The 163997-nt window shown below is 60.3% G+C and carries 164 protein-coding genes, 1 other RNA gene and 1 pseudogene (1 of these 166 only partly in view); 64 read left to right on the forward strand and 102 right to left on the reverse strand.

The features are described from left to right. The 3 genes from GY33_RS0104610 to GY33_RS0104620 form a co-directional block, all read right to left on the reverse strand. Positions 1-578, reverse strand: partial view of a PAS domain S-box protein gene (locus GY33_RS0104610; RefSeq protein ID WP_084184783.1) — the beginning only. Its footprint begins 1801 nt before the window's first position; only the first 578 of its 2379 coding nucleotides appear in the window; it begins with the start codon at positions 576-578; the stop codon falls past the left edge of the window. Between the two features lie 540 nt (positions 579-1118). Further along, entirely contained in the window at positions 1119-2834 is a 1716-nt protein-coding gene (locus GY33_RS0104615; RefSeq protein ID WP_031386217.1) for an FAD-dependent oxidoreductase, read from the reverse strand. 3 nt (positions 2835-2837) lie between these two features. Then, positions 2838-3779 carry a universal stress protein gene (locus GY33_RS0104620; protein ID WP_031386218.1) on the reverse strand — a complete coding sequence of 314 codons (942 nt, stop codon included), beginning with the start codon at positions 3777-3779 and terminating at the stop codon, positions 2838-2840. 367 nt (positions 3780-4146) lie between these two features. Here GY33_RS0104620 and GY33_RS0104625 point away from each other — a divergent pair, with 367 nt between their 5' ends. The 6 genes from GY33_RS0104625 to GY33_RS18975 all read left to right on the forward strand — a co-directional run bounded on the left by GY33_RS0104625 (position 4147) and on the right by GY33_RS18975 (position 9459). Next, positions 4147-5457, forward strand: coding sequence for a sigma-54 interaction domain-containing protein (locus GY33_RS0104625; protein WP_031386219.1), 1311 nt, complete (start codon positions 4147-4149; stop codon positions 5455-5457). A 363-nt stretch (positions 5458-5820) separates the two neighbouring features. After that, positions 5821-6687, forward strand: a complete 867-nt coding sequence (locus GY33_RS21645; protein WP_235185464.1) for a NifB/NifX family molybdenum-iron cluster-binding protein — start codon at positions 5821-5823, stop codon at positions 6685-6687. Further along, the gene (locus GY33_RS0104635; protein ID WP_031386221.1) at positions 6684-7577 is read left to right on the forward strand and encodes an ATP-binding protein; all 894 of its coding nucleotides are present in this window, start codon (positions 6684-6686) and stop codon (positions 7575-7577) included. Before GY33_RS21645 ends, GY33_RS0104635 begins: the two co-directional genes overlap by 4 nt. Then, positions 7570-8457 carry an ATP-binding protein gene (locus GY33_RS0104640; RefSeq protein WP_031386222.1) on the forward strand — a complete coding sequence of 296 codons (888 nt, stop codon included), beginning with the start codon at positions 7570-7572 and terminating at the stop codon, positions 8455-8457. The genes GY33_RS0104635 and GY33_RS0104640 overlap by 8 nt, the downstream gene beginning before the upstream one ends. Before the next feature lie 70 nt (positions 8458-8527). After that, positions 8528-8911, forward strand: coding sequence for a NifB/NifX family molybdenum-iron cluster-binding protein (locus tag GY33_RS0104645; protein ID WP_031386223.1), 384 nt, complete (start codon positions 8528-8530; stop codon positions 8909-8911). A 149-nt stretch (positions 8912-9060) separates the two neighbouring features. After that, positions 9061-9459 (forward strand): response regulator, encoded by a 399-nt coding sequence (locus GY33_RS18975; protein WP_051822288.1) that lies wholly within the window; start codon positions 9061-9063, stop codon positions 9457-9459. A 174-nt stretch (positions 9460-9633) separates the two neighbouring features. On the opposite strand, the gene GY33_RS0104655 is transcribed toward GY33_RS18975, so the two are convergent. The 19 genes and pseudogenes from GY33_RS0104655 to GY33_RS0104745 form a co-directional block, all read right to left on the reverse strand. After that, a complete protein-coding gene (locus GY33_RS0104655) occupies positions 9634-10491 on the reverse strand; it encodes an Mrp/NBP35 family ATP-binding protein (RefSeq protein WP_031386224.1) in 858 nt (285 codons plus the stop codon). 76 nt (positions 10492-10567) lie between these two features. Further along, the gene (locus tag GY33_RS0104660; RefSeq protein ID WP_152555074.1) at positions 10568-10843 is read right to left on the reverse strand and encodes a hypothetical protein; all 276 of its coding nucleotides are present in this window, start codon (positions 10841-10843) and stop codon (positions 10568-10570) included. A 423-nt stretch (positions 10844-11266) separates the two neighbouring features. After that, positions 11267-13234, reverse strand: coding sequence for a hybrid sensor histidine kinase/response regulator (locus GY33_RS0104665; protein ID WP_051822289.1), 1968 nt, complete (start codon positions 13232-13234; stop codon positions 11267-11269). 342 nt (positions 13235-13576) lie between these two features. Next, the gene (divK, locus tag GY33_RS0104670; RefSeq protein ID WP_028572409.1) at positions 13577-13930 is read right to left on the reverse strand and encodes a DVU0259 family response regulator domain-containing protein; all 354 of its coding nucleotides are present in this window, start codon (positions 13928-13930) and stop codon (positions 13577-13579) included. Between the two features lie 168 nt (positions 13931-14098). Then, positions 14099-14998 (reverse strand): universal stress protein, encoded by a 900-nt coding sequence (locus GY33_RS0104675; protein ID WP_031386227.1) that lies wholly within the window; start codon positions 14996-14998, stop codon positions 14099-14101. A gap of 47 nt (positions 14999-15045) precedes the next feature. Then, positions 15046-16449: a sulfate respiration complex iron-sulfur protein HmcF gene (gene hmcF, locus GY33_RS0104680; RefSeq protein WP_031386228.1), complete on the reverse strand. Its 1404-nt coding sequence runs from the start codon at positions 16447-16449 to the stop codon at positions 15046-15048. A gap of 39 nt (positions 16450-16488) precedes the next feature. Continuing rightward, complete coding sequence (gene hmcE, locus GY33_RS0104685; protein ID WP_031386229.1) at positions 16489-17166, reverse strand: sulfate respiration complex protein HmcE; 678 nt, start codon at positions 17164-17166, stop codon at positions 16489-16491. Between the two features lie 147 nt (positions 17167-17313). Next, the gene (gene hmcD / locus GY33_RS20895; protein ID WP_152555075.1) at positions 17314-17490 is read right to left on the reverse strand and encodes a sulfate respiration complex protein HmcD; all 177 of its coding nucleotides are present in this window, start codon (positions 17488-17490) and stop codon (positions 17314-17316) included. A gap of 19 nt (positions 17491-17509) precedes the next feature. Next, positions 17510-18682 carry a sulfate respiration complex protein HmcC gene (hmcC, locus tag GY33_RS0104695; protein ID WP_031386230.1) on the reverse strand — a complete coding sequence of 391 codons (1173 nt, stop codon included), beginning with the start codon at positions 18680-18682 and terminating at the stop codon, positions 17510-17512. After that, positions 18679-19773 carry a sulfate respiration complex iron-sulfur protein HmcB gene (gene hmcB / locus GY33_RS0104700; protein WP_031386231.1) on the reverse strand — a complete coding sequence of 365 codons (1095 nt, stop codon included), beginning with the start codon at positions 19771-19773 and terminating at the stop codon, positions 18679-18681. Before hmcB ends, hmcC begins: the two co-directional genes overlap by 4 nt. 23 nt (positions 19774-19796) lie before the next feature. Next, a complete protein-coding gene (gene hmcA, locus GY33_RS0104705; RefSeq protein WP_035271265.1) occupies positions 19797-21554 on the reverse strand; it encodes a sulfate respiration complex hexadecaheme cytochrome HmcA in 1758 nt (585 codons plus the stop codon). Positions 21555-22124: 570 nt separating this feature from the next. Beyond that, positions 22125-22634: a SoxR reducing system RseC family protein gene (locus GY33_RS0104710; RefSeq protein WP_031386233.1), complete on the reverse strand. Its 510-nt coding sequence runs from the start codon at positions 22632-22634 to the stop codon at positions 22125-22127. Next, the gene (mnmE, locus tag GY33_RS0104715) at positions 22624-24102 is read right to left on the reverse strand and encodes a tRNA uridine-5-carboxymethylaminomethyl(34) synthesis GTPase MnmE (RefSeq protein ID WP_031386234.1); all 1479 of its coding nucleotides are present in this window, start codon (positions 24100-24102) and stop codon (positions 22624-22626) included. Before mnmE ends, GY33_RS0104710 begins: the two co-directional genes overlap by 11 nt. Then, on the reverse strand, positions 24099-24788 hold the full coding sequence (gene jag / locus GY33_RS0104720) for an RNA-binding cell elongation regulator Jag/EloR (protein ID WP_051822321.1): 690 nt from the start codon (positions 24786-24788) through the stop codon (positions 24099-24101). The genes mnmE and jag overlap by 4 nt, the downstream gene beginning before the upstream one ends. 75 nt (positions 24789-24863) lie before the next feature. Beyond that, positions 24864-26561: a membrane protein insertase YidC gene (gene yidC, locus GY33_RS0104725; RefSeq protein ID WP_031386236.1), complete on the reverse strand. Its 1698-nt coding sequence runs from the start codon at positions 26559-26561 to the stop codon at positions 24864-24866. 3 nt (positions 26562-26564) lie between these two features. After that, positions 26565-26849, reverse strand: a complete 285-nt coding sequence (gene yidD / locus GY33_RS0104730) for a membrane protein insertion efficiency factor YidD (protein ID WP_031386237.1) — start codon at positions 26847-26849, stop codon at positions 26565-26567. Positions 26850-26865: 16 nt separating this feature from the next. Next, positions 26866-27201, reverse strand: a pseudogene (gene rnpA, locus GY33_RS21940) (ribonuclease P protein component); the annotation flags it as partial. Positions 27202-27263: 62 nt separating this feature from the next. After that, positions 27264-27398 carry a 50S ribosomal protein L34 gene (gene rpmH / locus GY33_RS0104740; RefSeq protein WP_028572398.1) on the reverse strand — a complete coding sequence of 45 codons (135 nt, stop codon included), beginning with the start codon at positions 27396-27398 and terminating at the stop codon, positions 27264-27266. 254 nt (positions 27399-27652) lie between these two features. Beyond that, positions 27653-28762, reverse strand: coding sequence for an elongator complex protein 3 (locus GY33_RS0104745; protein WP_051822291.1), 1110 nt, complete (start codon positions 28760-28762; stop codon positions 27653-27655). 212 nt (positions 28763-28974) lie between these two features. Here GY33_RS0104745 and GY33_RS0104750 point away from each other — a divergent pair, with 212 nt between their 5' ends. Then, positions 28975-29397 carry an HIT family protein gene (locus tag GY33_RS0104750; protein ID WP_031386240.1) on the forward strand — a complete coding sequence of 141 codons (423 nt, stop codon included), beginning with the start codon at positions 28975-28977 and terminating at the stop codon, positions 29395-29397. 239 nt (positions 29398-29636) lie between these two features. After that, positions 29637-29927, forward strand: a complete 291-nt coding sequence (locus GY33_RS0104755; protein ID WP_031386241.1) for an integration host factor subunit alpha — start codon at positions 29637-29639, stop codon at positions 29925-29927. On the opposite strand, the gene GY33_RS0104760 is transcribed toward GY33_RS0104755, so the two are convergent. The 7 genes from GY33_RS0104760 to GY33_RS0104790 all read right to left on the reverse strand — a co-directional run bounded on the left by GY33_RS0104760 (position 29914) and on the right by GY33_RS0104790 (position 37435). Further along, positions 29914-30705 (reverse strand): septal ring lytic transglycosylase RlpA family protein, encoded by a 792-nt coding sequence (locus GY33_RS0104760; protein WP_051822322.1) that lies wholly within the window; start codon positions 30703-30705, stop codon positions 29914-29916. The two genes, GY33_RS0104755 and GY33_RS0104760, sit on opposite strands and share 14 nt — an antisense overlap. A 64-nt stretch (positions 30706-30769) precedes the next feature. Continuing rightward, the gene (locus GY33_RS0104765; protein WP_031386243.1) at positions 30770-32596 is read right to left on the reverse strand and encodes a triose-phosphate isomerase; all 1827 of its coding nucleotides are present in this window, start codon (positions 32594-32596) and stop codon (positions 30770-30772) included. Between the two features lie 135 nt (positions 32597-32731). Then, positions 32732-33865, reverse strand: a complete 1134-nt coding sequence (locus tag GY33_RS0104770; protein WP_031386244.1) for a glycerate kinase family protein — start codon at positions 33863-33865, stop codon at positions 32732-32734. A gap of 92 nt (positions 33866-33957) precedes the next feature. Further along, the gene (locus tag GY33_RS0104775) at positions 33958-35217 is read right to left on the reverse strand and encodes a TRAP transporter large permease (protein WP_031386245.1); all 1260 of its coding nucleotides are present in this window, start codon (positions 35215-35217) and stop codon (positions 33958-33960) included. 2 nt (positions 35218-35219) lie between these two features. Further along, positions 35220-35879 (reverse strand): TRAP transporter small permease, encoded by a 660-nt coding sequence (locus GY33_RS0104780; RefSeq protein ID WP_084184786.1) that lies wholly within the window; start codon positions 35877-35879, stop codon positions 35220-35222. After that, complete coding sequence (locus GY33_RS0104785) at positions 35866-36858, reverse strand: TRAP transporter substrate-binding protein (protein WP_031386247.1); 993 nt, start codon at positions 36856-36858, stop codon at positions 35866-35868. Before GY33_RS0104785 ends, GY33_RS0104780 begins: the two co-directional genes overlap by 14 nt. 67 nt (positions 36859-36925) lie before the next feature. Further along, positions 36926-37435, reverse strand: a complete 510-nt coding sequence (locus GY33_RS0104790) for a peptidylprolyl isomerase (protein ID WP_031386248.1) — start codon at positions 37433-37435, stop codon at positions 36926-36928. Between the two features lie 238 nt (positions 37436-37673). On the opposite strand from GY33_RS0104790, the gene GY33_RS0104800 reads away from it, so the two are divergent. The 8 genes from GY33_RS0104800 (at position 37674) to GY33_RS0104850 (ending at position 43333) form a co-directional block, all read left to right on the forward strand. Further along, the gene (locus GY33_RS0104800; protein ID WP_031386249.1) at positions 37674-38114 is read left to right on the forward strand and encodes a universal stress protein; all 441 of its coding nucleotides are present in this window, start codon (positions 37674-37676) and stop codon (positions 38112-38114) included. A 239-nt stretch (positions 38115-38353) separates the two neighbouring features. Then, complete coding sequence (locus GY33_RS0104805; protein ID WP_031386250.1) at positions 38354-38680, forward strand: hypothetical protein; 327 nt, start codon at positions 38354-38356, stop codon at positions 38678-38680. Continuing rightward, on the forward strand, positions 38664-39026 hold the full coding sequence (locus tag GY33_RS21650) for a helix-turn-helix domain-containing protein (protein WP_235185465.1): 363 nt from the start codon (positions 38664-38666) through the stop codon (positions 39024-39026). Before GY33_RS0104805 ends, GY33_RS21650 begins: the two co-directional genes overlap by 17 nt. Before the next feature lie 312 nt (positions 39027-39338). Then, positions 39339-40004, forward strand: a complete 666-nt coding sequence (locus GY33_RS0104820; RefSeq protein WP_031386251.1) for a Fic family protein — start codon at positions 39339-39341, stop codon at positions 40002-40004. Positions 40005-40880: 876 nt separating this feature from the next. Then, positions 40881-41723, forward strand: a complete 843-nt coding sequence (locus GY33_RS0104835; protein ID WP_031386253.1) for a putative esterase EstX — start codon at positions 40881-40883, stop codon at positions 41721-41723. 140 nt (positions 41724-41863) lie between these two features. After that, positions 41864-42619: an NYN domain-containing protein gene (locus GY33_RS0104840; protein WP_031386254.1), complete on the forward strand. Its 756-nt coding sequence runs from the start codon at positions 41864-41866 to the stop codon at positions 42617-42619. Between the two features lie 181 nt (positions 42620-42800). Beyond that, on the forward strand, positions 42801-43028 hold the full coding sequence (locus tag GY33_RS0104845) for an addiction module protein (protein ID WP_031386255.1): 228 nt from the start codon (positions 42801-42803) through the stop codon (positions 43026-43028). Next, positions 43025-43333 carry a type II toxin-antitoxin system RelE/ParE family toxin gene (locus tag GY33_RS0104850; RefSeq protein WP_031386256.1) on the forward strand — a complete coding sequence of 103 codons (309 nt, stop codon included), beginning with the start codon at positions 43025-43027 and terminating at the stop codon, positions 43331-43333. The genes GY33_RS0104845 and GY33_RS0104850 overlap by 4 nt, the downstream gene beginning before the upstream one ends. Positions 43334-43571: 238 nt before the next feature. Here the strand turns inward: GY33_RS0104850 and GY33_RS0104855 are convergent, their stop codons facing one another. The 3 genes from GY33_RS0104855 to GY33_RS0104870 form a co-directional block, all read right to left on the reverse strand. Beyond that, the gene (locus GY33_RS0104855; RefSeq protein WP_200874830.1) at positions 43572-44306 is read right to left on the reverse strand and encodes a SagB/ThcOx family dehydrogenase; all 735 of its coding nucleotides are present in this window, start codon (positions 44304-44306) and stop codon (positions 43572-43574) included. Beyond that, a complete protein-coding gene (locus tag GY33_RS0104860) occupies positions 44303-44572 on the reverse strand; it encodes an amphi-Trp domain-containing protein (protein WP_031386258.1) in 270 nt (89 codons plus the stop codon). Before GY33_RS0104860 ends, GY33_RS0104855 begins: the two co-directional genes overlap by 4 nt. Positions 44573-44770: 198 nt before the next feature. Beyond that, on the reverse strand, positions 44771-46135 hold the full coding sequence (locus tag GY33_RS0104870; RefSeq protein WP_051822292.1) for a DUF1343 domain-containing protein: 1365 nt from the start codon (positions 46133-46135) through the stop codon (positions 44771-44773). A gap of 124 nt (positions 46136-46259) precedes the next feature. On the opposite strand from GY33_RS0104870, the gene ade reads away from it, so the two are divergent. The 3 genes from ade to GY33_RS0104885 all read left to right on the forward strand — a co-directional run bounded on the left by ade (position 46260) and on the right by GY33_RS0104885 (position 50678). After that, a complete protein-coding gene (gene ade / locus GY33_RS0104875; protein ID WP_031386260.1) occupies positions 46260-47906 on the forward strand; it encodes an adenine deaminase in 1647 nt (548 codons plus the stop codon). Between the two features lie 21 nt (positions 47907-47927). Continuing rightward, positions 47928-49676, forward strand: coding sequence for a uracil-xanthine permease family protein (locus tag GY33_RS0104880; RefSeq protein ID WP_051822293.1), 1749 nt, complete (start codon positions 47928-47930; stop codon positions 49674-49676). 150 nt (positions 49677-49826) lie between these two features. Further along, positions 49827-50678: an alpha/beta fold hydrolase gene (locus tag GY33_RS0104885; RefSeq protein WP_161788443.1), complete on the forward strand. Its 852-nt coding sequence runs from the start codon at positions 49827-49829 to the stop codon at positions 50676-50678. A 57-nt stretch (positions 50679-50735) separates the two neighbouring features. On the opposite strand, the gene GY33_RS0104890 is transcribed toward GY33_RS0104885, so the two are convergent. The 18 genes from GY33_RS0104890 to GY33_RS0104975 form a co-directional block, all read right to left on the reverse strand. Beyond that, a complete protein-coding gene (locus tag GY33_RS0104890; RefSeq protein WP_200874831.1) occupies positions 50736-52067 on the reverse strand; it encodes an MFS transporter in 1332 nt (443 codons plus the stop codon). Further along, positions 52064-52951: a DMT family transporter gene (locus GY33_RS0104895; RefSeq protein ID WP_200874832.1), complete on the reverse strand. Its 888-nt coding sequence runs from the start codon at positions 52949-52951 to the stop codon at positions 52064-52066. The genes GY33_RS0104890 and GY33_RS0104895 overlap by 4 nt, the downstream gene beginning before the upstream one ends. A 111-nt stretch (positions 52952-53062) precedes the next feature. Continuing rightward, positions 53063-53953: a 4-hydroxy-tetrahydrodipicolinate synthase gene (gene dapA / locus GY33_RS0104900; RefSeq protein WP_031386265.1), complete on the reverse strand. Its 891-nt coding sequence runs from the start codon at positions 53951-53953 to the stop codon at positions 53063-53065. Between the two features lie 70 nt (positions 53954-54023). Beyond that, a complete protein-coding gene (dapF, locus tag GY33_RS0104905; protein WP_051822295.1) occupies positions 54024-54935 on the reverse strand; it encodes a diaminopimelate epimerase in 912 nt (303 codons plus the stop codon). Between the two features lie 212 nt (positions 54936-55147). Then, positions 55148-55429, reverse strand: a complete 282-nt coding sequence (locus tag GY33_RS0104910) for an HU family DNA-binding protein (RefSeq protein ID WP_031386267.1) — start codon at positions 55427-55429, stop codon at positions 55148-55150. 107 nt (positions 55430-55536) lie between these two features. After that, positions 55537-56343 (reverse strand): MinD/ParA family protein, encoded by an 807-nt coding sequence (locus GY33_RS0104915; protein WP_031386268.1) that lies wholly within the window; start codon positions 56341-56343, stop codon positions 55537-55539. A gap of 23 nt (positions 56344-56366) precedes the next feature. After that, positions 56367-57233 carry a GGDEF domain-containing protein gene (locus GY33_RS0104920; RefSeq protein ID WP_035271279.1) on the reverse strand — a complete coding sequence of 289 codons (867 nt, stop codon included), beginning with the start codon at positions 57231-57233 and terminating at the stop codon, positions 56367-56369. Then, positions 57214-58372 (reverse strand): peptide chain release factor 2 gene (gene prfB, locus GY33_RS18985; protein WP_235185466.1). Its coding sequence is split into 2 segments (ribosomal slippage): positions 57214-58263 and positions 58265-58372, totalling 1158 coding nucleotides; the frame shifts between segments, so codons are not numbered across the junction. The genes GY33_RS0104920 and prfB overlap by 20 nt, the downstream gene beginning before the upstream one ends. Before the next feature lie 53 nt (positions 58373-58425). Continuing rightward, complete coding sequence (lnt, locus tag GY33_RS0104930) at positions 58426-59949, reverse strand: apolipoprotein N-acyltransferase (RefSeq protein ID WP_031386270.1); 1524 nt, start codon at positions 59947-59949, stop codon at positions 58426-58428. Then, positions 59946-60776: a hemolysin family protein gene (locus tag GY33_RS0104935; protein WP_235185467.1), complete on the reverse strand. Its 831-nt coding sequence runs from the start codon at positions 60774-60776 to the stop codon at positions 59946-59948. The genes lnt and GY33_RS0104935 overlap by 4 nt, the downstream gene beginning before the upstream one ends. 149 nt (positions 60777-60925) lie before the next feature. Further along, positions 60926-61963 carry a PilZ domain-containing protein gene (locus GY33_RS0104940; RefSeq protein WP_031386272.1) on the reverse strand — a complete coding sequence of 346 codons (1038 nt, stop codon included), beginning with the start codon at positions 61961-61963 and terminating at the stop codon, positions 60926-60928. Further along, the gene (locus GY33_RS0104945) at positions 61951-62676 is read right to left on the reverse strand and encodes a hypothetical protein (RefSeq protein WP_031386273.1); all 726 of its coding nucleotides are present in this window, start codon (positions 62674-62676) and stop codon (positions 61951-61953) included. Before GY33_RS0104945 ends, GY33_RS0104940 begins: the two co-directional genes overlap by 13 nt. A gap of 14 nt (positions 62677-62690) precedes the next feature. Next, positions 62691-63674: an MlaD family protein gene (locus GY33_RS0104950; protein ID WP_031386274.1), complete on the reverse strand. Its 984-nt coding sequence runs from the start codon at positions 63672-63674 to the stop codon at positions 62691-62693. Continuing rightward, positions 63671-64192, reverse strand: a complete 522-nt coding sequence (locus tag GY33_RS0104955; protein ID WP_031386275.1) for a P-loop NTPase family protein — start codon at positions 64190-64192, stop codon at positions 63671-63673. The genes GY33_RS0104950 and GY33_RS0104955 overlap by 4 nt, the downstream gene beginning before the upstream one ends. A gap of 27 nt (positions 64193-64219) precedes the next feature. Beyond that, the gene (locus tag GY33_RS0104960) at positions 64220-64999 is read right to left on the reverse strand and encodes an ABC transporter permease (protein WP_031386276.1); all 780 of its coding nucleotides are present in this window, start codon (positions 64997-64999) and stop codon (positions 64220-64222) included. After that, positions 64996-66975 carry a tRNA uridine-5-carboxymethylaminomethyl(34) synthesis enzyme MnmG gene (gene mnmG, locus GY33_RS0104965; protein WP_051822296.1) on the reverse strand — a complete coding sequence of 660 codons (1980 nt, stop codon included), beginning with the start codon at positions 66973-66975 and terminating at the stop codon, positions 64996-64998. The genes GY33_RS0104960 and mnmG overlap by 4 nt, the downstream gene beginning before the upstream one ends. Before the next feature lie 70 nt (positions 66976-67045). Next, on the reverse strand, positions 67046-68281 hold the full coding sequence (locus GY33_RS0104970; protein WP_031386278.1) for a M20 family metallo-hydrolase: 1236 nt from the start codon (positions 68279-68281) through the stop codon (positions 67046-67048). 30 nt (positions 68282-68311) lie between these two features. Next, a complete protein-coding gene (locus GY33_RS0104975) occupies positions 68312-68566 on the reverse strand; it encodes a PxxKW family cysteine-rich protein (protein WP_051822297.1) in 255 nt (84 codons plus the stop codon). Between the two features lie 235 nt (positions 68567-68801). Between GY33_RS0104975 and GY33_RS0104980 the strand changes: the two genes are divergently transcribed. From GY33_RS0104980 to GY33_RS0104995, 4 genes are all read left to right on the forward strand, one after another. Beyond that, the gene (locus GY33_RS0104980; RefSeq protein ID WP_326923840.1) at positions 68802-70235 is read left to right on the forward strand and encodes a circularly permuted type 2 ATP-grasp protein; all 1434 of its coding nucleotides are present in this window, start codon (positions 68802-68804) and stop codon (positions 70233-70235) included. Between the two features lie 26 nt (positions 70236-70261). Beyond that, positions 70262-71236, forward strand: a complete 975-nt coding sequence (locus GY33_RS0104985) for an alpha-E domain-containing protein (protein WP_031386281.1) — start codon at positions 70262-70264, stop codon at positions 71234-71236. A gap of 75 nt (positions 71237-71311) precedes the next feature. Continuing rightward, a complete protein-coding gene (locus tag GY33_RS0104990) occupies positions 71312-72106 on the forward strand; it encodes a peptidase (protein ID WP_051822298.1) in 795 nt (264 codons plus the stop codon). Next, positions 72103-72981 carry a transglutaminase family protein gene (locus GY33_RS0104995; RefSeq protein ID WP_031386283.1) on the forward strand — a complete coding sequence of 293 codons (879 nt, stop codon included), beginning with the start codon at positions 72103-72105 and terminating at the stop codon, positions 72979-72981. Before GY33_RS0104990 ends, GY33_RS0104995 begins: the two co-directional genes overlap by 4 nt. A gap of 65 nt (positions 72982-73046) precedes the next feature. On the opposite strand, the gene rsmA is transcribed toward GY33_RS0104995, so the two are convergent. The 24 genes from rsmA to GY33_RS0105115 all read right to left on the reverse strand — a co-directional run bounded on the left by rsmA (position 73047) and on the right by GY33_RS0105115 (position 93720). Further along, entirely contained in the window at positions 73047-73886 is an 840-nt protein-coding gene (gene rsmA / locus GY33_RS0105000) for a 16S rRNA (adenine(1518)-N(6)/adenine(1519)-N(6))-dimethyltransferase RsmA (RefSeq protein WP_051822299.1), read from the reverse strand. Then, entirely contained in the window at positions 73883-74488 is a 606-nt protein-coding gene (locus GY33_RS0105005; RefSeq protein WP_161788444.1) for a DUF2062 domain-containing protein, read from the reverse strand. Before GY33_RS0105005 ends, rsmA begins: the two co-directional genes overlap by 4 nt. Further along, a complete protein-coding gene (fusA, locus tag GY33_RS0105010; protein ID WP_031386286.1) occupies positions 74485-76575 on the reverse strand; it encodes an elongation factor G in 2091 nt (696 codons plus the stop codon). Before fusA ends, GY33_RS0105005 begins: the two co-directional genes overlap by 4 nt. A 135-nt stretch (positions 76576-76710) precedes the next feature. Next, complete coding sequence (locus tag GY33_RS0105015) at positions 76711-77622, reverse strand: hypothetical protein (protein ID WP_152555077.1); 912 nt, start codon at positions 77620-77622, stop codon at positions 76711-76713. Between the two features lie 76 nt (positions 77623-77698). Continuing rightward, on the reverse strand, positions 77699-78433 hold the full coding sequence (locus GY33_RS0105020) for an outer membrane protein assembly factor BamD (RefSeq protein ID WP_031386288.1): 735 nt from the start codon (positions 78431-78433) through the stop codon (positions 77699-77701). Further along, entirely contained in the window at positions 78430-79350 is a 921-nt protein-coding gene (locus GY33_RS0105025) for an NAD(P)/FAD-dependent oxidoreductase (RefSeq protein ID WP_031386289.1), read from the reverse strand. Before GY33_RS0105025 ends, GY33_RS0105020 begins: the two co-directional genes overlap by 4 nt. A gap of 9 nt (positions 79351-79359) precedes the next feature. Next, positions 79360-79677 carry a thioredoxin gene (gene trxA / locus GY33_RS0105030; RefSeq protein WP_028573406.1) on the reverse strand — a complete coding sequence of 106 codons (318 nt, stop codon included), beginning with the start codon at positions 79675-79677 and terminating at the stop codon, positions 79360-79362. A gap of 121 nt (positions 79678-79798) precedes the next feature. Then, positions 79799-80893, reverse strand: a complete 1095-nt coding sequence (gene tsaD, locus GY33_RS0105035; protein WP_035271288.1) for a tRNA (adenosine(37)-N6)-threonylcarbamoyltransferase complex transferase subunit TsaD — start codon at positions 80891-80893, stop codon at positions 79799-79801. A gap of 31 nt (positions 80894-80924) precedes the next feature. After that, positions 80925-81932, reverse strand: coding sequence for a class 1 fructose-bisphosphatase (fbp, locus tag GY33_RS0105040; RefSeq protein ID WP_031386291.1), 1008 nt, complete (start codon positions 81930-81932; stop codon positions 80925-80927). 23 nt (positions 81933-81955) lie between these two features. Beyond that, complete coding sequence (locus GY33_RS0105045; RefSeq protein ID WP_031386292.1) at positions 81956-82720, reverse strand: hypothetical protein; 765 nt, start codon at positions 82718-82720, stop codon at positions 81956-81958. A 50-nt stretch (positions 82721-82770) separates the two neighbouring features. Beyond that, on the reverse strand, positions 82771-83790 hold the full coding sequence (locus tag GY33_RS0105050) for a tetratricopeptide repeat protein (protein WP_031386293.1): 1020 nt from the start codon (positions 83788-83790) through the stop codon (positions 82771-82773). Further along, the gene (locus GY33_RS0105055; protein WP_031386294.1) at positions 83787-84086 is read right to left on the reverse strand and encodes an FtsB family cell division protein; all 300 of its coding nucleotides are present in this window, start codon (positions 84084-84086) and stop codon (positions 83787-83789) included. The genes GY33_RS0105050 and GY33_RS0105055 overlap by 4 nt, the downstream gene beginning before the upstream one ends. Before the next feature lie 49 nt (positions 84087-84135). Then, positions 84136-84384 (reverse strand): hypothetical protein, encoded by a 249-nt coding sequence (locus GY33_RS0105060; protein ID WP_235185468.1) that lies wholly within the window; start codon positions 84382-84384, stop codon positions 84136-84138. A 38-nt stretch (positions 84385-84422) separates the two neighbouring features. Next, a complete protein-coding gene (locus GY33_RS0105065; protein WP_031386296.1) occupies positions 84423-85055 on the reverse strand; it encodes an MJ0042-type zinc finger domain-containing protein in 633 nt (210 codons plus the stop codon). Between the two features lie 37 nt (positions 85056-85092). Continuing rightward, complete coding sequence (locus GY33_RS0105070) at positions 85093-86280, reverse strand: type IV pilus twitching motility protein PilT (protein ID WP_031386297.1); 1188 nt, start codon at positions 86278-86280, stop codon at positions 85093-85095. A gap of 3 nt (positions 86281-86283) precedes the next feature. Then, positions 86284-87366, reverse strand: coding sequence for a type IV pilus twitching motility protein PilT (locus tag GY33_RS0105075; protein ID WP_031386298.1), 1083 nt, complete (start codon positions 87364-87366; stop codon positions 86284-86286). 42 nt (positions 87367-87408) lie between these two features. Further along, positions 87409-87960 (reverse strand): CDP-diacylglycerol--glycerol-3-phosphate 3-phosphatidyltransferase, encoded by a 552-nt coding sequence (pgsA, locus tag GY33_RS0105080; RefSeq protein WP_031386299.1) that lies wholly within the window; start codon positions 87958-87960, stop codon positions 87409-87411. A 2-nt stretch (positions 87961-87962) separates the two neighbouring features. Further along, positions 87963-88565, reverse strand: coding sequence for a transglycosylase SLT domain-containing protein (locus tag GY33_RS0105085; protein ID WP_084184788.1), 603 nt, complete (start codon positions 88563-88565; stop codon positions 87963-87965). Positions 88566-88607: 42 nt separating this feature from the next. After that, on the reverse strand, positions 88608-89528 hold the full coding sequence (locus tag GY33_RS0105090) for an Mrp/NBP35 family ATP-binding protein (protein ID WP_031386301.1): 921 nt from the start codon (positions 89526-89528) through the stop codon (positions 88608-88610). 113 nt (positions 89529-89641) lie between these two features. Continuing rightward, on the reverse strand, positions 89642-90286 hold the full coding sequence (locus tag GY33_RS0105095) for a protein-L-isoaspartate(D-aspartate) O-methyltransferase (protein WP_031386302.1): 645 nt from the start codon (positions 90284-90286) through the stop codon (positions 89642-89644). A gap of 201 nt (positions 90287-90487) precedes the next feature. Next, complete coding sequence (locus tag GY33_RS0105100; protein ID WP_235185469.1) at positions 90488-91108, reverse strand: peroxiredoxin; 621 nt, start codon at positions 91106-91108, stop codon at positions 90488-90490. Between the two features lie 8 nt (positions 91109-91116). Further along, entirely contained in the window at positions 91117-91749 is a 633-nt protein-coding gene (locus GY33_RS18990) for a peroxiredoxin family protein (RefSeq protein ID WP_051822302.1), read from the reverse strand. Positions 91750-92121: 372 nt separating this feature from the next. After that, positions 92122-92973, reverse strand: a complete 852-nt coding sequence (locus tag GY33_RS19635) for a FlgO family outer membrane protein (protein ID WP_051822303.1) — start codon at positions 92971-92973, stop codon at positions 92122-92124. A gap of 12 nt (positions 92974-92985) precedes the next feature. Next, positions 92986-93720 carry a hypothetical protein gene (locus tag GY33_RS0105115; RefSeq protein ID WP_152555078.1) on the reverse strand — a complete coding sequence of 245 codons (735 nt, stop codon included), beginning with the start codon at positions 93718-93720 and terminating at the stop codon, positions 92986-92988. A gap of 257 nt (positions 93721-93977) precedes the next feature. Here GY33_RS0105115 and GY33_RS0105120 point away from each other — a divergent pair, with 257 nt between their 5' ends. Next, positions 93978-94679: a FlgO family outer membrane protein gene (locus tag GY33_RS0105120; RefSeq protein ID WP_152555079.1), complete on the forward strand. Its 702-nt coding sequence runs from the start codon at positions 93978-93980 to the stop codon at positions 94677-94679. A gap of 121 nt (positions 94680-94800) precedes the next feature. Here GY33_RS0105120 and GY33_RS0105125 read toward each other — a convergent pair whose 3' ends face one another. From GY33_RS0105125 to GY33_RS0105135, 3 genes are all read right to left on the reverse strand, one after another. Beyond that, positions 94801-95655, reverse strand: coding sequence for a 2-oxoacid:ferredoxin oxidoreductase subunit beta (locus GY33_RS0105125; RefSeq protein ID WP_031386308.1), 855 nt, complete (start codon positions 95653-95655; stop codon positions 94801-94803). A gap of 5 nt (positions 95656-95660) precedes the next feature. After that, a complete protein-coding gene (locus tag GY33_RS0105130; RefSeq protein ID WP_051822304.1) occupies positions 95661-97418 on the reverse strand; it encodes a 2-oxoacid:acceptor oxidoreductase subunit alpha in 1758 nt (585 codons plus the stop codon). A gap of 134 nt (positions 97419-97552) precedes the next feature. Next, the gene (locus GY33_RS0105135) at positions 97553-98071 is read right to left on the reverse strand and encodes a ferritin (protein ID WP_035271298.1); all 519 of its coding nucleotides are present in this window, start codon (positions 98069-98071) and stop codon (positions 97553-97555) included. 536 nt (positions 98072-98607) lie between these two features. On the opposite strand from GY33_RS0105135, the gene GY33_RS0105140 reads away from it, so the two are divergent. The 5 genes from GY33_RS0105140 to qrcD all read left to right on the forward strand — a co-directional run bounded on the left by GY33_RS0105140 (position 98608) and on the right by qrcD (position 105057). Further along, positions 98608-100062, forward strand: coding sequence for a mannose-1-phosphate guanylyltransferase/mannose-6-phosphate isomerase (locus GY33_RS0105140; protein ID WP_031386311.1), 1455 nt, complete (start codon positions 98608-98610; stop codon positions 100060-100062). Between the two features lie 203 nt (positions 100063-100265). After that, entirely contained in the window at positions 100266-100853 is a 588-nt protein-coding gene (qrcA, locus tag GY33_RS0105145) for a menaquinone reductase multiheme cytochrome c subunit QrcA (protein ID WP_031386312.1), read from the forward strand. Between the two features lie 16 nt (positions 100854-100869). Then, positions 100870-103029 carry a menaquinone reductase molybdopterin-binding-like subunit QrcB gene (gene qrcB, locus GY33_RS0105150; RefSeq protein WP_031386313.1) on the forward strand — a complete coding sequence of 720 codons (2160 nt, stop codon included), beginning with the start codon at positions 100870-100872 and terminating at the stop codon, positions 103027-103029. A gap of 15 nt (positions 103030-103044) precedes the next feature. Further along, positions 103045-103818, forward strand: a complete 774-nt coding sequence (qrcC, locus tag GY33_RS0105155; RefSeq protein WP_031386314.1) for a menaquinone reductase iron-sulfur cluster-binding subunit QrcC — start codon at positions 103045-103047, stop codon at positions 103816-103818. Between the two features lie 3 nt (positions 103819-103821). After that, positions 103822-105057 carry a menaquinone reductase integral membrane subunit QrcD gene (gene qrcD, locus GY33_RS0105160; protein WP_031386315.1) on the forward strand — a complete coding sequence of 412 codons (1236 nt, stop codon included), beginning with the start codon at positions 103822-103824 and terminating at the stop codon, positions 105055-105057. Between the two features lie 133 nt (positions 105058-105190). Here the strand turns inward: qrcD and hydA are convergent, their stop codons facing one another. Further along, a complete protein-coding gene (gene hydA / locus GY33_RS0105165) occupies positions 105191-106606 on the reverse strand; it encodes a dihydropyrimidinase (protein ID WP_031386316.1) in 1416 nt (471 codons plus the stop codon). A gap of 65 nt (positions 106607-106671) precedes the next feature. Between hydA and GY33_RS0105170 the strand changes: the two genes are divergently transcribed. Next, a complete protein-coding gene (locus GY33_RS0105170; protein ID WP_051822306.1) occupies positions 106672-107337 on the forward strand; it encodes a nucleotidyltransferase family protein in 666 nt (221 codons plus the stop codon). Here the strand turns inward: GY33_RS0105170 and yqeC are convergent. The 22 genes from yqeC to GY33_RS0105285 all read right to left on the reverse strand — a co-directional run bounded on the left by yqeC (position 107302) and on the right by GY33_RS0105285 (position 129401). Next, a complete protein-coding gene (gene yqeC, locus GY33_RS0105175; RefSeq protein WP_051822307.1) occupies positions 107302-108078 on the reverse strand; it encodes a selenium cofactor biosynthesis protein YqeC in 777 nt (258 codons plus the stop codon). The genes GY33_RS0105170 and yqeC overlap by 36 nt on opposite strands. After that, positions 108075-108590: a xanthine dehydrogenase iron sulfur-binding subunit XdhC gene (xdhC, locus tag GY33_RS0105180; RefSeq protein WP_035271300.1), complete on the reverse strand. Its 516-nt coding sequence runs from the start codon at positions 108588-108590 to the stop codon at positions 108075-108077. Before xdhC ends, yqeC begins: the two co-directional genes overlap by 4 nt. A gap of 14 nt (positions 108591-108604) precedes the next feature. Continuing rightward, positions 108605-109510 (reverse strand): xanthine dehydrogenase subunit XdhB, encoded by a 906-nt coding sequence (gene xdhB / locus GY33_RS0105185; protein WP_031386320.1) that lies wholly within the window; start codon positions 109508-109510, stop codon positions 108605-108607. 11 nt (positions 109511-109521) lie between these two features. Next, positions 109522-111813 carry a xanthine dehydrogenase subunit XdhA gene (xdhA, locus tag GY33_RS0105190; RefSeq protein WP_031386321.1) on the reverse strand — a complete coding sequence of 764 codons (2292 nt, stop codon included), beginning with the start codon at positions 111811-111813 and terminating at the stop codon, positions 109522-109524. Beyond that, entirely contained in the window at positions 111810-112754 is a 945-nt protein-coding gene (gene yqeB, locus GY33_RS0105195) for a selenium-dependent molybdenum cofactor biosynthesis protein YqeB (RefSeq protein ID WP_051822308.1), read from the reverse strand. Before yqeB ends, xdhA begins: the two co-directional genes overlap by 4 nt. Before the next feature lie 41 nt (positions 112755-112795). After that, the gene (locus tag GY33_RS0105200; RefSeq protein WP_031386323.1) at positions 112796-113119 is read right to left on the reverse strand and encodes a nucleotidyltransferase domain-containing protein; all 324 of its coding nucleotides are present in this window, start codon (positions 113117-113119) and stop codon (positions 112796-112798) included. Next, positions 113089-113478, reverse strand: coding sequence for a HEPN domain-containing protein (locus GY33_RS18995; RefSeq protein WP_035271302.1), 390 nt, complete (start codon positions 113476-113478; stop codon positions 113089-113091). Before GY33_RS18995 ends, GY33_RS0105200 begins: the two co-directional genes overlap by 31 nt. 31 nt (positions 113479-113509) lie before the next feature. After that, positions 113510-116236: a hypothetical protein gene (locus tag GY33_RS0105210; RefSeq protein WP_152555080.1), complete on the reverse strand. Its 2727-nt coding sequence runs from the start codon at positions 116234-116236 to the stop codon at positions 113510-113512. Positions 116237-116284: 48 nt separating this feature from the next. Beyond that, positions 116285-116488, reverse strand: coding sequence for a type II toxin-antitoxin system HicA family toxin (locus tag GY33_RS0105215; protein WP_233248384.1), 204 nt, complete (start codon positions 116486-116488; stop codon positions 116285-116287). Next, entirely contained in the window at positions 116475-116702 is a 228-nt protein-coding gene (locus GY33_RS0105220) for a type II toxin-antitoxin system HicB family antitoxin (protein ID WP_031386327.1), read from the reverse strand. Before GY33_RS0105220 ends, GY33_RS0105215 begins: the two co-directional genes overlap by 14 nt. Before the next feature lie 115 nt (positions 116703-116817). Continuing rightward, positions 116818-118095, reverse strand: a complete 1278-nt coding sequence (locus GY33_RS0105225) for an amidohydrolase family protein (RefSeq protein WP_031386328.1) — start codon at positions 118093-118095, stop codon at positions 116818-116820. Beyond that, positions 118080-120707, reverse strand: a complete 2628-nt coding sequence (gene xdh, locus GY33_RS0105230; protein WP_051822310.1) for a selenium-dependent xanthine dehydrogenase — start codon at positions 120705-120707, stop codon at positions 118080-118082. The genes GY33_RS0105225 and xdh overlap by 16 nt, the downstream gene beginning before the upstream one ends. Before the next feature lie 47 nt (positions 120708-120754). Then, positions 120755-120979: a type II toxin-antitoxin system HicA family toxin gene (locus tag GY33_RS20305; protein WP_084184789.1), complete on the reverse strand. Its 225-nt coding sequence runs from the start codon at positions 120977-120979 to the stop codon at positions 120755-120757. Continuing rightward, positions 120976-121506: a DUF2442 domain-containing protein gene (locus GY33_RS21515; RefSeq protein WP_200874833.1), complete on the reverse strand. Its 531-nt coding sequence runs from the start codon at positions 121504-121506 to the stop codon at positions 120976-120978. Before GY33_RS21515 ends, GY33_RS20305 begins: the two co-directional genes overlap by 4 nt. A 66-nt stretch (positions 121507-121572) precedes the next feature. Beyond that, positions 121573-123060, reverse strand: a complete 1488-nt coding sequence (locus GY33_RS0105250) for a pyridoxal-phosphate dependent enzyme (RefSeq protein ID WP_031386331.1) — start codon at positions 123058-123060, stop codon at positions 121573-121575. A gap of 228 nt (positions 123061-123288) precedes the next feature. Beyond that, positions 123289-123582, reverse strand: coding sequence for a helix-hairpin-helix domain-containing protein (locus GY33_RS0105255; RefSeq protein ID WP_031386332.1), 294 nt, complete (start codon positions 123580-123582; stop codon positions 123289-123291). 56 nt (positions 123583-123638) lie between these two features. Beyond that, the gene (locus GY33_RS0105260; RefSeq protein ID WP_051822311.1) at positions 123639-124493 is read right to left on the reverse strand and encodes a KilA-N domain-containing protein; all 855 of its coding nucleotides are present in this window, start codon (positions 124491-124493) and stop codon (positions 123639-123641) included. 335 nt (positions 124494-124828) lie between these two features. Continuing rightward, positions 124829-125284: a hypothetical protein gene (locus GY33_RS20900; protein ID WP_152555081.1), complete on the reverse strand. Its 456-nt coding sequence runs from the start codon at positions 125282-125284 to the stop codon at positions 124829-124831. Positions 125285-125390: 106 nt separating this feature from the next. Then, positions 125391-126704: a threonine synthase gene (gene thrC / locus GY33_RS0105270; RefSeq protein ID WP_035271305.1), complete on the reverse strand. Its 1314-nt coding sequence runs from the start codon at positions 126702-126704 to the stop codon at positions 125391-125393. Between the two features lie 21 nt (positions 126705-126725). Then, positions 126726-127487, reverse strand: a complete 762-nt coding sequence (locus GY33_RS0105275) for an ABC transporter permease (RefSeq protein WP_031386336.1) — start codon at positions 127485-127487, stop codon at positions 126726-126728. After that, positions 127471-128337, reverse strand: coding sequence for an ABC transporter ATP-binding protein (locus tag GY33_RS0105280; protein WP_051822312.1), 867 nt, complete (start codon positions 128335-128337; stop codon positions 127471-127473). Before GY33_RS0105280 ends, GY33_RS0105275 begins: the two co-directional genes overlap by 17 nt. Positions 128338-128354: 17 nt before the next feature. Continuing rightward, a complete protein-coding gene (locus GY33_RS0105285; protein WP_084184790.1) occupies positions 128355-129401 on the reverse strand; it encodes an ABC transporter substrate-binding protein in 1047 nt (348 codons plus the stop codon). Between the two features lie 362 nt (positions 129402-129763). Here GY33_RS0105285 and ffh point away from each other — a divergent pair, with 362 nt between their 5' ends. From ffh to cydB, 33 genes are all read left to right on the forward strand, one after another. After that, complete coding sequence (gene ffh / locus GY33_RS0105295; protein WP_031386340.1) at positions 129764-131224, forward strand: signal recognition particle protein; 1461 nt, start codon at positions 129764-129766, stop codon at positions 131222-131224. Positions 131225-131297: 73 nt separating this feature from the next. Beyond that, positions 131298-131552: a 30S ribosomal protein S16 gene (rpsP, locus tag GY33_RS0105300; protein WP_028573444.1), complete on the forward strand. Its 255-nt coding sequence runs from the start codon at positions 131298-131300 to the stop codon at positions 131550-131552. Positions 131553-131657: 105 nt separating this feature from the next. Next, positions 131658-131888: a KH domain-containing protein gene (locus GY33_RS0105305; RefSeq protein WP_031386341.1), complete on the forward strand. Its 231-nt coding sequence runs from the start codon at positions 131658-131660 to the stop codon at positions 131886-131888. An 11-nt stretch (positions 131889-131899) separates the two neighbouring features. Next, positions 131900-132454 carry a ribosome maturation factor RimM gene (rimM, locus tag GY33_RS0105310; RefSeq protein WP_031386342.1) on the forward strand — a complete coding sequence of 185 codons (555 nt, stop codon included), beginning with the start codon at positions 131900-131902 and terminating at the stop codon, positions 132452-132454. Between the two features lie 173 nt (positions 132455-132627). Continuing rightward, complete coding sequence (gene trmD / locus GY33_RS0105315) at positions 132628-133911, forward strand: tRNA (guanosine(37)-N1)-methyltransferase TrmD (protein WP_031386343.1); 1284 nt, start codon at positions 132628-132630, stop codon at positions 133909-133911. Between the two features lie 61 nt (positions 133912-133972). Next, positions 133973-134326: a 50S ribosomal protein L19 gene (rplS, locus tag GY33_RS0105320; RefSeq protein ID WP_028573449.1), complete on the forward strand. Its 354-nt coding sequence runs from the start codon at positions 133973-133975 to the stop codon at positions 134324-134326. A gap of 92 nt (positions 134327-134418) precedes the next feature. After that, positions 134419-135057 carry a ribonuclease HII gene (locus GY33_RS0105325; RefSeq protein ID WP_051822327.1) on the forward strand — a complete coding sequence of 213 codons (639 nt, stop codon included), beginning with the start codon at positions 134419-134421 and terminating at the stop codon, positions 135055-135057. After that, a complete protein-coding gene (locus GY33_RS0105330) occupies positions 135039-135443 on the forward strand; it encodes a YraN family protein (protein ID WP_031386345.1) in 405 nt (134 codons plus the stop codon). The genes GY33_RS0105325 and GY33_RS0105330 overlap by 19 nt, the downstream gene beginning before the upstream one ends. Next, positions 135385-136245, forward strand: a complete 861-nt coding sequence (rsmI, locus tag GY33_RS0105335; RefSeq protein WP_031386346.1) for a 16S rRNA (cytidine(1402)-2'-O)-methyltransferase — start codon at positions 135385-135387, stop codon at positions 136243-136245. Before GY33_RS0105330 ends, rsmI begins: the two co-directional genes overlap by 59 nt. Continuing rightward, positions 136242-137048, forward strand: coding sequence for a PTS system mannose/fructose/sorbose family transporter subunit IID (locus GY33_RS0105340; RefSeq protein ID WP_035271308.1), 807 nt, complete (start codon positions 136242-136244; stop codon positions 137046-137048). The genes rsmI and GY33_RS0105340 overlap by 4 nt, the downstream gene beginning before the upstream one ends. A gap of 165 nt (positions 137049-137213) precedes the next feature. Next, positions 137214-137498, forward strand: a complete 285-nt coding sequence (locus tag GY33_RS0105345) for an HPr family phosphocarrier protein (RefSeq protein ID WP_031386348.1) — start codon at positions 137214-137216, stop codon at positions 137496-137498. Further along, on the forward strand, positions 137498-139276 hold the full coding sequence (gene ptsP / locus GY33_RS0105350; protein ID WP_031386349.1) for a phosphoenolpyruvate--protein phosphotransferase: 1779 nt from the start codon (positions 137498-137500) through the stop codon (positions 139274-139276). Before GY33_RS0105345 ends, ptsP begins: the two co-directional genes overlap by 1 nt. Then, entirely contained in the window at positions 139276-139731 is a 456-nt protein-coding gene (gene smpB / locus GY33_RS0105355) for an SsrA-binding protein SmpB (protein WP_031386350.1), read from the forward strand. Before ptsP ends, smpB begins: the two co-directional genes overlap by 1 nt. A gap of 13 nt (positions 139732-139744) precedes the next feature. Then, positions 139745-141118: an FAD-binding oxidoreductase gene (locus GY33_RS0105360; protein WP_031386351.1), complete on the forward strand. Its 1374-nt coding sequence runs from the start codon at positions 139745-139747 to the stop codon at positions 141116-141118. 145 nt (positions 141119-141263) lie between these two features. Continuing rightward, positions 141264-142457, forward strand: a complete 1194-nt coding sequence (locus tag GY33_RS0105365) for a (Fe-S)-binding protein (protein WP_084184791.1) — start codon at positions 141264-141266, stop codon at positions 142455-142457. Between the two features lie 111 nt (positions 142458-142568). Beyond that, positions 142569-145079 carry a preprotein translocase subunit SecA gene (gene secA, locus GY33_RS0105370; RefSeq protein WP_031386353.1) on the forward strand — a complete coding sequence of 837 codons (2511 nt, stop codon included), beginning with the start codon at positions 142569-142571 and terminating at the stop codon, positions 145077-145079. A gap of 97 nt (positions 145080-145176) precedes the next feature. After that, entirely contained in the window at positions 145177-145452 is a 276-nt protein-coding gene (locus GY33_RS0105375; protein WP_031386354.1) for a type II toxin-antitoxin system Phd/YefM family antitoxin, read from the forward strand. Next, positions 145442-145696: a Txe/YoeB family addiction module toxin gene (locus tag GY33_RS0105380; protein ID WP_031386355.1), complete on the forward strand. Its 255-nt coding sequence runs from the start codon at positions 145442-145444 to the stop codon at positions 145694-145696. The genes GY33_RS0105375 and GY33_RS0105380 overlap by 11 nt, the downstream gene beginning before the upstream one ends. A gap of 54 nt (positions 145697-145750) precedes the next feature. Continuing rightward, the gene (locus tag GY33_RS0105385; protein WP_031386356.1) at positions 145751-146242 is read left to right on the forward strand and encodes a YajQ family cyclic di-GMP-binding protein; all 492 of its coding nucleotides are present in this window, start codon (positions 145751-145753) and stop codon (positions 146240-146242) included. A 19-nt stretch (positions 146243-146261) separates the two neighbouring features. Then, on the forward strand, positions 146262-146837 hold the full coding sequence (locus GY33_RS0105390) for a CDP-alcohol phosphatidyltransferase family protein (RefSeq protein WP_035271310.1): 576 nt from the start codon (positions 146262-146264) through the stop codon (positions 146835-146837). Between the two features lie 312 nt (positions 146838-147149). Next, positions 147150-148520, forward strand: coding sequence for an outer membrane homotrimeric porin (locus tag GY33_RS0105400; protein ID WP_031386358.1), 1371 nt, complete (start codon positions 147150-147152; stop codon positions 148518-148520). Between the two features lie 335 nt (positions 148521-148855). Continuing rightward, positions 148856-150274, forward strand: a complete 1419-nt coding sequence (glmU, locus tag GY33_RS0105405; RefSeq protein ID WP_051822314.1) for a bifunctional UDP-N-acetylglucosamine diphosphorylase/glucosamine-1-phosphate N-acetyltransferase GlmU — start codon at positions 148856-148858, stop codon at positions 150272-150274. A gap of 44 nt (positions 150275-150318) precedes the next feature. Further along, positions 150319-150495 (forward strand): hypothetical protein, encoded by a 177-nt coding sequence (locus tag GY33_RS21210; protein ID WP_153304578.1) that lies wholly within the window; start codon positions 150319-150321, stop codon positions 150493-150495. 7 nt (positions 150496-150502) lie between these two features. Further along, complete coding sequence (zapA, locus tag GY33_RS0105415) at positions 150503-150799, forward strand: cell division protein ZapA (RefSeq protein ID WP_031386360.1); 297 nt, start codon at positions 150503-150505, stop codon at positions 150797-150799. 3 nt (positions 150800-150802) lie between these two features. After that, a non-coding RNA gene (gene ssrS, locus GY33_RS20315) (6S RNA) lies at positions 150803-150984 on the forward strand. A gap of 259 nt (positions 150985-151243) precedes the next feature. After that, positions 151244-152803, forward strand: coding sequence for a ribonuclease Y (gene rny, locus GY33_RS0105420; protein WP_031386361.1), 1560 nt, complete (start codon positions 151244-151246; stop codon positions 152801-152803). A gap of 14 nt (positions 152804-152817) precedes the next feature. Next, positions 152818-154041 (forward strand): tyrosine--tRNA ligase, encoded by a 1224-nt coding sequence (gene tyrS, locus GY33_RS0105425; RefSeq protein ID WP_051822315.1) that lies wholly within the window; start codon positions 152818-152820, stop codon positions 154039-154041. A 20-nt stretch (positions 154042-154061) separates the two neighbouring features. Continuing rightward, positions 154062-154922 (forward strand): 4-hydroxybenzoate octaprenyltransferase, encoded by an 861-nt coding sequence (locus GY33_RS0105430; protein WP_031386363.1) that lies wholly within the window; start codon positions 154062-154064, stop codon positions 154920-154922. A 55-nt stretch (positions 154923-154977) separates the two neighbouring features. After that, a complete protein-coding gene (locus GY33_RS0105435; RefSeq protein WP_031386364.1) occupies positions 154978-155532 on the forward strand; it encodes a hypothetical protein in 555 nt (184 codons plus the stop codon). A 67-nt stretch (positions 155533-155599) separates the two neighbouring features. Further along, on the forward strand, positions 155600-158359 hold the full coding sequence (gene uvrA, locus GY33_RS0105440; protein ID WP_031386365.1) for an excinuclease ABC subunit UvrA: 2760 nt from the start codon (positions 155600-155602) through the stop codon (positions 158357-158359). A 116-nt stretch (positions 158360-158475) separates the two neighbouring features. Continuing rightward, on the forward strand, positions 158476-158877 hold the full coding sequence (locus tag GY33_RS0105445; RefSeq protein WP_031386366.1) for an RrF2 family transcriptional regulator: 402 nt from the start codon (positions 158476-158478) through the stop codon (positions 158875-158877). Positions 158878-158948: 71 nt separating this feature from the next. Then, positions 158949-160325 carry a cytochrome ubiquinol oxidase subunit I gene (locus GY33_RS0105450; protein WP_084184792.1) on the forward strand — a complete coding sequence of 459 codons (1377 nt, stop codon included), beginning with the start codon at positions 158949-158951 and terminating at the stop codon, positions 160323-160325. Positions 160326-160372: 47 nt separating this feature from the next. Next, positions 160373-161398, forward strand: a complete 1026-nt coding sequence (gene cydB, locus GY33_RS0105455) for a cytochrome d ubiquinol oxidase subunit II (protein WP_031386368.1) — start codon at positions 160373-160375, stop codon at positions 161396-161398. Between the two features lie 125 nt (positions 161399-161523). Here the strand turns inward: cydB and GY33_RS0105460 are convergent, their stop codons facing one another. Together GY33_RS0105460 and GY33_RS0105465 are read right to left on the reverse strand one after the other, a co-directional pair. Beyond that, on the reverse strand, positions 161524-162483 hold the full coding sequence (locus tag GY33_RS0105460; protein WP_031386369.1) for a helix-turn-helix domain-containing protein: 960 nt from the start codon (positions 162481-162483) through the stop codon (positions 161524-161526). Between the two features lie 77 nt (positions 162484-162560). Beyond that, entirely contained in the window at positions 162561-163187 is a 627-nt protein-coding gene (locus GY33_RS0105465) for a flavodoxin family protein (RefSeq protein ID WP_035271314.1), read from the reverse strand. A 396-nt stretch (positions 163188-163583) separates the two neighbouring features. Here GY33_RS0105465 and GY33_RS20320 point away from each other — a divergent pair, with 396 nt between their 5' ends. After that, complete coding sequence (locus GY33_RS20320; RefSeq protein ID WP_084184795.1) at positions 163584-163871, forward strand: acylphosphatase; 288 nt, start codon at positions 163584-163586, stop codon at positions 163869-163871. Positions 163872-163997 lie beyond the last annotated feature (126 nt).

Raw genomic sequence — 163997 nt, forward strand, 5'->3', positions numbered from 1 at the left:
TCGAACTCCCGCAGGACCGTGCCTTTGATTTCCGTGCTCACTTCCATGTCCAGGATGCCGAGCAATTGTTCGTCCTTGGAATGGGCGTGGCAGGACTGGTCGTAGCAGCCTTCCCTGTTGGGAATGGGCGTGACCGTGCCGACGATGATGGCGTCTTTGGACTGGAGGACGCGGCTGCGATCCTCCTGGCTCAGGGTTGTCGGCGGTGGATTTTGATCATGGCACTTTCGGCAGGATTCAGCGGAGTTGGCCATGACCGTGCCGACTTCCTCCGATTTGCTGGAGTAGGCGATCCGGCCTTTCTTGTCCAAAAGGCGGATGGCCTTGATGTTCTTGTGTGGACTGAAGGCGATGATCTGCTTGATGTCCTCCTCGAAGTCGTGAAGCGTGGCGCAATCAAGTCCGAGCAGGACGGTGTCCGAAAGGGTAATGATGTCTGATTTAATGCTGCGCAGGATGAATTCCTGGAGATAAACCACATTAAACGTGGCCCAGAGCCCGGCGCAAATGAAAAAAGTCACACCACCGGAGAGCAGCATCTTGAAGGTCAAGTTCTGAACCATGTTTTTGATTTTCATGGACTTTCCTTGATTTTTCGCAATGTGGGCCTAAACAGTGGAGTGCTCTGCCATACTGCTGGAGAAATACGGACGCTCCAGACATGGAGTCTGCTTGTTACGTGATTGTCGGCATTGCGTTGCATCCAGTGCGTAACTTGAGAAACAGGCTGTTGCTTGTCGAAGCTTATTCTCGACTGTATTAATCGTGTATTGCCTTGCTCGCCTTTCCTGTTGTTCTTTATTTCACAGACTACACTCAACCGGTGAAATATGGCAAGTGGTGGATGAAGAAAAAAAGAAACCCTGTAAGTTGATGGATAATGGCTTTTATACATGCCAGCTGCTCCTGAAATCATCCGCGATGCGCGTGATGCTGGATGCACAAGCGGACATTCTATCCTTGAAAAGGATAGAATGTCCGCTTGCAGTCTAGATATCGGGAGGCTCATTGATGAAGAGACTGGAGAGGGGAGAGGAAAGCGTTCTTGATTCTTGGGCGGGGCGGCGTGGACGTCGAGGGTCGTGGGGATACCGTTTTTTTTCGACCACTGTCGATGGTCAGGATACACCGAGGCCCGTAGCGCTGACGGCGCTCATGCCGCCTTCCAGGCTGATCACGTCCTGAAATCCATTGTGAAGCAGGGTTATCAGCGCTTCGTAGGAGCGTGCCCCGGTGCCGCAGATGACAAGGATGCTCTTGTCTCGAGGCAGTTTGTTCATGTTGTCGACCAATTCGCCTTGGGGGATGTTGATCCAGTGCTCCGGATTGGCCCCGGTTTCTTCCTTGGCGTCGCTTCGTTCGCGGCAATCCAGGAAGAAGTACGTGCCGTTCTCCCGCTGTTCCCAGAGGGCGGCGAATGCATCCACCTGAATGGTCCGGTTGCGTCCCGCGAGGATGTTCTCCGCCGCGTTGCCCAGTACGTTCAAAATGTCCAACGCCGCGGAAAAGGGCGGGGAGTAGGCGGCTTCCAGGCTGGTCAACGCCTCCACCTTCAGGCCCGAGGGCAACAGCCCGGCGATCACGTTCACCTTGCCCACCAGGGCGTCGCCACGGTCCGCGGTACCCTGCATCCCGAGAACACGACCGGTTTCGCGCTCCACGATCAGGTCCAGGCTCATCACGCCCCTGTCCGGGTGGAAGTGAGCCCGGTCCAGTTGACTGACGTGGACGCTCAGGGGGTTGAAACCGGCGGACCGAGCGGCTTGCAACGTCAGGCCGGTTCCCGCCGCGGCAAGATCGAACAGTTTAACGCACCACGAGCCCACCACGCCTAAAAACCGGCTTTCGCCGCCAGCCAGGTTGTCGCCGATCACCCGGCCTTGGCGATTGGCCAGGGAGCCCATGGGCAGGAAGGTTTTGGAGCCGGTCAGCAGGTGGTGCAGTTCCACGCAGTCTCCTCCGGCATAGATGTGGGGATCGGAAGTCCGCAGGTACTCGTCCACCGTGATTCCGCCGCGCTCAGAGACAGCCAGGCCCGCGACCCGGGCCAGTTCCGTGTTGGGCCGGACGCCCACGGCAACGATGACCAGGTCCGCGGGGATTTCGCCGTGTTTGGTGCGCACCCGGGCTACACGTCCCTGGCCGTCACCCTCCAGGCTGAGCACCTGATCGCCCAACTGGAACCGCACACCCTTGTCCCGCATGTGTCGTAGGGCGGTAAGGGAAAGATTGCCTCCGATCACGCCGGGCAGAATTTGTTCCCGAAGTTCGATGACCGTGGTTTCCACCCCCCAGAGATCTACCAGGGCCACGGCCATTTCCAGGCCGATGAATCCCGCGCCCACCACCACGGCCTGTTTCACGTTTCCGCTGGCAATGAGGGATCGGATGCTTTCGGCGGATTCCAGATTATGCACGGTATGTACGCCGGCCAGTTCTCTTCCCGGGATGGGCGGAATCACTGGTTTGCTGCCCGTGGCCAACACCAGCTGATCGTAGGCCAGAATCTCGGAGCGTCCCGAGGGCAGGTGGGTAAGGGTCACGGTCTTGGCGGCGCGGTCTATGGCCACGGCCTCGGTTTCGGTGCGCACTTCCACGCCTTTGCTTTTCCGGAAATACTCAGCGTCGCGGAGGACGTGAAAGGACGTGCTTTGCAGTTCCGGGACATCGCTGACCTCGCCGGAAACATAGAAGGGAATGCCGCAGCCGCTGTAAGCGATGCGTTTGTCTCGATCCACGAGGGTGACTCGGCTTTCCGGCTCCAGGCGCTTGAAGCGGGCGGCGGCTTTGGAGCCCAGAGCCACGGCCCCGATGATGACAATGTGTTGCGGCATGGCTTACGTCTTCCTCTCTGGCTGACGTGGTTTTTGAAAGCGACGGGCCGGTGCGTCCGGACCGACGAGCATCACCGGGCAGCGGGCCCCTGCGAGGACTTGAGATGAGACACAAGGTTCCTTTTCCGAAGGCTCCCGTGTTCCAGCATAACAGTCCGGAGTCAGGACGATCAGGTCGGCCTCGCTGTCCCGGGCGTATTTCAGGATTTCCACGGACGGATCACCTTCGCGGACGACATATGTGGCTTCGGTGGACAGACTCAGGTCGCGGCCCAGGTCGCGGCCCAGATAGCCCAAACGGCTCCTTGCTTGGCTCAGCGCTTGGTTCAGCGCGGTGCCTTCGAGGGCGGTGCCTGCCAGCGGCAGGGCATGAAACACGGCCAGGGCTCCTGCGTCCGCCTTAAGGACCCGCCCCGCCATGGTCAGGACGTCCTCCGTGCCTTCCTGGAGGTCGGTGGCAGCGACGATGCGCTGGAATGTTCCCGGAAAAGATCGGCTCAAAGCCGCTGACATTCCTGACGGAACGGTGAGAACCGGACAGGCGGCTTCCCGGGCGATGAGCAAGGCGGTATCCGTGGTCGAGGCGGAAAGCTCACGCCGACAGTGCTCGGCGTCGCCTTGGTCGCCGAGAACCACGAGGTCAGGCTCCATGAGGCGGATGGTCTTGAGCGTCTCGACGTGGACAAATCCGGAACTGAGCACCACGTCCGCCGTCAATCCTTCGGGCATGTTCGCCCGGCAGAATGCTTCGACCTCGACCCGCCGGGTCGAGAGTTCCCGTTCGTTGGAAAGTTGCAGTACGCAACTTTTCTCCCGCTCCTGGGGGGTGCTGACATGCTGGACCATAAATCCCGACTTGTGTCGAACCGCTACCGCCGCCGCCAAGCGGAAGGCGGACGTGCCGTCGCCCTTGTCCGTCAGGGCCAGGAGTACCAGCTTGAACATTCGCGCCTCCAGGGAACTGTCACATTTCGTAACTGCTCAGAAAACCGGATAAGAAGATCTGGATATCGGTAACGCGCCGACCTGCTCCAGATTGAATGAATCTGAAACGGCATGGCTCGATACGTCATTCCCGCGAAAGCGGGAATTCTGGGCGGTTGAATGGTCAGGCACAGTATGTGCTGAGTCGTTACCACCCGGCATTTCTTAAGCAGCTTTCATGCCGCACGGGAGTTGCCTGTATTTTTAGTGGGTTGACACCTCTGCGTTTTTTCATAGAACTGGCTTGGGCGTAAAATTTGCCCATATTATTTTGTTGGACGCATTCTTCTTCCGATGGGAGAGCTGTTGATTTTCGAGTGAGGTGATAATGCATTTTTTACACGACATATCCTGTGAACATATCATGGACAGCTTGGCCGACGGGGTGTTCACCGTGGACAAGGACTGGAACATCACCTTTTTCAACCGGGCGGCCTGCGCCATCACCGGCGTGTTGAAGGACGAGGCCTTGGGGCGAAAGTGCTGGGAAGTCTTTCGATCCAGCATTTGTGACGGGGCCTGTGCCTTGAAGGCCTCTCTGGAGGCCGGGGAAAGCCGCGCCAACCGGTCGCTGTATTTCGTGCGCAGCGATGGAACCAGGGTGCCCATCAGCATCAACGCCGCTCCGTTGCGGGACCGGCGGGGCAAGATTGTGGGCGGAGTGGAGACGTTTCGTGATCTTTCGGCCTTGCGTCAGATTCAAAAAAAACTGGATGGATTGTATCGGGTGGAAGACATCATCAGCAGAAGCCCGGTGTTTCAGCGGACCTTGAGCATCCTGCCCCAGATCGCGACCAGCGGTTCCACGGTGCTGCTGCTGGGCGAGTCGGGCACGGGAAAGGAACTGGTGGCCCGGGCGATCCACAATCTGAGTGGTCGCAACGGCAAGCCCTTCGTGGCCGTCAATTGCGGAGCCCTGCCGGAGCAACTGCTGGAAAGCGAGTTGTTCGGTCATAAGGCCGGGGCTTTTACGGACGCCAAGCGAGACAAGCCTGGCCGATTCCAGGCCGCGGACGGCGGGACCTTGTTTCTCGACGAAATCGGGGACATGCCCCTGGCCCTGCAGGTCAAGATTCTGCGCGTCTTGCAGGAAAAGGTGGTCGAGCCCCTGGGCGCGGTGCGCGGCGTGCCGGTGAACGTCCGGATCGTTGCGGCCACCAACAAGGATTTGGAGGATATGGTCGCCCGCCAGGAGTTCCGGGGAGATCTCTATTACCGTTTGAACGTGGTCCGTCTGGTCCTGCCGCCCTTGCGGGAGCGACCGGAGGACGTCCCGCTACTGGTCCAGCATGTGGTCAAGCGCCAGAACGTTTTGACCGGCAAGGACATTCAAGGGGTGACGGAAGAAGTAATGCGCCTGCTGGTGCGTCACCCATTCCCGGGCAACGTCCGGGAATTGGAAAACATCATTGAATACGCGTTCATCCTTTGTCCTGGAGGATTGATCAAGCTGGAACATCTGCCTGATGGCCTGTGCCCCGATACTCCGGCCACACCGTCCATGGCCTTGCGCGGCACCATGGATGAAATCAAGCGACAGGCCGCGGCCCAGGCTCTGGCCCGCAACAATGGCCGGGTCATGGCCGCTTGCCGCGAACTGGAGGTGTCCAAGGACACTCTGCGGCGGTTGTTGCGTTAGTGCCGGTTAAATTTCGTAACTGTTCAAAAAAAATGATGTAAACATGACTTGGATTCTCGTCTTCGCGGGAATCCAGGTTTTTTATGCGTCATATCCGGAGACTCGCCTCGACTTTCCCCCTCCCCATTATATCCCCCCCTCTTCGTTTTCGCGGTACCGGTCGGAAGCTTGAGCCCGGCGTCCAGCTCCTCTTTTTTTTACGCGGCGATCTGGGCTAATTTTACGTCCATCGCTTTGCGCCAGTTCGTCTTATTTCGTCTTACATGCTGAAAAGCATAGCTTTTTTAACTTGGCATGCAATATGCCATGTGAAAGGAGTAATTGGAGCGTTTTTTTTCCCCCGAAGCATTTCGGAGAACAGCGATGCGAGTGTGTTTGGCCTGCTACGGAAACCGTATCGCAACACTGCTGGATACGGCCACATCGCTTCACCTCTATCATGAACAGCCCGACGGGACGATGCGTGACACTCCGGAGCAGATGCTTCCGGGGCCGAGTCATGGGCCGGAAATACACGTGTTGCCGAGTACAGTGCGGGATCTGGGCATGTTGGGTTTTGCGCGGACCCTGGTGCAGTCGGATGTCCACTGGTTGCTCTGCGGCGGATTGGCCTGTCCGGACAGGGAAATATTGATTTACGCCGGGCTACGGGTGGAGCCCTGGATTGGCGGCAGGGCGGATGAAGTGGCGCAAGCCTGGTTTGCGGGTCGCGTTCTGTCCTACAAAATGCCCGGTCTTGGAAAACGTAACTGCGCGGTAGGGCGAGGATGGCGACGGACAACAAAAGGAGTTCGAAAAATGCAGATGAAACGTATTGCGGTTTCCAGTGAAGGCCCTCTTCTGGATGACATGGTGGATCCACGGTTCGGCAGGGCGGCGGGCTTCGTCGTCGTGGATCAAGTCGGAAACGCCTCAAGCTACATTGACAATGGCGCGTCCCAGGTCATGGCCCAAGGCGCGGGGATCCAGGCGGCGCAAAACCTTGCAAACGCCGGGGTGGAAGTGGTGATCAGCGGGTTTGTCGGGCCCAAGGCCTTTCAAGCTCTGTCCGCCGCGGGAATCCAGATCATCCAAAATGTCGAGGGCGTGACCGTGGGGCAGGCCGTGGAACGGTTCAAGCGCGGCGAACTGACCGTGGCTGATGCGCCCAACTCCCAGGCGCATGGTGGAACAGGTCGAGGACGTGGGCAAGGGAGCGGCCAAGGACGCGGGCAAGGAGCGCGGCGGTGATCTTCGCCGTTGCCAGCGGCAAGGGGGGGACGGGGAAAACCACGGTCACCGCCTCCCTGGCCGCCATTTGGGAGGAACCGTTGACTCTCGTGGACCTGGATGTGGAAGAGCCCAATCTGCATCTGTTCCTGAAGCCCGAGGTGATGCGGGAGACAGCGGCCATGCTGGAGGTTCCGGTCCACGATTCGGACAAGTGCACCCTGTGCGGGGAGTGCTCCAGGTTTTGCCAGTACAAGGCCTTGGCAATCATGGGCAAAACCATGTTGTTCTATCCGGAAATGTGCCACGGTTGCGGCGGGTGTCTGAAAATTTGTCCCGAGGGGGCTCTCAGCCCGGGCGGACGGGAGCTGGGCCGGATCGCCGAGGGCCAAACGGAGTTCGGACGTTTTTTCATGGGCCGGTTGCGGGTTGGAGAAGCCATGAGTCCGCCGCTGATGCAGCAGGTCAAGCAGCGGGTAATGGAGCAAGCGAGTCATGGTGGGATGCCGAATGACGTGCTGGGAGATGTGCTGATTGACGCCCCTCCCGGGGTGAGTTGCCCGGCGATGCATGCCGTGATGGATGCGGACGCAATCCTTCTGGTCACCGAGCCCACGCCATTTGGCCTGTATGATTTTCGTCTGGCCGTGGAGGCCTTTTACGGGTTGAACAAACCCATGGGCGCGGTGATCAACCGGGTCGGCATCGGGGACCAAGGCGTGGACGATTACTGTCGGGCCGTCGGCATTCCGATCTGGGCCCACATTCCCAATAGTATCCTCGCGGCCAAAGCTTACTCGCGGGGGGAGATCGTCGCCAGAGAGCTGCCGGAGCTGAGAGGGATTTTTCAGGAGTTGAAAGAGCGGATGCGGGCCGCCGTCACCGTGTCCCGGGAGGTGGAACGTGCGTGAGATCGTGGTGATCAGCGGCAAGGGCGGCACGGGCAAGACCAGTATCACGGCAGCTTTCGCGCATTTGGCTGACAACGCCATGGTCTGCGACCTGGACGTGGATGCGCCGGATCTGCACATGCTGTTGGCTCCGGTTGTCGAGGAAGAGCATGCATTTCGCTCCGGGCACGAAGCGGTGATCGATCAAGAGCGATGCACGAAATGCGGTGTGTGCGCGGAACTCTGCCGCTTCGGGGCCGTACGCGAAGACCAGGGGAAGTATGTCGTCGACTCCCTACGATGCGAGGGCTGCAAGGTTTGCGTCCATTTTTGTCCGGATCAGGCCGTGGATTTCGTGGAAAAGCATTGTGGGCAGTGGTTTTCCTCTGCCATGCGTTTCGGGCCGATGATCCATGCACAGTTGTTTCCAGGTGAAGAAAACTCCGGACGGCTCGTGGCCCTGCTCAAGAAGGAAGCCCGCCAACGAGCGAAGAAGCAAGGACTGTCCATGATTCTGTGCGACGGGACGCCGGGAATCGGGTGTCCGGTCATCAGCTCGCTTTCCGGGGCGAACCTGGCGGTGGTGATCACCGAGCCGACCCCGTCCGGACGTCACGACCTGGAGCGAGTGGCCGACCTGTGCCTCCATTTCCGCATCCCCGTGGCCGTGATTGTGAACAAGTTTGACCTGAACCCTGATAACAGCCGGGAGATCGGGGTGTACTGCCGTGAGCAGGGGCATGGCCTGCTGGGCATGCTGCCCTACGATGAGCAGATGACCAAGGCCATGATTCTGGGCAAGTGCATCACGGAAATGCCGGCCTCTCACTTTGGCGACGAATTGCGCGGGATATGGGAGAAGATTGTCGCCTGTCCCGTTGGTCCGTTGCGTCTCACTTAACTGTTGTAACGCAACGCGTATTGGTTTTCTTAATTGCTAACCGCTTCAATGAAATAAAGGAGATGTCACCATGGACACGTTGATTATCGCCGTCCCGTCCGAGACCCCCGGCGGTCTGGATGCCGCCGTCGGGATGCATTTCGGTCATTGCGATCTGTACACCATCGTGGAAGCCAAAAACGGGGAGATCGTGGACGTGCGAACACTGCCCAACGTTCCCCACCAGCAAGGCGGGTGCATGGCTCCGGTCAATCACCTGGCCGGCAACGGCGTCAAGGTACTCATAGCCGGGGGCATGGGGTTGCGGCCGTTGATGGGGTTTCAGCAGGCTGGAGTAAGGGTCGTGCATGGTGCGGGCTTGCCTTCCGTGGGTCACGCGGTGCAAGCCTTCCTGACGGATTCCCTGCCGACCTTCAGCACCGAGAATACCTGCGGCGGCGGAGCCCAGCATTAGCCGATCAACCGCTGTGCATTGCCGATAATCCGGCGTTTCCTTGTGTCGATCATTGTCCGGGAAGCGTCGGATCATCTTTTCCATAAGGTGCGCATGAGGTGCCTTTGAATCGCCCTGTCGCGATGTATCGGGATTACGGGAGAAAACGCATGCAGATATTGATAGCCACCAATCGTTCAGAGGATATATTCGCTCGTTTTTGCGACGCGTTACGACAAGAATTGCGAAATGTGGAATTATTGTTCACCAACAACTGGACCAATGTCCTGGCCGCGGTGAAGGTCATGCCCCCGGGGTTCCTGATCCTGGACCAGGGCCTGCCCGAAGGCGGGCCTTTGGAATTGACGCGAAAATTGCTGACCGTGAACGCGGCGGTGAACTGCATCGTGGTCACCGAGCTGGACGAGGAATCCTTTCACGAGGCTGGAGAAGGCCTGGGCATTTTCGCTCCATTGTCCGTGGACCCGAGCTTTGCGGACGGAGAGGCCTTGGCTCGAAGTATAAAAAAGTTCATGGGAGGCGGCGTGGGCGTAGCTGCCCCTTCATGACCCTGAATCCTGACCTTGCGGAGGACAACGGATTTGAGCGTGCGGCAAGGTTCAGGGAGTCGCCATCTCCGGCCTGCCGTGCGTCCGAGGGGGGGCGCACGGCGATAAAAAACCAAGACCGCCCAATGCGGCCTGGGTTCAAGCGAGGAGAGGCGAAACAATTTTTGGTTAATTTCAGGCCAGCTGGCCTGTTGATATCGCCAGGATCGGCTTGATGATGTGATGTAAAGCCTGGGCCGTAGGGCCTTCCTGGTGGATGCGCAGGAAGGCGAACCCTTCGTCTCCGGAGCGGACCACTTCGGGATCCAGGGGGATCCTGCCCAGAAAAGGAACGCCCATCTCCTCGGCAAGAGCCAGCCCTCCTCCGCTGCCGAAAATATCATCCAGATGACCGCAATGGCCGCAGACATGGCCACTCATGTTTTCCACAATGCCCAAGACAGGATTGCCCACCTCGGCGCAAAAGGTCACGGATCTTCGGACATCATCCACGGCCACGCCCTGAGGAGTGGTCACGATCAGGGCCTTGGCCGACGGTCCCAGCAGTTGGAGCACGGACAAGGGCTCGTCCCCGGTCCCGGGCGGACAATCCACGACCAGGAAATCCAGATCGCCCCAGGTCACGTCGCGCAAAAACTGCTTGATCATCCCCATCTTTACCGGACCGCGCCAGATCACGGGTTCCCGGTTGCTTGGCAATAAAAAGCCCAATGACATGACCCACAAATTCGGACCGGCATTAATGGGCTCCAGCCGTCCGGCGTCAATATGCGGATGCTTTCCGCTCAGGCTGAGCAGCCGGGGAATGCTCGGACCGTGGACATCCACGTCCAGCAGACCGGTCTTCATCCCGGCCATGGCCAGAGCCTGAGCCAGATTTACGGCTACTGTGCTCTTGCCCACGCCGCCCTTGCCGGAAAGGACGACGATCTTGTTTTTGATCCGGGCAAGATTGGCCTGGAGAGCCTTTTCTTCCTCGCTCTGCCCGGCGCAATCCTTGTCCGAACACGTCCCGCATTCATGGTCGCTCATGATGCGCATACTCCTGACTCTGATGGTTGAAGGGAGCGGTTGATCGGATATTGTTCAACATTATCAGATGTCTATGTCATGTTCCAGCAACGATGTACCCGCAGACGTCGTTGCCTGGGGCGGTTGCCGGGCATGGGTTTTGGGGTTGCCGACGCACCGGGCGTACCAGAGCCGGTCGGGGCGGATGCCGACGCCGGAGCAGTGCTTCCGTCTTGCTGGTTGCGCGAGCCACTTTGGCTCCAACCTTGACCCTTGCCTTGACCTCGTCCCATCCCCTGGCCGCCTTGACCGCGGCAACCGCCACGGCCTCGTCCCCGGCCTCGCCCTTCTTGGCCTTGTGGGCAATTTCCATTGCCCCACCCATTAATCGCGCCCTGTCCCGTGGGGCCGGTTCCATCACCTTTTGGCATGACAATCTCCTGTATGCTGTTCCTTGATTGTGGTCTGTTGACCATGCAAGGGCTTAAACACAATCTGTGCCAAAAAGAGAGGTGTAATAGTTTTAGGTGGATAGAGTGAGAGGGTGGGAAGCAGGTTAAGAAATGGGCTTGTAATACGTCTTAGGATGAGAACCAGGCTATTTTTGCGCCTTTGTTGCCGCGTTCCGAGCAAGGCTCTGACTGCGCCAAGCCTGTTTGTTCAAAGACCGATACACTGGCACATGGCCAACAAAGCCAAGCAGACGGCCCCATGGCCATTGCTCTGGACTTCTGCGCTCGACATGAAGGGGGCGTGCGAGGGGACGGAAGATGCTGAGATCGTCCCCTCGAAAAAACTATTCAGAGCCGGACTCTTTCAGCTCGGGCGATCGCCGACTTGGACAAGTCAGCGGTTGTTTGCGAGGCAGGGTGATGGTGAAGGTGCTCCCTTTGCCGGGTTCGGATTCAACGGCGATGGAGCCGCCATGTTTTTCGATGGTCTGGTTGGAGATGAAGAGGCCCAGGCCGGTGCCCTTGCTGCCTTTGGAAGAAAAGAAGAGGGTGAAAATTTTCTCTCGGGTTTCCTTGTCCATGCCTTGGCCCTGGTCCTTGACCGTAATGGCGACGCGATCCGGGGTTCCCGAGGCTGAAAACTCGACTTGGCGTTGTTCGACTTCAACTCCTTCGCAGGCATCCACCGCGTTCTCCAGGAAATTGACCAGGGCCGCGGACAGGGCTGCGGCGTCGATCTGAAAGGTGCCGAGGTTTTCTTCGGCATGAAAGGTGAAGCGGACGTCGGCCTTGTCCGCTCGTGGGCGGATCAGTGCGGCAGTGTCAGCAAGGAATTTCGCCGCGTCGAAGTCCTGAACTTCGAGATCCCGGGACTTGGCGTAGTAGAGGATGTCCAGCACCAGCTTGCGGACCTTGCCGATGATATTTTTCAAAGTGTTCATGGCGTCCGCGACCTGGTCGGGCTGGTCGTTTTTCAGGCCGGATTCCAGGCGGTACATGCCTCCGTCCAGGGCCGTGAGTAGTCCCTTGACCCCATGGGACATGGAGCCGAGCATGATGCCCAGGGAGGTCAGATGGTCCTGGAGGCGGCGAATTTCGGTGATGTCCGTGTACATTTCAATGACCTGATGAATATCACCCTGGGCATTGCGAATGGGCGAGGAAATCGCCAGTACGTTAAGCTGCTCTCCATCCTTGGTGGTGACCACGGTTTCCGTCTGGTGCGACTCACCGTCCTGAAGCGTTTGCTGCATCAGGCAGTCCGCGCAGGGCGCTTCCCTGCCCTTCTTTTCCCGGTAACACAGCAGCCCTTCGGCCTCGTTGAACTTCTCCTTGAAGCGGCGGTTAGTCTCCGCGACGGTGAAGTCCGGGTTTAGCACCGTAATATAGCAGGGGACTTCGTCGAAGAGGCGCTGGTATTTGCGTTGGGTGGCCAGCAGTTCGTCCCGAAGACGACTGAGTTCCGTCATATCCACGGCAATGCTCAGGACCAGCCCGACCTCCCCTTCCTTGTCCAGGATCGGCGAGGTATGCGCCGTGACCGGGATCGGCGTTCCGTCCTTGCCGACCAGGGTCGCTTTGAGGCGCTGACCGTTCCCGGACTGAAAGGTCGCCTGGACGGGACATTCGGAATCGGCAAAGGTCTCCTGGGCGTACATCTGGGGCGTGTTCATGCCGTTGCAATCGCCGATGCGCTCTCTGAACAGACTGTTGCAGGCCACGACCCGCAGATCCTTGTTATGTAGGGAGACGAGGCAGGGCAGCTCGTTGAAGAGCCCGGTTCGATTTTCCACCTCGGTTGTGATTCCGGATAAAAAATCACTGAATTTTTCCACCATCTGGCCGGCGGCGGTCTGGCGTTCCAGCTTGACGATGTGCTGGGTTTTTTCTTCCACGAGCCGTTCGAGGTTCTCCGTGTAGTTTCGCAACTGACGTTTCATCACGATCTTTTCCCGAACGCGGTTCAGGGAGATTTCCAGCACATCGTCGTTGATGGGTTTGGTGATGAAGTCGGCGGCTTCGTGTTTCAGAGCCTCGATGGCCAGTTCCAGGTCGCCGTGGCCGGTGATGATCACCACCTCCACGTCGGGATAGTCTTTCTTGAGCCGCCGCATCAGCTCAATTCCGTCCATGACCGGCATCTTGATGTCGGTGAGCACGATGGAAGGCTGGAAGTCTTGGAAGACTTCCAGGGCGATACTTCCGTTCTCTGCGGTTTTGACCTCGTACCCCATGTCTTCCAGGGTCAGCCCCAGAAAGCGTCTGATTCCCTCCTCGTCGTCGACGAGCAGTAATTTCTTGTCCGTGATCATGTTTGCTCCAAATCAAGATGAAGGCGTAAAAGAGGCCATGCAGTGCATCCGGGGTCAAAGGGGCAGCTTTATGCCTGCCATGCCGACCCTTTCGTTTCTGAATCAGTCATGCCCGCGAAAACGGGTATCCAGAATCGGAATGAGGCCACACACGGAATGTGCTGAACAGTTCCAGTGGTGGAGAAAAAAGGAGTAAAAGGGACGGGCGGAAAAGGCAATCCACGATGGCTAAAACACACCCCGTGGATGTTGGGCGGGTGATATCGGAAAGCTATGAAAGTGAAAATGTCCGCCCTTGCCACGCGAGCGGGACAAGGGAGGACGGATATTCGAGGGGCCGGCTCAGCCGATGGTCTGCTTGACGATCTTCATCAGTTCGTCGCGGTCGAACGGCTTGGTCAGGCTGGCGACGGCCTTTTGGATTGCATACTGGTTGGACGGCAGGCCGCTGATCACGATGATCGGGATTTTCTTCAGTTCCGGGTTCTGGGTCAGTTTGCGGTAAAAACGAGGACCCCATTCATTGGGCATTTCCAGGTCAAGGGTGATCAGGTCCGGTTTTTCCTTGGCCACGATGTCGTGGGCCTCTGAGCCGTCGTTGGCTTCCACGGTTTCATAGCCGTTGTCCTTGAACAACTGGGTCAGGTACGAGGTGATTTCCTTGTCGTCGTCGACGACCATGATTTTCTTCGCCACTGTACACCTCCTGGTGAGATTCGGAAGGAACTTCCAATCCTTGAGGTTGCCGAAATCAACGAGAGCCTGGCATGCATGCAAATGCATTTCGTCTCGCATGCAATGCCCTACAAGTCCACCGCCCGGGTTCGGAGACATCGGGCGATGGACACAATGCTCGCAATACTTCTAGACCTTGTCCGGCCTGTTTACGCTGACCACCGGGCAGTTGGCCCGCAGGATCACCTGTTCCAGGGTCGACCCCATGCTGGCCTGTTCCGGGTCCAGCTCTCTGGTGTTGTGGGCCAGGACAATCAAATCGGCCATGCGCTCGCGGGCTATCTTGACGATTTCCACGTAGGGATTGCCTTCCCAGACGTCGACTTCAAAATTCTTGAAATCGACCATCTTAGGTCCGTACACGTCACGCAGTCGTTTGCGAAGCGTGATCAGTTTGTCCTCGATATCGCTCTGGGCCAAGACCTTGCTGGTGATGTCCAGGGCGTGAAACAGGGTCATTTCGCAATCATACTCCTTGGCCATGGACAAGGCGTACTTGAAGGCGCTTTCGGACTGCTTGGAGAAGTCCGTGGCAAAGACGATATGGGAGAAGCCGCCCATATACGACGCGGATTCCCGGTGCACGGTCATCACCGGGCACTTGGCGGCCTTGGCCACGCGCTGCAGGGTGCTGCCGGGGTAGCCCTTGGAATAGGAAGCACTGGAGTCGCCGGAATGTGCGCCCATGACGATCATGTCCACATCCTCGCTGCGGGCCGCCCGGAGGATTTCCCGGTGCGGCAGGCCATTGGCCAGGATGATTCGCGAGTTTTTGCATTCCTCGAGCTGCTTGGCATAGGTGGTTTTCAGCTCCTCTTCGACCCAGGCCATGTAGTCTTCGTCGACCTGAACGGCTTCCTGGGAGCGGACGTCGCTGACTTCCTGATAGGAAAAGCCTTTCTTGGGTACGCCGGCGACGTGAAAGAGCAGCAGTTCCGCATCGTACCGCCTGGCCATCTCAAAGGCCACCCGCGCGGCCCCGAAGCTGGCCGGGGAGCCTGTTGTCGCCAATAGAATCTTTTTCTTCATGAGTTACCTCGTATGTGCTGACTGTTGGTGCGACAATGCGGAGTCTATTACTCTTCGCCTTCCTCGTCCTGGGGCTTGAGGTGATCCGGGACGATCATCATCTTGATCACCAACGGTTTGAGGAAGGACCAGCGCAGGCCCATGGGATATTCTTCTTCCAGGTCCCGGATGGCGTCCCAGCAGTTGTGGCAGGGCGCAACCACAAGCTTGCACCCTGTGGCTAAAATCTGCTCCCTTTTTTTAAGCAGAGCAATGTTTCGTTGGGGGCGATATTTGCCGATGCCGTTGAATCCTCCACCGCCGCCACAGCAGTAGTTGTATTCCTTGTTCGGGGCCATTTCCACGAAATACCCCGGCTCCACGATATAGCTCATGATCTCCCGGGTGATGTTCTTCAGGCCCTGGTTGCGGACATAGTTGCAGGAATCCTGCAGGGTGACCGGTTCCTTGATCCGTTTGGCCGGGTCGATCTTGATCCGCCCGGTGCGCAGCATCTCGGCCAGCCATTCCACGTAGTGGATGTACGGCCTGGGCGGCTGGCCGTCTTCCCGACCAGCCCAGTAGGGACCTTCGATGACCGTGGCCCGGTGGGCGTGGCCGCATTCCGTGCCCACGACCCGCTTGGGGCGCAGTCGTTCGATGGCGTCATAAACATGCAGAACTTGTTGCTTGCATCCTTCCCAGTCGCCGGCGAACAGAGTCAGTGAGGTCTGCTCCCAGCCTTCGGAAGGCATGGTCCAATTCTCGCCGGCCACGTGGAACAGGATGGCCGCCTCGGCGATGTCTTCCGGGTAGTGTTTGGCTTCGCGGGCATTGATGGTGTACATGATGTCCGCGTCTTCCTTGTCAATGGGAATTTCCAGGCCGGGCCACTCCTCGGAGTTCTCGTCCGCCATCCATTCGCAGGTGTCCACCCAGTCCTCGGTGGTCACGTCCATCTGGGCCTTGTAAACCCGGTGCATCCCGGAGCCGATCTTCAGTTCCCAGGGCACGAACCCTTGGGAGAAGAGCAGGCCGCGCAGGTAGGAGAACATCACGCCCATGTCGATGCCATGGGGGCAGAACTGGCCGCAGCGGTTGCAGCAGGTACACCAGCTCCAGGCGATGTCCATGCATTTGCGCATGAAGGCGTTGTCCACTTTCCCCTTGCGCTTGACGATTTCACCCAGTGTAGCGTGGATCTTGTAGGACGGAACCTGCTCCGGAACCCTGTCGTTGCATTCGTAAAGAAAGCAACTGTCCGCGCACAGTCCGCATTTGGCGCAGATGTTCAGCCATGTTTTCAGTCGGGACTTCATGGTGTTTTGGATCGTGGACCAGAGCTTGTCCGTGTCCACGTCCAGTTGTTCCATTTCCGCGTAGTATTGCTTGCCGCTCTTGTCTCCGAGCGTCAGCTTGAGCTGCTCGTCGGTGACAATGGGCTGCTTGTTGCAAAGAATTCCTTCGGGCATTTTGTTCTCCCTCTCGTTGAGCTTGTGTTTCCCAGACGCCTACCAGGTCATCTGGGTGCCTTTCATCCCGCCGCGCTTGATGCCGTAGTCCATGCCCAGTTGCGCGCGGGTCAGGAAGAAGAGGACCACATGGTTCAGTCTGGTGAAGACCAGGCTGAGCAGCCAGACGTGGCCGGTAAAAATGTGGATGAGCAGCCAGAAGTCATAGTTGCCCACGTTGTACCGGGCGATCAGGCCGGTCAGGAAAGGGGACACGGCAATGACGATCAGCAGGTAGTCATAGGCCGAGGTGAGGATTCTGACCTCAGGATAGGCGATGCGGCGCAGGATCAGGAAGATGCCGCCGATGACCACGACCCAGGACAGAAAGTCGGCCAAGCCGGTGGAAATCCCGGGCAGGCGAATGCCCCAGCTGTCCTTGAGCATGATATTGTGGGCTTCGAGAAAAATCGGAGTAAACAGCAAGCCGATGTGGAAGCTGAAAAAGAGCAGGGTGAACAGCGGCTTGGCCCGCCAGCCGTGGGAGCCCCAGGGCAAAAGCCAGAAAAAGATGGACCTGGCGGCCCCTTTCAGGCCGTACTGCATGTTTGGGCGATAGCCCACACGGTCCAGCCGCCAGTCCAGGCCGCGGATGTACGTCACCACATGGTACGTCAATCCAACGACCACGACCAGGAACGTGATCCAGACCATGGGTCCAGTCAAGAAATTATACATATGCGTCTCCTCGAGCATCACTTATGTTGTTGCAATCCGGACGGTCTTGTCGTCCGTCGATCCAGAAAGCGTGGATCATGAGCGCTTGTGCCCGCCAAGCGGCTTCCGGCACGTGCAGGCCGCGCCGGAAGCCTTCTCTCCGCTTTGCTAATGCCCATGACCATTGTCATGACCCTCGCCAGTCCGGTGAGGGTTGTCCATGGGTTTCTTCTCACCCATCAGGAACTGCCACCAGAGTACGGCGCCGACCAGTATCCCGCCCATGAGCAGGTAGGTCATGGTCTTGGTATGCATGAAAAACTCGTGCATCGAGTTGAATTCCATTGGTGTAGCCTCCCTTAGCTCAGTGTTGGCCTTTGTAGTCAGGGTGCTCGAAGAAAACGGGCATCCTGGTGGAGATGAACTTGAACGCTACCACGCCCACTGTGACGATGAACACGGAGATGATGATCTCCATGATGGCAGGGAAGTACTTGTCCTCGGAGGGCAGGTGGTAGTTGAACGCGACCAGGGAAACGTTGAACCGGTTCACGACGATGCCCAGGACGGTCAGGATCGCCGTCCACTTGATCAGGGCGAAGTTCTTGTCCCGCGCGCCCACGGCGTACAGGAAGGCCGGCAGGGCCACGAAGCAGAGCATTTCCACCAGGAACCACGCACCGAACCCGCTGGCCAGGTAGCTCCAATTGTTGTCATAGGTCAGGCCGATCATCTTCAGGGCAAAGTAGCCGAACAGCACCCAGGAGCAGCCCTTGGCAAAGCCGAGGACAACGTCGTCGTGGTTCTTGTTGTACTCGCTGTCCATCATCCGGTGCAGATACTTGTGCGACAAGGAGCCTTCAAAGATGACCATGGACAACCCGGCCGCGATGCTGGAGACGAAGAAGAACACCGGGAGATAGGCCGAGTACCACAAGGGGTGCAGTTTGGACGGGGCAATGGTGTACAGTGCGCCCAGAGAGGACTGGTGCAGCGTTGAGAGGACCACGCCGAAAATGACCAGCACCAGGGTCATTTTGACCAGGGCGTCCCGCAGCTTCCGCCACCCGGTCCATTCGAACAGGGTGGGCAGGAACTCCATGAACAGGACCGTCAGGTACAGGAACACGCACAGACCTACTTCGAAGAGCAGCGAGGTCGTGCCCTGCTGAACAAAGATCGGGTAAGGCAGCCGCCAAGGGCGACCGACGTCGTAGTGCAGGGCCAGGACTACCAGGGCGTAGCCCAGGAAGGCGGTCAGGACGGCGGGGCGAACCGCGGAATGGAATTTCTTGAACCCGAAGACATAGCAGGCCGCGGCGGTGGTGTAGCCGCCGGCCGCCAGGGCGACGCCGCAGAGCAGATCAAAGCTGATCCAGATGCCCCAGGGGTAGTTGTCGTCCAGATTGGTCACGGCCCCGAGCCCGCCGGTGAAGCGGATCACGGTGACGATCAGGCCCGCGATGATGATCAGACCCGTTACGATATTGAATGGCGTCAAATACGACTTGAAGTCGTCATTGGTCACGGTGCTCATTTGCCTTCCTCCTCGTCCGTTGCGCTCGCTTCAGCCGCTTTGAGTTCTTCTTCTTTCTTGGCCAGAGCTTCCTTGACGGCCTTTTTCACTTCGTTGTCCACGCGGCGGTTGGCGGACTCTTCCGCCTTGGCAAGAGTCGCGGCGAGGGTTTCCTTGGCCTCGGCATTGGCTTTGGCCAGGGCGGCGGACACGGCCTGTTGCTGCTCCTGGGCCGCGATTTTTTCCTTGCGCTTGTTAATGGCGTAAATGCCGCCAAGCAAGACCGGCCAGACGCCTACGACAACAGGAACCGCGGCCAGGGCGCCGGCGGTAAGTTCCGGTGCGGATTTGGTGCCCAGGTCCTCGCGCAGGCCAACCTGAGAGAAAGGGGTGCCGGAAATGTACAGCCAGCTGGTCCCGCCCATCTCATGCTCGCCGTAGATCTGCTCCACGTAGCGGCCCGGGAAGGCGGCAAAGCGGCGGCGGGCCAGATTGAGCAGTTCGTTGCGGGGGCCGTATATCATGGCCTCCATGGGACATTCCTGGACGCAACCGGGCAGCCGCAGTTCGCCGGAGCGCATTTGCGGGCCGCACAGCGTGCACTTCATCACCCGGGGGGTGAAGGCCTTGTGGTATTCGTAGGTTGGAATTTCAAAGGGGCAGGCGATCATGCAGTACCGGCAACCGACGCAGACGGTTTCGTCGTAGTCCACGGCGCTGTCGGAATTCTTCTGGAACGCGCTGACAAAGCACGAGGACGCGCAGGCCGGTTCCAGACAGTGATTGCACTGATTTTTTCGGTACACTGGGCCGGTGGGCGTGTCGAACTTGTTGACCACTGTGAAGGTGGCCGAGTCCGTGCGCCTGCGGCTGTTCAGGATTTCCAGGTTGTCGAAGGGCACTTCAGGCTCAGGCAGGCTGTTGACCTTGTTGCAGGCCAATTCGCACTTGCGGCAGCCGATGCACCGCGTCCCGTCGAACAGCACGCCCGGGGTGTCGTGATAGCCTCTGAAGTCCTTGGCCGCGGCTCGGGCGGTTACCGGAGCGACGGCCGGAGCCGCCAGCCCGGCCCCGGCCGCGCCCATCAATCCGAGGAATGATCTGCGTTTCATATGTCGGTTCTCCTTACGAGCTGTCAGTTCTCTTTTTGTTTGTGGCAAGAGGTGCAGTCCGTGGCCGCAGGCTCTTCCAGGCCCATCTCCGTATGGCAGGACATGCACTGGATATGGTAGGCGGCCAAAAGACCCGGTCGGCCAAGGCGTCCTTCCTGGGACCGCTGGTCGTGGCAGGATTGGCAGCTCGGCGGGGTCTTGGAGAGGGGGCTATTGTGGTGACAGCCCTGACACATGGTCACCGGTGTCGCGTGGAAAGTGGTGGCCAGGGAGTCATCTTTCATCTTCTCCATCATGCTCATGACGATCTTGCGGTGAGGCAACTCCGCCGGCTGGTATTCGTCGGCCAGGACGTCGATCTTGACGACGTCGGGGATGTCTTCCTCAGCGATGAGCAAGGCTTCCTTGGGACGCAGATCAATGAGTCGCAGAGCCAGAGCGGCGCGGCCTTCCTTGTCCTCGGGAACGACCACCGGCTCCCCGGCAGGCTGTCTGCCGTCGGTCTGGGCCGGAATGAGCATTTCCGTGTAGTCCGCGTAATCCATCGACTGCTGTCCGGCGGGGCGCTGGGCGAGGATGTCCGGGTTGACGTGGCACAAGGCACAGCTGGAAGCCGGAGGCTCCGTGCCGCGAGGCATGGCTGCGTGGCAGCCGGCGCAGGAGGGGTCCTGCTTCATTTCATTGTGGCAACCTACGCAACTGGACTTGCTGTCCGGGGCGTGCATGGCCCGTTCCAGGGTGATGTAACCGCCCTGCTCCGAACCTTGCAGGGTGTGACAATCCGTACAGGAACTCTTCAGGGTTTCGTGGTGGCAGTCCCGGCAAGCGTCCGTGGCCTGTTCGTGCAGTTCATGGTTGAAGGGCACGGGGTACATCAGGGTGGGCCGGGTGGCGTCCTCGGGCAGTTCGGGCAGTTTGGCCGCCAGCAGCACGGCATCGGGCTGGTTGCGGGGCAGGCGGGGCAAAACACCGTCCATCTCTTCCAGCTTTTCGGCGAATTTTGCCTGCATTTCCAGGCGTTGCGGACCGCCGTGACAGGAGGCGCAGTCCAAGGGACCGTTGCGCTCGGCCTGGGCTTCCTTGTTTTCCAGGTGGCAGGTCACGCACTGGCCGTGGAACGCCTCGGAGAGGTTGGACTTGACGGGTTCCTTGGGTTCGGCCGTGTGGCAGGAACGACATCCTTCCTCGGCGAACTGAATGTAGACGAGTTCTTGTTTGTCCTCGTCGTACTCGTGGTGACACTGGCCGCAGTTGGTGTCCTTGCCCTCGTCCTTGGCGATGAGGTCCGAATCCCAGTGGATGTAGTGCAGCATGTTGTCCATGCCGCTCGAAATCCAGGTCTGGGTGTGGGTCGCGGGCTCTACGTGGCACTTGCGGCATTCGCCGATCTGGGGACCGGGGTTGTCCATCCGGGCCTTTGCGTTCTCAGCGTGACAGGTCGTACAGTTGTCGTGATACAGATCCTTCAGCCGATTCGCGGCGGGGTCTTCAAGGCGCATGTACTTGTAGGAGATTGTGCCGCCTTCGTCCTTGACGTGGCAGGACGAACAGTCCTTGTCCTGTTCAGCCAGGGCTTCGGTATGCGCGTCGTGTAAAAACTGAACAGGGGGGGCCTGCTTCGTGGCCTGCTTGGCTATGGCCTGGATCATGATCAGATCGGCCCTGCCGGAATCCTTTCCGGAAGAGCTGATCATGCTCATCACGTCTGCCTGTAGAAAAAGCACGCAAACCAAAACGAACAGGCACCCGGACAAGCCCAGTACTAGTTTCCTGTATGCCATGAAAATCGCTCCCTTTTTCTCAATTAATCGAGCGGAGTTGCTTGCGGGGGTAAAAAAACGCCTTTGCCGGATGACGGGTACTCTTGATGATTGTTTGTTATGTTCACTGTTTCACATGTACGCTCCTTTGACATGAACAACTTCGTTCCTCGAACCGGAATCATCGGAACGAGGCTTTGAACCCCTTGGGCCGAAAAAGACAAAACCCCTTCCCGTACGAGGGGATTTCGACGTTACTAAAGACGAACAGCGGATTTCTCAGCTTCCCCGAATTCTCAACGTTCCATGGGGGCAAGCGGCTGGGACGTCGGTCTGTCAGCAAGTGAATTTGGGGAGGGATGGACGCCCAATAAAACCTCTCTGAAAGGCGGGTTTTTAAGTAGGACTTGCTAGATGAGCCGGGACGGGATGTCAAGGCGTAGGCGCGGATTGTGAAAAAATGAGCGTAAAATTCAAGTGTCTATGTATATGATTTTCCTTATCGATTTTGTCGGATTTCGGGAAGCGTCTTGGTTGGGGCCTGCGTTGCAACAGGTACTCGTTGGACTTCGGCCTTGAGGCTTGAGATCTTCAAGATGGGGTGGAAGAGGAGGGATCTGTCAGAGGGGGGGGCGTGGAGTCGGGGAGGATTTCGACGGCTTGAGGGGCGTGGTTTAGGCCTGGAAAGCTCAGGCTCGCGGTTGCCCGGGCCGCGGCAGCGCCGAGGGCCAGTCCAGCCGCCGAGCCGAGCAAGGTGTTGAGATCCTCGGAAGGAAGCGGTGCGATCCAATACATGCCGAGAGCGCCGCACAGCACGCCCAGCAAGGGGATGCCGAACAGCACGGCGGAAGCTGCTATGGCGGCTCGGGGCGAGTCGACGATCCGGACATGTCGGCCAACTTCGGCGTCGACGATGTTGACGACGGTTACGGTTCGCGTTGACGTGGATTGGCCGCGGGCTTGGGAAGTGGTGCAGGTGCAGGCGGCGCAACCCCGAGATTCACGCACCTGAACCAGGGCCATCCGACCTTGGCGGGAAATGACGATTCCGGAGCGTTCCGCGCAGGGGCGATGCGTTTCCGAGACGGTGTCACTTTCCAATGCAGAATTTGCTGAAAATGGAGTCAAGGACATCCGAGGAGGTAATTTCTCCGGTTATTTCAGACAGGATGGAGCTGACGAGTTCCAGCCGGACCCCGAGCAGGTCGTAGGGCAGTCCGGCATGAATGTCGGTTCGCAGGAGCGCCAGTTCCTGGTCCGCCCGTTCCAAGGCCAGCGACTGGCGCAGGTTTGGGGTCAGGGTGTCCGGACGGGGTGCCGAGGCCTGACTCGTGAGCATGGAGCGCATGGCGTCCTGCAGCGCGTCCAGTCCTTGGCCTGTCTTGGCTGAGATGTGCACCACGGGATAGCCGAGTTCGGCCAGTGAGGCGACGGGTTCAAGGTCAGGCCGGGGAAGATCGGTCTTGTTGGCCACGACCAGGGTCTTGGAGGCAGGAAAGGATTCGAGGATTGGGGCGTTTCCTTTCGAGGCTCGTATCGGGCTGGATGTCGGTTGCGCCGCTGAAGGCGATTCCGAGTGGCAAGCGAGCTGAAAGGCCGTCGCGATCCCGGCCCCCGGAGTCGAGTTGTCCACCACTAACAGAATCAGGTCCGCTGTATGCCGAAGCCTGCGAGCTTGAGACAAACCCGCCTGTTCCACGTCGTCGGCGTCTTGGCGTACACCGGCGGTGTCCACCAGCCGAACCTCAAGCCCTTGAAGGTAAAGGCGTTCCTCAAGATAGTCCCGAGTCGTTCCCGGCGTGGCGCTGACAATGGCCCGCTCCCGGCCCAGAAGCAGGTTGAGCAGGCTGGATTTGCCGGCATTTACGGCCCCGGAAAGAACGCACAAGGCCCCATCATTCCAGATGCGGTTGCGGCGGCAGTTGTCCAGGACGACGTGGATTTGGTCCTGGATGCGCTCAACGGCGCGTGAAAAATCGTCCGGTGCAAGACACTCCAGATCCTCTTCAGGAAAGTCCACCGCGAGACACAGTTGGGCCCGGAGTTCCTCCAGGCTGGATCGCAGATCGCGGAGCCAGGCGCTCAGGGCTCCGGAAAGCTTGGTTTGAGCCAGGAGGGACGCCGAGGGAGACGTGGCGGCGATGATTTCGGCCACGGCTTCGGCCTGGGTCAGGTCCATGCGGCCGTTGAGAAAGGCGCGCTGGGTGAACTCGCCCGGACCGGCGGGAAGGACTCCCTGGGCCAGGATGGACTCCAGGACGGCTTGCAGAACCACCGGGGCGCCATGGCAGTGGATCTCCATCACGTCCTCGCCGGTAAACGATCCCGGGCCGGGCATGAAGGCCGCCAGAACCTCGTCCAGGATACGCCCGTCCTCGCCCAGAATGTGGCCGTGGTGCAGGCGATAGGGGCGAAAGCCGGTGAATTTCGGATGGGGCGATGTGAATCGGGCCAAGACGGCGACCTTGGCCCGCGGGCCGCTGACGCGGATGATGCCCACCGCGCCGTGGCCCGGAGGGGTGGCCACGGCGGCGATGGTGGAGGAGGCCTCCTGGGCCGAAGCGGTCATGAGTCTTGCTGTGGCGGGCTCTCGGATTTGGGGGCTTCGTCCTGGGAAGGAGGGGCCTTGGGAATGATCAGGACGCGTTTCAACGGCCCGTCGCCCTTGCTCTTGGTCTGAATGTCCGTGACCGCCTGCAGGGCCACATGGACGATGCGCCGTTGATAGGATGGAAGTGGCTTGGTGCTTTGCGGCGATTGCGTGGACTTGGCCTTTTCGGCCAGGGTCACGGCCAAAGCGCTGAGTTCCTGGTCCTGGCGCTCCCGAAATCCGTCGGCGTCCAGCATGACCCGCACGGCGCTGGGCCAGCGACGGGCAACGATCCGGTTGACGACGTACTCCACCGCTCCGAGCACCTGCCCTTCGCGTCCCAGGAGCCGGTCCATGTCGTCGGAAGTTTTAATGGTGGCCTTGATCAGATCGGACTGATGCTCCACCTCGACCCGAGGGTTGTCCACGATGGCGGCGGTGATTCGTTCCGTGACCGCGCGGATCATGGTTTCCAATTCCGAAAGCCGGACCCGCGGCTGGGCTTTGATCCGGGCCTTTTTCGCGCCCACCAGGCCGAAGATTCCGGATGAACCGCCCGCTAATATAGTTATTTCCAATTCATCCCGGATACAGGAAAAAAACGAACAAGCCTCCTCAATGGCTTCATCGACGCTTTTGCTTTGAAATTCCTTTGGCTCACTCATGTTGACGTTGGTCTCCTTCACCATCGGCGGACTGCTGGTCCGTGACCGATGGACGAACCGGCGACGGTTTGCGGCCTACGACTTGGCGGGTTCGCGCATCACCCACCACTGCTGGGCGATGGAGAGAACGTTGTTTACCAGCCAGTAGAGGACCAAACCCGACGGGAAAGTTAAGAATAGAAAGGTAAAAATGATCGGTAAGAACAGCATGATCTTGGCCTGCATGGGATCCCCGGGGGCGGGGGTCAGTTTTTGCTGCAGGAACATGGTCGCCCCCATGATGATCGGGGTGACATAATAGGGATCACGAGCAGAAAGGTCGGCCAGCCAGATGATGTCAGTGAACGGCACGTGGGTGATAAACGGGGCGTGGCGCAACTCAATGGCCCCCATCAGGGCCTGATACAGGGCGATGAACACCGGAATCTGCACGGCGATGGGCAGACAGCCCCCAAGGGGATTAACCTTGTAGGTCTTATAGAGCTGCATCATCTCTTCGTTCATTTTCTGGCGATCGTCTTTATGCTTCTCGCGCAGCTTGAGCATCATGGGTTGCAGTTTCTTCATCTGCTGCATGGACTTGTAGCTCTTCTGGGACAGCGGGAAGAAAATCAGCTTGATGACCAAGGTCAGCAGGATGATGGCCAATCCGTAGTTGTGAACGTACCCATGAAAAAAGTTTAAGACCTGGATAAGCGGGCTGGCAATGAGGTCGAACCAGCCGTAATGCAGGGCTTCGAGCAGGTTTCCGGGGGCGACGGAGAGCGCTTCCCGTTCCCGCGGGCCGAAGTAGTAGGTCGACCGGAACTGCATTTCCAGTTGGGCGTCCAGAAAAAAGTTCCTGGTTTCCATGACCAGGCGGTGCATGCCGTCTTCAAGACGCGCCTTGAACACCGGATCGGAAAAGCCGGGGATCACGGCGGCCAGGAAATAATTACTTTGGACCGCGCCCCAACGGACCGCCGTATCGGAGCGGATGCCAGGCAGCAGATTCTTGTCCTTGCGCTCCTTTTCCAAGCCGCCGATGTCGTAGTACATGACCTGGGTCGGGGTGTAGCGATCCTGGATGGCGCTCAAGGGTTCGCTGGACATGGTGAAGCCGAGAGTGGCGCCGATCTGGTTGGGTGAGTGGTTGCGGACCTGAAGCTGTTCCTCGACCAGGTAGGTGTCTCCGGTGAAACTGAAGGTCCGGACCAGTTCAAGTTGTCCGAATCGTCCGGTGAACGACAGGGTGCCGCGTTCGCCATGGGCAAGATTCAGGTTTTCTCCCGTGACGGTCCACTCCCCCTGCATCCATGTGGGTTGGTCGTTCCAGAGCAGGCCGAGAGGTCGTTTGCGCGGGTCAGGAGAGTCGACCAAGTCCACGAAAGCGGCGTTCGGCTCGATGGTTTGGCGGTACTGAAGCAGCTTGAATTGTTCCAGCACCCCGCCCTCGGAGTTGAAAACCGCTTCGAACAGCGGACTGCGAACCGTGATTCGCTGCCCGCGGGGCGTCGCCGAGCCGATGAATCCCGGATCCAGCGGTGCTTCCTGTTGGGCGCCCAGCCCTGCATCCATTCCGTTCACTGCTTGGTCCCTCGGAGCAATTGGCTGAGGAGCCAGGGCCGGGTCAATGGGCTGGATTTCCGGAAGTGGTCGTGTTTCTGGTCGGGATTCGGCGGTGGAGTCCGGTTGCGGCGATGGCTGTTGGGGAGGAGGAGAGAACATCCAGCTCCAAAGAACCAGAAACAACAAGGAAATGGTGATTGCCAGGAAAGCTCTTTTGTGATCCATGATTCAGGAATTGGGGGGGTTGAGGTTGGCGGCCGCCGGGGACGGTATGGCAGTGGTTCCATGAGTGGCGCGTCGGGGTTCCGGTACCGGATCCAGCCCACCGGCGCAAAATGGCTGGCAGCGCAACAGACGCCATCCGCTGAGCATGGTCCCTCTCACAAGACCGTGCGTTTCCAGCGCCTGCTTGGCGTATTCCGAACACGAAGGAATGAAGCGGCAGCTGGGAGGAAGAAGAGGGGAAATACCGAGTTGATACCCTCGGATCAGCAGAATCAGCAAGTAACGCATGGCGATGAACGCGTGGTCAGGGTTGGGGGGCGACCCGGAAGATCTGTTCAGGGCGAGCCCCGGCTTCCCGACGAACCCGCTGCATGACGCCTCGGATGTCCTTTTGGATGTCGGCAAGCTTGAGCTGGTTGATATCGATGCCTCGCTTCACAACCACGACGACATCGGTATTGTCAGGGAACTGTTCCCGCCCAAGGCGGAAGGCTTCGCGAATCAAACGCTTGATGCGGTTGCGGCGGACCGCCGTGCCGACTTTGCGGCCCGCGGCGATGCCCAATCGCGGGCCCCGGGCAGGGCAAGGCGCGGTGTCCGACAGAAAAAAAAGGAGGAAATACCGGGAGTGGTATTTCCTGCCTTTGGTGTAACATTGCGTGAATTCCGCGCGTACCCTGAGCTTGTCCGCGGGCTTGAGCGTTAAACGCCCAAGCGCTGGCGGCCTTTGGCGCGACGGCGGCGGATAATGGCTCGTCCGTTTTTCGTCTTCATGCGCGTCAGAAATCCGTGGGTGCGCTTGCGCCGAGTGTTGCTCGGCTGATATGTCCGTTTCATGGTTCTCTCCTTCGTCCTGCATGGGATGCAAATAAGTAGCTTTGGGCTGCGTCGTGATCAAAACGAGAATGTACGTGCCGTCCTTGAATCAGGCCCGGTATCTCGCCGGTATCTCGCCAATATTTCGCCAGTATTTCAGAGGTTACGCCGAATCGATACGTTCGGATGCCGAGGAATCTCGTGCTTTTGTTCGGAATTGCGACGCACGTCGTCAACTGTCGAATTCGACTCCTTACAAAGAGGCGTCCGTGGAGTCAAGGCGTTGGTCGACAAGCAGGCAAAACCGGGATCATTTCTGGAGGGGGGGCCGCGAGGGACGCCACCAGAAAATACGGCCGCTCCCAACTCCGGACGTTGGACGGGGCTAAACCCAGACGTCGCCATGTGCGGGCGTGTTCGCGTTCGTGGCCCCAGAACTCGGCGGTGAAGCGTTTCGGAACGCATATTTGGTGAGGGGCTTCGGGCAGTGCGGTCATGGCTTGGGTGAGCCAGGCTCGCAGGGCGTGGGACTTGGCCATGTGTCCCAGGGCCGGGTGCCAGGGGCCGGCCTGGATGGCTGGAGTCAGCGTCCCTTCCGGGGCAAGCCCGATTCGGATCACCGGAATGCCCTGTCGCCACAGGGAGTTCAGTGCCCTGCTTACGGCCCAGATTGTCCGGGACAAGGACCAGGGGCGAAAGGAGCCCGCGCGGTGGGCTTGGCTGAGGGGGGTATCACGCAGCACGAGGCAGGGATAAATGCGGACGGCTTCGGGAGTCAGAGCGCGGGTTTGATCGACGTCCCGGAACCAGCCGGAAATGGACGAACCCGGCAGACCGGGCATCAGTTGGACGCCCAGTTCCAGGCCGTACTTGCGGACCGTGAGACAGGCTTGCACCGCGGTTTCGGCTTCGTAACCTCGGCGGGATTGGCGCAGGACCTCCGGCTCGAAGCTTTGAATCCCCAGTTCCACCATGTCCAGGCCGTTTTCGCGCAGCCAGGAGAGGTGATTCGCCTTGATGCTGTCCGGGCGGGTGGAGCCACGGACATGGGTGATGGTCCCGGCTGCTCGGTGCGGCTGTACGGTTTTCAAGAACCGTTCCTGCCACTCCACGGGCAGGGCCGTGAAGGTTCCGCCGTAAAAGGCGATGCCGAGTCCTTTCGAACCGCTTGTCGTCAGTAGTGCCAGGGTTTGGACCATTTTTGCATGGATTGCTTCCAGCGTCGGCCCTTCGGAGGCGGTTTGGGTGCCGCTGGACATGCCGGTCTGCAGGTGCTGGGCGCAGTAGAGGCAACGGTGCGGGCAGCCGTGGTAGGGCAGGAAAATCGGGATGATCCGAAGTCGCTTTCGGACGGGTTCCGGATGAAAAAGGCGCAGTCGATTCATTGTTTTGTCGGGGATAGATCGGAAAGGAGTTGAAAAAGTAAACGGTCTCGGGTAGATCAGGACCAGCCTTCGGCCGCGTCCGGCAACCATGGGAGTTCTTTGCGGAGTTCTTCACATGACGGGGAGCCCCTGACAGCCCTCTTCCTCTGATCCCGGACGCTTCAGAAACTGTTTGCCGCGAAATCCGAAAACCCAGAACCTGAGGGTCCGACATGTCCACCTGCATCTTTTGCGAGATCGTCCGGGGCGCGATTCCGTCCGCGACGATTCACGTCACGCCGAACACCATGGCTTTTCTGGATATTTCCCCGGTTCATCCAGGTCACGCCCTGGTCATACCCAAGGCGCACCACGCCACGCTGTGGGATCTGCCTCCGGATTTGGGCAATGAGTTGCTGGAGGCGATGCAGACGGTTGCCGGAGCGATCCGCGCCGCCACGAAGGCCGACGGCCTGAACGTGATGATGAACAATTACCGAGCCGCCGGACAGCTGGTGGATCATGCCCACTTCCATTTGATCCCCCGGTATGAGGGCGATGGTTTGCAGCTTTGGCCGCAAGCGGCGTATCCCAGCCCGGAAGCGATGCAGTCCGCCGCCGAGTCCATTCGGGCCGCGTTGAACAGGTTGCGCTGACCATCCGGGCTGATCGGCCAAATACACGGGCTAGGCCCGACTCTTTCATTAACTGTGTGAAAAAGTCTTTACCCACAGTCCGTTCAAAAACCCCAAGTGCAAGGAGCAAAAAAAGTTCAAGGTCGAAGCGTATTTATTCATGCGTGAGAGTTTGAACTTTTTGCAGCGACGCAGCAATTGGGAGTTTTTCAACGGACTGTTAACCCTGCAACCAAGATGAGAGCTACCGGAGAGCAACCATGAGCAGAACACTGACAAAAGCGGAAATCGTGGACACCATTTACGACAAGGTGGATCGAAGTCGGGGCGAGGTGAAAAAAGTGGTGGAGTCCCTGCTGTCGATCATGAAGACCGCCGTGAAGCGGGATCATGCGTTGCTGATCAGCGGTTTCGGCAAGTTCGAGGCCTACCCGAAAAAAGCCCGCAAGGGACGCAACCCGCAGACCAGCGAGACCATCACCCTGGACCCGCGCAAGGTCATTGTTTTTCGGCTTTCCAAAAAATTTCGGGCCGAAATCAATCCGCAATAACAAACGCTCCCGGTGTCTGGCGGGCGATTTGGCTCCTGGCGGCTTCGGCCTTGTCCAGGTTGCCGAATTCGCCCACCTGAACCCGCCAGAAGGTCTGGCCGTCGATTTCGGCCTGAACCGTTCTGCTGCCCGAGTATCCCCCGGCGCGCATTTCCCGCATCAGGCGGTCGGCGTTTTCCCGCTGGCTGAACGACCCGACCTGCACGAAGAACCTTCCGGGAATTCCGCCCGGCCACCTGCCTAAAGCCTCCACCCGAACTTTGGCCGTTCCCGGCCGGATCACATCCAGCTCCTGAGCCGCCTTGTAAGAGAGGTCCACGATCCGGTTCCCGACAAAGGGACCGCGATCGTTGACCCGCAAGACCACGGCCTTCCCGTTTTCCAGATTGGTGACCCGAATCTTGGTTTGCATGGGCAAAATGCGGTGCGCGGCGGTGAGGTCGTACATGTTGTAGACCTCGCCGCTGGCGGTGCGCTTGGCGTGAAACTGCGGCCCGTACCAGGAGGCGACGCCTTCTTCCGAGAACCCGTCCGCGGAGGTCAGCGGTTGATAGGTCTGGCCGAGCACGGTGTACGGCCTTGCCGTGGGCGGCAAGGGTGTTTGGGGCGGCTGTGGGCGGCTGACTGTCGGCCGAGGTTCTTCCCGAACCGGGGGCGTCGAAGGCCGCTGGGGAGGCGGGGACGGTTTAGACGCGCAACCGACCAGCAGAAGCACTCCCATCAGCACCCAGCAGGCCAGGTGGGCCGTTTTCCTCCAGGGATCATAAATGGATTTCATGGTAGTGTCGTCGGCATCGCCCTCCGGCCCGGAAGGGCCGGGGGACTGGCATGTGGGAAATGAATCAGACTGGCGCATCCCCTTCTTCCTCTTCGAGTTCGGATCGGCGTTTGAGCAGTTCCTCGAAGCGGATGTCCGCGCCCAGGATGGCCTGGATGTCGTCGTTGGCGTCGAAAACCGGCATGGAAACGGTCAGGCAGAGTTTTCCGGTAATGAACGATCGGTAAAAGTCCGTGATATTCAGCTTTCCCGTCTGCATCGGGGCGGCGAACCATTCGCGGTCTGAAAGATCCTTGCCTGGGTCGTAGGCCTTGTACTTGGACTTGTCCTCGGGATGGGAAATGCTGCCGGTGACCAGACGGCCCTTTGTGTCCACCATGTAGAGGTACTGGATGAAAGGGTATTTTTCCAAGACAGTGTCGATGGCGGTCAGGACGCGCTTGGGCTCCAAGGATTTGATTTCCATGTTCTCCGACAGCTTGCGCATGATCCTGGAGGACAGGGTATGGGCCGTCTTCTTAAGCTGGTCGAACTCGGAGGAAAACAGCTGCGGCAGGTGGCGTTTGACCAGGTTCCACATCTCCTGATTGGAAAAGGAGGTGGTTCGCCCGTCCTCGTAGGCCTTGACGATCCGGTTATGGATTTTGCCCACGGCCGGATGGCGCTTGTCCACCTGCTGGGTGCCGCGCAGCCCGAAGCGGTTGTTGATCCAGTAGGCCACCCCGGCCCGACCGGATTTGTCCGTGATGATGATGGAGACCGGCTTGCCCAGGATCTGACGGGTGTCGAAAATGTTGTAGATTTCCTCGTTCTTGAGCAGGCCGTCCACGTGCACCCCGGCCTTGGTGGCGTTGAAGTCCTTGCCCACGAAAGGATAGTTGTCCGGGATGGCGTAGCCCAGGACGTTCTCGAAATAGTCCGCGATCTCGGCAATGGTCTGGGTGGCCGCGGCGTCGTCCTCGCCGGTCAGGGAAATGTACTCGATGGCCAGGGCTTCTACCGGCGCGTTGCCGGTGCGCTCCCCAAAACCGAGCAAGGTGGCGTTGGCCCCGGAGCAGCCGTAGAGCCAGGCCGTGACCGTGTTCACCAGGGCCTTGTGAAAATCGTTGTGCCCGTGCCACTCCAGCCAGTGGCCCGGAACCTCGGCGTCGTCGGTGAAGGCCCTGACGATTTTGGCCGTGCAGCGGGGCAAGGATGCACCCGGATAAGGCACGGCATAGCCCATGGTGTCGCAAAGCCGGATCTTTACCGGCAGGCCACTGTCCTTGGACAGGGCCATCAGTTTTTGGGCCAGGGGAATGCAGAAGCCGTAGATGTCCGCCCGGGTGATGTCTTCAAAATGGCAACGGGGAATGATCCCCCATTCCAGGGCTTTTTCCACGACCCGGAGGTAGCCCTCGGCGGTCTTTTCCCGGTCTTTGCCCAGCTTCAGGAAAATGTGGTAGTCCGAAACCGAGGTCAGCATGCCGGTTTCCTTGAGCCCCATGTCCTTGACCAGCTTCAGGTCGTCCTCATTGGCCCGGATCCAGCCGGTGATCTCGGGATATCGATAGCCCTTGGCCAGGCACTGTTCCACGGCCTTGCGGTCCTTATCCGAGTACAGAAAGAACTCGCTCTGGCGGATCAGCCCGCTGTGCCCGCCCAACTTGTGCAGCAAATCAAAAATATGGCTGATCTGCTCCAAGGTGTAGGGCGGTCTGGCCTGCTGCCCGTCGCGGAAGGTGGTGTCCGTGATGTACATGGGATCCGCCGGACGAGGCATGGAAAAGGAATCGTCGAAGCTGGTCCGGCAGATGTTCTTGTAGGGATAAATATCCCGAAACAGTTCGGGCTCGGTACGGTGGTCGATTTCAAAGCGACCCCGTGATCGGTTCAGATGCATCAAGCTCATGTTGTTGCTCCTTGCGCGGTTGTCCGTAATGCGAAAGACATGGATTTCCTTCCGCTCTTCATGTCTTTATTCGCTAAAGAATCAAGAAAATGCAAGTGGTCGGCGGTTCGTGGGCAGGCGTGGCCGATGGATCCGTCAGATGAAATCAGCGTAAATGCGCATGACTTGTTCCGCCGAGTCCGCCAGGAGGGTCTTGCCGTTGCACATGGCGTCGTGAAGGGAGACCGGACCGCAGCAGATGGAGATGACCGCGGTAATGCCCGCGTCGTACAGTTCGTCCGTGACCCTACCGATGCTCCCGGCCAGGGCGACGCAGGGGACGCGGTGTTTTTTCGCCAGTCTGGCGATACCCGCTGGGGCCTTGCCGTAGGCCGTCTGATAATCGATTTGCCCTTCCCCGGTGATGACCAGTTTGGCCTCTTGGACATGGGATTCCATGTCCAGAAGGTCCAGGACCACGTCGATGCCGGGACGGATTTTCGCGTCGAAGAGTCCGTACATGGCCCCGCCGACTCCGCCCGCTGCTCCGGCACCCGAAACGGCCCTGACGTCCTTGCCCGCGTCCCGCTCGACGATGTCGGCCAGGTTGGCCATTCCGGCGTCCAGGGCCAGGGCCTGTTCCGGGGTGGCGCCTTTTTGTGGGCCGTAGACCAGGGCGGCTCCGTTGGGGCCGAGCAGGGGGTTGTCCACATCGCAGATGATTTCAATCCGGACCCGCTCCAGACGCGGATCGGTCTGGGAACGGTCAATGGTCCGCACCCGGGCCAGGGACGCGCCGACGGGGGGCAGTTCTTCGTGATCCTGGTCGAGAAACTTCACTCCCAGCGCGGCGGCGATGCCCATGCCCCCGTCCACGGTCGCGCTGCCGCCGATGCCCAGGTAGATGGTCTCGGCCCCGAGATCCAGAGCCCGGCGGATCAATTCCCCGGTTCCGTAGGACGTCGTCTTGTCCGGGTCGCGCTCCTTCTCGGCCACCATGGCCAGGCCTGAGGCCTTGGCCATTTCGATCAAGGCGGTCCGTCCGCCGGGGGACCAAAAGAAGTCGGACCGGGCGCTTCGAAACAGCGGGTCATGGACGTCCATGGTTTCCATGGCTCCGGGGAGCCGCTGGGAAAGAACGTCCAAAAGGCCGTCCCCTCCGTCCGCAATGGGCATTTTCGCGATGCGATACGGTTTGGGCACCCGCTTGATGCCCGTGATGATCGCGTCCGCGGCCTCGGTTCCGGACAGGCAGCCCTTGAAGGCGTTGGGGGCGACGACGATTTTCATGGAGACTCCTGGAGGGGAACGTCACGGGGATTGGGTTGACCCGTGAACGGTTGACGTTCGGGGATGTCTTTCCTGCTTGTGGAAAGTCTTCGTCAGAACAGCACCGGCAGGAACAGCGGCAGGTAGACCACCAGCCAGAGCACGGCGAGCAGGCCGAGCATGTAGGGGATGATGGAGCGGGTGATCCGTTCAATGGACAGGCCGGTGATGGACGAGGCCACGTAGAGATTGATGGCCACGGGCGGGGTGATCATCCCGATGGCCAGGCCCATGACCATGATCAGGCCGAAGTGGATCAGGCTGACCTCCAGCTGGCGGATCAGGGGCAAAAAGACCGGGGTGAGGATGATCAGGGCCGAGGCGGTTTCCACGAAGATCCCGGTCAGCAGGATGACCAGCGTGATCAGGAACAGGATCACGTAGAGGTTCGTGGACAGGCCCAGCACGGTTTCGGCGATCAGGGCCGGAATTCCATAGTTGGCCAGAACCCAGCTCATGATCGCGGAAGTGGCGATGAGGAACATGATCACCCCGGTGGTCATGATCGATCGGCACATGATCCGGTAGACGTCTTTCAGGGACATGTCCCGGTAGATCACCAGTGAGGCGAACAGGGCGTAGTTCACGGCCACCACAGCGGCCTCGGACGGGGTGAACAGTCCGGAGAAAATCCCGCCGAGAATGATCACCGGGGTGATCAGCCCCCAGACGGCGCGAAAAAAGGTCCGCAGGATGTTGCGCGCGGAAAAGGCCGCTCCGTGCGGGTAGGAGCGGGCACAGGCCTGGCGCACGGCGATGGCGATCAGCACCGCGCCCATGGCCACACCGGGCAGGAAGCCGTTCAGGAACAGCCGGCTCACGGACTCCTGGGCCATGACCGCGTAGAGAATCATGGGCACGGAGGGCGGGATGACCACGCCGATGGTTCCCGCGGCCGCGATGAGCGAGGCGGAACAGGCCGTGTCGTAGCCCTTGCGCTTGAGTTCCGGGACCAGGGTGGAGCCGATGGCCGCGGTGGTGGCGGCCCCGGAACCGGAAATCGCCGCGAAGAACATTCCGGCCAGCACCGCGACGATGGACAACCCGCCCCGGACGAACCCCAGCAAAGCGTCGGCAAAATCCACCAGCCTGGCCGAGACCTGGCCCTTGGCCATGATGTCTCCGGCCAGGATGAAGAAGGGCACGGCCACCAGTGGGAAGCTGTCCGTCCCGGCGAACATCCGCTGGACGATGAGCATCAGGGGGATGCCGTCCTGGATCAGGACGAACATGGAGGCCAAGGCAATGGCGATGGCCACGGGCACCCCGAGGAACATCAGGGCCAGGAACGAGCCGAAGAGCAGCAGGGCCATGGTCAGGCGCCGCTCCCGCGGCTGGAGCCGGAAGTCCGCCTGGCAACCGGTTCGGAAGGATCAGCCGGGGGATTCACCGGGATTGGTTCGTGACGGATGGTTACGTCCACGACCGGCATCACGGCGGGTGGGCGATGCTCCGGGAAGATTTCCAGGAGCAGGGCGTGCAGGCCGTGGAGGCTCATCACCCCGAAAGCCGCGGGCATCACGGCGTAGACATAGGGCATGGGCAGGCGCAGGGAGGCCGTGACCTGAAAGGATTGCAACTGCATGTAGCGCACCGCGTAGAACATGGCCGTCCCGAAAAAGATCAGGGAGGCCAGGATGCCGGCGATGCGCACCAGGCGGCCCAGAAGCGCGGGCAGGGAATTCACCAGGAAGGTCACGGCGATGTGCACGCCGCGGCGATAGGCCATGGTGGCCCCGAGAAAGGTGGTCCAGACCAGCAGGTAGCGGGACAATTCCTCGGACCAGGGCAGGGCTTGGAAAAAGACCCGGAAGACAATCTGCAGGGTGATCACCACCAGCATCGTCGTCAGGGCGCAGAAGGCCAGGACACCGGCCACGGCGTCGACCAGGCTTGAGGCCCTGCCGACGCCGTGGACCAGTTTTTCCGGAATCAGGGACGGAGGTATCCGTCCGGAATGGTTATTGGATGGCATCCAGGATGCGCTGCAGGTACGCGCCGAATCGTTCGCCGTACTTGGTATAAACAGGCGCGACCTTGGCCTGGAAGGCGGCGGTGTCCGGCTCCATGACGATCTGCATGCCCGCGTCGGCCAGTTCCTGGAGCTGACCGGCTTCCATCTCCGCGTTCACCGCGCGCTCGTGTTCAGCGGCGGTCTGGGCGGCCTCCAGGAAGATTTCCTGGACTTCGGGGCTCAAACCCCGCCATTTGGCCAGGCCCATGACGAAAATCGCCGGGGCGTAGGTGTGGCGGGTCATGGACAGGTGGGCCTGTTGCTCGTTGAGCTTGAAGGAGTGGATCACGTTGACCGGGTTTTCCTGGCCGTCGATGGTTTTCTGACGCATGGCGGTCAGGGCCTCGGTCCAGGCCATGGGCACGGCGTTGGCCCCCAGGGTGGTGAAGGTGTCGATGTAGACCGGGTTCTCCATGACCCGGATCTTCAGGCCGGCCATGTCGTCAGGGGTGACCACCGGGCGCACGGAGTTGGTCAGGTTGCGGAAGCCGCGCTCGGCATAGGCCAGGCCTTTCAGATTGACCCGTTCCAGATTGTCCAGCAGCTCCCGGCCGATGGGGCCGTCCAGAACGCCATAGGCCGCTTCCGGAGTGGGAAACAGAAAGGGCAGCTCGAAGACCGCGATTTCCTCAACAAAGTTGGCCACCGGACCGTTGGTGATGATGCCCATGTCCACGGTGCCCATCTGCATTCCTTCCAGCAGGGTCCGCTCGTCCCCGAGCTGGGCGTTGGGGAACAGGGCCACGGTGACGGCGCCGTTGGTGCGCTCCTCGACGATTTCCTTGAACTTCAGGGCCGCGATGTGAAATCCGTCCTGCTCGTTGACCACGTGGGCCAGACGGATGTTCATCTTCTGGGCAGCCTGGGCCTGGCCGGTGATCCCGAGCCCGCCGCCCAGCACCAGGGCCATGGTCAGCAATCCGAATAAAATCCTTTTCATTCCTCTCCTCCGGGGTTGTGGTTTTTCGCGCGATGTGTTCGGCGAAACTCTTCTCGTCGCGCCTGGCTCATTCAAAGCGCCGGGCGGAAATAATGTATACCTCGTCCTTGGGCAGTTCCGGGAAGTCCTGCGTGGGCTTGACCACCTTCCAGTTGATCTTCTTGACCACGTCCGAGCCCTCCACCACTTGGCCGAAGACCGCGTAGCCGAAGCCTTCGTCGGAATCGTCCTGGTGGTCCAGATCCGGCCCGTTGTCCGCGGCATTGATGAAGAACTCGTCCGTGGCGGAGTCTTTTTCCGGGGCCCGGGCCATGGCCACGCTGTCCTTGACGTTGGAGAGCCCGTTCTCGGCCTCGTTGGGGATGGGGGCCGGCGTGGGTTTCTTGTTCAACCCGCGATCGTACCCGCCGCCCTGAATGACGAATCCTCGGACCACCCGGTGAAAGACGGTCCCGTCGTAGTGGCCGGCGTCGACGTATTGCAGGAAGTTGGCCACGGTTCGCGGGGCCTTGTCCGGATACAGTTCAATGAGCAGATCGCCCAAATTGGTTTCGATGAGAACGAAAGGATTGTCCATGAGCGGTTCTCCATGCCGCGCCGAGCGAAGCGCTTGGCGGGATGCCGTATCAATCTCCCGACATCCCCGGCGGCATTGTAGTGGTGGAAAAAATGATCGGCTTGCAATTCCCAAACCGGGAGTTCATAATGGAGATACCCAAAAAAGACAAAGGGCGAGGCGACGATGCATCCGCGGTCCGGGTTGACCGTTTTACGCGTTGAGGCGGATGTGCAACCTACAGCAGAGGAGGTGTCTCATGTCGAACATCAAGAAGATTCTGTGCGCGGTGGATTTCTCATCCGTCAGCGAAAAGGTGGCGGACAGCGCGAAATCCCTGGCCAAGCCACTGGGGGCTGAAGTCATCTGCATCCATGTGGTCCCGTCCGGAACCATCTACGCCGACTTCGGCATCCCAATGAACTCCATGGAAACGTTCTGCACGACCATGGTTTCGGAAGGAGAAAAGACCCTGGCCGAATTCATGGAGCGCCATTTCAGCGACATGAACCACCGGGGCAAGGTGACCTGCGGCGATTTTTCGGAGGAAATCCTGAATTGCGCCAAGGAAGAGCAGGCTGACATGATCGTGATGGGCACCCACGGACGCAAGGGCATGGATCGTCTGTTGTTCGGCTCGGTGGCCGAAAAGGTGCTCCGCCAGGCCCCTTGCCCGGTGGTGGCGGTGCGCCCGAGTTAGCCTCGGTTCAATCTGAATCTAAAATGTAACCGGGCCGGGTCGTCAGGAAGACGACCCGGCCCGGTTGTTTTGTTTCACGGCCTTTGCCTCGGCCCAGGTTCCGGACGTGTGATGCGGATCGGGACGGTGGCGGAGGCGTTTAGCAATACTGACGCGGCTGGGTATGTGTCGGGCATAGCCCGTTGCATACCCAATGAAAATGACTTGCCCTATATCCGGCAAAGCCGTATGCATGGGCCATGCACTATGAATTCGTGGAACTTCTCCCTTTTGCCTCTGAGCGGGACAAGCTATTTTCCGAAAGTGAATATCTCGATCTCCAACTGTTTCTTTGTGAGAAATCCGATGCAGGAACGGTCATTCCTGGGACCGGAGGCTGTCGCAAGTTGCGGTGGGCAGCGCAGGGAAAGGGGAAACGGGGCGGCGCGAGGGTCATTTACTTCCTTCGCATCCCTCCAGGGCAGATTGTATTGGTTACGGCCTATGGCAAAGGCGAGCTTGAGGATGTTCCGCGGGATTGGCTGCGTAAGATCAAGGAGGCGTTTGAGAATGAGCAAGGCGCGTGAACATATGGAGCGTATGATGGACCAGATTAAGGCCAATGGCGGGCTCGGCTGGGTGAGAAAGACCACCTTTACCCCCCAGGCCGATGGTTCCTTTGTCCGGAAGATCACCTTGAGGGATGGAACCATCGAGAAGGAGGAAGTCATTCCACCGGAACGGTGTATGGTTCTTGCCGCACGGACAAGGACGGGGCTATCTCAATCACAGTTCGCCGACCTCCTGGGCATTTCCGTCCGGACTTTGCACGACTGGGAGCAAGGAAGGCGGACTCCGTCTGGCGCTGCACGAACACTGATCAAGGTTGCCGTGAAAAATCCAGGAGTGCTTCGGGAAGTAATGGGTACATGATTCGCCGCTAAATGACGAAATTTGGACCGGCAAGCGCTTGGTTCTGAAAACCTGGCCACTTTGGTTGGGGGATTTGCTGGAGAACTGCCTGACATGAAAAAACATTGGATCAAGAGCGGGCTTGCCCATTTCATTCTCAGTCATGTCGGCGAAGGCCGGCGCTATCGCTATCCAGCTCGAATTTTTCCCGGATGAGCTGGGTAGTTGCCAAAAATCAAGACCTGACCCCAGGCGCGTGACAGAGCAGGCAGCTCTTCAACCCCAAGCTTTTTGTTCAGAACATCCTCGAAATCATCGAACCGTACAATAGCCATGCATAAAGACATCCAACGAGCCATATTCATCGCGAAGAAACTTTTCGCCGAGTTGGTCTACGACGTGCAGGCCCTGGAAGGCATGCCCTTTACCATGCCGGAGGTCCAGACCTACCTGCAGGGAATAACCGTGGGCGGGCACAAGGTGGCGGATGAGGAAAAGCTGAAGCAGCAGGCTTTGGGCTGGAAAAAGCTGATTTCCCTGGTGGAGGAAGGCGCTTTTCAGGTCAGCAAGCCGATTGCCTGCGAGTTGCAAGCGATCATTGCCAAGGATGAGGCCCTGGAGGTCGGGCAATTCCGCTCCGGTCGCGTCGGCATTTCCGGGACGGACTATCAACCCCCGGACCCGGAAAGCCTGGACGACCTTTTCCAGGCCATGATTCAGAGCCTGGATCAATACATCGACCTGCGCGACCAGGCCTATGCCCTGCACCTGTTGTTCGCCCGCAACCAGTTCTTTTTTGACGGCAACAAACGGACCGGCCTTTTGATGATGAACGGCCTGCTGCTGAGCAAGGCCCGCCCCCCTCTGTCCATCCCAGCCAAGCGCCTGCATGAATACAACGCGGGCATGATCCGCTATTACGACACCGGTGACCCAAGGGAAATGCTCGCTTTTTTGCGGCAGTGTCACGACAGGATGCATGAACGCTTCGGGCTGTAGACGGGGTGTGCCGGGCTGGATGCGGCCATGGTTCGGAAAATCCCGCGCAGCGAGCCCGTTGATCTGCCGGCCCAAATGTTGAACGCGACGGATGCCCAGGTGTCCGGGCCGGAAGCGCGGTAAATCAGCGTTACCTTGCTGCATGCCTTATCAACCATCGCAAATGCTCGACACACTCTACACAGCACTCCCCTCAAGCCCGGCGGACATGTTTTGCTGACCATGAAGCAGAGGGAGGGAACGAGCAGGGCCGGGGAGGGGCGGGTGATCGTGCTTGGCGGGATCGGGAGCTACGCGGGGTTTTCGGGGACTTTGAGATTTGTGGTGGCGGAGGCGTTTACCAATGCGTCCGCATTGGGTACGGAGGAGGCGTGGTGGGGGTATGTGTTGATATTGTGAAAAGTGATATCCGAACGCGGATGCGTCTATCATTTTCTCCGAGGTTGGCTTTATGCCCCGCTTTTTTGGTGAATTTATGGGTGCCGCATAAAGCTGACCTCAGGAGAAGGCATAAAGCTGACTTTGGCGTAAAGAAACAGTTGGGTCGCGTGTTTTAACATTTTGAAAAAATTGAGTTAATATTTTGTTTTCAGGTTGAAGGATTGTACCAAAATTAGTAGGCGAGAGGCTCTGGAATTTTGGGGGCGGAGTTTTGCGAATTCCGTATAATACATCTGTTCCCGCGACGCTTCCGCGTCGCGGGAACGGGCCGGGGCTGACTGCGTCCATCCGGTTGCCCACGCCGCGGAAGCCGCGTCGAGAACAACCGACTGGACCGGACTTCGGCCTGTCCTTGCGCAAGCGAGCTTGCTCCAGAACAGGCCGAAGCCGGTCAGCCCCGGCCCGTTGTACGAGAAACCTCAAGGCAGTGTAATTATGGAAGCCAAAGTAGTTACTGATAACGATATTTCACTCTATACCGAATCATTCGGTAACCCAGCCCATGAACCCATTATTTTGGTCATGGGGGCAATGTCGTCGGCGGTATGGTGGCCTGATGATTTTTGTGCCCGGCTGGCCGCAATGGATTGCTACGTGATCCGATATGATCATCGCGATACGGGGAAGTCAACTAGCTATGAGCCAGGCCAGGCTCCATATTCCGTTGAAGAATTAGCAGATGATGTGATTCGCGTCATTGATGGTTATGGTCTGAAGGCTGCGCACCTGGTTGGCATGTCTCTGGGAGGATTTCTATCCCAGCTTGTTGCTCTCAAGTATCCGAAGCGGGTAAAGAGTTTAACCCTGATCTCTTCAGAGCGTCTTGCGGAGACAGACCCAGATATGCCCCCTTTTGATCCTGCAATCATGGAGTATCACCAGCAGGCAGGATCACTTGACTGGTCTGATAAAGATGCGGTGGTGGAGTATCAGGTTGGTGCGTGGCGAATCAACTCAGGTACTGCCCATGTATTTGACGCTGAAAAGATTCGCCAGATCGCTCAGTCAAATTTTGATCGTACGCCAAATATACTAACGACATTCAATCACACTACTTTAGGTGGTGGCGAAGAGTGGCTCGGGCGATTAAATGAGATAACTGTATCAACACTAATCATTCATGGTACAGAAGATCCTGTGCTTCCTTATGCACACGGTTTGGCACTGAAGGATGCGATTCGTGATTCGAAACTACTTACACTGAAAGGCACGGGGCATGAATTACATCCAGAGGACTGGCCGGTGATTCTCCAAGCGCTGAAGAATCAAACATCGTAGCTATAAGCTGCGCCGTACAACAAGTTGCTGCACCGGAAAAACGACTCGCTACCGCTCGACATTTTCCGGTGAGCAAAGCGTTCCCGCGACTGACTGCGTCAGCCCCGGCCCGTTAGGACCCATAGCTCGAGGAGGTGTCAGTGAAGGACTTGGATGAACACAAGAAGATTGCTGTCCTAATTGACGCAGATAACGCTCAGTGCTCAAAGATGAAAGCGATCCTAGATGAGGTGTCTGCGCATGGACATATCGTCATAAAAAGAGCCTATGGCGATTGGTCTAGCGAATACTTAAAGAACTGGAAAACAACTCTAAACGAACTCGCAATACAGCCGATCCAGCAGTTTGCGTACACCACAGGAAAGAATTCGACCGATGCGTCAATGATCATAGACGCGATGGATCTGCTCTATTCGAATAAGTACGATGCTTTCGTCCTGGTCTCCAGCGATAGTGATTTTACAAAGCTCGCATCCCGATTGCGTGAATCGGAAATTTTCGTGTTCGGCGTTGGAGAAAAGAAAACTCCTGTTTCGTTCCGAAATGCCTGCGATGATTTCGTGTATACAGAGAATTTGGGTGTTGAGCCTGTTCTTGAGGTCACAGTGGCCGCGCCTGCAGAGCAGGCCTCAGGGGCTGATCCAAAGGAACTGGTCCCTGTGCTTACGAAAGCATGGGAACAATATCAAGACGAGGACGGATGGGCCAATGTTGCGCCGGCTGGAAGCTTCGTCAAGCGCGCCGCGCCGGATTTTGACCCGCGCACATATGGCGCAACCAAATTGACAGAGATTATCAGGCGGTTAAGCAAACATTTCGAAATGACGAAGTCTAAGGGGAAGGGTACAGTCAATATCGTTGCGTATCGACCCCAAAAGGCCCTAACAACGCCATGAATGCGGACAACCAAAAGCAACGTTCCTTCGTCGCGCCGCTTTTGGTTCCGTTATGGCGAGCGTCTCCCGCGACGCATCCGCGTCGCGGGCAACCGGATGGACCGGACTTCTGCATTTAAGGATTGTCATAAGCGAATCCGACGTGGTACACGTTTCTTAAAAATCAAGCGTGAGGTAAACTATGCCAAGCACAGCCGAGATCATACACGAAGCTGAGTCCCTGCCAGTGGAGGAACGCACGGTTGTGATCGACTCTCTATTGCGCTCCCTTAACCCGCCTGACCCCGAGATCGACCGGAAATGGGCGGCCGTCGCCAAACGGCGACTTGAGGAACTCCGTTCCGGGCGCGTCAAGCCCGTACCGGGAGAGGAAGTATTCGCGAGAATCCGCCAGCGATTCGCGCTATGACATTCTCCTTCCATCCTGAAGCAGATGAGGAGTTCGTCGAGGCTGTTGCGTACTACGAGGACTGCGATCCCGGCCTCGGAATCGACTTCACGCGAGAAGTCTACGCCACCATCCAGAACGCTGTGGACTATCCGACCATGTGGCCGGAAATCGAGATCGAGGTCCGTCGGTGTCTCGTCCACCGTTTTCCTTACGGTGTGCTGTTCAGTATCGAGCCTGATGGCATATTCATCCTTGCCGTCATGCACCTGCATCGCGATCCCGATTACTGGAAGCACAGGCTGGGGGCGGGCAGAACAAGATGAATGCAGACTATTGTCGCTCACGCGACAAAGTCTGATTCACGACGTTGGCTACTGGAAATCAGATGCTGAACAACGAAAGATACGATTTGTCCAACCGACTCAATCATCACTTCCGGCACCCCGACTGATAATGTCCTCTTTACTCATACGTGAGAGTGTGAACTTTTTGCGGCGACGCAGCAATTGGGAGTTTTTGAACGGACTGCCAGGCCGCGGGGGCGGACACGCAGGTCCGCTCTTACCGCGGTCTGCCCACCGGGATCAGATACAGCGGGGCCTCGCCGGGCGGTAAATCCAACAGGGCGGCCACGTCCTGGTCGTCGAAGGCGCCGATGACCACGCTGCCCAGGCCCAGGGCCACGGCCTGCAAGGACAGGTTCTGGGCGGTGTGTCCGGATTCCATGTCCACGTAGCGGGTCGCGCGTTGGCCGTAGCGGGTTTCGGTCCGGGCGTGGACCGCGGTGACGGCGAAGGTGGCCGGGGCCTGAAGCAGGGCGGACTGGTTCAGGGCGGCCCGGGCCAGGGACTGCCTTTGGTCGTCCTGGAGTAGCGGGATGAGATTATGACGTCCCGGCGCGTAGCGGTACGCGCCGGGGGCGAGGTCTTCGGCCCGGCCCACGATGACGATGATTTCCAGGGGATAGGTCGCCCCGGCCGAGGGCGCGGTGCGCAGCCCTCGCCGGGGTTCGGTGACGCCCTGGGCGGCCCAGAGCAGTTGGCCGATCTCGGTCAGGGTTACGGGGTGGTCGCTGAAGCCGCGTACGGACCGGCGTTGGGCCAGGGCCTCCTCCAGGGAGACGGGGCCGGACAGCGACGGCTCGGGCAGTTGGATGGCTTGCGTTGCGGGCATGGCCTCACCTCCGGATTGCTGATCAGCATTGCAGGCGACTCCCCAGAACACCAGGCAGAGAAGTGCGGCGGCCATCTTCAGGCCGCCACAGGACATCTCCCGAGACGTGGACCAGGTCATCATGCCAATTCAACGCCGCTGGTCGCGGAACCGCCGCCGGGCCGCCATTCCAACTCCACTTCCAGGCTCATTTTCTCGCCGTCGCGCTTGGTTTCCCGCTCCAGCTTGGTTTCCAGAACCAGGTTTTGGGGAATCCGGACCTGTTGCTCCTGATCCCCCTGGCGCAAAATCACTTCCCCACCCTCAACCTTGTCCGCCAACTGGCGCAGAAATGCCGCCACATCCGTACGGCTTTTGGGTTCTTCGCTTTTGAACAGAACTTCTTCCATGTCGGCCTCCTTTGTTGGGGGGGGTGCGAATCAGGGAATGATCATTTCGTTCATACGTTCATACGGTCCGGGCAAGCCGGGAAATATCGAAATCGAAATCGGTATCGAAATCGGTATCGCCGTCGCCCTATGACTCACTATTTTTCGATTTCGATACCGATTTTGACTTCTGACTCCTGACTTTTGACTTCATCTCCCTCACCTCGGCTCATACAACAAATACTTCCGCCGCAACTCCTTGAACTGCTCCCGTCTTGGAGCGATGGCTCGTTCGATGGTTGCGGCGTCGGCGCCTTGGGCGACCATGAGTCGGATTTGGTCCGTGCCCAGGGCGCGGTCGAACAGGCTTTCCCGGATGCCCGGATTGTCGAACAGATTGCGCTCGGGATAGAGTTCCTGGAGGATGGTCATCAGGGTGATCTGGGCGGTCATGGGGCGCAGGGCCAGAGGGTCGGTGACCACCAGGTGCGCGCCGTGCACGGTCCGTCCGGCATGGCCGCCGTAGCCGGGAACGTAGGAGATGGGCCGGGCGCGCAGGCCGGGGATGTTTCGGGCGTTGATGGCCGCCACCAGTTTGTGGCGGTCCATCCAGGGCGCGGTCAGGCATTCGAAGGGCAGGGTGTAGCCCACCCCGATGTTCAGGCCGCCCCGGGTTTCGCCCAGCACGCCGGTCAGGCTGTAGTGCACCGCGGAGATGGGCCAGGGGATGTGCGTGGAGGTGGGTACCCAGGGCAGGCCGGTATCCGGGTAGCGCATGGTCCTCCGGTAGTTGGCCATGGGGATGATGGACAGCTTGCAGGGTTTGGCCAGGAATTCGCTGTTCAGCATCCAGGCCAGTTCGCCGGGGGTCATTCCGTACAGGGCCGCGATGTCGTACTGGCCGATGCCGCTGCGGAACCGGCTGGTGTCCAGCACCGGGCCGTCCACGAAATCCGCGCCGATGGGGTTGGGCCGGTCCAGGACGATGAACGGAACTCCGGCCTCGGCGCAGGCGGCCATCATGTCGGCCATGGCGTAGATGTAAGTGTAGGAGCTGGCCCCGATGTCCTGGATGTCGTAGAGCACCGCGTCCAGTCCGGCCAGCATGGCGGGAGTGGGTTTGCGGCGGTAGATGCTGTACACCGGCACGCCGGTCAGGGGCTCCACGTCGTCGGTCACGGCCTCCCCGGCGTAGATGTCCCCGCGAATGCCGTGCTCCGGCGCGAACAAGGCCCCTAAGCGGACTTCGGGATGGTCGTGAAGCAGGTCGATGGTCGAGCGCAGCTTGGCGTCCACCCCTGTGGGGTTGGTCAGCAAGCCCACGGTGCGGCCTTTAAGCAGCAGATCGAAAAACGAGATCATCACCTGCCCGCCGTCCGCTCCCCGGACCGTGGTCCGCCAATCCCGGTCCAGCAGGACGTCCACGCCGGCAATCACGTGCGACGTCGTGGAGCGAAGGTGGGGCTGGGCCGTCTGTGGGACGCCCGGGGCGGGAGGCGGAACGGTTTGGGCCGTCCGAAAAAAGCAGCCGCTGGAAAGGGCGGCGAGAACGAGGCAAGCCAGAATGGCCGGGATGCGTTTCATGAAAAAGACCCTTGCATGGAGTGCGGCGCCGGACTATCGAACACGGACGAGGACAACCGGGGCCGGGATCGGGAACGGTCCTCGCTCGAGAATCCGTCCAACGTGACGGTGGAGGAGGCGCGCCATGGAAACGAGCATAACCATTCGAGGCAACATCGTCGATGTTCTTGCCGGGCGAATTTTTGCCGCTCGCCTGGAGATCAAAAACGGTCGCATCGCGCGGATCGTTCCGGAGGAAGGATCGAGTGAGGCTCCGGAGAACCGATTCATCCTGCCCGGGCTGATCGACAGCCATGTGCATATCGAGAGTTCCATGCTCATTCCCAGCGAGTTCGCCCGAGCCGCGGTGGTGCACGGGACCGTGGGCAGCGTGTCCGATCCCCATGAACTGGCCAACGTGCTGGGCATCGACGGGGTGCGATTTATGGTGGAGAACGGGCGCAAGTCTCCGTTCAAGTTTGCCTTCGGTGCGCCCTCCTGCGTTCCGGCCACGGGCTTCGAGACCTCCGGGGCCGTGCTGGACGCGGCGGACGTGGAAGCCTTGCTGGATATGCCAGAGATCAAGTATCTCTCCGAAATGATGAACTTTCCAGGGGTGCTCCAACAAGACGAGGCCGTGATGCGCAAACTGGCCCTGGCCCGGCGTCGCGGCAAGCCCGTGGACGGACACGCTCCGGGGCTGCGCGGCGAGGACGCCCGGCGCTACGCCCAGGCCGGGATCAGCACGGACCATGAGTGCTTCAGCCTGGAAGAGGCCTTGGAAAAGATCGGGTACGGGATGAAGATCCTGATTCGCGAAGGCAGCGCGGCCAAGAATTTCGATGAGCTGCTGCCGTTGCTCAGCCACCATCCGGACATGGTCATGTTCTGTTCCGACGACCTGCATCCGGACAATCTGCTGGAGGGGCACATCGATCGGCTGGTCCGTCGCGCTCTGGTTCTGGGGTATGATTTGTTCGACGTGCTCCGGGCCGCGACCCTGAATCCGATCCGTCATTACGGCCTGGATGCGGGACTGCTTCAGGAGGGCGACCCGGCGGATCTGATCATCGTGGACGATCTGGACCGCTTCACGGTCCTGGAGACGTACATCGACGGACGCCTCGTGGCCAAGGACGGGCGGAGCTTGCTGGAGCCGGTGGCCGAGCAGCCGGTGAATATTTTCGAGGCCCGGCCCGTCACCGAACAGGCCCTGGCCCTGCCCGCCCAAACCGAAACCATTCGGGTAATCCGGGCTTTGGACGGCCAGTTGATCACCGAGGCGACCACGGCTCGCGCCCGGATCGAGGGCGGGCTGGCCATCAGCGACCCGGAGCGGGACATCCTGAAGCTCATGGTCCTGCAACGCTACCGCCAAGCACCGCCGTCCCTGGCCTTTATCCAGGGCTTCGGCCTGCGGACCGGGGCCCTGGCCTCGACCATCGCCCACGACAGCCACAACATCATCGTAGTGGGAGCAAACGACGCGGACATGGCCCGGGCCGTGAACCTGCTGGTGGAGCATCAAGGCGGCGTCAGCGTGGTCCATGGCGAAAGGGCTGACGTGCTGCCCCTGCCTTACGGCGGGCTGATGAGCGCGGACGGGGCCCAGGCCTTGGCCGCGGCCTATCAGCGCCTGGACGCCGCGGCCAAGGGCCTGGGGTCGCCGTTGACCGCGCCGTTCATGACCCTCTCCTTCATGGCCCTGCTGGTCATTCCGGCCCTGAAGCTCAGCGACAAAGGCCTGTTCGACGGAACGACGTTTTCCTTCGTGCCTCTGTTCGTCTCCTAACCTACCGGGCGCGCCGCGACGATGAAGGACACAAGCCCCTCCAACGATTCCCGGACCGTTCCTCGGACTCCGCCGAACCTGCTCTACGGTGTCGAGGATCGCCCCCCGGTCTGGACCCTGGCGGTTCTCGGCGTGCAGCACGGGGCGCTGCTGATTTCCAGTCTGATGGCCACCGTGTTCTTCGCCCAGGCCCTGGGCGCGGACGCGGCCCAGACCCGGTCCCTGGTCAGCGTGGGCCTGATCGCCGGAGGCCTGGCCAGCATCCTGCAGGCCACCAGGAAATGGGGGCTGGGGTCAGGCTACTTTTGCCTGCACACCAGCTCCTTCATCTACTTTCAGGCCTCCATCAGCGCGGCCCAGGCCGGGGGCTTGGCCCTGGTCTGCGGCATGACCCTCGCCGCCGGGGCCATGCAGACCCTGCTGGCCCGGGTCGTCGGCAGGCTGCGCACCTTGTTTCCTCCGGAGGTGGCCGGGCTGGTGGTGGCCATGGTCGGTCTGGCCCTGGCCCCGTACGCCGTCAAGTCCCTGTTCGGGCTGGGCCGCGAGGACACGGTGATCGAGGCGCGGGAAGTCCTGGTGGGGCTGGGCACCCTGGCGATCATCGTCGGGTTCACGGTCTGGGGAAAAAAAGGCTTCAGGCTTTTCGCCATCCTTTTGGGAATCGTCTTCGGCTTTGGCTCGGCCTATGCCCTTGGGGTACTGCCCGCCGGGATGGGCGATAGCCTGAGAGAGCTGCCCCTGGTGGCCCTGCCTCAGATCGTGCATCCGGGGTTGGCCTTTGACCCCGCGTTCATCCTGCCCTTTCTCATCGCCGCCATCTGTTCGTCCCTGAAGCTGACCGGCGACGTGATCACCTGTCAAAAAATCAACGACCTGGATTGGAAGCGGGTGGACATGGCGTCCGTGCAACGCGGAATCAACGCCGAGGGTCTGGGCACCGCCGCGGCCGGACTGCTGGGCGGCACCGGGCTGGCCGCGTCCTCCTCCAACATCGGGATGTCCTACGCCACTGGGGCCACCAGCCGCTACATCGGCTACGCTACGGGGATATTTTTCATCGCCGTGGCGTTTTTTCCCCAGCCTGCCTATGTCCTGAGCCACATGCCCGTTCCGGTGATCGGCGCGATCATCGTCTACGCCGCCTGCTTCATGATCGTCACCGGGTGGTCCATCATCATGACCCGAATGATCGATTCCAGAAAGACCTTCGTGGTCGGCATTTCCTTGATCATGGGCATGAGCGTGCTGGTGGCCCCGGAGATCTACGCCCCTCTGCCCGATCACTTCAAACCCATTTTCGGCTCGTCCATCGCTTTGACCGCGGTGACCGGGGTGCTCTTGAATCTGCTGTTCCGCATCGGCATCGGCGACCGGGCCGAACTGCTCCTGAGCTCAGCCAACGCCTCGGGGCGAAAAATCAATGACTTTTTTTTGGACCTGGGCGGCAAGTGGGGCGCTCGGCCCGAGGTGATCCGCAAAGCCGCGGCCGCGGCCGCGGAGCTGCACGAATCGCTGGCCGAGCAGGGGCTGTCCCGGGGCGAAGAACTTCTTTTAGAGGCGTATTTTGACGAGTTTCAGGTGCAAGTGGACATGACCTACCAGGGCGAGCCGATTATCCTGAGTCAGAGTCGGCCCAGTCCCGAGCAGCTTCTGGAGGACGACCAAGCTTTCGCCAGGCTCTCCGGCTATCTGATCAGCCAGTACGCGGATACGGTCCGCCTGGAAACCACCGGGGGCACGCATCGGGTGCGGATGGTTTTCGATCACTGAAACAAGCGAGGAGGGAAGGCAATGGCACTGGTGGCTTTGACCGAGAGACGGCAAGTCATGGATGCATCCCCGTCGAGAAAAACTCCGCTGTTTATCGCGATCGCGGTGGTTTTGATCTTGACGTGGCTCGCGGCAAAGGAGGTGAGCGGAGTGAGTGAAGTGTACAAAACCGGCTTGGTGACGGCCGGGGATATTCAGATCGCCTATCGGGAATTCGGGCCGTTGGAGGCCGGGAAGGAAGCGCCCGGGCGCGCTGAGGCCCATGAGCATTTGTTGCTGATCATGGGCTACGGCGGGCTGATGGAAATGTGGCCGCCAGCTTTGATTCAGGGGTTGGCAAGGGATCGCCGGGTGATCGTTTTCGACAACCGGGGCATGGGGTTCAGCGGTTCCTCGGATGCGCCGTACTCCATCGAACTGTTTGCCGAGGACGCCCTGGCCGTGCTGGACGGGTTGGGCATTGAAGCGGCCCACGTCCTGGGCTGGTCCATGGGCGCGTTCATCGCCCAGGAACTGGTCCTGGGCCATCCGCGCCGGGTGGACAAATTGATCCTCCTGACGGGATCATGCGGCGGCGAGGCCGCGATCTGGCCGGACGAGGCAACCTGGAATTCCCTGGCCGACCTTTCCGGCACCCTGGAAGAGCGCATCCAGCGCATGCTGAACAACCTTTTCCCCCAGGGCTGGCTGCGCCAAAATCCCGACCCCTCCGCATACCTTCCCCCCATCACCGCCCCGATCATCGACGCCCACATCCAGCGCCAGGCCCAAACCCTGCGCTCCTGGCCCGGCGCTTGCGACCGACTTTCAACCATCTCCAAACCCGTCCTGGTTATCACCGGAACCGAAGATCGGGTCATCCCCCCGGAAAACGCCCACATCCTGACCCAGGCCCTGCCCCATGCCCGTGCCGTCGAAATTCAGGGGGGCGGGCACGGGGTGATGTATCAGGAGCCGGAAAGGCTGGCCGGGTTGATCGATGGTTTTCTGGCGGTGGAGTAAAGGAGGAAAGACGTACTCTGGATTGATTCTTGTCGAGGACGGATTCCCTCGCACCGGCTACGAGGCCTCCCGGGCCGGACGGCAGTGGGTTTCCCTGGTGAACCAGGCCAGGGTGAGGGTGAGGCAGAGCCAGGCGAGCATGGGCAGGAAGGCTGTTTGGTAGGCCTGGGCGTCGTAGACGCGGACGCCGTTGAGCAGATCCCCCTGCCACTGTCGGTCCAGAAGCCAGCCCACCAGCGGTTGAAGGATCATCGGGCCGGACATGGTGCCCATGTTGCAAACTCCGGAGACCGTCCCGGCCAGTCGCGGCGGCACGGATTCCTTGGCAAAGGCAAAGCCCACGATGACCACGCCGCAGGCCGCGGCCCCGATCATGGCCGCCGCGGCGAACAGGGGCAAGGGCAGCCCGGGGATGAGCAGGGCTGAAGACCAGCCCGCCAGGGCGATGAAGGACGCGGCCACGTAGAGCCGTTTTCGGGCGCACAGCCTGTCCGAAAAGAATCCCAGGAGGGGGCCGGAGAGGGCCCAGGCGATCATGATCGCCGAACTCAGGGCCGCCGCGGTCAGCGTGGAAAGGGCGTAGCGGGATTCCAGGAACGGAACCCCCCAGAGTCCGCCGAAGGTGAGGACCGTGCCGACCATGCCGCCCTGGGCCACGGTGAGCAGCACAGTGTTCCGGTACTGGAAAATGCTTCCAAGCCCGTGGAACATCCCGCCGGTATGATCCGTTCTCGCGGCCAGGACGGGAGCGTGGGAGGCATATCCCCGCTGAGTCGGGTCGTCGCGGACGATCAGCCAGATGGCCGCGCCCAGGGCCAGACAAATCAGTCCCAGAATCCACATCACCCCGCGCCAACCCATCATGTCGACCAGCATGCGGAGCGGCGCCCCGGCGGTGACCGCGCCCATCACTCCCACCAGCAGTCCGATCCCGGTGACAAAGGCGAACATCCGCGGCGGGAACCAGTGGGTGGCCAGCTTCATCAGGGTTACCCAGGCCACGGCCACGGAACCGCCGATGAGCAGCCTGCCGATGTTGGCCAGGAGCACGGTGTCGGCCAGGGCGAAAAAAAAAGTGCCCAAAGCCGCCAGCAAGGCCCCGGCCGTGAGCAGTCGCCTCGGCCCCCAGTGGTCCGCCAGCATGCCCGTGGGGACCTGCATGGCCACGTAGCTGTAGAAGTAAAAGGCCGAAAAATTGCCCAGGGCCGCGGCTCCGATCTGGAAGTCGCTCATCAGCAGATCGGTCATCACCGCAGGGGCCACCCGCTGGTAAAAGCTCATGAAGTAGAGCGCGGCCCCCAGTCCCCAGATCAGCCAGGAAAGGCCAAGGGGAGGAGGGGCGGGGTTCGCCGGGACGTGGCTGGCAGTAGGCATCATCGGGGGCATCATCGGGGCTCCGCCCCTTTTCGATTGGTGAGGTACACGCCAAAGCCGACCATGGCCGCTCCCAGAATCAGAGTCAGGCTGATGGTTTCACCCAGGATCAGAAATCCGGAGACAATGGCCCAGACGGGCACGAAGTTGATGAACACCGCGGCCCTGGAAGGCCCGATGGTTTTGACGCCCTGGTAAAACCAGGTGAATCCCAGCACCGTGCCGAATACACCAAGGTAGACCAGGGCCACCCAGCGCGTCCAGGTCAGCGCCAGAACATGGCCCGGCAAGCCCTCGGCCAGGCTGAAGGGCAGCAGGGCCGCGACGCCCACCAGGCAGGACCAGGTCACCGCCGCATGAGGCGAAAGGTCCTTCATCATGACCTTGCCCACCAGGAGATAGATCACCCAACTGGCCACGCACCCGAAAATGGCCACATCACCCCAGGACAGGGCTTGATGAAAGAGATCCTGGGGCCGACCTCCGGTAATGGCCAGAATCGCTCCGCAGACCGAAAGGCCGATGCCGACCACCCTGCCCATGCCCAGCGGTTCCTTGAACAGCGGAGCGGCCAGCAGGGCCACGAAGATGGGATTGGTGGCCACGATCACCGCCGCCCGTCCGGCTTCCACGGTGCGCAGGCCGGTGAAGAACAGGACATTGTAGGCAAAAATGCCGCTCATGCCCAGGATGAACACCGGAAGCAACTGACCCAGGCGAAGTCGCGGCAGGCCGCCTTCGTACACGCGCACCAGGATCACCAGGCTGACCGAGGCGATGGCGAAGCGTAAAAAGGCCGCGGAGAACGGCGGCAGGTCCGCGGCCACCACTCGCCCGGCCACGAAGGTGCCGCCCCAGAACATGGAGGTGCAGAGCAGCTTGAGGTAGGTTTTGAGCACGAGGTATCTTTGCCCGGCTGTTGGTATGGTTGGTGTTCGCGGGACGCGGAACAAAAAAAGGGACGAGGGATGTCCCTCGCCCCTGATCGTCGGACCGTGCGCGGCGTTGGACTATTTCTTCAGGGTGATCAGCCCGGCCTGCCCGAGGATGTCCTTGAGCCGGGCCTCGTTGTTGGGTTGCATGCGAACCATGGGCAGACGGAACTCCGGTTTGATCTTGCCCATCAGGGACAATGCGGTCTTGGCGGGCGCGGGGTTGGTCTCCATGAACATGGCCCGGCACAGCGGGGCCAGTTCGTAGTGCAGATCCTGGGCCTTGGAGGTGTCGCCCTCCCGGTATGCGCGGCAGAGGTCGCTCATCTTGTCCGGGGCGATGTTGGAAACCACGGAGATGACCCCTTTGCCGCCCAGGGCCAAGAGGGGCAGGACCGTGAAGTCGTCCCCGGAAAGGACGATGAAGTCCGGTCCGCAGTATTCGAGCACCTCGGAAACCTGGGCCATATTCCCGGTGGCCTCCTTGACGCCCTTGACCTCAGGGACCTCCCGAAACAACCGGGAAAGGGTCTCCGGGAGCATGTTCACGCAGGTCCGACCCGGAACGTTGTACAGGATCATGGGAATGGAAACTTCCTTGGCCACGGCCTTGAAGTGGGCCACCAGTCCTTCCTGGGTCGGCTTGTTGTAGTAGGGCGTGATCAGCAGGACGCCGTCGGCTTTGGCCTGCTTGGCCGCCTTGGTCAGCTCGACGGCCTCCTTGGTGCTGTTGGAGCCCGCACCGGCCAGCACGGGGACCCGTCCTTTGACCTGATCGACGCAGATCTTAATGACTTGAGCGTGTTCGGCGTGGGACAGGGTCGCGGATTCGCCGGTGGTGCCGCAGGGAACCAACCCGTCTATTCCTTGTTCGATCTGCCATTCAATCAGATTTCTGTAGGCGTCTTCATCGATCACGCCGTTGTTGAACGGCGTGACCAATGCGGTGAACGTTCCGTGAAACGACATATTTCCTCCTTGTGCTGTACGTGCGTGCCGGTGCCGGGCGAATGAAACCGGTCAGGGACCGTGTCGCGGATTACGGCTCGGTCCGATTCAGACCCAGGGAACGGAGATTGAGGTTGGCCGTGAAGACCAAGACGGCCTTGCCGGTCAGAAAAAGGGCGTTTTGCTCGATGGCAATGCCGAGAAGTTCGCCTCCGGATGTGCGGATGTTCACTTCCGGCTCGGTCCGGCCCAGGGAGTGGGCGATTAAGGCCGAGGCCGCCGCCCCGGTGCCGCAGGCGTAGGTTTCGCCCTCAACCCCGCGTTCGTAGGTGCGCAGCAACATACTCTCCCGGTCCTGGACCTGGACGAAATTGACGTTGGTGCCGCTGGGCGCGAATTTGGGATGATTACGGAATCGGCAGCCGAGATCCTGGACGTCCAGGGCGGCCACATCCGAAGAAAAGACAACCAGATGCGGGACTCCGGTGTTCACGAAGTGGGCTTCCCAGGAGGGCGTTGATTCGATTTGGTCGGAAGCGTCCGGGACAGACGGTTCCAGAATCAGGTCCAGACCCAGTCGCAGATCGTGGTGTGGAGTCAGCTGGACCTTGACCAGGTCCTGATCGTGTAAAACCTCGGCCTTGATGGGACCGGCGTCCGTGCCCAGGACATGCTTCCTTTCGGCTAGTCCCAACGCATGGGCCAAGCGCGCGGCGCACCGGGAACCGTTGCCGCACATTTCGGCCCGAGAGCCGTCGGCATTGTAAAAGTGCCAGATATAGTCCGCGTCCACGCCCGGAGGCGTCGTGTCCAGCAGGATCAAACCATCGGCTCCCACGCCGAAGGCCTTGCGACAGACGGCCCTGGCCCAGTCGGGCATTTCATCCGGGGCAAGCTGCAAGGCCCGGTTGTCCAGGATCACGAAGTCGTTGCCGCTGCCCTGCATTTTGCAGCACTCCACCCAGGGACCGAAAGCGTCGCTGGTTGATATTCGCTGATTCATTGCACTTCCTTCGTGTGCGGGCGATGCCCACTCAAAAAACCGAGGTGCCCGTTCTTTCGTGCTCAGCGAAGCGGTGCTCGCGCAGATGCTCATACTCGAAACCTCCGGAAAAACGGATGATTACAAGTACGGGCACCGTCGTGGCCGGCTGAGCACGGCACGATTCTCCCGGGGAGATTGCGTTGTTGCGCGCGACGTTGCGGTCGCCGCGACTACGCGTCTTCGTTGAGGTGGTCCTTGAGTTCCTTGCCTGGCCGGAAGAAAGGCAGGCGCTTGGGCTGGACTTCCACGGACTGGCCGGTTTTGGGATTGCGGCCCTTGTAGCCTTGGTAGTCTTTAACCTTGAAGCTGCCGAATCCTCTGATCTCTACGCGATCGCCCTGGATCATGGCGTCTTTGATGGACTGAAAAAAGGTGTTCACCACGGTGGTGGCGTACTCCATCGGGATGTCGTTTTTTTCGGCCAGGGTGCGGATCAATTCACTTTTGTTCATGAGCATTTTCTCCAAATCTGTATGGCGGGCGATAAGAAAAACACCACGGCGAGGACCAATTCGCGTCTACCTACACCGATACGTGAAAAAATTCTATAGGTTGAAGGTTAAAAATTTACCAGGACCGGTTTGTCGAGCAATCCCGGCATCAAGGCCGCGCGCAGGGATTGCAGGCGTTCGGCCAGTACCCGGATATCCTCGGCGGCCGGCGACTTGGGCGCGATGCGCATCAGGGCTTGCTGCTTGGCCACGGCTTTTCCCATGTTCGGATCACTCCGGACCATTCCCAGGTAGTGGGTTTTGAAGCCGAGGAATTTTTCCACGGCGGCGTCCAGGCGTCGATGGGTGGCCTGGGCCTCCTCTCTGTTCGCGACCTGGTTGACCAGGATCAGGAAGTCGCGAATATCGGCTTTGGCTGAAAGCACCTTGATCACGGCGTAGGCGTCGGTCAGCGAGGTCGGCTCCGGCGTGAGCACGACGATCCGCTTGGCCGCGGCCTGGGCCATGGCCAGCAGGGTGGGGTTCAGACCGGCGGCCATGTCCAGGATCAGGAAGGCGTAGTCGGATATGATCGGCTTCAGTTTTTTCAGTAACAGGGCGCGCTGGTCCTCGTCCATTTCCACCAGTTCGGGCACGCCGCTGGCGGCCGGCAGCAGGTCCAGGTTCGGGGCCACCGGCTGGACGAGCCGTTCGGCGGTGATGTCCTGGATCAGGAGGTCCTGGATGGTGACGTCGCTGGAAACTCCCAACAGGACGTCCAGGTTGGCCAGCCCCAGGTCGCAGTCCATCAGCAGGCAGCGTAGTCCGGACTCACTGAGGCAGAAGCCCAGGTTCGCGCTGAGGCTGGACTTGCCGACGCCGCCCTTGCCGCTGAACACGGCGATGCTCAATGTCCCATTGGGATTGTTTTGCATTGATTGATGGGGGTTCATGGTGATCAGGCGGACAACCCTTGGAAAAGAAAATTCTTCTCCGCGGTATCCACCAGGGTTTGGGAGGCCGGGTCCGGAGCGATGTCCCGGAGCGGGGCTTTTTCCAGGCGATTTTTCCCGGCCCGCTTGGCTGAATACAAGGCGTCGTCCGCCAGTTCGATCAGCTCCACGGGCGGCATGTTCCGGAACCCCTTATAGCAGGCGAGTCCAATGGAAACGGTCACCTGGGGGGCGGTGGAGAGGGCGGGACAGTCGAAACGCAACCCGCGAAGGGTAGACATGATCCGTTCCAAGAGGAATACCGCGCTGGCCTGGGTCGTGGCCGGCATCAGCAGGGCGAATTCTTCCCCGCCCAGGCGCGCAGCCAGGTCGGATCTGCGGATGTTTTTGCGCAAAACCTCGGCCACGGTTCGCAGGACCAGGTCTCCGTGGACATGGCCGCAGTCGTCGTTGATTTGCTTGAAGTCGTCGATGTCCAGAATGGCCAAGCTCAAGGACTGCCTGGAGCGCCGGGTGCGTTCCATCTCCGTATGCAGGGCTTGATCGAACACGACCCGCCGGGCCAGACCGGTCAGATCGTCGTGGCCGGCGGCGTGGGTCAGGTCGTCGATTTGGCCCTGAAGTCGGCTCAAGGCCGGGTAGACATCGCCTTCCAGGGGCAGAAGCATCCAAGGGAGTCCCTGAAGCACGGCCTGTACCTCGGCGGACCGTTCCGGGGACAGCCCCCTGAGCAGACGAAACAAGACCGCGACAGAACCGGGATCGTCCGTTGGTTGGGAGGCGAGAGGTAGGGAGGCCAGGCGGCTTCTTAATGTTTCCAGCTCGGCGCGCAACTCCGAAGGTGCGGGAAGGCTAGGCGACTTTTCGGACATGGGTCTCCAGGAGATGGTTCCGGATAAAGCCGTCGATGTCTCCGTCCAGCACGGCCTCGACATTGCCCATTTCGAAGTTGGTGCGATGGTCCTTGACGAGGCGGTAGGGCTGGAGGGTGTAGGTCCGGATCTGGCTGCCCCAGGCAATGGCGTCCTTGGTGGCGTACTGGGCCTGTTTTTCATCTTCACGCTTGCGCAGTTCCAGTTCATAGAGGCGGGCCTTGAGCATCTTCATGGCCGCGTCCTTGTTGCGGTGCTGGGATTTTTCATTCTGGCACTGGGTCACGATGTTCGTGGGCAGGTGGGTGATCCGGATCGCGGAACTGGTCTTGTTCACGTGCTGCCCGCCTGGGCCGCTGGCCCGGAACACGTCGATGCGCAGATCTTCCTCGTTGATTTCGATTTCGATTTCCTGACCCACGTCCGGGTAGACATCCGCGGAGGCGAAGGAGGTATGCCGCCTGCCGGAGGAGTCGAAGGGCGAAATGCGGATCAGGCGATGGATGCCCTTTTCGCTTTTCAGCAGACCATAGGCGTACGGGCCCTCGATCTGGAGCGCCACGCTTTTTACTCCGGCCTCATCCCCGGGCAGATAGTCCAAAATCTGGACCTTGAATTGATGGCGCTCGGCCCAGCGTCGGTACATCCGCAAAAGCATTTCCGCCCAGTCCTGGGCTTCCGTGCCACCGGCCCCAGGGTGGATTTCCAGGATCACCGGGTGCTGGTCTTCCGGCGCGCTGAGCAGGGTATGCAGTTCCGCCTGTTCCAGCTTGTCGGATAAAACGAACATGTGCCGCTGAACCTCTTCCAGGATTTCCCGGTCGGGTTCGTCGTCGGCCATGGCCAGCCACTCGTCCAGGTCCTGTTTGGCTTTGCGCACTCCGTTCCATTCCTGGAGCGCGGTGCTGAGCCGGGTCTTTTCCTGAAGCAAGGGCGTCATGCTCCGGGGGTCGTTCCAGGCCTCGGGATGGGAGATGGCCTTGTCTATTTCCACCAGACGTGCTTCGTAGGCATCCCGGTCAAAGGCTCCTCCAGAAGCTGTCGAATTGTATTTCCAGGTTCGCGCTTTCCGTTTTCAGTTCGGAAAACTGCAATAGTTTTTTTCCGTTCTCGGCGCGTTGGGTTTCAGCCGTGCTCATGAAACAAGACTCCGTGGTTCGATGCGGTGCATGATGATAGTCAAAAAAAGGGTTCAGTCCTTCCCGAAAGACGCTCGTCGTCGACGCAGCCACCAGACCGATCCGAGCAACACGCCGACGGCCGTGGGCAAAAGCGCTCGGAGGAACGGGTAATGCCGATGATAAAACGTGCGGTCTTCGAGGAGGAGAATTTCCGGATAAGAGAGGGTCAATCGATGGAACAAACCTCCGGCCTCAAGTCGTCGGCCACGTGGGTCGATGATCGCGGTGACGCCCGTATTGGTGGAACGAACGAGAAACCGGCCCTGCTCCACTGATCTGAGGACGGCTTGGTTCAAGTGCTGACGCGGAGCCGAGGAGCGGCCGAACCAGGCATCGTTGCTGATGTTCACCAGGAGGTTCGCTCCGGCGCGAACCCGTTCCCGGCTCAATCCGGGAAAGATCGCTTCGTAGCAAATGAGCATGCCCAGAGCAAGCCGGTCCCAATGAAGCGGAGCGGGGTCATCGCCGGGCACGAAGTCGCCCTCGCTCTGGGCCAGACGGCTGATGAAGGGCAGGAGGGCGCCCAAGGGAACGTACTCGCCGAAGGGGACAAGGTGTTCCTTGTCGTAGACGTCGATGGTTTCTCCCTTTGGGCTGAGCAAAAAGGCCGAATTGGCGTACCCGATTTCTCCGGTGGACAGGTTCACTTCGTAGCGTGGAGCCCCGGTGAGCAGAGCAAAACGCTCCTGGGCCCGGACGAAATCCCGCACTTGCCTGGACAAGGCGTTTTCTTCCTGAAGGTAGAAGGGCATGGCCGTTTCCGGCCAAATCACCAACTCCGGCCTGGAGGACAATTCCTTGGCGGTCAGGTCGAGATAAGCCCGGACCGTGGCCTCCTGGTATTCCGGCTCCCATTTCACGGTTTGGTCGATATTGCCCTGGACCAGCGTGACCCGGATCGGCTCCCCTTCCGGGAGGGGTTTGGCCAGCATCACCGCGCCGAAGCCGATCAGGGCCAGGGGGGTGGCGATGCCCAACAACAGGCCGAACGTGCTCTCGCGAGCCAGGATCAGCCAGGCCGCGGCGGCGACGAAGACCGCGGACAACCAGTATTCGCCCATCAAGGCCAAACCCTGGATGGCCGCGGGCCAGGGGGCCAGAGCCGCCGGGAGCGTCAGCCAGGAGAAACCGGTGAACAATGTTCCCTGGGCCATTTCAAGCCCCCCCCAGAGCAGCCCGGCGCTTAAGCCGAGGAAGACGGGGGAAAGGACGGGGCGAGCCCAATGGATCAGGGCGGAAAACCCTCCGCCGTACAGGCCAAGGTACATGCCCAGCAGGATCGGACAGGGCAAGGCCAGTATCCAGGGCAGGCCGCCGTGGACGTGGACCGGGATGAAGACCCAGTACAGGCAGGCGGCGTAGGCCAGGGCGGCGCAGATCCAGCCGGAGCGGAAGGCCGCGACCGGGGAGGGGGCTTTCAGGGCGATCCAGAACAGTGCGGCGGGAAAAAGGATGGCCGCTCCAGGTACGTGGGAGATCGGATTGGCATGTCCGAACCAAGCGCCAAGCAGGGCGACCAGCGTGGTCGAGATCATGCTTCCGGACCGGGTTCCGTTTCCAGGGGATGGACGTCGATCCAGCGGACCTTTTTCTGGTCCGCGTCCTTGATCCGGAAGCGAAAGCCCTGGATGTCGAAAACATCGCCCTTGCGCGGGACCCGTCCGGCCAGTTGCGACAAGTAGCCGCCGATGGTGTCTACCTGGTCGCTTTCCAGGTCCACCACAAGGTTTTCGCGCAATTCCGTCAGCTCGGTCCTGCCGGAGATCAGGTAGCCCCCATCCCCCTGGATCTGGATGTCGTCAGGCCGCGGGGCGTCGTATTCGTCCTCAATGTCTCCGACGATCTCCTCCAACACGTCCTCGAAGGTGAGCATGCCGGAGGTTCCGCCGTATTCGTCCAGGGCGATGGCCAGATGGTTCTTGCGCGACTGAAACTCCAGGAGCATTTCCATGACGTTCTTGGTTTCCGGAATGAACAGCGGCTCGCGCAGGATTTCCTCCAGTCTGTTGCGGGGGGACGGCGTGGGGTGAAGCACGAATTGCAGAAGATCCTTGGCGTGCACGATGCCCACGATGTTGTCCTTGTTGTCCTTGTAGATCGGAATCCGGGTGTGACCGTGGGCGATGATCAACTCGGCCACGTCCTCGATCCGGTCCTCAATCTCGGCGCAGACGATATCCGTGCGTGGAATCATGATTTCATGGACTTGCTTGCGTCCCAGGCGGAGCACTTTAAGAACGATGGAGGCCTCCTCCTTGCGAATCTCGCCTTCGTCCCTGGCTGCCAGAATGATGGTTTCAATGCTGGAAGCGTCGTCCTTGCGGAAAAAACGTTTGATCATGCTCCAGAATTTGCCTTCCATGCCCTCTTCCAAGATTCCTCCCGTGTTGTTTGGTTTAGGGGATCAACGGTTTGCGAAGTCGTTGTCATGCAGTGGACCACGCAGGTGACCCGGCAATTTGATCAACAATGAACCGCTGAGCTGGTGAGCTGTGAACCAGAAAAACGCCATCAAATCAGACCTTTTTCCCTATATAAACCCAAATGCCGCTTGAAAACCCAATCCTCGATTTCTTCAACACCTTTGCCGTCCAGAGACTTCCATCGTCTAAGTCCTTCCGTGCTGGGCAGGTGGGCGACGAAGGAGAGCCCGATCAGACGTTTGCCGTGGGTCGGGTCGACGAAAACATTCCGGATCTGGGTCAAGAGTTGGTAGGTTTTTGGAGGACCTTGCTCCGGGTCGCGTAGGACCAGGCGGATGTAGAACCGCTGGCCCTTTTCCAGATCCGTTCCCAGGGCCTTGGGCAACGGAGGACGGAGTTCCAACAAGAGCCCGCCGGCGGAAATATTCAGGATGTTGAGTGGGTTCTCCTGTCGGGTGACCAAGTACTCCAGAAGAGGCGGGTCTTCTTCGGGGTGGTCGAGATTGGAGAGGGTTTCCGGCCAGATCTGAACTTCGGGAATATCCTCGCTGGGCGGATCCAGGCGCAGATGCTCGCGACGTTGTTTGCGATCCAATTGGTCCGGGATGGCCAAGGTGATGCGCGGGATTGCTTGGCGGGAGTCGATGTCGATGATGGTGGTCGCGAAGGAGAAGAACAGCCATTTTGGTTCTTTGCGTTGCCGGGCGATTCTGAAGTAGCAGACGACGCTCCGCCCGACCCAGGACGGCTGGGGTTTGATGAATCCGGAAACTTCCAGCGTGATCCCGACGGCGGAATCAATGTCCGCGGGGGAACAGGTAAAGCCGATTCGCTGCGCGTTTTCGTCCTCGAACCGCAATTCATGCGTGGCACGCTGTTGAAGCGCTTCATTGAGGGTGTCCCGAATCTTGGTCGGTTCGTGGATGGAAAGCCCGGCGGTCCCGGATTTCCGGGCGCGACGATACAGGGTCCCGGCCACGGAAACCAGGGTGAGGAATACAATCAGGGCGACGGTTATGGTCAGAGGTTTTTGGGCGTCCGAAAAGCTGAAGCCCCAATTCTGGAAATAGAGTCCTGCCTGACTTACGGGCAGCGGAAAGGGAGCGAAAATGCTTACGGGGAACATGGTTGAATCAGACCGCGCAGGAGATCAACGCGGTTTTGGATGTGGTGAGCCTCGGCCGGGTCCGGAGTCAGGGACAGGATGAAGTTCCAGTCTTGGATGAGAAAGACGATCCAGCCTTGCCGGGCATCCAATTCGCGGGTCCGATGGATGAGTATCCGGGCCTGTTCCAACTGGTCGGCTTCCAAGGCGGCTTTGGCGGCCTTGCGCCCGTAGACGGAGGCGAAGAGCGGGTCCGGCTCCGCGCGAAGCATGGCGGCAAGTGCCGTGAACGCCGCTTGTTCGAGCATTTCGCGGTAGGCGCGGTCCGTCGGGGCGAGATTGTCTCCGGCTTGAATTTCGTGGGTCGTATCAATGCCGGGAAGGTTAATATCCGGACAGGCCAATCCGGTCTCGGCCAGGTTTCGGGCTGCCTCCAGGTGGTGGTCCGCGTCCAGGCCCAGGTATTGGTGCAACTTCCAGGCTATCAGGTGGTTTCGTGCGGCGGAGCAAAAGTCGTCCTGGAGCTGATAGCTTTCCAGGCTGCGCTCGAACAGTCCCTGGGCCTCGCACCAGCGGCCTTGCAGGAAAAGCTGGATGAATTCATGTCTTTGAGATTCAGCCAAACGCAGCGTGTCCGGAGGTGGGTACACGGCTCGCTGCGAGGAAGAACCGCAGGCCCACAAGGTCGGAAAAAAGGCGACGAGCAGGGCCAGGAACATGATGCGGGTCGACACCGTTTACTCTCCTTTTACGGCCAGGGATAGGCGTGTTCCGGTCCGGTCGCCTCTCGGCGGGAAAGCGGCCAGGTCTCCTTGAGCCGCAGCAACAGTTCCGTGCCCAGCCGCAGGCTGTATTCTCCCTGGCGGCGAAGGCTGATCAGGTCGTGGGTCGCGGTTTTCACGTCTTCGGAAATCTGAGTAATGTTGGCCAACAGCGGGGTGACGTTCTCTCGAATACCTTGGAATTCTACGACCAGAACGTTCATCTCTCGGATCAATCCGGCGATCTCTTCCTGGATTGGGGCCAAGTCCTCCACCCGCAGCTCGGCGGTGTCCAGAAGGCTGTTGATGCCCAGCATCGCGGTATCAGCGCGGCTGAGAATATGATCGATATGCTCGACGGGGCGAGGATCTTCGGTGAGGTAATGGATCAGGCCATGTTCAGCCAGCAGGCGTTCGGTGATGGTTTCAGCGTTGCCCAGAATGCTGCGCACAGGCCCGTCCTGGTCCACGAGGTAATCGGTCAAATCCCAGACGTTGATCACGATGGCCCGGAGCGCCTCGACCACCGGTTGCATTTCCTCAATCAGCTCGTTGATCCCGCCGACTCTGTCCAGGCGGATCACCGAACCCTCCTCCAGTACCGGGGAGGTTTCCGTTCCGGGGAGCAGCTTCAGGAAGCTGTTGCCGATGAAGCCCTCCTGGTCCAGGATGACCCTGGAGTCCTCGGTAAACCACTGCTGGTAGCGCTTCAGGACGCGGATGGTCATTCGGACCTGGTCCACCCGGTCCAGGGTCACTTCCGTGACCTGCCCGACGTTGAAGCCGGAGAGCCGAACGGGAATGCCCGGCTCGATCCGTTCGCCGGTCTGGCTGATCACGGTGTATTGGATGCGCTCGGCGAAGAGGTCCTTCTTGATCCCGATATAGACGATCAGAACGACCACGGCGACGAGGATGGCCAGCACGAAAAAGCCGACCTTGATTTCCAGGGTGCGTTGGTTGAGGCTCATGGCGTGAAGTTCAGGTCAATGATGGGGAATTCCAAGGAAGTATAGACATCCTGATCGTTTGACAAGCATGCGACCCAGAGAAAAACGTCTCGATCCAGGGTTTCCGCTGCCCGGTGCAGGATGTCGCAGTCGGAGCGGGAAATCATGGGTAAAAAAATAAAGGTCGATTCCATGGCCATGCAGCGGAGCAGATGCATTTTCAACAGCATCGGCCTGCTCATGAACTGGGCCCGTTGATCCAGGTTTTCATTCAATCCCAGGACGTCGACGAGACCCTGGATGTTTTTCCGGCAGGATTGCAGCGACATGGACTTGTGGTACATGCACCCCAGGACGATGTTCTCCAGTGCGGAAAGGTTGGTCAGAAAGGGGAAGTCGTCGCTAATGACCCCGATGTGGAAGTCGGACTGAACGACCATGGCCGTGAGTCGGGAAAGAGTGGACTCGTCCTCGGAAACCAGAAGCAGGTGTCGGCGCTGGGCCGTGAGGGAGGAAATGGAGACCGGGAACGTGGACATGACGTTTCGACGATTCGTTTGCATCCTCTAAAACAGGTTGAAGAGCACTTCCACGGCGATGATCAGGGTCACGGTCTGGATCATGCCCTGGATCAGCCGGATAGGAACTTCCGTAAAGGAACGCTGGACGCTGAGTCCGCGCTGCAGGGCCACCAGACAGACCAGGCCGGCCATGATCGTGGACTTGGCGATCATATTGGTCACGTCCGCTATGTCCACCGCGTCCAGTAGTCTGTCCAGGTAATTGGCAAAAGTAATGTCGTGCAGGAACCCCAGCGCGAAAAAACCGCCGAACAGCCCGACGATGCAGAAACAAAAGCTCATGCAAGGACCGGCGATCAAAAAGGCCGTCAGTCGCGGCAGATACAGATATTCCGCCACCGGAACGGCCAGGGCTTCCAGGGTGGCGATTTCCCGGTTGATTTTCATCAGGGCCACCTCGGTCAGCACCGCGGTTCCCGAGCGCAGAACAATGATCAGGGTGCAGGTGATGGGCGCGATGTAATGGAGCATGGCCGTGACCAGGTACTCCCCGATCTGCTCGTAGGCCCCCAGGCTGATCAGGACGCGCAGCAGAATATGCACCGTGACCGAGCCCAGGACCAGGGCCGCCACGATGATGATGGTCAGCGGCTGGACCGCGGTGAAGTAGACTTGACGGACAAGGACGAAAAATACGGCCGGGTTGAGAAAGGAAAGCCGTGCAAACGCCGAGCCGGTCTGGACCAGGATGCGGGCCATCCGGGTGTAGCTTTGGGACCGGTCGATGGCCCAACGACCCAGGGTTTGGACCAGAGGCAGGTTCATGGTTCGGGCGTGTTCGGCGGATTTGGCGGTGTGGAAGGCGTTTTCTCCATTTTACGCAGATGAATGCGCAGACATCCCAGGGCCGCCGGGGTGACGCCGGAAATCCGGCCGGCCTGGCCCAGGTTCAACGGCCTGACGCGACCCAACTTTTCCCGAACCTCACGGGAAAGTCCAGCAACATGTTCGAAGTTGAGATCCTCCGGCAAAAGGATGTGCTCCAGGGATTGGTCCCGTCCGGCCAGTTCCTGCTGACGGGTCAGGTATCCGGCGTATTTAACCCTGTTCTCCACCTCCTCGGTCACGTCCTGCTCCAGGCTTGCCAAGTCCGGCCAAAATTCGGTCAGGTCGTTCAGGCGCAGTTCCGGTCTACGGAGCAGTTCCTCCAGAGTGAGGGCCTTGCCCGGTAGAGCCGTGCCCCGTGACTCGCAGAACGCCCTGGTGGCGGCGTCGGGCCGGACCGTGACGGTGCGCAAGGCCTCCAGGGTGGCGTGCAGGGCGTCTTGTTTGCGCGAAAAAATTTGCCAGTGGTCGTCTCGGACCAGACCCTGGGTCTGGCCCAAAGGGGTCAGGCGCTGATCCGCGTTGCCTTCGCGCAGCAGCAGGCGGTGTTCGGCCCGGGAGGTGAACATTCGGTAGGGTTCGCGGGTTCCCTTTGTCACCAGGTCGTCCACCAGCACGGCCATGTAGGCTTGGTCGCGCCCGAGGAGAAAGGGCGGGGCATTGGTCAGAGCCGCGGCGATGTTCAGCGCGGCCCAGAGTCCCTGGGCCGCCGCTTCCTCGTAGCCGGATGTGCCGTTGATCTGGCCGGCCAGGTACAGACCGCGAACGGCCTTGGTTTCCAGGGTGGGCAAAAGCTGCTCCGGAAAGACGAAATCGTACTCAATGGCATAGCCGGGGCGGATAATCTGGGCCTTCTCCAGGCCGGGGATGGTCCGCAGCATGGCTCGCTGAATCTCCAGGGGCAGGCTGGTGGGCAGGCCGTTGGGGTAGACTTCCGGATGGTCCACGCCTTCGGGCTCCACGAAGACCTGGTGGCGGTCCTTGTCCGGGAATCGGGCGATTTTGTCCTCAATGGACGGGCAGTATCTCGCGCCGGTGCCCTGGATGATCCCGGTATACAGCGGGGAGCGGTCCAGACCGGAGCGGATCACGGCGTGGGTGGCCGCGTTGGTATGGGTCAGGTGGCAGGGAACCTGGGGCAGACGGATGCCGGGAGAATGAAAGCTGAAGGGGCGCGGCGGATCGTCCCCGGGTTGCGGGGTCATGGACTCGTAGTCGATGCTGTCGCGGCGCAGCCGGGGGACGGTGCCGGTCTTGAGCCGCCCTAATTCCAGGCCGAGCCGAAGCAGATCCGCGGAAAGCGATTTTGCCGGCGGGTCGCCAAGTCGCCCCCCGGAAAAGTGTTCCAGGCCGATATGGATCAAGCCGCGTAAAAAGGTTCCCGTGGTCAGGAGCACGGCCCGGGCGAGCAGGTTCTCGCCCAGATGGGTGCGCACGCCCATGACGCGTCCGTCCCTGTCCAGCAGACCGTCCACCATTTCCTGGCGGACCCAGAGCCGTTCCTGGGCAAAGACGTCTCGCTGGACCACCCGCATGTAGGCGTCCCGGTCGATCTGGGCCCGGGTGGCCCGGACAGCCGGCCCTTTACGGGTGTTCAGGATTCGGAACTGGATCCCGGCCTGGTCGGCCCAGACTCCCATGCATCCGCCCAGGGCGTCGATCTCTTTGACCATATGCCCCTTGGCCAGGCCGCCGATGGCCGGATTACAGGAAAGGTGGCCGATACGATCGATGTTGATGGTCAGCAGCAGAGTGGTCAGGCCCATCCGGGCCGCGGCCATGGCCGCCTCGCATCCGGCATGGCCGGCACCCACGACGATCACGTCGAACTGGTCCGGCTCCAAAGGCTTGCGATGGGTCTCGCGCCCGGAATGTTGGGAAGGGGGAGGGTCTTCAGCGGTGGAGGGAAGCGGCATGGGAGTGACGAATGGCCGTCGGGTCAAGCCCGGACGGTGCGGGAAGATTCAACCGGAGACTGGACCGGCTTCAGGACGGGTCGTCCATGCACAGGACATGAGCCATGACCTGGGCGTCGGCCAAGGTGTTCCGGATGGAAGAATGCTCGTTGGGCTGGTGGGCCGTGCCCAAAAGGGTGGACCAGACCACGCAGGGGATGCCTTGGCGGCGCAGAAACGAGGCCACGGTGCCGCCGCCGATGCCCATGGGCCTGGGGTTGGTCCCATGCACGGCCTGGACCGCGGTCAGCATGCGTTGGACAATGGGGCTGTCCGGCGAGGTGGCCGGTGCTGAACGGACTTCCTGGACGATCTCCCACTCCACGCGTACCCCGTGATCCGCGGCCACTTCGGCGCAGGTCTCGCTCACTGCGACCTGGATCTCATCCAGGTCGTATTCAACCAGGACCCGGCAGTCCAGATAAAAGACGTCCAGCCCGGGAATGGTGTTCACGTTGGGGACGTTGGCTTCCTTTTTCGTCGCTTCGAAGGTGGAGCTGGAGGGAAAGAACAGCGGGTCCTGGTGGTCGAAGCGGGCGTACAGGGAGCGCAGACGCAGGATCAAGTCCGACGCGGCGACCAGACTGTTGACGCCTTTTTGGGGGGTGGAGGCGTGACACTGTTTGCCGAAGACCGAGAACTTCAACCAAAGCAGGCTTTTCTCGGCCACTTCCACCATTTCTCCGTCCGCTGTTCCGAAGTCCGGGATCAGGATCAGATCCCGGGGACCGAAGAGGTCTCGGCGGTGGGTCAGCACGTAGTCCAATCCCTTGGCACTGGCGGTTTCTTCGTCCGCGACAAAGAGCATCCCGAAATTGATGGGCGGCGGCTCGGATCCGGCGAGCACGGCCTCGGCCACCAGCAAAGAGGCCACCAAGCCCTGGTGGTTGTCCTCCACGCCGCGTCCATAGATCAGATCCCCGTCCACCCGCAACTCGTAAGGGGGGCTGGTCCAGAGTTCCGCGTCACCCGGAGGGACGATGTCGGTATGGGAGATGACCCAGAAGGTCCGGGAGGCGTCCCGGCCCGGAATCACCGCGGCCAGATTGGGCCGAAAGCCGCAGGGCACGGTGTCGTCCGGAGCGGGAATTTCCTCGATCCGTAAGGCGCCCATGGATCGCAGCAGGCGCAGCAGATGTTCGGCTTTTTCCCGTTCACCGTGGCCGCCGTTGACAGGGCCTAGTGCCGGAATGGCCACCAGATCGCGTTGCAGTTCGATAACCCGGTCTCGTCCACCTGCGATGACGGAGCACAAAGCGTCACGCATCAGAGCAATATCCCAAACCAAGAGGGTTGTTTAACGGCCGCGAGCAGCGCGCTTGGAAGCCTTCAAGGGGTTGACCTTGATTTTGCCCTGCTTGTCCACGCTGGCCTTGACATGGGTGGCGAAGTTGCAGACTCCCAGAGCCCACTTGGCCTCGGGTTCGGCGTAGCTGCTGCAATGGCGCAACCCGTCGTCTTCCTTGATCCGTTCGCATCCTTCGCACTTTTCCACCACGGGCTGAAACACAAAGGCGCCGGCGGCGCCGTTTTTCGACTTTTCGACTTGCATCGCAAAACTCCTGAAAATGAAATTGGAAAAAGAGAGGTCTTTTATGGACAACCGCTTCGGTCTGTCAAGGTGAAGAGTTCAGAAAGCACATGCTTCTGGTTCTTGTTGGCCGGAATCTTTTGGCGTAGCGTTGTCTTTCTCAACAATGCCAACGCCGGGGGACAGCACGGAGGCTGGCGGGCAGGGAAATTATCCTCTCACCGTTTTTTTCAGCGAGGTGCTCATGCAGGCAGGGGTGAACTTTGACGGATACGAGATCGGGCCGTTTTACGACGAGATGTTCGAGGCTTCGGGCGTGGCCCGGCCTGGGACCAGGCTGTTGCTGGACAAGCTGCGCTCGTTGCCGGCCAATGAACTCCTGACCCGACAGGCCGCGGCGGAGAAGATTTTTTTTGATCTGGGGATCACGTTTTCCGTGTACGGCCACGAGCAGGGCGCGGAGAAGATTTTTCCTTTCGACATCGTGCCCCGGGTGATCGAGGCCGAGGAGTGGAACCACCTGGAGCGGGGTCTGAAGCAGCGTATTCAGGCCCTGAACCTGTTTCTGGACGACATCTACCACGACCAGAAGATTCTCCGGAACAACGTCGTCCCCCGAGACATCATCGAATCATCGGCGGGTTATTTTCCGGTCTGCCGGGGCTTGAATCCGCCTTTGGGCGTCTGGTGTCACATCACGGGCACGGACCTGGTCCGCGACGCCAACGGGGAATTCCATGTTCTGGAGGACAATCTGCGCTCGCCCTCGGGGGTGTCCTACGTCCTGGCCAACCGGCAGATCCTGAAGCGGACCTTCCCCCAAGTCTTCAGCGCTTCCAATGTCCGCTCCGTGGACACCTACCCGTCCCAGCTCCTGGACATGCTCCACTCCATCGCCCCGTCCAGGCAGACCCGGCCCAGCGTGGCCCTGCTGACCCCCGGGGTCCACAATTCAGCCTATTTCGAGCATTCCTTTCTGAGCCAGCAGACCGGCATCGAGTTGGTGGAAGGCGCGGACCTGGTGGTCCATGAGGGGTACGTGCATATGCGCACCACCAGGGGGTTGATCAAAGTTGACGTCGTTTACCGGCGGATCGGGGAGGATTTTCTGGACCCGCGGGTTTTCCGCGAGGACTCCCTGCTGGGCGTGCCCGGAATCATGGATGTCTATCGTCAAGGACGAGTGGCTCTGGCCAACGCGCCCGGAACCGGGGTGGCCGATGACAAGGCCGTGTACGCCTATGTGCCGGAGATCATCAAGTACTATCTGGGCGAAGACCCGATCATCCCCAACATCCCCACCTACATCTGCCGCGACCCCAGGCAGATGGCGCATGTTCTGGCCAACCTGGACTCCCTGGTGGTCAAGGCGGCCAACGAATCCGGCGGGTACGGAATGCTCATCGGTCCGGCCTCGACCAAGGCCGACCAGGAGGCCTTTGCCTCGAAGATCCGGCAGGACCCGCGCAACTATATCGCCCAGCCCACGGTTTCCCTGTCCCGCTGCCCGGTGATCGTGGGTGACCATTTCGAAGGCCGACATGTGGATCTGCGGCCCTATGTCCTGTACGGCAACGAGATTCAGGTCATTCCCGGCGGGTTGACCCGGGTCGCCCTGACCAAGGGTTCTTTGGTGGTCAACTCCTCCCAGGGCGGGGGGAGCAAGGACACCTGGGTCCTGGGACGATAACCCGGCAGTCAAGAGGAGAGAAGAGCATGTTGAGCAGAGACGCCGACGCCGTTTACTGGATGAGCAGATACCTGGAGCGGTCCAGCAATATCGCCCGGTTTCTGGACGTGAACTGGCATTTGACTCTGGACGTTCCCGAGGAAAAAGGCGAACAGTGGAAACCGCTGGTGGTCACCACCGGGGACTATGCCATCTTCAAGTCCCGCTACCCGGAACAACGTCCAGAGGACGTGCTGTACTTCCTGACCGCGGACGCCCAGAACCCCAATTCCATTCTTTCCAGTCTGCGGGCCGCCCGGCAGAACGCCTTTTCCGTGCGCAACAGCATTCCCACGGAAATGTGGGAGGCGGTGAACGTCTTCTATCACTATGTCAACGACACCTGCGTCCGACCTGAGGCGATCATTCGCGAGCCGGAGCGGTTCTGCGCCGAGGTCAAATGGCGCAACCTGATGATCGGGGGGATCGCCTCGGACATCATGGCCAACGACGAAGCCTGGCGTTTTTTCCGGCTGGGCCGACTCCTGGAGCGGGCGGACAAGACGTCCCGGATCGTGGACGTGAAGTATTTTCTCCTCCTGCCCAGCCTGGATCACGTGGGCATGGTTCTGGACCATGTCCAGTGGGCGGCACTGCTCAAGGCCGTGGGTGGGTTTCAGGCCTATCGACATGCTTTCGGCAAGATCGACCCGTCCAAAGTCGTCCAGTTCCTGATCCTGGACCACGACTTTCCCCGCTCCATTCTTTATTGCCTGACCGAGGCCCAGCAGTGCCTGCACGATATCACCGGAACGCGGATCGGCTATTTCTCCAACCCCGCGGAACTGCAAATGGGCCAGATCTGTGCCGGATTGTCCTACCACACCATTGAGGAAATTTTTGAACAGGGGCTGCACGAATTCACCGACGACCTGCAAATGCGGCTCAATGTCCTGGACCGGGCCATTTACGAAACATTTTTCTCTCGGCTTCCGGCCATTGACCAAAGTCAGCAGCAGTAGCAATAGAAGCAACAGGCATCGGACGCCCTGCCTTTTTTCCTTCCTTCACGACCATCAACCGGAGCATGTGCCGCAATGACCTTTTGTCTCGGGATCACCGTTGAAGATGGGCTGGTGGGCATCGCCGACACCCGGATCACCTCCGGAAACGAGCTGACCACCGCGCCCAAGATTACCAGTTTCGACTTTGAGAACGGTCACGGCGCGTTCTTCGTGATGACCTCCGGACTGCGCTCGGTCCGGGACAAGGTCATGACCTATTTCGAGGAAGAGGTGGCCGGGCTGGAAGAACCGTATGACCGGATGTTCAAGGCGGTCAATGCTCTGGCCCGTGAATTGCGCAAGGTGGCTGAGGAGGACGGGCCCTATCTGGAACGCAGCGGACTGCAGTTCAACCTGCACATCCTGGTGGGAGGGCAACTCAAGAACGATGCGGAACACCAGTTGTTCCTGCTCTATCCCGAGGGCAACTGGGTGATCATCACCCACGGCACGCCCTACCACATCATCGGGGAGAGCGGGTACGGCAAGCCGGTCCTGGATCGAACCTTGAAATATACGGACAAGTTGGCTTTTGCCCTGAAGGTGGGCTGCCTGGCTTTCGATTCCACCCGGATCAGCGCCTCGGACGTGGACTTTCCCGTTGACGTGATTCTTTATTCCAAGGGCAGCTACAAGCTGGTGGAACACCGCTTCGAGCAGGAAGAGCTGGCGGAGATTTCCAGCTGGTGGCAGGACAGGTTGCGCGCTCTGGTCCATGAACTGCCCTCGGAGTGGATCGAGAACATCGCCTCCAAGCTGACCCGGGTCCAGCGCACCTCCAGGATCAGGGCCAAAGCGGCTCTGGCCGCGGACGTGAAGAAAGAATGATCTTCTCCGTCGCTCACGTCACAACTTATGGCTATTCCCGTGCGGTCTTCCTGGAGCCCCACGCCGTTCGCCTTCTCCCGCGCCCCGATCCGGCGCAGCGTATTCTAGAGCATACGTTACGGTTCGAACCCGAACCCGCAGGGCAAGCCCGCGGCCTGGATCTCTGGGGCAACGGCTTCGTGCAGATCTGGTTTAACGACATGCACCAGAATCTGCGCATCGAGAGCATCTGCCGGGTGCAAACCCTACGTGCCAACCCCTTCGACTTCTTCCTGACCCGGGCGGCAGAGCACCTGCCCGTGGAGCTGACTCCGGTGGAACGCGTTGAACTGTGTTCGTGCCTGACTCGTCGCTATCCGGGCCGGAATTCCAAGGATATGGACGTGGGGACGGATCCGGTCAGCCTCCTTGCCGGCAACCTGGCCACCCAGGCCAACGCCTCCAGCATGGACTTTCTTCTGAACTTGAACAGATGGATTTTCGAGCACGTACAGCGCCAGGAGCGCCTCGAGCCCGGCGTGCTTGCCCCGCAAAGGCTGCTGGCCGAAGGAGTCGGCTCCTGCCGGGACTTGGCCGTGCTTTTCATGGAGATCTGCCGGGAAGCGGGTATCCCGGCCCGGTTCGTCAGCGGGTACCAGGAGGGTGATCCGGACGTGCCCGAGGCCGAGCTGCACGCCTGGGCCGAGGCCTACCTGCCGGGGATCGGCTGGCGGGGTTACGACCCGACCCACGGACTGGTGGTGGCCGATCGGCATATCTCCCTGGCCGCGGCTCCGGAACCGGAGCAAACCATGCCCCTGACCGGATCTTTTCGCGGCACCGGGGCCTTTTCCACAATCACCCACACGGTTCGGATGACGCCGGAAGCCGATTGATTTAGCTACTTGGCTCAGGTCCGCGATGTTTTTTCATGAAGGTCGGGTGCTTGAGAGCGTAACCTTCATGACGTGGCCGGGCTGGGGTTTTCAGGGTCCTGGTGAGGAGGAAATAAAAGGTTCGCCAGGAGTTGGAAGCGGCGGGGCGAGAGTTCTTCGGGGCGGCTTTCCGGGCGCAGGTCTTGGTCCTGGAACCACTGGTCCAAGTGATCGCCCCAGAGAGGGCGGAGGATGGTTTTGAGTTGTTTGCGGCGTTGCTGGAAGCACAGGGGCAGCAATCGGCGGAGAGGGCCGGAGTGGTGGAGGCGTTCTTCCGGGGCCAAGGAGGTCAGGCAGATCACGGCGGAGTCCACTTTCGGGCGGGGGTGGAAGACCTGGGGGCCTACGGTGAACAGGCCGCGAACCTGGGCATGGCTCTGGACCCAGACGCTCAGGGCCCCGTAGCTGCGCGAGCCCGGCGCGGCGGCCAGTCTTTGGGCGACCTCTTTTTGGACCATGAATATGCCCCGCTCCAGGTGCGGGACGTCGGCGGCCAGGTCCCAGATGATCGGCGAGGCGACATTGTAGGGCAGGTTCCCGATGATTCGCCATGGGCCGTGGAGCTTTGTCCAGTTGAACCGCAGCGCGTCCGTGACGACCACTGAAAGTCTCGGCCAGTGTTTTTTCAGCTTTCCGGCCAGAACGCCGTCCTTTTCCAGGGCGTACAGATCACAGCCGGACTCCAGGAGCCGGCCGGTCAACGCACCGCGTCCCGGACCGATTTCCAGAACCCGGTGTCCGGAAGAAGCTTCCAGAGCATCGGCGATTTTCCAGGCCGTGCCCTGGTCCTGCAGAAAGTTCTGCCCTAGGCTGCGCTTGGGTCTGTGCGCGGCCTGTCCCGGAGTTCTGGATAGCGCGGAGGTCATGAGTCCGGTCTCGTGGAGTCGGAGGGCAGGGCCGAAGGTTTGGATGGAGATTGGGCCGTGGACTGGGGTGACGCAGCAAAGGGACTTTTCCTGTACGGCGACGTGGCCATTTTTCTGGCCCGACGGGCTTGGTGGGCACGGGTCACGGCCAGGGTCAGGAAGTAGGCCAGCACGGCGCTGGGTAAGGCGATCACGAAACCGCCCAGCAGAATGCTGCCGTAGAAATGCCAGCCGGCTTGCAGGAGCTCGCCGATGGTCCAGTGATCCGGGTTGAGCCGTCCCCGTCCGTCGGGGAGAAAAAAACGGCCGATCCGGAGCATGACCAGGTAGAAAAACGGGATGGTCAGCGGGTTGGTGATCAGAGTGCCGATCAGGGCGGTCAGTTTACTGCATCGCAAAAGCAGGGCCAGGGCCAGGACCACCACGGTTTGCAGCGGGATGATCGGCAACAGGCCGATGAACACCCCCAGCCCCATGCCCAGGGCGATGTCCTCGGGAGAGGATTTGATCCGCAGAATCCGCTTATATCCGTGGCGAAGCCCCCTGATCAGGTTCTCCCACCAAAGCCTGGTCCGTCGTGGATGCATGGGAGTGGGAATCACGCCAGGGCGTCGAAACGGGCGAAGCGCATGGTGAAGCCGGCCCGGCCCTGGGAGGCGGAGCGCAGGGCCGTGGAAAAGCCGAATAGTTGTCGCATGGGGGCCATGCCGGTGACCACCTTGGCTCCGGAACGGTCGAACATGTTGCCCACCCGGCCGCCTCGGGAATTGAAGAGCCCGATCACCTCACCCACGAACTCGTCCGGGACGGTCATTTCGATGTTCATGATCGGTTCCAGGAGCACCGGATCGGCTTCGTTCAAGGCTTGCTTCAAGGCCTGGGCAGCGGCCATCTGGTAGCCCACAGGCGAGGATTCTCCGTCGCGCCGTTCCAGCTGCATGATCTCCACCAGCGCATCCTGGACAGGATATCCCTTGGCCACGCCGCTTTGCAGACCGTCGGCGACGCCTTGCTCCACGGCCTTGATCCAGGCCTCGGGCCAGCCTTGGGTGTCCATGGTCCAGCGCACGGCGTTGCCCTTGTTCCGGTCCCGCGGAGCCACGGCGATCCGGACCGCGCCGAAATGTGGAATCTTGGCCAGCTCGCGCTCGAACACGGCCTGCCCTTGGGCGGGTTTGAGGATGGTTTCCTGATGCAGCACCTGTGGGTTGCCGGTCCGAGGGGAAACTCCGTACTCCCGATGCATCCGCTCCAGGACAACGTCCAGGTGCAGTTCGCCCATTCCGGAGAGGATCAATTGGTCGGTTTCCTCGTCCTGGCTCAGGAACAGGGTCGGGTCCTGGAGCAGGAAGAATTGGAGCGATTCGGAGAGCTTCTTGGCGTCCGCCTGGGTCTTGGGCTCCAGGGCCAGGGAGATCACCGGCTGGTAGGCGGTGATTTGCTCCAGAAGCACCGGGCTGTTCAACGTCGCCAGCGTATCCCCGGTACGGGTGACCTTGCAGCCGGCCAGAGCCACGATCAGGCCGGCCCCGGCCTTGTCCAGGCGTTGCTTTTTGTCGGCGTGCATCCGGTAGATATGGGCAATACGTTCATCCTGGCCCTGGGTCACGTTGCGGATCTGCTCGCCTTCGGCCAGGGTTCCGGAGTAGATCCGGGCATAGGCCAAGCGCCGACCGGCCTCAATGGTGATCTTGAAGACCAGGGCGGCCAGCGGTCCGCCGGGGTCCGCGGACAGAGAGACGGGGTCGTGACTGACCGGGTGCATGCCTTTGGCGGCCGGGGCGTCCTCGGGGGAAGGCAGGTAGGCGCAGATCGCGTCCAGCAGCGGCTGGATTCCGGCATTTTTCAGGGCCGAGCCGCAGAGTACGGGAACCAGGGCGCCCTCCAGCGTGGCGTGGCGGATGACGGCCTGAATAGCGTCCAGGTCCATGGGCAAGCCGGAAAGATACGCCTCCAGCAGGGCGTCGTCCTGTTCGGCGACTTTTTCCAAAATCTGCTCCCGCCAGGGTCGGGCGGCCAGTTCCTGTTCAGCGGTCAACTCCGCCTCTTGCCACTGGTCGTTCGCGCCTTTGTCTTCCGGGATGAAGCTCAAAAAGCGCATCCGGAGCAGGTCGATCACGCCCTTGAAGTCCTGGCCTTGTCCGTCCGGAATTTGCAGCGGCAGGGGCATGGTGCGCAGTTTGGAGCGCATGTCCTCCAGCACGGCGGCGAAGTCCGCGCCCAGGCGGTCGAGTTTGTTGATGAAGGCCAGTTTGGGCACGCCGAATTTTTCAGACTGTCGCCAGACCGTCTCGGACTGCGGCTCCACCCCACCGACCGCGCAAAACACGCCCACGGCCCCATCCAAGACCCGCAGGCTACGCTCCACCTCGATGGTGAAGTCCACATGGCCCGGAGTGTCGATGATGTTCAGGATATGTTCATGCCACTGGGTGGTGGTGCAGGCCGAGGTGATGGTGATCCCCCGTTCCTGTTCCTCGGGCAGGTAGTCCATGGTGGCGTTACCTTCGTGCACCTCGCCCATGCGGTGAATGGCCCCGCTGAAATAGAGGATGCGCTCGGTGACCGTGGTCTTGCCGGCGTCAATGTGGGCGATGATCCCGATGTTGCGAACCAGGGACAAGCTGGAGCGTTTTCCCGGCCCGTGGGCAGGGGAGGATGTCGTCGGCGTGGATTTGGCTTTGTTCATGGAGGCGATTTTTACAGATGAACCCCAGGCCTTACAAGGGGAAATCGAGGAAAGGGGGTATCAGAGGGAGTGAACGATCGCTTTCTTGGGGATTGGTTCGCGACGGGTAGGAGAAAGGTAACGCCTCGGCGGTGGTCATCGAGAATCAACAAGGGCCATGCCGTTTTGGAAACACACGAAGCCCGGATCAAGGTCCGGCCAGTACCAACAGCCCTCCTGACCCGGAGTGAGGATCAGACCGTCGCCCGGCAGGCCCTCCATTTCGAACAAATCCGGGGCATGGAGCATGTCCGCGCCGACGCCCAGAGGGCCGGGTAAGCGACGGAAGGCATCCCAGTCCCCGTCATCCCGGAGTATCTGGCCCGGTGCGGTTTCGCGGCACGGGCCCCAGGCTTCAATCCGGGAATGAGAGTGGTTCCATTCCAGGGTCGACCAATCCCATTGACCGGGTGCGGAGCACCAGATGCGGAGTTGCCCTGAAAGTCGAGGTCGCCAGACCATGGTCCGGTGGAGGGCCTGCTCCGTGAGCGGAGAGCAAGAAGCGAGGTTGCCCAGATCCAAAATCAATCCCCTCGGATCCCGTGCCACGAGGGCGACGAGTTCCTTTAGCATTGCTTCCCGCTGAACAGCGAACACGTTTTCCAGGCCGCATAATTCAAGAGTGGTCAAGAGGTGGGCGGACTGGAGGGATGATGGAGGCAGAATCGCCAGAAAGTCGGAAATCCCCGAAGTCATCACCGGTATCAGGGCAGCCGCGATTCCGGCCGGACCGGCTCCGGCTTCGGAGATTGATTCCGGGCACACCAGGCACGCCCAGGGCCTGGCAAGGCGGGTGGACGTGGTGGTAAGGCCGCTGCTCCAACGGGTACGTGTGCTGGAGCGGTCCGTGCCCCCGGGAGGGTGCAGGGCGTAGAGCTGGGCGATGTTTTTTTTGATCCAGGAACGCTCGACATCGCCGACGGACGAATATGAGGCGGCCAGGACGTCGTCCTGGACCCGCAGATCGTCCGAGAGAACGGGCCAAGCCAAGGTGCCAAGTTCAGGCATGGTGAACGGGCGGGCCGAAAAGTGGCGCAAAAGCCAGGAAACAGGGGGAGAGCATTGTCACGCGAGTGCAGCGGAATCAGAGCCAGTCCAGCAGACGCTTCCAGGTGCCTTCCCGTTCTTCACGGTCTTCCTTGGACTGCTGTTTCTGGAAGCGGTAGTAAGCGAAATCACTTTGCCTCTGGGCGTATTCCGAAATTTCCGGAATGTCGCCAAACTCTTGCTGGACGGCTTGGTATCGCCGCCAAGCCGGCCCATACTGACCTCTGCGCCAATAGAAATCGGCCACGAACAGTTCGTGCTCGGCAATGCGGCTCCGGGTCTCCTGGATGGCCTGCTCGGCGTCACGGGCTTGAGGAGACTGGGGGAAGGTTTGCTGAAGGCGCTGAAAATATTGCAGAGCCAGATGCAGGTTTTCGGTGGGCCGGTCGATGGAGCGAAATTGTCGGAGGTTCGCCATGCCGACCTGGAACAGGACGTAAGGTATGGCTTCATGGCCAGGGTGCAGGGACTCGAACTCCAGGTAGGTCTGGACCGCTGCCTCGTATTGCTCCGAGAGAAAATAGGCGTCGCCCAGGGCCAATTCCGCCGCGGAGGTGAACGGGCTGAAGGGATAACGGTCCTTGAGCTTGGTAAAGGCCGTGATGGCCCGGCGATAGTCCTTCTCTTCCATGGCTTCGAACCCGGCCTGAGCCAGTTCTTGGGCCGTGTCCTCCGGAGGGGTCAGAAAATAATAATCGATGATGCCGCATCCCGAAAGATACACGGTGAGCAGCAAGCAGGACAAAAAGGCGAAGAGGGATGTTTTGTTCACAGAGAGTCCAGAAAAAGGGATGCGGAATGGGCGGCCGTGGCACCGTCTCCCACGGCCGTGGCCACCTGGCGGCAAAGCTTGTCGCGAACATCGCCCGCGGCGTAAATTCCCGGCAAATTGGTGGTCATTTCCTGATCAGTGACGATGAAGCGCGCCGGGGAGAGGGTCAGCGTTTCGGGAACAAAACTGGTCAATGGGGTGGACCCCACGAAGACGAACAGCCCGGAGACGTCCAGAAGGCGCTGGGCGCCGTCGGGCAGATGCGTTACCCGAAGACCTTTAAGCTCCGTGTCGCCTACGAGTTCGGTGGCCACGGACTGCATCACGCACTCGATATTCGGGATGTTCTTGATCCGTTCCTGAAGAATCTTGTCGGCCCGGAAGGCGTCCCGGCGGTGGATCAGGTACACCTTGGCGACGATTTTGGAAAGATAGATGGATTCCTCTAAAGCCGTATTGCCGCCGCCCACCGCGGCAACGGCCTGGCCCCTGAAGAAATTGGCATCGCACAGGGCACAATACGAAATCCCCCGCCCGGTGAAGTAATCTTCCCGCTCCAGCCCCAAGTGCTTCCAGGCCACGCCGGAGCAGATCATCACGACCTTGGCCTGAATGGTTTCCTCGTCCAGATGCACGAGGTTGCGCCCGGGGCCCTGGTGTTCGATGGACCGGACTTCCTGGCGCAGGGTCGTGTAGGAGAAATCTTTGAGGTGATCAGCCATCAGGTCGGCTAACTCATAGCCCTTCACGCCCTTGGGGTGGCCGGGGTAGTTTTCAATCCATTCCGTGGTCAGGATCTGGCCGCCGGGAGCGAGGCGCTCCACCATGGCCACGGAGGCTCCGGAGCGCAATAAATAGAGGGCGGCCGTCATTCCCGCCGGACCGCCCCCGATGATGACCGAGTCAAAAGATTGCATACGTGAGAACTAGATTTTTTTAGAGATCATTTCCTTGATGCTGCTCTTGGAGACGGCACCGGTCAACTGCTCGACCACTTCCCCGTTCTTAAAGAGGATCAGCGTGGGGATGGCCCGAATGCCGAAGCGGGAAGGAGTCTTGGAGCTTTCGTCCACGTTCATTTTCGCGATTTTGACCTGTCCGGTCAGCTCCTGACTGAGTTCTTCAATCACAGGGGCAATGGCCCGACACGGGCCGCACCAGGGGGCCCAGAAATCGACGAGGACCGGAAGGTCGCACTGCAGGACTTCAGCGTCGAAATTCGTATCGTTCAGTTCATGAGCCATGTTCGTCTCCTTTTCGCTTGCGGGTTCGTATGACGTGCCGTTTGGTTGCGTGAACGGGTAATGTCGGAAGTAGAGCAACCTCCTGTGCAGACAGTGAAACTAGTTGCGGGGGCTGAACGTGTCAAGGTGAGGTTGACGGGTTTGGAAAAGACCGGGGCCGGTAATCCCAGGGAATGGGCTTGCCGCGGGGCAGGGCTTCCACTGTCTGGTCGTGTTCCCAACCGTTGCGAGCCAGCAGCCAGCCGGAGTAGGCGATCATCGCGGCGTTGTCCGTGCACAGAGCCGGGCTGGGCAGGATCAGCGCCAGACCACGAGCCTGGGCGGTCTCCGCCAGCAGCGAGCGGAGCATGGTGTTCGCGGCCACGCCGCCGGCCGCGATCACGGCACGGTAGGCGGTTTTGTCCTGCAAAGCTCGCTCGACCTTGGTCCGTAGGGTTTCGGCAATGCTCCAGTTCAGGGATGCGCAGACCGTGCCCAATTCCGGATGGTCCTCGGACCATCGGGCCAAGGCAGCATCGTCTGGAAGACGAGGCAAACGCAGATCCGGACGTTGGGCAAGATGTTGGGAAAAGGCGGTCTTCAGGCCGCTGAAGCTGAAATCCAGATTCCGGTTGTCCAGGTAGGGCCGGGGGAACAAGGATCGGTTCGGCTCGGACCCCGCTGCCAGGGCGTCGATGTGCCGGCCACCGGGGTAGGGCAGGTTGAGCATGGACGCACTCTTGTCCAGGGCCTCCCCGGCAGCGTCGTCCAGGGTTCGGCCCAGCAGATCGAATTGGAACGGGGAGGTTATCCGATACAACTGGGTATGTCCTCCGGAAACCAAAAGACCCAGGGCCGGAAACGGAATCTCCCCTTCCAGTCCGGCGGCCAGCAGATGGGCGTGCAGATGGTTGACGCCCACCAAGGGAACACCCAGGGACAGAGCCAGGCCCTTGGCCATGCCCATGCCCACCAGCAGGCTGCCCAGCAGGCCGGGCCCCCTTGCGGCGGCCACGACCTGGACGTCCCGAATAGTCAGGCCGGTCCGCTCCAAGAGCCGTTCCAAGAGAACGGGCAGGGCCGTGAGATGACCGCGGGAGGCCAGTTCCGGGACCACACCGCCGAACAAGGCGTGGAGTTTTTCCTGACTGTGCAGACATTGCCCCAGCAGTCGGCCGTCGTGGACCAGGGCCACCGCGGTCTCGTCGCAGGAAGTTTCGATGCCGAGGCAGAGCATGGAAGATAATCTGAACCGGGCTCTGGTCGGCTCAACCGGCCTGGAGCAGTTCCCGGACTTTGAGTACGTCCAGTTTGGACCCGATGACCAGAGGAACGCGCTGGTGCAGTTCAGCAGGTTGGATGTCCAGGATGCGGTTGATTCCGTCGGTGGCCATGCCGCCGGCCTGCTCCACGATCATGGCCAGGGGGTTGGCCTCGCACATCAGGCGCAGCTTTCCGTGGGGATGATTGGAGTCCTTGGTGTCCGCCGGGTAGAGAAAGACGCCGCCGTAGAGCAGGTTACGATGGAAGTCCGCTACCAGGGAGCCGATGTACCGGGAGCGATAGACCCGTTTGGATTCGTTGTTCGGATCCTTGAAGTAATCGATGGCCTTACGGGTGGGCTGGTCCCAGTAGTGCCGGTACCCTTCGTTGGCGGAGTAGATTTTGCCTCGTTCCGGAATCTGGATGTCCGGATGGGAGAGCAGGAACTCGCCGACGCTGGGGTCCAGGGTGAAGCCGTGAACCCCTTTGCCCGTGGTGTACACGAGCATGGTGGACGAACCATATATGATATACCCGGCGGCCACCTGTTGAGCGCCTTTTTGGAGCACGTCGGCCATGGTGACCGGTTCCCCGCAAGCACTGGTTCGGCGAAAAATGGAGAAGATCGTGCCGATGCTGACGTTGGCGTCGATGTTCGACGAACCGTCCAGGGGATCGAAGATCAGGATATAGTCCCCTTGGGGGCAGTCGGCGGGGATCTGGATCAAGTCGGCGTTTTCCTCGGAGGCCAGGGCGCAGAGCACGCCGGCCCGTTGCAAGCGGTGCACCAGGACCTGATTGGCGAACTCGTCCAGCTTGCGGACCTTTTCTCCCTGAACGTTGGTCTCCCCGGTCAGCCCCAGGATTTCCACCAATCCGGCTTTGTTCACCTCTTGATTGATGATCTTCCCGGAGAGGATCATTTCCGAAAGGAGGCGGGTGAATCGCCCCGTGGCCATGGGGGATTCCTTCTGGTGGAAAAGCAGGTGCTCGATGACCGTGATCTGAGGCATGGGAAGACTCCTTGAAAAAGGCGTTAGTTGGCGAGGGCCAGGGCGTAGATCAGTTGCAGAGCCCCGATGGGCCGAGACAGCCAGAGAAAAGTCCGGGACTCAGCCGACCGGCGGCCGTGAACCCGGTCCCGGAGGATGCTGTCCCAAGGGGCTTGTGTGATTTCTCGGGTGGTCTCCTGATCGACGCCGGTCCAAAGAAGGGTTTCCGGAGTCAGCAGGACCAAGCGTTCCGAGGCCGTGGCGAAGGCTGTCAGAGCGCGAGGGTCGAAATGGGCGATGATCAACCCTTGCCACGTCCCGTCGCGAAAGAACGGGCCGGCAATGATCACTTCCGGACCCAACGGCGTCTCCTCGACGAAGCCTTGCAGGTCGCGCTGAAGCATGGACCATTCCCGCTCCAGCAACGGCTCGAAGGCGATGCTTTTCAGCGGCGTCTCCGGATGGCTGGTCAGCACTCGACCCTGGGCATCCACCGCCAGAACGGCGGTCATCCAGGGAAACCGCTCCAGAAAGGTGGTGAACCAGGCCGCGGGCGGAAATTGATCCTGAGGTGCCAGGGTCCGCAGGGCCTCTTCCAGGTGTTGGTCCATCAGGCTGAACTGCGTGGCCAAAAGTTGTTCGTTTCTGGACAAGCCGGGGCGGCGGTCCAGGTCGATCTCCGGCTTGGGGTCGACATAGGTCTCGTAGGCGTCGGCGGTTTTGTCCCAAGCACTTTGGATAGTCGAGCAACCAGCCAGGGAAATGAGCAGGGTCAAAAGGCCTAGGCGCAAAAGAAGATGGATGGTCATAATCGCGGTGAACTCCAATCGCATGCAGTGTGGAACGGGTTTGGAGAAGCCTATATCCCGGCCCGGGATTCCAATCGTTCCGCAAGCTTCTTAAGGGTTTGTTTCGTGGTCGCGGTTGTCGGCGACGGGGCAGTGGAGGAGGACGCAACGGGATGCTCAGCGTCTCCCGACGCGTCCTCCATTTCGGTATTTCGTTCCAGTTCCGAATCAGACTCAAGCTCCGGTTCCGCCCGCGGTTCCGGCTCCCCGTGCTCGGTTTGTTGAGAATCCGGCTCTCTTTGGCCCTTGACGGATCGGTCACGCAGTTCTTGGATCCGAGCCTCCAGCTCCTGGCGTTGTTCGTCATCCGGAGACGTTTGGAGCAGCTTTGCGTACAGATCCAGGGCTTCGTCGTGCTCGCCCTGTTTGGCCAGCAGGTCGGCATAGGTTTTTGTCTCGTAGTACCGTCGCTCGCCTTCGGAAAGGGTGGCTTCGGCCTCCGCCTCGGGGTCCTGTTCGTGGGAGGGGGTAGGATTCGGCTCCGGAGCCGGCCCAGGCTCGGGCACCGACGGAAGTTCGGGCTTCGGAGGTTCAGGGGCCTCTTGCTCCAGGGGAACGGGAACCTGAAACTCCTCGCGTCCACCGGTCACCGCGCGCAAGCCTTGTTCCAGGAGCGTCTCCCAGGTGACCCGGGCTCCGCCGAGTTGGAACGCGAGCATGTCCAGGGTCACGGCGAGGTCGGTCCGGCCTTCGGCCCTGCTGCGAGCGCCCCAGTGCCTCCAAAAAGAAGGGTGTTCGATCAACGCTTTGGTGAGCGATTCCAGTTCCGGGGAGGAGAGAGCCTCGGCTTCAGGCGTTCCTTCGGCGGAAAAAGGCAAGTCCTTGGAGGCGGCGTCTGATTCGGTGAGGCATTCGATTAAAAGGAGGCGGGCTTCCAGGTGTTCCGGGTGAAAGGTCAACCCCTTGCGCAATACGGCAACGGCGTCCTCGTGGCGATGATCCTGCGTATATGCCTTGGCCAGGGGGAAAAACAGCTTGGAATTAGGCTCCAGGCGCAACACCTCTTCAAACCAGGCGATTTTTTCGGTCATGGCAATCTCCGGAACGTCTCGTTTTGCGGAATATAGAGGATTTCATCGGGTCGCAGGTAGTGCATCTCCACCCGGATTACGCTGGCCACGTACTCGTGGTCCGTGGTCAGGCGACGGATTTCGCGGCTCAGATCCAGATTGACCTCGTCTACGGCGGCGATTTGCTCGACCAGCGCATCTCGGCGGTCCCGCAGCTCCATGTAGGATTTCCAGCCCTGATCATGGATCAGGAGCGTCCAGGCCAAAAAGCCGCTCAACAGCAGGAGAAAAGAAAAGAGCAGGCGGGTCCATTTCATGGCGTGTTTGCTTCTTGGTAAGTCGAGGGGGACATCCAGACCGAAAAAACTATTGGAGCAGCCGGTCGGCGTGGGGTCTGGTTTCCAGGTACTGGAACTGCACTTCCAACTCCTGTAAAAAAATCGTCGTGGCCAGCTCAATCCGCTCAATATCCGCTTCGTCCACCGGGGTCCGCTCGATTTTGAGACCGTGGATCAGGGATCGCAGAGACGAGAGTTCCATCACTAACGTTTCGGCCTCGCGCAGAGAGCGCAATTGGGACTCCATTTCCAGGATGGTTTCCAAGCAATTCAACAAGCGTGCTTTTCTTCGTGATTCCATGTCCGTCGTGAACGTCAGTTCTTGGGTTTGCTTGCCTCTTCAGCGGCCAGACGCCACATTTTGCTGGTTTCCTCGTACCCGTCAATGACGGTCCGCACAAGCCGGGGAACGTCGGCGACGTCGTTTTGGTGCAGGTACCAATTCACGCCGTTGCGGAAAGAGGCGTCGGGATGAAGGCTTTTGGCCTCGCCGCCGATCAGGACGACGTTCACCCCTCGACGCTGGCCCCCCGGCCAGCCGTGGACGCGCTGGAGCACCTCGGCTCCATGCGGGGCATGGTCGATGAACACGAGTTCATAGGCCGCGGCGTCGATTTTTCGGATCGCTTCCGCCGTGTCGCCGGGAACGGCCAAGTGGTATCCCTGCTCGCCCAGGCTGGAGGTCAGGGCGGCGTTCCACTCCGGATCGCGCACGAAAGCAAAGGCGATTTTTGCTCCCGGAGGGTAGAAGTCCGTCTCATCCGCTGTTGGAGCCGACGGAGGCACAGAGGGCGGGGTGTTTGTATCGGAAGTTGTGCCAACGGAGTCAGGCTCCACGGTGAACGGTTTGTTGCATTGCGGACAGACCAATTTAAAGCGTTGGCCGGACGGGATTTTATCGTCGGCCACGGAGAGTTGTCGATCACAGTGCGGGCAGTTTAGGCGCATGCGGAAAATTCCTGTTTCGGTGCTGGATATCACGGTCTTAAAGATCGGAGTTGCGTTGGTCGTAGTTCGTATCCAGCTCCAACCCCTCGATGTTCGTCACTTTTTCCCCGCGCAGCGTCTTGATCCGGTTGATGGTCTGGCCCAGGCGGGAGCGGTCCGAAGCCGTGTTCATGGCCGTCTCCTCGGTGACGGCTTCTTCGGAATACAGCCGAGCCAGGTGTTGGTCAAAGGTGAACATGCCGTAAGCATCGCCGGACTCGACCACGTTGTAGAAGGTCTTTTCGCCGGATTCGCCGTTGATGACCAACTCCTTGATCCGCAGCGTGTTGGTCAGCACTTCCAGGGCCGCAACACGTCCACCACCGATGCGGGGCATCAGGCGTTGGGAGACGACGTACTTCAAAGCCTGGGACAGGCGTTGGCGGATTAGGCGTTCTTCGGCCAGTTCGAACATGCCGATGATCCGGTTTATGGTCTGGCCCGTGTCGCTGGTATGCAGGGTGCCCAGAACCAGGTGGCCTGTTTCCGAGGCCTGCAGGGCGATTTCAATGGTTTCCCGGTCTCGGATTTCACCCACCAGGATTACCTTGGGAGCTTGGCGCAGGGCCGCGCGCAGGCCGGAGGAAAAACGATCGAAGTCCGTGCCCATTTCCCGTTGGTTGACCGTGCCGCGCTTGTGGTGATGCACGAACTCCACCGGGTCTTCCAGGGTCAGGATGTGCTTGGAGTGGCGCTCGTTGATGGCGTCGATCAGCGCGGCCAGGGTGGTGGACTTTCCGGTCCCGGTTCCGCCGGTGAGCAGGATCAAACCGTATTTTTCGTCGGCCATCCGGTCGAAGAGTGGAGGAAGATTAAGATCCTTGAGCGTGGGGATCGTGCTGGGCATTTTGCGCATCACGATGGAGGCCGAGCCCTGTTGAAAAAAAATGTTCACCCGGAAGCGGCAAAAGCCCGGAAGGTCGTAGGAAAGGTCGCAGGAGCCCTGCTCTTGAAGATCCAGAAACAGACGCAGGCTGCCGGAGTGCTTGTTGAGTATCATACAAAACCCTACGGACTCGACCTGGAACGGGACCAGGGCGCCGGGGAGCAGGACCGTGGGTACGTCGGTCAGTCTGCCGTGAACCTCGGCCTGGATGGGCTTGCCCACGGTGAACAGGATGTCCGAGGTGTCCGGGGCCTTGGTCAGCACCTCGGCGATGGTGGCGTCCAATTGGCTGCGGTGCATGGATCAGACCTCGGTGAAATCCTGGGGGGCCTCGGTGAGGAAATCCCGGAATTTGGATTTGGAAACGGCCTTGTTGTAGGCGTCCGTTGGGGAGATGGCCCCTTCCTGAAGGAGTTTGAGGATGGCGTCGTCCAGGGATTGCATGCCGTACTTGCGTCCGGTCTCGATTACGGAGTTGATCTGGAACGTTTTGTTCTCGCGGATCAGATTGCGTACCGCCGGAACGCCTACCAGTATCTCCAGGGCCGCGCATCGACCCGGACGGTCGATGCGTTTGAACAGGTTCTGGGAAATGACCGCCCGCAGGGATTCGGAGAGACCGGAGCGGATCTGGCCCTGAACGTCTCCGGGAAAAACCTCGATAATCCGGTCGACGGTTTTGGACGCGGAGATGGTGTGCAGGGTGGAAAACACCAAGTGGCCAGTTTCCGCGGCCTCGATGGCCAGTTCGATGGTTTCCAGGTCGCGCATTTCGCCCACCATGATGATGTCCGGGTCTTCGCGCAGAGCCCCGCGTAGCGCGGACTTGAAACTCAAGGTATCCCTGGAGACTTCGCGTTGGTTGATCAGGCAGCTGACCGGCTCATGTACGAATTCGATGGGGTCCTCGATGGTCAGGATGTGGTCCTTGCGGTTCCGGTTGGCGTAGTCCACGATGGCCGCCAGGGTCGTAGATTTTCCGCTGCCCGTGGGCCCGGTGACCAGGACCAGTCCTTTAGGAAGCATGGCCAGGCTCTTGAACAACGGAGGCAGTTTCAGGTCGTCGATGCTCAGGATTTTTTGCGGGATTTCGCGAAACACCGCGGCGCAGCCCCGGCGCTGTTGAAAAAAATTGACCCGGTAGCGGGCCAGGGTGGGGATTTCGTAGGAAAAGTCCACGTCCCCGCTCTCCTCAAAGTTCTTGACCTTTTGCTCCGGCGTGATCTCGTAGAGCATTTTCTTGAGTTCTTCATGCTCCAGGACTTTGTACTTGATGCGCTGCAATTCACCGTGCAGGCGGATGATGGGTTGGGAGCCGGAGGAGAGGTGCAGGTCCGACGCTCCGAGTTCGTGCATCATCCGAAAAAATGCGTCTATCTGGGCCATAAGGGGGTCCTTGGCAAGAGGTCGAGGGCGAGGTTCTTCCGTCTAGGCCGCGTCGTCCCGATTCACTTGGCGAAAGAAGTGGATCACGTACTTTGCGCCGGAAAAGACGGTCAGGATCAGGGCGATGGCCAGCAGCCCCGCGCCGAGAGGTTGGGGGTCGAACCCCCACCATGTATAGTGGAGGATCAGCGGACACAAGGCCACCACCTGGATCACCGCTTTGAGTTTGCCGAAGCTGTCCGCGGCCAGGACATGGCCCTGATCCGCGGCGATGGCCCTAAGACCGGTTACGGTCAGCTCACGGGCGATGATCACTATGGCCATCCAGGCTTGGACCCAGCCGTGGAACACGAGCATGATCAAGACGGAACTGATCAGGAGCTTGTCGGCCAAAGGGTCGAGAAATTTGCCCAGATTGGAGACCATTTGCCAGCGGCGGGCGATGAAGCCGTCGGCCAAGTCGGTCAGGGCCACGAGAATGAACACGACCATGGCGACGGCATTGACCGGCTTGCTCGGAAAATACAGCAGCAGAATCAACACGGGGACAGCCAGGATGCGGGCCAGGGTGACCTGGTTGGCGAGATTGAGCATGACTAGTTCCGTGCCGCTCGTCGCCGGTCGTAGTTGGCCGTGACCTTGCGGACGTAGTCCTGGGTTTCCCGGAACGGGGGGATGCCGTTGTAGCGTTCCACGTTGGCCGGTCCGGCGTTATAGGCGGCCAGGGCCAGGGAGAGGTCCGGGAAGCGGTCCATGAGCATCTTCAGGTAGCGGATGCCGGCTTCGATGTTTTCCGCTGGGTCGAAGGGCGCGGTCAACCCCAGGTCTTGCTGAGTGGCCGGCATGATCTGCATCAGGCCTTGGGCCCCGGCCCGGGAGACAGCCTGATGGTTGAAGCCGGATTCAACCTCGATCACGGCCATGACCAGATGTGGATCAAGTCCGTACCTCTGGCTGTACTGCTCCACGTAGCGGGTAATGGAGGCCCGGTCCGCGCTGCTGCCCATGCGGGAACGCAGGGACTGAAACGGGCGAAACTTGGAAGAGGTAGGGGTGTCCGTGAAATGCATGACCCCGTGTTCGTCTTTGTAGAAAAAGATTGTGCCCGCGGCACATAATCCGGTCCAGAGCAACAGCAGCACGGAAATGCCGGCAACGGCTCCGAAAAGGGAGAAAATACGACGCTGCTTGGTCAGCATGTTCGACCTCGTCATGGTCTGGGGGCGTTTACCGGAGAGCGGCTACTGCGGCGGTCCACCGGCGGTGGCCTCCAGGCTGTTTTCAGATGTGCGGATAACCGTGTCCGCCAGTTGCAAGAGGGCGCGCTTGGCCGGGGTGTCCTCGTCGAGCATGACTACCGGCTTGCCCAGGTCGCCGGCGACGACGGCCGCGGGGTCCAGGGGGACGGCGCCCAAAAATTCCAGTCCGTACTTTTTGGCCAGGGCCTCTCCTCCGCCGGTCTTGAACAGCTCGATTCGCCCGGAGCAGTGCGGGCAGATCAGCCCGCTCATGTTTTCCACCAGTCCGAGAATGTTGGCATGGGCGTACTGCAGGAAGTTGATGGCCTTGCGCACGTCGGCCAGGGAGATTTCCTGGGGCGTGGTGACCACGATGCTCAGAGCCTCGGGAATGGTCTTGAGCACGGTCATGGGCTCGTCCCCGGTTCCGGGGGGAGAATCCACCACCAGATAGTCCAGACGGCCCCAGTCCACGTCGGCGATGAACTGGCGGATGGCCGCGGTTTTCATGGGGCCGCGCCAGAGCACGGCCTGATCCGGGTCTTGGAGCAGCGATTCCATGGACACCACGAAAAGGCGGTCTCCATATTGTTTCGGCGCGATCAGCGAACCCCGCGATTGCTCCAGGGTTCCGGACAGCCCCAGAAGGTGCGGGACGCTGGGGCCGTGGATGTCCACGTCCAGCAGCCCCACCCGGTGTCCCTTCAAGGCCAGGGCCGCGGCCAGGTTCACGGCGATGGAGCTTTTCCCGACCCCGCCCTTGCCGCTCATCACGAAGAGCTTGAAGCGGATGTTGTCCAGGGTGGATTTGATCAGTTGGTCCTGCACCCTATTGGCGGCGGAACGTTCACCGTGTTCGCCCTTTTTGCGCGACGGGCAGGTGGAGCAGGATGCGTCGGGTGATGTGCTTGAAGCGTTGGTCATGGGGATCGTCTTTTGAGAGTCAATGTTAAGGAGTGCTGGAGCCGGAGGGCCGGACCGATGAGGTTCGCGGGACCAGCTTAGCTGGTTGGGAACTGTGAGTGGAGTTGAATTGATCACCAACCATGGGCGCCGACCAAGTCGACGAACATGACGGCCCCAAGGTTCGCTTTCATGATCTTGCCTTCTTTCTTGACGAAACGGATGAGTTCCTGACTGCGTTGCCTGGCACCCACGGGGATGATCAGAATGCCGGATTCGTCCAACTGTTCCAAGAGGGGCGGAGGGACGTCGGGCCCACCGGCGGTGACCATGATTCGTTGAAACGGACTTTCCTTCGGCCAGCCCATGGTGCCGTCGTCCAGTTTCAGGTGGACGTTGAAATAGCGCATTTTGTTCAGGCGGGTCAGAGCCGCGGAATAGAGGGGCTGGACGCGTTCCACGGAATAGACCTCGGCTCGCATTTCCGCGAGGATCGCCGCCTGATAGCCGGAGCCGGTTCCGATTTCCAAAACCCGCATTCCCGGCTGGACGTTGAGCACGGCAGTCATCAGGGCCACGATGAACGGCTGGGAGATGGTCTGGCCGTAGCCGATGGGCAGGGGATGATCCTCGTACGCCTGAGAGTGCAGGGCCTCTTCCACGAACAGATGGCGGGGGACCTTGCGCATGGCGGAGAGTACCGCCGGGTCCGTAATGCCTCGTGACTCGATTTGTTCACGGACCATCCGCTCTCGATTGCGTTTCGGGTCGATTCTCAATCCGGTGCCTCAGTGCTCCCAAAAATCTTTCGTGTCGGCGACAAGCCGGGAATAGAAACCTTGAACCCCGGTTTGAAAACAAATTTTCGCGTCCAAGTCAACGTGGACGGGCACGGGATAGAGCGGGCGTGAGCCCGTCTCGGCCCGTGCCCGGAAACGCTGATGGAAGAAAAGGGAGAAAAACGGCTGGAGGTAGCGAGATCAATCCGTGAGGTTTTGAAGGCCTTGCATGACGATCTCCAGGGGAGGGCGGATGTTGATGTCCTCCACGTGCAGAAAACGGATCAGACCCTGTTTGTCGATGAAGACCAGGGCCCGTTCCGTGGTTCCGTCGCCGCGCAGCAGGCCGTAAGCGTCGGCGACTCTACCGTGGGGCCAGAAGTCGGAGAGCATCGGGAACCATAGTCCGCCCATGGCTTGAAGCCAGGAGTGGAGCGTCGGAATGTTGTCCACGGTGATGCCCAGGATGATGGTCTCATGCCGGTCGAAGATGTCTTGAAGAATGTTGTATCCGGGCCACTGGTCGGAACAGACCGGGGTCCAGGCCGCGGGAACGAAGGACAACATGACGTTTTTATTGCCACGATAGTCGCTCAAGGTGATGGTATCACCGTTTACCGCGGGCAGGGAAAAGTCGGGAGCCGGATCGTCGACCCGTACCTTCAACTCACTGTCGATGGGTTTGAGTTTTGGGCTCTGGAAAACTTTGCCCATGACTCCTTCAGGCGTACCCGCCAGGGCACTCCCCGCGATGAGGAGCATCCAGAGGAGCCCCAGAAGCAACGTCATTCTTGTCGTGTATCCGGCAGGAGCGGTGCGCATGGCACCTCCTAGTGTTTGGCTTTGATCAGAGCTTCCAGGAAGTCTTTCACGGAATCGAACGCTCCGAGGTGCGAGAGTCGAACAACGTGGCCATCCTCAGCCGAGTCGGAGGACTGGACCAGGACGAAATAGGGAGTTCCCACTCCGCCGAAGGCTTTGTGCAGGACGTAGTCCGGGTCGGAGACCAGGGGGAACGGGACGTCGTAACGCTCTTGAAATACCTGGACTTCAAGATCCGAATTGCCCGCGCCAAGGCCCAAAATCTTGATCGAGTCCGCCAAACCCTCGCGGTGCAGGGCGACGTACAGCGCGTTCACCTCAGGTGCTTCGCGCTGACAGATCGGGCAGTACATGCTGAAGATCTGGATCAGTAGCGCCGGGGCGTCCACATCGGCCAGAGTGAACTGGGACGCTTCCGCCGACAGTCCTAAGTAGCTCCGGTGCGCTGAAGACTCCGGTACGGTCATGGAAAAAGTTGGAAGGTGATTCCCGACGGCAAAAGGTTCGGTTTGGGTATGGGCCGGAAGGATAAGGCCGAGGACGAAAAGCGGGACGATCAAGGCTATCCGGCTGGGGGGGGGGAGCAAGGCGAAGAGGCTGCTTAGGGAAAACAAGTTCGTAAGAGATGTCAGAGGACGCATGGGAACTCCTGAGTCAAAGTCTTTGGTTCGAAGAACAGTGTCCGGACAACACGAGAAGAAGACGTGGCCGAGAACGACAATTGGCCATGAACATGAATAGAGCTAATCACGTTCATGGCCACTTGCAAGAAGTGTTTTCAGGGAATTGCGCACGGTTCGACACTCTGACTCATGTGCCGATGAAGCCGCCGTATCCTTATTCGACGTGCCAAGGGGCACGGCACTGTTTCAGAGTGCATCGGTTGGAATTATGGTGCGGCCTTGCCCGGAGTGAACGATGCGGCGCTGATCATCGCCGGGTCCCCGCTCGGAAGTGTTTCGTAACCGGTTTGGTAGCAGGATGAGGGGGGCTCCATGAGAGGTGTCCGGAGGTCATTGGCCAGTTTCCTTGAACAGCTCCCGTTGTGCCGAAAGGTCCCATGTCGTTGGCGAAGCGAGTTGACGATTGGATTTGAAGCGGTTCAACGCGGCCCGGGAGTTCCTCCCCCAGATGCCGTCGACCCGGTCGGTGTAGTAGTTCAGTTCCGCCAGTCGGGCCTGGATTAGCCGCGCGGCCAGGGAGTTCTTGGGGTCAAGGAGGATGGTCCCGCGAGCCAGGGGGCCCTCGGGCACGGCTTCACGTTCCGGTTGCGCCTTGGATGGCTGGGCGTGCGTGGGCTGAAAGGTGACGGTGTTCCTGGTCACCAGCTCTTGGATTTCTTTTGTTTTACGTAGGGTAACGTCCCGGGTTGACAGAACGGCTCCGTCCAGGGTGCTGAGCAGCTTGGCGGAGACGATTACGGCATTGTCGGTCATGACATACGTTCCCACCAGTACGGCCTGGGTGTCGTGGTTGGTCCGCACGTCGCGCAGGTCACGGGAGAGGATCAACTCTCCGGCCTCCTGGCTGAAGACCATGGAGCCCTGGCGCAGTTTGAGTTCAACCACCCGGTATCCTTGTTGGGATATCCTGGAGGCGACTTGTTCGCCCAGTAGCCGTCCAAAGGTGCTGGACGTGTTCAGGTCGTCCAGATCCACGAAGCTGGTGAACAGGATCGGCCGAGTCCGGTCCACGTACTGGACTAGGTTGTGTTCCAGCCCGTCGGCCAGGGCGTAGGCTAGGCCCTGGAATCCCTGGACATGTGCGTGGGATCCGGAACCGTAATACGGATGGGCGGCCGTTACGGTCTGGGCCAGGGCCAGGGGCGCGCCGACGAGAAGAGCAACTATAAGGTTTCTGAGCATGATTGCGTCTCCCTAGCGGTCCACGAGCTGATAGTTGACCGTCGCCGGTTGGCTGGGCAGGGCGTGCTGCTTGTAGTGCCACCATTCCGAGTCGTTAATGTAGTAGATGGAGGAGTCCCGCATCAGGAAATGTTCCTCAAAGACCAGAGACGATGTGATCAGGATCTCCATTCGGGGCAAATCGTGGGTATATGCCCCGGACTCCACGTTGACCTCGGCGGCTTCCAGCATGGTCTGGTTAACTAGCGCGCCATGGCCGTCCGGGGTGAGCAGGGAGGATCGTTGGACGAAGACGCCAGGAGCCAAGGCTTTATAAACGCCCGGGCCCGTATGCAGGGTCCGGTGGCCGTGGCGGATGGTTTCGATGTCGAAACTCAGGACCATGGCGTTGGTGAAGCCGCTGGACACGGCGATGTTTCGCTCCACCAGCTTGGTGATCAGCAGGGCGTGAAAGGACTTGGCGAAGGGGGTCGTGCCGGACGGGGCTACGTGGACGGGAAACTGACGCTCAAGAACACGGCGTTCCAGGGCTCCGTGGACCCGGATGGCCACGTCCTCAGCCAGAATCTCCCAGTGATGTACGGCCTGCATTTTGGGCTGAGTCTTCAGGGGGTAGGCCGTGGGAACCGGAACTTGGGACAAGACCGGCAAAGGGATGTAGTCCATCTCCACTGGTTGCGGCTTCGCGCACCCTGGTCCCGACAAGAGGACGAACCCGAGGAAAAGTCCAAGTAATATTGTCCGCATGTGACGACGTTCCTTTTGGTTACGTTCAACGTATCGAAGCACCGGAGGCTCGGACGGGCGATACGTGGGTTTGGATCGAAATTTGCTTATAACAGGGATGAACCCGGAGAACGGGTAAAATTTGCATTCCGAACAACCTCGGGAAGATTGCCGATCGGGCAGATTGATCCACTTGCTCTTCTTATCGGCGGTCGCCCGGTTTTCTTTAGGGAAAGGGCGTGTCGGTTGCGGCGCGGAAGTGATGGAGAAAAGTAGTCATGAATAGAAACATGTTCCATGGATCAAGGCGACGCGGCATAGCAATATTTTGGCTAACCGTGCTCTGGCTGGTCGTGTTCTGGTCGGCCGGGTGCTCCCGACCATCAAATATCGTGCATCAACCCGCGACGGAACTGATCACGGTGCATTACACCGTTGCGGACACACTGTTCGAGGCCCTGTGCAAACCGGAAGTCTGTGAAATGCCCCTGCTGATGTCCTCCTTCGTCATGCTGGACGACCTGGACCGGACCAGCCATTTGGGTCGGATCATCCCCCAGCAGATCGGCTCCCGATTCGCTCAGCACGGCATGCACATGGTGGACGTGCGCCTGCGCACCCAGTCCTTGCTGGTGCGCAAGGGCCAAGGAGAGTTCGCGTTGTCCCGTGAACTGGACAAGATCAACCGGGACATCAACGCCTTCGCCGTGCTCACCGGCACCTACTCAGTGGTCTACGGCCGGGTCTACGTCACGGCCATGATCCTGCGCAGCACCGACGGCGCCTTGCTGGCCTCCCTGGACTACTTCCTGCCCGTGGATCGCAGATCACTGCGGCCGGACGGCCCGGAAACCGCTCCCCCCGCTCTTCGGTCCCCCGAAGAGCTTCCTGATCCCTTTGACGGCACGATTCAGCCCTCGGTTTTGACGAGGCTTTCTTTTCTCCGCGACCGCGTTACGGGCGTCGGACTGTTGGGTTGAGTTATCGTCAAGGGGCCTTGGATCGTCAACTCTCCGGCGACGTAGAGTTCGCCTTGGGTGAAATTTCACTCGCTCCGCCTTTCGTTGAGCCGCTGCACTCCTGAACCATGAACCTCCCGCATTACATATAGCTCTCCATCAACCGCGTCAGCTTGGCCCTGTCAGGGTTGCGCCCGAAGAGGGGCCCCTCCTGGAGGACGGGAAAGTGGGACTCAAACGTCGGGCGATCCGGGTTGCGGTAGATCACGCCGATGGGGATGCGGTCGCCGAACTGGCGGGCCAGGGTCATGGCCTGGTTCCAGTCCGCGGGGTCGTGATCTTCCGGGATGTCCCAGACGCGTTCCTTGTACCAGGCAAAGGTGTTCACCTTGTTGAAGGAGACGCAGGGCTGGAGGACGTCCACCAGGGCGAAGCCGGGAAAGGCGTGGGCCTGGCGGATCAGGTCGGCCAAGTGGTCCGGCTTTCCGGCGAAGCCCCGTGCCACGAATCCGGCCTGCATGGCCACGGCCACGGCCACGGGGTTGAAGGCCTGGGAAGGCGCGCCCTGGGGCTGGGCCTTGGTGGCTTGGCCGTGCAAGGTGGTGGGGCTGGCCTGGCCTTTGGTCAGGCCGTAGATTTGATTGTCGTGGACCAGCATGGTGATGTCCACGTTGCGCCGCAGCGCGGCCAGGAAATGGTTGCCGCCCTCGCCGTAGGAGCATCCGTCCCCGCTTTCCACGAAGACGTGCAGTCCGGGGTTGGCCAGTTTGGCCCCGGTGGCCGCGGGCAGGGCCCGCCCGTGCAGTCCGTTGAAGACGTTGCAGCGCAGATAGTGCGGCGTCTTGGCGGCTTGGCCGATGCCGGAGACCATCAGCACTTGGTGGGGGGCCAGGCCGCTGTCGGCCAGAGCCTTCTTGAGGGCCTTGAGGATGGAGAAGTTTCCGCATCCAGGGCACCACGCCGTCTCAAACTCTCCGAAATCTTCGATTGTCGTCATGTGGGTCACCTCTCCGTGGTCTCGTGGGATTCCCGGACCCGGCCGGTTTCGATATCCAAATCGCGTAAAATGTCCGCCGCGGTGAAGGGTAGTCCGTCGTAGCGCAGGATGGAGCGAGAGACGCTGAATCCGGCCTCCTTGCGCAGCAGTCCGGCAAACTGCCCCGTGGCGTTGCCCTCGACGCAGACGGTTTCCCGGGCTTGCCGCAACCTTTCCAGAAACTGTTCCGGCCGCAGGGGCCAAACCTGGCGGAAGTGGAGCAGTCCCACGTTGCGGCCTTCCTTGCGCAGGATTTCCGCGGCTTCGTCCGCCGGCCCCAGGGTCGAGCCCCAACAAATCAGCAGCAGGTCGCTCTGCTCGTCCCCGATATAGCTCGGGGCAAGGGCGCTTTCCCGCAGCTTTCGCTCCTTGGCCAGCCGCTTGTCGACCATGCGCTTTCGGATGGCCAGATCCTCGGTGATATGCCCGTCCTCGGTATGCTCGTCGCTATCCAGGACCACCAGGTGCTCCCCCGTGCCGGGCGTCAGCCTGGGGGAGACGCCGTCGTCGGTGAAGGCGTAGCGCTTGTAGTCATGTGGATCGTCGCGGGTTTGGGCCGGGCGGAGCGGCTCGGCGAGCATGTCCAGGTCAAAGGGCGGGACGGCCTGGATGGTGTCGGCCAGGTATTGGTCGGTCATGACGATCACCGGACCTTGGGAGCGTTCGGCCAAGTCCACGGCGGCGTGAGTCAGGCGGAAGCACTCCTCGACGCTGCCCGGAGTAAGGATGGCTCGGGGAAATTCTCCGTGGCCGGCGTACAGGGCCAGGTTCAGGTCACCCTGCTCGGTCCGTGTGGGCAGGCCGGTGGCCGGTCCGGGGCGTTGGCCCAGAACAAGCACCAGGGGCGTTTCGGTCATCCCGGCCAGGCTGATCCCCTCGGTCATCAGGGCGAATCCGCCGCCGGAGGTGGGCACGATGGCCGGCGCTCCGGTATAGGATGCGCCAAGGGCCATGTTCACCGCCGCGATCTCGTCCTCGGCCTGCTCCACAACCAGCCCGAAGTCCTTGGCCGCGGCGCTCAGGGTCAGAGCCACGCCCGTGGCCGGGGTCATGGGATAAAAGGCGCAGAAACGCGTGCCGCCGACCAAGGCCCCCAAAGCCACGGCCTGGCTGCCGTTCAAGACCATGCGCCTAGTCGGCTTCGGAGGTTCGGGGAGGGGCTGAAAGGCCGCGGACTGTTCGGCGGTCCACGCCGCCGCGGCGTGAAGGACGTTCAGATTTTTCTCCACCACGTCGGCCTTTTTTGGGGCGAAAGTTTCCCGAACCAAGTCGGTGGTCGCGTTTTCAGGCAGCCCAAGGAGCCGGGCCGCGACTTCCAAGGCCACGATGTTGTGGAAGACTTTGCTGGGGGCCAACTCAGCGAAGGGAACGCGCAGGGCGCGGTCACTTTTGTCTTCCTGATCCGCGTCCCTCGTCGCGGCCTGGTCGTCGTGTTCCGCGTCCATGAGGACCAGGGCGTTTTCGGTCAGCTCCTCGCGATGCAAGGAAATGCTTTCCCGGTTCAGGGCGATCAGGATATCCACTTCCCGAATTCCGGCCCGGATCGGGCCAAGGCCGGTGCGTATGGTAAAGGTGTTGTGTCCGCCGCGAATGCGGGATTCGTACCCCTGGGTGACGAAAATTTCATAGCCTGATCTGGCCAGGGCCTTGGCCAGAAGCATGCCCACAGTGGCCAAGCCCTGCCCGGCTTCCCCGGCGATCAGGATGTTTTTGGATAGGCGCATGAACGACTCCGGGGTGAAAGGTTGGCCGCATGTGCGCGGTCTGGAATTCGAAAAGAGCCTTGTCCCGGCGCACGGCGTGCGCCGGGACAGGGCTGCGTGTCATGACGGATGCGTCGTGAAGCGGAAAAAGGTGGTCAGGCGGTCGGCTGGGAGCAGGGGCAAGCAGAGGCCCTGCCGGCCAGTTCCCGGTCGATCATGAACAGGCCGCCGCCGTCCTTGCCTAGGAGTTTCAGTTTTTGCAGCACGGCGTTCACGCTGGCTTCCTCTTCCACCTGCTCGGTGACGAACCACTGCAAGAAGATGTTCGTGGCATGGTCTTTCTCCGCAATGGCCAGGTCCACCAGGTTGTTGATCATGGCGGTGACCTTTTGCTCATGTTCCAGCACGGCCTCGAACACGGACGTCGGAGAATCCCAGGACGAAGGCGGGGCCTCGATGGCTTTCAGAGTGTTTTTCCCGCCCCGTTCGTTGATGAATGCGTAGAATTTCAGGGCATGACCAAGCTCTTCCTGGGACTGCATGTTCATCCAGTGGGAGAAGCCTTCCAGGTCGCGGTCGCTGAAATACGCGGCCATGGCCAGGTAGAGATAGGCCGAGTACAGTTCGGCGTTGACTTGCTCGTTCAGGGCCTGCTCGATTGTCGGGGTCAACATGTGGGGTTCCTCCTGAAGTTGGGCGGTAAGGCGGCGAGTCTCGCTTTCGCGGCCGGAATCGATCCGAGGAGCAAGGGCTCGTCCAAGATGGATAAGAAATCTACAGAATCCAGATGCACAGGTCAAAGCCGTCGTGTCCGCCCGCGAACAGCCTGTCCTGTCTGATTCTGGTGCGCGCCCAGGCCCCGGATCTTGTAGGGGCGGGTCCCCGTGCCTGTCCTTTCTGATTCGCGACCTTGGGAATTCACCTTGAAAGGGCAATCACGGGGGGTGCCCCTACTGAATGGATGGCGTTGTAATGCGTGTCGGAAAAGGATTTTGGGTCACGATTTTGATTGCGATTTCGACTTGATCTCGGTGCATGTGAACGGCGAGATTGGAGCAGGTCCCGCCTTTCTCCGGAGTAATGGTTGCAGGGATGCCTTGAGCAGGGTAAGGACGTGCCGTGCGCGTTCGTGCATTATGGAACAAGGAGCCCTGGGTCGTATCGACGCAAGGGCCTGGCCTGAATGGATATCGCAAGGAGTCTTTTTTTGATGAAAAAAGCGGAAGTGGATTCCAAGATTTGGGGGAATGCCTGGGCCATCGTGCTGGCCGGCGGGTCCGGCACCCGGCTGTGGCCCATGTCCCGATCCCTGCTGCCCAAACAACTGTTGGCCTTGAACGGGGATAAAACCTTGCTGCAACAGACCGCCGAGCGCTTGTTGGGGCGACTGCCCGCTGAGCGGATCGTCACCGTGACCAACGAGGAACATTTTTTCGAGGTTTGCTCGCAGTTGGCTGAAGTGCACCCGGGTCTGAAGGATCAGGTGCTCAAGGAGCCCCTGGCCCGAAACACGCTTCCGGCGATCCTGCTCGGTCTGGACAAGATCGTCGCGGCTCAGGATCCGGAGCACGGGCAGGCTCTGGTGGGCGTTTTCCCTTCGGATCACATGATCGGCGATCAGGCCAGGTTCGAGGCCGATTGGGGACAGGCCCTGGCCCTGGCGGATCAGGACTGGTTCGTGACCTTCGGCATTCCGCCCACCAAGCCGGAGACCGGCTACGGGTACATCGCCAAGGCCGAGGAACTGGCGCCGGGCGCGTACAAGGTGGCGGGCTTCGTGGAGAAGCCGCCGCTGGAAGCGGCACGAGAGTTCGTCAGCGCCGGCACCCACTCCTGGAACAGCGGGATGTTCATTGTTCCTTCCGCGGCGTTCCTGAGTGCCGTGGAGGAGTTTCAGCCTCGGCTTTGGCAGTGGTGGCAGGAGCGGGAAGAATGTGGATTGGTTGGCGGATACGGTGACATTCCCGACATTTCCGTGGACTATGGGATCATGGAGCATGCCCGGCGGTTGGCGATGGTGGAAGCGGGATTTACCTGGGACGATCTTGGAAGCTGGGAAGCCATGTTCCGGATGGGCGCACACGACGCCGTGGACCATTGCGTGGTCAAGGGCGATGTGCTGGCCCTGGATTGTCGGGACAGCCTCTTGTTCTCCTCGGGCGGCAAACTGGCCGCCGTGGGTTTGGAAGGGGTGGCCGTTGTTCAGACCAGGGATGCCACCCTGGTTTGCCCCCTGGATCAGGTCCAGCGGGTCAAGGACGTGGTCAACCGGCTGAAGGCCGAGAAGTCCACCCTGGTCGAGGCTCATGTCACCGTGCGTCGGCCCTGGGGCAGTTACACGGTTCTGGAAGAGGGCCAATTCTACAAGATCAAGCGGATCATGGTCCATCCAGGGGCGCGATTGAGCTTGCAGATGCACCACCACCGCAGCGAACACTGGGTGGTGATCAAGGGCACGGCACTGGTCCAGGTGGGGGACAGGGAAACGCTGGTCGCGGAGAATCAGTCCGTGGACATTCCCAAGACCGCCATGCACCGACTCTCCAATCCGGGCCGGGTTCCGGTGGAGATCATCGAGATTCAGAGCGGTCCCTATCTGGAGGAGGACGACATCGTCCGGTTCGACGATGTTTACGGTCGGAGTCGGCCTCAAAATCCCGAGTGAGGCGGAAAGGGTTGTCTGAACTGTTCGTTAGTCAGGCAACCTGCTTTTTTTATTTACCTTAACTTGCACCCGTGCTTCGTGAATTTTTTCATTTACGCTTGACAGGGCTTTGCTCTCTTGCATAGGGTGCCGAAAATTTGGATCCAGGTAGGGAAACCTGAGGCTCTTTTCATCATCAACACTACAGCATGTGAGGCAACATGATGGAAGAAAAGAAAGGGGGAACGAGTGCGGGCGGAGTAGTTCTGCCGTTCCTGTTGGGGTTTGTGGCCGCGTTGGCCTTCGGGTGGTGGGGAGTTCCGCAGCTGTTATACAGTAAGAAGACTCAGCCACTTGTTTTTACACACCAAAACCACATTGAACTGTATGGAATGAGCTGTGACGACTGTCACTCATTTCGGCGTGACGGTTCCTTTTCGGGCTTGCCCGGCAACGCCAAATGCGGTGAATGTCACTCTTTCCCCTTGGGAGATCACCCGGATGAAATCAAATTCGTGGAAGAGTACTACGAAAAGGGGATTGAGGTTCCGTGGCTGGTTTATCAGTACCAACCGGACAATGTCTTTTTCTCCCACGCCGCGCACAGAGAGTATGACTGCGCCACCGCCGGTTGCCATCCGGACGTGGGCAGTTCCAACGAGTTGCCGGTCTACTATGAAAACCGCTTGACCAAGTACAGTCGGGATACGATGAAGATGAAGGACTGTGAACGGTGTCACGCCACGGTAGCCGCCCAGGAGCCCGAGCGGTTCGCTGGTGCTCCCAATGCCTGCCAGATCTGTCATAAATAGAGAGGGGTGATATAAAATGGCACTTAATCGGAGAAGTTTTCTCACGTTTGCTGCCGGGGGTGTCGCGGGAACCCTGTTCACCCCGGTGATTTGGAAATCCATCGACGACACGGCCATCTGGACCCAGAACTGGCCGTGGATTCCCCGGCTGGAGTATGGACCGCGGGCCTATGCCGCGACCACCTGCAAGCTCTGCCCCGCCGGTTGCGGCCTGAACATTCGCACCGCTGGCGGCCGTCCGGTGGCCGCTGAAGGGCGGACCGACCATCCGCTGAGCCAGGGCGGAATCTGTCCCTTGGGCGCGGCTGCCGTACAGCTGCTGTACGCTCCGGCCCGGATCAAAGGGCCGATGCAGAAGCAGGCCGACGGAACGCATCAGCCCATTTCCTGGGACCAGGCCGAGGCCTTGCTCAAGGAAAAGCTGGCCGAGCAGAAAGGCAAGAAGGACGCCGTGGTCTGCGTCAGCGGGGATGAGAACGGGACCATCAACGAACTCTTCTCCGCCTTGCTGGGTGGTCTGGGTTCTGACGGATGCTTCCTGATGCCCGGCGAACAGCTCGTGGCCTCCAAGGTCCTTAGGGAAGGAAATATCGGCTACGATTTCGAAAACGCGGATTTCATTCTGGCCTTCGGCGCGGACCTGCTGGACAGCTGGGGCACCGCCGTGCGGAACAAGAAGGCTTACGGCGCGGCGCATCCCGTAGGCGAGGACGCCTCCGCGGAATACGTCTACGTCGGGCCAACGCAGAACGTCACGGGCGGCGCGGCCGACCAGTGGATCTCCGTTGCTCCGGGCATGGAGGGCGTTCTGGCTCTGGGCATCGCCTACCATCTCCTGCAGGGCGGGATGACAGCTCCCCAGGCCCATGACTTTTTTGCCTATCGCAATTTCGTCATCAATCGCTACACCCCGGAATACGTCGAACGCCTGACCGGCGTGGCACCGGAGCAGGTTGCCGAATTGGCCCGGAAACTGCGCGCCGCGGACAAGCCGCTGGTTATCCCAGGGTCCTCCATCGCCCAGGGCGGCGGCGTGTTCAACTTCGCCGCGGCCTTAAGCCTGAACATGCTGTTCGACAACGTCAACTCCGTCGGTGGGATTCAAGTCCTGCCGGATCTGCCCAAGGTGGTTGAAGGAGCCAAGGCCCCGGCCCTGGTTCGCGCCAAGGATCTGGTCGCTTATGTTCAGGGCGTGGCCGAGGGCAAAGTGAGCAAGCCGGGCGTCTATCTGGTCTACGAAGCCAATCCGCTCTTTGCCCTGCCGCAGCCCGACGTGGCGGCCAAGGCCTTCGACGGCGCCTATCTGGTCAGCTTCAGCACGTTCTATGATGAAACTGCCGCTCAGGCGGATCTGCTGCTGCCCACGCCGACCTTCATCGAGCGGTTGGACGACGTCCAGACGCCTTACGGCTCCGGTTTCGCCAGCTACAGCCTGACGCGTCCCGTAATCCGCCAGCCCATTTTCGACACCAAGCCCACGGGTGATGTCTTATTGAGCGTGGCCAAGGCTCTGGACATCGATCTTGGATACGATTCCTTCGACAAGGTCCTGGAGGCCAAGGTCGCCGCTCTGAGCGAGCTGGAAGGCTTCTTCACGGACAAGGTTCAGCCTTGGGAGGCCAGAGCCGGCAAGGCTCCCGCCGCGGCTTCGGGCAATTTGTGGCGGAATATTTCCCGGGGCTCGTTTTGGGCTTCCATCCAGGAACCCTTCCCCACCGCCATGCAGCTCGGCTCTACGATCATTTCCCAGACCGCTCCCCCGGACGCCGAGGACTGGACCTTCCCGGTCAGCCTGGCGGCAATGGACAGCCGGACCTACGGTTCCAGGCACATTGCCATCCCGCCCTTTTGCCTGCCGCTTTTGGGCGAACAGGAAATCCAGGGCGATGTGTTCTACGTCTGGATGAACTCCGCCACGGCCCGCGCCTACGGTTTGCAAGCCGAGGACAAGGTCAAGCTGACCGGCCCCAACGGCTCCTGTTTGGCCAAAGTGCGCATCTTCGAGGGCGTGGGCCGGAACATGGTCGCCGCTCCGCTGGGATTCGGCCACACGGCTTGGGACAAGTTCAGCCGGAACAAGGGAGACAACATCTACAAAGTGTTGACGGTACGTACCGAACCGGGGAGCAATCTGGCCGTCTGGGCCGATTCCCGTGTGCGCATCGCCAAAGCCTAAAGGAAGGTTGAGCATATGGTTTTGTATCTCAAGGAATTCAAAATCAAGTGGGGAATGGTCATCGACCTGGACCGCTGCACCGGCTGTGGGGCCTGCATGGTCGCCTGCCAGGCGGAAAACAACATTGCCCCGCCGGTGGACGCCTCGGACAAGCGTTATAGTCTGACCTGGATGTTGGTCTACCAGCTCTCCAACAAGCAGCCCTATCCGAATCACGACGTGGCCTACATGCCCCGCCCGTGTTTGCAGTGCGGAAAACCGAACTGCGTGCCGGTCTGCCCGGTCATCGCCACGGACAAGAACCAGGAAGGCGGGATCGTCAGCCAGGTCAACGCCCGGTGCATCGGCTGCCGGTACTGCATGGCCGCCTGCCCCTACCATGCCCGGTACTTCAACTGGCAAGATCCGGTCTGGCCTGAAGGCATGGAAAAGACCCTCACTCCCGACGTCTCCACCCGGCCCCGGGGCGTGGTGGAAAAGTGTCTGTTCTGTCACCATCGCTATATGTACGCCAGGGACAAAGCTCGGATCGAGGGGCGCGACCCCAACGCCCTGAACGAAGGCGATTACATCCCGGCCTGCGTGGAGATGTGTCCCACCGGGGCCATGGTTTTCGGCGACCTGGAGAATCCGGAGCACAAGGTCCACAAGCTTTCCAAAAGTCCGTATGCGTTTCGGCTGTTGGAGCGCCTGAACACCAAGCCCCAGGTCTATTACTACAGCAAGCGGGAATGGGTTCGGAAGCAGGGCGACAACTACCTTGAACATGAAACGGTCGGAGGGGTCTAGACCATGAGTGATAAAGAATTGTGGCCCGAAGGGGTCCAGCGTTGCTCCTTGAAGCTGTTCATTGCCTGGCTGGCGGTCATTTTCGCCGTACTGGCCTGGGGCGTTTACGCCGCCTACGTGGTCTGGGCCGGCGGATTGATCGTCACGGGCATGGACAACTACTTCGCCTTTGGCTTGTACATCATCTTCGACCTCGCCGTGATCGCCCTCGGAGCCGGAGCCTTTTTCAGCGGGCTCCTGTATTACTTGGTGCGGGTCGAAGGCCTGAAGAACATCATCAACCTGGCGGTGATCATCGGCTTCATTTGCTACTCCGGCGCGTTGCTGATCCTGACCCTGGAAGTCGGCCAGCCGCTCAGGGCCTGGTTCGGTTTCTGGCACCCCAACGTCCATTCCATGCTCACGGAAGTAATCTTTTGCATCACCTGCTACATGCTGGTGCTGACCATCGAGTTCATTCCGATCATTCTGGAGAACCGCAAGCTGAACAAGATCAAGTTCCTGCATCACATGGCCCACAATTTCCACGTGATCATGCCCTTGTTCGCCGGCGTCGGGGCCTTCCTGTCCTTCTTCCACCAGGGCTCCCTGGGCGGCATGTACGGCGTGCTGTTCTCCCGGCCCTACGCCTTTCGAGAAGGCTTCTTCATCTGGCCCTGGACCTTCTTCCTGTTCATCCTTTCCGCCGTGGCCTCAGGACCGGGCTTCACCATGCTGGTCGCCACGCTGATGGAAAAGATGACCGGCCGCAAGCTGGTGGACTTCAGCGTCAAGGCCCTCATGGGCAAGATTTCCGGTACCATGCTGGCCATCTATTTGGTCTTCAAGTATCTGGACACGTGGGCCTGGGCCACTGGCATCCTGCCCCGGTCCGGTTTAACCTTCAGTGAAGTGTTCTACGGCGTGGCCTACGGCAAATGGCTGCTGTTCTCTGAATTGGTCGTTTTCGGCCTGTTCCCCGCTGTCCTGCTGCTCTACTCCAAGACCCGCAATACGCCTTGGATACTCTACTCCGCGTGCACCATGGTTGGTATTGGGGTGATTATCAACCGTTACGTCCAAACTGCCCAAACTCTGGCCCACCCGGTCATGCCTTTCGACCGCTGGTACGTCTATGTGCCGACATGGGCGGAATGGGCTCCTTCGTTGGCGGTCATCGCCTACGGCGCACTAATCCTAAGCTTGGCTTACCGCTACCTTCCGGTCTTCCCGCAGGAGCGGAAGCTGAATCAGGCCTAAGAACCACTGAGGCTTTGAAAAAGAAAGCGCCCCTTTCCGTGAGGAGAGGGGCGCTTTTTTACGTCTGGAGCTTGAAAGGGTTTCGGCGGAGCAGAGGAGGTATGCGAGTTCGGAAAGGGAGGCCCCTTTGTCGTTACTTCTCCAGCAAGTCTCGAAGGGAGTTGAATCCAGGTAAAAAAGTCGGTCGGGGAATGTGCCGGCCGATGCCCGGTTCGGCGCTGACGAGGCCTTCGCGAAACACCTCGCGTCCCGCCAGGTAAGTGGCCACCGGCCCACCGCGAAAGGTCATGCCCTCGAACACGCTATAGTCCACGGCATGGTGATGGGTCTTGGCGCTGACCGTATGTTCGACCTTCGGATCCCAGAGCACGATGTCCGCGTCCGCGTCGGGGAGGATGCAGCCTTTGCGCGGGTAAATGTTGAACAGCCGGGCCGCGTTGGTGGAGGTCACGGCCACGAATTGCTCCGGTGTCAGGCGACCCTGAGCCACGCCGCCGTCCCAGACCACCCGCATCCGATCCTCCAGTCCCGGCGTGCCGCTGGGCAGTTTGGAGAAATCGCCGAGTCCCCCGGAGCGCTGGGCGTCCGTAAAGGCGCAGTTGTCGCTGGCCGTCACCTGGATGACCCCGGTTGCCAGCCCGTTCCACAGGGCTTCTCGATCCTGTTTTGGCCGGAACGGCGGGCTCATCACGAAGCGGGCCGCGGCTTGGGCGTCATCCTGCTCGTAAACTGACGCGTCCACGGCAAGATGGCCGCCCAGGCATTCCGCGAACACGGGCAGGCCGCGGGCCCGGGCCGCGACCACCGCGTCCAGGGCCTGGGCGCAGGAAAGATGGACCACATACAATGGCACGTCCGCGGCCTCAGCCACGGCGATGGCCCGCCAGGTGGCGTCGGCTTCGCCGGACTGGGGGTGGGAAAGATGGTGCCCCCGTGGGTGGGTCACGCCCTGGGCCAGGAGCTTGCGTTGCAGAAAGGGGATGATCTCGGCATTTTCGGCATGCACGGTGCACAGGCAGCCCAGTTCCCCGGCGCGGGCAAAGCTGTCCGGCATCTGCTCCGGGTCGAGCATCACCGTGCCTTTGTAAGCCATGTAGTGCTTGAAGGAATTGACCCCACTCTCCCTGGCCAGTACGCCCATTTCCTGGGCAACACTCGCGTCGAACCAGGTCACGGCCACGTGGAAGGAGTAGTCGCAGGTGGCGGTGCGGGCCAGGTCCATCCATTGGTCGAAGGCATTGAGCAGGGATTGCCCCTGACGAGGGATGACAAAGTCGATGACCGTCGTAGTCCCCCCGGCCAGGGCGGCCCGTCCGCCCTGTTCAAAATCGTCAGCAGTGCGGGTTCCGGCAATGGGCATGTCCAGGTGGGTGTGCGGGTCGATGCCGCCGGGCAGGGCCAGCAGACCGTCGGCGTCCACGATGCGGGTGCCGGAAGGGATGTCCAGGTCACGCCCCACGTCGAGAATCTTTCCGTGGGAAACGAGGATCTCAGCCCTGGCGGAGTGGTCGGCGTTGACCACGGTTGCTCCTCGGATCATGAGCTGCATGCTGCCTCCGTGCAAAATGGTGAGGGGTGGGGAATGAAATACTGTTGGGTTGGCAAGGATCGCGAATGAACAAGATAGCCGGCTTGATCCTGGCGGCCGGGGCCGGTCGGCGGATGGGCGGCGGGCTTGGGGGCAAGCTGTTGCTGCCGTACCGCGGCGAGCCGCTGGTGGTCCATGTGCTCCGTAAAGCCTTGGCGGTCTGCGATCCGGTGGTGGTCGTGACCGGCTGTAACGCCGCCGAGGTGGGCCACGCCCTGAAGGACGTGGATAGCACCTTGCGGATCATCCAGGCAACTGACTGGAACCGCGGCCAAGCTCGGAGCCTGCGGGCGGGGCTGGCCGGACTAGACGACGTGGAAAAGAAAGAGGGGGGCGACATGCTCGGAGCGCTGGTCTTGCTGGGCGATCAACCTCTGGTGCGGTTGGAAACCTTAACGGCCTTGGCCGAGGCGTTTCGAGGCGATCCGCGATCCTTTGTCGCACCGCGGTATGATGGGCGACGGGGCAACCCGGTCTGCATCCCCAGGGCATGGTTCCCACGGGTCATGACTCTGGATGGAGACGTCGGAGCACGTGCGCTTCTGGATCATTCGGATGCGTGTCTGCATCTGGTGGACGTGGAGGATGCCGGGGTGTTGCGGGACGTGGACACGGTCGAAGACTACCAGGCGCTTTTGAACAGCCGGGATTCAACCCTAGTCCACGGGCCGCAGCCACCCCTCGTTGACTGACCCCGCGAACCATTGCATCGCGAATCCCGATCCGTCCTGATGCGCCGCTCCGACGAGTCGTCGAGCCTGGGCCAGCATGTTCCATGCAGCCTCACCGACCCTGTCCATCTTGTTGACGAAGAGGATGCGCCGACACGGGGATGGCGGGGTGCTTTTGAACAACCCTTGGGGATGCGTTACCAGGCGGGCCAGGGCGTGGGCATCCACGGAGCCGGCGGGATGCGCGTCACTGATCGCGGCCAGTCGCTCGGGGCGAAAAGCATGCGTCTCGTCCATGGGTGCGCCTAACGCCTCAGCGCCCACGACGCCGATCACCTTGTTCGTGGAGCGAGGAATAACGGGCTCATGGCCCGCCGGGGCCTTGATCGATTTGCCGCGTGCGCCGTCGGCCTCCACGAAGATGCGGTCGGCCAGGCTGGAGGCGGCCAGGAGGTCCACGGCTTCGGGAGCAAGGCCGATGAGTTTGCCTGTGGTGGGATCCCGGTCCCGGACCAGGGTCAGGGACCGGTTGCGGGAGAGTCGGGTTTGGATCAAGGGAAGCGACGTCTTTCGTCCATCCCAAAAAAAAGGGTTATCCGTATCGCCAGCCAGCTTGGTGGTTGTGGTCCGGATCACGGTTTGGCCCGAGGCCACGGCATGGGCGGCCATGGACTGCATCAGGCTGGTCTTGCCGCCCGCGCCCACCAGAGCAACGACCGTTGCGTCCGGCAGGTAGAGTTCGTCCGGTGCGGTTGGGATCAAGGTGGCGATGACTTGGTGAGATCTTGTGCTGAGGCGGGCTGGCCGAGGGATTGGCGCACGGCCTGAACAATGGTGTCGTAGCCCGTGCAGCGGCAGAGGTTTCCGGCATGGGCCCGCCGGATGTCTTCCGGAGTGATGTCCTCCGGATTGCGGAACTTGTCGCGGCAGGCCTCCACAAAGGCGGTGGTGGTCATGATCAGCCCCGGGGTGCAGAACCCGCACTGCACGGCCCCGGCATCCACGTAGGCTTGCTGGACCGGGGAAAGTTGGCCGTTTTTCACCTCCCCCTCCACTGTGCGGATGCGTTTGCCGTGAACCCAGGTCGCCAGATACAGGCAGGCGTTCACGGCCACGTCGTCCACCAGCACGGTGCAGGCCCCGCACTCGCCCATGCCACAGCCTTGTTTGACGCTGGTCAGGCCCTGGTCCCGGAGCATATCCAGGAGTGAGGCCCGGGGATCGATGGTCAGTTCGTAGGGGCGATCATTAATGGAGCAGGAGATGGTCAGCATGTCCGGACCTCGAATTATTTGGCGACGTGTTTGGCGACGTGCATGGCAAAGCGCTCCGCGGCGGTGCGGATCATTCTTCCGGCCAGGGTGCGGATGATATGCATCCGGAAATCTCCTGCCGCCCGCCAGGAAGTGCGGGGGGAGACATCCTGTTCCAGGGCCGCGACAGCGGCCTGAATGGCCTCATTCAGAGGCAGGCCCATGGCCGCGGCCTCGGCCGAAGGGCAGCGCACCGGGGTGGGCGCGGCCACGGTGAAGGCCAGACGCAGCTCGTCCACGATTCCATCGGGCCGTCCGTCCCGCAGGCGGACGCCCGCGCCGCAGCCAATGGTGGCGATGTCCATGGCCTGGCGCATGGAATACTTGACGTAGGCCGTGCCCAGGCCCTGGCCCTGACCCGGTTCGGGCTTGACCCGGACCGAGCGCAGGATTTCCCCTTGACGCAGCTCCACCCGGCCCGGGCCGAGGTGAAACCCGCGCAGGGGGATCATCCGTTTGCCCTCCGGGCCGATCAGGTCCAGGTGGGCGTTGAGGATCAAAAGTGGGGCCGCGGAATCCGCGCAGGCTGAGCCGTTGCAGATGTTCCCGCCTATGGTGGCCGTGTTGCGGATCTGCGGCCCGGCCACCCAGCCCGCGGCCTCAATGAGCACCGGGGCCAGGCGGGCCGCCAGGGGCGAGGCCATCAGCACGGCAAAGGTCGTGCCCGAGCCGATGCGCAGTTCGCCACGGTCCTCGGTGATGCCCTCCAGCTCCGGCAGGCCGTGGATGTCCACGATCTTGGCGTAGTCCTTGTGCCCTTCCCGCAGCCGGACCAGAATGTCCGTCCCTCCGGCCATGGGCCGGGCGAACGGATTCGCGGCCAGCAGCTCCACGGCCTCGGTCAGGCTTTGGGCGCGATGATAGGATTCAAAGGCGTACATGGCGGATGTCCTCAGCGCGGTCCCAGCAACCCGGCGTCCCGGAACAGCGGGAAAAGGGCCTTGGGGGTGAGGGGGATGAAGTCGGCCTTGACCCCGGTGGCGTCCCAGATCGCGTTGCGGATGGCCGGGCCGGGGGAGAGCAGGGGCGGTTCGCCCAGGGACTTGTTGCCGAAGCCCCCGGAGGGCTCGGCGGTTTGGACAAAGGCCACGTCCAGATCGGGCAGGTCCAGAAAGGTGGGCATTTTATAGTCCAGCAGGTTGTTGTTGCGCACCCGGGCGGTGCGCGGGTCCACCAGCAGCTCTTCATATAACGCCCAGCCTATTCCCATGGCCATGCCGCCCTGGGCCTGGCCCCTGGCCGTGATCGGGTTGATGACCACCCCGCAGTCGTGGACGTTGAGCATGTCCGTGACCCGGACCCGGCACAGGGGGATGTCCACCTCCACTTCCACGAAGGTGCAGCCGAAGGAGGGGGCGTTGGACCGGGTCTTGACCGAACGTTCCGCGGTGAGCTGGCCGCCCCGTTCCTTGTGGTAGTAGGCGTCCAGGGCAAGCTCGTTCAGGCTCATGAAGACCCGCGAGGGCCGGCGGGCCGCGACCACGAAGCCGTCTTCCAGGGCCAGGGCCGGAGCCGGATATCCGGTCATCAGCGCGGCATGGTCCAGGATTTTTGCGCGCAGTTCCAGGGCCGCGGCCTTGACCGCCGGTCCGACCACGTAGGTCTGGCGGGAGGCAAAGGCCCCGGGATCAAAGGGCGTCACGTCCGTGTCCTGGGTGGAGACCACGCGCATCGAAGTCAGGGGCAGGTCCAGGACCGAAGCGGCCATCTGGGCGAAGACCGTGTCCGCGCCTTGGCCGATTTCCGTGGCCCCGGCCTGGAGCGTCACGCAGCCGTCCTGGGTCAGGGTCAGGCGGACCCCGGAAATTTCCACGCCCACCGGATAGACTCCGGAATTAAAACTGAAACAGGCCACGCCTACGCCGCGCCGTTTTTCCGGATCGGCTTGCGTGGCCTGGGTAGCGGCACGGCGTTCGTCCCAGTGGAACCGATCCCGACCCAGGCGCAGGCAGTCGGCCAGGCCGTGGGTTTCGATGGGCTTGCCGGAGCGGGGATTGACGTCTCCGGGGCGGCCTGCATTGATCAGGCGCAGGTCCAGGGGATCCATGTCCAGGGCCCTGGCCGCATCCTCCAGCAGACATTCGCAGGCAAAGATGATCTGGGGCGAGCCGTAGCCGCGCATGGCTCCGGCAATGGGCAGATTGGTGTAGACCGTGGCCGCCTGGAAGCGCACCGCGGCGTGGGGATACATGCTGCACAGTTTGCCCCCGCCCGCGGAGACCACGGAATGGCCGTGGGAGGCGTAGCCTCCGGTGTTGGAAACGGCGTCCATGTCCATGACCAGCAGTCGTCCGTCCCGGGAAAAGCCCGCCTTGGTCCGGATACGCATGGCATGGCGGGTGCGGGTGATCATGCTTTCCTCCCGGTTCAGGGCCATGCGCACCGGTCGGCCCAGCTTCCAGGCCAGGAAGGCGACCATGGGCTCCAGGAGCACGTCCTGCTTGGCACCGAACCCGCCGCCCACATACGGCTTGACGATCCGCACCCGGCTCCAGTCCATGCCCAGGGCCTGGCCCACAACCCGACGGCAGATGTGCGGGATCTGGGTGGAGGTAACCACGGTGATCCGGTCCATGTCCTCCATATAGGCGTGGGCCACCACGGGTTCCATGTGGCAGTGCTGGGTCACCGGGGTCTGGTACTCGCCCTCCACCACCACGTCGGCCTGGGCAAGGAGAGCATCCACGTCCCCGCCCACGCTGAATCCGGTTTGCTTGACGATATTGCCGTCGGGATGGATGGCCGGAGCCCCGTCGACCATGGCCTCCCGTGGATCGGTGAGCACCGGGAGTTCCTCGTAGGAAACCGCGACCAGAGCCGCGGCGCGTTGGGCCGTGAGTTCGTCCCGGGCCACCACCACGCAGATTTCGTCGCCGTGAAAGCGGACATGCTCGGTGAGCAGCAGGCGGTCGGCCACGTCGGCGTGTTCCGGGTCCAGGGAGTAGGGATGCCCGGCCGGGGCATAGAGCAGCTTGGGCACGTCGGCATGGGTGAAAACGGCCTCCACGCCGGGCAGGGCCAGGGCTGCGGAAAGGTCCATGGCCAGAACCCGGCCGTGGGCTACGGTGCTTCGGATATACACGGCCGAGAGTATGCCCGTTGGGAGCAGGTCTTCGGTGTACCGGGCCCGGCCCGTGACCTTGGCTTCGGCGTCCAGACGCTTGACGGGTTGTCCGATGCTCATCCGGTTCTCCCGAGGTGGATGGGTACGGTTGATGGTTCAGGATGGGACTTCGGCGGGATCTGGCCCGAATCAGGCTCAAGGCGAGGCTCAAGGCCGGGAACAGTCCCGGCCCGGAGACCGTCCAGATGAACGAGAACGGCTTGCAGCACGCCCCGGCCCACGGCCCTGGCCTTGTCCGAAACGCGGCGGCAACGCCATGTTTCGCCCCTGGGGTCCACGTCGCCCAGTTTCAAGCCTGTTTCGACCGCGACGCCGGAGCGCAGCAGGCCGCGAATCACCCCGGAGGTCAGGGCCGTCACCGGGGCGACGGCCCCGTGCGCTTCCACCTGGCCCACGGTCTCCCCCTCCTGGACCATGTCGCCGATGGCCCGGCAGGCCGTAAAGACGCCGTCCCGGGGCGCGCGCAAAAGCCGCTCCAGAGACTTGCCCAGCACCGGACCCGGAATGCCAGTGTTCGGAAAGGCCGAGCCGGTGGTGCGGATTTCCCCGAGGCCATGCCCGCGATGGGTTTCCACTACGCAGTGGACGTCCTTTCCGGCGGTGAAGCCCGGCCCCAAACCGATGACCAGAGGAGCCAGGCCGCGATGCACCCCGGTATTGCGCTTGGCCAGCAGGGCGTCAACCAGGACATGGGGCTGAAATTGCTTCAGGCAGGCCATGTCCGGATCAACAAGAACCGGAATTTCGCCCTTGGTCCAGGCTGCCGCGGCTTGGTCCGAAGCGTCGATCCGAACGGCTGCAATCCCCTCCATGTCAATCCGACCCACAAAAACCGCCTCGGAAAACGCCACCAGCCTCCGCACGGCCAACGGGTGATCCCGTTCCAATAAAAGCAGATGCCGCAGACCGGCCTCGTGCAGCTCCAAGGCAACGCCGGTTGCCAGGTCTCCGGCTCCGCGGATGAGGATGGTTGGGGAGGCTGGTGTATTGGGTAGGGGCATGAGAATACGTAAGAAAATTAAAGAAGGATATTGTTCGTTTTTTACACAGTAATCTGAACGCCTTCGCGACGCGCGCATTCGATAATGGTGCTTTCATCATCCGTCTTCCAGCGGTTCAACCCAACGGGCAGCGGTTCAATCCGACTGTCCGTCCGTGCGGCTGTTCGCCAAAGCAGATTGATGTCTTCCCGGCTGTATGGCGTGTCGTAGGCCGGGGATACGACAAGAAGATCAATATCGCTCCAGCGATGAAAGTCATTGCGGGCACGGGAACCGTACATTACCCCGAAACTGACTGGAATGCCGAGGCGAGTCAGTTCTTTCAGGTAGTTTTTTACGGCAATTTGAGTTGATTCATCATCCATAGAAGCATTTCTCCGGATTTTTGCACTAACATATGCGCCTCGGTGCGCGAAGGAAGCAGTCCCCAGGTATCTGGGTAGCGACCTTCGATATTGAGTGGATTCATTTCGGCGAGAAAATCCAATTGTTCTTGTAGAAAATCGATGCCTGACATTTCGGCTAATACGCTGAGATTATGCATTTTAGGTGCAATGTCGCCGGTGTTGAGGCAGATGTGGGCTTTGATGATCTTTTCGAGGGAGAGGTGCAGAAAGAAAAGTCCATGCCGAATTTTTCCTGAATCCACGAGTTGCGTCGCAACCTCAAAGTCCTCATCAGCGCCCTTTCGCCAATATGAGATATGCTTGTCGATATTCACCATGAGCTGTTTTCCTGTACTGGATACACGGTGTTCAGCAGGGAGCAATCGGCAACCCCATGATCATTGTGAACAGCAATCCCGCCTCCATGGCTGGTCCAATGTCGGCCTGATCCGTGTGCGATGGCAGGTCGGCATCAATGGGGCTCAACGTATCCGGGTTGAGGGTGAGGGTCAAAGAATTGCTTTCGTAGCGCAGGCCTTCGGCGGTGCGGGTCAGGCTGGCCGGGGCGCCGTGGTGCAGGATTTCCATGCGGTTCGGGGTGGCCGGGAAATAGCCGTTCTGCTCGTCCTCGAAGCTGGCTCTGGTCAGGTGAAAGCGCGGCTTGTCCCTGAAGGGCGCGCCCGAGGAGGGGCAGAAGGTGGCGCAGTTGCCGCAGGTGTTGCAGGCGTCGGCCAGGATCACGATCTGGGTACGGTCGGCCAGGGGGCGGGTTTCCGTGATCCGGATGGCGGGTTTGCCGTCCGGGGCGCGATGGACGTCGCCACCGGTAATGGGACCGAGGAAGGACGGCAAGGCCACGATGGCCCGGTTGGGGCAGACCGTGACGCAGATTTCGCACAGACTGTCGCAGCGCAGGCAGCGGGCGGCCTCCAAGGGCATGGCCTCGTCGTCGGTGACTTTCCGAGACCCGGAGTCAGGATCGGCGTATGGGCCGAAATCGCGGACATGCCGAGCCAGGCGAAGGGTTGCAATGTCGGCGTCGGGGTGAGGCGTAAGCCTTGGACTGAAGCCTCTGGATCGCAAATAGACTTGCGCGGCCTCGCGGCCCATGGCCACGGCCTTGGGCAGGCTGGCGGGGCCGGTGGGCAGGGGGGCGTCAAAGGTGAAGATGTGGTCGCTCTTCGGTTGGTTCTGTGCCGCGCCCACAAGGACAATGAGCGTTCCGCATCGCGTCTCGGCTGGAGAGGTGTTTTGTCGGCTCAAGACGCTCAGGTCGGCGAGATCCGCGAGCAGGGCGCGTTTGGCGGGTGTGGCTTCATCCGCTTGGAGGGCGTTCTCCGGTACGAGCAGGGCCACATCCACTCCGGCCTGGATCAGTATCCCGGCGCAACTAACGCTCCGGGCGTTCAGGCCGTGAACTGCCACGGAGGCTTGGCTAGCGGCTCGCGAGTGGTAGGGTGAACTCGCTGAAGCAGACCCTCCCATACGGGCTGCCGCGGCCTTGGCCTCCCGGATGCGTAAAGGGATGTCCAGGTTGCCCCGTGCGCAGCGCTTGCGGCACAGGGCGTCGCAGGCCAGGCCCAGGTGATGGGCCAGGGGGTTGGTGGCCCGGATGGTGGCCAGCGCGGCCTGGGGGGCGTTTTGCGCCAGGTGGGCCAGGTAGGCCGGGATGTCCTGCCCAGCGGCGCAGGCCGCGGTGCAGGGCGCGGTGAAGCAGTCCCGGCGGGGCAAGGGGCGGGGGATTTTTACGTCCGCCCGGGGCTTGGCCTTTTTGGCATAGCGGTGGGCCGTGGCCGTGGTCCGGGCATGGGCGGCGAGGCCTGGGCCGCGGGCTTGCCATTGCTCCAGACTTCCGGCTCCGGCAGCGGCCATCCGTTCCATCAGAACGTCCAGGTATTGACGCAACCGGGCGTAACCGCCGGGTTTGAGCAGGTCGCTGCATGTCGTCACCGGTCCCAGCCCGGCGGCCAGCAGGTCCGGAATGTTGAAGGCGTCGGCCCCGGCGCAGAAGGACATGGGCGGACAGCCTTCGACGTTTGCTCCGGTATTCTCCGGTTTGGAGTCCTGTTGCCCTCCTAGGTGTTCCCGCAGCAGCAAGGCGACGTGTACGGCCAGGGGATGCAGGGGGCGGCCGCTGCAATAGACCTGCTGTTCCGCCTCGGGCAAGGCCGAGCGGTTCACGCAGGGCAGGGTGTTGGTCAGCTTGAGGTTGAACTCCACGCCCCGCTTGCGGGCCGCGGCGGACAGGGAGCGGATGATGGGCAAAGCCTGGCCCAGGGACAGGTCCTTGGCGAAAACCGCATCCGGCACCTCCAGGTCCCAGCCCAGTCCCTGGAGCAGGGCGCGGACCCGTTCCGGCCCGAGCAGGGTGGGGTTGAGCTTCAAGGTGGTGTGCAGCCCCCGGTCCTCGATGAAATGCAGGGCAATGCGCTGGATCTCGTCCGGGGGGCAGCCGTGCATGGTGGAGATGGTCAGGCTGGTGCTGACTCCGTCGGGCAGTTCCACCTCGGCCAGTTCGGGGCAGACGCGGGACAAGCGCGTCGCGGCCTCGGCCATGTCCTCCGGACAGTGGGCCATGCGGTCCAGGAAGCGGGTCATGGCCGGACTGGTAATCCCGGCCAGATCGTACCCCGCGCTCATGTTCAGGATGAAACCGGGATCGCGTCCGTCCTCGCTGGCGGGAAAAATCATTTTTCGGCGCAGGGCCAGGATCAGCAACAGGCCGTGCAGGTACTCGTCAAAGGACTGCTCCAGCTTGAGTTCCTGGGACCATTCGCAGTTGTAACCCTCGTCGCGCATGTCGATGCACGGTCTGGCCAGGGTCAGTTCGTCCAGAATCTGAACGGTCTTCAATTCCAGATACCGTCCCCCGCACAACCAGGCGGCCACCAGATTGCGGGCCAACTGGGTATGCGGCCCGGCGGCCGCGCCGATGGGCGTTTCCAGGCGTTGGCCGTAGCGGGCCATGGTGAAGGGATCTTCGGGGCTTGGCCGGAAGAAACAGGCCTTGGGAATGCCCAGGATTTGTCCGTGCTCGAGTTCGTCGAGCATGGAAGCCAGAAGTTGGTCGTGGGGGATGGGGTGGAAGCGGTCCATGGTCATTTCTCTATTCAGCTACTCGGCTGGTAATCAAAATTAACCCTCTCATTTCAACAGATCGTCAAAGGAAAGCTCGGCATCTCTCAGGATTTTCCTTAAAAGGCCTTTGCCGACATCCTGACAGGAATGAGAAGGGACTGTTACCGTACGTCCATCCTGATGACGCAGTCGGACATGGCTGCCACGCTGGCGGACAACCAAAAAGCCTTGCCTCTTCAGCGCCTTGAGAACCTCTTCAGACGTGAGCATGGGAAGGTTCATAATCAATGCTCACCTTTTGGACTCCAATGAATTCGTTTTGCGAGTAGGGTTCTTCAATGCACATCTCAATGACTTCCTGGATGTTACTCAACATCTCTTCCATGGTTCGTCCCTGCGCGTAACAGGCTCGTAAGCTTGGAACTTCACCGACAAAAAAGCCGTCCTCATCTTTCTCGACCACGACGAAAAAGTCCTTGGCCATATGATCCTCCAATTTCAGATGTGACTGTTCAGAAATACTCTCCGGTTGTGGCGTTGATTCACGCGATTTTATGTCCAGCCCCACGCTGGAATTATCGATCACTATGCTGCATTTCTCAACTGTCCGCCAATCGTTCCCACAACCTTTGGGCCTGTTCCCGGGCATAGCTCAGGATTTCCGTCTCGTCATGGCTGACCAGACGGCGGTTTTCGACCACGATTCGGCCTTGGGCGATGACCGTATGCACGTGGACGGCTTCCAGGCCGAAGAGGAAATGGCCGAGCATGTTGTCCGGGGTCATGGGGGTGGGCGTGTCGTAGTCCAGGATGACCAGATTGTTGGGGCCGTCGCCCGGCGCGTTGACGCGGCGGATCAATTCGTGGACGCGGCGCAGGCGGTCGTAGGCTTCGCGGAAGTCCAGGCTTTCGGCGCTCTGTCCGGCGATGAAGGCGGCCTTGAGGGCCCGGAGCATGTCCACGTGCATTCCGTCCGTGCCCAGGATCACCCGGGGGCCGAGGTCGTCGTAGCGGCCCAGGCCGACGTTGTTGTTCAGATTGGATTCACTGGCCTGGGCCACGAAGACCGGGGAGCGGCGCAGCAGTTCCCGCTCAGTGTCGTCCAGGTGCACGCAGTGGGCCAGCAAAGTGCACGGCGAGGTCAGGGCTCCGGCGTCGGCCAGGCGTTGGACCACCCGTTTTCCGTGTTGCTCCAGACAGTGGTTCTGGTCCGCCAGATCCTCGGCCACGTGCAGGTGCAGCCCGGTCCGGTATTTCTCGGCCAGGGCCACGGCCCGGGCGAGCAGATCGTCGTCCACGGTAAAGGAGGCATGCAGCCCGACCTGACCGATCCGGCCCGATGCAAGGTAGGCTTCGGTCTCGGCCAGCCCGGCCTCCTTGACCGCCTCGCCGTCGCGGCAGGACATTTCATAGCACAGCAGATGCCCCAGCCCCACGGCGTCAAAGGCCTTGGCAATGGTCTCCAGGCTGCCCTCCACGGCAAAGGGGGAGGCGTGGTGATCCACGACAAAGGTCACCCCGCGCTTGGCGCAGAGCAGGGCCGTGGCCAGGGCGCTGGCCTCGATCATGGGCAAATCCAGCCGCTTGTCCAGCCGCCACCAGACCAGATCAAGAATCTCGGGGAAATTGGTGGGCGTGCGGGGCGGGGCGGGCATGCCCCGGGCAAAGGTGGAGTACAGGTGATGGTGGCCCAGGGCAAAGGAGCGGGTTACCAGCTTCCCGGCGCAGTCCAACTCTTGCTGGTTGTCAGAAAACTGCGGGCGGCGGTCCAGGATTTCCAGGTCGCCGTCAGGTCCCGGCGTGACCCGAAGGCAGGCGTCATGCAGGGTCAGGGTGTCCGGGTCCAGCCAGCGGGCATTGGTCAGTAGCAGCTCCATGCGGTGTCTCCTTCGCTATCCTGTGCGCTTTCGCCGACTGGTTCTCCCAGGGGCTCCAGAGGCAGGGTTCGGCGGGGCAGGCCGTCGTAGCGGTAAAAGGCCGCGGCAATGGCCGGGGCCGTGGGAATGGAGCCGATCTCGCCAACGCCCTTGGCCCCGCGGGGGCCTTCCGGGTCCGCGTTGTCCACGGCGACGACCGTGATCTTGGGCATGACGTCGGCGCGCAGCAGCCCCACGTCCCGGAATTTGTCCGAGGCCAGATGCCCCCCCTCCAGGCGGAGCCGTTCCGAAAGGGCCGCGCCCATGCCCATGAGCACCCCGCCTTCGATCTGGCCTTCCAGCATCCGGCGGTTGACTACGGTTCCGGCGTCGTGGGCCGCCACTACTTCCTGGACTTTGCCGTGGGCGTCCAGGAGCACCAGATGGGCCGCGAAGCTGTAGGCCACGTGGCTGCGAAACGTGCCCGGCTCGCCGCCCGGGGCGGTGTCCGTGCAAAGGTAGCGGCCTTCGTAGGTCCGCCCGGCCAAGGCCTCCAGTCCGCCCTCCGTGGCCATGTCGGCCTTGATCTTTTCCGCGGCGTCCAACACGGCCCGGCCAAGCTGGAAGGTGCCCCGGCTGGCCGTGGTCGCTCCGGCCACGGCTCCGTGGCGGGTGTCCGAGTCCACCGCGATTTTCGACAGATCGTCGATGCCCAGAATCTCAGCCAGGAACTGGGCGGCCACGGTGTGGATGCCTTGACCCATTTCAGACCAGCCGTGGTGCAGGACCAGCCTACCGCCCTCGTGGATTTCCACCAGGGCCACGCATTCTTCAACCAAGCCGTTGCCGATGCCGCAGTTCTTGATTCCGCAAGACAGTCCGGCCCGTCCGGATTTTTTGACCCGCTCCCAGGGCTCGCGCAGGGCTTCCAGACAGGCCCGCAGGCCGATGCCCGGTCCCAACACCTGGCCCGTGGCCACCATCCGGCCTTGGTCCAGGGCGTTGTCGTATCGAAAATGCCAGGGATCGAATCCGCCGGCCCTGCACAGCCGTTCGACCATGGCCTCCATGGCGAAGACGGCCTGGTTCACGCCGAAGCCCCGCATGGCCCCGTTGGGAATGTTGTTGGTGAACACGGCCCGGGATTCGATGTCCACCACCGGGACGTGGTAGGCCCCGCTGGCATGAGTGGCGGCCCGGGCCATGACCGCCGCGCCCACCGAGGCGTAGGCCCCTGTATCCCCCAGGATGCGCGCCTTGAGAGCCGTAAGTCGGCCCTGGGAATCGCAGCCCGCGGCATAGGCCAGGCGCATGGGGTGGCGCTTGGGGTGCATGCGCAGGGACTCGGGCCGGGAAAGCTTGACCTTCACCGGAGCCTTAAGCAGCAGCGCGGCCAGGGCCGCATGGTGCTGCACGGTCAGATCTTCCTTGCCGCCAAAAGCCCCGCCGCAATCCACCATGGTCGCTCGGACTTTGTCCTTGGGCAGGCCCAGAACCCGGGCCACGTCGTCCCGGTCGTGATAGATGCCCTGGCCCTGGGTGTGGAAGTGGATTCCGCCGGTGTCCGGGTCCGGCAGGGCCACGGCGCATTCGGGTTCCAGGAAGCCGTGTTCAATGGGCGCGGTGTGGAAGGTCTCCGTGACCACGAAGGCGGAGCCGCGCAAGGCCTCGTCCACGTCCCCGCCCCGGCGCACGGTCTTCACGGCCAGCAGGTTCCCGGCCTCGTGAACCCGGATCGGACTCTGTTCAGCCTGCTCCATGTCGGTCAACGGCTCCAGGGCTTCATACTCCACATGAATCAACGCGGCCGCGGCCCGGGCCTGCTCCCTGGTCCCGGCCACCACGCAGGCCAGCACGTCGGCCACGGTGCGGGTGGTTTCGCCCGGGGCCACGTACATGGGCAAGTCCGGGACGATCATGCCCACGCTGCGCTCTCCGGGCACATCCGTCGAAGTGAGCACGCGGACCACGCCCGGCGCGGCCAGGGCTCTGCTGGTGTCGATGGCCACGATCCGGGCCCGGGGATGGGCGCTGAAATGCAGCGCGCCGTGGAGCATGCCCGGAAAGCGGAGGTCGTCGGTAAACAACTGACTGCCCACGGCCCGCTCAAAGGCCCCGTAGCGGACGGGACTGGCACCGAGCACCGGCGGGTCGGCATCCAAACGCGGGGACGCATCGCCACGAAGGACGCGAGCTGCCTCCAAAATGGCGTCCACGATCTTCACGTACCCGGTGCACCGGCACAGATGCGGCCGCACGGCCTTGACCACCTCTGCGACGGTGGGTTCGGCGTTTTGCTCCAGCAAAAGCTTGGTCCGGGTCAGAAAACCCGGCGTGCAGAAGCCGCACTGCACCGCGCCCTTTTCCGCAAAGGTCCGGCCCAGGACGCGGCGCAGGTCTTCCGGAAAACCCTCCAGGGTCAGGACGTGCTTGCCCGCCACCTTGCGCATGGGCGTGGCGCAGGCAAAGGCAGCCCGCCCGTCCACCTCCACCAGGCAGGCCCCGCAGGCCGCCTGACCGGAGCAGCCGTCCTTGGCCGCGGTCAACCCCTGGTCCTCCCGCAGCCAGGTGAGCAGGGAGCGTTCCGGGTCGCCGTCGTAGGTCGCGGGGGTGTTGTTCAGGATGAAGTCCATGGTGATGCCGGATGGTTAGGGGGAATAGACAAAGGAGACATTCGGACTCAATTCACCGTATCCAATTCACTACGGGTGATTTTACAGTCCCGGAGGATTTGAGCAAGAAGTCCACGTCCGATGGTTTCGCTTCGGTGGACGGGAACCACCGTGCAACGCCCGTCTGGGTGGCGAAGGAAGTGGTGGCTTCCTTTGATGCGAATCAACTCGAAGCCAAGGAGGCAAAGTGCCTTGACGAGTTGCTTTCCAGTTGGCGTTGAAAAAGAAGTCATGCAGGTATTGAGATACGTTGAACACCTATAAACTGACTGGAAACAGGTTCTTCAACTTCCAGACACAGCTCGATAGCTTCCTTGATTCGCTTCATCAGTGTGTCCAGCGATTTAGCTTGGGTATGGCATCCGCGGAGGGCTGGCACCGAGGCGACATAATAACCGTCTTCGTCCAACTCAATCACCACATTGAACTCTTTAACCATTGCAAGTCCTCCTCGTCGAGCCTCAGTGCCCTTGCTTGCTTGTTTCAGGCCGAGGTTGAGTTCGGAATTGGCATTGTTGTCGTATTGTCCGTAGGCTATAGGTGGTTCGTAAACCATCGGGAATGCTTTGGGGCGTTTGATCGAGTCCAGGGGCAAGTCGATATCGAGTTCAGGCCACCTCAAATGCCCCGATCTCTCTTCAATGACGCGGAACACCTTCTGAACTGGAGCTTCCAGGAACCAGGGGAAGTCGTCATAGCTCAGCAAGTATTCCTTTCCGGCGTACATGAGCCTGAGGCCGACCGGGGAGATGTCGGTCACTTCAGGTCCTGAGATACTTGTCTCAGTGCTTACGGATTGCATCTATTTTTTTCTCCACGATCATTTTCAATTCTCTCCAAGTCCCGCCAACAACCCCACCCGTTCATTGAACGCCTCGATCAGCCGGTCGATCTCCGGCAGTTGGCGGGGGATGCTGGTCCAGTAGTCCTCGTCGTACCATTGGGCCTGGATTTCCTCAAAGGTCTTGCCCTGTTGCTCGACCCAGGTGAAGTATTTCAGGTTGTGGACGCGCTTGCGGTCCCAGTGGTTCAGTTCCAGGAGGTTGTCCAGGCCCTGGCCCAGGAGGTGGCGTTCGAAGGCCACGGCGGCGTCCGTGGGGCTGAAGGGCCCGCGCTCGGCGGCCAGTTCTTCCAGGCGGCTACCATACATTTCCATGGAGTCCGTGGCCACTGTGGCCACCAGGTCGTCCGGCCCCAGCTCGAACCATTTGGCGAACTTGGCCGCGGAAATGATGTTCGACCAGCCGGAGATGCCGATCAGGTCCAGCTGTTCCACCAGGGCCGGGGCCACGCCCCGTGAGGTCAGGTACTCGCGTCCGGCTTCCTCGTTGGCCAGGCGGATGAGCTGCATGGGGGCCTCGTCGTCGATGGCCAGGATCATGTCCGTGTTCTTGACGTTGTGCACCCAGGGCACGTGCTTGTCGCCGATGCCCTCGATGCGGTGCTCGCCAAAGCCGTTGAAGAGCAGGGTGGGGCACTGGCCGGCCTCGCAGGCCGCGATTTTCAGGGCCGGAAAGCGGGCCTTGAGGTAGTCCCCGGCGGCCAGGGTGCCGCCCGAGCCGGTGGCCAGGATCAGGCCGCGAATCCGGGAGGGCTTGTCCGTCAGCCCGGTCATGACCTCTTCCAGGGCCGGGCCGGTAATCTCGTGGTGCCAGAGGTAGTTTCCGAACTCGTCGAACTGGTTGAAGATGACCACGTCGTCGCCGGAAGCGCGCAGCTCATGGCACTTGTCGAATATTTCCTTGACGTTGGATTCCGATCCGGGCGTCTTGATGATCTCCCCGGCCACCGTGGTCAGCCATTCGAAGCGCTCCCGGCTCATGCCCTCGGGCAGGATGGCGATGGAGGAGCAGCCCAGCAGGGCCGAATCATAGGCCCCGCCCCGGCAGTAGTTGCCCGTGGAGGGCCAGACCGCCTTCTGGGTGCTGGGATCGAACTGGCCGGTGACCAGCCGGGGCGCGAGGCAGCCAAAGGCCGCGCCGACCTTGTGCGCGCCCGTGGGGAACCATTTGCCGGTGAGGACCACGATCCGGCAGGGCGCACCGGTCAGCGCCGGGGGCAGAACCAGATGGTTGACTCCGCCGAATCCGCCGCCCGAGGCCGTGGGCTCGTTGCGCCAGGTGATCCGGAACAGGTTGGCCGGGTCCAGGTCCCAGAGGCCGAGGCGGGACAGCTTCTCGCGCATGGCCGCGGGGATGGTTTGCGGGTCGCGCATCTGGGCAAAGGTGGGAATGATGACGCCGCGCTCCCGGGCCCGTTCCACGGCCCGGTCCAGCCCGGCTTCGTTGATGGTCAGATCGATGGCCGCGGACATGATGAGTTCCTTTTTCAGTAAAGATTGTTGGTGAGATCGGTGTCGTGTCGTCCACCGCTTGCTAAGCGGAGCCGCCCGTGTGTCAGGGAGGGTGGATTCTCAGGCAGGCTGTCTTGGGTAGTTACCAGCAGAAGGAGCGTGCTTCAAGCCTCAATGGCTTGAGGAGAGCGGGCCGGGGTGATCTAGGGGGACGTCGATGGTGGCCAGACGGCGCTCATGGCGTGAAAATCAACGGGCGGATTCCAGCATTTGCTTCCGCTCCCGCGTATATTCCCACCAGCACCGGGGCGCTTCGCCGTTCATGAACCTGGTCACGGAGAGAAACACGTCGATTACGCAGGGGTCTTGCTGTTTGCCGGTGACGGTCTGGAGGCGCTCGTACATTTCCAGCGGGTCCATGCCTTTGAGCTGTTCGGGCCGGTGAACTCCCAAAAGCCGAAGATCCTCGGCCATGGCCCGTCCGATGTTCGGCAGATCCGTCAGTTCGTGAAGACGGTCGCGGTGGACTTTGGCGGGGTGCAAAGGAGGCTCCTTGGCTGTATGCGGTGCGTGGGCTGTTGAGATATTTCAACCAGGAGTTAATCTACAGACCTTGAGGACGCATTGATGACTCCACCTTCCAGCCGTTTGATGCTCCGGTCGGTGGCCAGGATTTCCATTTGTTCGATGGCGATGCGGTTCAGCTTTCGCAGCCGTTCGGATTGTTCAACGGCCTCATTGATGAACAGAGCGTTCAAATTTTCCAGGTTGGCCAGACAAACCAGTTGGGCCGCGTTGGCCTGATCGCGGATATTGCCTTTTTCCTTGGGATTCGCGTCCCGCCATTGCTTGGCCGTCATGCCGAAAAGCGCCATGTTCAGCACGTCAGCTTCGTTGGCATAGACCAGATTGACCTGTTGGCCGGTCAGCTTCGGCGGGATGAGGTACGCCTTGATGGCATCGGTGTGGATGCGGTAATTTATCTTGGCAAGATTGCGCTTGATGTCCCAGCCCAACTGCGCCTGCTCGGTCTCCTTGAGCCGTTGGAACTCTTTGATCAGGTAGAGCTTGAACTCCACGGAAACCCAGGAGGCGAACTCGAAGGCGATGTCGCGATGAGCATACGTCCCACCGTAGCGGCCGGCTTTGGATAAAATGCCTATGGCGCCAGTTAGCTCGATCCACTTGGACGGCGTCATCACAAAAGCGTTGCTTCCCGACTCATTTCTAACCGTGTCGAATTCCACACGGTTAAAATCAGGGTTGTTCAAGACCTCCCAAATTCCCAGAAATTCGATGGATGAACGCGTTCGCATCCAGTTCTGAATGACGAAACGGGGGTCATCCGAGTTCTTGTGTTTGGCGATATCGGTGAGGGAAATAAAATCCTCCCTCTCAATCCGCTGCACCCGCACTGTTGCATTTAGAACCGTTATCTCCGTGTTTTTACGCATCAGGATATCCTTCAAGCTGTGGTGAGGAGAATTTAAAAATACTTTAGCTGGCTATGTGCGGTGGATGTGGAAGATTCTATGGCAATTCAACGTGATTTTGAAGCGATAATTGTTGCGAAAGATTACGATATTAAAACGGAAAATGTCTTGCAATTTGTAAATGAAATTTAATAATCGCGTATGATTGTTGATTTGTGCTTTGGAAATAAATATGGAAAAAACTCTATACGATGAGCGCAAGATTGTTGCGATGTTTTCGAGGATCGCAAATCCGTTTTGCAGGTTAACGAAAAAGATGTGATGAGTAGCGATTATTTCTTCGAAGCCAACGTTTTTTAGATTGATGCCAAATTCGAGAGAAGAGTGGCCCAATCTTCATCTGGAATTTCTTTCGGTACAAATACGGTGGTTCCGGTGATATGCATGGCTGCGGAGATACCACCTTGGCCCATATTCGACAGAATTCGAAGCTTTTTCGAAGCAGTATCTTTGTGCATCTGACGTTCCGGATTTCCTAGTGGTAGTATGCGAAATGGAAGCCTCCATCTTTCAGGCCAGATACCTGTTACCACTTGATCAGGATTAGGAGGCGAATAGACTAGAAACGGTGTAGTAAAACTATGCGTTTCGTTGCAATATAGAATTCCAGACGCACCAATCTGCATTGAACGCGACTTTGTAGTGCGTGTTTTCATATCGTTTTCAGACGTCTCTGCCACGGCCCACATCCGCGCACCAACTCCTGCCCAGATATTCGTAAGATTTTTTGATGCAAATGCGTAAAGTTTCATAGATACTCCACTTTAGGGATAATAGCCTGATTATACAGGTTTTTGCAGGTGTTCATCAAGGTTCGCCGGGGAAAGATATTGCGCGTCATCTTTCAACCGTATCGATCTACCGCGCTGTCAATACATCCAAGACTTGGTCCAGACCTCTCCGCCCAACAGACACCGGCGTCGGTGAAAGGTTCTGGTCCGAACAGGCCTGAATGGCCGAGGCGACATCCTTTAGGCCGGAGCCGGTGATCAGCAGGCAGATGGTTTCCTCGGGGGAAAGATTTCCGGCTTGGGTGGCGGTCAGGGCACCGGCCAGGGCTGCGGCGCCTGCGGGTTCGGCGAAGACGCCGGTGTTTTGGGCCAGGGTGGGGATGGCTTGGAGGATGGTTGGGTCGTCCACCTTGATGAACGCGCCGTGGGTTTCCCGGACCGCGGCCAGGGCTTTGAGGCGGTCGCGGGGCAGGCCGGCGGAGATGGAGTCGGCCACGGTGTGGGCCGGGATGGCGGGTTTGGTCAGCGGGTCTTCGTTGTTGTGCCAGGCTTGGTGGAGGTAGTCGCTGCCCGCGGCCTGAACGCCCATCAGTCGGGGCAGGCGGGTGGTCAGGCCCAGGGCTTTCAGGTCGGCGAAGCCTTTGTGCAGGCCGCCGATGATGCAGCCGTCGCCCACGCCGACGAAGACCCGGTCCGGGACCTCCCAGCCGGACTGTTCGGCGATTTCGTACGCGGCTGTTTTTTTTCCCTCGGTCATGAAGGGGTTGTAGGCGGTATTGCGGTTGTACCAGGGACGGACCTGGCAGGCGGCCATGCACAGGTCAAAGGCGTCGTCGTAGCTGCCTTGAACGGTGAAGACCCGGGCTCCGAAGGCCAGCAGTTGGGCCACCTTGGCCTGGGGGGCCGAGGCGGGCACGAAGATCACGCACTCCAGGTTCATGGACGCGGCCATGCCGGCCAGGGCCGCGGCGGCGTTGCCCGTGCTGGCGCAGGCCACGGTGGTCAGGCCCATGGACTTGGCCTGGGCAACGGCCAGGGCGCTGGCCCGGTCCTTGAGCGAGGCCGTGGGTTGGCGGGTTTCGTCCTTGATCCGCACCCGGGCCACGCCCAGCAGCCTGGCCAGGCGCGGCGACTCGTACAGGGGCGTCCAGCCCACGGTCAGGGGCGGTGTTTCGGCGTCCAGGGGCAGGGGGAGGAGGGAACGGTAGCGCCACAGGGTTTCAGGGCCCCGGGCCAGGGCTTCCGGGGTGAACGCGGATCGGGCCGCCTGGTAGTCGTAGCGCAGGTCCAGGATGCCCTCGTTCTTGAGGTCTCCGGCATGGTCGGGGCAGACGTAGCCCATATCATTGGGGGCGACGGTCCTGGCGCAGATTTGGCAGACGGCGTGGGTGACGAAGGGACCTTGGGGAAAGGGCGGCGTGACGGCGTGGCCCGTGGTCATGAGCGACTCCTCGATGAAGGGTTAGCTTCGAAAGGCCCAACCCGTGGTCCGCTTTTCCAGGGCCGCGAAGATGGCGTACATCCCGATGCCCATGGCCGCGATGACGATCAGTCCGGCAAAGACCAGGGGAACGTTGAACCGGGCGCTGGCGGACATCATCAGGTAGCCGATGCCCTCGTTGGAGGCCACGGTTTCGGAAATTACCGAGCCGACAAAGGCCAGGGTTACGGCGATTTTCAGGGAGGCGAAGAAATAGGGCATGGAATTGGGGATGCCCACCTTGAGCAGAATGGTCAGCTTGGACGCGCCCAGGACCCGCAGCACGTCCTCCAACTCCGGCTCGATGGTGGCCAGGCCGGTGGCCACGTTGACCACCACGGGAAAGAAGGAGATCAAAAACGCGGTGATGATCGCCGGAACCGTGCCGATCCCGAACCAGATCACCAGCAGGGGCACCAGGGCCACCTTGGGCACGGAATTAAAGCCGATCAGGATCGGGTAAAAGGCCCGGTAGAGCAGTTTGGACGAGCCGATGATCACGCCCACGAGCATGCCGAAGACCACGGCCAGCCCGAATCCGGCCAGGGTGGTGTAGAGGGTCTGCAAGGCGTGCTTGCTGATGGGGCCGGCGAACTCGTATCCGGCCATCACGGCCTCGCTGGGCGGCGGCAGGATGTAGCTGGGGATTTTAGCCAGCCGGGAGACGGCTTCCCAGGCCACGAACATGGCCACGGTGACGATCACCGGGGAGTAGCGCTCCAGGTTTTTACGCAGTGGGGACATCGGCGATTCCTTGGGGGCCGTCGCAGCGCACGCGTTCGATGTGGCCGCGCAGCTCGTGGACGATGTCCACGAAGGCCGGTTCGTAGCAGGTTTCCAGGGTGCGCGGTTTGGGCAGGTCCACGCGGCGGCTGTGCACGATGCGTCCCGGGCGGCTGCTCATCACGTGGACCGTGTCCGCCAGGAACACGGCCTCGCGCAGGTCGTGGGTCACCAGGACCACGGTGAGCTGCTTGGCGCGGCGCAGATCGGCCAGCACGCACCACAATTCTTCACGGGTGAAGGCGTCCAGGGCCCCGAAAGGCTCGTCCAGCATCAGCAGCCGGGGATCGTGGATCAGGGCGCGGCAGAGATTGGCCCGCTGGCGCATGCCGCCGGAGAGTTCCCAAGGTTGCTTGGATTCGTAGGGCGCCAAACCCACGGTCCGCAACAGGTTGCGGGCTCGTTCCAGATAGGCGGCCTTTTCCTTGCGCAGTCGGCCGCGGTGGGGCTCCACGATTTCCAGGGGGAGCATGATGTTGCGCAGGGTGTCGCGCCAGGGCAGGAGGGTGGGGTTCTGGAAGGCCATGCCAACGAAGGAGAGCGTGCCGTTGACCCGGTTGCCGTCCACGAAGACCGCGCCCTTGGTCGGAGGCATCAGCCCGGTGACCAGCTTGAGCAGGGTGGACTTGCCGCATCCCGACGGTCCGACCACGGCCACGAAGTCCCCTTCGCGGATATCCAGGTTCAGTCCTTGGACGGCCAGGCTCTCGGCGTCCTCGCCATAGGCCAGGTCGACGTCCTTGATTTCAACGAACAGGCCCGCACGGCCGGTTTGGCCGTGCGGGTCCGCGTGATCTGCTTGCGATGTCATGGGGTGGAAGATCGCCCTTAGAAGATGGACCGGGTTTCTTGATCGGGCAGGAAGGAGCGGTCGAAAACAGCTTCCGGAGCGGGTGTTGTGGAGAGATCAAAGGCGTTGACCACTTCGGCGATGGCCTTGGCCAGGCGCTCGTCGTCCACGTCGCCCATGCCGTTGGCAGCGGCGTATTCCGTGGCCACGCTGGTCTCGATGGCCAACTTCAGTCTACGGGTTTCCAGGTCCACGTCGATCAGGCCGTCCCGCTGGCGGACGTAGGCGATGGCCGCTGCTGGATCTTCCAGGGTTTCAGCCCAACCCCGAACCACGGCGCGCAGGAAGCCCTTGACCACTTCGGGCTGGGCGGCCAATTGCGGGGAGACGATGATGGCGTTGCCGTACAGATTTACGCCGTAGTCCGGATACAGGAAGACCGTCAGTTCGTCGGCGGGAATGCCCAGGTTCTCCAGGTTGAGCAGGCTGGTGAAATAGAAGCCGGAGATGGCGTCCACCTGGCCGCGCAGCAGCATGGGCTCGCGCAGGGGCGGGTCCATGGAGGTCCAGTTCACGGCGTCGGCATCCAGGCCGGTGGCCGCGGCAAAGGCGGAAAAGGTCTTGCGGGGGGAGTCGAAGACCGGCGCGCCCAGGGTCTTGCCGGCCAGGTCCGCCGGGGTCTGGATGCCGCTTTCCTTTTTCGTGAAAATGGCGAAGGGCGGGTGATCGTAAACCATGAACACGGCCTTCAGGGCTTGGTCCGGGTTGCCCACGTTGAACTCGATCATGGCGTTGATGTCCGCGAAGCCGACGTCGTAGGCTCCGGAGGCGACCCGATTCACGGCCCCGGCCGACCCGGTCCCGGAATCAATGGTCACGTTCAGACCTTCCTCCGCGAAATAACCTCGGGCATGGGCCAGGAGGTACGGCGCGATGGGTCCTTCGAACTTCCAGTCCAGGGTGAAGCGGACCGGGGTCTGGGCCGAGGCGGAGGCGGCCAGGACAAGGGACAGGCCCAGGCATAGGCACAGCGTGGACAAACTCAGGGTGATGCGGGAAGACAGCGAGGACAAGGTCTTGAGCATTGGGTTCCTCCAAGCGGAAACGTTTCGGGGTGAGGGTCTTGGCGACGAACGTGATTGTCGGGTCTGATTGCCGGGTTGCCGTGCGCGGAATCCAGCGACGAAAAGGTTTATAAGCAACGGATGTGCCATGGCCGGAATCCAGCGGTTTTCCTGGATCTTCCTGGTTTTTCCGGGTTCCGCGTCGAACTCTTGCGCGGTGGGAATGTTTCAAAAAACGTGCATTTTTGCAAGGTCGGATTACAAAAACGGCATGACGAGTCCGTATTGCCTTGACGTTTTACGGGCGGTTGACTCCGGTCCGGCTCTCGGATAATGCCATACGTTTTCGTTTTGTCTCTAGAAGCTTCAAGTCCGGATACCCCATGTTCGACAGTTTAGCGGATCGTCTGCAATCCGTCTTCAAAAAAATCCGCGGCCACGGCCGGCTGGATGAGAAGAGCATCCAGGAAGGCTTGCGCGAGGTGCGTCTGGCCTTGCTGGAAGCGGACGTCAATTTCAAGGTTGTCAAGGACTTCGTGGACCGGGTCCGGGAACGGGCCATGGGGCAGGACGTCCTGGGCAGTCTGACGCCCGGTCAGCAGGTGGTCAAGATCGTCCACGACGAGATGGTCGATTTGCTGGGCGGCGAGCATCTGGGGCTGCAGCTCCAGGGCAAGCCGCCGGTGGTCATCATGCTGGTCGGACTGCAAGGCTCGGGAAAGACGACCACCGCGGCCAAGCTGGCCCTGCATCTGCGCCGGGTGAAGCGTTCCCCCTACCTGGTCCCCGCGGACGTCTACCGCCCCGCAGCCATTGATCAGCTCCACAAGCTGGCCTCCCAACTGGACGTTCCGGCCTTTGCCTCCACTGCCCAGATGCGGCCCGTGGACATCTGTCTTCAGGCCCGGGACGAGGCGATCCGTGAGGGTCTGGATGTGCTCCTCGTGGACACGGCCGGGCGGCTACACATCGACGAATTGCTGATGGAAGAGCTGGTAGCCGTGAAACAGGCCATGAATCCTCAGGAAATTCTCTTTGTGGCCGACGCCATGACCGGTCAGGATGCGGTGAACGTGGCGGTCAAGTTCGACGAGCTTCTGGATCTGTCCGGCATCGTGCTGACCAAGATGGAAGGCGACGCCCGGGGCGGCGCGGCTCTGTCCATCAAGTCCGTGACCGGCAAGCCGATCAAGTTCGTGGGCATGGGTGAAAAGGTCAGCGACTTGGAGGCCTTTCATCCGGACCGCGTGGCTTCACGCATTCTGGGCATGGGCGACATCCTCTCGCTGATCGAAAAGGCCCAGGGCTCCATCGACCAGGATGAAGCCGAGGCCCTGCAGAAAAAGATGCAGAAGGCCGAGTTCAACCTGGAGGACTTTCGCACCCAGATGCGACGGTTGCGCAAACTCGGTTCCCTGGAGGGCATGCTCAAGCTGATTCCGGGCATGGGCGACCTTCGCAAGCAGCTTGGCGAGATGAAGATGCCGGAAAAGGAGATGGGCCGCATGGAGGCGATCATCAACTCCATGACCCCGACGGAGCGCAAGAACCCCAAGCTGATGAACGCGAACCGCAAGCTTCGGGTGGCCAAGGGCAGCGGCGTGAAAGTCCAGGACGTAAACGCCCTGTTGAAAAATTTCGAGCAGATGCAGAAGATGATGAAGAAAATGACCAGCGGGGGAGGTCTTGGAGGCATGAAGATGCCCTCCGGCCCCGGGGGGATGAGCTTGCCCGGCGGCATGGGCGGCCCTGGCGGCCTGACGCTTCCCGCGGGCATGTCGAAGCACGGGACCAAGTCCGCGACCAAGAAGAAAAAGGAACGGCGCAAGAAAAAACGCCGCTGACATGCACCGGCGCAAATCCACGCTCCCATTTCACGACACCATTTCAGATCAACTTGAAGAGAGGAACGCAGCAATGGCAATGAGAATCAGACTGACCCGGATGGGCTCCAAGAAGAAGCCGTTTTACCGCATCGTGGCCTTGAACAGCGAAACCCGCCGCGACGGCCGCGCTTTGGATTTTCTCGGCTACTACAACCCGATGAAAGAGCCCAACGAACTGAAGATCGACACGGACAAGGTTCGCGAATGGATGGCCAAGGGCGCCAAGCCCACGGACACGGTTCGTTCGCTGTTGGCCAGAGTGGGTTTCAATCAAGCCCAGGCCTAGCAGTTCGTTGAAAAACGCCTGCCTGCCGCGTGTTTCAAGCATCGCGGGCTTTGGCGTTTTTTCGAGCTGTTCCACGTCGATGAGCTTTTACGGAGTAAAGACGGCATGAAGGAACTCATCGAATATATTGCCACGTCCCTGGTGGATCAGCCCGAGGCCGTGCAGGTCTCCCTGGTGGAGGGCGAGCAGTCCTCCGTGGTGGAATTGCGCGTGGCCAAGGAAGACCTGGGCAAGGTGATCGGCAAGCAAGGCCGCACGGCCAAGGCCCTGCGTACGATTCTTGCCGCCGCCTCGGCCAAGGCCGACAAGCGGGTGGCGCTGGAAATCATCGAATAGGCGGGTTCACGATGTCCGGGCAACCGTTGGTCCTGGTCGGAGAGGTGATCAAGCCGCACGGTTTGGCAGGGGAGTTCAGTGTCAAAGTGCACGTGGACTCCCCTGATTTTTTTGCCCATGTCCCGCGTCTGTACCTGCGCCGTTCTCCCGGAGATCGTCCGCGTCCCGTGGCCGTGACCTCCTGGAGAATGCACAACGCACGACTTCTGCTGCGCCTGGACCAGATCCAGGGACGGGATGAAGTGGAACAGATTCGCGGGGCTGAGTTGCTGGCGCGCCCCGAGGATCTGCCCGACCGTTCGGAAGACGACATTTTCATTCATGAGCTGATCGGCATGCGGGTGCTGCTGCCATCCGGCAAACAACTGGGCCGGATCGAGAGCGTCAACACAGGCACCGGGGCCGGGGTCGGCCAGGAAATCTGGAGCATACGCGCCGAGTCGGGCCAAGAGGTGCTTTTTCCAGCGCACCAGGACTTCGTCCTGGAAGCGGACAGGGCCACGGCCACGGTGTGCATCGATCCGCCGCCGGGGCTGCTGGAATTGTATCTGGGCGAAGAAGGATAATGCCACTTCTCCTTCGGTAAAGCAGTATTCGCACGAAGAAAGGCAGTTCTCGGTGTCGGAGTCGGTATCGGGGTCGAATTAGTGTATAGACGAACAATCAGTGTCGATACCGATTCCGACACCGAAAAAAAAGCTTTGTATTAAAATGTGCTAAGATCCAGGACTCAGGCGGCATGCGGTTCAACATTGTCACGCTTTTTCCGGAGTTTTTCGCTTCGGCGCTGCAATGCGGCCTGCTGGGAAAGGCTCTGGAGCAGGAGACGGTCACGGTTCGGTTGATCAATCCGCGGGATTTCGCCGTGGATCGGCATCGCAGCGTGGACGACCGGCCTTACGGCGGCGGGCCGGGAATGGTCATGACCCTTCCGCCGCTGGCGGCGACTCTGCGGTCCCTGGAAGCCCCCGGCAGGATGGTCCTGCTGTGTCCCAAAGGGCGGCCCTTGGATCACGACCTGGCCGCGTCCCTGGCCCAAGAACCGGACGTTACCCTGATCTGCGGGCGGTACGAGGGCGTCGATCATCGTCTGGATTCTCTGTTTCCCCTGGAAAAGGTCAGCGTGGGCGGCGTGGTCCTCAATGGCGGGGAGACGCCGGCCCTGCACGTCCTGGAAGCGGTGTCCCGGCTCCTGCCCGGATTCATGGGCCACGAGGAGTCGTCGGCGGACGAGAGTTTCGTGGGCGGCCTGCTGGAGTATCCGCACTTTTCCAGGCCTGAGGTTTTTGAAGATTTGCGGGTGCCGGAGATTCTGCTGTCCGGGGACCATGCCAAGGTCGCGGCCTGGCGACGAGAGGAGTCTTTGCGGGCTACCCTGGAGTCGCGTCCGGACTTGCTGTCTAGGGCCACCCTGGAATCCGGGGACGTCCGGACCTTGAAAGAGTTGGCCAAGGGACGGCGACGAGCGGCCAGGAATTGTTTCCTGGCCCTGGTCCATGCTCCGGTCCTGAACAAGTTCGGGCAGAGCGGGGCGGTTTCTTTGACAAATCTGGACATCCACGATATTGCCCGCTGTTCTCGTACGTACGGCCTAGGCGGATATTTCATCTGCACCCCCTTGCGGGACCAACAGCAGTTGGCTGAACGTCTGCTGGGCCACTGGCTGAGCGGGCCGGGGGCTACGGCAAACCCGGATCGTGGGGAAGCACTGAGCTTGGTGCGCGTCGTGGACGGCCTGGAGCAGGCCGCGGACGCGGTGGCCGAGCGGTGTGGGAAGCGGCCGATGCTGGTTGCCACTTCTGCCCGAGGAGCGGGGAGCCTGACCTATCCTCAGGCCCGTGACCTGCTGGAGGACCAGCCGGTTTTACTGGTCCTGGGCACGGGGTACGGGTTGGCCCCGGAAGTGCTGGAACACTGCGTCGGAACCTTGCGCCCAGTACGCTGCTTCAGCGACTACAATCATCTTTCGGTACGCGCCGCCGCGGCCATTATGCTGGACCGGATCCTGGGCGACGACGGCTGATGTTCGGCCTTGTATCGTTCGGACGCGAATACTTTTATTTGATTCATAAGGAGACTTGGTCATGGATTTGATGAAAAAGATTGAATATTCCCAGATGCGCATGGACATTCCGCAGTTCAAGGCCGGAGACACGGTCAAGGTGCATGTCCGGATCATCGAAGGGGACAAGGAACGGATTCAGATGTTCGAAGGCGTGGTGCTCTGTCGGCATCGCGGCACCACCAACGCCACCTTCACCGTGCGCAAAATGTCCGACGGGATCGGCGTGGAGCGGATTTTTCCCCTGCATTCCCCCTTCATAGAGCGCGTGGAAGTTCTCAGCGAGGGCCGGGTCCGTCGCAGCCGGATTTTCTACCTGCGCAAGCTCCGGGGCAAGGCCAGCCGGATCAAGTCCAAGAACGCCTGGGATAACTAGGTTTCATGCCCGGGCCAACGTGTCGGCCCGTGGACGGGCGACTGTCCGGAAATATTTCCGGTAGTTTCTCCGGACTTTTGGCCGGTGAAGAAATGTCGCGCGGCTTCGGTCCGACCGCCGGGTTGGACGAGGCCGGGCGGGGATGCCTGGCCGGGCCCGTTGTGGCCGCGGCGGTCATTCTCCCCGAGTCCTACGATCTGCCCGGTCTGACCGATTCCAAAAAGCTTCGGGCCGAGGCGCGGGAGCGCATGGCTCGGGCCGTTCGGGAGCAGGCCGTGGCCTGGTCCCTGGGGCTTGCTTGGCCGCGGGAAATCGAGCGGGTGAACATCCTGCGGGCATCCCTGCTGGCCATGAGCCGCGCGGTGCGCACCCTGAAAGTTCGCCCGGAAGCGTTGATCGTGGACGGGCCGCATCGGGTTCCACTGGAAATGCCCCAACAGGCAGTGGTCAGGGCGGACGCCACGATTCCGGCTGTTTCCGCCGCGTCCATTTTGGCCAAGACCTTTCGCGACAAGCTCCTGACTTTTCTGGATCGCCGCCATCCGGGTTATGACTTGGCGATTCATAAAGGTTACCCCACGGCCCGACACCTGGAGGCCCTGCGCCGCCTGGGACCGGCTCCTGTGCACCGGCTGACCTTCAAAGGGGTTTTGGCCCCGACGGATTCAGGCGCGCGACCAGAAATGTTGCAGGGGCACCCACCGGAACAGCTATGGTTGCCGGGCATCTAGCCCAGGGCCGGGCCGGAGAGGACGCCGCGGTTCAATTGCTGAAGGGCCTGGGGTTTCATGTTCTGGAGCGCAACTGGCGCTGCCAAGTCGGCGAAGTGGACGTAATCTGCCTGGACCAGGACACCGTGGTTTTCGTCGAAGTCCGAACCCGAGGGACTTGCGCCCGCACCTCTCCGGCCCAGAGCGTAAACCGCTCCAAAATCACCAAGTTGACCCGGGCCGCCAGCTACTATCTCAGCCGGCGCGACTGGTGGGAGCGGCCATGCCGATTCGACGTGGTCGCGGTGATCCACACCCCCCAGGGACACCGACTGGAGCACATTCCCGATGCCTTTTCCTTCCCCCAGACTCTGGGTCGTGGCCGGAACCCTTGGCAACCCTGGTGACTTTTCGCCCAGGGCCAAAGAGGCGCTGGAAGGCGCGGACCTGATTCTGGCCGAGGACACCCGCCGGGCCGGATTGTTTTTTCAGCGCCACGGCGTCGTACCCAAAGGGACTCTGCGCAGTTTTTTCGAGCACAATGAGCGGGACCGGATTCCCGCGGTCCTGAGCGTTCTGGAACAGGGGCGCGACGTGGCCCTGATTTCCGACGCCGGTACCCCGCTGATCGGCGATCCGGGGTATCGTCTGGTCCGGGCCTGTCTCGACTCCGGAATCCCGGTCTCTCCGGTCCCCGGTCCATGCGCTCCGGTGGCCGCCTTGTGCGCTTCCGGCCTTCCTCCCTCTCCATTCACCTTCCTGGGTTTTTTGCCTCGACAGGCCGGGGACCAAAAACGGCTGTTCCTCTCGTGGTCCGAAGCGGCCACCACCCTGATATTTTTTGAGCGTAACTCCCGACTGCGCGATACACTTGAAACAGCCTTTGAATGTCTGGGGCCGCGGGAGCTTTGCCTGGCCCGTGAATTGACCAAGGAGCATGAGCAGATTATTCTGGGGCGTTTGGAAAACCATCAGAACATGGAGTGGGACCCTCGCGGTGAGATAACCGTGCTCGTTGGACCGCCGGAACCTCCGGAGAAGACCTTGGACGTGGATGTGGACCAGATGTTGTCGGAGGAAATGCCGGTCGGCCCGCCAAAGCAGGTGGCCGCTCGGGTTGCGGCCATGGCTCATGGCTGGTCTTCCAAGGAGGTCTACGCCAGGTTGATCGCCCTGGCCCGGGCCGCTCCCGACTCGAGGACCCCATGACCAGCCCCGTGACAGCCTCCCGGTCCTCTTCGGACACTTTTCCTTCCTCCCTCAGCTTTCGGGTCATGCTGCGCACGTACCTGCGCACCTATCTTGTCGGTGCCAACTACAACACTCGCGGAATGCAGAACGTTGGTTTGGCGCTGGCCCTTGAGCCAGGTTTGACCGCCATTCATCGCAATGCCCAGGAGTTGCGCAAAGCCCGGCGTCGGTCTCTGCAACACTACAATACCCATCCCTTCTGGACGCCGCTTCTGGCGGGCATTTTTTTGTCCCTGGAACGGGACATCGCCCGAGGAGTGCTTCCGCCGCCCATGTTGCAACGGGTCAAGAACACCACGACCTACACCCTGTCAGCCCTGGGCGATTCTTTTTTCAGCGGCGCGGCCCTGGTTTTTTTCGTCCTGGTTCTGACGCTGCTGCTTGCACATGGATGGACGGGATTGGCGTGGACATGGCTGATCTGCTGTTTTCTGGGTGTGCAGGTGTTCAAGCTGGCGACCTTTGTCGGCGGATTTCGGGAGGGCATCGCGTACTTGAGACGACTGAAGCGCTGGAACCTGATCAACTGGGGACAGCGGATCAAACTGGTCAACGCCGGGCTGTTGCTTCTGCTTTGGTGGCTGCTCTGGCCCGAACTGTACGTCGAGGGAGGCCCGGAATGGACGTGGATTTTTTGGACTGCCGTGGTGCTGTGCTGTGCTTTCGGATATTTCCGGCTGCGCGTGTCCAGGGCTTGGTTCGTGTTGGCCTTTCTTGCAGTCTGGGTCGGGCTGTGGACCGCTTGGAGCGGGGGGCTGTGAGGCGTATTCAGGAGTCAGAATTCAGGAGTCGGGAGTCGGAATTCGGAAGGCTAAAGAGAGAAAGCGAGATATGAGAGTCGGAAGGTGAAGATGGGATTCGGGAGCGTTGATGTCGGCATTCTGGAGACGCCGCCCGTGAAAACCTCCAATCAGGTTGACGACTGTATGGAAACACTTGATGTGGTGAGTCGGAAGGTCTTCGTGGCCAATGAGCTGGGGCTGCATGCCCGTCCGGCGGCTCGTCTGGCCCGGGAGGCTCAAAAATATTCGTCGCGGATCACCCTGCTTTCTCAGGAGCAGGAGGTGGACGCCAAGAGCATTCTTGATCTGTTGACCCTGGCCTTGGGGCCGGGGTGCGCCGTGGAATTGAAGGCCCAGGGAGAGGACGCCCAGGCGGCCCTGGAGCAGCTCGAGCAGTTGTTTCTGAACCGTTTTGAAGAGGAGCGCTAGTGGCTCTCCATGTAATCCAAGGAATTCCCGTCTCCACCGGCGTGGCCCTGGGGCGGGCGTTTTTTCTGAATCGCGGCCGAGCCCGTAACATCCCGCGCCATAACATTCCGGACGGCGACGTGCAGGGCGAGCTGTCCCGAGTGGAGCATGCCTTTTCGCGGGCTTTGGTCGAACTTGAGGATATTCAGGGCCGCGTGCCCGCGGAATTGCTGGAGCACGCCCGGATCATCGATTCGCACATCATGATGCTCCAAGACCCCAAGCTGCTGGAATCGGCCAAGGCTTACATCCAGAGCATGCAGTTGAACGCGGAGTGGGCCTTGGAAAAGGCCGTGGCGGACATTGAAACGGTTTTTCGCAGCATTGAGGACGCCTACATCCGGGAACGGATTCAGGACGTCCGCCTGGTGGCGGGCCGGGTTCAGCAGCACCTGCTGGGCGAGTCCGGGAACAGCCTGCGGTCCATTAACACCCGGATCATTCTTTTGGCTCACGACCTTAGCCCGGCGGACACGGTGGAGTTGGAAGTTGGCAAGATCATGGCTTTCGCCACGGTCACCGGGGGCAAGACCTCGCACACCGGAATTCTCGCCCGGGCCATGCAGATTCCTGCCATCGTCGGCGCCCCCGACCTGGAGGAGTCCATCCAGGACGGGCAGTTGATCATTATCGACGGCCTGCAAGGGCGGATCATCGTCGAGCCGGACGAAGAGGAGTTGGCCAGCTTCACGGATTTGAAATACCAGTTCGAGGAGTACCAGGCCGGAATCAACCGCTCCAGCCATCTGCCCGCGGAAACCATCGACGGCTACCGGGTCAAGGTTTTCGCGAATATCGAGCTACTGGAAGAGGTCTCCTCGGTACTGGGCAACGGCGGCGAGGGGGTCGGGCTGTACCGCACCGAGTATTCCTATCTGAACCGGCTCAAGCTGCCGGACGAGGAGCAGTTGCTGGAAGAGTACCAGGATCTGGCCTCGATCATGTTTCCCGGCAAGGTGGTATTGCGCACCCTGGATGTGGGCGCGGACAAATTCATGAACCATTTCGGCGGCCTGGATGAGGCTAATCCGGCCTTGGGTCTGCGGGCGGTGCGGTTCTGTCTGCACCATATGGACCTGTTTCGGGTCCAGTTGCGGGCCATATTGCGGGCCAGCGTCCACGAGAACATCTCCTTGATGTTTCCCATGGTGTCCGGGTTGGGCGAATTGCGCCAGGTCAAGTCCGTGTTCAACAGCGTGCGGATGGAACTGAAGAAGGAAGGGTTGAAGTACAATCCGGAAATGCCCGTGGGGATCATGATCGAGTTGCCTTCGGCCATGATCACGGCGGACATCCTGGCCACTGAGGTGGACTTCTTCAGTATCGGAACCAACGACCTGATCCAGTACAGTTTGGGCATCGACCGGACCAACTCCTTTGTCTCCTATCTCTATCAACCGCTGCACCCGGCCCTGATCCGGATGATCAAGTACGTAGTGGACGCCGGACACCGGGCCGGGATCGAGGTGAGCATCTGCGGGGAAATGGCCGCGGACCCCTACTGCATTCCGGTGCTCATGGGCATGCATGTGGACTGCCTGAGCATGAACCCCCAGGCCGTGCCGGTGATCAAGCATATCATTCGCCAGGCGACCATGGAGGAGTGCAAGGCCCTGCTTAAGGACGTCCTGGCCAGCAAAACCGTAGGAAGGAACAACAAGCTGGTCAAGGACAGCATTTTTCGCCGCCACCCCAGTGAACTGATGTTTTACTCTTCCCTGCTGGACGAGGGGTACTGATGAAACCGAAAAGCGACGGAACCCGGCTGATCGGCCAGAACAAGAAAGCCCGCCACGAGTACGAAATCCTGGAAACTCTGGAGGCCGGCTTGGCCCTGATGGGCTCGGAGGTGAAATCCTTGCGCGACGGCAAAGTCAGCTTCAAGGACGGTTACGTCCGGTTGAAGGACGGCGATGCGGTACTGGTAGGCGTGCATATCGCCCCGTACGCCCACGCCGTGCATACCGGACACGAACCGGAACGACCGCGTAAATTGCTCCTGCACCGTCACCAGATCGACGCCTGGAGCGCCAAGACTGCCCAGAAGGGCCTGACCGTGGTGCCGTTGAAAATGTACTGGAAGGCCGGACGAGCCAAGGTCGAAATCGGCCTGGCCCGAGGCAAGAAATACCACGACCAGCGCGAGGATCTCAAACGCCGGGCCATGGATCGGGATCTGGCCCGGGAGATGTGATTTTCATACCCTTATGTCCCTAACTCCCACCCAACGCGCCTTTCTTCGCGGTCAGTTTCCCGGCGACGACTATTTAGAGCAGCCGGAAGCGACCTGCGTGTACGGGGCGGACGCCAGTCGGCGGTTCGCTTTGCCGTGGGCCGTGGTGCGTCCCCGGACGGTGGAGCAGATCAAGGAGCTTCTGACCTGGGCGCATCGGGAAGAAATTCCGCTGTTTCCCCGGGCCAGGGGGACCAACGTGGTGGCCGGGTGCGTGCCCCGGGGCGGAGGGGTGGTGGTGTCCTGTCTGGCCCTGGACCGAGTGGACATCCAGGAAGACGACTTCACGGCCGAGGTGGGGCCGGGGGTGGTCACCGGGGCCTTTCAGTCTCAGGTTCAGAGCCGGGGCTTGTACTATCCTCCGGACCCGGCCAGCGTGCGCTTTTCCACCCTGGGCGGCAACGCGGCCACCTGCGCCGGGGGGATGCGGGCCGTGAAGTACGGCGTGACCCGGGACTACGTTCTGGGCATCGAGGCCGTGCTGCCCGGCGGGGAGCTGATCCACACCGGGGCCCGGACGCACAAGAACGTGGTCGGCCTGGACCTGACCCGCCTGCTGGTGGGCTCCGCCGGGACCCTGGCTTTTTTCACCAAGCTGACGCTCAAGCTGTTGCCCCTGCCTCCGGCCCAGGCCTCGCTGATGGTCGGTTACCGGTCCCTGGACGACGCGCTGGCCGCGTCCCGGGCCGTGTTCCGGGCCGGGATTCTGCCCGTGGCCATGGAATTGATGCCCGAAGAGGTCCTGGACTGCGTGGCTCGAATCGCCGATTCTCCTTGGAATGATCGGACCAAGGCGGTCCTGTTGCTCAAATGCGACGGGCGTCCGGAAGGGTTGCTGGAGGAACTGGCCTTGATCCGGAGCGCCTTGGAAGGGCATGCTCCGGTATTTGTTGAGGAGGGCCGGAATGCTTCGGACGAGGAACGGCTCTGGGAGGCGCGGCGCTTGATCAACCCGGCCTCCTTTCGTCTGGCCCCGGACAAGATCAGTGAAGACGTTTCCCTGCCCCGGGGCAAGGTGGCCGAAGGCATTCTGGGCATCCGAGACATCGGTCGGGCCCACGATTTGCCGATCCTGACCTTCGGCCACCTGGGCGACGGCAACATCCACGTAAACATCATGCACGACGCCTCGGACGAGAACCAACTGGAGCATGCGTTCCAGGTCCGGGACGCCGTGCTGGAACTGGTGCTCCATTTGGGCGGCGTCCTTTCCGGAGAACACGGCCTGGGCCTGACCAAGCGCGGTTGGCTGCATCGGCAGGTCGGCCCGGTGGAGCGCGGCCTGTTCTCCCTGATCAAGCGGGCCTTTGATCCTAAGGGAATCATGAACCCGGGCAAGGCGTATTGAGTCTCCCGTTGTCCACACTCCTTCACAATTGCGCCAAGGCAGATTTTTTTCGAGCCGCTGGCGCTCTGGATCGTGATCGAAATCGAAATCGTGATCGAAATCGATTTCTGGTAACTTTCCGATTTCGATAGCGATTTCGATTTCGATGAGAGAACAGATTCGGCCTGCCAATCGCGCGGCACCATACCCCACGAACTCGGGCGCTTCGACGCGGCCGTGCATTCTTTGCGGCAAGTGTCTGGACGTCTGTCCGTTGTTTGCGGCCACGGGGCGGGAGGAGTTGAGCCCTCGGGGCAAGTCCTTTTTGATCCGCCAGGCACTGGAGGAGGGCAATCTCCATGATCCGGCCGCGGCCAGCAAACTGCTGGGGCTGTGCCTGGGGTGCGGACGGTGCGCGGATGGTTGTCCTCAAGGCCGAAATCTTCCGGAACTGCTGCGGGAGGAGAAGGCCGGTCATCCGGGGTGGCAGGCCTGGGTCTGGCGGACCTGGATCACCCAGGCCAAGAGTCTTTGGCCGCTGGTGGGCCGCTGCGCGGGGTTGCTTCCGGAACAACTCGGTGCCGGGATGATGGATGCGCCGCGGGCCTTGGTGCGTCGGCCTTCTCGGGAGCGGACATCCGGTGGCTTTGAGCGGGTTGCCGACGAAGCTGTTTTGCCCGGGAACGCCGTGCTGTTCCCCGGATGCACGGCGCGATTCGCCAGACCCTGGTGGGTGGAAAGCGCAGTGCGGATGCTGGGGGCGGCGGATGATCGGCTGAAAGGCTTCCCGGATTGGCAATGTTGCGGTTTTACGGTGGCTCAGGCAGGATTACCCGGTTTGAACGACGAAATGCGGTCTCAAAATGTGGTCTTGTGGAGGGAACGGGGGCGACCTGCGCTGCTCACCATCTGCGCCACATGCACTACGGCTTTGCATGATTACACGAAGTCAAAGGACCTTTTTCAGGACGACCGGGAGCGACTGGCCTGGGAAGCCGCGGTTCAGCCTCTGAGCGGCCTGGTCGATCCGCAAGACTTTCGCGCTGGAGGAGACGGAACGGTCCTCTACCACCGCCCTTGTCACGCTCCAAATCCAGACCCGGATGCTGCTTTTTTGCGCGGCGTGTTCGCGACACGGCTGATTGCCGAGGCCGAAAACGCTTGCTGCGGGATGGGCGGCGTGATGCGACTCAGCGCCCCAGGCTTGTCCTCCCAGGTAGCGGATCGGTATTGGAGTCTAGCGCCTGAACAAAGCGAACTCACCGTGAGCACCGGGTGCAGCGGTTGCGCGATCCAACTCGCGGCCACGGCCCCCCAAGGCGTCGAGGTCGCGCACTGGTTGGAGTTGTTTGAAGGGTGATAGCGGCTACGGTCAGGAATCATCGATTTCGATACCGATCCAGAGTGCCCGTGCTTCGAGAACACAAATGCCCTGCGTCCAGGGCTTTCGCGGAATACTAAGGAGAAATGCATGTTCAATTTTATCGTCAAGAAAGTAATCGGCTCCAAGAATGAGCGGTATCTGAAAAAGCTCAAGCCGATGGTGCAGACCATTAATGGCCACGAAGAACGGATGCGCGGGCTCAGGGACGACGACTTCCCGGTCAAGGTTCGGGAATGGAAGGAGCAAGTCCAGAACGGGCGTTCTCTGGACGATTTATTGCCCGAGACCTTCGCCTTGGTGCGCGAGGCTTCCTGGCGAGCCTTGAAGATGCGACACTTCGACGCCCAGTTGATCGGCGGGATGGTCCTGCATCACGGCAAGATCGCTGAAATGAAGACTGGCGAGGGCAAGACCCTGGCCGCGACTCTGCCTGTGGTGCTTAACGCTCTGGCCGGCAAGGGCGTGCACGTGGTCACGGTCAACGACTACCTGGCCCGCCGCGACGCGGAGTGGATGGGGCAAATCTATCGTTTTCTTGGTCTGGAGGTCGGGGTGATCCTCCACGGGTTGACCGATCCCGAACGCCAAACGTCCTACAACGCCGACGTGACCTACGGCACGAACAATGAGTTCGGCTTCGATTACCTGCGGGACAACATGAAGTTCCGGATGGAGCACCTGGTCCAGCGGGACCTGTTTTTCGGGATCGTGGACGAGGTGGACTCCATCCTGATCGACGAGGCCCGGACCCCGCTGATCATTTCCGGTCCGGCCGAGGACTCCACCGGGCTGTACATGCAGATCAACGCCCTGATTCCCAAACTGAAGAAGGAAGAGCATTTCACGGTGGACGAGAAGCTGCGCGCCATCCTGCTCACGGAAGAGGGGGTGATGCGCTGCGAAGAGCTGCTCAGCCTGGAAAACCTCTACGACCCGCAAAACATCCGCTTTCAGCATCACATCCTGCAGGCCCTCAAGGCCCACCATCTTTTCAAACGTGACGTGGACTACATCGTGGGCGACGGGCAGGTGGTCATCGTTGACGAATTCACCGGCCGGACCATGCCCGGTCGCCGCTACAGCGACGGGTTGCACCAAGCCCTGGAAGCCAAGGAATACGTCAAGATTCAGGCAGAAAACCAGACCCTGGCCTCCATCACCTTCCAGAACTATTTCCGGATGTACGACAAGCTGGCCGGGATGACCGGAACCGCGGACACCGAAGCAGTGGAGTTTAAGGAAATCTACAACCTGGACGTGGCGTCCGTCCCCACCCATCGGCCCATGGTCCGGGAAGATCATCCGGATATGATCTACAAGACCCAGGACGACAAATATAAGGCCATCGCCCAGGAGATCAGCGAACTCCACCGCAAGGGGCAGCCCGTGCTGGTGGGTACGGTGTCCATCGAGAAGTCCGAAATCGTGGCCAAACTGCTCAAGCGTCACGGGGTTCCGCACAGCGTGCTCAACGCGAAGAACCACGAGAAAGAGGCCGAGATCGTGGCCCTGGCTGGCCATAGCGGACAGGTGACCATTGCCACGAACATGGCCGGACGCGGTACGGACATCGTGCTCGGCGAGGGCGTGGTGGACCTGGGAGGGCTGCACATCATCGGCACGGAGCGCCATGAAAGCCGACGCATCGACAACCAGTTGCGCGGACGAAGCGGACGTCAGGGCGATCCGGGCAGCTCCCGGTTCTACCTAGCCCTGGACGACGACCTGTTGCGGCTGTTCGGCTCGGACAAGATCGCCGGGCTGATGGGGCGGCTGGGATTGCAGGAGGGCGAGGCCATCGAGAACCGGATGGTCTCCCGGGCCATTGAAAACGCCCAGCGCAAGGTGGAGGCCCACAACTTCGAGATCCGCAAACAGCTTCTGGACTTCGACAACGTCATGAACCAGCAGCGGGAAGTGATTTATACCCAGCGTCGGGAAATCATGGCCAGCAAGGACCTGGAGGAGATGGTCGAGTCTTTTGTCCACGATCTGGTGGAGGACATCTACGCGCCGGTGCAGGACAAGGACGCGGACGACGAGGCTCGCCAGGAAGTCCGGGCCCGGCTGGGCGAGATTTTCGGGTTGGGACGGGTTCATCCTCTGCCCGAGGACAAACTGCCCGGTCAGGACGAAACCGTGGAGCTGATCCGGGGCGTGCTCGACAAGCTCAAGACGGACGCCCCCCAGCATTACCAGGAGATTCTGCGTTATTTTCTGCTGGACAGCCTGGACCGGGACTGGAAAGAGCATCTGCTGAACATGGACGGCCTGCGCGACGGCATCGGCCTGCGCGGCTACGGCCAGAAAGACCCCAAGCAGGAGTACAAGCGCGAGGGCTTCGAGTTGTTTCAGGCCATGCTGCACCTGATAAAGGAACACACTCTGCGCAACCTTTGCCACCTGCGTCTGAACGTGGTCCGCGAGGAACAGTTCCAGCACGAGGAAAAGCCTCTGAAACTGCAGTACTCCGGCTCGGAACAAAAAGCCCCGGCCAAGGAGCCCGTCCGTCGGGACCAGCCCAAGGTTGGTCGAAACGATCCCTGCCCCTGCGGCAGCGGCAAGAAACACAAGAAATGCTGCGGGGCCGCGGGGTAGAGCGGGACAGGTGTCGTTGGCTCTTGATTTCCTGACCGGACTGTTTTCCTGTTTGCCATCAAGATAATCTGGCTGAATTGAGGAGAGGTGACGTTATATGGAAGCCATCAGCTATACCCGGTTTCGCGGTGAGATTGCCAAGATTATTGACCGTGTCGTTGAAGATCATGAGGCAATTATCGTCACTCGGAATACTGAACCTGGGGTCGTTATATTGAGCCTGGAGGACTATGAAGCCCTTCAGGAAACAGCCTATCTGACCAGGTCTCCGGCGAATGCACGGCGGTTGGTAGATGCTTTGGACCAATTGCGACATGGAAATAAATCCGTTCATTCGTTGGATGATATTGCCGAGTTGGCTCATGATCATTGAGTGGGTGGATCATGCTTGGGATGACATGATATATTGGGCTGAAAACGATAAGAAAGTTTTGGCTCGTATCATGAAGCTGCTTGAAGATATCCGAAAAGATCCTTTTTCTGGATTGGGGAAGCCAAAGGCTCTGAGAAATAACCTTTCGGGGTATTGGAGTCGGAGGATTAACTCCGAGCACAGGCTGGTGTACAGAATCCATGATGGGAAATTGCAGGTCATCATGGCTAGGTATCATTACTAAGCGAACTAGCATGAATCAATAGATATTCCCTGTTTCACCAGGAGGAAATACGAAATGCCGTCATTCGATATCGTGAGCAAGGTTGATTTGCAGGAAGTGGACAATGCCGTGAACAATGTCCGCAAAGAGTTGGATACGCGGTTTGACTTCCGGAACGTGAAAACGGACCTGGATTTGAATCGCAAGGAAAAAGTTCTGCATGTGGTCACCGGGGACGAGATGAAGATGCGGGCCATTCAGGATCTGCTCAAGGTGCACTTCACCCGGCGAAAACTGGACCCCAGGAGCATGGAGTTCAAGGAACTGGAGGCCACCAGTCAGGGCCGGGTGAAGATGGACATCCTGATCAAGGAAGGCATTTCCAAGGACACGGCCCAGAAGATCGTCAAGCTGATCAAGGCGCAGAAGCTGAAGGTTCAGCCCGCGATTCAGGATGAGCAGGTTCGGGTCACCGGCAAGAAGATTGATGATTTGCAGGCCGTGATCAAGCTCCTGGACGCTCAGGAACTGGACGTGCCCTTGCAGCATGTGAATATGAAAAGTTAAAAAAGACCGGAGCCGATCCATGCGCCCATCCAGCAACTGGACCATCCCTAATGTCATCACCATTTTCCGGATCGTTCTCGTTCCGGTGTTCGTAATGATGTTCATTGATCAGCGGTTTGGCGCGGCGTTGCTGATTTTTCTGATCGCCGGGATGAGCGATGGACTGGACGGCTTCTTAGCCAGGGTGCTCAAGCAACGCTCGCAACTCGGCGCCCTGCTGGACCCCATCGCGGACAAATTACTGCTGATCACGGCGTACTTCTGCCTCGGATTCGTGGGGCTGTTGCCAAGCTGGCTGGCCGTACTGGTCATCAGCAGGGACATGATGATCATCGGCGGCATGGCCCTGCTGCATTTCTGGGGCGTGGACGTCCGGTCGCGGATTCACCCGACGTGGTTGAGCAAATTCAACACCTGCGGACAAATCGCGCTGATCGTCGCCGTCCTGGCCAAGCACTCCTTCGGCCTGCCATGGCATGGCCTGATCCAGCTTCTCGTGGCAACAGTCACCATGAGCACGATACTTTCCGGCGCGCACTATATTTATATAGGTCTTGGACACTTCCCCGGCGAAGGGGAGAAGCGTGTCGAGTAGGGGCGGGTTTNNTTGAAACCCGCCCCTACGGCAGGCCGCATGGTGGATAAAGTCCCCTCTGTGGGACAGATGCCGACACCAAAGTGTCAACCAATTTTGAACCATACCCGGAATCCTTATTTTTAGCGGAGCGAGAGTTCAAGATTTTGGCGGGTAAAAAAAATTATATTTTCCGTCAAAAAAATGATTTTTTCGCTTGACATCTTTGTTCGGACGGGCATAGAAGGTTTCCACCTGACGAAGGAAGGAAGTCTTCGTTGCGGCAATGGTTGAATGCGGAAGGTTTGTTGTGAATTTCAAAAGGAGGAAGGTATGAAAAAGTTAGTCGTTTTGGCCGTTTTGGCCGCCTTCATTCTCGGTACCGCGGGCTTCGCCTCCGCTATCGAGTTGAATGCAAAAGGAAACTGGCGGGTGCACTTCAACTATCTGAAGAACACCAATGATTTTGATGGCGATTCCAAGTATGACAAGTTTCAGGCCATGCAGCGCGCTCGGGTGCTGTTCGAGTTCATCGCCAGCGAGAACCTGAAAGGTGTGTTGCACTTTGAAATCGGCAACCAGAGCTGGGGTAATCAAGGGCATGGTGCTGCATTGAATGCCGACGGCGTCAACGTGAAGACCAAGAACGCCTTCATCCAGTTCGCGATTCCCGGTACTCAGGCTGCCGTGAAGGCCGGTATCCAGGGCTTCGCTCTGCCCAGCACCTACGGTTCTCACATCCTGTCCGCCGACGTGGCTGCCTTGGCCGCCATCATTCCGTTCAACGACATGATGGGCTTGACCGTGGCTTGGGCTCGTCCTTACGACCTCACCCAGGGAACGGCTAATGCCAAGATTGAAGACGAAGTTGACGTCTTCGCCGCCGTGCTGCCCATTTCTTTGGACGGCGTTAAGTTGAATCCCTTTGCCGTGTACGCTCGCTGGGGCAAGGATTTCCTGAACGGCGCTTTCGGCGCTAATGCTGATCCGAATCCCTTCAAGAACGCCAATCAGTGGTTCGCCGGCTTGAATTTTGCCGTGGACATGCTGGACCCCTTCGTTATCAAAGGTGATTTCAACTACGGTTCCGTCAAGCTGACCGACAACTTCAAGGCTTCCGGTTTTATTGCCGACGTCGCCTTGGCGTACAAGATGGACATGATGACTCCCGAAGTATACTTCCTGTACGAGACCGGTGAAGATTCCAAGTATTCCCGTGGTGGTGACAGCAAGCGGATGCCCACCATCGGCACGGACGGCACCTCCTGGGCCCCGACTTCCTTCGGCATGGTCGGCTCTTCCTTCGGCGGCGGCACGGACGGCATCATGCGCGGCTTTATCGCTGATCTGCCCGGTGCCAGCGATCTCGATTCCTACTGGGCCACTGAAGGCACCATCGGTATGTGGGCCACTGGCGTGAAGTTGGGCGACATCACTTTTGTTCAGGATCTGAGCCACACCCTGGGCTTCATGTTCGCCAAGGGTACCAACGACACCGCCAATGCTAACTTGTTCACCAAGGACGACAAGTACTACGAAGTCACCTTTGATCATAAGTACCAGATCTACGAAAATTTGTCCCTCCTTGTTGAAACGGCTTGGGGCAAGATGGATCTGGACAAGCTGAATGTCGGCAAGTCCCGCGAAGATCTGGCCAAAGACAGCGCTTGGAAGTTGGCCGCTGGCTTCAACTATCGCTTCTAGTCGAACACGACTCGACGCATTCACCACCGCATAAAAAAGGCCGGGGCATTTGCCCCGGCCTTTTTTATTATGGGCCATGGCCGACGGCCCTTCACGTCATTCCGCCAAGTTGCCTGCTGTCTGGGGCAAGTACCTGAAATCAAACATTATGGTTTGATTGCCATGCCTCTGTTTGATCGGTTGCCTGATTCCAGCCTCACGTGTAGGAGGGAATGGGAGAGGCGGCTAGGGTCAGCCGTCGTTTTTCTTCAAAGGAATTCACAGGAGATGGTCCGGTCCAAAGGGCTTAAGGTTTGGCGCGCAGCGATCACGCTATGTGAACCAACGAGGAGATTATGCAAGCGGTTCAATCTTTTTCAGCCTTGGTTTTGGCGGCGGGCAAAGGGACGCGGATGCATTCCGACAAGCCCAAGGTGCTGCACACCCTGCTGGGTGAACCCATGCTGTGGTATGTCCTGGAGGCTGTCAGACCTTTAGCGGGGGACAGTGCGTACACAATCATCGGCCACGGCGCGGAATTGGTTCGAAAGCAGTTTCCGGAGGAACGGTTCATTCTTCAGGAAGAACAGTTGGGGACCGGACATGCCGTGCTTTCGGCTTGGCCCGCTATTCTGGCCGCGAATCCCCGCTGGTGTCTTGTTATCAACGGAGATACGCCGCTGATTGACGGTGTGATGCTTGAACGGTTCTGCGCGGCCATGATGCATGATGAGGTTGATCTGGCCTTCGTGACGACAACCCTGGAAGACCCTTTGTCCTACGGGCGGGTTGTGCGCGACGGTTCCGGATTGGTTAGCGGGATCGTCGAAGCCAAGGATTTTGACCCGAAACTCCATGGAGAGCCCACAGGCGAAATCAACGCCGGAATTTACTTGCTGCGCGTTGCAACCATGGGGCCGCTGCTTTCCAAAATTTCAGCCGACAACAAGCAGGGCGAGTACTATCTGACCGATCTCGTGGACCTTGCTGTACGCGGTGGTCTGCGGGTGGGGACCTTCAATGCCGGGGATGTCGGCGATTCTTTATCCTGTATGGGGGTGAACAGTCCCCTGGAGTTGGCTGATTCCGAAGATGTGCTTCGTCGCCGAGCTGTTCAGGCTTTGCTGCGAGGCGGCGTGACGATCCATTTGCCCGATACCGTGAGCATCGGTCCGAGGGTGCTGGTGGAGCCCGGTGCGGAGATTTTCGGCCCCTGTGAGTTGTGCGGCGCTGTTCATATTTGCCGGGGAGCGGTCCTGGAGTCCCATACCTGGGTCAAGAATTCCAGTATCGGCTCCGGTAGCGTCGTCCGTTCCTTTTCGCACCTTGAGGGAGCCACTGTGGGTGAAGGCTGCGTCGTGGGCCCGTATGCCCGCTTGCGACCGGACGCGGTTCTGGAAACGGGTGCGCGAATCGGAAATTTCGTGGAGATGAAAAAGGCCAGGTTGGGCAAGAATGCCAAGGCCAGCCATTTGACGTATCTTGGAGACGCCGAGGTTGGAGAGGGTGCAAACATCGGTGCCGGGACTATCACCTGCAACTACGACGGGAAGCGCAAGCACCTCACTGAAATCGGACCGAGAGCCTTTATCGGCAGCAATACCGCGCTGGTGGCTCCGGTCAGGATCGGGGCCGACGCCCTGGTGGGAGCAGGCTCGGTGATCACCAAGGACGTTCCGGATGCCTCCTTGGCCGTGGCCCGCGGGAAGCAGCAGTGCTTCGCCAGGCGGCAGACGGAAGAGCCGGGCACTCAAAACGAAAAGCGTTCGGGTTAAATTATTTCTTGATCATTACTGTCTTTCCAGGATATGTGAAGCGCATGGACATACTCACTCAGTTCGAAGAGAAAATTGACCGACTGTTGCAACGGATTCAATCCGTTGAAGATGAAAATCTTCGCCTCTTGGAAGAGCTGGAGGCGGAGAAAAAGCAGAAGCAGGAAGTTTTGAGTCGGATTGACAACCTCTTGAAGAAAATTCAAGAAGCGGCTATTTAATTTGCTCATGCCCAGTCATACCATATCAGTCTTGGGGTTGGAATTGGCCTTCAAGGCTGATGCGGATCAAGCCCAGGTCGTTGCCGCCAGAAAGGAGATTGAAGAGCGGTTCACCGTGCTGAAAAAACAGGGCAAGCATATGAGCAAGGAAAAACTCCTGGCGTTTTTAGCGCTGGGACTAGCGGATGATTATCTCCTGACATGCAAAAAATTGGGGCAGTTGGAGACAAAGCTGGAAAAATTGCTTCACCGGATGGATCAAGACGATAGTGCCGGGAATAATATTGATACACAGTCGGAATAATTTAATCCCCTGGAAGGTTCGTGATCATCGAGTACTTTTTTGAGCCAATATAGTCCCAACGGGAGCCGCTTCCAACCGGGCGGTGCGCAGACCCAGTCACCTGGGGAGCCTGAAGTCCGGACAGTGGCGCCCACCTTGCATAGCAAGGTTCAAAGAAGCTCATGACACGGCTTTCCGGGGTTTACAACGATGCACAAGCCTGTTGTTTCTTCGATATTGCTCCGTTCTCCACAACCTTCGGCTTGTCGACGTTCCCATCCTTCCAGCCTCCCCCGAAACACCCGGTTTCGGCTTTTTGATCTCCCCCGATCCATATGACGCCACAATCGTGGCGGCCTATGCTATGCATGCAGGCGACGTCGTCCCCTTTGATGGCGGGTGCGATAGCGTTTGTGCGGCCCATTGATGGAATGGGCGAGATGATTTGGAAAAGGGGAAAATCCCATGTCGATAGAGAGCGTTTTCATATTGCTTTTCGGCTTGTTGGCCGGAGGAGCCCTGGCCTATGTGGCCCAGCGGCATATCGCCGGTACGAAGGTCAAGGAGGCGGAAGAACTGTCGGGAAAAATTCTGGAGGAGGCCCGGAAAGAGGCCCAAGTCCAGAAGAAAGAGTTCCTGCTCCAAGCCCAGGATGAAATTTTTCGGCGCAAGAAGGAACAGGAGCAGGAGTATCGGGACCGGGAAAGTGAACTGAAAAAGCAGGAAAGTCGGCTGCAGGAAAAGGAAGAGCGTCTAGAACAGAAGTTGGAAAAGGCTTCTCAGAAGGAGAGCGATGTTGTTCACCTGGAGAAGAGTCTCATCCAGAGGGAGCGGGATTTCGCGGTCCAGGAGGAACGCTTGGCGGAGATGACCCTGACGCAGCAAAAGCGGCTGGAGGAAATTTCCGGGCTGACCGTTGAGGAGGCCAAAAAGCGGCTGATGGAAGAGATCGAGAGTCAGGCTCGCCACGAATCGGCCAAGACGTTGCGCCAGATTGAAAGTGAAACCAGGGAAAGCGCCGACCGTAAGGCCAAGGAAATTTTGGCCACGGCCATTCAACGCTATGCCGGAGAGTTCGTCACTGAACAAACCGTTTCTTCAGTGGCGTTGCCCAGCGAGGACATGAAGGGGCGGATCATCGGGCGGGAAGGTCGCAACATCCGCGCCCTGGAGGCGGCCACGGGCGTGGACTTGATCATTGACGACACTCCGGAGACCGTGATTCTTTCCGCGTACAGTCCCTTGCGCCGCGAGGTGGCCAAGCAATCCCTGGAACGGTTGATCAGCGACGGACGAATTCATCCGGCGCGGATTGAGGATATCGTCAAGAAGGTCGAACAGGAAATGGACGTCAAGCTCCGGGAGTGGGGCGAACAGGCCACCTTCGACGTGGGAGTTCACGGCATCCATCCGGAGATTATCCGTTTGTTGGGCCAGTTGCGCTATCGGACCAGTTTTTCCCAAAACGTTCTGCAGCATTCCCTGGAAGTCGCCTTTGTCTGCGGAATCATGGCCGCTGAACTCGGCCTGGACGTGAAGAAGGCCAAACGGGCGGGCCTGCTGCACGATATCGGCAAGGCCGTGGACCATGAAGTGGAGGGCCCCCACGCCACCATCGGCGCGGATCTGGCCAAGAAATACGGAGAAGGCAAGGACATCGTCCATGCCATCGCCGCTCACCACGAGGAAGTCCCGCCTAAAAGCGTGATGGCCGTATTGGTGCAGGCGGCGGACGGCCTTTCCGGGGCCAGGCCCGGGGCGCGCAAGGAGTTGTTGGAAAATTACGTCAAGCGCCTGGAGGACCTGGAAGGAATGGCCACGGGCATGGAAGGCGTGTCCAAGGCGTTCGCCATTCAGGCCGGACGAGAGTTGCGGGTCGTCGTGGAGTCGGACCTGGTGGACGACGACAAGACGTTTTTGCTGTGCAATGATCTGACCAAGAAAATCGAGCAGAATCTGACCTATCCCGGACAGATTCGGGTCACCGTGATCCGTGAGCGGCGGGCGGTGGGGTATGCCAAATAATCAAAGGCCATAACATGAGTTGCAAGGAAGAGTGCTCTAAAAGGGTGGTGACCAAGGCCGAGTTGGAGCAAATCCAGCGCGGAACGGTGGAAGTCATCGACCTGGATGAACTGAAGACCAAGATCGGGCGCGGCAAGCCGTTACGCGTCAAGGCGGGATTCGACCCCACGGCCCCGGACATCCACCTCGGCCACACGGTGCTGATTCAAAAGCTGAAGCATTTTCAGGAACAGGGCCATGACGTCACTTTCCTGATCGGAGATTTCACGGGCATGATCGGCGACCCTTCGGGCAAGTCCGAAACCCGCAAGACACTGACCCGGGAGGCTGTCCTGGCCAACGCCGAGACCTATAAGCGCCAGGTATTCAAAATTCTCGATCCGGACAAGACTACGGTTACCTTCAATTCACGTTGGATGGACGCCTTCAACGCGGCGGATTTCGTTCGGCTCTGTTCGCACTACACCGTGGCTCGGATGCTGGAGCGGGAAGATTTTTCCAATCGCTACGCATCGGGCAAGCCCATCGCCATCCATGAGTTCCTCTATCCCCTGGTTCAGGGTTACGATTCCGTGGCGTTGCAGGCGGACGTGGAACTGGGCGGCACGGACCAGAAGTTCAATCTGCTCATGGGACGGACGTTGCAACGGGACTATGGCCAGGAGCCTCAGGTCATCCTGACCGTGCCGATTCTGGAAGGCCTGGACGGCGTGCAGAAGATGAGCAAGTCGCTGGGCAACTACATCGGCATTGAAGAGCCGGCCGGTGACATGTTCGGCAAGGTGATGTCCGTCTCGGATCAGCTGATGTGGCGCTACTACGAGTTGTTGTCCGACCGCTCCCTGGCCGAGGTGGCCAGGCTGCGAGGAGACGTGGAGCAGGGCCTGCTGCATCCCAAACAGGCCAAGGTCGATCTGGCCCTGGAGTTAGTGACCCGGTTTCATGGCGCGGATCAGGCACGGGCCGCCCAGGACGCCTTTGAGCGGGTTTTTGCCAGGAAGGAAAATCCCGAAGACATGGATGTTTTTCAGGCGAGTCACGGCCCTGAAAGTCGCCTCCTGGCCATCCTGGACACGGCGGGCCTGTGTCCGTCCCGAGCCGAGGCCAAGCGCCTCTGCCGTCAGGGGGCCTGCACCGTGGACGGCGAGAAGCACCACGATCCCGAGCAGGTTCTGGAACCGGGAGAGTACGTGCTGAAGGTCGGGAAAAAACGATTTTTGCGGGTTGTCGTCAGGTAACCGTCATTCATCGTACCATTATGAACATCTTCTGGCATCGATTGCGGCTGGTCTTGGCCATGGTCAAGATCGAACATTCTGTTTTCGCCCTGCCCTTTGCATATTCCGGCGCATTTCTGGCGTCCGGCGGCTGGCCGGGGTGGCGGGTGTTTTTGTTGCTGACTTTGGCCATGGTCATGGTCCGTTCCTTTGCCATGGCCATGAACCGCATTCTTGATCTGCGCTATGACCGAATCAACCCTCGGACCCAGTCCCGGCAACTTGTGACCGGGGAGTTAAGCGTCCGGTTCACGTTCCTTTTCGCCCTGGGTACTGCCCTGGTTTTCGTGTTGGCCTGCGCCGGGCTGAACACCTTATGCCTGATCCTGTCCGGCCCGGCCTTGCTCTGGTCCGCCGCGTACAGTCTGACCAAACGCTTCACCTGGTTGTGTCATTTCTTCCTGGGTTCGGTCTTGGGGCTGGCACCCGTGGCCGGATGGATCGCCGTTGATCCCCAGTTCGCGCTTCCGGCTGTGCTTTTGTTTTTCGGCGTGCTGTTCTGGGTGGCCGGCTTTGATATTTTTTACGCGGCTCAGGACGTGGAGTTCGACCGATCCCACGGCCTGCATTCCGTTCCCGCCGCCTTCGGCCTGGACTCGGCCTTTGCCCTGGCCGGATTCAGCCACGCCCAGGCGGCCCTGTTTTTTCTCCTGGCCGGTCTTGCCGCATCCCTGGGGTGGTTGTACCTACTGGCCTGGGCCATTGTCGCCGTAGTCCTGTTCTGGGAGCATCGCCTCGTCTCCCCCAAGGACCTCAGTCGGCTGAACATGTCGTTTTTCACCTTGAACGGCGTGGTGGCGGCGTTATTGTTTTTCGGAGTTATGGTGGATCTTGCGTTTTGAGATGGTCCGCTGACGCGGGAGATTTTTTTCAATTACCGGATGAAAAGGAGTTGTCATGAAACTGAATGCTGGGGATTGCACGTTGTACAGCGGCGGAGCTACGGGCGCGGAAGCGGAATTCGGGGCCATGGCCGAGCGGTTTGGTGTCGCGGAGGTGAATTTTACCTTTGAAGGACACCAGATTAGCCGGTCCCGGGGCATGAGGGTCCTGACCCAGGAGGAGTTGCGACGCGGGGACGTCAGCATGACCTACGTATCCCGACTGCTGAACAGAACCTACTCCAACGCTCCAATCATGCGCAAAGTTCTCCAAACCATCTGGTACCAGGTCAACAACGGCATGGAAATCTACGTCATCGGCAGCATCCAGGAAGACGGCACGGTCAAGGGCGGTACTGGTTGGGGCTCCGAATTCGCCAAGATCTGCAACAAGCCGCTCTTTGTATTCGACCAGGCTAAAAACGGCTGGTTCCGCTGGGAGCAAGCAGCCTGGAATCCCCAGGACACCCCGGCCATTGCGAACATCCATTTTACTGGAACCGGGACACGATTTTTGGAAGAGAGTGGAAAGAAAGCCGTGGCGGAGTTGTTTGAACGTTCGTTCGGGTGATTTATTTTGAGCCAAGGGTAATTCTCAAGATTAACAAGGCCCCTCGCGGGCCTTTTTTCATTGTCTTATGACTGAATCCGCTATTCATATTGAAGGTGCTCGCCAACACAACCTAAAGAATCTGTCCCTGGACATTCCGCGGGACAAGCTGGTGGTAGTGTGTGGGCCGTCCGGTTCGGGAAAGTCCACCTTGGCTTTTGACATCATCTATGCTGAAGGGCAGCGCCGCTACGTGGAGTCGCTTTCGGCCTACGCTCGGCAGTTCCTCCCGCAGTTGGATAAGCCCCAGGTTGACAAAATCGAGGGCCTGTCTCCGGCTATCTCCCTGGAGCAGCAGACATTGACCCGCAACCCCCGGTCTACCGTGGGTACGGTGACTGAGGTCTACGATTATTTGCGGGTGTTCTACGCCCGGCTGGGCCGGATGAGCTGTCCAAAGTGCGGACAAGCCATCGAGGCGCGCAGCCAGGATGAAATCATTCAGACTATCCTGGGGTTGTCGGCACAGACAAAGTTTTTGCTACTGGCCCCCCTGGTGGAAAACCAGAAGGGCACGCAGCAGGATCTGATGCGTAAGCTGAAGGCACAGGGATTTGTGCGGGTGCGCGTGGATGGGGCGGTCTTGCCGTTGGAGCCGCTTCCGGAAATCACCAAGAATCAGCGCCACACCTTGGAACTGGTGGTGGATCGCCTGGTGGCGGGGCCAGAGATACGTCACCGTCTCGCGGATTCCCTGGAACTGGCCCTGAAGTACGGCAAGGGCCGGATTTCCATTCAGGTCGTAGATGGGGAAGAGATGGTTTTCAGCACCACTTCGGTCTGCACCCGGTGCGACATCAGTCTGCCGCCGCTTTCGCCGCAACTCTTTTCCTTCAACAGTCCCCAGGGAGCCTGTCCGACCTGCTCGGGGATCGGCAGCGTGGAGTACTTTGAGCCGGATTTGCTGGCCCCGAACAAAGGTCTGAGCCTGCGCCAAGGCGGGATCATCCCCTGGCGCAAGCCATCGTCCTTGGCAAGGTATGCCGAGGGACTGCAACGGTTAGGCCGGGTGCATGGGTTTACTTTGGATATGGCCCTGGCCGAGTATCCTCCGCAAGCCTGGGAAGCCCTTTTTCACGGCGATGAAGACGTGTCCTGGGAAGGAGTGGTTCCGCTTCTGGACCGGGGGCATCAGGTGCTTGGGCCGGTCTGGCGGGACGAACTGTCCCGGTTTCGGCAGAACCGCCCCTGCCCGGCTTGCGGAGGCGCTCGTCTGAAGCCCGAGGCCTTGGCCGTCCGGGTCGAGAAACTGAATATTTATGAGTTTTGCGGCCTGCCCGTGGTTCGAGCCCTGGAGTGGCTGCGCGACCGGAGTTTTGTCGGGCAGCAGGAACTGATCGCCGGCCCGCTGCTCAAAGAGTTGGTTCATCGTCTGGATTTTTTGGTCAGGGTGGGGTTGGAGTACCTGAGCCTGGCTCGGACCATGTCCACGCTCTCCGGTGGAGAGGCGCAACGAATCCGACTGGCTGGCCAACTGGGTTCGGGTCTGGTGGGCGTGACGTATGTCCTGGACGAGCCGAGCATCGGTCTTCATCCTCGGGATAATGCCCGATTGTTGTCGTCGTTGCGGGACTTGCAGGAGCGGGGCAACACCGTGCTGGTGGTGGAGCACGATGAGGCCACGATCCGTACCGCGGACCATGTCTTGGAGCTGGGACCCGGATCCGGAGCCTTGGGGGGGGAATTGGTCTTCCACGGCACGGTGGACGGGCTGCTAAGCTGCAAGGATTCTCTGACCGGTAAATACTTGCGTGGAGATCTCGTCATCGCCGGGCCTGAGAAGCGCCGAAAGGGTGAGCACGCCCTGACCTTGTATGGGGTGCGCACGAACAATCTGCGTGATCTGGACTGCGCCATCCCCTTGGCCGCACTGGTTTGCGTGACCGGAGTTTCCGGATCGGGCAAAAGCTCCCTGGTGGTGGACTCCCTGTACAAGCACATTGCCTTGGCCAGAGGGATCAAGGTGGATACGCCGGGCAAGATCGGGGGCATAGAGGGCCTGGAGCGGGTGGAAAAAATCATTGCCATTGACCAGACTCCCATCGGCCGTACGCCACGTTCCAACCCGGCCACCTACACCAAGGTCTTCGATGAGATCCGCAAAATTTTTTCCACCACGGTGGAAGCCCGCAAGCGCGGCTATACTCCGGGGCGGTTCAGCTTCAACGTGCCCGGAGGCCGCTGCGAAGCCTGTCAGGGGGATGGGCAGATCCGGGTGGAGATGCACTTTCTTCCAGACGTGTTCGTGACCTGCGAGGTCTGCGGCGGCCAGCGCTACAACCGTGAGACCTTGGCCATCGAATACAAGGGCCTGAACATCGCCCAGGTTCTGGACCTGACCGTGGCCGAGGCCCGCCGTTTTTTTACCAACTATACGGCCCTGGAGCGTCGTCTGGAGGTACTCCAGGAGGTCGGGCTGGAGTATTTGCGTCTCGGCCAGCCGGCCACGACCCTGTCCGGCGGAGAGGCCCAGCGGATCAAGATTTCCCGGGAGTTGGGCAAGCGCAGCCTTCCCGGAACCTTGTACATCCTGGACGAGCCCACCACCGGCTTGCACATGCATGAAACCGGCAAGCTGATCCACGTTCTGCAACGGCTGGTGGACAGGGGTGCGTCCGTGGTGGTCATCGAGCACAATCTGGATGTGATCTGGGCCGCGGACCATGTCATTGATCTGGGCCCCGGCGGTGGTGACGCCGGCGGTCGCATCGTTGCCAGCGGCACACCTGAGCAGATCCGGGATGATCCGGATTCCGCAACCGGTCAATTTTTAAGAGATATACGGTGAAGGGCTCACGCTTGAGGATATCAACGCGGACCTTGTTGACAAGGCTCCGTGCGCTCTATATAGGACAAAAAAAATCGCATTTATCTTTTATTTTGTAGGGAGGAGACACATAAATCATGATGTTGACCAAGGCCGGAGAGTACGCTGTGCGCTGCATGATCTACCTGACCACGGCCGGCACAGGGAGTGTTGTAGCCCGGCGGGATATTTCCGAGGCCATGGATATCCCGGGCCCGTTTCTGGCTAAGATTGCCCAGGAATTGGCTCGGGCCGGATTGATTCAGATCGTTCAGGGCGCGCGAGGTGGCTATAGGCTGCTCAGGGCTCCGGAGGAAGTGACGCTGCTGGACGTGGTTGAGGCGGTTGAAGGGGAAATTTTTTTGAACGAGTGCATTTTCCGTCCAAACGGTTGCGGGCGAAGCGATTTTTGCGGCGTGCATCAGGTCTGGCAGAAGGCCAGGGCGGGCCTGCGGCAGACATTGAGCGTACCGCTGTCCGAATTGAAGGGCAATTGCTGACCACTCTTGCCGACAATAGTGGCAAAGACGATATGACGGTTTGGATTTTTCAACTATAAGGAGGCTTGGTAATGGACGTATTGTTGTTGTCGCGACTGCAGTTCGCCTTCACAACCTTTGTGCACTTCATCTTCGTGCCGTTGACCCTGGGGTTGTCGCTCCTGGTGGCGTACATGGAGTTCAAGTGGGTGCGCACCGGGGACGAGGTGTACAAGCGGATGGCCAAGTTTTGGGGGAAACTCTTTCTGATCAACTTTGCGTTGGGCGTGGTCACGGGAATCGCCCTGGAGTTTCAGTTCGGGACTAACTGGGCGCGCTATTCCGCCTATGTCGGAGACATTTTCGGCTCCTTGCTGGCCATTGAGGCTACTTTGGCCTTCTTCCTGGAGTCCACGTTCCTGGCGGTCTGGATTTTCGGCTGGAATCGGCTGTCCCCCAAGCTGCACAACGCCAGCATCTGGCTGGTGGCCTTGGCGGCCAATCTGTCGGCGTTCTGGATTCTGATGGCCAACGGCTGGATGCAGAATCCCACGGGATTCGTGCTGCGCGGCGACCGCGCCGAACTGGAGAGCTTCGCGGCCCTGGTAACCAACCCCTTCGCTTGGCAACAGTTTTTTCATGTCCTTTTTTCAGCGTATGTACTCAGCGGGTTTTTTGTTCTGGGCATTTCGGCCTGGCATCTGGCTCGGGGCAGCAACGTGGATTTTTTCAAGCGTTCTTTTCAAATCGCCGCTCCGTTTACCCTGGTCTTCGCCCTGGCTCTGGTGGTGCAGGGGCACCACCACGGCTCCACCGTGGCCAAGTATCAACCTGCCAAGCTTGCGGCCATGGAGTCCCACTGGGACACCATGACCCAGGCTCCCCAGTATCTGTTCGTGATTCCGGATCCGGCCAACGAGCGCAATCTGGTTGAAATTTTGCCTGTTCCCGGCGGTTTGTCCATGCTGGCCTATCATTCGTTCGACGCGGAAGTGAAGGGGTTGAGGGACTTTCCCGAGGAAGACCGTCCGCCGGTACTGCTGACCTTCGCCTCCTTCCGGACCATGGTCGGACTGGGGTTTCTCTTTCCGGCACTGGCTGCGTGGGTCTGGATCCGCCGCAAGAACCCTGAGTCATCCCCCAGACTGCTGCGTATTCTGCCCTGGGTGATCCCTTTGCCTTACATGGCCATCCAACTGGGTTGGATCGTGGCCGAGGTGGGGCGTCAGCCCTGGATCGTGAACGGGATCATGCGCACTGAGGACGCCGTTTCCGCAGGCATAAGCCTTGGCCAAGTCGGTTTTTCGCTCATTCTTTTTGGCTTGATTTACGGATTACTGGTGGCGGTGGATGTCTACCTCTTGATGTATCATGGACGAAAGGGCCCCAAGTCCTCCGGGGGCAATAAGATCGCGGCGGCTGAATCCGAGTCCGGCTTTTCCGCGCGTCCCGAGGGAGCCTCGGCCTGATCCGGTCGGCATGATTCGAACCCAATCGACCATCAAGGAGAATCGATATGTTGGAAATCACGTGGTTTATATTGTGGGGTGTACTCTGGGCGGTCTATTTCGCCCTGGACGGATACGACCTGGGGATGGGCACGCTGATGCCCTTTCTGGCCAAGGATGAGCGGGATCGACGGATCATGTACAATGCCGCCGGCCCATTTTGGGATGGCAACCAGGTTTGGTTGATCACCGCGGGCGGGGTCACCTTCGCGGCCTTTCCGGCCACGTACGCCGCCTTGTTTAGCGGCCTGTACACCGCTTTGATGCTCTTGTTGTTCGCCCTGATCCTGCGCGGAGTGTCCTTCGAGTTCCGGCGTAAGGTGGATAGCGAACGCTGGCGCAAAGTCTGGGATTTCTGCCACGTAGCGGGCAGCTTTTTGCCGGCCCTGCTGCTGGGTGTGGCGTTCGCGAACATTTTCCAGGGCATTCCGCTCAACGCCCAGGGGATCAATGAAGGTGGGCTGCTGGATCTGCTCAACCCCTACGGGTTGCTGGGGGGCGTCTTATTCGTGCTGATGTTCTCCCTGCACGGGAGTTTATGGCTGGGCGTCAAGTCCGAAGGGCCCATCGCGGACCGGGCCGCGGCCATGGCCGAGAAGCTGTGGCTGGCCCTGATGGTCGTGGTGGTCCTTTTCTTGGTGATGACCGCCTTCGCCACCAGTCTTTTCGATAACTACCTGAACAACCCTCTCTTGTTCGTCGTGCTGCTCCTGGCCGTGGTCGGACTGGTCCAGGCCCGCGTCTTCCTGGGCAAGCGGTCCATGCTTATGGCCTGGGGGGCTTCGGCGGTGAGCATCATCAGCGTGACCCTCTTCGGAGTGATCGGCCTGTTTCCGGCGCTTTTGCCCTCCAGCCTGGATCCGGCCTACAGCATGACCATCGCAAACTCCGCGTCGAGCCAACTGACTCTGAAGATCATGCTGGGCGTGGTCCTGGTGTTCGTGCCTCTGGTCATCGCCTACCAGGCGTGGCTGCACATCACCTTTGGACACAAGATCACGGATGCGGATCTGGAGTACGAGGAAGCCTACTGATAGAGGTCGTCCTCTAACGCTTCATCCAGAAGTGGACGGTGAAAACCGTTTATGGGATCGAAGCGAACCGCCCTGGTTGAAAATTCAGCCAGGGCGGTTCTCTTTTAACGATACAGGTTGAGGGGTTAATTTCGGTCTATTGGATACGTTTTGACCAGAACATCCGTGCCATCGGAGCCCGTGACCACGAACTGAACCCGGGACACATCGTCCAGATTTAATTCCGGAGGTAAGTGCAGGCGCGTGGAAACGGGGCGGAAATTGCGGATGCTGAACCGGGGGATTTCCTCGTTGCCCAGGGCCGGAAAGGTGTGGTCGTCCTTGCTGATGAAGGATATGGAGATAGATCCGGAAATGAGATCGTTGGAAAGATTGCGGATATCGAAGTCCGCACGAAGGTTCCCTGGTCTGCGAGTCAAACGCATATTGTCCAGCTCGACCATTTGCAGATTCATGTCCGGGTGAACCGTTGGAGCTTCGTCAGAGTCTTGAGCTTGCTCTTGAACCGCAGCCTGTTCCTGGGCAACTGTCGGCGAGGCTGGTGCCTCAGTAAAGGCTTCATGTGGTGCCGCCACGTTTTCGGCCTGCTCCTGATGCGGCTTCGAGGTGGAGGGCCACGTTGGTTGCACGGCTTGGAGCTCAGGAGGCTGGGACGGAGAATCCGGTGAGACGGGGGGCGTGTCCGAGACCTGTACGCTCCCATTGTTCGAGCTGAACTGGAGCAACGCAATTCCTCCCCCCGCCAGGACGATTAGCGCGAGGGCGGTGAGCCCGATTTTCCATCCCAAAGGCGACCTCCGGGCGACGGGCAAGCTCTGTGGGGGGGACCACATGGCATTGCCGCTCACGAATCGCACTTCGCCCAGGGCGTTGTCGACCACTGATTGATCAAGCTTTAGAAAGCGAGCGTAATTTCGAATAAACCCCTTGATGTAAACCGGATTCGGCAAAGGGGTTTCATCACCTTCTTCAATGGCCTCCAAAGCGGAGGTCCCGATTTTGGTAACTTTGGCCGCGGCCGGGAGTTCCACGCCCTGCCGCAAGCGTTCCTCCCTGAGAAGTTTTCCAATTTCCCGCAAGTCCATGCATATCCTCCAGACGGATTGTTTTGAGGTGTTGCCAATTTGGGTTACGTAGAGCCTTTTTCGGCAGAAATGAACCGCTAGCCCGAAGTCTCTTCACCTGAGGCAACGGTCGGTGGGAAGTCGGCCTGGTGCGGTTTTATGGCCTTGCCCAGCCAGTCGATGGTCCGGCCGAGGTGCCGCATGTTTTGCAGGCCTTCCGCGTCCTGGAGTACATCTCCTTTGTTCAGACCGAACCCCAGATTCCAGTAAGATGAGCCTGGAACGATCATGGACGACATCAAAAACATGTGGTTGATGGTGTCGAAGACGTGCGTTCCCCCTCCTCGGCGGACCGCGACTACGGCGGCCCCTATCTTGCCTTGCAACGCGCCGCCGTTGGCCAGGCTGACCAGACCGAGGCGATCAAGCAGAGCCTTCATTTCTGCGCTGACGTCGGTGAAGTAGGTCGGAGATCCGAAAATCAACGCATCCGCGGTCCAGACCTCGGCCAGGACGTCGTTACAGTCGTCCTTGGTCACCGCGCAACGCAGATCCTTGTTTTCGAAACACTTGTAACAGGCGATGCAGCCGCCGATTTTTCCTCCTCCGACCTGAAGCAGACGGGTCTCCCAACCGGCTTGCCCAAGCGGGTCCAGAACATTACGCAAGAGGATTTCCGTGTTTCCACCTTTCCTGGGACTTCCATTTACGGCTAAAGCCTTCATCTGTTCATTCTCCTTTGGGTCTGTTTTACCACATCCAACAAGATAAATCCGTGGATGAAAGATTTGAAAAGGTAGCCTTTTTCCAATTGCGTGACCAGCGGTACGGATGGTTGATCTCGCGTGGTTTTCTTGTTTATTGTTAATTGTTTCAGTGTGTTGACAGGGTTTAGGTTTTTGAGAAGTAACGGACTCAATGATGCCTGGTGATTGTCGATGTAGAGGCAAGTGGCAAGGCATGTTCAGGGCCAGGTGCGTTCGGAAAGGATTTACATTGCTTTGGACGTTGGCTAAGAAAATAACATGAGCAGAAAGGCAAGAGGTTTGAACCAAGAATGAGTTCTTCGGCCACCAGTGTTGACTGGTATGGTAAACCGTTTAGCTCTGAGGAGGACGACAATGACTCGAAGTCTCAATTGTGTTTTTGCCGGCAAGTCCGCAAGTGCGATTCCAGGTGGTGAGTTCAAGGAATGGATTGTGAACGAAGCTAAAAATCTTGCTATCACCGGCTGGGTCCGTAGCCTGCACGATGATCGCCACGAAGTCCTGGCACAAGGTTCCGAAGAGAACCTCGAGAAATTCCGTGCCCATCTTCTTCAGGGCCCGCCCCTCAGCAAGGTGGAGAATCTGGAATGCAAGTGGATCGAATATGAAAAGACATTTTCTTCCTTTGAGCTTCGACAGTAGGTTCTTAAGGGTAATGGTCCCGGTGGCCTGAAGTTGCCGGGGATAATGCGGAAAAGCCGGCCTCATTGAGTCGGCTTTCTCTTTTTAAAAGCCGATTTTATCACCTGAATTCATTGGTGAAAAAAT

It is taken from the genome of Desulfonatronum thiodismutans, assembly GCF_000717475.1.
Lineage (GTDB): Bacteria > Desulfobacterota > Desulfovibrionia > Desulfovibrionales > Desulfonatronaceae > Desulfonatronum > Desulfonatronum thiodismutans.

Excerpts from the sequence above, each read along its gene's own strand:
- dapA (WP_031386265.1), bottom strand. The coding sequence starts at position 53,953 with ATGTCGTTTCACGGAACGTTCACCGCATTGGTCACGCCGTTCAACAAC.
- GY33_RS0104665 (WP_051822289.1), bottom strand. The coding sequence starts at position 13,234 with ATGATCACGGACAAGAAATTACTGCTCGTCGACGACGAGGAGGGAATC.
- GY33_RS0105115 (WP_152555078.1), bottom strand. The coding sequence starts at position 93,720 with ATGCGGACAATATTACTTGGACTTTTCCTCGGGTTCGTCCTCTTGTCG.
- hydA (WP_031386316.1), bottom strand. The coding sequence starts at position 106,606 with ATGCAGCTCATGATCCGAGGAGCAACCGTGGTCAACGCCGACCACTCC.
- GY33_RS0105430 (WP_031386363.1), top strand. The coding sequence starts at position 154,062 with ATGAACATCTTCTGGCATCGATTGCGGCTGGTCTTGGCCATGGTCAAG.
- hmcA (WP_035271265.1), bottom strand. The coding sequence starts at position 21,554 with ATGGCATACAGGAAACTAGTACTGGGCTTGTCCGGGTGCCTGTTCGTT.
- GY33_RS0105340 (WP_035271308.1), top strand. The coding sequence starts at position 136,242 with ATGACCAGCCCCGTGACAGCCTCCCGGTCCTCTTCGGACACTTTTCCT.
- GY33_RS0105365 (WP_084184791.1), top strand. The coding sequence starts at position 141,264 with ATGAGAGAACAGATTCGGCCTGCCAATCGCGCGGCACCATACCCCACG.
- GY33_RS0105100 (WP_235185469.1), bottom strand. The coding sequence starts at position 91,108 with ATGCGCACCGCTCCTGCCGGATACACGACAAGAATGACGTTGCTTCTG.
- mnmG (WP_051822296.1), bottom strand. The coding sequence starts at position 66,975 with ATGCCGCTTCCCTCCACCGCTGAAGACCCTCCCCCTTCCCAACATTCC.
- GY33_RS0105015 (WP_152555077.1), bottom strand. The coding sequence starts at position 77,622 with ATGCCTGAACTTGGCACCTTGGCTTGGCCCGTTCTCTCGGACGATCTG.
- GY33_RS0105065 (WP_031386296.1), bottom strand. The coding sequence starts at position 85,055 with ATGCGCCTAAACTGCCCGCACTGTGATCGACAACTCTCCGTGGCCGAC.
- fbp (WP_031386291.1), bottom strand. The coding sequence starts at position 81,932 with ATGCCTCAGATCACGGTCATCGAGCACCTGCTTTTCCACCAGAAGGAA.
- trmD (WP_031386343.1), top strand. The coding sequence starts at position 132,628 with ATGCGGTTCAACATTGTCACGCTTTTTCCGGAGTTTTTCGCTTCGGCG.
- jag (WP_051822321.1), bottom strand. The coding sequence starts at position 24,788 with ATGAGTGAGCCAAAGGAATTTCAAAGCAAAAGCGTCGATGAAGCCATT.
- GY33_RS0105130 (WP_051822304.1), bottom strand. The coding sequence starts at position 97,418 with ATGCGCCTATCCAAAAACATCCTGATCGCCGGGGAAGCCGGGCAGGGC.
- lnt (WP_031386270.1), bottom strand. The coding sequence starts at position 59,949 with ATGATCTCGACCACGCTGGTCGCCCTGCTTGGCGCTTGGTTCGGACAT.
- qrcD (WP_031386315.1), top strand. The coding sequence starts at position 103,822 with ATGAGTGATAAAGAATTGTGGCCCGAAGGGGTCCAGCGTTGCTCCTTG.
- GY33_RS0104990 (WP_051822298.1), top strand. The coding sequence starts at position 71,312 with ATGACCTTTTGTCTCGGGATCACCGTTGAAGATGGGCTGGTGGGCATC.
- uvrA (WP_031386365.1), top strand. The coding sequence starts at position 155,600 with ATGACTGAATCCGCTATTCATATTGAAGGTGCTCGCCAACACAACCTA.
- hmcE (WP_031386229.1), bottom strand. The coding sequence starts at position 17,166 with ATGTATAATTTCTTGACTGGACCCATGGTCTGGATCACGTTCCTGGTC.
- GY33_RS0104960 (WP_031386276.1), bottom strand. The coding sequence starts at position 64,999 with ATGAACCTGCCTCTGGTCCAAACCCTGGGTCGTTGGGCCATCGACCGG.
- xdhB (WP_031386320.1), bottom strand. The coding sequence starts at position 109,510 with ATGTACGCCTTTGAATCCTATCATCGCGCCCAAAGCCTGACCGAGGCC.
- GY33_RS0104780 (WP_084184786.1), bottom strand. The coding sequence starts at position 35,879 with ATGCCATCCAATAACCATTCCGGACGGATACCTCCGTCCCTGATTCCG.
- GY33_RS18990 (WP_051822302.1), bottom strand. The coding sequence starts at position 91,749 with ATGCGTCCTCTGACATCTCTTACGAACTTGTTTTCCCTAAGCAGCCTC.
- GY33_RS0105140 (WP_031386311.1), top strand. The coding sequence starts at position 98,608 with ATGAAAAAAGCGGAAGTGGATTCCAAGATTTGGGGGAATGCCTGGGCC.
- GY33_RS0105345 (WP_031386348.1), top strand. The coding sequence starts at position 137,214 with ATGGAAACACTTGATGTGGTGAGTCGGAAGGTCTTCGTGGCCAATGAG.
- xdhA (WP_031386321.1), bottom strand. The coding sequence starts at position 111,813 with ATGAGCATCGGACAACCCGTCAAGCGTCTGGACGCCGAAGCCAAGGTC.
- GY33_RS0105260 (WP_051822311.1), bottom strand. The coding sequence starts at position 124,493 with ATGCGTAAAAACACGGAGATAACGGTTCTAAATGCAACAGTGCGGGTG.
- GY33_RS0104975 (WP_051822297.1), bottom strand. The coding sequence starts at position 68,566 with ATGCAAGTCGAAAAGTCGAAAAACGGCGCCGCCGGCGCCTTTGTGTTT.
- GY33_RS0105210 (WP_152555080.1), bottom strand. The coding sequence starts at position 116,236 with ATGGACCGCTTCCACCCCATCCCCCACGACCAACTTCTGGCTTCCATG.
- GY33_RS0105055 (WP_031386294.1), bottom strand. The coding sequence starts at position 84,086 with ATGAAATGGACCCGCCTGCTCTTTTCTTTTCTCCTGCTGTTGAGCGGC.
- qrcA (WP_031386312.1), top strand. The coding sequence starts at position 100,266 with ATGGAAGAAAAGAAAGGGGGAACGAGTGCGGGCGGAGTAGTTCTGCCG.
- rsmI (WP_031386346.1), top strand. The coding sequence starts at position 135,385 with ATGCCTTTTCCTTCCCCCAGACTCTGGGTCGTGGCCGGAACCCTTGGC.
- qrcC (WP_031386314.1), top strand. The coding sequence starts at position 103,045 with ATGGTTTTGTATCTCAAGGAATTCAAAATCAAGTGGGGAATGGTCATC.
- GY33_RS0105445 (WP_031386366.1), top strand. The coding sequence starts at position 158,476 with ATGATGTTGACCAAGGCCGGAGAGTACGCTGTGCGCTGCATGATCTAC.
- zapA (WP_031386360.1), top strand. The coding sequence starts at position 150,503 with ATGCCCAGTCATACCATATCAGTCTTGGGGTTGGAATTGGCCTTCAAG.
- GY33_RS0104820 (WP_031386251.1), top strand. The coding sequence starts at position 39,339 with ATGCATAAAGACATCCAACGAGCCATATTCATCGCGAAGAAACTTTTC.
- GY33_RS0105305 (WP_031386341.1), top strand. The coding sequence starts at position 131,658 with ATGAAGGAACTCATCGAATATATTGCCACGTCCCTGGTGGATCAGCCC.
- GY33_RS0104995 (WP_031386283.1), top strand. The coding sequence starts at position 72,103 with ATGATCTTCTCCGTCGCTCACGTCACAACTTATGGCTATTCCCGTGCG.
- GY33_RS0104615 (WP_031386217.1), bottom strand. The coding sequence starts at position 2,834 with ATGCCGCAACACATTGTCATCATCGGGGCCGTGGCTCTGGGCTCCAAA.
- GY33_RS0105120 (WP_152555079.1), top strand. The coding sequence starts at position 93,978 with ATGAATAGAAACATGTTCCATGGATCAAGGCGACGCGGCATAGCAATA.
- trxA (WP_028573406.1), bottom strand. The coding sequence starts at position 79,677 with ATGGCTCATGAACTGAACGATACGAATTTCGACGCTGAAGTCCTGCAG.
- GY33_RS0104625 (WP_031386219.1), top strand. The coding sequence starts at position 4,147 with ATGCATTTTTTACACGACATATCCTGTGAACATATCATGGACAGCTTG.
- GY33_RS0104645 (WP_031386223.1), top strand. The coding sequence starts at position 8,528 with ATGGACACGTTGATTATCGCCGTCCCGTCCGAGACCCCCGGCGGTCTG.
- hmcC (WP_031386230.1), bottom strand. The coding sequence starts at position 18,682 with ATGAGCACCGTGACCAATGACGACTTCAAGTCGTATTTGACGCCATTC.
- rimM (WP_031386342.1), top strand. The coding sequence starts at position 131,900 with ATGTCCGGGCAACCGTTGGTCCTGGTCGGAGAGGTGATCAAGCCGCAC.
- GY33_RS0104940 (WP_031386272.1), bottom strand. The coding sequence starts at position 61,963 with ATGTTCCCCGTAAGCATTTTCGCTCCCTTTCCGCTGCCCGTAAGTCAG.
- GY33_RS0105050 (WP_031386293.1), bottom strand. The coding sequence starts at position 83,790 with ATGACCGAAAAAATCGCCTGGTTTGAAGAGGTGTTGCGCCTGGAGCCT.
- GY33_RS0104955 (WP_031386275.1), bottom strand. The coding sequence starts at position 64,192 with ATGTCCACGTTCCCGGTCTCCATTTCCTCCCTCACGGCCCAGCGCCGA.
- GY33_RS0105225 (WP_031386328.1), bottom strand. The coding sequence starts at position 118,095 with ATGGAGCTGCTACTGACCAATGCCCGCTGGCTGGACCCGGACACCCTG.
- GY33_RS21650 (WP_235185465.1), top strand. The coding sequence starts at position 38,664 with ATGAGCAAGGCGCGTGAACATATGGAGCGTATGATGGACCAGATTAAG.
- GY33_RS19635 (WP_051822303.1), bottom strand. The coding sequence starts at position 92,973 with ATGCTCAGAAACCTTATAGTTGCTCTTCTCGTCGGCGCGCCCCTGGCC.
- GY33_RS0104775 (WP_031386245.1), bottom strand. The coding sequence starts at position 35,217 with ATGGCCCTGCTGCTCTTCGGCTCGTTCCTGGCCCTGATGTTCCTCGGG.
- GY33_RS0105220 (WP_031386327.1), bottom strand. The coding sequence starts at position 116,702 with ATGGCCAAGGACTTTTTCGTCGTGGTCGAGAAAGATGAGGACGGCTTT.
- GY33_RS0105450 (WP_084184792.1), top strand. The coding sequence starts at position 158,949 with ATGGACGTATTGTTGTTGTCGCGACTGCAGTTCGCCTTCACAACCTTT.
- GY33_RS0104790 (WP_031386248.1), bottom strand. The coding sequence starts at position 37,435 with ATGGACAATCCTTTCGTTCTCATCGAAACCAATTTGGGCGATCTGCTC.
- GY33_RS0104855 (WP_200874830.1), bottom strand. The coding sequence starts at position 44,306 with ATGATGACCTGGTCCACGTCTCGGGAGATGTCCTGTGGCGGCCTGAAG.
- GY33_RS0105390 (WP_035271310.1), top strand. The coding sequence starts at position 146,262 with ATGCGCCCATCCAGCAACTGGACCATCCCTAATGTCATCACCATTTTC.
- thrC (WP_035271305.1), bottom strand. The coding sequence starts at position 126,704 with ATGACCACGGGCCACGCCGTCACGCCGCCCTTTCCCCAAGGTCCCTTC.
- GY33_RS21645 (WP_235185464.1), top strand. The coding sequence starts at position 5,821 with ATGCGAGTGTGTTTGGCCTGCTACGGAAACCGTATCGCAACACTGCTG.
- xdhC (WP_035271300.1), bottom strand. The coding sequence starts at position 108,590 with ATGCTGACCATCTCCTGCTCCATTAATGATCGCCCCTACGAACTGACC.
- GY33_RS0105070 (WP_031386297.1), bottom strand. The coding sequence starts at position 86,280 with ATGCACCGCAGCCAATTGGACGCCACCATCGCCGAGGTGCTGACCAAG.
- tyrS (WP_051822315.1), top strand. The coding sequence starts at position 152,818 with ATGAGTTGCAAGGAAGAGTGCTCTAAAAGGGTGGTGACCAAGGCCGAG.
- GY33_RS0104880 (WP_051822293.1), top strand. The coding sequence starts at position 47,928 with ATGAAGGACACAAGCCCCTCCAACGATTCCCGGACCGTTCCTCGGACT.
- hmcD (WP_152555075.1), bottom strand. The coding sequence starts at position 17,490 with ATGGAATTCAACTCGATGCACGAGTTTTTCATGCATACCAAGACCATG.
- GY33_RS0105460 (WP_031386369.1), bottom strand. The coding sequence starts at position 162,483 with ATGGACTTGCGGGAAATTGGAAAACTTCTCAGGGAGGAACGCTTGCGG.
- GY33_RS0105025 (WP_031386289.1), bottom strand. The coding sequence starts at position 79,350 with ATGCAATCTTTTGACTCGGTCATCATCGGGGGCGGTCCGGCGGGAATG.
- GY33_RS0105380 (WP_031386355.1), top strand. The coding sequence starts at position 145,442 with ATGATCATTGAGTGGGTGGATCATGCTTGGGATGACATGATATATTGG.
- GY33_RS0105280 (WP_051822312.1), bottom strand. The coding sequence starts at position 128,337 with ATGACATCGCAAGCAGATCACGCGGACCCGCACGGCCAAACCGGCCGT.
- GY33_RS0105330 (WP_031386345.1), top strand. The coding sequence starts at position 135,039 with ATGGTTGCCGGGCATCTAGCCCAGGGCCGGGCCGGAGAGGACGCCGCG.
- GY33_RS0104760 (WP_051822322.1), bottom strand. The coding sequence starts at position 30,705 with ATGAAATCCATTTATGATCCCTGGAGGAAAACGGCCCACCTGGCCTGC.
- GY33_RS0105375 (WP_031386354.1), top strand. The coding sequence starts at position 145,177 with ATGGAAGCCATCAGCTATACCCGGTTTCGCGGTGAGATTGCCAAGATT.
- GY33_RS0105385 (WP_031386356.1), top strand. The coding sequence starts at position 145,751 with ATGCCGTCATTCGATATCGTGAGCAAGGTTGATTTGCAGGAAGTGGAC.
- GY33_RS0105325 (WP_051822327.1), top strand. The coding sequence starts at position 134,419 with ATGTCGCGCGGCTTCGGTCCGACCGCCGGGTTGGACGAGGCCGGGCGG.
- rplS (WP_028573449.1), top strand. The coding sequence starts at position 133,973 with ATGGATTTGATGAAAAAGATTGAATATTCCCAGATGCGCATGGACATT.
- mnmE (WP_031386234.1), bottom strand. The coding sequence starts at position 24,102 with ATGACCGCTTCGGCCCAGGAGGCCTCCTCCACCATCGCCGCCGTGGCC.
- xdh (WP_051822310.1), bottom strand. The coding sequence starts at position 120,707 with ATGGACTTCATCCTGAACAACACCCCCGCGACCTACGACGGCGACCCG.
- smpB (WP_031386350.1), top strand. The coding sequence starts at position 139,276 with ATGAAACCGAAAAGCGACGGAACCCGGCTGATCGGCCAGAACAAGAAA.
- GY33_RS0104785 (WP_031386247.1), bottom strand. The coding sequence starts at position 36,858 with ATGAAAAGGATTTTATTCGGATTGCTGACCATGGCCCTGGTGCTGGGC.
- GY33_RS21210 (WP_153304578.1), top strand. The coding sequence starts at position 150,319 with ATGGACATACTCACTCAGTTCGAAGAGAAAATTGACCGACTGTTGCAA.
- GY33_RS0105090 (WP_031386301.1), bottom strand. The coding sequence starts at position 89,528 with ATGACCAACGCTTCAAGCACATCACCCGACGCATCCTGCTCCACCTGC.
- GY33_RS0104660 (WP_152555074.1), bottom strand. The coding sequence starts at position 10,843 with ATGGAAATTGCCCACAAGGCCAAGAAGGGCGAGGCCGGGGACGAGGCC.
- GY33_RS0104970 (WP_031386278.1), bottom strand. The coding sequence starts at position 68,281 with ATGCGTGACGCTTTGTGCTCCGTCATCGCAGGTGGACGAGACCGGGTT.
- GY33_RS0104860 (WP_031386258.1), bottom strand. The coding sequence starts at position 44,572 with ATGGAAGAAGTTCTGTTCAAAAGCGAAGAACCCAAAAGCCGTACGGAT.
- GY33_RS0104910 (WP_031386267.1), bottom strand. The coding sequence starts at position 55,429 with ATGAACAAAAGTGAATTGATCCGCACCCTGGCCGAAAAAAACGACATC.
- GY33_RS20900 (WP_152555081.1), bottom strand. The coding sequence starts at position 125,284 with ATGAAACTTTACGCATTTGCATCAAAAAATCTTACGAATATCTGGGCA.
- rsmA (WP_051822299.1), bottom strand. The coding sequence starts at position 73,886 with ATGACCTCCGCGCTATCCAGAACTCCGGGACAGGCCGCGCACAGACCC.
- GY33_RS0105400 (WP_031386358.1), top strand. The coding sequence starts at position 147,150 with ATGAAAAAGTTAGTCGTTTTGGCCGTTTTGGCCGCCTTCATTCTCGGT.
- GY33_RS0104755 (WP_031386241.1), top strand. The coding sequence starts at position 29,637 with ATGAGCAGAACACTGACAAAAGCGGAAATCGTGGACACCATTTACGAC.
- rny (WP_031386361.1), top strand. The coding sequence starts at position 151,244 with ATGTCGATAGAGAGCGTTTTCATATTGCTTTTCGGCTTGTTGGCCGGA.
- GY33_RS0105275 (WP_031386336.1), bottom strand. The coding sequence starts at position 127,487 with ATGTCCCCACTGCGTAAAAACCTGGAGCGCTACTCCCCGGTGATCGTC.
- GY33_RS0105465 (WP_035271314.1), bottom strand. The coding sequence starts at position 163,187 with ATGAAGGCTTTAGCCGTAAATGGAAGTCCCAGGAAAGGTGGAAACACG.
- fusA (WP_031386286.1), bottom strand. The coding sequence starts at position 76,575 with ATGAACAAAGCCAAATCCACGCCGACGACATCCTCCCCTGCCCACGGG.
- ade (WP_031386260.1), top strand. The coding sequence starts at position 46,260 with ATGGAAACGAGCATAACCATTCGAGGCAACATCGTCGATGTTCTTGCC.
- glmU (WP_051822314.1), top strand. The coding sequence starts at position 148,856 with ATGCAAGCGGTTCAATCTTTTTCAGCCTTGGTTTTGGCGGCGGGCAAA.
- GY33_RS0105360 (WP_031386351.1), top strand. The coding sequence starts at position 139,745 with ATGTCCCTAACTCCCACCCAACGCGCCTTTCTTCGCGGTCAGTTTCCC.
- GY33_RS0104915 (WP_031386268.1), bottom strand. The coding sequence starts at position 56,343 with ATGCAAAACAATCCCAATGGGACATTGAGCATCGCCGTGTTCAGCGGC.
- yidC (WP_031386236.1), bottom strand. The coding sequence starts at position 26,561 with ATGGATCACAAAAGAGCTTTCCTGGCAATCACCATTTCCTTGTTGTTT.
- yidD (WP_031386237.1), bottom strand. The coding sequence starts at position 26,849 with ATGCGTTACTTGCTGATTCTGCTGATCCGAGGGTATCAACTCGGTATT.
- GY33_RS0105075 (WP_031386298.1), bottom strand. The coding sequence starts at position 87,366 with ATGGCCCAGATAGACGCATTTTTTCGGATGATGCACGAACTCGGAGCG.
- GY33_RS0104935 (WP_235185467.1), bottom strand. The coding sequence starts at position 60,776 with ATGGAAGGCAAATTCTGGAGCATGATCAAACGTTTTTTCCGCAAGGAC.
- GY33_RS0104620 (WP_031386218.1), bottom strand. The coding sequence starts at position 3,779 with ATGTTCAAGCTGGTACTCCTGGCCCTGACGGACAAGGGCGACGGCACG.
- GY33_RS0105285 (WP_084184790.1), bottom strand. The coding sequence starts at position 129,401 with ATGCTCAAGACCTTGTCCTCGCTGTCTTCCCGCATCACCCTGAGTTTG.
- ffh (WP_031386340.1), top strand. The coding sequence starts at position 129,764 with ATGTTCGACAGTTTAGCGGATCGTCTGCAATCCGTCTTCAAAAAAATC.
- GY33_RS0105045 (WP_031386292.1), bottom strand. The coding sequence starts at position 82,720 with ATGACCATCCATCTTCTTTTGCGCCTAGGCCTTTTGACCCTGCTCATT.
- GY33_RS0104770 (WP_031386244.1), bottom strand. The coding sequence starts at position 33,865 with ATGAAAATCGTCGTCGCCCCCAACGCCTTCAAGGGCTGCCTGTCCGGA.
- qrcB (WP_031386313.1), top strand. The coding sequence starts at position 100,870 with ATGGCACTTAATCGGAGAAGTTTTCTCACGTTTGCTGCCGGGGGTGTC.
- GY33_RS0105170 (WP_051822306.1), top strand. The coding sequence starts at position 106,672 with ATGAACAAGATAGCCGGCTTGATCCTGGCGGCCGGGGCCGGTCGGCGG.
- pgsA (WP_031386299.1), bottom strand. The coding sequence starts at position 87,960 with ATGCTCAATCTCGCCAACCAGGTCACCCTGGCCCGCATCCTGGCTGTC.
- rpsP (WP_028573444.1), top strand. The coding sequence starts at position 131,298 with ATGGCAATGAGAATCAGACTGACCCGGATGGGCTCCAAGAAGAAGCCG.
- yqeB (WP_051822308.1), bottom strand. The coding sequence starts at position 112,754 with ATGCCCCTACCCAATACACCAGCCTCCCCAACCATCCTCATCCGCGGA.
- GY33_RS0104750 (WP_031386240.1), top strand. The coding sequence starts at position 28,975 with ATGTCCACCTGCATCTTTTGCGAGATCGTCCGGGGCGCGATTCCGTCC.
- GY33_RS0105435 (WP_031386364.1), top strand. The coding sequence starts at position 154,978 with ATGAAACTGAATGCTGGGGATTGCACGTTGTACAGCGGCGGAGCTACG.
- GY33_RS0105135 (WP_035271298.1), bottom strand. The coding sequence starts at position 98,071 with ATGTTGACCCCGACAATCGAGCAGGCCCTGAACGAGCAAGTCAACGCC.
- GY33_RS18995 (WP_035271302.1), bottom strand. The coding sequence starts at position 113,478 with ATGGTGAATATCGACAAGCATATCTCATATTGGCGAAAGGGCGCTGAT.
- secA (WP_031386353.1), top strand. The coding sequence starts at position 142,569 with ATGTTCAATTTTATCGTCAAGAAAGTAATCGGCTCCAAGAATGAGCGG.
- GY33_RS0105200 (WP_031386323.1), bottom strand. The coding sequence starts at position 113,119 with ATGGATGATGAATCAACTCAAATTGCCGTAAAAAACTACCTGAAAGAA.
- GY33_RS0104835 (WP_031386253.1), top strand. The coding sequence starts at position 40,881 with ATGGAAGCCAAAGTAGTTACTGATAACGATATTTCACTCTATACCGAA.
- tsaD (WP_035271288.1), bottom strand. The coding sequence starts at position 80,893 with ATGCTCTGCCTCGGCATCGAAACTTCCTGCGACGAGACCGCGGTGGCC.
- GY33_RS0105085 (WP_084184788.1), bottom strand. The coding sequence starts at position 88,565 with ATGCTGACCAAGCAGCGTCGTATTTTCTCCCTTTTCGGAGCCGTTGCC.
- GY33_RS0105125 (WP_031386308.1), bottom strand. The coding sequence starts at position 95,655 with ATGACGACAATCGAAGATTTCGGAGAGTTTGAGACGGCGTGGTGCCCT.
- hmcB (WP_031386231.1), bottom strand. The coding sequence starts at position 19,773 with ATGAAACGCAGATCATTCCTCGGATTGATGGGCGCGGCCGGGGCCGGG.
- GY33_RS0104950 (WP_031386274.1), bottom strand. The coding sequence starts at position 63,674 with ATGAGCCTCAACCAACGCACCCTGGAAATCAAGGTCGGCTTTTTCGTG.
- GY33_RS18975 (WP_051822288.1), top strand. The coding sequence starts at position 9,061 with ATGCAGATATTGATAGCCACCAATCGTTCAGAGGATATATTCGCTCGT.
- GY33_RS0105215 (WP_233248384.1), bottom strand. The coding sequence starts at position 116,488 with ATGCTCACGTCTGAAGAGGTTCTCAAGGCGCTGAAGAGGCAAGGCTTT.
- GY33_RS0104745 (WP_051822291.1), bottom strand. The coding sequence starts at position 28,762 with ATGAATCGACTGCGCCTTTTTCATCCGGAACCCGTCCGAAAGCGACTT.
- GY33_RS0104655 (WP_031386224.1), bottom strand. The coding sequence starts at position 10,491 with ATGAGCGACCATGAATGCGGGACGTGTTCGGACAAGGATTGCGCCGGG.
- GY33_RS0104800 (WP_031386249.1), top strand. The coding sequence starts at position 37,674 with ATGTCGAACATCAAGAAGATTCTGTGCGCGGTGGATTTCTCATCCGTC.
- GY33_RS0104920 (WP_035271279.1), bottom strand. The coding sequence starts at position 57,233 with ATGTCCGAAAAGTCGCCTAGCCTTCCCGCACCTTCGGAGTTGCGCGCC.
- GY33_RS0104765 (WP_031386243.1), bottom strand. The coding sequence starts at position 32,596 with ATGAGCTTGATGCATCTGAACCGATCACGGGGTCGCTTTGAAATCGAC.
- GY33_RS0104675 (WP_031386227.1), bottom strand. The coding sequence starts at position 14,998 with ATGAAGAAAAAGATTCTATTGGCGACAACAGGCTCCCCGGCCAGCTTC.
- GY33_RS20320 (WP_084184795.1), top strand. The coding sequence starts at position 163,584 with ATGACTCGAAGTCTCAATTGTGTTTTTGCCGGCAAGTCCGCAAGTGCG.
- GY33_RS0104985 (WP_031386281.1), top strand. The coding sequence starts at position 70,262 with ATGTTGAGCAGAGACGCCGACGCCGTTTACTGGATGAGCAGATACCTG.
- rpmH (WP_028572398.1), bottom strand. The coding sequence starts at position 27,398 with ATGAAACGGACATATCAGCCGAGCAACACTCGGCGCAAGCGCACCCAC.
- hmcF (WP_031386228.1), bottom strand. The coding sequence starts at position 16,449 with ATGCCCGAAGGAATTCTTTGCAACAAGCAGCCCATTGTCACCGACGAG.
- GY33_RS0104845 (WP_031386255.1), top strand. The coding sequence starts at position 42,801 with ATGCCAAGCACAGCCGAGATCATACACGAAGCTGAGTCCCTGCCAGTG.
- GY33_RS0104870 (WP_051822292.1), bottom strand. The coding sequence starts at position 46,135 with ATGAAACGCATCCCGGCCATTCTGGCTTGCCTCGTTCTCGCCGCCCTT.
- GY33_RS0104805 (WP_031386250.1), top strand. The coding sequence starts at position 38,354 with ATGCACTATGAATTCGTGGAACTTCTCCCTTTTGCCTCTGAGCGGGAC.
- GY33_RS0104850 (WP_031386256.1), top strand. The coding sequence starts at position 43,025 with ATGACATTCTCCTTCCATCCTGAAGCAGATGAGGAGTTCGTCGAGGCT.
- dapF (WP_051822295.1), bottom strand. The coding sequence starts at position 54,935 with ATGAATCAGCGAATATCAACCAGCGACGCTTTCGGTCCCTGGGTGGAG.
- GY33_RS0104890 (WP_200874831.1), bottom strand. The coding sequence starts at position 52,067 with ATGATGCCCCCGATGATGCCTACTGCCAGCCACGTCCCGGCGAACCCC.
- cydB (WP_031386368.1), top strand. The coding sequence starts at position 160,373 with ATGTTGGAAATCACGTGGTTTATATTGTGGGGTGTACTCTGGGCGGTC.
- GY33_RS20305 (WP_084184789.1), bottom strand. The coding sequence starts at position 120,979 with ATGACTTCTTTTTCAACGCCAACTGGAAAGCAACTCGTCAAGGCACTT.
- GY33_RS0105250 (WP_031386331.1), bottom strand. The coding sequence starts at position 123,060 with ATGTCCGCGGCCATCGATCTGACCATCAACGAAGCCGGGCTGGACCGG.